This window comes from Rhodococcus sp. AC861, from assembly GCF_979256035.1.
In genome coordinates this window covers 109,621-337,607 of the sequence record NZ_CEEDMW010000004.1, presented here as the reverse complement: position 1 = coordinate 337,607, position 227,987 = coordinate 109,621, and the positions used below count along the sequence as shown (strand labels likewise).

The following is a 227,987-nucleotide window of genomic DNA, read 5'->3' as shown; positions in this document are numbered from 1 at the left end:
ACAGTCGAGCCGGCGGTGCGCTCCCTCGTCAGTAGCCACCAGGCCAGGACCAGGTCTGCCGTCCTGTCGATGTCCAGACCGGTGAGATCTCCGAACCGTGCGACGCGATTGCGGACGGTGTTGCGGTGGACGAACAGCGCGGCCGCGGTGTCGTCGACACGTCGATCGTGCTCGAGGTACGCCGCCACGGTGTCGATGATGTCGCGTCCGGACGGGCCGCGTTCCAGCAGCGGGGTGAGATGCGCAGAGGCGAGCCTGTCGGCCGACTCCTCCCCCAGCGCGAGCAACGGGAGGGGTCCGAGCGCCGCGAGATCGAGAACTCCCGCCCGGCCGAACCTGGTGGCGAGATCCAGGGCGAGGTGCGCCTGCCGGAACGACGCCCGAGCGCCCGATACCGGAAGCGCGTCGCCGACACCGACCGACACTGCCGCGTCCATCCCGTCGGGAACCCGGGGAAGCAGTGCCACCAGGAAACCGTCGATGACCGCGTCGACGACCACGAGACCGCCACCGCCGCAGCGGATACGAAGCATGGCTCGGACGTCCGACACTGTCGACGAGTCGTTCCACGCCAGGCATGCGACGCGGTAGTGGTGCCCGATGTCGATACCGTGCTCCGAGGCGTGGGCCTGCAGTACCGCCGGCACGTACGAACCCTCGATCAGCTGCCGGAGAAGATCTGCGCGCCGCGTCGCACCCGCGACCGCACGCTCCTGAACCACCGTGTTCACCGCCGCCGAGTAGGACGTGGCCCATTCCCACATCATGTCCTGGATGTCGTCCACGGCGTCCGTCGACAGACCCTGCTCGGCCGCGTTCCGGCGAACCATCTTGAACAGCTCGCGCGCCCCGAGCTGGATGCTGTGGGCCACGAGTTCGAGCGGAATCGTCTGACCGGCCCACAACCGGACCAGATCGGTGACGTCGTGGGAGTCCACCTCGGGGGCATCGCTGCGCAGACGTCGGAGCACGATGTCGAGGATCGCGCGAGTGTTGCGCTGCACCTCGGCGTGCGTGACAGAGTCGTACACGGGAATGTCTCTGCGATACAACGTGGTCAGCTCGGATGCCACGGCATCGAGTTGGTCGTCGGCATCGGCGACGAGGGAGGTGATGCGCGCGGCGATCTCGCGCTCTCGTGTCATCGCCCTGTCGTCACCCATCGTGGTCGCCTCTCGTCGTCACGAGCGTGTCATATCCTCCGTCGCGAGGCGCCGGATCTCGGGTGCGGCAGCTCGACTGCGCGCCGTGAACACGCGTGTGGGCAGCGCGGCGCGCAGGACCAGCAGTACCCGACCAACTCGCGGGTACACCATGCGCGCCGAGCGCCGTTCCAGAGACCGAACGATGTGCGGCACGATGTCGTCCAGCGGTGTGACCGCACCGAAAGGCCCCGGTAGCGCCGCGAGTAACGCAGCGAAGGCGGGGCGCTCCATTTTTCCGGTGACCATGGCGGTGTCGATCCACCCGGGGTGGAGCGACCCCACCCGCACCCCCGTTCCGCTCAGTTCCAGCCGAAGTGAATCGGCGAATGCTTCCAATCCTGCTTTGGCCGCTGCGTACGCCGTGTGTCCGGGCTGATGCGCGAACGACGCCCACGAGCAGGTGAACGCCACGTACCCACGTGACGCCATGACCGCGGGCAGTGCAGCCCTCACGACGTTGTGCGCGCCGATCAGGTTGATGTCGACGACGCGTTTCCACGCACCCTCCGGGAGAAGGTCGACGGGCCCGTACTCGGACACCCCGGCGTTGGCCCAGACGATGTCGATGCGACCCCGGTCGGCGACGACCGTGTCGATCACCCGTCGGCAAGCGTCGGCATCCCGAACATCGAGAACATGGGTGTCGCAGTCGCCCACCAGCGACTGCGCGGTGCGAGCCAGTCCGCCCTCGTCCACATCGAGCAGTACGACGGTCGCGCCACGCTCCGAACATGCTCGGGCCGTGGCGGATCCGATCCCGCCCGCCGCTCCGGTGACGACCAGGACCATGCCGGTGAGATCGTGGCTCATGACTCGACCGCCGTCGGCGCGCCGACGACAGCGAGCGCCGACTCGGTGATGCTGCCGAGAACCAGATGCGGTCCACGACGGACGACGCCGGTCACCATCTTGTACCCGGGTTCCGACGACTGGAGGTCGTGGACGACGGTGCCGTGCTCGTCCACCGCGATCACCCAGGTCGTCGATTCGCCTTCGCGAACCGACTCGGGAAGTCGGTACGCGATCCGACGAAAGAGCCCCGGAAGCTGCGCGACCCGATCGTGGAGCGCACTGCGTGGGGTCGCCATCGCCACCCAGACGAGGTCGCCGTCGGCGGAGACGTTGTCCGGGAACGCCGGCAGGTTGTCCTCCAGGACGGTCGGCGCGCCCGCTCGACCGTCGACGACCGGGTAGCGCGTGATGCGGAAGTCACCGGACGACGCCACCGTCACCGCGTCCTCCGCGTCCGACACGGTCAGTCCGTTCGGGAACTGGAGTCCGTCCACCAGGGTGCGGGCCGGCCCGTCCGGTGGGAGCACGGCGACTCGTCCGGTACCCGAGTGCTCGAGGAGATCCGCGAGGAAGTCGTGGAACCCGAACCGTCGGGTGGACACGGTGAAGTAGAGGGTGCCCGATCGACCACGAACGATGTTGGAGGCGAACGTGATCGGCTCGCCGTCGAGCTGATCCACCAGCACCTCCACTCCCCCGCTCGCGAGATCGACGCGAAGCACACCCCGTTCCGCATCGCACACCAGGAGCGTGTCGTCGTCCAGCACCGTGATGCCGAGTGGACGACCTCCCGTGTCGGCGAGTGTCTCGACCGTGTGAGTGGTGCTGTCGAAGGTCACGCGCAGAATCCGCCCGTCTTCGAGTCCTGTCAGCACACGCCCCTGCGAGTCCAGCCGCACGTCCTCCGGTCCTCTGCCCGGGAGTTCGAGACGCCTGATCGGCGACATCGGCTGCGCGCTCGAGGTCTGCCGTGCTCGATCGGTCGCTCTCGGTGGGGTCCACCGAACGGGCCGAAGGCGGGGAGCCGGAGCCGACGTGGGCCGCTCGGCATCACGTGGCTGCGCGGAGTCCGTGATCACCGCCGCCACGGCGCCGGCCGAACTCCACGGAGCTCCGTGCCCCTCCCGCGGAAGAGGATAGGCGGACACCCCGGGGCCGGAGGCACTGTCGGCCATGGCGCTCGAATCCACGCGCCGATCGTCGAGTCCATAGACGACGGACACGGGACATCCGAGCGTCGCCAGCCGTGGACCCAGTGGCATCCCGTCCAGGTAGGTGTCGACCGCCGCGGACGATGCGCGAAAACGTTGCAGCCCGGTGTCACGGAGATCCTGCACAGCAAAGTCCGGAACGGCACCGCCCGGCAGGAATGCCGTAGCGAGGCCACGCTCCAACGCCGTGTCCGGCAGCGCACTCCACACGGCTGCGCCGAGCAACGGAATCCCCAACACCGTTTCGGAGAAGCCCCGTGCCGTGAGTCGGGACGCCACCGTGGGCGGAGTGGCCACCAGCACGAGGCGGCCCACGAGCGTCGGAAACTGTTCGGCGACCGACGTCGCCACCAGTCCCCCTCGCGAATGACCCACCAATATCACGGGGCCGAGGTCGGCTGCTCGAATCCGGCGCGCGACGTCCAGCGCATCGACCTCGATCGACTCCGTGCCCGCAAGATCCGGCGCTGACACCGTGCCCGGGAGCAGAGGTCGCACGCGATCCCAGATCGCGTGCGACCCACCGAGACCGTGGAGAAGGACGATCGGGTCGGTCATCGCGACACTGCCGACGGCCGAACATTGTGGCGGGCGGGGTCGAATCGCACTGCGCGGCTGCGATATCCGAGGATGCTGCCGGGCCACAGGTTGCTGTTGCGCCCGGCGGGATCGAGATACCAGCTCGAACATCCGCCGCTCGTCCAGACCGTCCCCTCGGTCAGTTCGTCGATCCGCTCGGAATACTCGGCCTGCGCCCGCTCCGTCGGCTCGATGGACCCGCGCGCCTCGATCGCGTGCCTCATGGCGCGTTCGATGTACTGCAGTTGCGACTCGAACATCATGATGACCGAGGTGTGTCCGAGAGCGATGTTGGGACCGTGCATCAGGTACAGATTCGGGAAGCCCGCGACGGTCGTACCCAGATAGGCACGGGGGCTCTCACCCCAACTATCCGCCATCGTGCGCCCATTTTCATCGATGATGCTGTCCGTCAACGGAAGTCGGCTCGTGTCGAAGCCCGTGCCGAAGATGATCGCGTCGACCTCGTGAGTAGTTCCGTTCGCGTCCACGACCCCGGTGCGCGTCACCGTCGAGACACCGACCGTCTCGACCGCGACGTTCGGCTGCGCGAGTGCCGGGTAGTACTCGTCGGACAGCAGAATCCGCTTGCAGCCCATCCGGTACGACGGTGTGAGCTTCTCGCGCAGGACCGGATCGCTCACCGCATGGTGCAGATGCGCGCGGCCCTCCTTCTCCCCGATGCGCATCAGAGCCGGATTCCGGAACGCCAGCAGCTTGATCTCGCGCTCGGCGTAGATCTTCGCGCGGGCAGCTCGCTGGAATCCCGGCACCGACTTCAGGAGCCGACGCTTCTTCGCCGAGATGGGTTGGTCGTCCCGCGGCATGACCCAGGGAGCGGTCCGCTGGAAGACCATGAGGGACTGCACCAACGGTTGGATCTTCGGAACGAACTGGATCGCGGACGCACCGGTACCCACGACCGCGACACGCTTTCCGGTCAGATCCACGTCGTGGTCCCACTGCGACGAGTGGAACACCGGACCGTCGAAGTCGTCGATCCCCTCGATGGAGGGTAGTGACGGGTCGGCCAGCGACCCGGTCGCGACAACGACGTGGTCCGCCGTCGACGTTCCCCGCGCCGTCTCGAGCGTCCACCGCCCCGTGGACGCATCTCGCGTCACGGACGTCACCGGGCAGTTCGTCCGCAGTCGCGGCAGCAGCCCGTGCGTGCGGGCGACGTCGTCGAGATACGCCCTGATTTCCGACTGCCGGGCGTAGGTGTGACGCCAGCGATGACTCGGCGCGAACGAGAAGGAATACAGCAAACTCTGCACATCGCAAGCAGCGCCCGGGTAGTCGTTGTCGCGCCAGACACCGCCCAACGTCGAGGCGCGTTCGAACAGCACGACGCTGCCCTTGTGCAGACTTTCGAGGCGGATGGCGGCCCCGATACCCGCGAAGCCGGAACCGATGACGGCCAACACGTGATGGTCGGGGCTCGATCGAGGTGTCGTCATGACTGGTGCTCTTCCGCTGAGTAGGACGTTCTGGACAGTGTCGACCACTCGACGACCTCCGCCGGAAGGTGATCCGGCAGAACGAAGACGCCGTCGAGCTCGAGCACTCGGTCGGGCGCCACGGACCCGCCTGCCTTGTCGATGATGCGGACGGACACCAGTGCGGTGGCGTAGTCGATGTCGCCGATGTGGAAGATCTGCTGGAAATACAGATTCTTCGCATCGGTGCCGAGCAACCGTGTCCGCACACGAAAGGCCTTGGGGAAAGTCAACGACCGGCCGTACGTGATGGTCTGCGCGGTGACCACCGGAGACCACCCGCGGGCTCGGAACTGCCGCCACAGGCCGGTCTTCGCGTAGTACGCGATACGGGCGGCGTCGAGAATCGACAGGTACCGCCCGTTGGTCATGTGCATCAGGATGTCCAGATCGACGAGCTGGACGCGGAAGCGTGTCTCGAGAGGGTCTCCGATCCGAGCGGTCCGGCCGAAGCCCCGCATACGCAGAAGCCAGCGGATCGTCATGATCACGTCTCGACATCCCTCCCGTACGTGCCGTCCGACCCGGTCAGGTCGATCCCCTCATCCTGGGTGACGAGCGTCGACCGAACGATGGATGTCGGGACATGACGTCGCCGGGGCGGGTGTGCACGTGCACAAGGCCGGCGATGTAACGGACGGCCCCTCTGCACCGACCAGGTGGTATGACTCTGTCGCTGATCCCCCGTTCGTGCCTCGCTGCCGCCGTCTGCATGGGAGGCCTTCTAATCTCGTCCGGAACGGCATCCGCCGAGGTCGTCGACATCGATATCCTTCCCGGGCTCAGCGTCGGGCCGACGACGCCCTACGGCGTCGGCTGCACGTACATCGCCGTCGCTGGTACCGCAGATGCGTCCGGACCGCGTGTGGACATCGCACCGCTCGATCCCGATTCGATCATGCCCATCGAGGAATTCGCGTGGCAGTTCGACCCCTACTGGTCGTCGCCGGTGATCGCCGGATACAAGGTGTCACTGTGGACCCCCACGACGCCCGGCGAACATTCGCTCATGGCCTACGAGACCTCCGCAGGTGGACCCGTCGCCACCGTGACCGTCAACCCCGCCACTCCTGTCGGCCCGCTGTGCTTGGTTGCGCCCTGACCACCTGAAAGGTTGGTGCTCGCCGTCGGCATCTCGCGAGTACGGTCGACATGTCGAACGCGAGGACCGGGGGATCTCATGGTCGCTATTGCTGTTTTCCACTCTGTTCTCGGAGTGCGACAGGGTATTCGGGACGCCGCCGACCACCTGCGGGATGCCGGTCACGATGTGACTGTCGTCGACCAGTACGAAGGTCGGTCCTTCGACGACTACGGTTCTGCCCAAGCATTCGCCTCGGACATCGGGTTCCCTGCATTGATGCAAAGGGCACTGACCGGGGTGTCGCACCTACCCGACGGCTTCGCCCTCCTCGGGTTTTCGAATGGAGGTGGAATGGCGACTTTCGTTGCTACGCGGCGCCGAGTGAGGGGTGCGGTGCTCTGCTCCGGAGCTCTTCCGCTCCACATGATCGACGTCGATCGCTGGCCTGACGGTGTTCCGGTGCAACTCCACTACGCGGTCGACGACCCGTTCAAGACTGCCGGATCGGTCGAATCGGTGATGGCATCGGTGAATGCCGCCGGTGCGCCGGCCGAGTACTTCCAGTACCCCGGTAGCGGTCACCTTTTCACGGATGTGGAGATGCCCGGCGAATTCGACCCTGACGCAACTGCGCATTTCTGGACTCACGTCGACCGGTTCGTGTCCTCTGCCGGGGCCCCGGTCCACTCGACCGACGGCGGAGAAGCTCGGGACTGATCACGCGCCTTTACTTGCGCGACTCCTGGCCCTTCTCCGGGTGGGACGGCAGGAAGACGAGCGTGAGAACCGCGGCCAAAGCCGTGACCGAACCCGCCACGATGCTGCCCGTGGAGAAGCCGTCGACGAACCCTGCGCGGGCGAGGGTGGACAGCTGATCACCCAGGGTGGCTCCCGTGTCCCCGAGCGTCACCGACACCTGTTGTGCCGCAGCGAGAGCGGCGCCGACAGACTCGCGGGCAGGCTCGAGAACGGCGGTCGGCAATTCGGAATCCAAGCCGTCTCGGTAGACCGACAGCGCGACCGACCCGATGACCGCGACGCCGAGGGTGCCGCCCAGTTCACGGGTCGCATCGTTGACCGCCGACCCCATGCCCGCCTTGTCGTTCGGCACGACGCCCATGATCGCCTCGGTCGCCGGGGCGCTGATCAATCCGAGGCCGGCGCCGAGCAGGATCATCTGCCCGGCAATCTGGAGGTACCCGGTGTCCGTACCCACCGTCGATGTCCACGCGAAGGCAAGAGTGAGAGAGCCGAGTCCGCTCGCCACAACGATTTTCGTGCCGACTGCGACTGCGAGTCGAGGTCCGATCAGTGAGAAGAGGGCGATCGAACTCGCGACCGGAAGCATCCGGACGCCGGTCTCGAATGCTCCGTAACCTCTCACGGATTGGAAGTACTGCGTCACCAGGAAGATGAAGCCGAACATCGCGAAGAAGGCGCTGGTGACCGCGCCGCTGGCCGCGGTGAATCGCATGTTGGTGAACAACCGCACATCGAGCATCGGATGCTCGGCCCGAGCTTCGCGGATGACGAAGGCTGTCAGAAGTAGTGCTGCCACAGCGAATCCGGCAAAGGTTGCTCCGGACGACCATCCGCGGTCAGGCGCCTCGATGATGGCGTGAACGAGTGAACCCAACGCCAGGATGGACAACGCCAACCCGGATTTGTCCAGTGGTGGCGTGGACGGGTCACTCGAATTCGGCACCAGACGAACCGCGAGAAGTATGGTGAGCGCCGCCGCCGCCGCGTTGAACACGAGTGTGGATCCCCACCAGAAATGCTCGATCAGCGCGCCGCCGATGACGGGACCGACAGCGACGGAGATTCCTGTCGCCGCGCCCCACAATGCGATCGCGGTGACGCGTTCCGACCGTTCCGTGAACACATTCGTCAAGATCGACAGGGTTACGGGATAGACCACCGCCGCCGCGATACCGGCCAACGCCCGCCACAGAATGAGTTGATCGGCGTTCCCACTCCACGCGCCGCCCAGCGATGCCACGAGAAACAGGAGCAGGCCGCCGAGCAGGAACGGCCGGCGCCCGAACCGGTCGCTCAGCGATCCTGCAGCGAGAACCAGTGCCGCGAACGCCAGGTTGAACGCGTCGACGATCCAGAGCAGATCTCTCGTGGACGCACCCAGCGCGCCGACCAGGGTGGGCAGCGTGATGTTGACGATCGTCGTCGAGACGTTGACGACGAACACGGCGAAGCACAGCGTGAGCAGAACCGCGGGCTTGGATCGGCGAGACGTCGACGACTGAAGAATCTGCATAACAGGTTTATAGCAGTTCACAGCGGTCAATGTGTGCGGAAGGTGGCGGCAGTCGAACTCGAGTGCATGGCCGAGGTGAGAGCATGGTGGGTATGTCCACGCCTCGACCGCCGGATGACGTTCCGGTTCGTGAACGACTGATCGCTGCAGCCGTTGCAGTGCTCGCAACGGACGGACCGGGCGAACTGAAGGTTCGGCGGATCAGCGAGCAGGCCGGGTCGACGACGATTTCGGTCTACCACCACTTCGGCGACATGCGGGGGCTCCTCGACGAGGTGGTCGCTCGGGGCTACGACACCCTGAAAGCTGCGATGCTCGAGGCGGAGAACGTCCATGCCGACCCCGGCGCACAACTGTTCGCCATGGCCCTGTCCGCGCGAGACATGGCTCTGGCCAACCCTCATCTGTACGACTTGATGTTCGGGCTGTCGACCCGCGGAGGGATCCGTGCTGCACCACCGAAGAAAGGCGGTGCAGCACGACGTCACTTCACAGAGGCCTATGCAGTGTTGGTTCGCTCGTGCGGGCGCTTGGTCGACACCGGTCGCACCGAGGGGTACACCGGCACGCAGATCGCGGCGCAGTTGTGGAGCATGGTGCACGGTTTCATCTCACTCGAGGCCGCGGGGCAGTACGACGACCTCACCGACACCGTCACAGAGTTGCTCGCGCCCATGGCGATCACGCATTTCATCGGAATGGGAGATACCCGCGAACGCGCGACGATCTCCGCATCGATCGCGCATCATGGCTGGACGGAGCGGGCCCGGATGTAGCGGTGCCCCCAGTCGGACTCGAACCGACAACACAAGGATTTTAAGTCCTCTGCCTCTGCCAATTGGGCTATGGGGGCCTGTCGCGGAATACCCTATCGGGCGATGCGATCAGCTGGTCTCCACGGGCCGATCGGGATCCGACGACCATGCAGACCACGATCCGGGATAGAGGGTCGCATCGACGCCGGCCACCGCGAGAGCTGCAATCTGGTGGGCAGCGGTCACTCCGGACCCGCAGTAGACCGCCACCTGGTCACCCGGTCGAATGCCTAACGCGCGGAACCGGTCTCGCAGGGTCGACGGATCCGCGAAGACACCGTCGCGAGTCAGATTGTCCGACGTCGGCGCACTGATGGCGCCCGGGATGTGGCCGGCTCGTGGATCGATCGGTTCCACCTCACCGCGGTACCGCTCCCCCGCGCGCGCATCGAGAACCGTGCCTACGAACGTCGCCACCTCGTCCGACGACACCGTCGGCAGGTGCCCCGGCGACAACGTCACCGTTCCGACGCGCGCCGCAGTCTCCTCGCCGGAACGAGTCTCTCTGCCAGCTGCGGTCCACGCGCCCAACCCACCGTCGAGCAGGCGCACGGTGGACAGGCCTGCCCACCGCAGCAGCCACCAGGCGCGCGCTGCGGCGAGGTTGCCGGTGGCGTCGTAGGCCACGACTGTCGACTCGTCGTCGATTCCCCACCGCCGTGCGTTGGCCTGCAGATCGGCGATGTCCGGCAGAGGATGACGACCGTCCGTGGGATCGCCGTGGCCGGCGAGTTCGGTGTGCAGGTCGACGTAGACGGCGCCGGGGATGTGCGCGTCCACGTATTTGCGATGGCCCTCCGTATCGCCCAGAACCCATCTGACGTCGAGAAGCACCGGTGGACGGGACGACTCCAGCGCAGCCGACAGCTCGGACGCGGTCCACAGAATCTCCGACATACGGGTGATGGTACGACGCACCGGGCGCGGCAGGTCCGCCGTCGCACCGACACCGGCATCTAGGCCGGAATCACCGGCGCCTCGAAGGTGAACGTGGTCCCGAGCAACCAGACGAGCAGCAGGACCACCGGGAAGTGGAAGATGAACTGCAGGAACGTGAATCCGATCAGGTCACGCGCTCTCAGCCCGAGCACGGCAAGGAGCGGGAGCATGAAGAACGGGTTGATCAGATTGGGTAGCGCCTCGGCGACGTTGTAGATCTGCACGGTCCATCCGAGGTTCATTTGCACATCGGTCGCCGACTGCATCACGTACGGCGCTTCCACCAACCACTTGCCGCCGCCCGACGGGACGAACAATCCGAGGATGACGGTGTAGACGGCGATGACGACTGCGAAAGCGCCGCCTCCACCCACCTCGGTGAAGAACGTCGCGAGGTGCTCCGAGACGGTGAACCCGCCGCGCCCTTCGGATTTCGTCAGGATCGCGGCCATGGCGGCGTACAGCGGGAACTGCACCAGAATGCCCGCTGTCGCCGGCACGGCCTTTGCCACCGAGTCGAGGAAACGTCGGGGAGTGCCGTGCAGCACGAGCCCCAACATCAGGAACACCAGCAGATAACCGTTCAAGCTGCTGACGACCGACAACACGGGCTTGGACAGCAGCTGCGACACCAGCCAGCCCAGCGTCATCGCCCCCGCGAGGATCGGGAGGACACGGCTGTACTCCAACCATTCTCCCGGCCGCGTGCGAGTGGGCGGTTCGGCGATCGTGTCGTCGAGGTCGACCGACATGGCGTCGGCCGTCTTGATCGCGGGTCCTGTGGGCGCCGACAGGTGAGCGATGATCACCGTCAGCACGATGATGATCACGCACATCAGCAGCGACTGCCAGGTGAAGATCGTGGTCCCGAAGTCGAGCACACCGGTGATCTGCAGCAGCGCCGGTGGGAGCGAGCTCGCGGTGGCCTGCAACTGGGCGGCCGACGACGACATGCCCAGTGCCCAGACGGCTCCGAGTCCCATGAAGGCCGCGGCACCCAGAGCTCGGTAGTCGACGCGGAGGTCGGTGCGGCGTGCGATGGCGCGCGCCAGCAGTCCGCCGAACACCAACGACAGTCCCCAGTTGAGGAACGACACCGAGCACGACATCAGAGCGACGAAGCTGACTGCTGTTCGCGGACTGTTCGGCAGCGCTGCCAACCGGGTGATCAATCGGGCCACCGGCGGCGACGTGGCCACCACGTATCCGGTGAGAACCACCATCGCCATCTGTAGCGTGAACGCGGTCAGATCCCAGAACCCGTTGCCGAAAGCGTCGACGACGTTCTGTGGCGACGACCCGTTGGCGAACGCTGCCACTGCCACCACCAGCACGCCGACCAGAGCGAAGATGTAGGCGTCGGGAAACCATTTCTCGGTCGCACGGGCCAGGGCCTGCGCGGTGCGCGCCAGACCCTTCTCGGTGGGAGCCTTCTCGCTCGAGGATTCGGTGTCACGAACGGTCATCGATGGGTCTCCTGCTCGTCGACGAACACTGTGTCGGGGGGCACATGTCCGATACGACCCAACACCGTCGACCCGACGGAACACAAGGGACATCGCCGCAGGCGCGTTCTGCGGTAATGCAGGCCGCGCAGTGACAGAATTGCGCCATGTCGACCGAGAACGACGTCAGAGAGATAGCGCTGTCGCTGCGCGGGACTTCCGAGAAGCCGTCCTACGGCACACCGGGGTTCCGCGTGAAGGACGTCCTGTTCGCACGGTTGCACGAGATGCCGGACGTTCTTCTCGCCTGGCGGCCGAGCATCGACGATCGCGAGGACCTGATCCGGTCCGACCCCGACAAGTACTTCACCACCGACCACTATGCCGAGCACTCCTCGGTGCTCATACGCTTACCGGCCGTCGACAAGGACGAACTGCGGGAACTCCTCGAAGAAGCGTGGGAGGCCCGCGCACCTGCCACTGTGCGGAAGCTGGGTCCCCGCCCCGACTGATCGCCGCTCACAGCGAACACCCGGGTACGTCCCAGCCCCACTGCAGTCATGGCGCCGAAACTCGGGCCCATGAACACCTCCTTGTCGCCCGAACGGACCGCCGTGCGCCCCGCGCCATGCGGTCCGGTCGTCCATCGATGGTGGCGCGACGTGTCCGCGCTCGCCGGATGGTCCGTACTCCTGGTCGTCGTCTCGCTGTGGGTGTCGGACGGAGGCGTGCACGACCTGGCAGGGTCGTGGGACACCGCGCTGACATCCTCCGGCCGCCTCCTGGGACTGATCGCGTCCGCACTGATGCTTCTGCAGATCTTCCTGATGGCGAGGGTGCCCTGGGTGGAGAAGGCTTGGGGCCAGCAGAATCTGACTCGACTGCACGGTGTGGTCGGCTTCACCTCGTTCGCCGCGATGATGGGGCACATCGTCCTCGTCACGGCCGGGTACGCCGCCGCCGATCCCAGCCGGATCGTCCCCACCGCGGTCGATCTCGTCCTGAACTATCCCGGCATGGTGCTCGCCGTACTCGGAACCGCCGCGTTGATCATGGTCGTGGTCACCTCCATGCGCGTGGCACGGGGACGGCTGCGCTACGAGTCGTGGCACCTTCTCCATCTGTACGCCTATCTGGGTACCGGCCTCGCCCTCCCGCACCAGCTCTGGTCCGGCCAGTCCTTCCAGCAGTCGACGACGGCGACCGTGTTCTGGTGGGGTCTCTACATTCTTTGTGCCGGAACGGTTCTGGTGTACCGCATCGGCCTGCCGGCGTGGACGTCGCTCCGATCGCCGATACGGGTGATCGGCGTCCACCGTGAGAGCGAGTCGGTGGTCTCGGTGACAGTGGGTGGTCCCGGGGTGGCCAGGCTCGACGCGCACGGGGGCCAGTACTTCCAGTGGCGTTTCCTGGACGGCCCGGGATGCTCACGCGCACATCCGTATTCGCTGTCCGCGACACCGGACGGCACGACTCTCCGGTTCACCGCCGCGATCGTCGGAGACGGCTCGTCCCGACTCACGCAGCTGCGCCCCGGAACGAGGGTTCTCGTGGAGGGACCGTACGGGCACATCCACGCCGGCGCTCGCACGCAACCGAAGACTCTGCTCATCGGCGCCGGCATCGGCATCACTCCGATGCGCGCGCTGATCGAGGACCTCTCGACGTCGCCGGGTGACGTCATGGTGATCAACCGCGCCCGCACGCGTGCCGACGCCGTCCTGCACGACGAACTCGTCAACATCACGCATCGCCTCGGGGCCGGATACGCGGTGGTGGACGGGCACCGCATTCCGGGACGCGACAGCTGGCTCCCGGTTTATGCCGCTCGCTGGTCCGACACTCACGTCCTCGCCCGGCTGTGCCCCGACGTCGCGGACCGTGACGTCTTCGTCTGCGGCCCTCCCGAGTGGGCCGCAGCAGTACGTCGGGCCGCGTCGGCCCTCGGCACACCGCCGCGACAGATCCACACCGAAAACTTCTGACACTACGACTCTCGAGGGACATCATGCGCCGCATATCCTGGTGGTTCGCCAGCACGGTCACCGCCGTCGTTCTGGCATTCAGCTACCACACATCCACCGGAACGACGCCGATGACGGCTGTCGTCGCCACCGCCGCCGCACCCACGGATACCGCCGCGACCGAGACTGCGGTTCCCACGGCGATCGAGTCGAACACCACTGCCGCGCAGACCTTCACCGGCGAATCGGTCGACACTCGATGGGGTCCTGTCCAGGTTCGGATCACCGTCACGGACGGCTCCCTGAGTGACGCGACAGCCATCGTCTACCCCACCGCGAACGGTAAGGATCAGCAGATCAATGCCCGCGCACTTCCCGTCCTGGGGAGTGAGGCGGTCGCGGCACAGAGCGCATCCATCGACATGGTCTCCGGCGCCACGGTCACCTCCGAGGGATATATCCGGAGTCTGCAGTCCGCACTCGATCAAGCCCACCTCGCATGACCACCCGGGCATGGGTCGAGCAGATCATGGGCCTGCCGATCTCTCTGCACGTCCGGGCGGCCGACACCGATCGCGACGACATCGCCGACGCGGTTGCCGACGCGTTCACCGACCTACGCCGAGCCGATGCCGTGTTCTCGACGTGGCGCGCCGACAGTGACGTGATGCGCTGCCGTGCAGGGACTCTGACCCTTGCCGCTGCCGATCCGACCGTCCTCGAGGTCGAATCGCTGTGCCGCCGCGCCGTTCAGGAGACCGGCGGCATCTTCACGACCGATCTGGTCGGGCCCGACGGATCGCGAGGTTTCGACCCGACGGGCGTCGTCAAGGGGTGGGCCGTGTCGCGAGCGGTGCGTTCGCTCGCCGGTCTCGACGGCCTCGCCTACGCGCTCAACGCCGGCGGAGACATCGTGTTCGGCACCGGACGGGACGGTCAGGACTTCGGACCCTGGCGTATCGGTATCCAGGACCCGACGGACCGCGGACGGATTGCCGACACCGTGTCGCTGACCGTGGGTGCCGTGGCGACATCGAGTTCGGCCGAACGCGGCGGGCACATCGTCGATCCGATCACCGACCAGCCTGTGGAGCAGGACTTCTCGACGACGGTGGTCGGACCGGACCTCGTCTGGGCCGACATCTGGGCAACCGCGACGTTCGTCGATCCGACCGCGCTGAACGGCCGCGATGCGTGGACCGACTACGGCCTACTGATCACCCACGGGCGACGCTGAGCGCGATCCCGTCGAGGATGTCGTGTTCGCTGACCACCAAAGTGTCGATTCCGGCCTCGGTGCCGATGCGCTCCGCCAATGTCGCAGCGATGATCGAGCCGCCGCCGATGACGTCCACCCTGCCTGGGTGCATGGGCCCCAGCGTGGACCGGTCCGCCCGAGTCATGCCGACAAGACGGTCGCAGACGTCACGAAGATCGGTGAACGGTATGCGCGAGAGATGGATTCGGTCCGGGTCGTACGCCGGCAGATTCTGTGCCACGGCGGACAGCGTCGTCATCGTGCCCGCCACACCGACCCAGGTCCGAGCATCCCGGACCGGCACGGCGTCGAACGCGGGCTCGAGGCGCTCCTCCACGAAAGCCTGGCCTGCACGGCGCTCCGCTTCGGTGGGCGGATCGGACTCGAGGCAACGCTCGGTGAGACGGACGCAGCCAATGTCGGCCGAGTAGGCAGCGCGAACACCGTCGGCGTCACCGAGGACCAGTTCGGTGGACCCTCCCCCGAGATCGACGACGAGGAACGGGCCGTCGGCGGGATCGAGGTCGCCGACCGCACCCGCGAACGACAGTCGTGCTTCTTCGTCACCCGAGATGACCTCGGCGACTGCATCCTTCGCGACCGGAGCGAGAACTCGGCGCGTCATATCGAAGAAGACCTGCCTGTTGTCGGCGTCGCGTGTCGCCGACGTCGCGACCATGCGAACCGCGTCGACACCGCCGAGCCTGTCGATGATGCCCACGTACTCGGCCAATGCCTTCTCGGTGCGTTCGATCGCTTCCGGTGCGAACGACCCGGTGGCGTCGACACCCTGCCCGAGACGGACCACCGTCATTTCCCGAGCGAGATCGCGCAGTCCGGAGTCGTCGATCTCGGCGACCAACAACCTGATGGAGTTGGTTCCACAGTCGATGGCGGCGACTCTCATGCCCGGAGCTCCTCGATGGTGGGCCAGTCGGACGGAAGCGCGGTTCCGCGCAGTTTGCCCTCTGCGGCCAGCGCCACGGACTCGTCGCCCAGCGGGTTGGCGCCCGGGCCCTTGGCCAGGGAATGAGCCATCAGCACGTGCAGGCACTTCACACGGTCGGGCATGCCGCCACCGGTGAAATCGGTTCCGAGGGGCTCGATCTCGTCGCGCTCGGCGAGATACGCCACGTGCGCGCGCCGGTACGCGGCGGCCAGATCCTCGTCGACCCCGAGACGCTCGGTCATCTCCCGCATCACGCCCGCCGACTCCTGCCGGCTGGCCTCGGCGGTGAGGCGAGGATCCGTCAAGTAGAAGAGCGTGGGGAACGGGGTGCCATCGGGAAGTTTCGGCGCGGTCTTGACCACGGCCGGACGGCCGTCGGGTGTGCGATAGGCGATCTCCAGCACGCCGCGGGGCTCGCGGCCGAGTTGGGCGGAGACGGCGTCCAGATCAGCGGGCGACACGTCGCTCATGGGTGACAGCCTTTTCGTCTTCGGAAGTGGGGGGTTCAGCGTGGAGTGGTCGCCGTGGACCACAGATCGCTGTACCACGGGCCCGGAGGCGCCGGCGGCGGATCGTTCTCGATGTCCGAACGTGCACGCGCACCGGGCAATTGGACCTGGTAGGGGGTTTCGCCGGGCATGACGTAGCCGAGGCGCTCGCGCGCCTGGGCCGTGATGTAAGCGGGATCGTCCGTCTGAGCCTTGCGGATCTGCAGGTCGCGCACCCGCTCCTCGAGCACCTGCCGCTCGTCGGCGACAGCGACCGCGTCTCCGCGCTGAGAGATATATGTGCGCAACGGAACTGCGAGGGTCAGCGCGAGCGCGCAGATCACCACGGCCAGCGCGACGGCTTTGCCCGTCGACAGGCCCAGGAACGTGCGGTCCTTCTTCTCACCACGACCACGGCGGGGCCGGCGCCCGACAAGCGCTGCGCCCTCGGTGACGACGTCGTTGACCACGCCCGAGACGGTCCGGGGCGTCGATGCCCCGGACCCGTCCCGGCGAGTGGATCGACCGGGACGCGCATCTCGACGCGGCGAACGGCCACCCGGCCGCGCCGCGCTACGGCGACTGTCCCGATCACTCATGGTGCTGCTCAGCTGTCCTTCGACGTGAAGTCGAGTCGCGGGAACGCCAGCTCGCCCGAGTACCGAGCGGCATCGCCGAGCGCTTCCTCGATGCGGAGCAACTGGTTGTACTTCGCGACGCGCTCGCTTCGTGCGGGGGCACCGGTCTTGATCTGTCCGCTGCCCACGGCCACGGCCAGGTCGGCGATGGTGGTGTCCTCGGTCTCGCCGCTGCGGTGGCTCATCATGGTGCGGTAGCCACTGCGGTGCGCGAGGTCGACGGCGTCGAGAGTCTCGGTGAGCGTGCCGATCTGGTTCACCTTCACCAGCAGAGCGTTGGCCGCACCCTTGACGATGCCTTCTTCCAGACGCTCGGGGTTGGTGACGAAGAGGTCGTCGCCGACGATCTGGACGCGGTCACCGATGCTGTCGGTGAGGGCGACCCAGCCGTCCCAGTCGTTCTCGTCCAGCGGATCCTCGATGGAGACCAGCGGGTACTGGTCCAGGAGTTCCGCGTAGAACGCCGACATCTCCTCCGACGAGCGGTTGCTGCCTTCGAACGCGTATCCCGTTCCGGCGGTGTAGAACTCGGTGGCGGCGACGTCGAGCGCCAGCGCGATGTCGGAGCCGAGCGTCAGACCGGTCTTGCCGACGGCCTCGGAGATGAGGTCCAGGGCGGCCTTCGTGCCGGCGAGGTCCGGCGCGAAACCGCCCTCGTCGCCCAGGCCGGTGGACAGGCCCTTCTCCTTGAGAACCGACTTCAGCGAGTGGTACACCTCGGCGCCCCAGCGGAGCGCTTCCTTGAAGGTCGGTGCACCGATAGGGGCGATCATGAATTCCTGCACGTCGACGCCACTGTCGGCGTGCGCGCCACCGTTGATGATGTTCATCATCGGCACGGGGAGGATGTGCGCGTTCGGGCCACCGAGGTAGCGGAACAGCTCGAGGCCGGCGGACTCCGCAGCAGCCTTGGCGACGGCGAGCGAGACGCCGAGGAGCGCATTCGCGCCGAGGCGTGACTTGTCGGCCGTGCCGTCGAGGTCCAGCAGAGCCTGGTCGACGGTGCGCTGCTCGATGGCGTCGAGGCCGATGACGGCCGGCGCGATCTCGTCGAGCACGGCGTTGACGGCCTTCTCGACGCCCTTGCCCTGGTACCGGTCTCCGCCGTCGCGAAGCTCGACGGCCTCGTGCTCACCGGTCGAGGCACCGGACGGAACGGCTGCGCGCGTGAGCGTGCCGTCGTCGAGTGCGACCTCGACCTCGACCGTGGGGTTGCCACGTGAGTCGAGGATCTCGCGAGCTCCGACCTGTTCGATGATGGCCACGAATGAACTCCTAATCAGGCATGTGGATGGTGCAGGCACTGCTCGCCCCACAGACTAGCCGGAGGGACGTGCACCGACGGAGTAGGCGGCGGCCGCGTCGCGCACATCCCTGGAGTAGACGCCCGACTGGTTGTACGCGAGGAGCGCCCGTTGCCACCCCTCGGGAGTGGTGAGGTCGCCGCCCCGCGCGCAGAGGTAGCGGCCCGCGGTGAGGGCTGCATCGTCGAGGTTGTCCGGGTCGGCCCGGCCGTCACCGTTGGCGTCGACGCCCCACTTGCGCCACGTCTCGGGAATGAACTGCATGGGCCCCATCGCCCGGTCGAACGTCGTGTCACCGTCGAGTTCGCCGCCGTCCGTGTCGGCGATCTCGGCGTTGCCGGCAGTGCCGTTCAACGGCACGCCGCGGATGGGAGGTGCCGACGTCCCGTCCACGCCGACGGACGATCCGGCAAAGGTTCCGTGCCGACTCTCGATGTAGCCGATCCCCGCCAGGGTCGTCCAGGCCAGCCCGCACCCGGGCGACGACCGTGCCATCACCGCGGCCGCGTGTCCGTAGGACTCGAGTGCGGTCGATCCGATACCGACCGGATCGGCGAGTGGGGCGGCCCAGTCCACCAACAGATCGGCAGATCTGCCGGGAGCATCGACGTCGATGGGAGGTAGTGGGGCACCGACTCCGGGTGGCACTCCCTCGGGTATCTCGATCCGAGGCCGATCGATCTCGCTGCATCCGGTCAGGACCACGGCGGCGATGAGGGCGACCGCCGTGCCGCGTCGACGCCCGAGGCGTAGTGGATGCATGACTCCATCATCCCGACAGAAAGTAATAAACAGTTAAAGAGAACCCAAAGTCCTGATCGAGCGCTGTTTTCCGGCCTTCCGCCCGTGTATGTTCAGCATCGAGTGAGGGTCGCCTTGCCTAAGACCTGTCGCTACTACGTATTTCTCCAGGAGAACCTGCCGTGTCCACACTCCTCGTCGCAGCGTCCGCGCCCTCCGTGGCCACGCAGATGGTCGGCAGCGGCCTGATCGGACTCCGCGAGGGACTGGAAACAGGCATCGTCGTCATGATCCTGGTCGCCTTCCTGGTCAAATCCGATCGTCGGGACGCGCTCCGATGGGTGTGGGTCGGTGTCGGATCGGCAGTCGCGATGGTCGCTGCGGTGTTCGCCGTCATCCACCTCGGCACGTCCACCGTCACCGGCCTGACCGCAGAGATCATCGCCGGGGCGGCATCGCTCGTGGCCGTCGCCATCGTCACCGGCATGGTGCTGTGGATGCGGACCGCCGCGGCGTCGATCTCGGGCAACCTCAAGGCCGGCATGGCCCGCGCGCTCGATGTCGGACCCGTCGCCGTGACGTCCCTGGCATTCCTGGCCGTCGGCCGAGAGGGAATCGAAACTGCCCTCCTGATGGTCGGGTATGCCGAGAACACCAACGGAAGTTCCTGGCCGCTGCTGGGGTTGCTGGCCGGAATCGCGACCGCTGCGGTCCTCACGGTGATGCTCTACCTCGGCACGATCCGCATCGACTTCGCCAAGTTCTTCCGCTACACCGGCATCTTCCTGGTGTTCGTCGCGGCAGGGATCCTCGCCTACGGCGTGCGGGCACTGCAGATCGGCGGCGTCCTCCCGGGTGGCAGCGCCACCGCCTTCGACATCAGCGCCACCTGGGATGCCGGCAGTTGGTACGGCACCGTCGTCGCGGGAATCTTCAACTTCCGCCCCGAGCCGACCGTTCTCCAGGTCGTTGCCTGGGTGGTCTACCTCGCGGTCGTCCTTCCGGTGTTCCTCCGGCCTGCCGTCCGGCCGGCAGCTGCCGTTCCCCAGCCGCAACCCGCGGCCTCCTGACCATTTCTGCATCCCGACCCCATTCTCGAAAGGGCCCTTTCTCCATGCGCACCACGACCCGACTTCTGTTCAGCGCGGCCGCGCTGCCCCTGGCACTGACGGCCTGCACCGAGAAGGAAACGCCGGTGGCAGCCGACGGCGGCGACATCATCGTCGACGCGAACGACAGCTCGTGCGACGTGGGTGCAACCAGTGCGCAGACCGGCAGCTCCACCTTCCAGGTGACCAACAACGGCTCCAAGGTCACCGAGTTCTACGTCTACGGTGACGGTGATCGCGTCATGGGCGAGATCGAGAACATCGGCCCCGGTGTCTCCCGCCAGTTGATCGTCGCCCTCCCCGAACCCGCCACCTACCAGACGGCGTGCAAGCCGGGAATGGTCGGCGACGGCATCCGCGGCGACTTCGTCGTCACCGGAGACGCTGTCAGCACCGACGCGGACGGCACGCTCGCCGAGGCGGCGGACGGGTACAAGCGTTACGTCGTCAGCCAGGTCACGGCACTGCAGGAGACCACCGCGACCTTCGTCGACGCCGTGAAGTCGGGAGACATCGAGAGCGCCAAGGCGCAGTTCCCGATCGTGCGGACCTACTACGAGCGCATCGAGCCGGTCGCCGAAAGCTTCCCCGACGACCTCGACCCCCGCATCGACCTGCGTGAGCCCGATGTCGAGCCGGGCACGGAGTGGACCGGCTTCCACCGCCTGGAGAAGGACCTGTGGGCGCAGGGCGTGCAGCCCGACACCGGTGCCGTCGCGGACCAGCTGAAGGCCGATGTCGACGAACTCGTCGCCGGTGTCCAGTCCCCCGACTTCGTCGTCGACCCGATCACCGTCGCCGGCGGGGCACAGGGCCTGCTCGACGAGGTCGCGCAGACCAAGATCACCGGCGAGGAAGACTTCTTCTCCCACACCGATCTCTACGACTTCCAGGCCAATGTCGACGGATCGCAGGCTGCCGTCGCAGCGCTGGCGCCGGTGTTGTCCGAGCGCGACCCCGAACTCGCCGCCACCATCGACCAGCGCTTCGCCGATCTCGACACCGAGCTGGCGAAGTTCCGTCAGGGCGACGGCTTCGTCTCCTACGACACGGTCACCGAACCGCAGCGCCAGGAACTGTCGAAGAAGATCGACGCGCTGTCCGCGTCGGTGAGTCAGGTGCAGGGTGTCGTCGCAGGCGCCTGAGCGCGAGTCCGACACGGACGCCGTCGCGACACCACCTCGGAAGCTCTCCCGCCGAGCCCTCTTCGGCGGCGTAGGAGCAGGCGCGCTCGCCGTCGGTGCCGGCGCCGTGATCGGCCGGTCGACGGCTCCCGAGCAACCCGTCGCCGCTGCGGCGGACGCCGTCGTACCGTTCCGGGGCGTGCACCAGGCAGGCGTCGTCACCCCCGCGCAGGACCGCATGCACTTCGTCACCTTCGACGTCACCACCACCTCTCGCGAGGACGTCGTCGCGATGCTCACCGCCTGGACGGCGATGGCGGAGCGGCTCACCGTCGGTGCCGAGTCGGTCCCCGGCGGCGTGGTCGGCGGCGGACAGTACGAGCCGCCCGGCGACACCGGCGAGGCATACGGCCTGCTGCCCTCGAACCTCACGCTGACCGTCGGATTCGGCCCTTCGTTCTTCGAAAAATTCGACCTCGCCGACCGCAAGCCTGCTGCGCTGCAGGAACTTCCGCGTTTCCCCGGCGACGACCTCGATCCCGCACGCAGCGGCGGAGACATCGCCGTCCAGGCCTGCGCCGACGACCCCCAGGTCGCCGTCCACGCCATCCGCAATCTGGCGCGCATCGCGTTCGGCACTGCGTCCGTACGCTGGTCGCAACTGGGATTCGGCCGCACGGCATCGACGTCGACGACACAGGCGACTCCTCGCAATCTGTTCGGTTTCAAGGACGGAACGAACAACCTCAAGGCCGAGGAGACCGCGGCCGTCGACGAGCACGTCTGGGTGGGCGAGGACGCCGGCACCGACTGGATGGTCGGTGGCACCTACCTGGTAGCGCGTCGTATCCGCATGAAGATCGAGCCGTGGGACCGCGCCGTACTGGGTGAGCAGGAACGCGTCATCGGCCGATCCAAGGCCACCGGCGCTCCCCTCAGCGGTGGCACCGAGTTCGACACCGTCGACCTCGGCTCGTCGACGATCGCCAAGGATGCACACGTGCGTCTCGCGTCGTCGGAATCGCTGGGCGGAATCAAGATCCTGCGCCGCGGCTACAACTTCACCGACGGGTCCGACGGCTTCGGCCATCTCGACGCGGGTTTGTTCTTCATCGCCTTCTGCAGCGATCCGCAGACGCAGTTCGTTCCGATGCAGGCTGCACTGGCACGTCGGGATGCGTTGAACGAGTACATCTCCCACGTCGGATCGGCCGTGTTCGCCTGCCCTCCCGGCGTGCCCGACGGTAGCGACGGGTACTGGGGCTCGACGCTCTTCGCGTGAGCGAACAGCGCTACCGCGTGGCGGCACTCCCCTGCGCCGGCGGGCGATGGTGCGACGCCGCGATCCGAGCGTCGTCCGTTCCGGTGGCGGCGAGCGGACGGCCGAACATGTCCGTGCCCGGCCAGTACTTCGACCACGCTCTCGCATCCATCTCGGCGGACCGGACGCCGTCCATCGCCGCGCCACGTTCGGCGGCACGGACGTCGGCGACGAACTCGTTGACGGTGCGCCGCAGGGTGTCCTCGGCGCTGGCACCACCGTGCTCGTCCGTGATGTCGATGCGCACCTCGAGCATGTGGTCCGGAACGAAATCTTTGGGCAGTCCGGCCCGGACAGCACGCGTGACCACCTGCTGAGCCAACGCCAACGACGGTTGAGCCATGGCGATGCCGTCGAGGCACGACGCCCGGGCCTTCTCGGCGGCCTTGCGCTCTTCCCACGCCTTCTCCTGCGCCACGATGTCCACGGGCGCTCCGGACGTGTCGTCGAGGTGCGGACTGCGATGGGTCAGTTTGGTCACCAGCGTCGATGCGACGTCGTCGATGTCGAACGCGTCGTCCCCGCCGTCACGAGCGATGCGTGAGTGGAACAGCACCTGCAGCAGCAGGTCGCCCAGCTCCTCCCGGATGGCGTCGGAATCACCGGACTCGATGGCGTCGAGAAGTTCGTAGGTCTCCTCGAGGAGGTAGGTCCGGAGAGTCTCGTGAGTCTGCTGCGCCTCCCACCCGCCGAGGGACCGCAACTTGTCGATGATGAAGACGGCCTCGGCGAGATTGCCGCCCTTGGGAACGGGGACCTCGATGACGTCCTCACCGCGGGTGATGCGTTCCTGCACGTCCGGGTTGTCCCGGCTGGTGCTGATGAGCACCTCGGGCTGGTCCTGGTCTCCGGCGGACGTGAAGCCCGTCAGACGCCAGCGGATGGACACCGGAACTTCCTCGGTGAACCCCACGGGCTTGTCCAGCAGCGATACCGCTGCGACCGGCACCATGGTCGGACGGAGGGGATCCAGAAGCAGCACTGTCATCTGCGTTCACACCCCGATCGGTTGCTCGACTCGTACGGAGCCCGCGGGCTGCCCGTCCATCGCGAGCAGCACGTCGGCGACGAACTGGAGCAGTTCCTCGTCGCGAACGCGGGCCGAACCGACTCCACCACCGGCAACGCGCGGAATCGGGATCTGCACCGTGCCGGTGGTCGCCCGATATTGCGCGCTGGGATAGAGCCGCTTCAACCGTATCTGCTTGGAGTCGGGTAGGTCCATCGGCGCCAACTTCACCATCGTCCCGGCCATCTGCACGTCGACGATGCCGTAGGAGCGGCACAGGATCCGCAGCACTGCGACCGCGACCAGTCGGACCACCTCGGCCGGCACCGGTCCGTAGCGGTCCGTGAGCTCGTCGATGACGGCGCCGATCTCGGCGTCGTTCTGGGCGGCCGCCAGCTTGCGGTACGCCTCGAGTCGCAGACGGTCGCTGGTGACGTAGTCGGGCGGGATGTGCGCGTCAACCGGAAGATCGATGCGCACCTCCTTCGGCGCCTCGTCGGTCGTGACCGGTCGGCCGTCGGCCACGGCGCGATACGCCTCGACAGCCTCGCCGACCAGCCGCACGTACAGGTCGAAGCCGACTCCCGCGACGTGACCCGACTGTTCGGCGCCCAGCACGTTGCCGGCACCGCGGATCTCGAGGTCCTTCATCGCCACGGCCATACCGGCGCCGAGGTCCGAGTTCTGCGAGATGGTCGCGAGCCTGTCGTACGCGGTCTCGGTCAGCGGCTTCTCGGGCGGATACAGGAAGTAGGCGTACCCGCGGTCGCGACTACGTCCCACTCGGCCGCGCAACTGGTGCAGCTGCGAGAGCCCCAACGAGTCGGCGCGCTCGACGATCAGCGTGTTCGCGTTGGAGATGTCCAGGCCGGTCTCGATGATCGTGGTGCAGACCAGGATGTCGAACTCGCGCTCCCAGAATCCCTGCACCGTCTTCTCGAGTGCGTCCTCGTTCATCTGTCCGTGTGCGACGACGACCCTGGCCTCGGGAACGAGCCGCCGGATGTTCGCGGCCGCCTTGTCGATGCTGCTGACCCGGTTGTGGACGTAGAACACCTGACCGTCGCGCAGGAGTTCACGACGGATCGCGGCGGCCACCTGCTTCTCCTGGTAACCACCGACGTAGGTGAGCACCGGATGGCGTTCCTCCGGAGGAGTGAGGATGGTCGACATCTCGCGGATGCCCGCCATGCTCATCTCGAGTGTGCGGGGGATGGGGGTGGCCGACATGGTCAACACGTCGACGTGCGTCCGCAGCGCCTTGATGTGTTCCTTGTGCTCGACGCCGAACCGCTGCTCCTCGTCGACGATGACCAGCCCGAGGTCCTTCCACTGCACTCCGGTCTGCAACAACCGGTGCGTGCCGACGACGATGTCCACGGTGCCGTCGGCGAGGCCGGCCAGCGTCTCCTTGGACTCGGCGGCATCGGAGAAGCGGGAGAGGCCTTTCACGGTGACCGGGAAGTTGGCCATGCGCTCGTGGAACGTCTGCAGGTGTTGCTGCGCCAACAACGTGGTGGGCACCAGGACGGCGACCTGCTTGCCGTCCTGCACTGCCTTGAACGCGGCGCGCACACCGATCTCCGTCTTGCCGTAGCCGACGTCGCCGATGACGACGCGGTCCATCGGGACGGCCTTCTCCATGTCGGCCTTCACCTCGGCGATGACCGTCATCTGATCGACCGTCTCGGTGAACGCGAACGCGTCCTCCATCTCCTTCTGCCACGGAGTGTCCGGACCGTACGCGTGACCCGGCGCGGCCTGACGGGCAGCGTAGAGCTGCACCAGCTCACCCGCGATCTCGCGAACTGCCTTGCGCGCCTTGCGCTTGGTATTGGTCCAGTCCGAGCCGCCCAGCTTGCTCAGACTCGGCATCTCCCCGCCGACGTAGCGGGACAACTGGTCGAGCGACTCCATCGGCACGAACAGCCGGTCACCCGGATGACCCCGCTTGCTGGGTGCGTATTCGACGACCAGGTACTCGCGGCGTGCACCCCCGATGACGCGTTCGACCATCTCGACGAACCTGCCGATGCCGTGCTGGTCGTGCACCACCATGTCCCCCGACGTCAACGCCAGCGGGTCGACCTGGTTACGACGCTTGGCCGGGAGTCGTTTGCCGTCACCGGCGGCGGCGACCCGGTTGCCGGTGAGATCCGCCTCGGTGACCACGACCAGAGCGGCGTCGCGAAGAACGAGGCCGGAGTGCAGAGACCCGCAGAGAACGCCGACGACGTCGGGTCCCGGCTGCGCTCCTGCGTCGAGGTGCACCGCGGGAACGCCGGCTTCTTTCAGACGCTCGACGGTGCGCTGCGCGGTTCCTGCCCCGGCGACGACGACGGCGACGCGTCCACCCGCGGCCATGTGCGCGGTGAACATCTGGAAGAGAGTCGCAAGCGCTTCCTCCGACCCTCGGACGTCCGGTGCGGCGTCCACGTCGAGGACGATCTCCTCGTCGCTGCCCGACGCCATCGGGCCGACGGTCCACCACGGACGACCGGCGGCGTCGGCGGTCTCGCGGACCTGGCGGAGCGAGCGGTACGCCGACGCGCTGAGGTCGAGCAGGTCGGACGTCGCCTCGGTGCCGTCGGCATCGAGGTTGCTGGTGTCGAGGGTACTGGTGTCGAGGGGTGCGTGGGCGCCGATGCTGGCGGCCGTCCACGACGCCTCGAGGAACTCCTTGCCGGTGCGCACCAGGTCGGTGGCGCGAGTGCGGACCTTTTCCGGATCGCACACCAGGACGTGGGCGCCCGGGGGCAGGGCGTCGGTGAGAAGTTCGAGTCCACCGGCTTTCAGGACCGGAAGCAGTGCTTCCATGCCCTCGACGGGGACGCCGGCAGAAATCTTCTCGAGCATCTCCACCAGCGCGGCGTCGCTCGTGTTGTCGGCGGCCAGACGAGCGGCGCGCTCACGGACGGCCTCGTCCAGGATCATCTCCCGACACGGCGGGGCGATGACCGAATCGACCTCGACGTCGGGAATGGACCGCTGGTCGGCGACCGCGAAGGCGCGGACGTCCGTGACCTCGTCGCCCCAGAATTCGATGCGGACCGGGTAGTCCGCCGTCGGGGAGAACAGGTCGAGGATGCCGCCGCGCACCGCGAACTCACCGCGCTTGCCCACCATGTCGACGCGCGTGTACGCCAGTTCGACCAGGCGCTTCTGCAGATCCTCGAAGTCGATCTCGACGCCCACACGCAGCCCGATGGGCTCGATCTCCCCCAGTCCCTTCGCCATGGGCTGCAGGACCGAGCGAACCGTGGTGACGATGATCTTCAGAGGGACGCCGTAGTCGGCGTCGTCGGGACGGGCGAGCCTGCGCAGCACCTCGATGCGACGTCCGACGGTGTCGGCGCCCGGCGACAGCCTCTCGTGCGGCAGCGTCTCCCACGACGGGAACTGCGCGACCGCACCGCCCACCATCTCGGTGAGCTCTGCAGTCAGGTCGTCCGCTTCGCGACCGGTGGCGGTGACGAGCAGGACGGGCGTCGTCTGCGCCATCGCCGCCGCGATGAAGGCTCGGGCGGGTGTGGGTGCGACGAGGGTGGCCGTCGGCCTCCCCGACATCTCGACGATCCGGGTCAGAGACGAGTCACGCAGCGCGCACTCGAGGAGGCCCGACATACTGCCACCGGCCAACGTAGCGGCGGAATCATGAACGGACGGCGAGGACACCAGCAGAACTCCTGACGAGAAGACGACGTGATCGAGCCGAGGTGCGGACACCCCTCGAGGGCGGCAACCCGACGGCGACGATTCACTCCCGATTCTAGGAGGTGCGGCCGACAACTCCGACCGGCGAGGTGTCAGGCGCCGTAGCGGAGGACGCGGCGCGCGGCGAACTCGCGGAAGTAATCGAGCTTGCGTGCGGGAACCAGCGACGGGAGCAGGTAGTGCCAGAGCCGCTCCATACGGGACGACAGCTCCTTGGTGCTGTCGGTGGCCACGGCAACCATGTGCGCGCCGACGATGACCTCGAGGAACAGCATTCCCGTGGTCACGGGGTCGAGGTCGGGTTCGAGGTCACCTTCGTCGATCGCGCGGCGAGCCAGACCGGTGTGGTACTCCGACCACCCCTCCATGACGTTCTCACCGGTGCCGCGGTAGTCGCCGATCTGGTGCTTGAGCCGGAACATGGCCGACACCATCGGATCGGTGACCGCGAGGTCGACCGTGATGTACGAGACGCCGATCTCCGCTTCGAGAGCGGGAATGCGGCCGTCGTCGAGAGCACGGCACGCGACGGTGAGGCGCTTGACACCCTCGTCGATGACGGCGCGAGCCAGCTCTTCCTTCGACCCGAAGTGGAAGTAGAGCGCGCCCTTGGTGACCTGCGACTGCGAAATGATCTCGCTGAGGCTGGCATTGGCGTAACCGAGACGCAGAAAGACATGGGCTGCCCCCGCGAGCACCGTGTCGCGTGTGATCTCGGCGCGTGCCTGTCTAACCATGCGTTCCGCCTCGAAAGTTTGGGGCAATGAATCCGTGAACAACGCGAGAACGGTACCACTGGACCACTACGGCCCACGGGCACTCGTCCAGGAGTCCGAGTGTCGTGTCGTCACGACCACGACGTCGGTCCATCGTCGCTACCACCGATGATACCCGCGCTTTCAGCTCCCCAAGCGGGGATCGGGCTCCAGATTCGTCAGCCCGTTCCAGCACAGGTTCACGATATGAGCGGCCACGACCTCCTTCGACGGCGACCGTTCGTCCAGCCACCATTGAGCCGTCATGGAGACCATTCCGACCAATGCCTGCGCATACAGCTGGGCATTGGCGGGATCGATGTCGCGTCGGGAGAAATCGCCGGCGAGGATGTGACCTACCTGCCCGACCGCATCGTTGAGGAGGCTCGAGTACGTCCCCTCCGCCGCCGCCACCGGGGAGTCGCGGACCAGGATCCGGAATCCGTCGCTGCGTTCCTCGACGTACGTGAGCAGAGCCAACGCCACCCTCTCGACACGGATGCGGGACCTGTTCTCGGTGAGCGAGGAGGTGATCATCGACAACAGAGTCGACATCTCTCGATCCACCACGACCGCGTACAGGCCTTCCTTACCGCCGAAGTGCTCGTAGACGACGGGCTTGGACACCTGCGCGCGCTGGGCGATCTCCTCGATGGACGTCGCCTCGTAGCCGCGCTCGGCGAACAGGGCCCGACCGATCTCGATCAGCTGTGCTCTGCGCTGAGTACCGGTCATGCGAACCCTCGGTGCGCGTTCCGGTGGGACCGCGCTGTCCCGTGGCTCGCTGCGCTCGGTATCGCGGGGCGCATCAGGCGTCGACGTCATGTCTGCAAGAGTTTCACGACCGCCCCGGATTCGTTTTACGCAGTGGGGGCTCTCGTGCGAGGATCGACGCGCTCGGCGCACGATCGGCCGGGGCAACCATCCGCCGTGGTGTAATGGCAGCACCTCTGATTTTGGTTCAGATAGTTCAGGTTCGAATCCTGGCGGCGGAGCCGAAGCTCGCTGGTCACGGGTGGTGCCGAACGAAACGTTCGGTCCGTCCACCGAAGTCGCTCGAGGAGATTCATGACGTCGAAGGTCGCTGTTGTCGTGCTCGCCGCGGGGGCGGGTAGTCGAATGCGATCGGCGACACCCAAGGTGCTCCACGAGCTGGGTGGGCGGTCCATGCTGGCGCACGCCCTGCACGCGGCGGACGGTCTGGATCCCGATCATCTGGTGACGGTCGTCGGCCACGATCGCGAGAAGGTGGCGGCAGCGGTCGGACACCTCGCGGAGACTCTGGGCCGCACCATCGACATCGCAGTCCAGGACGAGCAGCACGGCACCGGACACGCAGTCCAGTGCGGTCTCGCGTCCCTCCCGGACGACTTCGACGGCACCGTCGTCGTCACCGCCGGCGACGTCCCCCTGCTGGACGCCCACACCCTGCAGGCCCTGCTGCACGATCACCTGTCCTCCCCCGACACCGTCGCCGTGTCGGTGTTGACGTCGGTCCCCGAGGACTCCACAGGGTACGGACGCATCGTCCGCGACTCCTCGGGCCGGGTCCAGGAAATCGTCGAGCACGCCGACGCCACCCCCGAGCAACTGACCATCACCGAAGTGAACTCCGGTGTCTACGCCTTCGACGCGGCGTCGTTGCGCGTGGCGCTCGACTCGCTCGGCACGAACAACGCCCAGCACGAGCTGTACCTGACCGACGTCCTGAAGATCTCCCGCAGCCGTGGACTTCCCGTGTTCAGTACCCAGCTCACCGACGCGGCCCTGGTCCGCGGGGTCAACGACCGGGTGCAGCTCTCCGAGGTCACGCGCATCCTCAACGACCACGTGCTCGCCCGTCACATGCGGGCCGGTGTCACCGTCGTCGATCCGGCAACGACGTGGGTCGACGTCGAGGTCACCATCGGACGCGACGCCGTCCTGAAGCCGGGAACCCAGCTGCACGGCCGCACCGCCATCGGAGAACACGCCGTCATCGGACCCGACACCACGCTCACCGACGTCTCCGTGGGGTCCGGCGCCTCGGTGGTGCGCACTCACGGTTCCGAGTCGATCATCGGCGCGGACGCGACCGTCGGCCCGTTCACCTACCTGCGTCCCGGTACCGAACTGGGAGTCGAGGGCAAGCTCGGCGCGTTCGTCGAGACCAAGAACGCCACGATCGGCGCCCACTCCAAGGTGCCCCATCTGACCTACGTCGGCGATGCCACCATCGGCGAGCACTCCAACATCGGGGCGTCGAGCGTCTTCGTCAACTACGACGGCGTCGGCAAGAGCCGCACCGAGATCGGTTCGCACGTGCGCACCGGCTCCGACACCATGTTCATCGCGCCGGTCCGCGTGGGCGACGGGGCCTACACGGGTGCCGGAACCGTCCTACGTCATGATGTACCGGCGGGCGCGCTGGCCGTATCCGGTGGTCCACAACGGATCATCGAGGGCTGGGTGCAGAAGAAACGTCCGGGAACGCCGGCGGCCGATGCCGCCGAACGTGCCCGCTCGACCGAGCACGACACGAGTACCAACATTGAGGACGGCGAGTAGAGCAGTGACCACAGCCAACTGGATCGACAACCAGAAGAACTTGATGCTCTTCTCCGGTCGCGCTCATCCCGAGCTGGCCGCGCAGGTAGCCGAGGAACTGGGAATCGAGGTCACCCCTCAGACGGCCCGCGACTTCGCGAACGGCGAGATCTTCGTCCGCTTCGAGGAGTCCGTCCGCGGTTCCGACGCGTTCGTGCTCCAGAGCCATCCGTTCCCGCTGAACACATGGCTCATGGAACAGCTCATCATGATCGACGCGCTCAAGCGCGGATCGGCCAAGCGCATCACCGCGATTCTGCCGTTCTACCCCTACGCCCGCCAGGACAAGAAGCACCGCGGCCGCGAGCCCATCTCCGCACGCCTGGTCGCCGACCTGCTCAAGACGGCCGGCGCCGACCGCATCATCACGGTCGATCTGCACACCGATCAGATCCAGGGCTTCTTCGACGGCCCGGTCGACCACATGCATGCGCACAGTCAGCTCGCCGACCACATCCGCGAGGGCTACAACCTCGAGCACATCACCGTGGTCTCCCCCGACTCCGGCCGTGTGCGCGTCGCGGAGAAGTGGGCCGACTCGCTCGGCGGGGCACCGCTGGCGTTCATCCACAAGACGCGAGACCCGTTGGTGCCCAACCAGGTCAAGTCGAACCGCGTGGTCGGTGACGTCGAGGGACGCACCTGCATCCTGATCGACGACATGATCGACACCGGCGGCACCATCGCCGGCGCGGTGAAGGTGCTCAAGGAAGCCGGCGCGGGCGATGTCGTCATCGCCGCCACGCACGGCGTGCTGAGCCACCCGGCCGCGGAGCGCCTCGCCTCGTGCGGCGCCAAGGAGGTCGTCGTGACCAACACGCTGCCCATCAGCGACGACAAGCTGTTCCCGTCGCTGACAGTGCTCTCCATCGCACCTCTGCTCGGCAAGACGATCCGCGAGGTCTTCGAGAACGGTTCCGTGACTTCCCTGTTCAACGGCAACGCATAGGACGGCTCGGGCCGAGACGGAAACTCCGTCTCGGCCCGCCGGTCGTTCTCGGTCGTGACTACCTCCGAGCGAGAACCACTGCGAAGCGCTCGTCCGCATCCGTCCAGAACTGATCGACGGCGAATCCCGCCGCGGCGAGTTCGCCCGTGATGGATTCCCGTCGGAACTTCGCCGAGATCTCGGTACGCATCTCTTCGCCTGCGGCGAAGTCCACGTCGAGGTCGAGTTCCTCGACCCGCACCGTGTGGGCGCGCCGTGAGCGCAGCCGCATCTCGATCCACTCGTTCCGCTCGTCCCAGACCGCGACATGCTCGAAGTCGTCGGTGTCGAACGTGGCATTCAGCGTCCCGTTGAGCACCGACAACACGTTGAGGTCGAACTGCGCGGTGACTCCCTCCGCGTCGTCGTACGCCGGAACGAGAACTGCCGGGTCGATCACCAATCCGACTCCCAGGAGCAGGAACTCGCCCGTGTTCAGGGTGCGCGCGAGGTCGGTGAGGAAGTCCGAGCGTTCCTGCGGCACCAGGTTGCCCAGCGTCCCACCGAGGAACGCGATGGTGCGCCGACCACCGGACGGTAACGCGCCCAGGGCACTACGACCGAGCTCCGATGTGCCCGCTATGTCCGTGAAATCGCTGACCACGCCGTGCACGTCGAGGGTCGGGTACTCGCGGCCCAGATCCTCCATCGCCCCGGTGAGCGCCGACGGCGACACGTCCTGCGGAACGTAGCGACGCAGAGTGCCGTGCTCGAGCCCGGCGGACAGCAGCAGCCGAGTCTTGTCCGACGAGCCGGACCCCAACTCGATCAACACCTCGCTGTCGGTGATGCGCGCGATGTCGGCTGCACGTTCGGCCAGGATGCCGCGCTCGGTCCTGGTGGGGTAGTACTCCTCGAGTTCGGTGATCCGCTCGAACAGCTCGCTCCCCGTGGCGTCGTAGAAGTACTTCGGCGGCAACCACTTGGGGGTGGCGGTGAGCCCGCGGAGGGCATCCTCGCGCAGGGACTTCTGCAGGTCCTCTGCGGTGATGTGGATGTCCAGTGACGGCGCTGTCATGGCGAACTCCTGTGGTCGGTGCGGATGAAGCAGTGCGGACGAGAGCGTCAGAACGTGTCGACGTGGAGAGAACCGACAGCGGCGGTAACGACGCTACGGTCGGGTATTCGGTGCCACCCCGGGCGATCGTCGAGCGGTTCCGACGCGAGCAGGACACTGTCGTCGGTCGAGAGCGCGAACAGCGAGTGATATTTCGTCGTCGCCCACAGGGTGTCACCGTCGGACAGCAGGAAGTTCAGACGCGAGTCGGGCGCTGCGGCGTCCACATCGACGACGAGTCCGGTGAGAGCGTCGAGCGGGGCGCTCTCGACGAGACGATCGCGGAGTATCGCCCACAGCACAGCCGAATCCGTGGGCGCTGCAAGCGTCATCAACGACTCCACCGGGATCTTCGCCGCCAGCGATCCCACCGAGTGCGGCCATCCCGCCACGACACCGTTGTGACTGAACGCCCACCGCCCGTCCACGAACGGAGCGCAGGCGGACCGCTCGACGGGCATTCCGACAGTTGCGGACCTGACCGCGGCGAGCACGGCCGTCGATTCGATATGGGTCAAGGTGTCGGTGACGGCCGGGTCCGACCACATCGGGAAAGCATTCCGATACGCCGACGCGGTGCGTGCGCCGGACCCCGACCACCAGGCAGCCCCGAAGCCGTCGGCATTGATCGTGCCGCCGCCGCGCATTTCCCGAGGGGCCCAACTCTGCGTCAGCAGAGACGTCGGCCCCGCGGTGACGACGTGCCCGACGGAACGGCGCGGGCCGAGGTAGCCCAGGTGTCGACACATCGGCTACTGGGCCCCCACGTCGCGGGCACACCGGAAGCCCGCGAAGATCTGACGTCGGATCGGGTGATCCCAGTTGCGGAACGTGGCGCGAACGGCCGTCTGATCGGTGCCGAAGGACCCGCCGCGCAACACCTTGTAGTCACCGCCGAAGAAGACCTCCGAGTACTCGGGGTACGGAAACATCTCGAAACCCGGATACGGCTCGAAGTCGGAGGACGTCCACTCCCACACGTCGCCCATCAACTGCTCGACACCGAGGGCCGACGCTCCCTGGGGGTACGCGCCGACATCGGCAGGCTCGAGGTGGCGTTGCCCGAGGTTCGCGTGCGACTCGTCGCCGTCCGCCTCACCCCACGGATTCCGGCGCGACGTCCCGGTGGTCGGGTCGAACCGTGCAGCCTTCTCCCACTCGGCTTCGGTGGGCAGTCGCTTCCCCGCCCACCGCGCGTAGGCGTCGGCCTCGAACCAGCACACGTGCACGACGGGCTGAGCGGGCCGGATCTGCTTGTTCTCCCCGAACACTCGCCGCCACCACAACCCGTCGTCGCCGCGAGCCCAGAACTGAGGCGCCGAGAGCTCCGCCTCGAGCCGGTGCGCCCAGCCGCGCTCGGACCACAGTTCGGGGCGTTCGTACCCGCCGTCGGTGATGAAGCGGATGTAGTCACCGTTGGTGACGGGGACTGCGTCGATCGCGAACGTCGGGACGTCCACCTGATGCGCGGGACGCTCGTTGTCCAACGCCCACGGGTCGTCGCTGGTGCCCATCTCGAACGGCCCGCCGGGAACGATGATCTCGGCGTCTTCGGACACCGGAACGAGCGCCGCCGGCGACTCCGGGGCGTGGAGAACCGGCGCGCCCGTGCGCAGTTGGTGCGTCGCGAGCATCGTCTCGTCGTGCTGCTGCTCGTGTTGCGCGACCATGGCGAACACGAAACCGTGTTCGACCAGCCGGCTCTCCTCGAAAGTGCAGCGTTGCAGCGCCTTCCGAGACAATGCTCGCACCGTGTCCACGTAGTCCCGCGCCTGCGCCGGAGTCAGCAGGTCGAGTCCGGGCCTGGAGGACCGCGAATGGCGGAACGCGTCGTAGAGATCGTCGATCTCCGCACGGACGGCGTCGAACCCGCCGACGTCCCGCGCCAACCACAGTTCCTCCTGGTTGCCGATGTGCGCCAGATCCCAGACCAGGGGGCTCATCAGCGGCGACACCTGCTCGCGCAGGCCGTCGCCGTCCAGGCAGTCCGTGAGGGACAGCGTCCGTGCACGGCTGCGGTCGAGCATCGCGGCCAACCGATCGCGCAGGGCGACCCGATCGGTCGTCACGTCGGTGGTCAGGTCGGTGGTCATCGAGAGAACTCCTGTCGGCTGTCGTCGAGCATCGCTGTGGGTGCGCGTCCGGCCGCGCACCGGTGTGCCGCGTCCGCCAACCGCTCGGCTGCCGCGCCGTGCGCCGTGTCGGCGGCGAGCGTGAGCAGGCCGTGCGCGGCGACCCGGATGTCGGTGTCCGCGAGACCGTCCCGTGCCGCGTCCTCCCACCGATCCATCGTGTGGCGGGCCAGATCTCGTGCCTCGGCAGCAACCGCCTCCGTGGAGAGCAGCGCGTCGACCGCGTACATCGGCACGTCCCACAACCCGTCCGGCTGACCGTCGAGGTACCGGATCTCCAGATGCCCGCTGGCACGGACGAGGGGGAAGACCGTGGTGAGGTGGTAGTCCAGATCGGCCGTGGTCGGACGGCGGCCCAGCTCCTCGTCGAGGTCGCCGGCGATCCACTGGGCGAACGTCGAATCCTCGGGTGGCTCGACCAACGTGCCACCGCGGCGGACGCAGAGCAGCGGGACGTCCATCACCCACCGCGCATAGTCCGACGCAGGGTCCACGCCGAGCGGAACACGAGTGCGGGTGCGGTCGAGTTCGAACCACGTCCGCATACGCTGCGACGCCCACTTGCCCTCCGGCACACCGTGGAGCACCGGCGTAGTGGCGAACGCGGCGAGCAGCGCCGGCCCGATGGCATGCACGGTGTCCCACCTGTCCCGGATACGGCGACTGTCCTCCCCCGCATCGATGCTGACCTGCACTGCGGCGGTGTTGCACATCATCAGCTTGCCGTAGGGGCCGTGCCGTTGGAATCGTCGTTCCATCGCGCAGTAGCGAGGAAGTGTCAGGAGCCGTTCCGGGTCGCGGACCGCATCCGCGCCGCCTCCGTCGAGCGTGATGCCCTGCGTGGCAAGAAGATCGACCAAGAGACGGTGATCGCCGGCAAGGGAGTCCACGACGTGGTCGATGGTCGTGGCAGGTGCGGAGGACAATTCGATCTGCCCTCCCGGCTCGACGGAGACGATGCTTCCGGAGCGGAGAGCGAGAGCGGGCGAATCGGACCGAAGAGACTGTGGGGTATGGACTCCCAGGGCCTCGGCGACCGCATCGAGAGACGGGCGCGTTCCGGTCGCCGTGCGGGTGAACCATTCGAGCTCGGCGCCGATGAGCCTCGGCGGGCCCACCTTGAAGCACACCCTCGCTATGTAGGTCTCCGCGGCCGGACGCGAACTGACATCGGGAGAAGTGGACGTCATGCAAGCCTCCGCTCGGTACGGAACTCGTGGTGCGAGCCCCCGGTCTTCTCTACCCCGCCCCGTTCGAGACTAATCGCTCCCGCGACCGGGCGCCGGTACTGTCCGTACCGATGAGCGTGAGTGAAGCACCCCCCACCGACACCGTCGACATCGATGCCGTTCGGGCCGATACCCCGGCGGCCGCGCACGGCGTCTTCCTCGACAGTGCCGGTTCGTCGCTTCCGCCCCGACCGGTCGTGGAGACCGTCATCGGCCATCTCCGACGAGAGGAAGAGGTCGGCGGCTATCGCGCGGCGCGGGAACGCGCGGACGACGTGGCCGCGGTGCGCACGTCCGTCGGACGGCTCGTCGGTGCTCCAGCGTCGAGCATCGCGCTCTCGGACAGCGCGACGCGAGCCTGGTGCGACTTCTTCTACGCGGTCCCGCTCTCACCCGGCGATCGCATCCTGATCTCGTCGGTCGAGTACGCCACCAACGCCATCGCAGCACTGCAGCGGGCACGACACACCGGCGCCGTCGTCGAGGTCGTCCCGAGCGACGGGTCCGGTTCGATCGACCTCGCCGCGTTCGAGGCGATGATGGACGACCGGGTGGCCTTGGTGTCCCTCGTGCACGCACCGACCAACAGCGGGCTTCTCAACCCCGTCCGAGAAGTCGCGGACATCGCGCATCGATTCGGCGCTCTCGTCGTTCTGGATGCGTGCCAGTCGGTCGGACAGAGCTCGCTCGACCTGCCCCGACTGGGTGTCGACGCCTTGTCGGCGACCGGGCGCAAGTGGCTCCGAGGGCCGCGCGGCACCGGATTCCTCGCTGTCGCGGAGTCGGTGCTCGACACCCTCGAGCCGCGCTCACTGGATCTCCACAGCGCCTCCTGGACGGGCCCGGACACCTACACCGTCGCCTCGGACGCGACCCGATTCGAGACGTGGGAGCACGACGTCGCCGCGCGCCTGGGTCTCGGTGCCGCCGTCGATTACCTGCTCGACCTGGGTGTCGACGCGGTGGAGGCAGCGGTGCGACTGCGAGCCGACCGACTGCGGGTCGCCCTGGCCGACACCGCGGGCATCTCCGTCCGCGATCCGGGTGAGCGCCGCACCGGCATCGTCACGTTCACCGTCGACGGAGTGGACACCACCGCGGTCAAGGACGCACTCGCAGCGCGGGACATCACCGTGACCGTCAGCCCGGCGTCGTCGACATTGCTGGACATGACGGCGCGCGGACTGGACTCCGTGGTGCGAGCATCCCCCCACTACTTCCTGACTCTCGACCAGATCGACGAGGCGGCCGACGCCTGCCGCGCCCTGGTCCGGTAGCACTGTCCGGACATCCGATTAACCTCCGGCATCCATGGTCCGGTAATGTCGACCGAGTTGTCTCGGCGAGGGTGACGTCCACGTGTATGGGTGTCACCGTGATCGACGCAGGCACGGTCGTCAGCGGCCGTCCTCGTTCGTGTCCACGCCGGGCGAGTAGTACCCCGCCGCACACGTCTTTCGAGGAGTTCTCTCACACATGTCCGACACCAATGCCATCAAGGCCACCACTCGCACCGAGTTCGGCAAGGGCGCAGCTCGCCGCACCCGCCGCGACGGCCTCGTGCCGGCCGTCCTCTACGGTCACGCCACCGAGCCCAAGCACCTCGCGCTCAACGCCCGCGACTTCGCCGCGATCCTGCGTGCCGACGGCACCAACGCGGTCGTCGAGCTCGACGTCGACGGCGAGAAGCACCTCGCGCTGACCAAGTCGGTCGTCGTCCACCCGATCCGTAACTACATCGAGCACGCCGACCTGCTGGTCATCCGTCGCGGCGAGAAGGTCACGGTCGAGATCAACGTCGTCGTCACCGGCGACGCAGCCCCCGGCGCACTGGTCACCACCGATGCGAACGCCATCGAGATCGAGGTCGACGCCACGCAGATCCCCGAGCAGTTCGAGGTCTCCGTCGAGGGCGCCGAGATCGGCACCCAGATCCTGGCCAGCTCCGTCGAGCTCCCCAAGGGCGCGACGCTGATCTCCGATCCCGAGCTCCTCCTCGTCAACGTCGTCGAGGCGCCCAGCGAGGCAGCCCTCGAGGCCGAGGGTGCAGGCGACCTGGCCAGCAACGTCGCCGCCGAGGAAGAAGAAGCAGTCGAGGACAGCTCCGCAGCCGACGAGGCCGCAGCAGCCGACGAGAACTGACCTACTTCGTACGACTCACGGCGCGCCTTCCTCGGAAGGCGCGCCGTTGTCGTCGATTACTGCGAAAGTGACTGGTGGACATGACCGATCGGCCCGCTCTGGTGATCGGACTCGGCAATCCCGGGCCCCAGTACGACCGCACCCGGCACAACATCGGCACCGTGGTGGTCGATGCACTGACCGCGCGCATGCGAGGTTCGTTCTCCTCCCACAAGCGCAGCAATTCCGATGTGCTGCAGGCGCGTCTGGGTGATCGGCCGGTCATCCTCGGCAAACCCCGTTCGTACATGAACGAGTCCGGCGGGCCCGTCGCGAATCTGGCCCGGTTCTTCTCGGTCGCGCCGGCGGACATCATCGTCGTCCACGACGAGTTGGACGTCGATCTGGGTCTCGTCCGCCTCAAGTTCGGTGGCGGCGAGGGTGGCCACAACGGACTCCGCTCGATCTCGAAGTCGTTGTCCACGAAGGATTATCTTCGTGTGCGCGTCGGTGTGGGCCGTCCGCCGGGACGGATGGATCCCGCGGCGTACGTGCTCAAGCCCTTCGCCGCGGCCGAGCGGGACGAGGTCTCGGTCGTCGTCGAAGAGGCTGCCGACGCCGTGGAACTGCTCCTGAAGACGACCCTCGAGGACGCGCAGAACCGCGTGCACCGCCCCTGATCGATCAGCCCAGAAGTGACGCCGAGTTCGCGCGTCGCAACTTGCCCGAGGACGTCTTCGGGATGGTGCCGGGGCCGAGTACCGCGACGGTTCGCGGTCGCACCCCCACCTCCGACACGACTGCGTGCACGATGTCGCGCTCGATGCGCTTGACCGCCTCGGGATCGCCGATCTCGTTGGTTTCCGCTGCGACGGCGAAACTTTCGCGCTTCTGACCCGCGTCGAGCCGGATGGCCACCGCATTGCCGGGGCGGACACCCGCCACCGTGCCCACCGCGCGTTCGATATCGGTCGGGTAGATGTTGCGGCCACCCATGATGATGACGTCCTTGATGCGCCCGCACACCACCACCAGGTCGTCCTCGGTGAAGTAGCCGATGTCGCCGGTGTCGAGCCAGCCGTCCGCGTCCTGCGCCGAGACGGGTCCGTCGACGGTGACGTAGCCGGGCGTCACGGCCTTTCCTCTCACCTGGATGACACCGACGCCGCGGCGGGGAAGTACCTGCCCCTCGGTGTCGACGACGCGTCCCTCGAGATTGGGCACCATCTGCCCGAGCGTCGCGAGTCGGCGCACGTTGCCCTTGGTCGACGGGACGGCGCGGCCCATCACCTCGAGAAGATCGGCATCGACCTCGTCGAGCACCTGACCTCGATCGCGCACGGGAATCGACACCGCCAGCGTCGTCTCCGCCATCCCGTAGACGGGCGCCAGCGCGGTGGGCGCCAGTCCGAACCGGGCGCCGGCATCGGCGAGGGCGAGCATCGTGTCGGGATCGACCGGCTCGGCGCCGTTCCACGCGTAGCGCAGCGTCGACAGATCCAGTGCCGTGTCGTCCGGCGCCTGCTTGAGTCTGCGTGCGAGCAACGAGTAGGCGAAGTTGGGCGCGGCGGTCACGGTGCCGCGGTACTTGTCGATCAGCTGTGCCCACAGCAGCGGCGAGCGGAGGAAGTCGATGGGCGTGATGCTGACGACTTCCGCACCGACCTGCATCGGCACGGACAGGAACCCGACCATGCCCATGTCGTGGAACAGCGGCAGCCAGCTGACCATCACATCGGTGTCCAGCGAGTACTCGATGCGGTCGATCATGGCGTAGGCATTGACGTAGAAGTTCTCGTGCGTGATGCGGACGGCCTTCGGCGACCCCGTCGACCCGGACGTGAGCTGCTGCAGCGCGATGTCGGACTCGTCGGTGTGCACGGGGTCCGTGTCCTCACCGCCGCGCAGATCGTCGATGGTCAGCACGGTGATCCCGCGCTCCTCGAGGATGGGCGCCGCAGCATCGAAGGGTGCTCCGAGGACGACGGCACGGCAGTCGATCATCCGGATCACGGTTTCCGTGTCCTCCCCCCACAGGGCGAGATCGGTGCGGGGAGTGGGCTGATGGAGCATCGTCACCGATGCGCCCCGCATCCAGGCCGCTTGGCACGACGGCGCGATGTCGACGGGCTGACCGGCCAGGATGCCGATGGCGTCACCCCGTGAGACACCGGCTGCGGCGAGCCCACCGGCCATCCGACGGGCGACCGTGTGAATTTCTCCCCATGTCTGCCGCAGGGGCGCATCCGGCTCACCGGTGACGAGGCCTCGGTCCGTCGTGGCCGCGGTCGCGTACATCTCCTCGGTGAACTTGCTCAACGTCGCTCCTTCATCGGTGGTGTGTGCAGGGTCCGCGCACCACTGTTACATCCGGCCTACGGTGACCGCTGTTACGGACGGACGGGCTCGGCGTGTCGGCCGAGTACCCTGGATACGTTCCGACCAGTGACCCGGCATCTGCGGTCACCGAAGAAAGGCCTTCGTGAGCACCCCGTCCGTCGACACCGACACCACCACCGCGGTCCCCGCGACCGGCACCACCCCGCCGAAGAATCTTCGGCGCGAGGTGGACCGACGTCGGACCTTCGCCGTGATCTCGCACCCGGACGCGGGAAAGTCGACCCTCACCGAAGCTCTCGCCCTGCACGCCCGCAAGATCTCCGAGGCCGGAGCGATCCACGGCAAGGCGGGGCGTCGTTCGACCGTCTCCGACTGGATGGAGATGGAGAAGGCCCGCGGCATCTCCGTCAGTTCGACGGCGCTGCAGTTCGAGTACGCGGATCACACCATCAACCTGGTGGACACTCCCGGGCACGCCGACTTCTCCGAGGACACGTATCGCGTCCTGACGGCGGTGGACGCCGCCGTCATGTTGATCGATGCCGCGAAAGGGCTCGAGCCGCAGACGCTCAAGCTGTTCCAGGTGTGTCGGCACCGCGGCATTCCCGTGATCACCGTGATCAACAAGTGGGACAGGCCCGGCCGCTCTCCCCTGGAACTGCTGGACGAGATCGACGAGCGCATCGGTCTGACGCCCACTCCCCTGTTCTGGCCGGTGGGGATCGCCGGCGACTTCCGCGGCCTGCTCGATGTCTCGGAGCAGCAGTACATCCACTTCACCCGCACCGCCGGCGGCGCCACCATCGCTCCCGAGGAATTCATGGGTGCCGACGCCGCGGCCTCGCGTGAGGGCGAGGAGTGGACCACCGCTGTCGAGGAGAGCGAACTGTTGGTCGAGAGCGGCCAGCACCATGACGAGGACGCGTTCCTCGCCGGCCGGACGTCGCCGGTGATCTTCGCGTCCGCGATGTTGAACTTCGGCGTCCACCAGATCCTCGACACCCTGGTCTCGTTCGCTCCGGCGCCCGGCCCCCGGCCGGACATCGCCGGCGGAGAGCGTGAGGTCACCGACCCGTTCAGCGCCGTGGTGTTCAAGGTGCAGGCCGGTATGGACACCGCCCACCGTGACCGGTTGGCATTCATGCGCGTCGTGTCCGGTGTGTTCGAACGCGGCATGGTGGTCACGCATGCCCAGACCGGCAAGCCGTTCACCACCAAGTACGCGCTGACGGTGTTCGGCCGTGAGCGCACCACGGTGGAGAACGCGTATCCGGGTGACGTCGTCGGACTGGTCAACGCGACGGCGCTGGCACCCGGCCACACCCTGTACGCGGACCGGAAGGTCGAGTTCCCCCCGATTCCGTCGTTCGCGCCCGAACATTTCTCGGTACTGCGCGCCGAGAGCGCAAGCAAGTACAAGCAGTTCCGTCGCGCGGTCGACCAGATGGACCAGGAAGGCGTCGTGCAGATCCTGCGTAACGACATCCGCGGAGATGCCTCTCCCGTCCTGGCTGCCGTCGGCCCGATGCAGTTCGAAGTGGTCGCAGCGCGTATGAAGTCGGAGTTCGGTGTCGAAGCGCGGATGGAACCGCTGGGGTACTCGATCGCTCGACGTACCGACGCGGAGTCGGCAGGCGAGCTGGGGCGGCAACGAGGCATCGAGGTCTTCACCCGTAGCGACGGCGTGCTGTTGGCACTGGTCAGCGACAAGTGGCGCCTGCAATACATCCAGAAGGAGATGCCGGAGCTCACTCTGGAGCCTCTGGTTGCCGCCGCCGACTGACGGCTTGGGATATCTCCGTAACTCGCCTCACCATTGTTGGGGCAATATCTAGTCCTTTGGGCGATATATAGGCGTTACTTCGATCTCGTGGTACTTTTTTTCTGTTCGAACGTACTTCTGGTTTGTTCTTGGAAGTTGTTCGAGACACGTACCGAGACGATCGAGGAGTAGTCCGAACAATGAGCGACGGATCAAGCGGGCCTTTGACGGGCATCAAGATCGGCAAAGCACCTGCCCATCGGTCTACCCGGACACCCACGAACGCCACCCCGAAACCGAGTGAGGTCGACATGACAACCAGTGATCAGATTTCCGAACACGCGTTGCCTGGCGGCAGCTCGTCCACCAACGGCTCGTCGAACGGCAGCAGCTTCGCCGCCGGTCGTCACCCCAGCCCCGACCGCCGCACCGCGATGGGCATCGCGTCCATCCGCATCGCCGGTCGCCTGACGCAGAACGAGATCACCAGCCGGGACACGCGTCCGATGGATTCCTCCACCGGCCCCGACGAGCTTCTCCAGCTTCTCGGCGAGTACCTCACCTCCGGTGGGCTCGCGAGCCCCGAGCTGCACGTCCGTTCCAACGGCACCACGGTCGTCCTCGACCTGCAGAACCCCGCCAAGGGCTTCCGCTGATCGACAGCAACACCTGATACGACCGAAGCCCCCGGCATCGACACGCCGGGGGCTTCGTCGTGTGCACACTGCGGTCCGACCCAGCACGCACAAAGGCGACCCGAGAAGAATCTCGGGTCGCCTTGTGCTACTTCACGACGGACACAGTCGGGGGACGACCGTCGAGAAGAGAGTTGTTCGTACTACCGGTCACGCAGATTCACTCGGAAGGAGTGGATCATGCGGGGGGCATCATGACCGAGTCGACGAGGTAGACGGTCGCGTTAGCGGTCTTGACGCCACCGCACACCAGGTTGGAGTCGTTGAACTTGAGCGACTCGCCCTCACCGGTGACGTTGACTGCCTGGCCCTCGACGGAGGTCTGCTCGCCGGCGATGGCGTCGGGAGCGATCTGGCCGGGGATCACGTGGTACGTGAGGATCTTGGTCAGCAGCGCCGAGTCGGTCTTCAGCGTCTCGATGGTGGCGGGGTCGATCTTGGCGAACGCGTCGTCGGTCGGGGCGATGACGGTGAACTCGGAGCCGTTCAGCGTGTCGACCAGGTTGACGCCCGGGTTCAGTCCACCGGAAACCGCTGCGGTGAGCGTCTTCAGGATCGGGTTGTTCGAGGCAGCGACGGCGACCGGATCGGCAGCCATTCCGCTCACGGAGCCGGCGCCGTCCGGGACCTGCTCGGCGTAGCCGGCGCAGCCGGAGCCGACGAGGTTGGAGGCCGGATCGGCACTGGAGTTCATGGCGGTGCTGGACGACATGGCGGACGACGACGAGGTCATCGACTCCATGCTGCTCGTGGCGGTGTCGGTGGCAGTGCTGCTGTCATCGGACGAACATGCGGACAGTCCGAGGAGTGCGACTGCTGCGAAGCCGACTGCAACTGCACTCTTGCTCTTGGTGACGCTCATGGCGAGAAACCCTTCGTTTACGGAACTTGTAGCCGCTCACCGCCGGTGATGATCACCGGCCGCTGTCGGTTGTGTCATCCACCATTCGGATCCGGGTCCCATGGGGGATTGGTGACGGTTGTGAGAAAAATTCCCACCTGCTCGAACGGCAGTCTCCGCGCTCCTACTCGCGCGGATCAGTGCGCGTCGGACCCAGTTCCGGCGGAAGATCGGTCGGAAGGCAGGTTTCCTGCGTCGCGGTGAACCATCCCGTGTACCGAAACAGTTGTCCCAGAGTGCGTCCGCGCACTTGGATGTCGATGCGGTGACGTTGCTGCTCCTCGTCCCACCACTCGCGGCCGGTCGTCTCCGCGGACAGGATGCCCGGCGGCTTGATCGATCCACGAGGTGCCAGGAACCGGGGAAGGCCGCTGTCGAGTTGCAACCCGCCGTCCGCATCCGCGGAACACTGTGTGTGAACGACCATGTCGGGACCGGACCCGATGTAGTCCAGGGCCCCACGGGAGCCGAGGACCATCACCGAGTCCAGCGCGACCTCGTGGCCGGGGAACTGGAAGCGACGGACGAACGCGAGCGTCGGCCGACCCAGGTCGTCGGTGTACGCGTAATTTGCGATGGTGAACGGGATGTCCGTGCCGGACGAGGAGGGCACCATCTTGCGCTTACCGCCGAGCCACAGCGCCGGTGGCGGAAGCAACGCCGAGTGCGAAATGGATTCCATGACACCGGTTCCGAACTGTGCGACATGATCGTCCGCACCGAAACCGAAGCGCCACTGCACTTTCGGATGAAGCTTCTCGAACTCCGAGCCCATGACTTCGGACACGACGGATGCCATCGTCACTCCTGCCGCACATCGCGGTCGCCCATCGACCGCCCGAACGCGAGAGTAGCCCGACCCGGCGAGGCCGGGTCGGGCGCGAGCGGTCAGCCGAGTTCTTCGGCCAGCTCCATCCACCGCTCCTCGACGGAGTCCTTCTCCGCGACGACGGTGAGCAACTCGGCGTTGAGCGACTGCAGCGTGGACGGATCCGTCGCGGACTCGGCCAGCGAGGCGTGCAGCGCGCGGACCTTGTCGTCCAGCTTGACCAGCGAACGCTCGAGCTTGGAGAGCTCCTTGCGGGCGGCGCGCTCGTCGGCGCCACCCTTGGCTGCCGCCGACTTCGCTCCCCCGCCGGACGACATGCCGGGAGCTGCGTCGTCGGCCGCGGCGATCTTCGCCCGTCGACGCAGATACTCCTCGATGCCACCCGGAAGGTTGGTCAGCTTGCCGTCACCGAACAACGCCCAGGTCGAGTCGCAGACACGCTCGATGAGGTACCTGTCGTGGCTGATCACGATCATCGTGCCGGCCCAGCCGTCGAGTAGATCCTCGAGCTGCTGGAGCGTGTCGATGTCGAGGTCGTTGGTCGGCTCGTCGAGAAGCAGAACGTTCGGTTCGGACATCAGGACACGCGTCAGTTGCAGTCGACGGCGCTCGCCACCCGACAGATCGCCGACCGGTGTGCGTTGACGCGCGGGTGTGAACCCGAGACGCTCGGCGAGCTGTCCTGCCGAGATCTCTCTGTCGCCCAACTGGATTCGCTCCGCGACATCCTGGACCGCCTCGAGCACCCGCATACCCACCGGGAGGTCGTCGAGTTCCTGGCGGAGCCACCCGATGCGCACCGTCGTGCCCTGGATACGTTTGCCCGTCGCCGGTTCCAGCTCGCCTGCGATGGTGCGCAGCAAGGTGGTCTTGCCGGATCCGTTCACCCCGACCAGACCGATGCGCTCGCCCGGCGCGAGGCGCCACGTGAAGTCCTCGACCAGAATTCGACCGTCGGGCGTCGCCAACGTGGCGTCCTCGAGCTCGATGACGATGCGTCCGAGCCGCGTCTGCGCGAACTTCGACAGCGCCACCGAATCGCGGGGCGGAGGCACGTCGGAGATCAGTGCCTCGGCGGCCTCGATGCGGTAGCGGGGCTTCGAGGTACGAGCGGGCGGGCCACGCCGCAGCCATGCCAGTTCCTTGCGGGCGAGGTTGCGGCGACGGTCCTCCGCGGCGTCGGCCTGGCGAGAGCGCTCCGCGCGGGCGAAGATCCAGTCCGCGTAGCCGCCCTCGTACGTCTCGACCTGTCCGTTCACCACTTCCCAGGTGCGGGTGGCGACGGTGTCGAGGAACCAGCGATCGTGGGTGACGACGACCAGCGACGAACGCCGGTTTACCAGATGCTCGGCCAACCACTGCACGCCCTCGACGTCGAGGTGGTTGGTGGGCTCGTCGAGGACGAGCAGGTCGAGGTCCTGGACCAGGGCCGCCGCGAGTGCGGTGCGCCGACGCTCGCCACCGGAGAGCTGTTCGACCGGTGCATCCAGTCCCAGACCGGTGATGCCGATGCCGTCGAGGACACTGCGGATCCGCGAATCCCCGGCCCACTCGTGCTCGGCGACTCCGAGGGGCGCGAGCACGATGTCGCCGATCGTGGATCCCGGCGGGAGGACGCCGCGCTGCGTCACGACGGCCATCCGCAGGCCACCGACGCGGCTGACGCGACCGGAGTCCGGCTGCTCCACCCCGGCGAGGACTTCGAGCATCGTCGTCTTGCCGTTGCCGTTGAGACCGACGACTCCGATGCGTTCGTTCTCCTGCACGCCCAGTGAGACGTTCTCGAGCAACGGCTTGACGCCGAAGGATTTGGAGACCTGCTCCAGGTTGATCAGGTTGGCCATCAGTGTTGTCCCCGGTTCGTGTCGTTCTGGTCGCGTTCGGTGCGCACTCGCGCTCCGCTTACCGGTCCACGTGCCACGCGTACCGTGCGGCAGACGCCGGCGCCGGAGAGTTCCGCGCCCACCTCCACCGCGTGATCCTCCGATGCACAGAGGAAGGCGCAGGTAGGACCCGAGCCGGAGACGATGCCCGCGATCGCGCCCGCCTCGATCCCCGCGCGCAGGGTCCGTCTCAGCCCCGGCTCCAGCGACAGCGCCGCGGCCTGCAGGTCGTTGCCCAGCAGTGGGCCCACACGCGCGGGATCCCCGGACGCGAGAGCCTGCATCAGCTCGTCCGGCGATCCCAGCCGCGGAGGTTCACCGCGCTCACGCAGGCGGTCGAGTTCGGCGTACACGGCAGGGGTGGACAGACCACCCTTCGCCAGCGCCAACACCCAGTGGAACGAGTTACGCGACAGGACGGGCAGCAGCTTCTCCCCGCGCCCGGTGCCGACGGCCGTGCCGCCCGAGACCGAGAACGGCACGTCGCTCCCCAGCTGCGCGGCGAAGTCCATGACGGTGGAGCGCGACAGACCGAGGCTCCACAACGCGTCGAGCGCGACGATCGTAGCGGCCGCGTCGGCACTGCCGCCGGCCATGCCGCCGGCGACGGGAATTCCCTTGTCGATGGTGATCGCGACCGAGGGCGCGCGGCCGGCGTGAACGGCCACCAACTCGGCCGCCTTCCACGCCAGGTTGCTGCTGTCGGTGGGCACGGACGCCGCGTCGTCACCGAGAACGGTGACCGACAACGACTCGGCGGCGACGACGGAGACGTCGTCGACGAGCGAGAGGGCGTGGAAGACGGTGGTGAGTTCGTGATAGCCGTCGGGGCGCAGGTCACCGACTGCGAGATGCAGATTGACCTTGGCGGGGGCGCGGACCGAGACCGGCCGCGGAACGACTGTGAGCACGACATATCACTCTAGTCGGCCGACGGACAAGGTCCGAACCGGATAGAGGACACCTGCCGTCCGCTATCGGGAGCATTATGGGCGCATGCGTGAGACCTCGGCCCGACTGCTCGCCCTGCTGTCCCTCCTGCAGACGCGTCGCGACTGGTCCGGTCAGGATCTCGCCGAGCGCCTGCAGATCACTCCGCGAACGGTGCGCCGTGACGTGGACCGACTGCGATCGCTCGGCTATCCGGTGGACGGCACCGTGGGGGTCGGCGGCGGCTACCGCCTCGGTGCGGGCGCCGAGATGCCGCCGCTGCTGCTCAGCGACGACGAGGTCATCGCCGTGGCCGTCGGGTTGCAGAGCGGCGCGTCGGCGTCGGTGATCGGGACGGCCGAGTCGGCGGTCGGCGCGCTCGCGAAGTTGCGGCAGGTGATGCCGTCGCGGCTCCAGCACCGGCTCGACGCTCTGACGATCGACGTTCTTCCGTCCGCACGACCCGTGCCCTCCCGCGTCGACGTGGCGGTGCTGACCGGCATCGCGACGGTATGTCAGAACCACGAACGCCTGCGCTTCGACTACCGCACACATACCGGTGACGTCATGCGGCGCGAGGTCGAGCCCTACCGCCTGGTCAGGTCGGGGATGCGGTGGTACCTGGTGGGGTGGGATCTGGCGCGAGAGGACTGGCGCTCGTTCCGGGTGGATCGCATGGAGACCAAGATTCCCACCGGCCCCCGGTTCACGCCGCGCGACCTGCCCGAGGGCGGGGCGGCCGAGTTCGTCGCCCGCGGCATCGATCGCGCCTTCTCCGCCGCTCGTGGCCGGGTGATCCTGCACGTCCCGGCCGGCGACGTCGAGCACCTCGTCGACCCCGAGTGGGGAACTCTGGAGACGATCGACGACGCGCGATGCGCGGTGGCCGTGACCTCGGACAGTTACACCTCGATGGCGCGCTGGCTGTCGGCGTTCGACGTCGACTTCACAGTGGTCGGGCCGGACGATCTGGTGCAGGCCTGCCGGATCGAAGCGGACCGGCACAGTCGGCTGGCGCGTCGCTACGCCGGCGCCCTGGACGACTGAGCCAGGCGGACGAATGCCGCGGCGTCCAACGTCTCACCGCGCGCCGACGGGTCGACCCCGGCCTCGACGAGTCGGCGCTCCGCGTCCGCCGCGGACCCGGCCCAGCCGGCGAGTGCTGCACGAAGAGTTTTGCGGCGTTGCGCGAAGGCCGCATCCACGACGGCGAACAGCGTCTTCCGGAATGCCTCGTCCATGGGCCACTGCGGATCGGCATGACGATCGATCCGCACCAGACCCGACTCGACCTGCGGCACCGGCCAGAACACCGTGCGCCCCACCGCGCCCGCTCGGCGGACGTCACCGAAGTACGCCGCCTTGACGCTGGGAACTCCGTACGTCTTGCTGCCGGGAGGTGCGGCGAGTCGGTCGGCGACCTCCGACTGGACCATCACCAACGCCGTGCGCAGCGTCGGAACCAGGGCCAGCAGATGCAGAAGCACCGGGACGGCGACGTTGTACGGGAGATTGGCGACGAGGGCGGTCGGTGCGCCGGGAATCTGATCCCTGGTGACGCGCAACGCGTCGGCGCCGACGACGGCCAGTCGATCGGCGCGCTCCCCCGCACGCTCCGACACGGTACGGGGAAGTCGTTCTGCCAGAACGGGATCGATCTCGACGGCGACGACGTCGTGCACGACGTCGAGCAACGCCAACGTCAGCGATCCCAGACCGGGTCCGACCTCGAGCACCGTGTCGTCCGCGCCGACGCCGGCGGCCGAGACGATGCGACGCACGGTGTTGGCGTCGTGCACGAAGTTCTGCCCCAACGTCTTGGTCGGACGTAGGCCCAGCTCGGCCGCCAGTGTGCGAACTTCGGCGGGTCCCAGCAGCTGCACTCGGTTGTCTGACACAGGGGAAGAGTAGTCGGGCGCGGGACTAGCGCAGGCCCAGCTTGCTGGTGCAGGACGGCCAGGCGCCCCATCCCTGCGTCTCCTGGGTCTGCGTGGCGATGGCGATCTGCTCTTCTCTACTCGCGAGGTCGGCGCGGGGGGCGTACTTGAGACCGCCCTGACGCTCCCAGGTGTTCTGGTCGAACTGCACTCCGCCGAAGAAGCCGTTACCGGTGTTGATGGCCCAGTTGCCGGTCGCCTCGCACTGCGCGAGAGCGTCCCAGATGGACCCGTTCTGCACCGGCGGCACCTCGGTACCGGGCTTGGTGCCCACCCGGACGGTCTTGGCCACCGGCGGTGTGGTGACGTCCGCGGTGACGAGGGTGCGGGACACCTCGACGCCGTTGACCTTGTTCACCGAGTACGTCGCGTTCTGGACGCCGGGGGTGGCCGCGGACTCCTCGACGGTCTTGCTCTGGTTCATCGTCGGGTCCTCGATGCGCACGTCGGGTGCGTTCACCGGCTCGGTGACGGTCAGGGACTCGGTGCGATCGCGGGTGACGGTGATGGTCGCGCCGTCGACGAGGGGTTCGTCGGCCGCCGGCTCGACGGTGTCCTTCTGTACCAGCGGAGCACCGGCGGCCTCGAGGAGTTCACCGACGGTCGGTGCTGCCTTGCGCATCGGGGTGGGCGGGGCACCGCCGTCCGCCAGGACGACCGACTTGGGGAGAACGACGTTCACGGTGGCGCCGGCGAGGGGCAGCTGCGTGGTCTCGGGCTCGTCGATGTGGACGTCGGGAGCGATCCCGAGCTGGTCCTTGGCCTCGGCGACGGTGGTCGCGGTGGTCCAGACGGTGCTCGGTGCGCCGTCGACGGTGAGCGTGACCTCGCGAGCGCGACGCAGGGTCACCGTTTCCCCGTCCGCGAGGGGCGCGTCCGCGGACGGAGCGACCTCGTCCCGCGGCGTCGGCTCGTAGCCGGCGGCAGCGAGTGCGCTGCCGACATCGGTGGTCATGGTGGACAGCTGCACCTGCTGGCCGTCGACGTCGATGGTCACGGTCTTGTGGCGCGCGACGGCGACTCCGCCGCCCACGACGAGAGTGGCGAGCAGCGCGGCGACCACGATGTAGAGGAGGCGCGAGCGGGCAGAGTTCAGACGAGCGACATGCGACATCAGACGGCCTGCTCGGACATCGGGAGCACGTGCGGCATCACGGACGAATAACGCAACTTCGAATTCCTTGCTTGTTCGGGACACAACTCGTGTGCAGCACGGTCGATATCGGCCACAACGATCACGATACGGTAACGAGCGAGTGTGGGTTCGGCAACTTCGCGCCCCCGACGCCGGGGCAGGGACGGAAACCCGTGCCGTACCGGCCAGTAAGGGGTGTCGCGTCCCCCTCGGCCGATAGGGTCCGATCCGACCGACATCGCCGCACTCGGCGTCATCACCACTTGTGGAAGGCCCTCCGTGAACCCGACTCCCCCACCGCGTCTGCGACGACTCCGTCGCGTGCCGGTGATCACCGCCGTCGTGGCGCTCGTCGCGCTGATGCTCGCTCCCGCGGCGGGAGCCCAGCCGGCACCGCCGAGCTCGGTCGAGGGACGCACGTTCGCCGTTGCGACGGATGTCACGTTCGCGCCGTTCGAATTCCAGAACTCCGACGGCCAGTTCGTCGGCATCGACATGGACCTCATCCGCGCCATCGCCGACGACCAGGGATTCTCCGTCGACATCCGGCCGCTCGGATTCGACGCGGCGCTGCAAGCAGTGCAGGCCAATCAGGCCGACGCCGTCATCGCCGGTATGACGATCACGCCGGCGCGCGAAGCGGTGTTCGACTTCTCCGATCCGTACTTCGAATCCGGCGTACAGATGGCGGTGCTCGAGAACTCGTCCATCGCGTCGTACGACGACCTCGCCGGCAAGCAGGTCGCCGTCAAGAACGGCACCGAGGGCGCCGACTTCGCGGAGTCCATCAAGGACCAGTACGGCTTCACCACCCGCTACTTCGCGGACTCGGCCAGCATGTACGACGAGGTGCGCACCGGTAACTCGGTGGCCGTGTTCGACGACTACCCCGTGCTGCAGTACGGCATCACTCAGGGGAACGGCCTGAAGACGGTCACGGAGAAGGAATCTCCGAGCAACTACGGCTTCGCGGTGAACAAGGGCGCCAACGCCGAGCTTCTCGCCGCCTTCGACACCGGACTGAACAATCTGCGCTCGTCCGGCAAGTACGACGAGATCCTGAACACCTACATCGGCGCCGCGGCGGACGAGACCGACAACTCGATCCCCGGACTGATCAAGAGCGAGTACAAGGAACTGCTGAAGGGCCTCTGGCTGACCATCGTCCTGACGGTCATCTCGATCGTCCTGGCCTTGATCCTCGGCGCCGTGTTCGGACTCTTCCGGGTGTCGACCAAGGCGTGGTTGCGCGGCATCGGGGCCACCTACGTCGCGATCTTCCGTGGCACTCCGCTGCTGGTACAGGCGTTCTTCATCTACTTCGGCATCCCCGCGGCCCTGAGTTTCCAGATGTCCGCCTTCACCGCCGGCATCATCACGCTCTCGCTCAACGCCGGTGCCTACATGGCGGAGATCGTCCGCGGCGGCATCCTGTCCGTGGACAAGGGCCAGATGGAGGCCTCGCGCAGCCTGGGCATCAGCTACCTGACGTCGATGCGCAAGGTCGTGATGCCGCAGGCGATCCGGACCATGATCCCGTCCTACATCAACCAGTTCGTCATCACGCTGAAGGACACCTCGATCCTGTCGGTGATCGGCCTGGCCGAGCTCACCCAGTCGGGGCGCATCATCATCGCCCGCAACTTCCAGTCGTTCAACATGTGGCTGATCATCGGTGTCATGTACTTCGTCATCATCATGGCGTTGACGATGCTGTCGAACCGTCTCGAGAAGAGGATCAACAAGTGAGCACCGAAAGCATCGCGCCCGACGCCTCCGCGGGCGAGGTCAAGATCCGCGCCATCGGTCTGAAGAAGTCGTTCGGCGACCTCGAGGTGCTCAAGGGCCTCGACGTCGACGTCCACTCGGGTGAAGTGGTGTGCGTCATCGGCCCGTCCGGCTCGGGCAAGAGCACGTTCCTGCGCTGCCTGAACAAGTTGGAGGACATCACCGGCGGGACGGTCGTCGTCGACGGCTTCGATCTGACCGATCCCAAGGTGAACCTCGACTCCGTGCGCCAGCACATCGGCATGGTGTTCCAGCACTTCAATCTCTTCCCGCACATGAGCGTCGTCGAGAACGTGATGCTCGCCCCCGTCGAGACGAAGAAGGCCGACAAGGCGAAGGCGCGCGAGAACGCCGTGCGTCTGCTGGCCCAGGTCGGCCTGGCCGACAAGGAGAACGCCAAGCCCGCCCAGCTCTCCGGTGGGCAGAAGCAACGCGTCGCGATCGCGCGGGCGCTCGCGATGGATCCGGACATCATGCTGTTCGACGAGGCCACGAGTGCGCTCGACCCCGAGATGGTCGGCGAGGTGCTGCAGGTTCTCCGAGATCTGGCGAAGGGCGGCATGACCATGGTCGTCGTCACGCACGAGATGGGTTTCGCCCGTGAGGTCTCCGACCGTGTGATCTTCATGGCCGAGGGGTACATCGTCGAGGAGGGTTCTCCGGACGAGCTGTTCGGCAATCCGAAGAACGACCGGACGAGGGACTTCCTCGACAAGGTCCTGTAGTCACGAGAGAGGCGCGTACGTGAGCGACGAGCAAGAGTTGATGCAGAAGATCACCGCGAAGATCGACGCTCGATTGGGTGCGCAGACCAACGGCCTGCAGAACGAGGTGCCGCCCGGCGCCAGTGCGCAGGACGACGACGAGGACGGCGAACGCGGACCCCTGGGCCGTGACTACCACCTGGCCGGTAAGTACGCGCAGGCCTTGGCCATCAACGAGCCGAGCGTGATCGACCGCGCCGAGTTCGATCGACTGGTGGAGACCTACGGCGACGACGACTGACGCGTCGCCGCGACCCGATCGTGACCTGAGCATCGGTAACGATCGGGTGGTGGTCGCCGACACACCCTTCGACCACCGAGCAGAACGCTCGGTACGGACAAACTGGAGGCCCGGTGACCACTCTCTCGCGTTCGATGGCCGTCCTGGCCGTGGCGGCATGCGCCGCCGCGGCCGTGTCGTGCAGTTCCGGCGGCACGACCGGCACCGCACTCCCGGCGGAATCACCGAGCACGACGTCGACACCTGCGGTGCCGGCTCTGGCACCGCAGGTGGAGACGCAGACCGAGACGGTCACCGTTCCGGCACCCGCACCGGTGCAGCCCGCGCAGGTGGTGCCCTGTGTCGATCCGAACTCGCTGAATGTGCGCACTGCCGTGGCGAATCTGGGTACCGACTCCCAGGGCGGGGTGTTCGTCATCGACGACCACACTCCCGGCACCAGCGCCGACGGGTGCCCGACGCTGGAGTGGGCGCGGGCGACGGGCACCGGCATCCGGAACGGGACGGTGCAGTCGCACGTCCTGTTCTTCACCAACTCGGGTGACTACCTCGGGACCGCCACGTCGGATGCGTACAGCTACACCTCGGTGGTCGGTGCGACCGACAGCACGGTCACGGTGCGCTACCGCTGGCTGAACCCCGACGACGCGTTGTGCTGCCCGTCGAACACCTCGTTCGTCGAGTTCGACCTCACCGGGAACACCATCACCCCGTACGGCGAGTTCCCGCCCCCGAACTAGACCATCCGGTAGACCCGCTCGGCCGTGGCGGTCGCCGACGCCGCGACCTCGTCGGCAGTTCGGCCGGTCGCCTCGGCCAGCGCACGGGCCGTGTAGGGCAGGCAGTACGGCTCGTTCGGAGCACCTCGGAACGGATGCGGTGTCAGGAACGGCGCGTCGGTCTCGAGCAAGTACTGCCCGTCCGGGACCAGCTGCGCCGCCTCCCGCAGGTCGTGCGAGTTCTTGAAGCTCACGGTGCCGGAGAAGCTGAGCACGTACCCCGCGTCGACACACACCTGCGCCATCTCGGGACCCGACGAGAAGCAGTGGAAGATCACCGTCTCCGGTGCGCCCTCGTCCAGCAGCACCGCGAGAACGTCGTGGTCGGCGTCGCGGTTGTGGATCATCAACGGCTTCCCGACGCGCTTGGCCAGGTCGATGTGCCACCGGAACCCGTCGACCTGCTCCTCGACCGAGGCGCAGCCGTCGAGCTTCCCCGGCCAGTAGTAGTCGAGCCCCGTCTCCCCCACGGCGACGGTGCGGGGATCTCGCGCGAGGCGTTCGATCTCGGTCTTCACCTCGTCGGTGAGCACGTTCGCCCGCGTCGGGTGAATGGCAGTGGCCGCGAAGACGCGCGAATCCCAGTGCGCCGCAGCGACGGCGAAACGGGCCGCGTCCAGGTCGTCCGCGACGGTGACGACGCGTCCGACGCCCACCGACTCGGAACGATCCAGGATCGCCGCGACCGACGCTGCATCGGTGGCCCCGCACGCGTCGAGGTGCGTGTGCGCGTCCACGAGCGGTGCGAGCGGAGTGGGCAAGTCGGGGGCGGGACGGTCTCTCGGCACGAAAGATAGAGTAGGCGCACCATGACTGAGACCGGTTCGAACAAGCCTGCGTTCTACATCACGACCGCTATCGCCTACCCGAACGGTGATCCCCACATCGGCCACGCGTACGAGTACATCTCCACCGATGTCCTCGCTCGGTTCAAGCGGCTCGACGGGTTCGACGTGCGGTTCCTGACGGGAACGGACGAGCACGGTCTGAAGATGGCGCAGACGGCGTCGAAGGAGGGCATCTCCACCGCCGATCTGGCGCGCCGGAACTCGGACGCGTTCCAGGCCATGCAGGAGTCGCTGAAGATCACGTTCGACCGGTTCATCCGCACCACCGACGCCGACCACCTCGAGGCCAGCCGCGACCTGTGGCAGAAGATGACCGACAACGGAGACATCTACCTCGACTCGTACAGCGGGTGGTACTCGGTGCGCGACGAGGCCTACTACGCCGAGGGTGAGACCACGCTTCAGGACGACGGTTCCCGCATCGCGACCGAGTCGGGCACACCGGTGGAATGGACGGAGGAGTCGACGTACTTCTTCCGACTGTCCGCGTACCAGGACAAGCTGCTCGCGCTGTACGAGGAGCGTCCCGACTTCATCCTCCCGGCGGGTCGCCGCAACGAGGTGGCGAGCTTCGTCAAGTCCGGTCTCAAGGACCTGTCGATCTCACGGTCCACCTTCGACTGGGGTGTCCAGGTTCCCGGCGATCCCGACCACGTCATGTACGTGTGGGTCGACGCGTTGACGAACTACCTCACCGGCGTCGGCTACCCCGAAACCGACAGCGAGTCGTTCCGGAAGTTCTGGCCGGCCGACGTCCACATGATCGGCAAGGACATCGTGCGATTCCACGCCGTGTTCTGGCCGGCGTTCCTGATGTCGGCAGGTGTCGAATTGCCGAAACGCGTGTTCGCGCACGGCTTCCTGACCAACAAGGGCGAGAAGATGTCCAAGTCGGTGGGCAACGTCGTGAGCCCGGCAGCCTTGATCGAGGAGTACGGCCTGGACTCGCTGCGCTTCTTCCTCCTGCGCGAGGTGTCGTTCGGACAGGACGGCAGCTACAGCCACGAGGCGATCGTCACCAGGATCAACGCCGACCTGGCGAACGAACTGGGGAACCTGGCTCAGCGGTCGCTGTCCATGGTGGCCAAGAACTGCGATGCGCAGGTGCCGACACCCGGCGAGTTCACCGCCGACGACGAGGCGATGCTCGCTCGCGTCGATGACCTTCACGCCGCGGTGCGCGTCCACATGGACGCCGTCGAGATGCACCTGGCGCTCGACGCGATCTGGTCGGTACTCGCGGAGACCAACCGCTACTTCTCGTCGCAGGAACCGTGGGTCCTGCGCAAGACGGATCCGGCACGCATGGCGACGGTGCTGTACGTGACCCTCGAGGTGCTCCGCGTGACCGTCCTGCTGACCCAGCCGTTCATGCCCGACAGCACGGCGAAGCTGCTCGACCTGCTCGGGGTGACGGAGCGCGAATTCGATTCGCTGACAACGCGTCTCACGCCGGGTGTGGCGTTGCCCAAGCCTGCGGGCGTGTTCCCCCGCTACGTCGAACCGGAGGAGTGAGCGGCCCGATCGGCGACCGTCGTGCCGACCACGACGAGCAGGATCACCGCCGTCACGGCCCCACTGACGACGGCCGATCCGGGTACCGCCGTGGCCGCGAGCACGGCCACACCGCCGACCGGCGTCACGATGTTCACCAGCCGTGACGACCGGCGGCGCATCGCCACCATCCAGAACCCCAGGACGAAGACCGCGACCGGAATCGTGATCGCGGCGGAGGACTGACGGTCCGACAGCGCTCCGTCACCCTCGATGTGCGCGACGGCCACCTCGATGCCCGCGGACACAGCACCCGCCGCCGCGAACACGAAGTAGTGCGTGTAGCCGAAACTCAACGAGCGACCGAGTCTCGCCCCGACCGAATCCTCCTGCGACACCGAGAAGTACAGCCACCACATACCGGCGACGACGACGAGCGTGGCCATCGCGAGGCCGACGAGTTCGACCGTGTGATCGTGTTCGTTGATGCCGCCGACGATGGCCGTCGCCGAGGCCAGCAACGACTCACCGAGCAGGATGAGGGTGAAGAGACCGTAGCGCTCGGCGATGTGCTCACCGTGCAACGGCGTCCGCCCGGCGCGCTCCGCCAGCACCGGTACGGCGAGCTCCGCGGCCACCAGCGCGACGAACCCGAGCACGGCCACGCTGTCGGGAAGCGCGAGTCGGGCGACCCACAACACCTGCACGACGGTGATGCCCACCGCGTACCGCACGGCGGTGGCGCGGAACGCGCTGTTGCGCAGCCCCGCCCGTATCCACTGACTCACCATCGCCAGACGCATCACGACGTAGCCGATGGTCACCAGCGTGAAGTCGTAGTCGCTCATCGCGTCGGAGACACCACTGGCCAGGATGAGCACGCCCGCCATCTGCACGATGGTGGTCACGCGGTACAGCCAGTCGTCGGTGTCGAACGACGTGGCGAACCATGTGAAGTTCATCCACGCCCACCAGATGGCGAAGAACACCATCGCGTAGGCGCCGACGCCCGACGCGATGTGGTCCTCCTCCAGAAGATGGGCCAGTTCCACGGAGGCGAACGACACCGCGACGACGAAGACCAGGTCGAAGAACAGCTCCAGCGAACTCGCAGCTCGATGTTCCTCGTTCGGGTCCCGCGGAACCATGGGCCGTAGAGCGAGACTCACCCGTCGGCCAACTTCTCGAGCTCCTCGAGTGCGGTGTCGAGATGCGTGAGCATCCGCTGCAGGGACGGCACGCTCCGTCGATCTCCGACCAGTCCGAAGTTCACGTTGTCGGCATTGGTGGCCAACGTGATGTTCAGCGCCTGACCGTCCAGCACGATCGACGCCGGGTACACCCCGTCCAGTCGCGCACCGTTCCAGTACATCTCGGTCTTCGGGCCGGGCACGTTGGAGATGATCACGTTGAACGGCGGTGGAGTGTTACGCACGAAACCCGGGACGGGAGTCAGCAACAGGGGGGCCATCACGGCGGCACCGTAGCTCAGCGCCTGCAGCGGAGACAAGTTGCGCATCATCGCCTTCGACTCGTTCATCGACGAGACGACGGAGGCGAGACGACGCTCCGGGTCGGGCTGATCCGTGCCGAGGTTGCACAGCACGGTGGTCACGGCGTTGCCACCGTCCGCGTCGGCACCGGCCTCACGCATCGACACCGGCACCATGGCGATCAACGGCTGATCGGGCAGCGCATTGCGGTCGATGAGGTACGAGCGCAACGCACCCGAGCACATCGTCAGCACGACGTCGTTGAGGGTGACTCCCAGGGCCGACGCGATGTCCTTCATCCGCGACTTGGACCACTGTTGCGACGCGAACCGCCGCGCTCCGCCGATCGGCACGTTGAGCATCGTCCGGGGCGCCGTCAGCGGCAGCACCATCTCGTTGCCCCGCAACTTGTTGATGCCGATGCGGGCCGCGGCGGGACCGACTCCCGCCAGCTCCCCGGCCGCCTTGGCCCCGGTCGTGAGAAGGGACATCAGTCCGCCCTCGTCGACCTTGGCGACCTCCGTGCTCTTCTTCGGGCGCTCGAACAGCGCCGGATTCCAGATGGGGCCGCAGTCCCGCGCCTCCGGATCTGCCGAGAGGGTGCGTTCGAAGAGCTTGAGGGCGGAGACGCCGTCGACGAGCGAGTGGTGGATCTTGCTGTAGAGGGCGACGCGCCCGTCGGCAAGTCCTTCGATGATGTGCAGCTCCCACATCGGCCGATGTCGGTCGAGCGGCGCACTGTGTTCGGCGGAGATGTAGCGCAGCAGCTCGCGGACACGGCCCGGTCGCGGCAGCATGATGCGCCGGACGTGATGCTCGAAGTCGAGCTCCTCGTCGTAGATCCAGCGCACGGTGCCCATGAAGTTCACCGGCGGCGCCGGGCGCTTGCGGAACAGTTTGTAGACGTCGGTCGCGGCCTGGAACGTCTCGTAGATCTGCATCCCGAAGTCGTCCCCCGCGTCCTCGGGCGGGACGAACAGCTGGAGTCCCCCGACGTGCATGGGATGCTCCCGCGTCTCGGCGAGGAGGAACATCGACTCGGTGACCGGCATGAACGGCATGTGATCTGGCCTCTCTCGGAGCGTCGCTACCGCTGTCGCGGTACGGCTCACCTGCATGTTCACGGTGGTGGCCACAGGTTACGACCTGCACCCACCACGTTTGGAGAACGTCACGAAGTGACGCCGGTTACAACTATTCCTCGAGATGTGTTTCGTTTCGGCCCTATCGTGCGATTCATAGGAAGAGCAAGGAAGTGGAGGGCCGCATCATGAGTATCGCCTCGGCCGAGTCGACACCGTCGTTGTCCCAGTCATCGTCGTACCGCGGATCAGCACTGGCAGTTCGCCGCGCCCTGGGACGGTCCCATCAGGTGGACCGCCAGGAGTTCGACGGCGTCAGCGTGCAGTCGGCCATCCTGTCCAGGTACCTGAGGGCGACGGTCCGCCCGTTCCTCGGCGTCTGGGCCCGCACTCACACACTTCCCTGGCCCATGTCGCTCGTCGACCACGCCGGGCGCTTCCTGCCTGCTGTCGGGGACACGACCTGCTCGCCCGTCGGACTCGACAACTGTCGTGCCGAGTGGATCCGCACCGACCGGCCTCGGCGCGTCGGCGCCGACGGACGCGACGAGCGTCCGGTACGCCGCGGTGACAAGGACCGCGTGATCCTCTACCTGCACGGCGGCGCGTTCGTCGTGTGCGGTCTGAACAGTCATCGTCGCCTGACCTCGCGCATCGCCCGCTCGACCGGCGCCGACGTGTTGGCCGTCGACTACCGGATGATGCCGCACAATCCCATCTCGCACGCGGTCGAGGACGGCGTCGACGGCTACCGCTACCTGCTCGACTCGGGCTACCTGCCCGAGCAGATCTTCATCGCCGGTGACTCCGCCGGCGGCTATCTCGCGTTCATGGTCGCGCTGGCACTCAGGACGCAGGGTCTCGCACCCGCCGCCGGAGTCATCGCCCTGTCCCCGCTGACCGACCTGGACCCGGCACGGAAGATGGCGCACGCCAACGCGGACCGCTGCGCGGTGTTCCCCAAGTACGCCGTTCCGGCCCTGACGGATCTGGCCGACCAGGTCGACGCTCGCCTGGTGGTCGACGGAGTTCGTGGACCACGCGTGAACCCTGTCGACGCCGACCTGTCGTCGATGCCGCCGGTGCTGATCCAGGTGGGCTCCTCCGAGATGGTGTACGCCGACTCCGAGCTGATGGCGGACAGACTCGCCGACGCCGGCATCGAGTGCCGTCTGCAGGTATGGCAGGACCAGGTCCACGTGTTCCAGGCAGCCGATTTTCTTCCTGAATCGGTACGAGCCGTCGCCGAGATCGGAGCGTTCGTGGACGAACGGGTGCGGGAAACCGCCCGTCCGGCACTGCGTACCGGTGCGTGACACCGGAACAGCCCTCTAGCTGTTCACAGTCGGTTACATTCACCCCATGGCTGTCAGCGGAAACAGAGAAGTCGAGATCGAAGCACCCCTCGCGGAGGTCTTCGCCGTCATCGCCGACCTCGAGGGTCTTCCGGCCTGGTCGTCGATCCACAAGAAGGTGTCGGTGCGTGAGCGCGACGATCAGGGTCGCCCTGTTCTCGCCGACATGACCGTCGCCGTCATGGGGATCACGGACGAGCAGGTGCTGAAGTTCACGTGGACCGACACGTCGGTGGCGTGGGACGTCGTCGAGAGCACTCAGCAGAAGTCCCAGCACGCCGAGTACCGACTCACGGAGACGGACAAGGGAACTCACCTCGAGTTCGAGATCACCCTCGACCCGAAGATCCCGGTTCCCGGATTCATCGTCAAGCGCGGCACCAAGTCCGTTCTGGAGACTGCGACGGACGGGTTGCGCCAGCAGGTCGTCGGTTAGACCCGCGCTGCGAGCACAGCTTCGTACAGCTCCCGCTTCGACACGTCGGCGGCGGTCGTCGCGGCTACCCGTGCGCACGCATCCTTGAGTCCGAGTCCGGCGGTCACCAGATCCTCGACCTCGGCGACCAGGTCCGCCGGGTCGGCGACCGTGGGTTCGGCACCGGCGAGCACGACGGTGATCTCGCCGCGCACGCCGTCGGCGGCCCACTCGGCCAGTTCACCGAGGGTCCCGCGCTTGACCTCCTCGTAGGTCTTGGTCAGCTCGCGGCACACGGCTGCGCGACGATCGTTCCCCAGCACCAGGGCGGCGTCGGCCAGACACTCGGCGATTCGGTGCGGGGCCTCGAAGAACGCGACCGCCCGGCTCTCGGTGAGCAGCGTGCGCATCCACGCCTGGCGGGGACCCCGTTTGCGGGGAGCGAAGCCGTCGAAGCAGAACCTCTCCACCGGAAGCCCGGACAGGGCCAATGCGGTGGTGACGGCCGAGGGGCCGGGCAGGCAGGTCACGCCGATACCGGCTTCGGCGCACGCCGCGACGAGGCGATAACCGGGGTCACTGACCGACGGCATGCCCGCATCGGTGACCAGCAGGACGTTGCGGCCCTCCCGCATCTCCTCGACGAGGCCCGGAACACGGTCGGTCTCGACCTGGTCGTAGAAGCTGACGACGCGCCCGGTGATCTTCACACCCAGGGCGGTGGCCAGCGATTTCGTGCGGCGAGTGTCCTCTGCCGCGACGATGTCGGCGGTGGCCAGCGCGTCGCGCAGACGCGGCGACGCATCCGCGGGATTGCCCATCGGTGTCGCACCGAGTACCAGCACGGGTGATCCCTCATCTCGTTCGCGATCCTGCGTCACGGTCTCCCCGCGCGTTCCTAGCCTACGATCGAACGGTGACCCTGCTGACCGCGCGTGCCGACGGTGCGCGCGAGTCGTCGGATCCCGGCGGCGCACAGCCCACCGCACATCTCGTCTCCCCCGCTCCCTCCTTGCCGTCCGCCGTGTTCGGGCCGACCGACCGACTGCGGGGATGGATCGCCACCGGCGTCCTCACGGTCATCGCCGCCATCACGCGATTCACGATGCTGGGATATCCGACGGATGCGGGCACCCCGGTGTTCGACGAGAAGCACTACGCGCCGCAGGGGTACCAGGTGCTCACCGGCGGCGGCGTCGAGGACAACCCCGCGTACGGACTGGTGGTGCACCCGCCCGTCGGCAAGCAGCTGATCGCGGTGGGCGAAGCCCTGTTCGGATACTCCGGGTGGGGATGGCGCTTCTCGTCCGCCGTGTTCGGCGTCGTGCTGGTGCTGCTCGTCGTCCGCATCGTGCGCCGGATGACGCGCTCGACGATGCTCGGGTCGGTTGCCGGGATCCTGCTGATCGCCGACGGTGTCACCTTCGTGACGTCGAGGGTGGGCATGCTCGACATCTTCATGGTGGTGTTCGTCGTCGCCGCGTTCGGTGCACTGCTGCGCGACCACGACGACGTCCTCGAACGGCTGCACAGGGCCGCCGTGGACGGCCGACTCGACGCCTCCACGTGGGGGCCGCGTCTGGGTGTGCGCTGGTGGCGCTTCGGAGCCGGCATCTTGTTGGGGCTCGCGTGCGGCACCAAGTGGTCCGGGATCTACTTCATCGCCTTCTTCGGCGTGATGAGCGTGGCGCTCGACGTCGTGGCCCGTCGCCGGTACGGCGTGACCCGCCCGTGGGTGGGCACGATCGTGCGCGACGTGGGGCCGGCGCTGTACGCCCTGGTCGCGATCCCCGTCGGGGTCTACCTGGCGACGTACGCCGGGTGGTTCGCCAGCGAGACGGGCGTCGACAGGCACGCCGTGGGCACCGACGTCGGATACGGCGGACCGTTCTCGTTCGTGCCCGACGCGCTGCGCTCGCTCTGGTACTACAGCGGGAACGTTCTGGACTTCCATGCCGGGTTGACCAATTCGGCAGGGAACCGGCACCCGTGGGAGTCGAAGCCGTGGACATGGCCGATGGGGCTGCGCCCGATGCTGTACTACTTCGCCGACGGACAGCAGATCACCGGCTGCTCGACGGGCGCGAACTGCGTGAAGGCCGTCATGCTCGTCGGGACACCGGCGATGTGGTGGTTGGCGTTCCCCATGCTGGGGTGGGCACTGTGGAGCACCGTGGCACGACGCGACTGGCGTTACGCCGTCGTCCTGGTCGGCTACGGCGCCGGCATCCTGCCGTGGTTCCTGACGTTGGACCGTCAGATGTACTTCTTCTACGCGGCGACGCTGGCGCCGTTCCTGATCATGGGTCTGACTCTGGTCCTGGGAGACGTGCTGCGGCGCCTGCGGGGCAGACCGGGCCTGATCGTCGTCTCGCTGTACATCGCCGTGGTCGTCGCCAACTTCGTGTGGCTGTGGCCCATCCTCACCGGTCAGCCCATCACGGCGGGAATGTGGCAGAACCAGCTGTGGCTGCCGAGCTGGCGGTAGTCGCCGGCTCGACAGCCACAGGGCAGTCGGAACTTCTTCTACAGCTCGGCTCGGCCGCGATCCTTGATGCGTCGCAGGCGTGAACGCTTCTGCTCCAACACCAACGGGTCGTGCGACAGGTCTCGGTAGAGCGAGACGGACAGTCCGATCATGACCAGCACGAACGGCGCTGCGGCAATGATCGTCATCGTCTGAAGGCCGTTGAGCGCGTCGGCTCCGCCAGTCCACAGGATGATCGCCGCGGTTCCACCGGTGATGGCACCCCAGAACACCACGACCCAGCGGCTCGGCTCGAGAGAGCCGCGCTGACTGAGCGTGCCCATGACCATCGACGCGGCATCGGCACCCGAGACGAAGAACACGGCGACCAGAACCATGACCACCACGGTCGAGATGCCGAACAGCGGCAGGTTCTCGAGCATGCCGAACAACTGCGACTCGCTGCTGCCCCGTGCCGCCAGGTCGACGCCGTCACGCTGCTCGGCGATGCCGGCTCCACCGAAGATGGAGAACCACACCAGGCTGACGGCGCTGGGGATCACGATGACGCCGATGATGAACTCGCGGACGGTGCGACCACGGCTGATGCGTGCGAGGAACATCCCGACGAACGGGGTCCACGAGACCCACCATGCCCAGTAGAAGATGGTCCACGACGAGAGCCACGAGGCCGTCTCGGGATCCGACGACGCAGCGGAGCGTGCCGACATGTGGAACAGCTGGCTCGCGTAGTCGCCGATGGTGGTCGGGATGAGATTCAGGATCAACACGGTCGGTCCCAGAACGAACACGAACAGGGCCAGTACCAGCGCCAGCACCATGTTGAAGTTCGAGAGCCACTGGATGCCCTTGGCGACGCCGGACACGGCGGACGCGACGAAGGCGAGGGTCAGCAGGGCCACGATCGCGACGAGGAGCAGAGTGCCGGCCTCACCGAGCCAGCCGATGACCTCGACGCCCGATCCGATCTGCAGTGCGCCGAGACCGAGAGACGCGGCCGTGCCGAACAGCGTCGCGAAGATCGCGAGGATGTCGATGACCTTGCCGACGGGACCGTCGGCACGACGTCCGAGAAGCGGGAAGAAGGCCGAGCTGATCAGCTGACGGCGGCCGCGTCGGTAGGTGCTGTAGGCGACTGCCAGGCCCATGACCGCGTAGATGGACCACGGGTGCAGGCTCCAGTGGAACATCGTGGTCGCCATCGCCGTCCCGACGCTGCTGTCGGTTCCGGGCGGCGGGGTGACGAAGTGAGTCAACGGTTCGGAGACGCCGTAGAACATCAGGCCGATGCCCATTCCGGCGCTGAACATCATGGCGATCCAGCTGACGGTCTTGAATTCGGGCTTCTCGCCGTCCTTGCCCAGCGGGATGCGTCCGTACTTCGAGACCGCCAGGTAGATGCAGAACAGCACGAAACCGGTGGCGGAGATGATGAACAGCCACCCCATGTTCGTCACCAGCCAGTCGAGCGTCGCCGAGGTGACGGTCTCGAGGCTGGTCGGCCCCGCGAGGCCCCAGACGATGATGGCCGTGACCACAGCGGCGGCGACGCCGAACACGATCGGGTCCAGTGTCGCGCGCGCGGGTGTCGGTGGATCACCGGGATCTCCGTGATCGGGTGGCGCAGCCGTCCGTATTTCAGCGGATGCGGCGTCGTCTCGCCCGTTGTCGCCGCGCTTCCGGGGGGCCTCCGAGGGTCCTGTGTCGGTCTCTACACGCGATGTCATGAACAGTCACGTTGCTCGCCTCGAGCCCCGGGTGCAAGTTCACAAGCCGGACCGATCGGGCTATATGGACGTTCGTGCAGGTCAGGCCTTGACGCGCGACCGCGAGCCGTTTCGACGGAATGCACGGTCGACGCTGTACGTGCCCGATCCGACGGCGACGAGCAGCAGTGCGCCCGCACCCAGTGCGACGACGAGTTCCCAGCCGCCGTCGGTCACGAAGACACCCTTGTCCGCGTGCACGAAGACGAGGGCGCCGACCATGTCGACCACCAGCAGGATCGCTGCGACGGACGTCAGTAGACCGAGGATCAGCAGGCCTCCGCCGATCAGTTCGACGAAGGTGGCGAAGTACGCGGAGACCTTCGGAGCGGGGATGCCGAGTCCTTCGAATCCGGCGGTGGTGGCATCGAGTCCGTTGGTGCTGAGCTTCTGCCAGCCGTGGGCGACGAAGACGACTCCCAGGGCGACGCGCGCGATGAGGGCGGCGATGTCTCGGACGACAGGTGTGTTCACGTCGGGGGCCTCGATTTTCGATGAGTAGGTCGGATCGGTCGGAGCCCACGATGGCACACAGTTAGTTGAAGCGTCAACCTAACTCGCGCAGCGCGGTACGGACGTACCTCATCGCGACGTCGTCGTCGATTCCGGCGCGGCGAGCCGCCTTCACATAGGCCGTGGCCGCCAACTGCACCGCGCCGGCGGACGGATCGCCCCCGGCTGCGACGAACGTGCCCGACCGTCCCCGCGTCTCGATCACGCCGTCCTTCTCGAGTTCGCGATACGTCTTGGCGACGGTGTTCGGCGCCAACGACAGCGTGTCCGCCAGTGCACGCACCGTGGGCAGCTTGGACCCCGCGATCAGATCACCCGATCGCACCGCGGCGACGATCTGCACCCGCAGCTGCTCGAACGGCGCCGTCGCCGACCCGTGATCGATCGCGAACTTCACTGCCCTACCCCCGTCATACTTGCTCCATGTCAGTGACGATCTATCACAACCCGCGCTGCGGGACCTCACGTACCGTCCTCGCGACCATCCGCGACGCCGGAATCGAGCCGACCGTCGTCAAGTATCTCGAGACTCCCCCCGACGAGGACACACTCCGCCGTCTCATCGCCGATGCGGGCCTCACGCCCGGCACCGCCGTCCGGACGCGCGAGACCGTGTACAAGGAACTCGCGCTCGCCGAGGCCGACGACGAGACCGTCCTGCGGGCGATGCTCGACAATCCGATCCTCATCGAGCGGCCCTTCGTCGTCACCGACCGCGGAACGATCCTCGCGCGCCCGGCAGCCTCCGTGAACTCCGTTCTGAGCTAGTTCCCGTCCCGACCGACCGGCCTCCGACCTTCCCGCTAGCCCAGGGGGTCGCGGGAGACCGGGCAGGACATACAGCGCGGCCCCCCGCGACCGGACCCCAGTTCGGACCCGGAGATCCGCAGCACCTCGATGCCGGACGCCTCGAGCCGCGCGTTGGTCTCGACGTTCCGTTCGTAGGCGACGACGACTCCGGGAGCCAGCGCGAGCGTGTTGTTCCCGTCGTCCCACTGCTCGCGCTCGGCCGTCACGTTGTCCAACCCGGTGTCGATGACCCGCAGCTTTCCGATGCCCATCGCGTCGGCGGCCGCGTCGAGGAACGGACTGGCCCCCACGATGGACACTCCGCTGTCCTCGCGCCGGATGGTGAACGCGGACAACGTGTCCTGGATGATCGGGTACATCACGACGGCGTCCGTGTCGACCATCGTGCACACCGTGTCCAGATGCATCGAGGCCCGCTCCTGCGCGATGGGCACCACCAGGACGGTATGGGCCAACTCGTCGTCGAACAGGCTGCGCGCCAACGCTTCCGCCCCGGCCGGCGTCGTGCGTTCCCCCACCCCGACGGCCACGACACCCGGCGCGAGGAGCAGGACGTCGCCGCCCTCGACCGGGGCGGTGTGCGATTCGTAGGCGCGACGGACACCGAGGAACCGGGGGTGGAACGCGTAGATGAGATCGGTCAGCGACGTCTCGCGAGATCGAGCGCGCAACGCGAGCGACGTGATGGCCACCCGCTTCTGGATCCAGAACGAGGAGTCGCGGGTGAACAGGAGATTCGGGAGCGGTTCGATGACGAAGTCCGCGCCGTGATGCATGCGCCGGACGAGAGAGACGCCCGAGTCGTCGGCGACCGGCAGTTCGTCGAAGGTCATACCGGCCATCAGCACGGTCGCCAACTGTGGCGCGGGGAGACCGCGGAGGTACGTCGCCAGATCGCGGGCGAGGACGTGGCCCAGGCGCCGGGGGTCCACCGCCGCGGACACACCCTGCACGCGAGCGGCCCCACTGCGTTCCAGGGTCTCCGTCAGCAGGTCGCCCAGGAGCAGGACCTCGACCCCGCGATCGGTCAGGAGTTGTGCGAACGCGTCATGCTCGTCGCGCGCTCGATCCACCCAGGGCAGGCCGTCGAACAGCAACTGGTCGTTGTTACGTGGGGTCAGGCGACGGAGTTCGTCGCCGGGGCGGTGCAGCATCACCGTGCGCAGCGTGCCCACCTCGGAATCGGCGCCGAGCGGCGGCGTGAACGTCATCGGCGTCTCCCCCGACGTGGGGGTTGCAGCAACGACGAGAAGTGGTCGTTCGCGGCCTGCATGGCGACCTCGTAGGGCAGGGCGAACTTGCGGGCGACCCAGTATCCGACGCGAATGTCGTTGCTGGAGTAGATGAGAAAGTGCCGCCGGGCCATCCCGGTGAGAATCTTCTCGGCCACCACCTCGGGCGAGACGGCACGCTTGTCGAAGCGCGCAGCCAGCTTCGCCACCCGCGGTTCGCTCCGGTCGACGCCGGCGATCTGGACGGTGTCCACCAGCGGAGTCCGCACGGCGCCGGGCACGACCAGACTCACGCCGATGCCGTGGCGCGCCAGGTCGAACCGGAGCACCTCCGACATTCCCCGCACGCCGAACTTGCTCGCGCTGTACGCGGCATGCCAGGGGTAGGCCAACAACCCCGCGGAGGACGACACGTTGACCAGATGCCCACCACGACCCGCGGTAACCATCGGCGGCACGAACGATTCGACGACATGGATCGGCCCCATCAGGTTCACATCGACGAGTGCCTTCCACGTCTCGTGGGCCATGTTCTCCACGGTCCCCCACGCGGAGATGCCGGCGATGTTCATGACGACGTCGACGCTGCCGACCTCGGCGTGCACCGCGTCGGCGAAATCGCGAACTTGCTCGTACTCGGAGACGTCCAGGGCCCGACTCGACACGACCGTGCCTCCCGCGTCCGTGATATCGCGGACCGTCCGGTCCAGGCCTGCCTCGGCGATATCCGTGAGGACCATCCGCGCGCCCCTCGACGCCGCTTCGAGCGCGGTCGCGCGGCCGATTCCGCTGGCTGCACCGGTGACGAGGACGATCGCCCCGCGCAGATCGGCCATCGACCGGCCGGCCTTCCTGTATCCACCCAATCTGCCCAGCACCATGCGGGTTCGGCCTCTCGTCGGTGGATATCGACACTACCGCGCCGACCGACGCGTGGTCCGACTTGTCAGAGCCGCGGGCGGCGGCGCAGACTTTCCCACCATGGCGTTGATCTCGAAGGGCTTCGTGGGCCGCAGGCGCGGCGACGACGGACGCACTCCCCCCGGCCAGTACCTCACCAAGGACTTCCCGGTGCTCGCGATCGGGCCCGCGCCCGTCGTGGCGACCGACACGTGGTCGTTCTCCGTCACGTCGGAAAGCGGGGAGACGCGCGAGTGGACGTGGGACGAGTTCGCCGCGCTCCCCCACGAGACGCCGACCGTCGACATCCACTGCGTCACCAAGTGGTCGAAGCTCGACACCAGCTGGAACGGCGTCAGCCTCGACCTCCTCCTCGACGGCATGGATACCGACGCCGGGTACGTGGTGGTCCACGGGTACGACGGGTACACCACCAACCTTCCGCTCGAGGATCTCCGCGACGGAAAGGCTTGGGTGGTCACCGAATTCGACGGGGCGCCCCTGACGCGCGAACACGGCGGCCCCGCGCGGCTCCTCGTCCCGCACCTGTATTTCTGGAAGTCCGCGAAGTGGGTCTCACGCATCGAACTGACGGTGGACAACGAGCAGGGTTTCTGGGAGCGCGGCGGCTATCACGACTACGGAGATCCGTGGCGCGAGCAGCGTTACCAGGGCGACTGACGTGACGGGAGCACACCCGTGGCTCGTCGCGACGGTCGAGTCCGTTCGCCGCGAGACACCGTCCGCGTCCACCCTCGTCCTCGACGTCGACGGCTGGGCCGGACATCAGGCCGGCCAACACGTGGACGTCAAACTCACCGCGGAGGACGGGTACAGCGCTCAGCGCAGCTACTCGTTGGCGTCGGCACCCGACGGGTCCTCCCGTGTGGAGATCGCGGTGCAGAACGTGTCCGACGGAGAAGTGTCGCCGTACCTCGTCGGGAACGTCGAGGTCGGTGACCGGTTCGAGATCCGCGGTCCCATCGGCCGGTGGTTCGTCTGGCGCCCATCGCGACCCGACGAGACGCCGTCTCCCCCGATCCTGCTCATCGGCGGCGGGTCGGGCATCGTCCCGCTCCGTGCGATGGTGCGTGCGCAGGCGTCCGCCACAGGTGGCCGGGTGCCCTTCCGGGTGCTCTACTCCGTGCGGGAACCGGCCGAGGTGTACTTCGAGCAGGAGTGGGCTCATCCGCCTCCCGGTGTCGACGTGACCACTCTCTTCACGCGCCGCGCACCTGCGGGGTCGACCCGACCTCTGGGCCGCATCACGGTCGAGGACCTCGACGCCCACGGGTGGCCGGCCGAGTTCGAGCCGCGGTGCTACATCTGCGGTCCCACCAGCTTCGTCGACACGGTCGCGGACATGCTGGTCGCCCGAGGACACTCCGCAGCGAACATCCGCACGGAGCGCTTCGGTCCCAGCTGATCCGGGTGTACGAGAATCAGAGGCGCACGAGGATCAGAGGCGCGTGGTCATCTCGTCCTGGTACTCACGCACCGTCCGCTCGATGCGGGACGCGTCTTCCTCCGCACCCCGCCGGCGCGCGTCGTCGGCGCGAGACTGCAGGACCCGGATGGCCTTCCGCAGTTCGTTGTCCGACATCCTGCGCCCGGATGTCGCACGTTCCTGCGTGGCGGCGTCGTTCATGATGTCCTCCCGAGTTCACCGAGCGACCGGGCCACGTGTGTGACCCGCATCACTGCAGTGTGCTCTCGTCGGACGCTGCGCGCCAGTACCCGTCAGTGGTCGACGGAGACCTCGGTGGTCGAGCGATCGCGGACGAAGCTGGACAGGCTCCGCGAGGCGAACTCGCGGAAGTACGGGAGCTTGGCCGGCGGCACGAGCGAGGGAAGAATCGTGTGCCAGACCTGCTCCATGCGCACCGCGGCTCCGTCGAGACGGGCGGTGCCCTCGGCGACCATGAGAACGCCGCTCAGCATCTCGGAGACCAGGCAGGACGCCGTCTCGGAGTCGAGGGAGTCGATCACGTCACCGTGCTCGATGGCGCGCTCGAACAGGTGGGAGAAGATGTTCTGCCATGTACCGAAGACACTGCCGCGCGAGGGATCCGGAGCGTCCACCTCGAGCTGGAGCCGGTACATGATGCGCACCAGGTTGTCCGTATTGGCAAGGTCGAGAACGGAGTACGTGATGCCGATGACGGATTCCAGTGCGGGAGAACGGCTGTCGACCATTCCGGTGCACGCGGCGGCCACACGCTCGCGACCCTCGTCGACCAGCGCGCGCGCCAGTTCTTCCTTCGAGGCGAAGTGGAAGTAGAGAGCACCCTTGGTGACTCCCGACTCGGCGGAGACCTGACTCAGGGTCGCCGTGGCATGACCGACCCGGAGGAACAGATCGGCAGCAGCCCGGAGGGCCGCAGACCGCGTTGCCTCTGCACGTAATTGCCTGACCATTGTTGCTCCCCACTCGGTGACGCGCGTCCGGACGACTCGCCCGGACCGCAGGTATGAATCCCGTGCCACACCCTTCTGCTGCGCATGATCATGATAGGCACACGACAGTGCTGATCGTCGCCACAAGAATGCACTCGAGACAAAATCACAATAACCTGGGGCGCGATAGCGAGTGCCTGCACCGCTAGCGTTGTTTCTACTCGTCGGTAGGTATGTAAAAGTGCGTCAATCGTTCACCACGTTCGAACTCGCCCGCGACGGCAGAGGTCACTGCAGGAGGACGGAGACGAAGATTTCGACGTTGCCGTCGGGCGAGAGACACTCGAATTCGGCGCCACCCGCCCGGACGATCGATCCGTCGGCAAGAGCATCCTCGACCTGGGACCAGGCATCCTCGGCTCGATCCGGGAGCGTCATGGACGGTGCGAAGACCGCGTACGCGCCGGACGGAACGGTCACGAAGACGTCGCCGACGGGCACATCGTCCGTACCGGTGCGAGGGACGCCGACGACCACGTTGGTCACGCCCCTCTGATCGGGGACGTAGACGGTGTAGATGTCCGCCCCCTCCGGCTCGCGCTCGCGGATGCGTTCGCGCATGAAGACGACCAGGTCACCGGCCGACCCCTCGGGGCCCGCCTCGATGCCGGGCGCGACCAGTCCGCCGAACAGCACGCTCGGACGAGCGATCAACCGGAATGTCATTCGGCACTTCCGGGAGCGGCTACCGGCACGAACATCTCGATCTTGTACGCGTGGGGATAGACCTCGAACTCGCCCGTGTAGGCACGGCGGAACGACCCGATCTCTTCGGCATGGGTGATTTCGTTCCACAATGTCGTGAGGACCTGCGGGAAATTGCCCACCGCGGAGAATTTCGCATAGCGACCGGCGGGCACCCTCGCGACGATATGTCCGCGTCGGACGTCACCGTCGGCTACTCGATATCCGACGATCTGCGTGCTGTACGACCCGATGGCGGGAACGAAGTCGGTATAGATCGATCCGAGGGGCTCACCGATGTCCTGATTGAGAATGCCGGACCACGCCCGCTCGAGATTCTTGTCGTACAGCGAGCCCAGCGCCCGTTTCGGACTGCGCACAGGCAGGCCGGCAACCCACGTTTCCGCGAGTTCGACGAATTCGATTGACATGGCGGGCTCCACTAGAACGGATGGCTATTCGCGTGATGGCTACTGCACCCGACCGGTGAGCGACACTCGCGTCCCCGCCCGAGAGAAGTGTCATCTGTCGAATACCACTACGCAACCACACCATACAGTGCCGACTCAGGGCAGAAGGGATACCCCACGAGATCCGTCCATTCCTGTCGGTACCGGTGCCGTCGCCTGCAGCGTCGGCGCCTCGGCACGCCACTGCACGACGGCCGCGCCGACCAGAATCGCTGCACCACCGATCATTTGAACGAACGACACGGTCTCTCCCAACAGGATCCAGGCCGCGGCGACCGCGCACAGCACCTCGACCAGCGCAATCACCGATGCTGTCGACGCGCCCAGTGCGCGGGACGCCATGATTCCCACCGCATACGCGACAGCGGCGCTGACGAACGCCAGTACCGCCACTGCGGTCCACCACGGAAATGCACGCCCACTGAGTTCCACATCGGCGGTCGACGCCTGCAGCGACACCATTCCCAACATTCCGGCCGCTGCGACCACAATGGCGCCCACAGCCAAACCGGCAGCCGAGAGGACCAGCGGATCGACAGCATCACCCTGACGGGCGGACACGACGAAATAGAACGCGAGGCATACCGCGGCGGACAGCCCCCACAGGACGCCCACCGGATCGAACACCGCACCGTCGAACACGTTGAGCACCACCAACGCTCCGCTCAGCGACAGCACCACGCCCACCAGCGTCGTCCAGCGGGGGCGTCGTCGAGTACTGATCCACACCCACCCGATCACGAGCACCGGGCCCAGGTACTCGAGCATCAACGCCACCCCGACCGAAAGGTGTTGTATTGCATTGAAGAAACACACTTGCGCGCCTGCCACGGCTATCACGCCGTACGCGATGACGGTGACGGGCGCCGACCGCAGTCCTGCCACCGCGCTTCTGCGCAGCAGTGCGATCACCGGCAGCAGGATCACAGCACCACCGACGATGCGTGCGAGCACGGCCGCTTCCGGTGACCAGCCGGCGTCGGTCAACGCCTTGGCGAAGGGGCCGGACATGCCGAACGAGAGCGCCGACACGATGGCGAACGCCACGCCGGAACGGGAAGACAGCATGGAGGCGCCTTTCGCGGACGTCGGCCGTGTCACGACCGAACTGTAGATTGGTCATGACACTAGAGACACGGAAGGTCACGAGTCAAATGCTTTTCACTCATGACACACGCACGGCCTTGGTCTGGTCCGCCGCGCTGATCAACACCTGCGCCAACGGCGAGGAACACCTGTCGGACATCCCCACCCTGACGGCCATGCTGGACGAACACGAGTGGACCGGGCGACGCGACGGGTCCGAGAGCGAACTCGAGGGCGTGAAAGCCCTGCGGCCCTCGTGGCGTGCACTGTGGGAGTTGTCGGACGCCGACGCCCTGGTGCCCGAGGTCAACCGGATGCTCGCCGAATCGAACGCGAAGCCCCACCTGACACGGCACGGCGACTGGGGGTGGCATCTGCACGTCAGCGACGACGATGCACCCCTGACGGAACGCATGACGGCCGAGACGGCCGTCGCTCTCGCGGAAGTGGTGCGATCCGACGAGCTGGACCGACTCCGATCCTGCGACTCCCCCGACTGCGACGCGGTGCTGGTCGATCTGTCCCGGAATCGTTCACGACGCTATTGCGACACGGGGAACTGCGGCAACCGGGCCAACGTCGCCGCGTACCGAGCCCGCAAGCGTAGTTAACGAGTATTCGCATGTTGTAGGAATGGTGATCCCACCGGTTCGGACTGGTCCGGCACCCGGAACATCTCCTCACGTGTGAGTATCGGTTCACCGAGTGATCCTGTGCAGCAACGGATTTGCGCCTGATGATCTTTTGACGCGACTCAGGTCCGGGGCTACCGTCGGTTCCCGTGACACCCATTCACAGGGTGTCTCGAATTTCGCGCACCCTCGCGGCAGGAGCTGCTCACCATGTCGATCGACACGTCTCTGGACACCAGGGTTCTGCCCCCTGAGGTCCTGGCCCACACGCGGGAGCACCTCTCCGAGTCTCGTGCACGGGTGGCCTCCATGCTGGGCAGCATCGTCGAGGACAGATCCGCGGGATCGAGGGTGTGGTCGAGCGACGACGTCGAGTACCTCAACTGCGGTGGTTACGGAACGCTGCTGCTGGGGGCACGCCATCCACGAGTCGTCGACGCCGTCATCGCGCAGCTCGGCCGCCACCCCGTCTCGACGCGCACTCTGCTCGAACCGCGCATAGCCGAGGCCGCCGCCTCACTGGCTGCTCGGCTTCCGGAACCCCTGACGAAGGTGTACTTCGGCGCGTCCGGCACGGAAGCGACGGAGGCCGCCATCAAGATGGCCTGCAGCGCCGGGCACCACAGGATGATCGGCGCCGGCGGCGGGTACCACGGCAAGACTCTCGGCGCCCTGGCGCTCACCGCGAACAGCGCCTACCAGAATCCCTTTCGCCGACTCTTCACCGCCGCGACCCGCGTGCCGTACGGCGACATCGATGCACTGTCCGACGCGATGGGTGACGACGCCTCCGATGCCTGCGTGGTCCTCGAACCCATCCAGGGAGAGGGCGGAGTCGTCATTCCTCCGCCGCAGTATCTGGCCGCAGCATCCGCCCTGTGCCGGGAGCGCGGCGCGCTGCTGGTGATGGACGAGATCATGACCGGTCTCGGACGTACCGGCGCGTGGTGGGAGAGCGAGCGCGACGGCGTGGCGGCCGACATCGTCCTGGTGGGAAAGAGCCTCGGCGGTGGTGTGATTCCGGTATCGGCGGCTGTGGCGACACCGCGAGCCTTCCGGGCGTTCGACATCGACTTCGGCATCCACACCTCGACCTTCTCGGGAGCGCCGCTGGGGATGGCCGCCGCGTGCGCGGCACTCGACGTGATCGACGACGAGAATCTCGTCGATCGTTCCGCACGACTCGGAACCCGTATCCTCGGCGAACTACGTTCTCTCACAGCCGGTCTTGGCACAATGAGTGTCCGCGGCCGCGGCCTGCTGATCGGCCTCGACTTTGGGGACGCCGGCGCTGCCGGCAGGTTCCTGCTGGCACTGCTCGATCGCCGCGTCGTCGCCAATCATTCGCTCAATGCCAGTCCCGTGGTGCGCCTCACCCCGCCGGCGACCATGACGGATTCGGACGTCGACTGGATGCTCACCGCCGTAGCCGGCGCTCTGCGTGACACCCACTCGGAAGGACTTCTGTGACCGTTCTGTTGACCGGCGCCTCGGGCGTCGTCGGACTCCCCACCCTGGCAGCCCTGCGCTCGCGACACGACGTCGTCGTCTTCGAGGGGCGTCGTCCGGTCGAGCACTCGGGTCGCTCCGTGCGCGGTGATCTGCGAGCGCCCCGTCTGGGACTCGACGACGCCGAGTGGACGGCACTGGCCGACACCGTCGACGTCGTCGTGCACTGCGCGGGCGTCGTCGACTTCGGAGCGGACGACGCCGCGACACGAGCGGTGAATGTCGACGGTGTTCGACACGTCGTCGAGTTGGCGACGGCGGCGTCGGCACGCCTGGTGCACGTCAGCACAGCCTTCGTCGAGCAGCCCGTGGTCGCCGACGTGACGGGCGGTATGGCCACGATGCACCCCGGTGCCTACATCGCGAGCAAGAAGGACGGCGAGGCCCTGGTACGCGCGAGCGAAACCGACTGGACGATCGTCCGGCCGTCCATCGTCTGCGGAGACTCCACCACCGGCGAGATCTCACAGCTCCAGGGACTGCACACGCTGATCCGCGCCTTCCTCAAAGGCACACTGCCCGTGGTGCTGTGCGAGGACGCGCTGCAGTACGACTTCGTGCCCTGCGACGTGGTCGCCGACACCATCACCGCCGTGGTCGATCACCCTCTGCTGTTCGAGCGTCAGCACGTGTGGGCGACCAGCGGGCGTGCTGCACTGGACATCGATCAGCTCATCGCGATCCTCGTCGACGAGGCCACGCGCCTGGGCATCTCGGTCGACGCCCCGCGTCGACTGCACCCCGAGGTCTTCCAGCGGCTGTGGAAGCCGGCGTTCTTCGAGATGCTCGACGTCCCCGCACAGACCAAGTTCGCCAATCTGCTGGCGTCCGTGGCGAACCTGTTCAACACGACGCCGTTCCCCAGCTCGCTCGGATCCGGACCGCTGCCCGCGGCGCAGACCGCCGAGACCATCGAACGATCGGCTCGGCTGACCGCGCGGCACATCGTATCCCTCTCCCCCGCTGCCTATCCGACGCTTCAGCCCGCCTGACATCCCCGACTCCAGGAGCATCATGTCCCCAAGCATCATCAGCGTCGTCGCCACGATCTCGGACGTCTCGGCAGATGACGTCTTCGCGCGCATCAGCGACTTCGCCTCGTTCGGCGACCACGTCACGATGGTCGACTACATCACCGTGACCGACGCCCCGCCGGTCGACGCCGCCACGTACACGCGGTCGTCGTCGTGGTCGACGCATTTCCGCGGCGGACTGCTGCAGTGGATCGAACGCGACACGGTCGACATCACAGCCCGGACCGTCACCTTCGAGCAGTCCAGCGGCGACCTCGGATCCTTCGACGGCCGATGGTCGGTGCGGGAGACCGCCGACGGAACGGTGGAGATGGCGTTCGACGCAGCCGTCGACATCGGCATCCCCTCCATGGCGGACATGCTCAATCCCGTTGCTGCGCAGGAGCTGGCGACCGGAGTCCGCCAGATCGTCGACGGTGTCTTCGGCAGCAAGGTGGTGTCCGTCGACACCGGAGCCGCTGTCGCGAGAAACTAGCTCACCGCTACCGCGGCGGCCTTCTTCTCCTGCTCCGCATCGAGATACGTATGCGCACGGTTCTTCAGGACGAAGATGTACACGATCAGGGACACACCGATGGCAACCGTGACGTAGATGCCGAATGCGTCGAGTGCATCGCGCTCCTTCGCCGCGGTGTAGATGACGGGCGCCGTACCACCGAAGATCGAATTGGCCAGCGCGTAGCCCAGTCCCAGACCCAGGGCTCGGATATGCGCCGGGAACAGTTCCGCCTTCACGATGGCATTGATCGACGTGTATCCGGTGAGGATGACGTACGTCCCGGCGAGCAGGAGGAACGAGACCATCGGGGTGTCGACTCGTGGGAGCAGGTTCAGGAACGTCCAGGACCACAGGACACCGGCGACACCGAAGCCCACGAGCAGCGGCTTGCGCCCGATCCGGTCGCTGAGCAGTCCTCCGAGAGGCTGGATCAGCATCAGGAACACCAGGGCGGCTAGGTTGATCCACGTCCCGGTCATCCCCTCCTCCTTGTAGGCACTCTTGACGATCAGCGGCCCGTTCACGCTGTACGTGTAGAACGCGACCGTGCCACCGAGGGTGACGAGGAAGCAGATCAGGAGCTGCTTGGGGTACGCCGTGAACAGTTCGGTCATCGATCCGCTGCGCTTGCCGGCGGTGTCGTCCTTGCTCAGACTCTCGTCCATGGTGCGGCGCACGATCAGCACTACGATCGCCCCCAGACCGCCGATCCCGAATGCGATGCGCCACCCGAACGCACTGATCTGCTCGTCCGTCAGGAACGTCTGCTCCAGCAGCAGAGTGACCTGAGCCAACACATGGCCGCCGACGAGCGTCACGTACTGGAACGAGGAGAAGAACCCACGCAGGCCGGGCGTCGCAGCCTCGGACATGTAGGTCGCCGACGTGCCGTACTCACCGCCCGTGGCGAAGCCCTGCAACAACCGGCACAGCACCAACAGGACGACAGCGGCAGATCCGATGCTCGCCGCGGTCGGCGTGAGCGCGATCAGCATGGACGACCCGGCCATCAACGAGATGCTGAAGACGAGGGCAGGGCGACGACCGTGGCGATCGGCGTACCGGCCGAAGAACCACGAGCCGATCGGGCGCATCACGAAGGTGACCGCGAAGATCGCCATCGTGTAGATGCCCGCGTTCGGCTCACCTTCTGCGAAGAAGCTGGACTCCAGATACGACGCGAAGACCGTGTAGACGTAGACGTCGTACCACTCGACGAGGTTGCCGAGCGACCCGCGAACGGTGTTGTAGACAGCTCGTTTCGTCGAGGGGGGCCCGACGGGCGTTGAGGTGGTCATCGGTGGAGCCTATGTGTGACCCGGGCCATATGTCATGCGGTGATGACTGTCGGTGGGTCCTGCCACCATCGCCGACATGACGACGCCTGCGCTCCCGGAAGCGTGCCTCGAGTGGTGCGCGGACCGCTCGTACGAGTACGACGTGATGGGTGACCTCGTGGAGGTCGATCTCGACTGGTGGAACAGCCGGCTCGACGAGGCGCGTATCCCCGTTCGGCTCCACGGCCGAGCGGCGAACGGAGATTTGGTCGACACCGGCGCCGGTTTCCTGCGACGGGGCGACCTGCACTCGGTGGGGCGCGGATGCGATCTGTCCACCGTCTACCACTGCGCTGCATGGCTTGTCGGACACCGTCACCGCGAACGTGCACGGCGGTTCCCCGATGCGCGAGACCTGTCGGAACCTGTGTACGAGAAGCGGCTCGATCGTGTGCGTGGCGCCTTGGGCGAGTGCCGCCGCGCACCGGCTCTCATCGATCTGGGCCCGCAACGGGAGTGGTCGGGGTGGCCGGCTGCCACAGGATTCGGTCCCGTCCCGCTGTCACTGTTCGCCTGGGCGGTCGGATCGGAGGGAACGCTGGAGCGTCCACAGATCGTGGACCAACAAGCGTTATCCGAACTGGTGCACCTGGGGTGGGTCGAGAACCCGTCCGTCTCCGGAATTACCGTGCGGCGGTACATGCGGTACTGCGACGTTCTCTACGGCTGGGCCGACCTGGCGCGCGTCCGACCGGAGTTGATCGAGATGTGGCTGGTGCATGCCTGGCGTCGACGCAGAGCGTCGCCCTCACCGTTCATGCAGGAGTTTCGTGATGCGCTGTGACCGTGCGTTGCGGGCAGAACGTGGTGGAGCTGAGGGGAATCGAACCCCTGACCTTCTCGATGCGAACGAGACGCGCTACCAACTGCGCCACAGCCCCTGACCTGGCGAACCAGGATCGTCTGCAACTCTAGCAGCCCCGCGGGACTGCCAGAAATCCGGTCACTCCCCGGCAGCCCGACGCATTCTGACGTCCAGGTGGGAGTCGCCGACATGCTCGTCGTAGTGCTCGAGATGGTCGAACGCCGGGTCCTCGTCGTCCACCTCGAGCACGACGGCGCCGGGACGACGCAGCCGCTCGGGGGTGAGCTTGAGTTCGGGGTCGGTGCTCGACTCGACGCCGAGGCGCGAGCGCTGGAGCCGCTGCATACGCCGGCGGCGGATGTCTTCCTCGATGCGCACCTGACGGCGGAGGTAGAACAAGTACGAGGACAGGCCGACGAGTGTGACGGTGAAGACCCACCAGAAGATCGGCGACGCAAGGAAACCCAGTGCGGCCGACATCGCGATGACGAACACCGAGCCGAGCACCGCGCGCTGGCGGAAGCCGTAGCGGGCCGCGCGGGCGATGGCGTCGGCTTCGGGATCGAACCCGCCGCGACCACGACGCTGCGGCACGTAGTCCTCGGCGAAGTACTCGTCCTCGTCGTGATCCGCGGCGTGCTGGGTGTCCATCGGATCCTCCGAGTCGGGTGTACTGGGGCGCCAGTCGGGATCGCTGCGGTGGCCTGCGGCGGGGCCGGGATCGACGCGCAGACGTGCGCCACCTCGGTGCAGAACACGCGTAGCCAGAGCAACATCGGTGGTTCGCCTGATGCGCGGACGCGATTTGACCACCATCGGCACCAGCACGAACAGCCAGATGGCGACGAGGCCGATCCAGATCACCGAATTGGGCACTGCCACCACCTCCTGCCGCGTGAATCACATACATGTGAGCTTGCACGTCAGCGTAGTGGTGAGCGTTGCATGCCGGTTGCCGACGCGCCGAGCACGAGTGCACTCATGTCACACCAGTCACACTGCGGAGCCTCGATTCGGGCTCCCGCGGGTGTTGCGTGTTCCCGCGGGCACTGCAGTGGTGGCGCGAACAGGAAAGTCCCGCGGGAACACCCGGGGGAGGTCAGCGCGCCCAGGCCGCCCGACCACTACGCACCAGCACATCGGCCGCAGTTCCGGGGGTCTCGCCGACCGTCATCGCGACGAGGATGTGGTCGCGCCAGGCACCGTCGACGTCGAGGTAACGCTGCAACAGCCCCTCCTGCCGGAACCCGACGTTGCGGAGAACCGCTTGGCTCGCAGCGTTTTCCGGCCGGACGGTGGCCTCGATGCGGTGCAGTCCGGCGGCGCCGAAGCAGTGGTCGACGCCGAGCGCGAGGGCCGCGGTGGCGACACCCTGACCACCGACGTCCTTGGCCACCCAGTAGCCGATCCACGCGGACCGCAGGGCTCCACGGACGATGTTGCCGACGGTCAGCTGCCCGCAGAATTCGCCGTTGAGCTCGATGGCGAAGGGGAGCATCGTCCCCCGCCGCGCTTCCGCTTTCAGGCTCGAGAACAAGGGTGGCCACGACGACATCGCGTGCCTCATGTCCCAGGGCGCCTCGCCGGTGGGCTCCCACGGTTCCAGATGTGCACGATTCGCGATGCGTGTGCGCGACCAGACGGACGCGTCGCGCAGGCGGACGGGTCGGACCGTCACATCACCCGCGGGGACCACGAGTGGACCCAGTTTCGCCGGCCATCCTGGATGGCTCGACCACGATCGCGGCATACTTCGAGACTGTAGCGAATCAGCCGCGCTGCGCGAGAAATGCGACGTCGACTTCTTCGCCGGTGCGCACCTCGGTCACCGCGGGGTCGACCATGACGAGGCAGTTCGCCTCGGCGAGCGTGGCCAGCAGATGCGACGAGCTGCCGGGGGCACCGCCGAGCGCCTGCACCAGGTACTCCCCCGTGCCCTCGTCGCGCATGAGCTGTCCGCGCAGGTAGGCGCGTCGACCGGCGATGGACGTGATCGGGCCGACGGTGCGCGCAGTGACGATCCGGCGCATCGGCTGGCGACGCCCCAGAGCGATGCGCACGAGCGGACGCACCATCACTTCGAACACCACGAGCGCGCTGACGGGGTTGGACGGAAGGAGGAATGTGGGGACCTCGTCACGCCCGAGCTGCCCGAATCCCTGCACCGAACCGGGGTGCATCGCGACGCGTCCCACCTCGATGTCGCCGAAATCCTCGAGCGCCTCGCGGATCTCCTCGGAGGCACTGCCGCCGACGGCACCCGCTATGACGACGATCTCGGACCGGATGAGCTGACCCTCGACCACCTCACGCAGCCGCTTCGCGTCGCCACTGACGATGCCGATGCGGTTGACGTCGGCGCCGGCATCGCGCGCAGCGGCGGCAAGGGCGTAGCTGTTGACGTCGTAGACCTGGCCTTGACCGGGTGTGCGCTCGATGTCCACGAGTTCGCCGCCGATGGAGATGACGGACAGACGTGGACGGGGATGGACCAGCACCTTGTCGCGGCCCACGGCCGCCAGCAGACCGACCTGAGCAGCACCGATGATGGTTCCCGAGCGCACCGCGACGTCGCCGGGCTGCACGTCGTCGCCGATGCGTCGCACGTACTCGCCGGACCGGACGGGAGCGAGAACCTCGATGCGTCCACGAGCGAGCTTCGCGCGATCCATCGGGAGGACCGCGTCGGCAAGCGTGGGAAGGGGGGCACCGGTGGCAACGCGCACCGCCTGGCGAGGCTGCAACCGGATGGGCTGTCGCGATCCCGCGCCGACCTCACCCACCACAGGCAGCGAGATGTCGACGGCCGCACCGTTCTCGTCGGTCGCGGAGCCCGCAGCAGCGATGTCGACGCTGCGCACGGCGTAACCGTCGATCGCTGCCTGGTCGAAGCCCGGTAGGGGACGCTCGGTCACCACTTCCTCGGCGCACAGGAGTCCCTGCGCCTCGGAGATGGCGACTCGCACCGGCCGGGGGGCAACCGCTGCAGCCGTCACTCTCGACTGCTGCTCCTCAACCGAGCGCATCCGCACCTTCCGTCGTGTTCTTCTGGCCGGGCCTCACTCGTACGTCGTGAGCTCCGGAGCCCAGCTGTCGCTCAAGCGCTCCTGGAGCCACTCGCGCAATGCCGGACCGTAGTCGTCTCGTTCCAACGCGAAGTCAACCGCAGCGCGGAGGTATCCCCCGGGATTTCCGAGGTCGTGTCTCACACCACGATGCACCACGACGTGGACCGGGTGGCCCTCGGCGATCAGCAGAGCGATGGCGTCGGTCAGCTGGAGCTCGCCGCCGGCGCCGGGCTCGATGCGTCGCAACGCGTCGAAGATGGCGCGGTCGAGGAGGTACCGGCCCGCGGCCGCGTAGTTCGACGGGGCGTCCTCCTTCGCGGGCTTCTCCACCATGCCGTTGACCTTGAGCACGTTGGGGTTGACCGCGTCGGGAACGATCTCGGTGTCGAAGACGCCGTACGACGACACCTGGTCCTCGGGAACCTCGATGGCGCACAACACACTTCCGCCCCGCTTGGCGCGCACGCGGGACATCACGTCGAGCACACCGCGGGGCATCACCAGATCGTCGGGAAGAAGAACGGCGATGGCGTCCTCGTCGTCGTCCAACACTTCTTCGGCGCATGCCACGGCATGTCCGAGGCCTAGAGGTTCGTGCTGGATCACCGACTGGACGTCGAGAAGCTTGGGGGCTACCCGGACCTTGGCGAGCAGTTTGAGCTTGCCGCTCGCCTCGAGCTTGTTCTCCAGGACCAGGTCCTCGACGAAGTGTGCGACCACTCCGTCCTTACCGGGCGAAGTGACAATGACGAGGCGCTCGGCTCCGCAGTCGGCGGCTTCACCGGCAACCAATTCGATACCGGGTGTATCGACTACGGGCAGTAGCTCTTTGGGCACGGTCTTCGTGGCGGGGAGAAAACGGGTACCCATGCCTGCAGCGGGGACCACGGCCGTGCGGAAGGACGGTTTCTTGCTCCCGGCCGTGGACTCACTGTTCGCTGAGCTCATGCACACACCCTATCCATGTAAACCGCGAACTTCCTTCGCGAGACCCTAAGGTTTAACCCGTGATCGCGGACGACAAACTCGAGTGGAGGACGCGCATCCTTGCTGCCCGCAAGCGTCGCGACCACTGTTCTCGGCGCCGTGCGTCAGAGGCACTCTCTCACGCCGTCGCACTTTTGGCGTCCGATGCACTCGGTCGTGGCGGTGACACCCTGGCCGCGTACGTACCCGTCGGTAGCGAGCCGGGAAGCGTGTCGATGCTCGACGCAGCACACGCGGCCGGCGTGCGGGTGCTGCTCCCTGTTGCCCGCGAGCCGGGAGCGATGTCGTGGGCGGAGTACACCGGACCCGACTCGCTGGTGCCCGCAGCGCACGGACTCCGCGAACCGGCGGGCACGGTGCTCGCGCCCGACACGGTGACCGAGGCCTCCGTGTTGCTCGTTCCCGCCCTGGCCGTCGACCGTGCCGGGGGCCGGTTGGGTCGCGGCGCGGGGTTCTACGACCGCACGTTGCACGCGGTGCGGTCCGACGCCCTGCTGGTGGGAGTCGTGTACGACGACGAGCTGGTCGACGTTCTCCCCACCGAGGAGCACGACATCCGCATGACCCACGTTCTCACTCCCGACGGAGGGTTGTCGACGCTGGTAGGCCGACCGCCCGCGGAATAGCTCCACCTGCGGCGGCGTTCTCCGATTGCCGATGCTGGCACTGTCGACTGTAGAGTGCCAAGAAGGACCGACAGCGGGAGAAAACGTGCCTACCTACTCATATGCATGCACCGAGTGCGACAACCGGTTCGACATCGTCCAGTCGTTCACGGACGATTCGCTGACCGTGTGCCCCGCGTGCTCGGGCAAGCTGCGCAAGCTCTTCAACACCGTCGGGATCGTGTTCAAGGGCACCGGCTTCTACCGCAACGACAGTCGCGGCACCTCCTCGACCAGCGAATCTGCATCGTCCGACTCGAGCAGCAGCTCGGACAGCAAGAGCTCGACCGATAAGAAGTCGGACTCGAGCAAGCCGTCCGAGAAGTCCTCCGGTTCGTCGGAGAAGAAGTCCACGAGCACGTCCGCGTCCACCGGCGCAAGCTGAGCACACCCCCTGTGGAGAGCCGCACGGTTCTCCACAGGGTCACCGGCCGTCGAGCGATCGCGAGGCCCGACGCTCTTTAGCCTCGGTGCATGCCCACCCCGAAGTCCGCTGCGGCCCATCCGCTCGGCGCGCGTCTTCTCGACCGCATCCCGTCTCTCCCACCCAGGCTTCGCTCGACCGCCGCACGGCGCGTCCTCGCGGCCGCCCTGGTGCTGCTGGCGGTCGTCGCGGCATATCGCTCCGACCCTTCGCGTAGCCGCGTCCCGGTCGTCGTGTCGGCGACCGACCTGGTTCCGGGCTCGTACGTGACGGCCGCGGACCTCTCGATGACGCTCGTCGACGAATCCGTCGTCGCGCAGGGTTCACTCACCTCCGTCGACGACGCCGTGGGGCGCACGGTCGCGGGACCCGTCCGGCCCGGCGAGGTCTTGACCGACGTCCGCCTCCTCGGACCGCGGCTCGCGTCGGCCACACTGCGTGCCGACGACGCGCGGGTGGTGCCCATCAGGCTCGCCGACCCCGAACTCGCCGATCTACTGCGAGCAGGCGACGTGGTCGATGTCGTGCGGGCCGCCGACGGCGGGACCGGGATCATCGCCGAGGCCGCCACCGTCGTCGTGGTGTCCGCGGCCGGAACCGGAGTGGCCCGGAAGGAGCAGCTGGTACTTCTGGCGCTGCGTGCGGATGCTGCCGCCACAGTGGCTGCCGCATCGTTGTCCGACGCACTCACCGTTCTGCTGCGCTGACTTTCGAGAACTCGGCAAACACCTCGGTCGGTTACGCTCACCCCAGAAATTCGCGCACGATCGGACGAGGGGTACATCGCATGCTGAAGGGTTTCAAGGATTTCCTGCTTCGAGGAAACGTTGTCGATCTGGCCGTGGCGGTGGTCATCGGCGCCGCATTCACCGCGATCGTCACCGCATTCACCACCAACATCGTCAACCCGCTGATCGCGTCCATCGGGGCCAGTAACGAACTGGGATGGGGCTTTTCCATCCGCGCCGGCAACGCGGCGACGTTCGTCAACATCGGCGGTGTCATCACGGCCATCATCAACTTCATCATCATCGCGGCCGTCGTCTACTTCGTGCTGATCCTCCCGGTGAACACCGCGAAGGCACGATTCGCCACCAAGAAGGAGAAGGCGCTCAGCGATCAGGACATCCTGATCCAGATCCGAGACCTGCTGGCGGAAGGCAAGTCCGAGGGCGTCAAGACCACGACCGACGGAGTCACCGGCAACACCACGACGTAACTCCAATCGACGACGAGGGCTCGTCCGCACCCGAGGGTGTGGACGAGCCCTTTTTGTCGTTCCGGCGGTGTTCGAGCGCGGCCCGGTCCGTTATCGCTCCGAGCGCGGGTTCCCACAACGGTTCCTGCAACCTGCAACGGCTACAACCGTTGCAAGTTGCCGAAGTCGTTGCGGGAACGTCGCCGGGCCGTTGTCGCTCCGGTTGCAGCAAGGTGCTCCGGTTACAACCAGTGCAGGTTGCGGAAACCGGAGCCAGAAGTACCGAGCACGGGTTCCCACAACGGTTCCGGCAACCTGCACCGGTTGCAACCGTTGTAGGTTGCCGAAGTCGTTGCAGGTAGCGGCACGGTGACGATACGGACCGCGCCGCTTCCTGTCAGTTGCCGAACTTCAGCAGCGGGAACTCGTCGAGCGTGATGGCGGTGCCGGCCGACGAGCAGGCATCGGCGACAGCCTTCGAGTTGTCGACGAAGGCCTGACCCGAGGTGCTGTCGGGCTCGGTCAGCTCGAGCGAGTCGGCCGGGAGGCCGGAGATCAGTGTGGAGAGCGACGTTTCGACACCATCGGTCGCGGTGTCGGCGAGCGGCTGGAACTTCTGCATCTCGGCGGTCTTGGCGGCAGTCCATGCCTCGATGTCGGAGTCGGCCGGGCCTGCCTTGACGAGCGCGGTGAACTGGTCGTAGGCAGTCTCGAAATCGGTGCATGCGGTGGCGTTCTCGGGCGAGGCGTCCGACGAACCGGAATCGCCGCTGCTGCACGCCGAGAGCCCCACCAGCGCCGTGACGGCGACGGCTGCAGTGATCAGACGGGTTGCGGTACCGGAATTCATACCGCCCATTCAACAGGATCCCTGTTTCGCGGAAGCGACTGGGGCGGTGGGCATTCGGTCCGTCGTGACAGTCCACGAACCATTGCGGACGCCATAGTTGCCGTTCACGAACACGACGAAGCCCCACCCGGAGAACCGGATGGGGCTTCGTACGTGTGTTCAGTTCTGCCGAGGTAGCGAACTACCTGTCAGCAGGCAACCGATACTGGCTGGGCCAGGATCAGTTGAAGCGCCACGGCTGGCCGTAGGTGACTGCGGTGTCGCCATTGCTGGAGACAACCTTCACGTACGGACGGACCGAGACGTTGCCGGCGATGTTGGTCGCGGTGCCGTGCACGTTCGAGATCTGGATCTCGGTGCGCTCGCCCGAAGCCGAACCGGTGCCGACCTCGACGTCTTCGATGCCGGGGCCCGGCTCGAGGGTGACGGTGGTGCCGACCTGCGGGAGGATGTCCGAGACGGTGAAGGCGTCGCCGTCGCCGATCTCGAGCTGGGGGGTGCTGTACGAGAACGTCAGCTCGCCACCGAGGGACATCGGGTAGCCGAACTGGTAGCCGAGGGTGATGTCACCTTCGAAGTCAGCAGCGTCGGGTCCGGTGACCTCGACGATTGCGCGACCGTTGTGGAACCACTCACGAGTCAGCGGGTTTCCGTCGAGCGGGAAGACGCTGTTGATGAAGGTATCGGCCTGCGAAACCGTGATGGTGTTGCCACCACCGTCGACGACGGAGTTCGAGTCGTCGACTGCTGCAGATGCCGAGCCGCCACCGACGACCAGGCCGACAACTGCGGCGCTGGCGACCACTGCGGTACGCATGGACTTGAGCCCCCGGCTGCGCCGCGGCTTCTGAATTACGGTCATGTACTTCCTCATCATGTTCGTCCCGGGGCGTGTTCGCCTCAGGTGCGCTGTCGGGCTCTGGATTCCTCCCGAACGGTTCACGTCGAGCGAACCGTATCAGGCGGCGACGGCAAGCTGGTGGCTTACGTGTCGGGCAGTGCAGGACCACAATTTGGTTGCTGTCTCGTATCGATTCAGCACCCACTGTCGAACCTGAGCGAAACCTTAGAGGGAGTTCGCAACCCTGACAATCCCTACGCACACGGCGTTACGTCTCGGATCCGCCGGCCACGTTTCCTTCATGTGAACCTGCGTCACAAGCGTTTTGAGAAAGCGACTCGCCGGTAACAGGAAGGAGCTCGAGCGCTCGAAACTGTGCTAACACGCTGCGGGAATAGCCGTGACGTGCGGGTTGTTCGGCGCACCCCTGCATCGAATGGACGTCCGGGTCGGTCGTCGAGTCACACCAGCAACATCTACCCTGCGGTAACCGCACGGGCGGCACTGTCGGTTTGTACGAATATCCGGTTAACAGACGTGCAACACGAGATGCGCGATGTGAACGTTCACGTGACGTGGATCACACCAAACTATTCGTAATGTGGAGGCCTCTGGCTCCTCAACCACTCCTCCGAGCGGCCGGACGAATCACCGCCATGTGGTTCGGAGCCGACAGAGTCGTCGCTCGTCGACTCCGGAAGAACCTCGCCGAACACACGCGCGAGCCGGGCCCGCCGTTCACGGGCCCGGCTCGCGGGGTCGTCGAGTGAGGACGAATCCTCCGGTGGCTCAGCCGTCAAGGCTGGACAGCTCACCGATCACGTGTGCGGCCAACGGGGTCAGCGTGGCCATGCCGTCACGCACAGCGGCGCGGCTGCCCGCGAGGTTGACGACGAGCGTGCTGCCGGACACGCCGGCCAACCCTCGGGACAGTCCCGCATCGAGTGAGCCGGCGGCCAGGCCGGACGAGCGCAGGGCCTCGCTGATACCCAGCAGCTCACGGTCGAGCACCTCGGCGGTGGCATCGGGTGTCACGTCGCGAGGAGAGGTACCGGTGCCGCCGACGGACACCACCAGGTCCACACCACCGATGACCGCAGTGTTGAGCGCGTTGCGGACATCGATCTCGTCGTTACTGACGACGACGACACCGTCGACGAGGAAGCCGGCCTCGAGGAGCAGTTCGCTTACCAGGGGTCCGGTCGAGTCGGCGTCTCCGTGGGCGGTGCGATCGTCGACGATCACGACGAGCGCCCGTCCGGCTACCGCGGCATCCATAGTCATGTCGCTCACCGTAATGCCCGCCTCCAGACGCGTCTCCATCTGCCCGACACTCGCCATCGCCGCGAAGCCCTCGACGGCATCGGAGTTCATCCGACTCGGCTCGATGTGGCCGACGATCGGCGTCAGATGGCCACCGTCACGGACGATCCGAGGTCGCTTCATCAGTTGCCTCCGCTGGGAGCCGTGCCGAGGGTGACCTGCACGGTCTGCTCGTTGCCGCCCTGGGTGTACTTGACCGACACCTGGTCGCCGGGAGCGTGCGACCGCACGGCCGCGATCAGCGCGTCGCCGCTGGCGATGACGCGTCCGTCGACCTCGGTGACCACGGCGCCGGTGGGAATACCGGCCTGCGCTGCCGGTCCGCCCTCGGTGACGGCCATGACCGTCGCACCGTTCGCGTCATCCCTGCTGGGAACGCTGATGCCGATGATGGCCTGGGTGGCCTTGCCCGTCTGCACCAACTCGTCGGCGATGCGGCGAGCCTGGTCGACGGGGATGGCGAAGCCGAGGCCGATGGAACCGCTCTGCGATTCCGACGAACTCGCGCCGGCACCCAGCGTGGCGATCGCGCTGTTGACGCCGACGAGCTTGCCGCTCATGTCGACGAGTGCGCCACCGGAGTTGCCCGGGTTGATCGCCGCGTCGGTCTGGATCGCGTCGATCACGGTCGTCTGGTCGGTCGACTCACCGCTGGTCGCGACGGGGCGGTTGAGCGAGGAGATGATGCCGGAGGTGACGGTGCCCGCCAGTCCCAGCGGGGATCCGACGGCGACGACGCCCTGTCCGACCTGCAGGCCGTCCGACGTTCCCAGCTCGATAGGCGTCAGTCCGCTGCGACCCGTCGCCTTGATGACGGCGATGTCCGACGATGCGTCGGCACCCACGACTGTCGCGCCCGATGTCGAACCGTCGTTGAACGACACGGTGAGCTGCGCACCGGCGCCGGCACCGGACACCACATGGTTGTTGGTCAGGATCAGTCCGTCGGAGGAGAGGATGACGCCCGAGCCCTCACCCTCGGCCGTGCGGCCGGCGACCTGGATCTGCACGACGCTCGGAAGCACCTTCTGTGCCACGGCCTGAACGGACCCGTCCGGCGCGTTGGCAGCCGGGTTCGCCTGCGTCACAGGCTGATTGAGGGCGTTGGTGACACCGCCACCGTTCGAATCGGTCGCGATGGCCCCCACCGCGCCGCCGATGCCGCCGCTCACCAAGGCGAGTGCGATCGCTCCCGCCACGAAGGCCGCGCGACCGGGCTTGCGCGTCGCGGTCGCCGTGGACGTCGCGCCGTAGTACTGCGGCTGCTGTCCGGGCTGCTGGTACGGGTTCTGCTGGTAAGGCTGGGTGTACGGGTTCTGCTGCTGGTTCGGGTTCTGCTGGCCACCCTGGTACCGACCGTCCCACCCGGAGTACTGCGGCTGATGCGGGGGTGTCTGCTGCTGAGCCGTGGGATCTTCCCGGCCGTCGCGGCCGGTGTCTCCAGTAGTGCGGTCCTCACTCATGCGTTCTGCTCCATCTCCGAGTCCGGCACTCGCCGGTCACCTCACGTCGTCCGACTCGACGATGCCCCTTCGGACTGAGAAGGCGCTGAGACCGTCATGTCAGCCTCCTGTGCGTTACCGGCTTCCCCGGGAAGAACTATGCGAATCAGCGTTCCGCCGGCCGCCGAATCCTCGACGGCGATGGTTCCGCCGTGCTTGAGCACCACCTGGCGCACGATGGCCAGCCCCAATCCGGAGCCGGGCATGGACCGCGACGCCGTGGATCGGTAGAAGCGCTCGAAGACCAGTTCCCGCTCGTCCGGTGCGATTCCGGGTCCGGCATCGGCCACCGTGAGCTCGAGCAGTCCGTCGGGCCGCGCGACCATGGCCACGTGCACGGTGGCCCCGGACGGGCTCCACTTGGCCGCGTTGTCCATGACGTTCAGCACGGCACGCGACAGGCCGGCCTGGTCGCCGTACAGGATCCACGGCGTGGTCACGGCGACGAAATCGATCTCGTTGCGGCGGCGTCGGACACGTTCGAGGCTGCGCTCGACGACGTCGGACATGTCGACACGGTCGAACACGTTCTCCGGAGCGTCCTCGCGTGCGAGGTCGACCAGGTCTCCCACCAGGGTCGACAGTTCTTCGATCTGGGCGACGACGTCGACACGCAGGTCGGCCATGTCCTGCTCCGGGATGCGCGGTGCCCCGGGCTGTCCCGACGCGATGAGCAACTCCATGTTCGTACGCAGCGAGGTCAGGGGCGTCCGCAGTTCGTGTCCCGCGTCCGCGACGAGGCGCGACTGGCGCGCCCTCGACTCGGCCAGCGCACGTAGCATCGTGTTGAAACTGTCGGTCAGTCGGGCGAGTTCGTCATTGCCCGTCACCGGGATCGGGGTCAGGTCGTCCGTACGTGCCACGCGTTCGGCAGCGGCAGTCAGCCGACCGATGGGCCGAAGACCCGTCCGCCCCACAGCGGTCCCGGCGACTGCGGCCAGCACCACGCCGCATCCGCCGACGACGAAGAGCACCCAGGCGAGGCGGTCGAGCACCTGCCCCGTCGGTGCCAGTCGCTGTGCGATGACCAAGGTGCTGCCGTCCTGGGTGCGCTCGGCGAGCACGCGCGCACCGGATGTGGTGCGCAGTGACGAGTCCTCTTGCCCGATCGCCACAGTCATCTCCGGGTCGCCGATCGGAACCGTCGAACCGGGCGGCACGTATTTGGTCAGGTCCGGAAAGATGAGTGCGACACTGACGTCCGTGCTGTAGAGCGTCGCTCCGGCGACGTAGCGGGGATCGAACGCCACGAGGTTCGTCTGGATCAGCGCGGACGCGCGCGTCCGAAGTTGGTTGTCGACGTCGCCGTACAGCGCGCGGGACACCACGGCGTAGGCAGCGATGGCCATGACCGCCACCGCGATGGCCACCACCGACGCAGCCAACAACGTCACCCGCCACCGGAGCGACACCGACCGCGTCAGCGGCATGGGCGGACGCATCTGCCCTCTCACGTCGAGCGGCTCCGCCTGCGTACCGACACCGTTGCGGGCAGTCGAGCGCCCGAACGGAGCGAGATTCACGGTGCGGTTTCCCTCAGCACGTACCCGACGCCTCGGACGGTGTGGATGAGCCTGATCTCGCCGTCCGCCTCGGTCTTGCGACGCAGGTAGCCGACGTAGACCTCGAGGGCGTTGCCGGACGTCGGGAAGTCGTACCCCCAGACCTCCTCCAGGATGCGGCTGCGGCTGAGCACACGACGCGGATTGGCCAGAAGCATCTCGAGCAGCGAGAACTCCGTCCGCGTGAGGCTGATGGGCCGCTCGCCTCGGTGAACCTCGCGGGTGACCGGATCCAGGGACAGATCGGCGAACGACATCACCTCGCTGTCCGGGCCCAGTTCACCCCCGGTGCGGCGCAGCAACGCGCGCAGACGGGCGAGCAGTTCCTCCAACGCGAACGGCTTGGGCAGGTAGTCGTCGGCCCCGGCATCGAGACCGGCGACGCGCTCGGACACCGAATCGCGAGCCGTCAGCACCAGGATGGGCAGATCGTCGCCCGTGCTCCGCAGCCGCCGGCACACCTCGAGCCCGTCCAGACGCGGCATCATGACGTCCAGCACCAACGCGTCCGGCCGCTCGGCGGCCACCTTCTCGAGTGCATCGAGGCCGTCGGTGGCCAGGTCGACGGTGTATCCGTTGAAGGTGAGGGACCGGCGCAGGGATTCACGGACGGCACGATCGTCGTCGGTCACCAGAACTCGCATGGACCCAGTGTCACCCCGGTGACTGAGACGGTGCTGAGAGGGCACGGGAACAGGCCGTCAGCGGCGACCGAACAATCCGTCGACGAAGGCGACGGCGTCCGGCTGCGAGTCACGGAAGGTCTGGCTGTGGTCCCCCGGGTAGGTCTTGAAGGTCAGCGGCTCACCGTTCGCCGTCATCGCCGCGGCGAGCGACAGTGCCGACGGAGCGGGCACGTCGATGTCGCGCAGACCTTGTCCGATGAACACCGGCCGGTCGTAACCCGACGTCGGCACCCCCATGTAGTCGTTGAGCACGCCGTAGAGATTCGGGATCTGCGCCAACGGCCGCGAGAACATCTCCCCCAGCTTCAGCCCTGCCACCGCGTCGTGGAACGGCATGGCGCACATGGTCTCCGCCGTATCCACCCACTGCTTGCCGAGCGGGGTGAGGTACGAGTCGACATCGATCTCCGGGTGCGCGCTGCGCAGTCCCGCGAGGATGTAGAAGACGTAGGAGGTGAGGCCGTCGGGAATCGCGACGGGCGGGACACCCGGGCCCAGCGGAAGAAGTGCCAGTTCGATGTTGGCGGGAACGCCGGTCCCCACGGCGCCGAGGTAGTCGAGCGACTCTCCCCCGTACTCGGTGGCGTATCGCGCGGTGGTCACGGCAGCGCCACCACCCTGCGACTGACCGATGGCCACCCACCGGTTCGACAGGGACGGATACAGCGCCCGCGCTGCGGTCACACTGTCGACGACGCTGTGAGCCTGCACCTTGCCGTCGAGGTATGCCATGACGCCGGGTGTGCCCAGACCGACGTAGTCCGTGGCGACGATCGCGTACCCCTTCTGCAGCCACGTGGAGAGGTAGGGGAAGTCCCGTTCCGGGAGGGTGGGTCCTACGACGGACGGCGCGCAATCGTCTCCGAGACCGGATGTGCCGTGCGCCCAGGCGATGACCGGCCAGCCGCCCGCGGGAGCCTGACCGGGCGGTAAGTAGACACCGCCGGTGCTCAGCGCTGCCTCGTCGCGCGGTCCCACGGACCAGTAGGTGATGCGTGCTGCGTCGACGCTGCCGGGAATCGGCGCCGGTGATGCGGACGAGCCCACCAGCGTTCCGGGAGTCGTGCCGTCCGCGTGCGCGACACCGACGAGCGAGAATGCGAGGGACATCGAGGCGGTCATGGTCACGAGCGCACGCACGAGGCGGCGGCGGGAGCGGTTCGGCACGGCGTCACCGTACAACCCGCATCCGACGGACGTGCGTCGTTCTCGACCACTAGAACATACGTTCGAACACGGCTACGATCAGTGCCATGGACGACTCGGGTAGAACGCAGAGCGCGGTGAACGACAAGGTCCTCGAGCTGCGCGCGGTCGCCGACGAGCTCAGGGAACTCGACGATCATCGTGTCGCACTGGGAGACAGGCTGGTCGACCTCGAACACTGGTTCCGACGCGTCGGCTGCGCGGAACTGTCGGATCACGCACTCGACGTCTTCGTCTCGCGGTACGTGGGCCGGGTCTTCGAGCTGGCCGACGGTATGCGGGAGTAACAGTTACCTGTCTACACGGATAGAAGTGACGTGCGTCGCCCGGTCCGGCGAGACGTGGGGTGCCCCTCACTTCGGTGAAAACGGACCTTCTGCGGGGAATCATGGTGTCAGCGAGATCCGTTCTCGCCAGTGCGGTTCAGGGGGATCCGCACTCGCTCGATGTGGAGGTACCACCATGATCGCTTTGACTCTCGTCGGTGTCGCAGCACTGGCCGTCGCACTGCTGTCCGGGGGCCGCGACCTCGACTTCGCGGGCCGACAGACGTCGTACAGCTACCGCGCACGCTGACGTTCCACAGATTCGACTGCAGCACCTCGTCCGATGGGCGGGGTGCTGCTGTCGTGGTACGTCAGGACGTCGAGTGCTCCGCCGTGAACTCGGTGATACGGGAAAGGGCCGGCTTCGGAGTGAAGTCTCGTTCGACGATGCCGAAATTCTGCTCGGTGTCGCCGAGGTCGGTGCCCGAGTCACGGATGCTGTAGACGTAGGCGGGGCCCAACCAGTCGTTGCCGAGTAGAGCATTCATCATGATCGCGATCGATTCGGCCTGCCCGTCGGCCGTCATCGAATTCACGTTCGTTCCTGTGGGCGCACCGATCTCGGTGATCCAGATCTGCTTCTCCCCGTCACCGGCCCCGGCCATGATGTCGTGCATGGGCCACATCGCCATCGCCGTGTTCCACTGCGCCGTCGACAGATCGTTCGGCAGGAACGGCCACGTGTAGGGATGCACGTTGAACGCGTCGAAGTATCGGTTGGCACCCAGCGAGTTCATCTGCGTCAGAAACGTCTTGGGTGAGATGTTGATCCCGTTGTCCACAGCGGGGGCCATTCCGCCGGACAGCACCAGGGCCTCGGGCTGCACAGCCTTGATGGCCCGGTAGGTCGCCCGGAGCATCAGCGCGTACACCGTGGGATCGGGCCTCGGCGCGAAGTACGTGGTGATGTTCGGCTCGTTCCACACCTCCCACAACGAAATTCGGTCGCGGTACCTTTCCGCGGCGAGTGCCCCGAACGCTGCGAACGCGTCCGGGCTCGCCGGTCGCGCGTACGGCTGATCGACCGCCGTCGCCACTCGCGCCCACGGTGGGGCGTAGGTGACGATCGCGTACGGGCACATACCTCGCGCGACGATGGCGTCGACGATGCGATCGGTCGACGCCCAGTCCCGCCGACCGGGCCGCGGCTCCACCACCGACCAGTCGATGTCGATCCGTACCGAGAACATCCCGGCGTCACGCGCGATATCCAGTTCGCGGCCCAGATCCTCGTCCGAGAGGAAGCCGAACGATCCACCGGGAGAACCGCCCACTCGAACGCCGTCCGACTCCGCCACACACCGGGGCATCTCGCTCGGCGGAGCGGCGGACGCCGGTACGGGCACACCGACGAGAACGAGAAAGACGGCGGCTCCCGACAGAGAGCACCGCCGAAGAAACTCGGCTCCGGGTCTGCGCCGAGTGGACCCCGGACCATAAACAGACCGATCGGTGAGCACCGGCCAAGGCTAACAGTGGCGGCCGCGGGGGACGTACCAGCGAAAACGGACACCGGAAAGGCTCCGAATGCAGGGATTCGCCACATCGCTCGATCACGAAGACACCTGCATTAGTATCGGCGAAATGACGACGGGAAACGACGGCTTCGATGCCCGCCTGAACGAGGTTCTGGAACAGCAGGCTGTGCGGGTGGGCGAGACGGTGCCCGCCTATGTCCGGCGTGCCGTCGTGACACGCCTCGTGAAGGAACTCGCCGAGGCCGACGACACCGATCTGGGCCATCTGCTCAAGCGCCTCGAGGCGACAGCCGATCCCGTGCCCGATCCTCCTGCCTCCACGCCGCCGGCAGCATCCGAGCAACCGTCGATCGTCACCGATCCCGATCGTGTTCGCGCTGTCGAGGCCACCGGGCTTCTCGACACCCCGTCCGAACCGGCCTACGACCGCATCGTCGCCATGGCTGCCGATGCGCTGTCGGTGCCGGGTGCCGCGATCTCGCTGATCGCCAAGGACCGCCAGTTCATCAAGAGTGCACTCGGTTTCGGACCCGAGGAGGAGCGGCCGCGGGCCATCCCTCTCGAGGCCGGCATGTGCCAGCACACCGTGGCGAAAGGCGAACCACTGCTGGTGGAGGACGCCCGCCTCGACGAGAAGTTCAGGACTCACCCCGGCGTCGTGGACAAGACCTTCATCTCCTACCTCGGCATCCCCTTGGTCGACGACGGCGGTCACGCGGTGGGCACGCTGTGCGTCTGGGACGCCGAGCCACGTCAGTGGACGACGGGGCACGTACAGGTACTCAAGGACATTGCGTGGATGGTTCGCGAGCGAATCTTCGAGTGAGCGAACCATTCCGGGCGTGATCTACATTTCTGCGTCGATTCTCTGTCTATCGGTCGCTTTTCCGTAATGGCGCCGTGACCATTCTGAGAAGACAACTCCGAAGAATGGTCTAGTGTTGATCTCGGTCGGTCAACCACTAGGTCCGTACGGAGTGAATCCTGTGTCAGAAACACTGGAATCGCGAGATACGTTGCAGCGCAACGCCCCTGCCACGAGGGTGTCCAAGGAACGTGGATTAGCGGACCGTCTTCGCGTCGATCCTGCACACACGATGGTCACCATCGCAGCGGATGCGACGGCGGCGATCGTGGCTGTCGCCGTGGCGAGATTGTGGCCCGGATCGGGCGACATCGATTACGGCTGGGTGCCGTGGCTGTTCGTGCCACTGGTCCTGCTCATCCTGGCGTCCCGCTCGCTCTACCGGCGCGGCCTCCGACGGAACTTCCTCGACGAGATCGGTCCCGTCGAGACGTCCGTCGCGATGGCCACTCTGCTGGTCCTGACGATCCTGCTGGTCGTGGGCACCGAGTACCGGCCCGGCCTCTTCATGGTCCGCGTGTGGATCGCCGCGGGCATCCTGGTGGCGGTGGCTCGCTTCCTGCGGACCACGATCCAGCGCTACCTCCGCGTGAACCACAAGTCGGCGGCTCCGACACTCATCATCGGCGGCGGCCCGATCGCGCACCAACTGGCGTCACGCATGCATCAGTTCCCCGAGTACGGCCTCGACCCCGTCGGCGTGCTCGACAAGGCCCCTGCGATCGATCCGGAGCCGGACACTCCCGAGGCGCTGGCCGTCCCCTACATGGGCAATCCCGCGCAGCTGGCGCAGGCCATCGAGCAGACGGGCGCCGAGGAGCTCGTCATCGGATTCTCCGACGTTCCGACCGAGAGTCTGGTCAAGGCCATCCGTACTGCCCACTCGAACGGCATGCGCGTGTGGTTGGTTCCGCGGTTGTTCGACACCGTCGGCGTGCGCACCCGCGTCGAGCATCTCGGCGGACTTCCCCTGATGGTGTTGCCGCACACCGACCCCAAGGGATGGCAGTTCTTCGTCAAGGGCGTCATGGACAGGGTCCTCGCGGGCCTGGGCGTGCTGGTGCTCTCGCCGGTGTTCCTCGTCCTGGCGCTGCTGGTCAAGACCAGCTCGCCCGGCCCGATCTTCTTCTCCCAGGACCGCGTGGGCCGTGACGGAAAGACGTTCGGCTGCCTCAAGTTCCGGTCGATGCGTCCGCCTCGCGCGTCCGACGCCGAGTTCGCGCGCATCGAGGGTTCGGCGCCCGGAGGTGTCGAAGGCGTCGACCGTCGTACCCGCATCGGCAAGCTCATGCGCCAGACCTCGCTCGACGAGTTGCCCCAGTTGCTCAACGTCGTCCGCGGCGACATGAGCCTGGTCGGGCCGCGACCGGAGCGACCGCACTACGTCGATCTGTTCGAGATGCAGATCCGACGCTACGGCGAACGCCACCGCGTCAAGGCCGGTGTCACCGGGTGGGCTCAGGTGCACGGTCTCCGCGGCCAGACGTCCATCGCCGATCGCGCCGAGTGGGACAACTACTACATCGAGAACTGGTCACTGGCGCTCGACGTGAAGATCCTCTTCCTCACGATCGCCGCCGTGCTCAAGAAGGCCGAAGACTGACGGTGGTGCCCCGATGATCGTCGTCGAGGCCTTCGCCGCAGCGCTCGTTCTCCTCGCCGCGTTCCTCGTCGCGCGAGCGGTCTTCTATCGCCCGCAGGTCGGTGTGCTCGTGCTGGCCGCGTTCGTGCCGCTGAACGGTCTCCTAGCCATCCTTCCGCTGCCGGGCATCGTGGCCGGGTGGAAGGAAGGTCTGGTGATCTTCACGCTCGGATCCGCGTACATCCGTCGCAGCCGGGCACGATCCGGGCGCGCGCCGACCTTGTTGATGCCGTGGTGGCCGGCGGCTGCGCTGTTCGTCGTGTTCGGCGTCGCGTCGGCGCTGCTGTCCTTCGGCGTCATCGGCACCGTGGGCATCAAGGTGACGTTCTTCTACCTGCTGCTCGTCGCGACCCTGTGGCTCGCACCGTTCGACGCCCGCGATCGCGATCACCTGGTCACCGTCCTGATGGGAATGGGCGCCTTCACCTCGCTCGTCGGACTCGCCCAGTTGGCCGTCGGTCCCGCTGTCCTGGTGTCGCTGGGCTACGAGTACGGAACCCAGGTGCGCACCTCCGGCGGCCTGCTGCGCACGTTCAGCACGTTCAACCTCCCGTTCCCGTTCGGTCTGTACGTGATGTTGTCGCTGCTGGTCGGAGGGGCTGTCGCACTGGCGGATCCCGGGCGACGACGGAACCTTCTGTTCCTGTGCGCGAGCCCGTTCATGGTGATCGCGATGTCCAGTGCGATCGTGCGCGCGGCGCTGCTCGGCCTCGCCGTCGGACTGATCTACATGGCGATCATCCGCTTCCGCGCTCTCGGCGGACTTCTCGTGATCGTCGCCGCCCTCGTCGGTGCGATCCTCCCGTTCGTCCCCAAGATCACCTCGGTCTTCTTCTCCTCCAGCAGCCTGAACGAACGCGGTGGCCGCTGGAACGAAGTGATCGAGAAAGTGAAGACCCACCCGTTCGGAGAGGGGCTGGGGTCCAGCGGCGCTGCCGCCGACCGGATCTCGACAGCTCAGGGCACGACGTTCTCCGGACTGTCCACCAATTACCAGCCCGACAACTACTACGTGAAGACAGCTCTCGAACTGGGCCCCATCGGACTCTGGGCCGTGCTGGCGCTGTTGATCACAGCGCTGCTCTGGTGCACCCGACTGTCCCGGGCACTGCCCGGGCAGGACGGCGCACTCTCGCTCGGGGTGGGGGCCTCGATCGTCGCCGCGATGTTCGCGTCGCTCGTGGCCACCTATTTCGAGATCTTTCCTATCGACGTGTATTTCTGGCTTCTGTTAGGAGTAGTGGGATGCGCAGCAGCACAACACGGATCGTCTTCGGGGCCCTCGCCCTCCGACCGGGAGGCAGCGGTGTCCAGACATACATCCGCGAGCTCCTGAACGAGCTTCCCCAGCATCTGTCGGGGACCGACCTCGCCGCGGTCGTGCAGAAGGACGCCGTCGGCGAGCTTCCCCGCGCGGTGCGGCCGATGGTCAGACCGGTGTCGGGCGGGGCTGTGCGCGCGGTACTCGGCGCGTTGCCGGTCGGCTCGCACGACGTGGTGCACGGCCTGGATGTCGACCTCCCGTTGATCTCTCGGGGCGCGACAGTTGCGACCGTGCACGACATCTCGGTCATCGACATGCCGTCGGCATCGAGTCGGTTCCGCGCGGCCGGCGAGCAACGGTTGGTGCGGCGATCGCTGCGGACGGCCGATCTCCTCATCGCGGTGTCCCGGTTCACGGCCGATCGCATCAAGGCCGTCAGCGGCCGCGACGCCGCGGTGGTCGAACTCGCCCCGGCAGCATGGGCGACGCCGCCCGACGAGAACGCCGTCGAGGCGGTGCGGGCCAAGTACTCGCTACCCGACACGTTCGTCATGCAGGTGGGCACCGTGGAGCCACGCAAGAACGTCCAGTTGGTCGCCGACGCCGCCGAGGCGCTCGGTGTTCCGTGCCTTCTCGCCGGTGCAGGGTCGACCGGTCCATCCGCTCCCCGCTATGCGACTGGCCTCGGGTACGTCGACGTCGAGGACCTCCCCGCCCTCTACTCGGCCGCCACCATCACCGCGTACGCCTCGCGCTACGAGGGGTTCGGACTGCCTCCTGTCGAAGCGATGGCCTGCGGCGGCGCCGTCGTGGCCAGCGCGGTGGGAGCGCTCCCCGAAGTGGTGGGCAAGGGCGCGGTGCTGCTGGACGACGAACGCGTCGAGTCCTGGGTGGACGCATTCCGACCCCTGCTGTTCGACGCCGCCGCTCGTGAGGACCTCGTCGCCCAAGCGCTGCATGCGATGGCGGACCTCACGTGGGCGCGGACGGCCGAGCGCACCGCGGCGGCCTACCGCGCGGCCGGACTTCTCTGATGGACGACGACATCGTCGGCGACGGTTCGGAGCCTGCCGCACCCGACTATCGGGCTCTGGCCGCCGACCCCAAGGCCGCGGCGCGCGCGACGATCGCCGTGTTGGCGTCGCGAGTGATCGTCGCCGGCCTGGGATGGGTCGGCAGCGTCATCGTCGCCCGCTCACTGAGCCCGGAGGGATGGGGCCAGTTCAGCTTCGTCTTCGCGCTCCTGGGCCTGATGTCGGTGGTGACCGATCTCGGGGTGGGGCGTGTGGTCCTGGCTCGCCTGATGGACGACGACGCCGACGAGATCGGCCGCACCGCATCGTCGTTCCTGGCGTTACGGACGGTTCTCGGTGTCGTCGGGTACGTCCTCGCCGTCGGCTACGTGCTGATCCTGCAGTACCCCGGTGAGGTCGTTCTCGCGACGGCGCTGGGCGGACTGGTGGTCGTCTTCGCGACGCCGTCCCACGCGTTGTCGGTGTTGTTCCAGGCTCGGCATCGAATGCTGCTCGTCGCGGTCGTCGAGAGTCTGGGCCAGGTCCTGCAACTCGTCCTGACGATCCTGGCCGCGGTGTTCGCACCGGTGCTGCTGATCTTCGTGCTACCCGCGGTGGCGAACGAGGCGTTCCGCGCCGTCGGCAAGGGTCTGGCCGTCCGGCGACGCTCGGTGGGGCTACGCCCGTCGCGGCACATCGACGTCAGCAGGTGGGGGGCGTATCTGCGCGAGGCCGTCCCGCTGGCCATCGGCTTCGCGTTGACCATCGCCATGCTCAAGATCGACGTCCTGATGCTGAGTCTGCTGGACACGTTCGACGCTGTCGGCCTGTACTCCATCGGCTACAAGTTCTCGGACATGATGGACACGATCGCGCTGGCCGCCGTGGCGCCGGTGAGCACGTTGCTGGTGGCGGCGTGGCCGAACGAACTCTCGGTGTTCCGGGCTCGATCCCGTTCCGCGGGAATCTACTTCGCGACGTTCGGTGCCGTCGCGGTCGCGGGATTCTGGCCGTCGGCCGAACCGCTGATCCGCCTGCTCTACGGGGAGCGGTTCACGGCCGGTTCCGACGCGGCCCGATTGTTGGTGCTCGGCGCCGCCCTGATGTCACTGATCCTGCTGGGCATCTTCCTGCTCGCATCCGCAGGAATGCAGCGGCACTATCCGGTGGTCGCTCTGTTCGGCCTCGCGCTCAACATCGCGCTCAACATCGTGCTGATCCCCCACCTGTCCTACAACGGTTCCGCGATCGCGACCGTCGTCACCTTCGCGGTGACGGTGGTGATGCTCTGGATCGTCATCGAGCGCAGCATGCCCATGTCGGGACTGTTGGCCGTGATGCCCGTTCTCTCGCTGGCCGTCGTCACCGCGGCGGTCACGGCGGTCGCCACGCTGGCTGTCGATGCCGCGCCCGCGTTGTGGTTCCTCGTGTCCGTCGTCGCCGCGGTCGTCGTCGGAGCAACCGGATTCGTGCTGTCGAGGAGGGACTCGTGAACACCGTCTTCGTCGGCCACACCTCGAACATCTCGGGCGCGGAGAAGATGCTCCTCGCCGTCGTCGGAGAAGCCGTGCGGTCCGGCGCGGCGGTGACCGTCGTGTGCCCGGAAGGTCGGCTGGCGCAGGCGCTCCCGGCGGAGGCGCAGCATGTGGCGATTCCCGAGTTGGGTCTCGGCGGTGAGCAGGGACCGGCTCGGATCCTGGCCGCGGCACGGATGGCGGCGCGGTGGGTGTCGGCGGCCCGGACCATCCGCTCGTTGTCGCGACGCCCCGGCACCGCCACCGTCGTGAACTCTCTGTTCGCCCTTCCCGCGGCGCAACTCGCCCGACCCCCGCGCGGCGTGTCCTGGCTCGTCCACGACGCCGTCGCCAGCGGTCGGCAACGCGCCGTCGTCTCGATCAGTCGACGCGTGGTGCGACGCGCGGTCGCGTGCACGGAGGCGGCAGCCGCTCCGGTCCGCGACCTCGGCCTGGCCGCCGAGGTGGTGCCGTACGGCGTGCCGTGGCCGGTGGAGGACTACTTCGCGGCGACGCGGACTCCACCGGTGGTGGGCATGCTGGCACTGCTGACTCCCTGGAAGGGCCACCTCGTCCTTCTCGACGCGATCGCCCGACTCGACGGCGTGGACGTGGAACTGGCCGGTGGAAACTTCTCCGGAGACCAGGACTATGTCGACGAACTCCGCGCTCGCGCAGAACGTCCGGACCTCGCGGGACGGGTGCGTTTCCTCGGCCACGTGGATCCCGACGCGGTTCTGCGTCGATGGGACGTCGTCGTGTCCTCCAGTGTGCTTCCCGAGGCCGGCCCCCTGTCGGTTCTCGAAGCGATGTCGCACGGGCTTCCCGTCGTCGCGTCGGATCACGGCGGGCCGACCGAGTTCCTCGCTCACGGAGAAGGAATCCTGGTGCCTGCGGGCGACTCCGGCGCCCTGGCCGACGCGCTGCGCACTCTCCTCGGTGACGACTCCACACGCGCCGAGATGGGGCGACGCGCCCGAGCGACCGTCGCGGCGCGCCACGACAGCGCCGTGACACTTCCGGCGCTGTATTCCGAGCTGATCGCGTGAGCGCCGCAGAAATGGCTCGCATCGACCATTCTCTGGCGCGCCACAATGGGCGTCGGGACGGTTTGGAGGACAGAAACCGGCATTCCGGCAAGAGGGTGACACACCACCTCTCGGCATTACCCGGGGTGCACCGCGACCTGCGTATCATCGAATGGGACATGTCGATCCGCGACATTGTGCGCGTTCGCACGAGCGATTCGAGGAGATTCGGTTGGCTCCCGTAGACGACCCGGTGCACCGCGGTGACGTTCCCCCGCCGATCGACCTGGCGGGTCATATGCGTGAACTCGGCCGCGCATTCGTCCCAGCCCTTCTCGTGGCACTCCTCGTCGGAGCGGCAGTTTTCGGCCTCCGCGAGTTCATGACCGAGAAGCAGTACTCGGCGACCGTGGTCACCGAGATCGAACCGGCCGGCGAGATCGTGCCCGGCGACGCGTTCATCGAGCAGCTCCGTGCGCCGTTCATCGGCCTCGCGGCCGACAACGACGTGCTCGAGCAGGTGCTGGCACAGGTGGACACGGGGTGGGATGCGGGCACGCTCGCCTCGCATCTGGAACTGACACCGGGGACCTCGCCCGCGCTGCTCGACTTCACCGTCACCGCCGACTCACCCGAACAGGCCCTGCAGTTGGTCCGCACGACGGTGGCCACCGTGTCGCAGGCGTCGTCGGCCACGGCGGCACGCAACGCGCAGGGTCAGCTCGAGCAGATCCAGGGCGCCATCGCCGCCGAGGAAGCGCGCAACGCTCAGCTGATTCCCGGCGATCCGGCGCGCACCGCCTCCGACCAGTCGCTGTCGGACCTCAGAACCCAGTTGACGCAACTGCAGTCGACCGGAGGCGGTGACCAACTCGTCGTTCTCGCCGTCCCGGAACAGAGCACCGCCCCCGTCTCCCCCAAGCCCGTGTCCGAGGCGTCGGTGGCCGCGCTGCTCGCGTTGATCGTCGCGGCCGAAGTGATCGTCCTGCTGCGTAGCCGGCTGGGCCGCACACCCAGCCGCGCGTGGGCTCGGCGCATCTCGCGGAAATACGGTGCCGAGTTCGACCCGACCGTGACCACCGGTCTACCGCCCGTGGTCGCTGCCTCGGTCGCCGCGTCGGAACGCGGTGCCGCACCGAACTCCACGGGCTCCGTCGGCGCCCGCCACGCCGCGAACCGCGGACGCACCGAACAGAACGTCCTGGTGCTCGTCGGCGACGACGCCGTCTACCCGGCGCCCACCGCGACGTCACCCGGCGGGCAACCCCGTCACCCCGACGCATTGGTCGGCGCCGACCTCGCCAGCGAGTGGTGGACGTTCATCGACGTGCACGACGTCGAGACGGCGGTGGTGTTGCTGTCCTCCAAGGGGCGTGACCGCAAGACCGCCGAGGCCGCACTTCGGCGCCTGCGCGCTTTCGGACTCCGTACCCACCTCGTGGTACAACCGTCCGGACGTCGGCGCCCGTCCGAACCGGTCATCCAACGACGCCCCGACAAGCAGGTCGAGAACAATGCCAGACACTGACAAGATCGCCATCGTCCACGAGCGGTTCACCGAGGTCGCCGGCTCGGAACACGTCGTCGAGCAACTCGCCCTGCAGTGGCCGGGTGCGCAGGTGTACGCCCCGATCGCCCGACCGGAGGGAACTCCCGCCGGTCTGACGACTCCCCCGCACACGACGTGGCTCAATTCCGTCTACAACGGCATCGGTCAGCGCTCGTACGCTCCCGTGCTTCCCCTGATGCCCAGCGCTTTCCGTCGTCTTCCGCTCCGGGATGCGGAGGCCGTCGTGGTCAGCCATCACGCGTTCGCGACGCAAGCCGTCCATGCCACCGACGCACCCGTCATCGCCTACGTGCACAGCCCCGCACGGTGGGCGTGGGATCCGGAACTGCGGGCCGGAGAAGGTGGCGGCCGCGCAGGCGCTGCGATACTCACGGCACTCTCCGCGGTGGCACGTCGGTGCGAAACGGGCGCCGCCCCCCGCTTGACGACGGTCGTCGCCAACTCGACCGCTGTCGCGGAACGCATTTCGCAGTGGTGGGGGCGTGACGACGCGGTGGTGGTGCATCCGCCGGTGGACACGGAAGGTTTCACACCCGACCCGACGGTGGAACGCGAGGACTTCTTCCTGCTCGCCGGCCGCCTGGTTCCGTACAAGCGACCCGACATCGCGATCCGCGCCGCGGCTCGCGCCGACGTTCCGCTGATCGTCGCCGGCGACGGCCGTGCGATGGAGCAGTGCCGCGCCCTCGCCGGTCCGAAAACCGTGTTCCTCGGTCGCGTGTCGCACGAGAAGCTTCTGCATCTTCACCGCACGGCGCGAGCACTGCTCATGCCCGGCATCGAGGATTTCGGCATCGTCCCCGTGGAATCCATGGCGACGGGCACGCCCGTCATCGCGCTCGGTGAGGGCGGCGCCGTCGACTCGGTCATCCACGGCACGACCGGTCTGCACATCTCCCCCGGTTCGGACGAGCACATCGTCGCCGGCTTCGCCGACGCGATGTCGTCCTTCGACCCGAACCAGTTCGACCGCACCGAGATCCGCGTGTGGGCAGAAGGGTTCTCCCGAGCGAACTTCCGTGCCCGGATGCAGGAGGTGATCGATGCCGCAACGTGATTCCGGCAGCACGTACGCGTCCACGGAGTTGGACCGAACCTTCGCGCCGGCACAGACACTCGCCGTGATCGGCCCCGTCGAGGGTCTCGACGAGGATGCCGTGCGAGCGATGTTGACCGCTGCGGAGACGGCGTCACCGACGTCCCGCATCCGCGTCGATGCGCGCGCGGACCGACGGCACTGGGATTATCGCGAGAACATCGCGTCGGGCACCGCCGTGACGTCCCGTCCGGACCTGGCGACCGACGATATCGGTGAACTCATGGACCGTGTCCGGACCCGTCCTGGCGAGCGCGCCCCCGTGGAAATCGTGCTGTGCGGCGACTACGTCGTCGTCCACTATTCGCACGGCGTCGGCGACGGTCAGATGGGCGTCACCATGGTCGGCGCCGCGGCGTCCGATCCCGGCCACGCGATGGCCGCCAGCATGGCCCCGTCACTCCCTCGGAACGCGACCTGGAGTGCCGTCCGTCGGCACTTCGGCTCCACACCCTCTGCGGCACGGGACTTCTGGCGCCTCCGCGCCCACCACAAGCGTCGGGACAGCGCACCGGCCACGCGCCGCATCGAGCACTGGGCCGAATTCAAGACCACTCGCGCCGCCTACATGGCTCCCGAGCAGGTCGCCGCGTTGCGAGCCTGGGGCAAGGAGCACGCTCCCGGCGCCACCAGTGCGTCGGTGTCCGTGGCACTCGTCGTCGCCGCGCTGCGCAGCGAGGGTGTGGATCTCGACGAGCACGTCATGATCCTGTTCAACTGCCGCCGGTACCTCGACGCGTCGCACCGGGCCGAGCATGGGAACTTCGCCATCGGCATCCCGGTGAAACTCCCGACCCTCCCCACTCCCGGCGACGTCGCGACGGTGATGAAGGAGGTCATCGATTCGGGATGGCCGATCGCCGTTCTCGCGCTCGCCGATGCCAAGGCCGCCGTGAAGGGCCACCGCACGTCCCCGCCGCCTCCGGCCGACGACGTGGTCGTGGTTCCGGAGCGTCCGCGACTCGCCGTCAGCGACCTGGGCACGCTCTCCCTCTACGACCACCTCACCTGGCGTGACGACGGTAGGCCCCGGCAGATGACCGCGGCGCTCGAACCCGACGGTCCCGACGGGATCTCGGTCCTGATCTCCCAGGTCCAGGGCGGCCGTTCGTATTCCGCCTCGTTCTGCGGCGGCATGATCGACGTCGCGGTCGTCGACAGAGCGCTGGCCCGAGCCTGCGCCGACCCGGTCGCCCTCCTCCGCGGTATCGAGTGATGCAGCATGGCCGCGTGCGGGAAGTCGTTCGCGGGCCTCGTGGCCGTCGTGCTGGCCTGCGCGGCATGTACGTCGGCACCGTCCGACGTTCCTGAGACACCGACGTCCGCCGCCCCCGGCACGTTGCTCGCGGACCCTGTCGACTTCACGGGCTACCCCGCGCTCGCATCGCTGACGTCCACGTCGGTGAGCGTGCTGTACGGATCGACGTCCGGAATCGACGGATCGACCACGGCCGTCAGTGGATTGGTGCTCGTACCCAAGGGTGAACCGCCGTCCGGAGGATGGCCCATCGTGTCCGTCGGACACGCGACGACGGGAACCGACACACGATGCGCTCCGTCACGTCGCATCGGACTGCTCGGATCGCTGACCACCGTGATCCCGTTCCTCGCCAATGGCTACGTCGTGGCGATGACCGACTACCAGGGCTTGGGGGCACCGGGCCCGCATCCGTATCTCGACTCCACGACTGCCGCATTCAATGTCATCGACATCGTCCGCGCCGCCCGTGAGGTGGAGCCGGCGACATCCGAGACCTGGGTGGGATACGGAGTGTCCCAAGGAGGTCAGGCGGTCTGGGCCGCGAACGAGCAGGCCGGTGACTACGGCGGCGGACTGCGGCTCGCAGGAACGATCAGCATGTCCCCCGCCACCGATCTCACGCCGGTCGTGTCCGCGATGGAGGAGGGCACGCTGACCCGCGAGCAGGTGATCCTGCTCCCGTCGGTGCTGAAGGGACTGTCCGTGGCGCATCCCGATCTGGTGACGAGCGACTATCTGCACGGGGAACTGTTCGATCGTCGCGACGTCTTCACGGCGTGCGAGGGAGAGAACAGCGGCCTCCAGAGCTCGATCGCCGAGAGCGTCACGCCCGCCGACTACGCCCCCGTCGATCGAGCTGCTGCAGATCGCCTGCGCGCGTGGCTGTCCGACGCGGGGGTGCCTCGCCGCGCCGCCACCGCACCGATGTTCGTCGGGTACGGCGACCTGGACACCCTCACGCTTCCGGCGTGGACGATCGACGCGGTTCGGCGCGCATGTGCACTCGGTGACACCGTCGAGCTACGTGAGGCAGCAGGGCAGGGCCACGGCATCCTCGACCTGGGAAGTGCACCCGCGGAATGGCTTCGGGGCCGCTACGCCGGCGAACCCGCACCCAGCACCTGCGGGTGAGCGGTCACTTCTTCTCGCGCCACTCCCTCTCGAACGGCAGGCGCCACGCGTCGGGGGCCACGAGCGAATGGATCGCGTTGGGACCCCACGATCCCGGCGCATACGTCCGCACCGGAGGCGGATCCGCGAGCAGAGGCGCCGACACCTCCCACAGGCGTTCGATGCCCTCGGAGGTGGTGAACAGAGTGTGGTCTCCGTGCATCGCGTCGAGGATCAGCCGTTCGTACGCCTCCAGAACGTCCGATGCACTCTCGGTTTCGTGCAGCGCGAACTGCATGCTGAGTTTGTCCAGACGCATCCCCGGGCCAGGACGCTTGCCGTAGAACGACAGCGACACCTTCGACGAGTCGGTCAAGTCGAACGTCAGGTGGTCCGGACCCTGAGCGCCGACACCCGATCCGGCCGGGAACATCGACTTGGGCGGCTCACGGAACGCGATCGAAATGATGCGCTGCCCCTCGGCCATCTTCTTGCCGGTGCGCAGGTAGAACGGCACGCCCGCCCACCGCCAGTTGTCGATGTGACACTTCAGCGCCACGAACGTGTCGGTGTCCGAATCCGGAGCGATCCCCTTCTCCTGCCGGTACCCCGAGTACTGCCCGCGCACCACCTCGCGCGGATCGATGGGCAGCATCGACCGGAAGACCTTGTTCTTCTCCTCCTTGATCGCGTCGGGCTCGAGCGCCGTCGGCGGTTCCATGGCGGTGAACGCCAGCACCTGGAACAGGTGCGTCACCACCATGTCCTTGAACGCACCCGTCGACTCGTAGAACCCGGCGCGCCCGTCGAGACCCAGCGTCTCCGGGATGTCGATCTGGACGTGCTGGATGAACGTCCTGTTCCAGATCGGTTCGAACAGTCCGTTGGCGAAGCGGAAGGCGAGAATGTTCTGCGCCGGTTCCTTGCCCAGGAAGTGGTCGATACGGAAGATCTGTTCCTCCGCGAAGGTTCGGTGCACCGCGGCGTTGAGGTCGATCGCGCTGGCGAGGTCGGTGCCGAACGGCTTCTCCATGATGATGCGAGACCGCTCCACCAGGGACGCGTCCGACAGCATGTCGATGACGGCCAGCGCAGCCGACGGCGGCACGGACAGGTAGTGCAGCCGCCTGGTTCCCTCGCCCAACTCCTTCTCCGCGTTCGCGACAGCATCGGAGAGGGCCTGTGGGCCGTCCGACTGCGAGACGTACGTGAGACGTTTCGCGAACGCCGCCCACTCCTCGTCCGACGGCGTCCTCGAGGAGAACTTCTCGACGGCGTCCTTGGCCATCGCACGGAACTCGTCGCTGGTCATCGCCTCGAGCGAGGTGCCGACGACGCGCATCCGCGGCGCGAGATCGGACAGCACCAGGTGCATCATGCCGGACAGGAGTTTGCGTTTCGCCAGATCACCGGTAGCGCCGAAGAGGACGACGACCTGGGGTGGCAGCGAGTCGGGGACCGATTTCGTCATGTCAGGATGCTTCCACCGAACCGGTCGGCGTGCTCGGCGAAACGCGGAGCGGCAGTGGCATGTCACCGTCTCGCGCTACCGTGGTGCCTACTCTTCCACTCCTCGACCGTCGGAGTTCCGCTCATGTCTCGCCGCCCCCCGTTCCGTACTGCCGTTCTGGCGTGCCTCGCACTCGTGATGCTGCTCGTGTCCGCGTGCACCATCGGTTCCGGCGGTGGCGACACCGGTGGCGCCGCGCCGGAGACGACGCAGGCTGCTCCCGCACCGACGGTGACGGTGGATCCGGCCGACGGCACAACCGACGTCAACCCGTTGGCGCCGATCAGCGTCGGCGCCACGAACGGAACCATCACCGCGGTGACGATGACGAACGCCGACGGCGTCGTCGTCGACGGGGTGATCACCCCCGACGGATCGACGTGGAAGCCCGCGACGACGCTCGGGTACGGCAAGTCGTACGAGCTGTCGATCGAGACGGCCGCCACCGACGGCGCGGCGCATCAGGAGACGAGTTCGTTCACCACGGTCGCGCCCGACAACTACACGCTCCCGTCGTTCGTCACCGCGGGCGGCAACCTGCTGACCGACGGCGGCACGTTCGGCGTCGGGATCGTGGCCGTCGTCCACTTCGACGAGCCCATCGGTGACCGCGCCGCCGCCGAGAAGACGTTGACCGTGCAGACCACGCCGGCCGTCACCGGCTCCTGGTACTGGGCCGACGATCAGAACGTCCACTGGCGGCCCGAGAACTACTACACCCCCGGAACCGCCGTCACGATCTCCGCGAAGGTCTACGGAGTGGAGGTCGGCGACGGCCTGTTCGGGCAGGAGGACGTCAGTACCTCCTTCACCATCGGCGACTCGCACGTCTCCGTTGCCGACGACAACACCAAGCAGGTCGAGGTCTACGAGAACGGGACACTGATCCGCACCATGCCCACCTCGATGGGTATGGGGGGCAGCGAGACCATCGGCGGTCAGACGTTGACCTTCTGGACGCAGCCCGGTGTGTACACCGTCCTGGACAAGGCGAATCCGGTGATCATGGATTCCTCGACGTACGGCTTGCCCGTCAATTCGCGGCTCGGCTACAAGGAGTCCATCAACTACGCGACCCGCATCAGCAACGACGGTATCTACCTGCACGAGCTCGAGGACACCGTCTGGGCGCAGGGCAACACCAACGTCTCGCACGGGTGTCTCAACCTCAGCCGTGCCAACGCGTCGTGGTTCTTCGATTTCTCGGTCCCCGGCGACGTGGTCGAGGTGCGCAACACCGGCGGCGCGCCGCTGCAGCAGTGGCAGAACGGCGACTGGAGCGTGCCGTGGTCGGAGTGGCTCGCCGGGAGTGCACTCGCCTGATCGGGCGTGCCTGAAGCGTCACATCTGTCAGCACCACCCCTCCGGCGCCTTTACACTGTACGAAGACGCGCCTCGTCTTCGAGTCGCACGCCAGAAAGGGCCCACGAGGAATGCTGGGGATGACGACAGCGCCACTCTCATGACACGCGCGACGCGATGACGACACGGGACGAACTGTTTCCCGGGTCGGACGCGACTTCCGTGGCACACCGTGAGTTCGACTGGTCGTCCACACCGCTCGGCCCCGTGGAGTCGTGGCCCACCGCATTGGTCACCGCGATCCGTACGGTTCTGCCGTCCCGCGTGGGCATGCTGATCTGGTGGGGCGACGACCTCGTCCAGATCTTCAACGAGGCCTACACGCCCATGGCGGGCGAACTGTTTCCCACGGCAGTGGGCCAACGAGCAGAGGACTGCTGGCGCATCGCCTGGGACTCCCTGGGGCCACTCGCGATGGAGGCTCTGGGCGGCACCGCGATCCACCGCACCGAGCAGCGCATCCTGCTGAACCGGTTCGGGTACGTGGAGGAAACGTTCTTCACCTTCTCCTACAGTCCGATCCTCGCCGAGGGTGGCGGAGTCGACGGTGTCTTCGTCGCCACGACCGACGTCACGCAGCAGGTACTGGCCGATCGACGAATGGCGGTCCTCCGCGATCTGGGAACGATGACCGTCGGCGCGAAGGGCATCGACGCCGTCTCCCGGGAGTCGCTGGATGTGCTCACCGGCAACACGGACATCCCGTTCGCCTCGATTCACCTCCACCAGGACGACGGCCTCGGACCGGCGTCGTTCAGACCTGTCGCCGTCACCACGACCACGACGACCGCAGCCGTCGATCCCGACGTGATGCTCCGAGTTGCGGCCGCAGGCGTGGCCGAGAACGTCGAGATGGGCGATCAGTCGGCCCTCGTGTTGCCGCTGCGCACATCGTCCGACGAATCGACGGGAGTCCTCGTCGCGGGCATCAGCGAGTTCCGCCGACTCGACGATCCCTACCGGGTGTTCCTCGACGTCGTCGCCGACCGGATCTCGACCGCCCTCACCGATGCGTACGCCTACGCTGCCGAAGTTCGTCGGGTGGCCGACCTCGAAGAGTTGGACACCGCGAAGACGAGGTTCTTCGAGAACGTCAGCCACGAATTCCGGACGCCGCTGACGCTGCTGCTCGGTCCGCTCGGGGAGGTGCTCGAGGATCAGCAGAACGCGCTGCCGTCGTCGCACCTGCGGTCTCTGCAGTCGGCTCGCCGCGCGGCCCTGCGACTCCAACGCCTGGTGGACACCCTCCTCGATGTCGCTCGCGGCGACGCCGGGGGCTTCGAGGTCACGCCCGAACCGACAGACATCGTCGCCCTGACCACGGAGTGCGTCTCGATGTTCCGGGACGCCACCGAGCGCTCCGGGGTGACCCTGAGCGTCGACGTCGACGGTGTGAGCGATCCGCACGTCGAGATCGACCGCACGATGTGGACCCACGTCGTCATGAATCTGATCTCGAATGCGGTCAAGTTCACCACCGAGGGGTCGATCACGGTGACGTTGTCCGCGTCCGACCGCGGTTTGACCGTGGCCGTCGCCGACACCGGACTCGGCATATCCGAGGCGGACCGACCCAAGGTGTTCGACCGCTTCTTCCAGGTCCCCAGCATCGACGGACGCAGTCGCGAGGGATCCGGAGTGGGTCTGTCGTTGGTGTCGGACCTGGTCTCCGCGATGGACGGCTCGATCACCGTCGACGGGAACTCCCCTCGCGGCTCGATCTTCACCGTCACCGTTCCCCTGGTTCCGTCCGCCGCACCCGCCGCCGTCGACGCCTCCACGCGGGAAGTCACCGCGGCGCTCGGCGCCGGCTACATCGGTGAGGCCGACATGTGGAGGCCGCTCGAGCCCCGCGCGAGCCAGCCGGCACCCGACCAGCGCCGAGTCGTTCTCGTCGAGGACAACGCCGACATGCGCGAATACCTGGTGGGACTGCTGACAGAACAGGAATGGCACGTCGCGGAGTTCGCCGACGTCGACTCGGCGATCGCGCATTCCCGGCAGAACCCGCCCGATGTCATCGTCAGCGACATCACGCTTCCCGGACGCAGCGGTCTGTCGTTGGTGGACGAGGCACGCTCCGACGGTCGATTGGTGCGGATTCCGATCGTCCTGCTCAGCGCACGTGCCGGGTCGACATCCATCGTGGAGGGCCTGCGCCTGGGCGCGGACGACTACGTGACCAAACCGTTCCAGCCGACGGAGCTGGTGGCGCGTATCAGGGTGCACCTGGAACTGGCGCGACTGCGCGAGCAGCTGCTCGGGCGGGCGGAGCGCGAAGTGTCCTCTCTGCGAACAGCTCTGGACAGCCGTAGCGTGCTGAGCCAGGCGGTGGGAGTGATGATGGTGACCGCGCGGATGACGCCCGAGGCGGCGTTCGACCACATCGCGACGCAGAGCCAGGCGGCCAACGTCAAGGCGCGGGTCATCGCCGAGAAGATCGTGGCGCAGTTCGTCGAGGACCTGGACAACGACTCGGACACCGCGACGGAGACCTAGGGGCCGCGAGAATGACGCAGCGCAAACCGTGGGACATCAGCGTTCAGACCTGGGTGGACCGACAGATCCGCGAGGCACAGGACAAGGGCGCGTTCGACGATCTGCCCGGCCTGGGCAAGCCCATCCCCCGGTCCTCGACCGACGAACTGTCGTGGGTGCGTGGGTATCTCGAGCGGGAGAATCTTCCCGGCGACGCGTTGCTCCCCACTCCGCTGCGACTGCGCAAGGAAGTCGAACGCCTCCCCGAGACGCTGCGGGACGTGCGCTCCGAAGAGCAGGTCCGCGCCGTCGTCAAGGACTTGAATGCTCGCATCATGGATTGGCTCCGCGCGCCTGTGGGACCTCAGGTTCCCATCGGACGTGTCGACGCCGACGAGACTGTCGAGCAGTGGGCCCGTGCACGGGACGAGCGTCGGCAGCGTCTGGCCGCCGCGAAAGCTGCGCTCAGCGAGCCCGTGCGTCCATCACCCGCTGAGTCACCGGCTCGACGACGCGGGCTGCGATGGGGCCGACGACGGCCATGATGAGCACGTAGGCCGTCGCCAGCGCGGCCAGTTCGTCCTCCACGGCCCCGGCCGCCACGGCCAGACCCGCGATGACGATGGAGAATTCGCCGCGCGCGATCAGCGCGGCGCCGGCACGCATCCGGCCGAGCTGCCCCACACCGATGCGGCGGGCGGCCCACGCTCCGGTCGCCACCTTCGTCGTGGCGGTGATGAGGGCCAGGACGATCGCGTACCCCAGCACGGGAGGGATGGATCGCGGATCGGTGTTGAACCCGAACACGACGAAGAAGACCGCGGCGAACAGGTCACGGAGCGGTTCGAGCACGCGCGTCGCCGCTTGCGCAGTGGACCCCGAGATCGCGATCCCCAGCAGGAACGCACCGACCGCCGCGGAGACCTGCATCGCCGACGCGACACCGGCCACCAGCAGTGCCGCGCCGAACACCTTCAGCAGCACCACCTCCCGGTCCTTGCTGTCGACGATGGCCGAGACCACCCAGCCGTAGCGCAGCGCGACCAGGAGCACCACGGTCACCACCAGCAGAGAGATGCCCACCGCTTCGGCTCCGCCGAGAAGGCTGACCCCGCCGAGCACAGCCGTGAGGATCGGTAGGTACAGCGCCATCATGAGGTCCTCGAACACCAGGATCGACAACACGACGGGCGTCTCGCGGTTACCCAGACGGCCCAGATCGCTCAGAACCTTCGCCACGATGCCCGACGAGGAGATGTAGGTGACGCCGCCGAGGACGATCGCCCCGATGAGACCCCACCCCAGGATCAGAGCGACCACGGCCCCCGGCACGAAGTTCAGCACCAGGTCGAGAAGACCTGCGGTCCAGGATCTCCGCAGACCGGTGACCAACTCGTTCGCCGTGTACTCGAGACCGAGGAGTAGAAGGAGCAGCACCACGCCGATCTCGCTGGCGAGGTGCGTGAAGTCGTCGATCCCGTCGAGCTCGACCAGTCCGCCGTTGCCGAAGGCCAGACCCGCGAGGAGATAGAACGGGATGGGCGACATCCCGATTCGCGACGCCAGCCGCGCCAGCAGCCCGAGTGCGAAGAAGACAGCACCCAACTCGGTGAGTTCGAGCGCTGTTTCTCCCACTCGTCAGCTGCCCAGGATCTTTGCTGCGTGATCGAGTCCGTCGCTGGTGCCGACGACGACCAGGAGATCGCCCGAGACCAGCGTGAAGTCCGGCGTCGGTGACGGCTGCACCTGACCGGCCCGCATGACGGCGACGATGGAGACACCGGTCTTCGTGCGCATCGCCGTGTCGCCCAGTTGCCGCCCGTCGAAACGGGAACCCTCGCGGATCGGCAACTGACGGGTCCTGATCCCCGGCAGATCGCGATGCTCCTCGCCCAGCTGCGCGACGAGCTGCGGCGTGCCCAGCAGGTTGCCCAGCGCCGCGGCTTCCTCGTTGCTCAGCGTGATCGAGGCCTGAGTCGAATCCGGGTCGTTCTTCTTCGACACGATGAGCTCGTTCGTGCCGTCCTTGCGCGTGATGACACCGATGCGTCGTCCGGTGGACAACGCGAAATCCTTGCGGACCCCGATGCCGGGGAGCAGGGTGACGTCGACGTTCATGCGGTGATGCTAACCCGGTATCCGCTCAGAGCGACTTCGGATCGAGAACGCCGAGCTGGACGGCCTTCACCAGCCGACGGGGCACCCTGTGCACGACTCCCGCCACCGTGACGGGCACCAGATCGGGCGGTGTGGCCTTCCACTGCGAGCGTCGGCTGCGCGTGTTCGACCGGGACATCTTCCGCTTCGGAACGGCCACGGCTCAGGCCTTCCCGGCTCGGGGCGATGCGTCTCGCTTGCCGTAGCGACGCTCGAACTTCTCCACGCGCCCCTGGGTGTCCATCACTCGCGCGGCCCCGGTCCAGAACGGGTGCGACTCGTTGGTGACGTCGACGACGATCAAGGGGTAGCTGTGTCCGTCGGTGTACTCGACCGTGCGGTCACTGGTGATCGTGGATCTGGTCAGGAACATCGATCCCGTGCCCGAGTCCTGGAAGACCACGGGGTGGTAGTCGGGATGTACGCCGTGCTTCATTCCGAAGCCTTTCTCTCTATGTCCGACACGGCATGGACGTCCGTGTCGCAGGGGTCCTGGTGGTACTGACCGAACGGGTCGGCCCAGGTAGGCCACCGCTCGGGGTGTCGCAGCTCGTCGTCGGTCAGCAGTGCGTCCGACAACGTCGCGTGGACGTGCTCGGGATCGGCCTCGTGGACGAGCACGACGAAGGACTGCGCGCGGTCACCGAAGTCGTCGTCCCATCCGAGTGCCGCGAGAGCCCGCCGCGCCGTCGGCACGTCCTCGTACTCGTCCGGCGTCATCGCCGCGAGCCACGATCCCGCCGAAGCGACCCGGAGTCCCCCGCCGGCCGATTCCAGCCACAACACGGAGTCTGGTTGGGTGGCCACCCACATCCGCCCACGCGTGGCGACGACGCCGTCGAGAAGTACGTCGATCGCCGCGTGCAGTCGACCGGGATGGAACGGGCGTCGATCCGAGAACTCCACGAGCGTGACGCCGCATTCGGACGACAGGGGAGGTTGACCGTCGAGCAACGGCGCATGCGCGTCGTCGACGGCGCCGCGACGAGCCGTCGCGGGAACGCGGGACAGGAGTCCGCGCGGCGTCTCCCCTCGCAGGATCCACACCGTCGGAGCCCGGGGAGAGAGTCGTTCGAGCACGGCGGCGAGTCGCGCCGCCTCCCATCGGTCGACCCCGGTGTCGGCGACGACCAGCAGGTCGGCGCTGCGGACGTTCCCCACCGCCACCTGCGCCACGGTGCGGTCGTCCAGCAGATCGACCGTCCCGTCGGGAAATGCGCGCTCGCCGACCAGCTCGTCACCCGTGGCATCCGACAACCAGGTAGCGCTGTCGACGCAGCCGATGACCGCCTCGATCCGCACGTCGTGCGACGCGGGTGCGTCGACGCGTCCCACCATGCCGGTGACGACGGTGTTCTCCACGGCCCAGCAGATCGCCTCGACGTCGAGTGACGGGTCTACTCGCACGACGATGCGGCGGACCGACGAATCGGTGGACGTCGACCGCAGCAGCGGCAGCAGATCCTCGCGCAGCAGGCACGACACACAGCACCCCAGCCCGGCGAGATCGACCACGCGGGTGGTCACTGCACCGTCGTCGCCCACTCGGTCGGTTCGGCGGCGGACGACACCGACGGATGCGTCCGAGAGGTCGTGATGCAGGACCAGCGTGCCCTCGTCGTGCAGCGACGCGGTCACTGCTGCTCCCGGGTCCGCCGGTCCGCACACCAGGACCAATGGAGTCCTTCTGTCGGTCGCCATGGTCAGCGATCCCCCTCACGTTCTTTTTCGACAATGATTTTCACTTACCGGCGTCCGAGCGTACAGTCCGACGCAGCGCTTGTCGAAAACGATTATCAACAAGGCGATTGCCAACAGGAAGGACCGCGATGTCCGCGCACTGCGATGTCACCGGCCGGGTACCGAGCTTCGGGAAGACCGTGTCGCATTCCCACCACCGCACGAGTCGGCGATGGGATCCCAACATCCAGAAGAAGACCTACTACGTGCCCAGCCTCGGTCGACGCGTCCGACTCACCGTGTCGGCGAAGGGCATCAAGACCATCGACCGTGACGGCATCGACTCGGTGATCACGCGGCTGCGCGCCGCAGGAAGGACGTTCTGACATGGCGTCGAAAAGCACCGATGTCCGGCCGATCGTGAAACTGAAGTCCACTGCCGGCACCGGCTACACCTACGTGACCCGCAAGAACCGTCGCAACGACCCCGACCGCCTCGTCCTGAAGAAGTACGACCCGGTCGTCCGACGACACGTCGATTTCCGGGAGGAACGCTGATGGCCAAGAAGTCGAAGATCGCGCGGAACGACCAGCGAGCCGTCGTCGTCGCTCGCTGGGCGAGCAGACGACACGAGCTGAAGGAGCTGATCCGTCGGCCCTCGACGAGCGCTGCGGACCGCGAAGCAGCCCTCCGGGCTCTCCAGCGTCTACCGCGCGATGCGAGTCCGGTAAGATTGCGCAATCGAGACGCTGCGGACGGACGACCGCGCGGGTATCTCCGGAAATTCGGACTGTCCCGCATCGGCGTTCGAGAACGAGCACATCGCGGGGAACTACCCGGCGTCCACAAGAGCAGCTGGTGAAAGAGTGGAGAGAACATGGCAGTGAAGAGGGCTCCGTCCAAGAAGGGCAAGGACGATGCGAATCGCAAGCCCAAGAAGAACCCGCTGATCGCGGCAGGTATCACCGAGGTCGACTACAAGGATGTGAACCTGCTCCGTCAGTTCATCTCCGACCGCGGCAAGATCCGTAGCCGTCGTGTCACCGGACTCACCCCGCAGCAGCAGCGTCAGGTCGCCACCGCCGTGCGCAACGCACGTGAGATGGCGCTCCTCCCGTTCACCACTCGCTGAGTGCAGGCCGGTAGGGGCTGAGGCCCTTCCGTGTCAGGAGTTCTCGCCGGATTCACCGTCATCTTCGTGGTCATCTTCATCGGCTACGTCGTCGCACGTACCCACGTGCTCGGTGAGTCCGGCGGTCTCGTTCTGGGGCGGATGGTGTTCTTCGTCGCCACACCCGCCCTGCTGTTCGACACTCTCGCGCGCGCCGACCTGTCGGTGATCTTCTCCCCCACCTTGGCCATCACCGCGGTGGGGGCATTGATCGTGGGCGCGATCTCTCTGATCATCGCTCTGACGGTGACCAAGCGCGGCCTCCCCGAGGCGACCATCGGCGCCCTCGCCGCGTCGTACGTCAATGCGGCGAACCTCGGCATACCCATCGCCGTGTACGTGCTGGGCGACGCCTCGTTCGTCGCGCCGCTGCTGCTGTTCCAGATCATGATCTATTCGCCGCTGGCGCTGACGGTTCTCGACGTGTCGACGTCGTCGAAGGACGCGTCGTTCCTCGGGATAGTCGCGGCGCCGTTCAAGAATCCGATCGTCCTCGCCGGATTGGCGGGCCTCGCCCTCGCGATCACCGGGTTCACACTTCCCGATCCCGTCATGCAGCCGTTCACGCTGCTCGGTGGCGCCAGCGTGCCGGGGGCACTGCTGGCGTTCGGGATGTCGCTGTACGGCGTCAAGGTCCTCGAACGTGGTGCCGGCCCTCGTCGGGACGTCGCCCTCGCGTCGTTCCTGAAGATGGCGGTCCTGCCGGTGCTGACCTACGCGCTGGCGCGATGGGGCTGGAACCTGGACGGGCACGACCTGTTCGCCGTCGTCGTGATCGCCGCTCTGCCCACCGCGCAGAACGTGTTCGTCTACGCCACCCGGTACGGCCGGGGCACAGTCCTGGCCCGTGACACGGCCTTCATCACCACGATCGTGTCCATCCCGGTCATCGCCGTCGTCGCCGCGCTGCTCGCCTAGTCCGGAAACCGCGCTACCGTGGAGGCCATGAGGTCGTTCGCGTTGGGGTTGCTGATGTGTCTCGCACTCGGCGGCTGCGGATCCTCCGACAACACGGAGCCCACCGACATCGAGACCGGGGCGGCCACACCGACCGATCTGGTTCCCGTTCCCGGGTCGCCTCCGGTCCCCCACCAGGTCGCCGCCGACCAGGTCGGCACCTCGTTCACCCCGGGCGCCTCCCTGATCATGGCGCAGTCCACTCCGTTCGAGGCGTGGACACCGTTGCCCGGCAACCGCATCGCCGTGCACTTCGTCACCGGTACCCCCGAGTGCTACGGCGCCGATGCGACCGTGGTGGAGACCGACGAATCGGTCATCGTCACGGTGCGCACCGGCACCCTCGAATCCGCGAAGAACAAGTCCTGCATCATGATCGCCGTCTACGGAACGATGGAGCTGCAACTCGCCGCACCCGTCGGCACCCGCACCGTCCTCAACGGCATGTGATCAGCGCTTCCTCCGGGCCGTGAGGTAGTCGCTGACCACCGCGGCGCCCAAACCGTCGAGGTCCGGCGCGATGACCCTGCCGCCCACACGATGCGCCATCCGATCGACGACGCGGGCCAGACCCGGATCGTCACCCAACCGGAAGATGGTCACCTGGGCGCCGATCTTGGCCAGCGTGTCGAGTTCGCGCACCGTCAACCCCAGTGTGCGGGGATGTGGCGGGTAGTCGAAGAACGCGTGACCGTCGGGCTCGAGGTGTGCCGTCGGCTCACCGTCGGTGACGATCAGGACCACCGGCTGCGCGTTCGGATTCCGCCGAAGATGCTTGACCGCCAACATCAACGCGTGGTGCAGGTTGGTTCCCTGGTCCCACGCCCCGTCGAGACCGGCGAGTTCCGACGGCGTCAGTGTCTGCGCGTGGCGCCCGAAACCGATCATCGTCAGGTCGTCCCCACGGAATCGGGTGCTCACGAGGTGATTCAGCGCGAGCGCGGTGCGCTTCATCGGCACCCACCGACCCTCCATGACCATCGAGAACGACGTGTCCACCAGCAGCGCGACCGCCGCCTGTGACCGTTGCTCGGTCTCGCTGATCTCGACATCCGTCACCGCCAGACGGACCCCCGCACTGCTGTCCATCGCGGGATCGGCGGCGGTCCGCAGCACCGCGTTGGTCACCGTCCGCACGACGTCCCACGGCTCGGTGTCGCCGAATTCCCACGTGCGCGACGCACCTGTCGGTTCGCCCATCGCGCCGGCCCGTCGTGTGTCCCGCTCGCCCCGTCGGGACGCGATACTGCCGGCGACGTCCTTCAGCGCCGACTGTCCCAACTGCCGCATGGCTTTAGGCGACAACCGCCACTGCCCGTCGGCGCCCTTGTCGAGGAAACCTTCCCGCTGCAACGCCTTCTCGAGATCGGCCAACGTGCGAGCGTCGGCCGCCGCTTCCGGTCCCAGCTGACGCAGCAGGGCGTCGGCATCGATGTCGTCCAGCGCCGCACCGTTGTACTGCTGGGACAACTGATCTCCCAGCTCCTCCAGTTCGGCGATGTCCTGCAAGACGCCGGTACCGTCACCGAGTCCCATGCCCTCCTGGCCACGGAACTTCTGCGCTCCGTCCCAGTCCTCACCGGGGCGTGCCGACTGGAGGTTCTGATCCAGGCGTGCCAGCTGATCCATCAGCTCCTGGCTGCCGAAGGCTTGCTGCGCCAAGGCATCGAGCTCCGCCCGCTGCTCGGGAGACAGTGAGTTCCGCAGCCGTTGCGCCGCCGCGGAACGCTCGGCCAGCGCATCGATCAGATCGTCGATCGTCTCCGGATTCTCCGGGAAGTGCTGCCCGTGCTCCTGCATGAACTTCTCGAACTGCTCGTCCGTGTTCTCACCACGGCCGTGAGCGTCGAGCAGATCGTTGAGGTCGGACAACATCTTTGCGACGGCGGCACGATCTTCCTCGGTCGCTCCTTCGAGCGCCTGCTTCATACCCTTGAAGCGTTGGTCGAGAACTTCGCGTCCGAGCAGATCCTTGATCTTCTCGAAGTTCTCGCGAGCCTCGCTGCTGCGCCAGTCGTAGTCGGACAGCTCCTGCACGGCCTGCGCCGTCGACGGTGGGAGTTCCGCGATCTGCATCTCCTGGAACCGGGCATCGTCGTCGAGCGCACGCGCGAGCGTCTTGCGCTCCTCGAGCACGGCCTTGTCCAGCAGTTCGCGCACTTCCTGCAACGTGCCGTCGAGATTCTTGTTCTTCAGGAGTTCGCGACGACGCCGGTTCGCGCGCGCCGCCAGGTCGTCGAGACCCGTCATGTTCTTCGTGCCGCGTCGCAGCATCTCCTGCAGGGCGCGACGAGGAGACGAGCCCTCCAGCACGTCCTGACCGATCGCGTCGAGCGCTTCGCGGAGATCGACCGGCGGCGCGAGTGGGTCCGGACCGTCGACATAGGGGCCGTACCGGGAATTACCTGCCATCAGCTGTACACCGTCTGCCCGTCGTCCCCGGTGTCCTTTCCGATACGCCGGGCAAGGTACAGACCTTCGAGTGCCAGCTCGACCGCCGCCGCGCGCTCGCCGTCGGACGTCGCTCCGAGTCGCTCCGAAAGCTCGTCGAGCACAGGAAGATCCGGCAACTCGTCGAGAAGGACCTTGGCGGTGACACGGTCACCCGTCACGACGGGCTCGCCCTGCTCGACAGCGGTGACCAACGAACTCAGGTCGATGCCGCCCAGCAGATCGCGGGCGGTGTCCGCGGTCGCACGTCGCAGCAGGTGGTTCAACACTTCGATCTCGCGGCCTTCCTCGCCGGACTCGAACTCGACCTTGCCGCGCAGCACGTCGACGATCGTCTGCGTGTCCACGGGACGGGCTACCGGATCGGCTTCGCCGAGGACCGCAGCGCGGTGAACGGCTGCGGCGCCGACGGTCTCGGCAGCGGCGACGGCGAATCGAGCGGAGACGCCCGAGCGCTGATCGACCGACGCGGATTCGCGCAGCAACCGGGTGAACCGGGCGAGCACTTCGAGAACGTGTCCCGGAACGGTGGCCGTCAGGTCGGCTTCCTGCTCGATGACTGCGATCTCGTCCGCCAGCAGGATGGGGTAATGCGTACGGATCTCGGCGCCGAACCGGTCCTTGAGCGGGGTGATGATGCGCCCGCGGTTGGTGTAGTCCTCGGGGTTGGCGCTGGCGACGAGCAGTACGTCGAGCGGCAGCCGCACGGTGTAGCCACGGATCTGGATGTCCCGCTCCTCCATGACGTTCAGGAGCGAGACCTGGATGCGCTCCGCGAGGTCGGGGAGTTCGTTGATCGCGACGATGCCGCGGTGGGTGCGGGGAACGAGGCCGAAGTGGATGGTCTCCGGGTCTCCCAGGCTGCGGCCCTCCGCGACCTTCACGGGATCGACGTCGCCGACGAGGTCCGCCACGGACGTGTCGGGGGTGGCCAGCTTCTCGGAGTACCGCTCCGAACGGTGCCGCCAGGCGACCGGGAGGTCGTCTCCCAGTTCCGCCGCGCGCCGGATCGAGGCCGGAGTGATGGGGTCGTAGGGATGCTCGCCGAGCTCGGAGCCGTCGATGACGGGGGTCCACTCGTCGAGCAGCGTCGCGAGGGTTCGGAGCAGACGGGTCTTGCCCTGCCCTCGCTCACCGAGGAGGACGACGTCGTGTTGTGCGAGGAGGGCTCGTTCGAGTTGCGGGAGCACCGTGTTCTCGAAGCCGAGGATGCCGGGCCAGGCGTCCCGGCCCTCCCGCAGAGCGTCGAGGAGGTTGTCGCGGAGTTCGTTCTTGACGGATTTCTGAACGTGTCCCGAGGCTCGGAGTTCACCGAGCGTGGTCGGGCGGGATTCTGAAGACGAAGTCACCTCTCCAACGTACGAGCCTCCACGCGTTTCGGCACGTTCTCGTGCCGGTCAGTGTCCGGAAGGGTCCGTCAGACTCTTGCCCTCGGCGTTCTTGACGCGTTTGCGTTCGAGCAGCACGACGGCGAGACCGGCGGCCCACAGCACGACAGCCGCCGGGAAGCAGATCATCGCCCATCCTTCGAAGCCGCCGCCGGCCGCGGTGAGTCCGAGGCCGAGAGCGCCGAGTCCGAGGGCGATCAGGAAGTACCCCGGCCAGTTCCGCGCATCCGCGATGGCCTCACCGGCGTGCGCGCGGAAGGTGCGCTCCTCGTCGCGCGGCTCCCGTTCGGAGCTGCCTTCCTTGACTCCACCATCCGGATCGCCGCTGGCCTGGCTGTCACGGTGCCGATCTGTCATGGCCCGCGTCTACCCTCGCTGGGAACGGACCAAACTCCCTCGTACCCGATTCCCGGGAAAACTCGGTAACGTCGAGAGGTGACCCAGACCAGTGCATACGACTTCACCGCCACGACCATCGACGGCGAGCCCGTCGACCTCGCCGACTACAAGGGCAAGCCCCTTCTGATCGTCAACACCGCATCGCAGTGTGGGTTCACCCCGCAGTACGAGGGACTCGAGGTCCTGAACAAGACGTACGCACCGAAAGGCCTGGTCATCCTCGGTTTCCCGTGTGACCAGTTCGGACACCAGGAGCCGGGTGACGCGGAGGAGATCAAGAACTTCTGCTCCCTGCGCTACGACGTCACCTTCCCGCTGCACGAGAAGATCGAGGTCAACGGAGACGGCGCGCATCCGCTGTACAAGTGGTTGCGTGAACAGAAGTCGGGCATGCTCGGCAGCCGCATCAAGTGGAACTTCACCAAGTTCCTCGTCGACGCCGACGGCCAGGTGGTCGACCGTTTCGGGCCGACCACCAAGCCGGAGAAGCTGGCCAAGCCCATCGAGAAGGTTCTCGGCGCGTCCTGACCGTTCGGTTCCTCGCGAGAGGTCAGTGTGCGAAGTGACGCGAGCCGGTGAGGTACATCGTCACACCGGCCTCGCGCGCGGCGTCCACGACCTCGTTGTCGCGGATCGACCCACCGGGCTGCACGACGGCGGCCACACCCGCGGCGGCGAGGATCTGGAAACCGTCCGGGAACGGGAAGAAGGCGTCGGACGCGGCGACCGCACCGGTGGTGCGGTCCCCCGCGCGGCGCACTGCCAACTCCGCTGAGTCGACGCGGTTGACCTGTCCCATTCCGACTCCCACCGAGGCACCGTCGGCGGCGATGAGGATGGCGTTGGACTTGACCGCACGGCACGCACGCCACGCGAACTGCAGGTCCGCCAGAGTGGCCTCGTCGGCGGGCTCACCGACCGCCAGAGTCCACCCCGACGGGTCGTCGCCCTCGGCGTCGAGAAGGTCGCGATCCTGGAGCAGGAGTCCGCCGGAAATCTGCTTGATCTCCGGCGTCGGCTGGGGCGGCTCGCAGATCAGCACACGGATGTTCTTCTTGCGCTGCAGAACTCCCAGGGCGCCGTCCGCGTAGGACGGCGCGATGATGACCTCGGTGAAGATCTCCGCGACCTGCTCGGCCATCTCGACGGTGATCTCGCGGTTGGAGGCGATCACGCCGCCGTAGGCGCTGACCGGGTCGCACGCGTGCGCCTTGCGGTGAGCCTCCGCGATGGAGTCGGTGGTCGAGACGGCGATGCCGCACGGGTTGGCGTGCTTGATGATGGCGACGCACGGCAACTCGTGGTCGTACGCGGCGCGCCACGCGGCGTCACCGTCGGTGAAGTTGTTGTAGGACATCTCCTTGCCGTGCACCTGCTCGGCGCGCGCGATTCCGGCGGGGGCCGACGGGTCGACGTACAGGGCGCCGGCCTGGTGCGGGTTCTCGCCGTAGCGCAGAACCGACGCGCGGTCGTAGGTGGCGCCCATCCACGCCGGGAAGTGCTCGGAGTCGTCGGTGACGAGCACGTCGGTCATCCACGACGCGACCGCCACGTCGTACGCCGCCGTGTGCTGAAAAGCGTTCGCGGCGAGGGCGATACGTTCGTCCAGCGAGAAGCCACCGGCCGAGACGGCAGTCAGGACGTCGTCGTAGCGGGCGGGGTCGACGACCACGGCGACCGACGGGTGGTTCTTGGCCGCGGCACGCACCATCGACGGGCCACCGATGTCGATCTGCTCGACGCACTCGTCGGGGGATGCACCCGATGCGACGGTGTCAGTGAACGGATACAGATTGACGACGACCAGTTCGAACGGCGCGACACCCAGTTCCTCGAGCTGAGCGAGGTGCTCCGGCTTGCGCGTGTCCGCCAGAACGCCGGCATGGACGCGCGGGTGCAGCGTCTTCACACGGCCGTCGAGAGTCTCCGGGAAGCCAGTCAGGTCCTCCACGCGCGTCACCGGCACCCCGGCAGCGGCGATCTTGGCGGCCGTCGACCCGGTGGACACGATCTCGACTCCCGCAGCATGGAGTCCCACGGCGAGCTCCTCGAGCCCGGTCTTGTCGTACACGCTGACCAGAGCGCGCGTGACTGCTCGCTGATTCACTGGGCTATTCACTGGGGATCTGAGCCTTTCGTCCATCGGTGATGACTCCACGTGCGGCGACGGCTGCGACCACATCGATCAGCAGCCGTCGTTCGACGATCTTGATGCGCTCGTGCAGCGACTCTTCGTCGTCGCCGTCGAGCACCGGCACTGCTTCCTGCGCCAGAATGGGTCCGGTGTCGACGCCGTCGTCCACCAGGTGCACGGTGGACCCGGCGACCTTGACGCCGTGCGCCAGAGCGTCGGCGACGGCGTGCGCACCGGGGAACGACGGCAACAGCGCCGGGTGTGTGTTCACGACGCGACCGCCGAAGCGGGAGAGGAACGCGGGCCCGAGGATGCGCATGAAGCCCGCACTGACGACGAGGTCCGGTTCATGGACGGCGACCGCATCGGCCAGAGCGACGTCCCATGCACCACGGTCGTCGTAGTCGGCCGGCGCGATCCGGCTGCACGGCACGCCGACCGATTCCGCGCCGCACGGGCGGTCGACCACGACAGCGACGACGTCGGCGGGGTATTCGGAGGACGACGCGGCGTCCACGAGCGAGCGGAGCAGAGAACCGATTCCCGACGCGAGAACGACGACACGAGCCGGGAGGTCCCGCGTGGACGTCGAACGCGGGGCAGACAGCGTGCTTCTCCTCGGCTGATCGAGCGGGTCGTGGACGGGATGAAGCCTAGACCGCCGTCTGCCGGAGCCTCGAGCGGGCTCGGCTCCTCAGGCTTTGTCGTCGGTCGGCAGCTCGACTATTTCGGCGTCCACGACGTCGTCCGCAGACTCGGGACTGTCGGGAGCAGCGGGGGTTTCGGGAGCAGCGGGGGTTTCGGGAGTGTCTGCCTCTGCGTCGACGATGTCCGCGGAGTCCTCGGCGACAGCCGGTGCGGCGGTCAGTGCGGCCGGCTCTGCCAGGGTGACCGCGTCCGAGCCGGTTTCGTGGTCATCGTCGTCGTGGTCACGGTCCCAGCCGTGTTCGTCGTGGCGACGCATCCGGTAGGCGACCACGGCGGCGACACCGGTGCCGACGACGACGCTCCACGCGAAGGCCGTCACGCCGAACAGCGGGGCGTTGAGGCCGAGATGACCGAACGTTCCCACGGTTCCGCCTGCGAGCACACCGATGACGACACAGCCGACGCTGACGAGGACGGACGCCGCGGCCGCGGAGCGCAGCGCGTCACCCAGGGACGTGGTCGCACGAGCCGCAGCCCGGCCGAGAACGGCGGCGGCCAGGGCCGGAACGACGAGCATGACCGGCCACCAGGCCTGCGCCGCCGACTCCGGCATGACGGCCAGCACCGGTACTGCCGGCATCTCGCCGCCGACGGTGTCGAACAGGGACACCGTGGCCGCCCCGACATGGGCTGCCGAGCCGGTCACGACCGCGGCGGCCGCGACGACGACGTTGGGAAGGTAGAGCACGGACACTGCCGTGAGCCCCAGCGCTCCCCCGATGCCGCCGCCCGAGTCGATCAGTGTGCCGAGGGTGGACGTCGACATGATCAGCGACGCAACCACCAGCACGCTTCCACCGGCGAGCAGCACTGCGGCTGCGCGCGCTGCCGGCGCGAACGACGCTGCCAGCCACGGCGGAAGGTCGACCAGACGGATCACCGACGGCCAGGTGCCGCGGATGCATCCGATCAGCACGCCGATGCCGTGCACGAGGAGCACCCAGCCGAACGTCGCGAGCGCGTCGGGCGTGCTCAGAGCGATGACGGTGGACGCGTCGTGAATCATCGCGAGCATCACCGCGGACATGGCGAGCGGGCCCGCGAGACCTGCGCCGACTACCCATGCGATGTCGCGGCGTGTCGACGACTCGTCGACCGATTTGGCCACGATGGTCGCTACGGCACGCACCAGGAGCGCCGTGGCGAGCAGCGGAAGTACCGACAGCGTGGCGCCGGCGATGCCCAGAGGAACCTGGTGCACCGCGAGCCAGACGGCTGCCAGGGCACCGAACGTGCCGGTGAGATCACTGTTGGCGGATACGAGCGTCACCAGCACGACGGCCGTGACAAGGGCCAGCAACGTACCGACGGGCCGGAATGCCACCTGCAGCAGCATCCGGGCCTCGTCGGGACTCGGCCCGAAACGGCCGTGCGCGTGAGGTTCGCGGTCGAGGAGAGACGTCATCACCGATCAGGTTCTCACCGGACACCGACCTCGGGACCGAGGCGCGCCGAACCGATCAGGTGCGGTCGTCCGGGCGCTGACCGAAGTCGAGGGCTCGCGTGGCCTCGGGTGCGGCGTTGTCGGGCTCGGACTGCGCTCGATCGTCGGACTGCCCCTGGTCGCTCGGCGGCGCCTGCGGTGATGGATCGGTCTGGGGCGCTGGATCGGTCCGGGGCGCTGGATCTGCCTGTGGCGCGGCGTGCGCGGGTGCGGTGTTCACGGGCGCGGAACCGACAGGCTGTCCGTACCGCTCGGTCGGCGCACCGTAGGGAGATCCGTATCCCTGGGGCTGGCCGTAGCCCTGCTGACCGTAGGGCTGGCCGTATCCCTGCGGCTGTCCGTACCCCTGGGGCTGGCCGTACCCCTGGGGCTGGCCGTAGCCCTGGGGCTGGTTGTAGCCCTGGGGCTGGCCGTAGCCCTGCTGGGAGTACGCACCCGGTTGCGGCTGGCCGTAGGGCTGCTGTCCGTATCCCTGCTGGCCGTAACCCTGGGGCTGGTTGTAGCCCTGCGGCTGCCCGAACGGCTGGGCGGGACGAGCTTCACGCGGCGCCGGCACGGTGACGACACCGGACTCGATCAGCAACGAGCCGACCGACGCCACGACCTGCAGTACCGCGAGGATCAGCACCAGGATCGACCCGATTCCGACTCCGACACGCACCGCGTCACCGAACGCCGTGAAGGCGGCACCCCGGTTGAACAGCTGGAAGATCAGCGTGAGCAACGCGGTCACGGACAGCGCTGCCACCAGGACGGCAGAAGCCTTCTGCTTGGGCAGCAGCCCCCCGGCGGTGACCAGCGCTGCGAGCAGCAACAGTGCGACCGCGGTCGGATCCCCGAGTTCGCGCTCGAAGAAGTTCGAGGAATCCCCACCGAGCGCGAACTGCGCGGACAAGCCCAGCAGAAAGGCCAGCACGCCCGTGCCGATGACGACGTACGAGGCGATTCTGCCTACCTGCTTCGTTCTCGCGGCGACGCGCTGGTTCGTCGACGATTCCGTGTCTCCCGACGTCGGATCCGTCGACTCGGGAGCGGGAGCGACAAGGCCCGATCGGTCCGTGGTGCTGTCGCCGCCCGCCTCCGCCGACTGCATGCGGGGGTCGGTTCCCTCGGGTGAGAAGGTCATCTCGATTCCTCTTCCTCGGTTCTCTTCGCGTTCGACCCTTCACAGTACGGACGGTGGGATCGGCCGATCGACCGAGTCTCAGGACACCCCGACAGGCTCCCGGTCCTTCGACCGCGACGCCTCGATCTCGCGGACGAGGGGCAGAACCTTCTCCCCGAAGTACTCGATCTCCTCCTGGAAGTGCAGGAAGCCGCCCAGGATCAAGTCGACGCCACGGTCGCGGTAGTCGACGATGCGAGTAGCCACCTGCTCCGGGGTGCCGATCAGCTGCGTCTTGAAGCCGTCGTTGTACTGCACCAGGTCCTCGAAGGTCGAGTCCGCCCACATACCCTGCTTGTCGGCGGTCGAGTTGCCCGCCTGTTGCACTGCACCTCGGAACCCCTCCACAGCCGGCTTGTTGGCCTTCTCGATGATTTCGCGAAGCGTGTCGCGTGCTTCCTTCTCGCTGTCGCGTGCGATCACGAAGCCGTTGAGTCCGAACTTCACTTCCCGCTGGTGCGCACGCGCGACGGTACGGATGTTGTCGAGCTGGCCGGTGACTCCGTCGAAGTCCTTGCCGTTGGAGAAGTACCAGTCGGAGTACTTGCCGGCGTTCTCCTGTGCCGCAGCCGAGTTGCCGCCCTGGAATAGTTCCGGGTTCGGGCGCTCGGGCGTGTTCAGCGGCTTGGGCTTCAACGTGAAGTCGTGGATGCGGTAGAAGTCGCCACGGAAGTCGACGTCGTCCTCGGTCCAGATCTTGCGCAGGACCTGCAGGAACTCGGCGCTTCGACGGTACCGCTCGTCGTGTTCGAGCCACGGCTCACCGAGGTGGGTGAACTCGTCCTTGAACCATCCACTCACGACGTTGACGGCGAATCGGCCGTTGGACAGATGGTCTGCTGTCGCACCGAGTTTCGCCAGGACTGCCGGCTGCCACAGTCCGGGGTGTACCGCGGCAATCACCTTGAGGCGTTCGGTCGCGAGAAGCAGTGCGAGGCTGAAGCTCGTGGACTCGTGCTGGAATTCGGCGCCGTAGCTGGCCTCGTACCTGACCTGGCTCAGCGCGTACTCGAAGCCGTTGTTCTCCGCCGTTCGCGCGAGCTTCTTGTTGTACTCGAACTCCCAGCTGGTGCGCTGTTCGATGTCACTGGTGACCAGCCCGCCACTGACGTTGGGCACCCAGTAGGCGAACTTGATCTCGTCGGAAATTCTCTCGGTACTCATGCAGTCCTCGGTTCGATAATGATGCGCGACATATGATTTCAGGAGTACCAGGTGGGCTGCGGAAGCTCACCGGTGAGGACGTGGCGCCCCACCTCGCGGCGCTTGTAGGCAACAGGGTCGTGAAGGGTGTGCGTGCGCACGTTGCGCCAGAACCGGTCGAAGCCGTGGCTGGACGCCGTCGCGCGTGCGCCGAGGCCTTCGAAGATGCCGGAGGTGATCTCGAGCGCGACCTCGGTGGCCCGCGCCTTCGCCGCGGCCACGCGTACCTCGTGCTCGCCCCGCTCGTGCTCGGTGACGGTCCAGGCATTGTCGTGGATGCGCTGCTGCTCCGCGGCCACCGCATCGGCGAGAGCCTCTGCGGCCCAGAGCTTTGCGGTCAGATCACCGTAGAGGTCGATGATGTACGGCTCGTCGAGCGCGTTGTCGACAGTGCTGTGCAACCAGGCCCGGGTCGTGGTGCGGGTGTAATCGGCAGCGGTGTCGAGGGCGCCGCGGGCGATACCGAGGTAGAAGTTCACGAACACGAGCTGGATGATCGGAACGTTCAGCGTGTTGTAGACGCGCGGCTCGAAGGCCTTGTCCCGGAAGCCGGCAGCCGAGCTCCAGTCGGTACGCACGTGATCGATGGTGACACTGCCGCTTTCGGTGCGACGCTGGCCGATGTTGTCCCAGTCGTCGTGGAAGGTCAGGCCGTCCGAGTCGGACGGCACGATCGCGAACACGTGGGTATCGGTGCCCGCGAGAACACCTTCGAGGACGGTGACGTCGGAGACTCGGCTGCCCGTGGAGAACGTCTTGGCGCCGTGGTAGACGATCGAGTCACCCTCGTCGGTGATCTCCACGTCGTTGTCACGCGGGTTGACGGCACCGCCGAAGAACCAGGTGTTCTCGGTGGCAGCCTGCTCGACGGCAGCGATCTGCTCCTTCGTCCCGACCAGCCGTGCCGCCCAGAACCACAGCAGGTGGTAGCCGAGAAGCTGGCCGATGGAACCGTCGGCGGCAGCTACCGCGCGAATGACCTGGTAGGCGGTCTCCCACGTCTGTCCGCCGCCTCCGAAGTCGGTGGGACCGAGAATCGTCACCAGACCGGACTCCTTCAGCAACGCCACCTCGGCGTGCGGCGCTTCGGTTGCCCGGTCGCGTGCGACGGCGTCGACAGCCAGGATCGCGGCGACCTCGTGTGCTCGCTCGATCCACTCTGCGGAGGTGGTGGGGGCGGTGGTCCAGCGCGGTTCGGTGGCGGCGCCGGCGGGGCGATTGTCAGTGATCGTCATGACGGGAATTGAACCGTCCACCTCGCGGCTGAACCACCGTTGCACTCTGGGTGATTCGAACGGTTCTGCGCCGAGGCCAGAGCAGTTTTCGACGTTCAAACCTTTTATCGTCAAGTGGTATCAATAGTTCAGACCCGGAGGTACGGTGACCTTCCACAAATGGTGGCGGCGAGAACCGCCTTTTTCTTAGGACACGTCATGAAGAAGTCCGTTCTCGCCGGTGCAGCAGCCGCTGGTGTCGTACTCGGTGCCGTTGTATTTCCCGGAACGGCGTCGGCAGCCGACACGACGGTGACGTTCTCCATCACGGCGGGGGGTATCGCGATCACAGCCCCCGGCAGCGCGGCACTCACGGAGAACGCACTCCTCGACACCGCAACGGGTTCCATCACCGGGGTCAAGGTCACCGATGATCGACGCGGCATCTCCGGGTGGATCGCGAAAGCGTCCAGCACCGCGTTCACCAACGGCACAGGCACCGGAACGACGTCGATAGCAGCAGATCAGGTGACATACACGGGCAACCTGGCGTCGTTCACCGGCGTTGCCGTCGTGACCCCGGGCCTACCGGGCACCCTGGCCGCTGCCCGGAATGCGCAAGTGGCAACGGCCGTCCTGGGTGCGAACACCGCGACGTGGTCACCCACCCTGTCGATCGCCCTCCCGACCGAACGCACCTCGGGTGCGTATTCGGGCGTGATCACTCACTCGGTTGCGTGACATAACGACCGTTTTGCTGACGCGACGGTCGCTATCGGTTTTTCTCCTTCTTTTACTCGGCGTCAGCGTGTCATCGGCCATTCCGGCCGTTGCTCAACCTCCATTGGATGGATCGACGGGTATCAGCATTCGATTGTTGGAAGCGCCGGTATCCCTCGAAGGTGATCCGCGGGCGCTGTCGTACATCGTCGACAATCTCCCGCCCGGAACTCTGATCGACAGAAAGTTCGAAGTCACCAACGACACCGGCGCAGAGGCCACCGTCCGCATGTATGCGGGCGCGGCCGACATCGCAGGAGCGGACGGTTTCGTCTTCGAGGACGGTGCTGCCGTGAACGAACTGACGTCCTGGATGACGGTGACCCCGTCCGAGGTGGTCGTACCGTCGGGCGGCTCCACCGAGGGACTCGTGTCCATCTCGGTCCCGTCGGACGCGACCGAGGCCGAGCGGTACGCCGTCGTGTGGGCAGAAGTAAGTGGCGCACCCGGTTCCGGCGGAATCTCGACGGTGTCGCGGGTCGGCATCCGCGCCTACCTGTCCGTGGGAGCCGGGAACGGCCCGCCGGAAGACTTCTCTGTGACCACCGTGACCGCCGGCCGGTCGACGACGGGCGCGCCGGAAGTCACCATCGGCGTCGACAACACCGGCGGGCGGGCCCTCGACCCGTCGGCGACAGTGACACTGTCCGGCGGCCCGGGCGGTATCAGTGCTGCCCCGGCAACCGGATCCGGAGGTTCCATCGCGCCCGGTACGAGCGGAACGGTGACCGTCGCGCTCGACGCCGCTCTCCCCGCGGGTCCCTGGACCGCCGGCGTCACCGTGACGAGTGGCCGCGTGAGCCGGGACGGAAGCGGGCAAGTGACATTCCCCGATTCGGGCACCGCTGACGCGCAACAAGTATCGGCGTCGAGCGGCGGGACGCCGGTGTGGATCTGGATCGTGGTGGCGGCGGTAGTCGTCGCTCTCGCTGTTGCGCTGACTCTCGTCCTGCGGAGCAGGGCGCGGACGAGCACCTGACATGACTGCCCGGTACGCACCGACGCTCATAGCTCTCGTGATCCTCACTGCGGCAACATCGATCGCTGCGCCGACGGCCGGGGCGCAGGACGTCGACCCCTGCTCGATCGTGACGACGACACCCGAAGAAACTCCAGTCGTGGTCGTCACGACCACACCCGCGCCGACGTGCCTATCGGTCACCACCGTCACGACGACCACTGCTCCTCCGATCACGACAACTCTTGCTGTTCCGACAACTACCGCTGTTCCGACGAGTACTGCTGTTACGACGACCACTGCTGTGACGACTGCTGCTGCTTCGACGACCACTGCTGTGACGACTACCGGTACGCCGACGACCACGGACGCGGTCGCGACCGTCGATCTCACCGCGACAACCTCTAGCACCCCGTCGACAACCGCTCCACGGCAGCGGGCCGCGGTGTCTGCAGCCGGTATCGGAATCACCCTCGGTACCGTGACTTTGTCCGGTCCCGCGAGCCCATCGCCCGGCACCACGTGGGTCGGCGCGGGGAATGCCTCGATCACGAGTGGCCTCGGATCCTGGGTTGCGACGGTATCTCTCGGTCCGTTGACCGTCACGCAACCAGGCCGGTCTGCCTTCACCGTCACCGACGGCTCGTACAGCGCGGCCCAGTCGAGCTGCTTGGGGTTGAGCCCCATGCCGGCCACCACCGTCGCGCTCGACTCGACGCCCCGAGAAGTGAAGAAGTCTCCCGCCGGTCTTGTGTCCACTCTGGCGTGTCTCACCAATTGGAACTACACGGTGTCTCTGCCCTTGCCGTCCACGCTGCTATCCGGCACCTACACCGGAACGCTCACGCACTCGGTCGCCTGACAGTCGCCTCCTCTCATTCGCCGGGTGCGGTGAGGTAGTCGTTGCCGTGGGAGTCGCGGATGTGGACGATGCCGTCGCGGAGCATGCGGTAGTGCCATTGTCTGCGGGTTTTCAGTCCGTGGTGTCGGCGGCAGAGGGGTTCGAGGTTGCCGGTGACGGTCCAGCCGCCCTTGTGTGGGTCGGTGTGGTCGAACGGGATCACGTGGTCGAGGTCGCAGTCCTCGCTCGGTACGGCGCACCCCGGATGTACGCACGTCGAATACAGCGCTGTCACCAACGCCGCGACCGCCTCCGACGGGCGGTAGATCAGTGCCCCGTCCGGGGGCACGGCGAAGCCCCCGTGGCCGTCGGGGTTGTCGACGGCACGGTCGAGTGCTGAGGGTGGGAGCGTGCGGAGGTACTCGACCTGCTCCCTCACTTTCCTGGCTCTCGCGCTGCGGACGTTCCCCGAAGTGGGTGTCCAGCCCGGCGGCATGCGGCGGGTGCGGCGAACTTCTCGCCCGTCGACCGGAGCCGGTGGATCGGCTTCCGGGTCGGGTGGATGATGTTCGAATTCCGCGCCGCGGGCTGCGGTGATGAGTGCTTGCCACGTCGCATCCTCGGCGATCGTGCGAGCCACATCGGCCGGAACAGGTCCCCAGCCGACGAGGTGGCCGGGTTCCCCCGCCAACCCCGCCGCCGTCGCAGCATCGAGAACGATGACCGCATGGTTGGCCGGTTCATTCGACACGGCCCCGGTCAAGAGAGCGTGCGCTGCATCAAACAGCCGCGCCGGCAGCGACGTCGGATCCGTCACCCCACGCGCAACAGCAGCAGTGATGTTCCGCCACATCCCGGCGACCTTCTCCGCCGGACCACGAAGGATCAGCTCCGCCTGACCGCGCGACAGCTTCCGCACCGTCGCCGCCCGCTCCAGCGCCGCCCGCTCCCGGACGACCCGGTGCCACTCCGCATCGAACTCGGCGAGGATTCGGTCGATCGCCGACGCCACCGCACCCGGGGTGCACCTCGATGCGGCCGCGATCACCCGCTGCAGAAATGCTTCGGTGGCGTTCGGAACCCCGGCCAACGACCGGCACACCGTGCGGAACGCCGCATACGCCAACCGGCCCGCATCGAACGCTTCCTGCACCGCCGGACGAGCGGTACGGGTCAGGAACAGCCACTCGGTGACCGTGCCCGTGGACACCGACAATGCCGACACGACTTCCGCGACAGCGCACGCCTCGGCGGCATCGGCGTCGAACACCCCATCCGGGCCGAGCACGGCGGGGCGCCGCGACTCCTCGTGAACGTAGGAGCACGACGCGGCGACGGTACGGGCGAACGAAGCCTGGGCGTCGACCTTCGCCGACACCAACACATCGACGGAAACTGTTGCGTCGTACACGAATTCACCCCCCGGTGATGCCCGATCAAGCCGCCCCCCGACGACCTGACCACACAGTAACCCAACCCACCGACATACTTTCGGGTCACGCAGTCGGGTCACGCAGTCGGGTGCGCTCCAGCTCGCGGCATGTCGATCGGCGGTCAACTGGATGAGACCGAGTGCCTTTCGGCCAGGACTCTCGCGAGCTGGCTGATGCGTACGCGGGCTGCCTCTGGGGCGAGGATTTCGATGTGGTCGCCGAACTGGAGCAGTTGACGCACCGACTCGATGTCGGGGTAGCCGACGACGACGGTGCATGTTCCTTTTTTCGGATCGGATACGTCGTGGATGCGGGTACCGAGGATGCGCCGCGCAAGGTCGAGACGGTCTTCCGGCAGTCGAAAGGTCACGCTGACACGACCTCGCCCCTCGGTGCGTTCTTTCAACGCAGCCCATCTGGTTCGGAGCGTTTCGTCGGGTCGGAGAGAGACTGGCGCGTCGAGTAGTTCGAAGGCCGAGAGTCGGTCCAGAGCGAACAGTCGGCCATCTCCTCGGTAGTCGGCGACGAGATACCAGCGGCCGGACTTCGCCACGATTCCGTACGGGTCGACCACACGCGTCGAGGCTTCACTCTCGGCGCTACGCCGGTATCGGATTCGCAGTCGGCGGCGATGCCGCAGGGCCGATGCCAGATCGGCGACGTCGACCGCGGTTTCCGAATCGGCGAACCACGGGGCGCTGTCCACCAGCACGAGGTCCGCCAGTCGCAGCGAGCTCGTGCCCGTGGGTGTCGCGGCCTGGCGGGCGGCGATCTTGCGTGCTGCCGACTCCCACATCGCCGACACGCCCATGCGCTCACGTTGTGCGCTGTCCAGACCCGCCAGGGAGAGGGCCTCCAACTCCGGTGGTTCCAGATGGGATGCGTTGAGCCGCGCACCGGGGAGCAGGACGATCCCACCGCTGCGGCCACGTTCGGCATACACAGGCACTCCTGCTGCCGAAAGGGCTTCGACGTCCCGCAGCACCGTCCGGCGCGATACTTCCAGTCGCGCGGCGAGCTCGGTTGTGGTGATGCGTTGGCGGGTCTGCAGTAACAACAAGAGATGCAGCAACCGGGAAGCCTTCATGCGTCCGATCTTCACAGAAAAGGTGACAGGTTCTGTCGTGATAAGTCGGTGAACTGTGTCGGTACCGAGAATTCACCGAACCGAGGAGCGCTCTATGCCCGCACCGAACCTGTTCCTGATCGGCGTCCGCGACGCCGAGGCCGCCACCAGTTTCTACAGCGACCTGTTCGAGATCGAACCGACCTTCACCAGCCCTCGATATGTCGCATTCCAGGTAGCTCCCGGCGTCTTGTTCGCACTGTGGACCGGCTACAGCGAGCACGTGGCCCCGGACACCCCGCGCACGACCGAGGTCGGACTGATGGTGCCGGGACCTGCGTCTGCCGTGGACGAGGTCTTCGCGAACTGGGTCTCGAAAGGAGTCCGTGTCGTCGAGAAGCCGCATGATGCTGTCTTCGGCCGCACGTTCGTGGTCTCCGACCCCGACGGCAATCTCGTCAGGGTCTCCCCGGTCGACTGATCTACCGAACGACGACCACCTTGCCGATGGTGCCGCCGCTTTCCACCCGTCGGTGCGCGTCCCGCAGGGTGTCCACGTCGAGAGGCGACAGCGTGGTGGTGCGGGTGCTTCGCAACGTCCCGTCGTCGATGAGGCGGGAGACCTCGTCGAGGATGGCGCGCTGAGATGTGCTCTCGGGCAACGACAACGGCACCGTGAACATCAGTTCCCAGTGCCAGGTCTGACTTTTCGCCTTCAGCGGCATCAGGTCGAGGCCGACCGGGTCGTCGATCGCGACGACCTGACCGTGCACCGCCATCACCGCGGCGTAGGCGTCGACATTGCCCTCGGAGAACGGGGAGAACACGTACTCGACGCCGTCCGGCTTCAGGGCACCGATCTCGTCCACGAGGGAGTGCCGATCCACCACGTGATGTGCGCCCATCTTCGTTGCCCAGTCGCGGGATTCGCCGCGTGATGCCGCGGCCACGACGGTGAGCGAGGTCAGTGCCCGGGCGAGCTGGATGATCATCGAGCCGGTACCGCCGGCGGCGCCCACTACGAGAAGCGTTCCGGTGCTGGTCTTTCCGAGTCCGAGCCGGACGAACAACGATTCCCATGCCGTGATGGCGGTCAGCGGCACGGCCGCGGCATCCGCGGCGGACAGTGACGACGGCGCATGGCCGACGATCCGCTCGTCGACGAGTTGGTACTCGGCGTTGCTGCCGTCCCGAGCGATGGATCCTGCGTAGAACACTCGATCGCCCGGCACGTACACCTGAGCGTCGGAACCTACCGCGACGACCTCACCGACGGCGTCGAAGCCGAGGATCTTCGGGCCGTCCGACGAGTCGAAGGAGGTACGAACCTTCGTGTCCACCGGATTGACGGAGACCGCGTCGACACGCACGAGGATGTCGAAACCGGTGGGAGAGGGAGTCTCTCGCTCGATCTGCACGAACGACGAGTCGGCGTCGACGGAGCCGGGTTCCGTGGAGACGATGGCAGAGTGAGTCGCGGGAATGCTCATACCTCGACGGTAGTCCCCGGGAACGACACGAGGGAGGCAGGGTTCCCGTGCGGGAAACCGGCCTCCCTCGTGCGAGAGAAGAAAGAGTGACTACTTCTTCTCGAGGATCTCGCGCGCGAGGGCAGCGGTCTCGGACGGCGTCTTGCCGACCTTCACACCGGCCGCCTCGAGGGCGTCCTTCTTGGCCTGCGCCGTTCCCAGCGAGCCGGAGACGATGGCGCCGGCGTGGCCCATGGTCTTGCCCTCGGGAGCGGTGAAGCCGGCGACGTATCCGACGACGGGCTTGGTGACGTGCGCCTTGATGTAGTCGGCCGCACGCTCTTCGGCGTCGCCACCGATCTCACCGATCATGACGATGATCTCGGTGTCGGGATCGTTCTCGAACGCCTCGATGGCGTCGATGTGCGTGGTGCCGATGACCGGGTCGCCGCCGATGCCGATGGCGGTGGAGAAACCGAAGTCACGAAGCTCGAACATCATCTGGTAGGTCAGGGTGCCCGACTTCGAGACGAGGCCGATGGGTCCCTTGCCGGCGATGTTGGCGGGCGTGATGCCGACCAGAGCCTCGCCGGGGGTGATGATGCCGGGGCAGTTCGGCCCGATGATGCGGGTCTTCTTGCCCTTCTCGACGTTGTAGGCCCACGCGTACGCGCTGTCCTGCACCGGGATTCCCTCGGTGATGACGACGAGCAGCGGGATCTCGGCGTCGATGGCCTCGACGATGGCGTCCTTGGAGAATGCCGGCGGCACGAACGCGATGGACACGTCGGCTCCGGTCTTCTCCATGGCCTCGGCAACGCTGGCGAACACGGGCAGCTCGACGTCGGAACCGTCGGCTGCGGTGTGCTTGACCGTGGTTCCGGCCTTGCGAGCGTTGACGCCGCCGACGACCTGGGTGCCGGCCTTGAGCATCAGGGCGGTGTGCTTCGTACCCTCGCCGCCGGTGATGCCCTGGACGATGACCTTGTTGTTCTTGTTCAGGAAAATAGACATAGTTTCGGTGCCCTCTACTTCGCAGCCAGCTCGGCGGCCTTGTCGGCGCCTTCGTCCATGGTCTCGGCCAGTGTCACCAACGGGTGCGCAGCATCGGCGAGAATCTTCCGGCCTTCTTCGACCTTGTTGCCGTCCAGGCGGACGACCAGCGGCTTGGAGGCGGTGTCGCCCAGCGTCTTCAGAGCGCCGACGATGCCGTTGGCAACCGCGTCGCACGAGGTGATTCCGCCGAAGACGTTGACGAACACGCTCTTGACCTGCTCGTCGCCGAGGATGACGTCGAGGCCTGCGGCCATGACCTCGGCCGAGGCGCCGCCGCCGATGTCGAGGAAGTTGGCGGGCTTGACTCCGCCGTGCGCCTCACCGGCGTAGGCGACGACGTCGAGGGTCGACATGACCAGTCCGGCACCATTTCCGATGATGCCGACCTGTCCGTCGAGCTTGACGTAGTTGAGGTCGTTCTCCTTGGCCTTCGCTTCGAGTGGGTCCGCCGCGTCGGCGTCCTCGAACTCGGCGTGGCCCTTCTGACGGAAGTCCGCGTTGGCGTCCAGCGTGACCTTGCCGTCGAGCGCCAGGATCTCGTCGTTCGGGGTACGAACCAGGGGGTTCACCTCGACGAGGAGGGCGTCTTCGTTGATGAAGACTTCCCACAGCTTCTGGATCGTGTTGGCCGCGGCGTCGAGCACCTCGGCGGGGAGCTTGCCGGCTTCGGCGATCTCACGCGCGAAGGCGAGGTCGACACCCTTGACGGCGTCGACGGGGATGCGGGCGAGCGCGTCGGGGTTCTCCTCGGCGGTCACCTCGATCTCGACACCACCCTCGACGGAACACATCGCGAGGTACGTGCGGTTCGTGCGGTCGAGCAGGAAGGAGATGTAGTACTCCTCCGCGATGTCGCTGGCTTCCGCGACGAGAAGCTTCTTGACGACGTGGCCCTTGATGTCGAGTCCGAGGATCGCTTCCGCGTTCGCCTCGGCCTCGGCGACGTCCTTGGAGTACTTCACGCCGCCGGCCTTGCCGCGGCCGCCGACCTTCACCTGGGCCTTGACCATGACGGGCTTGCCGATTTCTTCGGCAATCTGTCGTGCACCGGCAACCGTGTCGGTGACACGTCCCGCCGACGTCGGAACCTCGTGCTTGGCGAAGAGTTCCTTCGCCTGGTATTCGAAGAGATCCATCAGCTCACCATCTCGTCTGCGTTGACGCCCGCTCGAGGGGTAGGAGCGGGTCCGACTTGCGACTGTAACTTTCCCCGATATGTCGATATCGGCGCCCCGTACATCTTGTGGTTCAGATCACCGGTCGCCGATCGGACCTACTCACCAGTACGAAACAGCAGGCCGCCTACCAGCGCGGACGCCACAGCGCCGACCCCGCACACGAGCGCACCCGACGAGGGGGTGATCGCCGCGTCCGCATCGCCGACGAGCGCGCTGCATGCGACCGCGGCCAGGGCGATTCCGGCTCCAACCTCGAGTGCCGCGCCACGTGCCGGTCGCGCCCGCGTCGCGATCACGGCGGCGACGCCCACCGCGACGGCCAGCGTCAGTCGGCCCCACACGTCCCACCCCCAGGGCAGCGAACCGATCCACCCGGCGGTGTCACCGTCGATGTCGTACACGGGGAGAAGCAGCCCGACGACGGACACGGCTGCGGCGATACCCGCTGCCACGGCCACCCCGCGAGCTGCGGGGTCCAGGTCGCTCGTGTCGACACCGTCACGCTCCGAGGCGCCCGCTACCCCGATCGCGATCACGGCGAGCACACCCGTCGCGACGCCGAGGAGAAGCAACCATCCGCCGGACCCGATGCCCACTCCGTCGATGCCGACTCCCAACACGACGGCCTGCAGCACCGCGAAGGAGAGGGCGATGTGGCCGAGGACGATCAGCGCCGCGGCCGGCCGCACAGCCGAGGCGAACTCGGAGAAGAACAGCACCACGCCGACGACGACGGTCACCAGAGCGAACAGCAGTACCGGTCGCTCGCCGGCCACGGCGGGCTGACGTCCGTCTGGGGCGGTGAGCAGCGGCAGCAGCGCGCTCGCACCCAGGACCAGGCCCGTGAGGACGGTCGCCGCCCCGGCGATCATGTGTCGGCGTGACGTACTGCCAGCAGTACGAGCGGCCCGTGGCGCAGCGGACTCCACCGCCCCGCCGGATCGCGCGACGACGAGCGCCGCCAGGGCCAGGGCGACAGCACCCACGACGCCCACCACCGGGCCGGGGGCGATGCCGATGCGATTACCGGCGCCGCCCGCACCGACCACCCGCACCAGGGCGACGGACGCGGCGGCCAGTGCCGTCCCGGCCAGAACCCCGGCCGCGACCTCGCGACTCGACGACGTCAGCGCCACCGCGCACGCCACCAGCGCTGTCACCGCACACAGTGCGCCGCCGACGGCGAGAAGAATCGGGCCGGCCACCAACGCTGGAGCCAGGAACACCGGATCGCTACTGACGAAGGACGGCAGAACGAACGACGCGGCGACGGCCAACACGCCTGCGATGCCCAGTGCCACTGCGGAGGCGGATGCCGGCCGGCCGTCCTCGAACGGAGCGTCGTCCGACCTCGATGCCGCGACCATGGCGAGGACGCCCGCGGCGACGACAACGAGATGGCCGAGGAAGACCGCGACCGAGCCCGGACCGGGTGACAACTCGGCGGCAGTGACCGGACGGAACAGTTCGAGCCGATCCGCGTCGATCGCGGACGCGAACAGTTGGACGTCGGCGACCGCCATGCCCAGCGACATGGCACCCACAGTGGTAACCACTGCCCCGGCGAGCAGGGTTCTGCCTCGGGCGAGCGCGAACAGCGCGACGGCGGCGACCAGGATCCACACGAGCGCCGATGCGGCCGCGGCCGCGGAGTCGGGTCCACCGACTGCGCTGCCGTCGGAACTGCTCACGACCCCGATCACGGGCGCGAGCGATACCGCGGCAGCCGCGATCACGGTGAGGGCGACGGGGACCGTGACCCGCGCACGGGATACGAACTGTGTCGGCTGTGTCACGATGATCGACGGTAACGGGTCTCGGCCCGATCACAGCTCGATGGACATCCGCGCCGCTTCGTCGTCGGGACACTTCCTCGAGTTTCGCCAGGACAAACTGTGAGCCACCTCACAAATCAGTGGCCAGGTCCCGTTTGGCTTGCGCCGCCCGCAACCGTTTCGTTACCGTCCACGAGGTTCCACATCACGGGCAGGTCACGAATTAGGAGGACGGTAGGTCTTGCAGCACCACCGCACCCCCTTCACACGATCTCGCTTCGTCGCAGACGACTCCGCAGACACCAGCTTCTCCACCGACCGCACCGTGTTCACCCCGGCTGCAGGCAACGGGCACCTCGTCGACACCGGTTCACTGGACATCGTCAGCCTCGGCAGCGCTGCCGACGACCTTCCGTCGTCACCGTGGGACCGCACACACGAATCGGACGACTACGCAGCCAGTGCCCCTGCCTACGTCGCCTCGCCCGAGGCCGACCGGCGTCAGCGGCGCTCGGTTCCCGCCACCACGTTCCTCGTGACTCCCCCGGTTGCAGCGACCATCGTCGACGAGACGGCCGTCAAGCGCACCGGAGCTCACCGCATCCCCGCTCCCCCGTCGGCCCTCAAGGGCCGCGTGGCGGTCGTCGCCGTTGCAGCCGGTGCCGTCGTCGCAGCCGGCCAGGCAGCCGTCGACAACGCGCAGCCGGCCGAGCGATCCGAGACATCGGAGTACGCACTGGCTGCAGGGCAAGCTCCCGCAGCAGCGATCGCCGCCGTTCCCGCGGCGTCGACCGCCGGCATCGTCACCGACACGTCCCATGTCGACTCCATTCCGACGGCCACCTCCACCGGAGCACCGGTCACCGCGCCGTCCACATCGGCGGCACCCCAGATCCTCAACATCGCCACCCCGGTCGACCTCGGACAGTTCTCCGAGTTGCTGGCCAAGGGACAGCGGTTCAGCGAGGAACGCGAAGCTCGCGAGGCAGCCGCACGGCGCCCCCTGTTCGCTCTCCCCGCCATCGGCACCTACACCTCCGGCTTCGGCTCACGATGGGGAACGCTGCACGCCGGCGTCGACATCGCCAACGCCATCGGCACGCCCGTCCACGCAGTGGCGGACGGAACCGTCATCGACTCCGGCCCCGCGGCCGGCTTCGGTCTCTGGATCCGGTTGCAGCACGCCGACGGCACGATCACCGTCTACGGACACATCGACTCGTCCGAGGTCCAGGTCGGTCAGACCGTCATGGCCGGCGACGAGATCGCCAAGATGGGTAACCGTGGCCAGTCCACCGGACCCCACCTGCACTTCGAAGTTCATCTCGCGGGCGACAGCAAGATCGACCCGCTCCCGTGGCTGGCCTCGCGCGGCATCAGCCTCGGCGCCGAGCGCGACTAGTTTCTCGCGCCCGGCCCTTTCCTCTTCCTACAGCTTTGTCATCGGCACTCCGCCGATGAGCATCATCTTCACGCGCCCGGACGTCCCGAAGTCGATGAGCACCATCGCACGCTGACCGGACCCTTCCGACTCCACGACCGTGCCCAGTCCGTACTTGTCGTGGCTCACGCGGTCACCCACAGCCAGCACGAGGGTGTTGTTGGTCCGCGCCTTGCCGAAGCTCGGCGTGGGTGTCGCAGAGGGTGACGATCCGCCGGACCATCCGCCGCGCGGATTGGACGTCCAGTCGCGCTGACGCGACGACCCGGAGCCGCCGCTGGACCCGAATCCACCGCTGCCGACGCCGGGATCCTCGCGCTTCCAGTCGATGAGATGCTGCGGAACCTCCTGCAGGAAGCGGGATTCCGGGTTGTTGATCGGCTGACCCCACGCGGATCGCATGATGGCGCGCGTCAGATACAGGCGGTGCCTGGCACGCGTGATCCCCACATAGGCGAGGCGGCGTTCCTCGGACAGTTCGGCGGGATCTCCCAGCGCACGCATGTGCGGGAACTGACCGTCCTCCCAGCCGGTGACGAACACGACCGGGAATTCGAGGCCCTTGGCGGTGTGCAGCGTCATCAGCGTGACGACGCCGTCGCCGTTGTCCGGGATCTGGTCCGTGTCGGCGACGAGGGACACGCGTTCGAGGAAGGCCGCGAGCGATCCGGGTTCGGCGATGCCGTCGGTGTCCTGCCCGTCGTCCTCGTCGAGATCGGCGTTGATGTCGGACTCCTCGAGCCCCTGCAGATTGCGCGCGTCGGCACTGAATTCCCGTGCGACGCTGACGAGTTCGTTCAGGTTGTCGAGCCTGGCGCCGTCCTGGGGATCGGAGCTGGCTTCGAGTTCGGCGCGGTACCGCGTGCGGTCGAGGACTGCCTCGACGATGTCGCCGATGTCCGCGACGTCGTTGCCGTCGGCATCGGTGGCCGTCATCGTCGCGCGCAGTTCGTCGATCATCTCCATGAACGAAGCGATCGCGTTCTGCGCGCGCGTGTTGAGCAACGAGACGGTGCCGGCGGCGGCATCGAGCAACGCGGCGTTGAAGCTGACGTTCTTCCGCTCCGCATGGACCGCGACGCACGCTTCGGCGCGGTCACCGATACCGCGGCGCGGCGTGTTCAGGATGCGCCTCATGCTGACCGTGTCGTCGGGGTTGGCCAGCACCCTGAGGTACGCGACGATGTCCCGAACTTCCTTGCGCTCGTAGAAGCGGACACCGCCGACGACCTTGTACGGCAGGCCGAGTCGGATGAAGATCTCCTCGAGTGCACGGGACGAATTGTTCGTCCGGTAGAACACCGCCACGTCGGAGTACTTGTAGTCCGTGCCGTCGACCAGTCGGTCGATCTCCGACGCGACGAACTTGGCCTCGTCGTGCTCGTTGTCGGCGACGTAACCGATGATGGGATCGCCGTCCCCGGTGTCGGTCCACAGCCGCTTGTCACGACGGTTGGTGTTGCGGGCGATCACCGCGTTGGCGGCAGCCAGGATCGTCTGCGTCGAGCGGTAGTTCTGCTCGAGCAGGATGGTGCGGGCATCCGGGTAGTCGCGTTCGAATTCCTCGATGTTGCGGATCGTGGCGCCGCGGAACGCATAGATGGACTGGTCCGCGTCACCCACCACGCACAGCTCGCTCGGCGGGACGGCGCCCGCTTCCGAGTCGGTCCCCACCAGCTCACGCACCAGCATGTACTGGGCGTGGTTGGTGTCCTGGTACTCGTCGACGAGGACATGGCGGAAGCGGCGCCGGTAGTACTCCGCGACGTCGGGATGACTCTGCAGCAGCGCGACGGTCTCACCGATCAGATCGTCGAAGTCGAAGGCGTTGGCCGCGCGCAGGCGCTGCTGGTAGTGCCCGTACACCTTGGCGATGATGGCCGGAAGCTCCGCCGGATCCTTCTCCGCGTCGGACACGGCCTGATCCGGATCGATCAGCTCGTTCTTCAAGTTGGAGATCTGGGTGGCGAGCAGCCTCGACGAGAACTTCTTGGGATCGAGCTGCAAGTCCTTGCCGATCATCGTCAGCAGACGGCGTGAATCGTCCGCGTCGTAGATCGAGAAGTTGGAGTTGAGCCCCGGCAGCAGGGCAGCCTGGCTCCGAAGAATGCGGACACAACTCGAGTGGAATGTACTGACCCACATGAAATTGGCTCGCGGACCGACGAGTCCCACGACGCGCTCCCGCATTTCTGCGGCAGCTTTGTTGGTGAAGGTGATCGCGAGAATCTGGCCGGGTGTGACATCTCTCTCCGCGAGCAGATAGGCGATCCGACGCGTCAGCACCGCCGTCTTGCCCGACCCCGCTCCCGCGACGATGAGCAACGGCGACCCGGAGTGCATCACCGCCTCCCGCTGCTGAGGGTTGAGCCCCTCGAGAAGCTGGTCGGAGGGTCGAGTGGCGCGCGCGGGTGACTGAGTGTTCATCGTCCGTCCAGGTTACCGGCGCACCCCGACAGAACCACACCGACATCGCACGGCGGGCAGCACCATCACCCGGGACGCCTGCACCGAATCCCTGAGGTGAGCCCCGCAGGACCTCGTGAATGCACGGTCGAGGCGCAGCGCACGGGACCTTCGGTTCTTTACCGACGGCCGGACCGGGCATAGTGTTGCGAGGCTCTCTTCGCGGGACGTGCTGCGTCAGTGGTCCTGCATGACGACGACCAGGGATTTCACGACCCGAGAAGACAATATTCGGAATCTACGTAACGGAACGTGGCATCGGAACGACACACGTTTCGACACGAGGAGTTGATATGAGCGCAGCAGTGGACACCAACCGCGACGCCGGAGCAGCATCGACCGAGTCGAAGACCTCCGCGGTCGACGCGGACCGCCCGACGGCCGATCTGCCGACGTCGGAGGCCGAGATCGACGAACTCCGCAAGGAGATCGACCGCCTCGACGCCGAGATCCTCGCGGCAGTCAAGCGACGCTCGGAGATCTCCCGAGCGATCGGCCAGACTCGTATGGCACAGGGTGGGCCTCGCCTCGTGCACAGCCGTGAGATGAAGGTGCTCCAGCGCTTCAGCGAGCTCGGCCAGGAGGGCCACACTCTGGCCATGCTCCTGCTCCGCCTCGGCCGTGGCCGCCTCGGTCACTGAACCACCACCGGGAACCGCCCGCATCGGGCGGTTCCCGTGAGTGTCACTGCAGGGCGATGTACTTGGTCTCGAGGTATTCCTCGATCCCCTCGCTTCCGCCCTCTCTCCCGAATCCCGACGCCTTGATCCCACCGAAGGGTGCGGCGGCGTCGGAGATCACCCCGCGATTGACGCCCACCATTCCGGTCTCCAGCGACTCCGCCACGCGGAGCGCGCGGTCGAGGTCCCGAGTGAAGATGTAGGCAGCCAGGCCGAATTCCGTGTCGTTCGCCGCGTCGATGCCGTCCTGTTCCGTCTCGAATCCGCGCACCGCGAGAACCGGTCCGAACACTTCCTCGCTGAGAATGCGCGCGTCCGCCGGCAGGTCGCTGAGCACCGTCGCCGGGTAGAACCACCCCGGACCGTCCTCCGCCTGTCCACCGAGTGCCACGGTCGCGCCCTTCGATGCCGCGTCGTCCACCAGTTCGGCAACCGTGTCGCGCTGGTCCGAGTTGATCAACGGTCCCAGCTTGGTCGCGGGGTCGCTGCCTCGGCCGAGTGTCATGGTCTTCATCTTCTCCGTGACCTTGGCGACGAACTCGTCCTTCACCGAGTTCTGCACGTGGAAGCGGTTCGCCGCGGTGCAGGCCTCACCGCCGTTGCGCATCTTCGCCAACATGGCTCCCTCGACGGCCGCATCGATGTCGGCGTCGTCGAAGACGACGAACGGCGCGTTGCCACCGAGCTCCATGGACGTGCGCAGCAGATGCTTCGACGACTTCTCCACGAGCATCCGACCCACCTCGGTGGAGCCGGTGAACGTCAGTTTCCGCAGACGCGGGTCCTCGATCAGCGGCCCGGTCACGGCGCTGGACTTCGACGACGGCAGCACCGAGAGAACACCCTCGGGCAGTCCCGCCTCGGAGATCAGCTTGGCCAGATACAGCATGGTCAGTGGGGTTTCCGACGCCGGCTTCACCAGGATCGTGCATCCGGCCGCCAGTGCCGGGCCGATCTTGCGCGTGCCCATCGCGAGGGGGAAGTTCCACGGTGTGATCGCCAAGACCGGTCCGACGGGTTGCTTGGTCACCAGGATCCGCCCGTTGCCCGCCGGAGCCGGGGTGTACCGCCCGGCGATGCGCACCGCCTCCTCCGAGAACCACCGGAAGAATTCGCCGCCGTACTTCACCTCGGCCTGACTCTCCGCGAACGCCTTGCCCATCTCGAGGGTCATCAGCAACGCGATGTCGTCCGCGTTCTCGGTGATGGACTCGAACACCGCCCGCAGGATCTCCCCGCGCTGCCGTGCCGGCGTCGCCGCCCAGGACTTCTGCGCCGCGACGGCCTCGTCGAGTGCGCGGGCCGCGTCCGCGGGACTCGCGTCGGACACCTCGGTGAGCACCTCGCCCGTCGACGGGTCACGCACGGCGAACGTCGCCCCGTTCTCGGCGTCGACCTGTTTGCCACCGATCCACAACCTCGTGGGGACCGACGCGATCAGGTCCTTCTCCTTCGTGGTTCCGGCAGGCTGTTCGTTCGGCTGCGCCATGTGTGTCACCCTTTCGATCGCGGCGCGTCGCCCGATCGGGCCGACGTCGCTCCTGATGTGTGTCTACCCCGACCTCACCGGATCGTCACGCACACCCGCACGGCAGCATCGTCCAGCGATTAGTGTCGACAACCATGAGCGCCGACATCACACGCACCGAGGCCTGGGGCAAGCTCGAAGCCCATCACCGGACGGTGGCCGACCGTCACCTCCGTCAGTTCTTCGCCGACGACCCCTCGCGCGGAACCGAACTGACGGTGACGGCCGGTGACCTCTACATCGACTACAGCAAGCATCGAGTGGAGCGGGAGACGCTGGAGCTGCTGCTGGACCTGGCCCGCGCCGCGGATGTCACGGGCCGTCGTGACGCGATGTTCGCCGGAGAACACATCAACACGTCCGAGAACCGGGCGGTCCTGCACACCGCTCTGCGCCTGCCCGCGGACGCGACGCTCGAGGTCGACGGGCAGGACGTGGTGTCCGACGTCCACGAGGTCCTGGGGCGCATGGGCGACTTCACCGACCGCGTGCGGTCCGGCGAATGGACGGGCGCGACCGGTGAGAAGATCCGCACCGTCGTCAACATCGGCATCGGTGGTTCCGACCTCGGACCGGTGATGGTCTACCAGGCACTGCGCCACTACGCGGACGCCGGCATCTCGGCGAGGTTCGTCTCGAACGTCGACCCCGCCGACCTGACCGGCGCACTCGCCGACCTCGACCCGGCGTCGACGCTGTTCATCGTCGCGTCGAAGACCTTCGGCACCCTCGAGACCCTCACGAACGCCACTGCCGCACGCCGCTGGCTGACCGCCGCGCTGGGTGACGACGCGGTGGCCCAGCACTTCGTCGCGGTGTCGACCAATGCGGAGAAGGTGTCGAACTTCGGTATCGACACGGCCAACATGTTCGGGTTCTGGGACTGGGTGGGCGGCCGCTACTCGGTGGACTCGGCGATCGGCCTTTCGGTGATGATCACCGTCGGACGCGACGCGTTCGCCGACTTCCTCGCCGGTTTCCACCTGATCGATCAGCACTTCCGCGAGGCGCCTCTCGAGGCCAACGCGCCGGTGCTGCTGGGAACCCTGGGCGTCTGGTACTCGAGCTTCTTCGGCGCACAGTCGCGCGCGGTGTTGCCGTACTCGAACGATCTGAACAGGTTCGCGGCGTACCTGCAGCAGCTGACGATGGAGTCCAACGGCAAATCGGTGCGTGCCGACGGCTCCCCCGTCACGACGGCGACGGGTGAGATCTTCTGGGGCGAGCCGGGAACCAACGGCCAGCACGCCTTCTACCAACTGCTGCACCAGGGAACGCGCCTGGTGCCGGCGGACTTCATCGGGTTCGCCGAGCCGACGGACGATCTGCCCACCGCGGACGGCACCGGCAGCATGCACGACCTGTTGATGAGCAACTACTTCGCGCAGACGAAGGTGTTGGCCTTCGGCAAGACTGCCGAGGAGATCGCCGAGGAGGGTACGGACGCGGACATCGTGCCGCACAAGGTGATGCCCGGTAACAGGCCGTCCACGTCGATCCTCGTGCCGAAGCTCACGCCGTCGGTCGTGGGTCAGTTGATCGCCCTCTACGAGCACCAGGTGTTCGTCGAAGGTGTCGTCTTCGGGATCGACTCGTTCGACCAGTGGGGTGTCGAACTGGGGAAGACTCAGGCCCAGGAGCTGACGCCCGTGCTGACGGACGACGCCGGTCCCGGCGCGGATCTGGACTCGTCGACCGCCGCTCTGATCAGCTGGTACCGCGGCGAGCGCGGGCGGTCCTGACTCGAACGACAGCGAGACCGCGCCGGTCCGTCGGGTCGGGGGTCTGACGGACCGGCACGGTCTCACACACCATGTCGCCGCAACCCGTCCCGGCGTTACACACCGGGAAAACTTCCCCCGACGACGGCGCGAACATCGTGGTTCGGTGAACAACCACAACGGTGGCCGCGCGCGGTACGGTCGAACCATGAACGTTCGGATCGAACGCAGCGGTCCGGTGGTCACGGTGATCCTCCACCGACCCGAGGCGCGCAACGCCGTCGACGGCCCGACGGCAGCAGCGCTTGTCGAGGCATTCGAGGACTTCGACGCGGATCCGAGCGCGTCCGTGGCCGTGTTGTGGGGCGACGGCGGCACCTTCTGCGCCGGAGCCGATCTGAAGGCATTGGGCACCGAGCGGTCGAATGTCGCCACCGAGCACGGGGACGGTCCGATGGGCCCGACGCGGATGGAGCTGTCCAAGCCGGTCATCGCGGCCGTGTCCGGTCACGCCGTCGCCGGTGGCCTCGAACTCGCGCTGTGGTGCGACCTTCGAGTCGCGGACGACGACGCGGTGTTCGGGGTGTTCTGTCGCCGGTGGGGTGTGCCGCTCATCGACGGCGGGACCGTGCGGTTGCCACGCGCCGTGGGAAGTTCGCGGGCGATGGACATGATCCTGACCGGCCGAGCGGTGGACGCGCAGGAAGCCCTGTCGATGGGGTTGGCCAACCGGGTGGTGCCGTCGGGCACGTGCCGGGAGGCGGCCGAGGAACTCGCCGCGACACTGTCGACGTTCCCACAGGCCTGCATGCGCGGTGACCGACTCTCGGCCCTCGAGCAGGAAGGCCTCGAACACCGGGCCGCCATGGCCAACGAGTTCCGCCACGGTGCGGCATCGGTGGTCGAGGCGCTCGACGGAGCCCGCCAGTTCGCGGCCGGCGCAGGCCGTCACGGGGCGCCGCGCGAGTGACGAGGTTGTCCGTCGTCGACGAGATCTTCCTTCGCACCCACCGTGGTTTCGGCATTCCCGTTGCCATGCAGGGCATCTGGATCACCGAGGAACCCGTGAGCGAAGACGCCCTCGATCTGGTCGACCGCAGGTTGGCATCGGGTCCGCTGGGCCTGAGGATCGTCTCGCCGACGATTCCCGGTGCGCGCCGGCGATGGGTCCGGGCCACCGTACGCCCCGGAGTGACCTGGTCCGAGCGCACCGACGACCCGTTGTCGTGGGCGGACTCGTGCGCGGACATCCCACTCGATCCGGAGTACGGGCCGGGCTGGCGGCTGAGCGCGGCACCGTACGGATCCGGCACGGCCGTGTCGATCGTGTGCTCGCACGTCATCGCCGATGCGCGTGGACTGATCGACGCAGCGGCAGCAGCGGTGTCGGGCGCCGACTCGGACGTCGTCGAGGACGACCGGTCGAGCGATCTGGCCGATGCGGTCTCGACGGTGTCGACGGTCGTCGGGCGGACGACCCTCGCCCTGTCCGCGTTGGTGTACAGCCGTTCCCGGCGCACCGAGCTCCGCGGTTATCTGCGGGCATCCAGGACACCGACGACGACCACCGCCGCGCGCCCCGCGGCCTGGGAACAGGTGTCCGTCACGGCCGATGTCCCGGCAGCGCAGTGGGACCGAGTAGCCGCGGCCGGTCAGGGGACTCCGAACGTTCTGTTCCTGTCGGTGGTCGCGGCGATCGTAGCTGCGGTCCGGACACCGTGCGGGGCCGAGACCGTTCTGCTCGGAGTGCCGATGAAGGTACCGACCGGGGGCGCGAACGCCCTGTCGGTGACCGCGGTCCATATCGGTCCGGAGTCCTCCCTCGCCGACATCAGAGCACTCGCGAAGACGGCGTACCGAAGCCCGCTGACCGGGCCCGCAGGGTTCCCCGACGAGTTGCTGCACGTGATCCCCGAGCGTGCGGCCGCGGTCCTCGCCCCGTCGACGGGTCTTCGAGATGCGTTGTGCTCCAACATCGGACCGCTTCCCGACGCCGTCCGCACCATCGGCGGCCGCCGCGCGCTGCGCGTCGCCACACGCGCGATCCATCCGGGTCTGCGGCACGAGCAGGCCGCGGCGTCGCCGACCGTGCTCTCCGCATACCTGTGCCGAGTCGGCGAGGTGTACACCCTGTCCGTCGTCGTCACGGACCCCGCGGCCGCTCATACCCGGGACGAGATACGCGAGCAGATGACCGCCGCATTGTCGCGGCACTCGCTCGAACCCGACTTCTGGTGAGTACCGTGAAGATCTGCATCAGCACGACCGTCGAAGGGAACAGCGCGATGAGCGAGTCCGACATCTACGCACGTATCAAGTCCCTGGTGGACACGGAGCACGAGTTGCGCTCGCGCACCGAAGCCGGCGAGATCGATCCCAGCGAGGAACGCGCGCAACTCGATCAGCTCGAGAAGGCACTCGACCAGTGCTGGGATCTGCTGCGTCAGCGTCGCGCGAAGCGCGATGCGGGCCTGTCCCCCGACGACGCCGAGGCGCAGCCGGTGAACCAGGTCGAGAACTACCTCCAGTAGCTCAGACGAGGCGGTCGGTCAGTCTCCGCGGCAGGAAGCGCAGCACCATGTCGATGGCTTTCCACCTGGCGCCGGGGAGCGCCGATCGAGTCACTTCCTTCTCGATCGCCGACACCATCGCCGACACTCCGTCGTCGAGAGACGACATCAGCGAGCCGGTGTCCCCCGCGCGGGAGGACATGTCGGTGGCGACGTATCCGGGGAGCAGGGTGGTGACGGCGATGGGTGTGGGGCGCAGTTCGGCCGCCAGGGCTTCTCCCAGTGAGGACACCCCGGCTTTCGAGGCGGCGTACACCGCCTTGGACCCGGGTAGTCCGCGGCCCGCGCTGATCGAGGAGACCAGCACCAGGTGGCCGGCGTTCTGCTCCCGGAACACCGCCAGCGCCGCCTCGATCTGCGAGACCACGCCGACGAAGTTCGTGCGGGCCGTCTCGAGGTTGGCATCGGCGCGGCCCGTGCCCAGCTTGGCTCCCTTACCCAGACCGGCGTTGACGACGACGCGGTCGATGCCGCCGAGGTCCGCGCGGAGCGATGCGATGCCGTCCACCACCGACTCGTGGTCGGTCACGTCCATGGCTGCCACGGCCACCACGATGCCCGGGTTGGCGGCGACCAGTTCGGCGCGCAAGCTCTCCAACCTGTCCGTCCGGCGCGCGCACAACCCGACGTCGCGGCCCAGGGCGGCGAACCGGCGCGCCATCTCTTCGCCGAGACCGGAACTCGCTCCGGTGATCACGATCTTCTGTCTCCCCATTCCGCACACCCTAATCCCGGAGGAACAGTGACCCATCCGAACATCGACGAGTACGACGTCATCGTCATCGGGGGCGGTCCCGTCGGCGAGAACGCCGCGCAGTACGCCATCCAGGGAAGCGATCGCACAGCGGTGATCGTCGAGCACGAACTGGTCGGCGGGGAGTGTTCGTACTGGGCGTGCATGCCCAGCAAGGCGCTGCTGCTGCCGGGATCGGTCCTGAACCAGGCTCGGTCGATGCCGGGTGTCCGCGAACTCGTCGGCGATTCCTCACTCGACGTCGATGCCGTCCTCGCGCGACGGGAGAGCTACACCCACTCTCTGGACGACTCCTCGCAGGCGCACTGGGCCGAGACCGCCGGGATCGACGTCGTGCGTGGCCACGGCCGACTGTCCGGCGAGAAGCAGGTGAGCGTGGGCGACCGGACTCTGCGTGCCCGCCACGCGGTGGTCGTGGCGACGGGTACGACGGCGACCGTACCGCCCATTCCCGGGCTGCGCGAAGCCCTTCCGTGGACGTCTCGCGATGCGACCAATCTGCACGAGGTGCCGGAACGGATCATCGTCATCGGCGGCGGCGTCGTCGCGTGCGAGGCCACGACCTGGCTGCTCGCGCTCGGGGCCCAGGTGACCATGATCGTCCGCGGCACGTCCCTGCTCGCCGGGTCGGAGCCGTTCGCCGGCACCGCGGTCGCCGACGCCCTGACCGCCGCGGGCGCGCGCATCCTCTTCGAATCCCAGGTGTCCACGGTGTCGCGACCCGATGCGAGCGACACCGGATACGGCCGCATCCACGGGGGTCCGGCCTCGGTGACCGTCGGTGACGACACCCTCGAGGTGGACGAGATCCTGGTTGCCGCCGGTCGTCGTCCCGCGACGAGGGACCTGGGGCTGGACACCCTGCCGGACGGACCGACACCCGGTGAGTCCATCACCGTCGACGACCACCTGAGTGCGGTCGACGAATGGCTGTACGCCGTCGGCGACGTCAACGGACGCGCTCTGCTGACCCACATGGGCAAGTACCAGGGCCGCATCTGCGGCGACGTCATCGCGGCGCGCGCCGAGGGACGACCGTTGGACGGCACCCGGTTCCTCGCCCTCGCCGACCACGGTCAGGTGCCGCAGGTCGTGTTCACGACACCCGAGGTGGCGTCGGTCGGACTGACCGAGAAACAGGCACGAGACGCGAAGATCGCCGTTCGCGCCGTCGCGATGGACATCGCGGTCGCCGGCAGCTCGTTGCGTCAGGACGACTTCGACGGGCGCGCCTCGATGGTGCTCGACACGTCACGGAACGTGATCGTCGGATTCACCCTCGTCGGACAGGGTGTGTCGGAGCTACTGCACGCGGCCACCATCGCGGTGGTCGGGGCCGTCCCGCTCGACACCCTGTGGCACGCGGTCCCGTCGTATCCGACGATGAGCGAGGTGTGGCTGCGTCTGCTCGAGGCTGCCAGGGACTAGTCACGAATCGGTTGGGCACGCCGCACGGAGTCCGCGGCACGGGACGCGTCGAGAGGCACCGGTGAGATCACGACACCGGTGCCGACGCGCAGAGTCCCGGAACTGACCGGTTCGGTCCGCAGACCGCCGCGGCCGATCAGAGCCTTCCGCATACCGTCGACGACCATGCGGTCCATCCACGCGCACGGGTGGGCGGGCCGCCCGCCGCGCAGCAGCACCGGCCCGTCCCCGGTGTCGATGACGAACTCCTCGCCGCGGAGCGGGTCGAGTTCGAGACCCCGGACGACGACGTTGCGACGCGCGACCGAGATGTCCCCGTCCCACGGTTCACCGTCGGCGACCGCCTGGTGCAGCGCCGCGTCCCAGGCCTCGGCGGCGAGGAACGTGATCGCCGCCTCGGTGTGCGCCTTCACGCCGAAGAATCGGTCGCCCCGGATGCCCTTTCCGGTCACCACGTCGACGGACGACGGCATCCGCGTGGATACGTCGGCGGGGCCGTCCTTGCTACGACCGAAATATGCATGTGACGGCGACACGAGAAGCTGCACTATCTCGATGGGATAGGTGAAGGTCATTGTGCCGTCGAGGCTAATGGACCGTCCGTATAGTCCTTCCGCATGGGGCAGGGAGAACAGAACACCGATACCGAGATCACGACGTCCGACGGGCGGGTCCGCGGATTCGTTCGGCGGGGCATCGCGCAATGGCGGGGCATCCCGTACGCGCAGCCGCCGGTCGGGCCGTTGCGTCTGCGCGCGCCGCAGCCGCTGTCGCCGTGGGAAGGCGTCCGCGACGCCACCTCGTGGGGTGACGCCGCCGTCCAGGACACGGCGCGCTCCCCCATCGGACCGGTGCGCGGACAGGCCAGCAGCGAGGACTGCCTGACGCTGAACGTGTGCGCACCGGCCACACCGTCCGCGACTCCGCGCGCGGTCATGGTGTTCATCCACGGCGGCGCCTACACACTCGGGACGTCGGCGACGTCCATGTACTCGGGCACCTCCCTCGTGCGGCGTGGCGACATCGTCTACGTCTCGCTCAACTACCGGCTCGGAGCACTCGGATACCTGGACTTCCGTCAGTTCTCGACGCCGGAGCGGACGTTCGACAGCAACCTCGGCCTGCGGGACCAGATCGCGGCACTGCAGTGGGTCCAGCGCAACATCGCCGCGTTCGGCGGGGATCCCGACAACGTCACCATCTTCGGCGAGTCGGCCGGCGGTAACGCGGTCACCACGCTGACCTCGATTCCCGCGACGACGGGACTGTTCCACCGCGCCATCTCCCAGAGTTCGGCACCCGGCATGGTCGCGACGTCGGATCGGAGTGCGACGTGGGGCGCGGAGTTCGTCCGCCTCCTCGGCGCGACCCCGGCGACCGCCGCCGACACCCTGGCGACCGCCGACACCGGGGCACTGCTGAAAGCCGCGAAACGGTTGGGCGGCAAGGTCTTGCGAGAGACACCGGGGCTGATTCCGTTCGGACCGAGCGTCGACGGCGACCTGGTGCCCGAGGCACCGCTCGAGGCGTACCGCTCCGGCGCCGCGCAGGCCGTGCCGATGATCATCGGCAGCAACGAACACGAGGGCACCTTGTTCCCCAAGTGGCTCGACGCGCTGCCGACCGACGCCGCGCGCATCGACCGTCTGTTCGCGGACACCGACCCGTCGGCCAAGGACCGCATTCTCGCGCAGTACCCGGGATACCCGAAGGGCCTGTCCGCCATCGACTTCGGCGGGGACTTCACATTCTGGCGGCCGTCCCTCGAGATCGCGGACGCGCACACCGAGTACGCACCCACGTACGTCTACCGATACGACTACTCCCCGCGCCTGTTCGACCTGCTGAAGCTCTACGCCACGCACGGCTCGGAACTGTTCGCCGTCTTCGGTGTCTACCGCTCGCGGGTCGGCAAGTTCTTCTCCCTCCTGGGGGACCGAGGCGGCGCGGCCAGGGTCACGGACGAGGTTCAGCGCCAGTGGCTGGCCTTCGCCACAACCGGTGCGCCGGAGTCGGACTGGGGCCGGTACGAACTTCCGACCCGGGCGACGCGCATCTTCGACGCCACGACCCGTATGGAAAACGACCCGCTCGGCGCACGCCGCGCTGCCTGGGACGGGTACACCGGCTACGACGCCCCGTCGGCGGAGTCGTCGCAGGACTTCCGCACCGGCACGGAGCGGTAGCTACTTCACCAGGCGTGACAGCCGGCGGTCGGCAAGAATGCGGCCGCCGGTCTGACACGTCGGGCAGTACTGGAACGACCGATCGACGTACGACACCTCGCGCACCGTGTCGCCGCAGACGGGGCACGGCATGCCGGTGCGAGCATGCACCCGCATGCCGGACCGCTTCTCGCCCTTCAGACGTGCCGCATCCTGGCCCTCGGACCTGGCGACGGCGTCGAGAAGCACGGTGCGCATGGTGTTCCACAGCATGGTCACAGACTCAGGGGTGAGCGAGGCGGTGGTGGCGAACGGTGAGAGTTTCGCGGTGTGCAGGATCTCGTCGCTGTAGGCGTTGCCGATACCGGCGAGCAGCTGCTGGTCCACCAACGCTGTCTTGAGCCGAGAGCTCCTGCGCGAGAGTATCTCTGCGAATTCCGGCTCCGTCACGGCGAGCGCATCGGGGCCCAGACGGGCGATGCCGGGAACGTCCTGCGGGTCCCGCACGACCCACACCGCGAGCCGTTTGCGTGTGCCGGCCTCGGTGAGGTCGAACGCCGGCGTGAGTCCTTCGGGCGTGAACAGGTGGACACGGAGTGCGAGCGGACCTTTGCCCGGCTTCGGGGGTGCCGACGACGGTTTGTCGGCCCAGCGCAGCCATCCGCCGCGGGAGAGGTGAGTGATCAGCCAGAGCCCACCGGCTTCGATGCCGAGGTGCTTGCCGAATCGGGCGGCCGCGGTGATGTCCTTGCCCTGCATGTCCGTCACCGGCGGATCGAACGTTTTCAGCACACTCAGCGCGGCGACGTCGATACGTCCGATCACCGCTCCCAGCGCATGCTCACGCAGGAAGCCCGCGAGAGCCTCGACCTCGGGTAATTCCGGCACTCCTCGAGCCTAATCGGAAGTCACGGCCGATGGACGAGATAGGTGTCCATCACCCACCCGGCGCGTTCTCGGAGGGCCGCTCGTCGCTCCACGATCTCGTCGCTCACCTCGTCGACGGGGCCTGCCAGGATCACCTCGTCGGGCGTCCCCAGGTTCGCGCCCCACCAGACGTGCCAGCCGGGCAGAGACCGGAAGCTGCAGTCGGAGTCCAGCATGACCACGGCCGCGCCGACTCCGTCGGGAAGGCCGGACTCGCGCAGCTGGCGACCCGTGGTGGTCAGCACCGGCTCGCCGATCCTGTTCAACACGACGCGGTGTGCGGCGGCGAGCGCGGACGGGCTGGTCACGCCGGGAACGACGGACACCTCGAACGGCTCGTCCAGGACCGCGCGGACCCGTTCGACGACGCGCAGGGTGCTGTCGTAGAGCGACGGGTCGCCCCACACCAGCATCGCTCCCACCGAGTCGGCCGGCTCCGCCGCGATCAGGTCGGCCAGCATCCGCGCGCGCAGGTCGTGCCAGGTGTCCACCGCGCCGTCGTAGTCGGCGGGGGTGCGGTCTCGCGGCGGATCGGTGAACTCGACGATCCGATGCTCACGCGTGACGTGCTCGGCGAGAATACGGGTGCGGACGTCGACGAGTTCCTGCTTCTGCGCGCCCTTGTCGATGACGAAGAAGACGTCGACGGTGTTCATCACCTTGATCGCCGCGACGGTCACCTGGTCGGGATCACCCGCGCCGATACCGATCACGTGCATGGTCCTCATGTGGCTGAGCCTAAGGTGTAGCCATGGTCGCGACGCCCTACGAGGATCTGCTCCGCCGCGTGCTCGCGGAGGGCACCGCCAAATCCGACCGCACCGGCACGGGCACCACCAGCCTGTTCGGGCATCAGATGCGCTTCGATCTGTCCGAGGGATTTCCGCTGGTCACCACCAAGCGTGTGCACCTGAAATCGATCGTGCACGAGTTGCTGTGGTTCCTGCGCGGTGAGTCCAACGTGGCCTACCTCCGCGAGAACGGCGTGACCATCTGGGACGAGTGGGCGGACGACGAAGGCGACCTCGGCCCGGTCTACGGCGTGCAGTGGCGATCGTGGCCCACACCGTCGGGCGAGCATATCGATCAGATCTCGCAGGTGATGGACACCATCAGGCGCGATCCCGATTCGCGACGGATGATCGTCTCGGCGTGGAACGTCGCCGACATCCCGGACATGGCGCTCGCTCCGTGCCACGCCTTCTTCCAGTTCTACGTCGCCGACGGCAAACTCTCGTGCCAGTTGTACCAGCGCAGCGCCGACATGTTCCTCGGCGTGCCGTTCAACATCGCGAGCTACGCGCTGCTGACGCACATGGTGGCGGCGCAGACGGGTCTCGAGGTCGGCGACTTCGTGTGGACCGGCGGCGACTGCCACATCTACGACAATCACGTCGACCAGGTTCGTGAGCAGTTGACGCGAGAGGCGTTCCCCGCCCCCACACTGCGGCTCGCGCCGCGCGAGTCGATCTTCGACTACACCTTCGAGGACATCGAGATCGTCGACTACCAGCATCATCCGGCGATCAAGGCGCCCGTCGCCGTATGACCGTCGGCATGGTGTGGGCGCAGGCGCACGGCGGCGTCATCGGTAAGGACGGCACGATCCCGTGGCGTGTGCCCGAGGACATGGCGCACTTCCGCGAGGTCACGGGCACCGGTCGCGTCGTGATGGGACGGCGGACGTGGGATTCGCTTCCGGCCCGCTTCCGTCCCCTGCCGGGACGCGAGAACATCGTGCTGAGCCGGGACCCGTCATGGTCGGCCGACGGCGCCGTTCGCGTCGCCTCGGTGCAGGATGCCCTGCCGACGGACGGCTCCGACACATGGATCATCGGCGGTGCCGACGTGTATCGGCTGTTTCTCTCCGTCGCCGATGTCGTCGAGGTGACCGAGATCGACCTCGAGGTGGACGGCGGCGACACCCGCGCGCCGGAGGTTCCCCCCGAGTTCGTCCGGTCGGACGGAGCGTGGCAGATCAGCGAATCCACAGGAATCCGCTACCGATTCGTGACGTACACCCGCTGAATCACCCGCGCAGCACCGTCCTCGTGCCGGATAATCCAGCACCATGGACAAGAAATCGCTGACAGCTCTCGCCCGGCAACAGCTGAAGCTAGCGAAGACCGCGTCCAGCGGGCGCAGCTCGCACACCGTCTACGGCGGACACCAGCGAAGCCTGCGTCAGACCGTCGTGGGGCTGGCCGCCGGCAATTCCCTTGCCGAGCACGACCTCAACGGCGAGTCGACGGTGCTGGTCCTCAGCGGTCAGCTCCAGCTGGTCAGTGGTGACCGCAGCTGGAAGGGTTCCGCCGGTGACCTCCTGGTCGTCCCCGACGCCCGCCACAGTGTGGAGGCCGTCGAGGACGTCGCCTTTCTGCTCACCGTCGCGATGTGAGCCTCAGACGCTGAGGACCTCTCCGCGTTCACGCTCGCGGGCGAGTGCGCGGTCGCGGGACTCCTCGAAGCGAACGGCCTGCTTCTCGAGGTCCCCGAGGTAGTCGGCCACCAGTTCGCGCAGCTTTTCTCCCTCGGCGCCGAAGTCGGTGCGCTCGAAGATGTTCCACTTGCGCAGAATCGGCATGATGACCTCGTCCAGATGCTGACGCAGGTCGTAGATGCCGTACTTGGCGATCAGCACAGCATTGCGTCGGAAATCGGGTTGGTTCAGTCCCGGCATCTGGAAGTTCATGACGACGTCGGCGATGGCCTTCATCGTCTGATCCGGCGCCAGGTCGATCGCGGCCGAGCACATGTTCCGGTAGAAGATCATGTGCAGGTTCTCGTCCGCGGCGATACGCGCCAACAGCGCGTCGGCGATGGGGTCGTTGCAGGCCTTGCCGGTGTTGCGGTGCGACACACGTGTCGCCAGTTCCTGGAAGGTCACGTACGCGACGCCGTGCAGGAGGTTGGCCCCCTCCATCGGCGAGTCGATGCCGACCGTCATGTGTTCCATGCGGGCCTGCTCGAGCGCGACGGGGTCGACGCTGCGGGTGACGACGAGGTAGTCGCGCATCGCGATGCCGTGTCGGTTCTCCTCGGCGGTCCACCGGCCGACCCACGTTCCCCAGGCGCCGTCCATCGAGAAGTTCTCGGCGAGCCCGCGGTGGTAGGACGGCAGGTTGTCCTCGGTGAGGAGGTTGGTCACCATGGCGGCCTTGGCCACCTTGGACAGGGTGGACTGCTCCGGTGACCAGTCCTGGCCCCCGAGCATGGCGAAGTTCTTGCCGTCGCTCCACGGGATGTAATCGTGAGGATTCCACGGTTTCGCGAGGTCGAGGTGACGTTCGAGATTGGCTTCCGCTACCGGCTGCAGCTCGCGCAACAACTCGATCTGAGACAACGCCTGTGGCATGAGTTACCCCCGTGAACCTTGATGTTTCGTGACTATCGGACGCCCTGGCCGGACGTCGCTCACCGACGCTAGGACCGTCCGGCGAGCAGCGCCCCACCCTTGCGCCGATGTTGGGAACATTCGCAGGAGCCCCCCGAAGGCTCTGGATCCGATCACAGCAGTGTCCTGAATCGCGGCATGAAACTACACATATAAACTTTTATTGCCCTACAATCTGTACTCACGCCCCGTTTTGCGCGAGTGATGAGCCTCTCCAGCAGGTATGTGCGAGAGAAACCGACATACGTCACGATGTGGCCAACGGATCGCCGACCGGAAGGAACAAGCACGTGAGTGTCGAGAACACGCAGCCGTCCCAGGCTGCTGCGATGGAGAAGAGCACCAGCGGACTCATGGTGGCCGGGCGTCCCGCCGGGTCCGCACGAGACCTCGAGAACGTCGCACGACGGACCGTCGGGCCGGCGTCACGGGCATCTTCGCTGAGTGCCAGCCTACGGTCCGACGTCACCGAATTGACCGTCACCTGCCTGTCGATGGCGGTCGGTGTCGGAGGCGACTCCACCACGGCATCCGACGCCGACATCGCCGAGCTCGGCGGCCGTGCAGCACAGTGGGCGCGCGAGGGCGTGCCGCTCCGCGCTGTTCTCGGCGTCTACCACGAGGGCATCCAGATGGGCTGGGACCTGGTGTCCGAGCGCGCATCCAGTGGCGGGGCCGCGCACCTCACCAAGGTCGCCAAGGCCTTCGTCGGTCTGTCCGAGCGCATCTCGACAGCAGCGTCGTCCAGCTACGTCGACGAGCTGCAGGCGGTGGCCAGCGAGCACCACACCGCCGCGCACACCGTCGTCACCGCGCTTCTGAGTGGACACAACGCCCGGTCGGTGGCCCGGCAGTCCGGCATCGAACTCGCCGACTCCTTCACCGTGCTCGCCGTCTCCATCGCCGCTCACCCCGACGAGAGCAACCCGGCGCTCCCCCGCGCCGTCACCGCTCGCCGCAAGCTTCGTCGCGTGCAAGCCGAGCTCGCCATCGTGTGCGACCGATCCCCGCTGTCGATGCTGTCCGCCGAGGGCGGCACCATCCTCGTTCCCGGTGAGCGTGACGACGAATGGGTGGCCACCCTGGTCGAGCGGATGTCCGCCGCCGCCGAGACCGCCGTCACCGCCACCGTCGCCACCAGCTCGGTCAACGATGTTCCGTCCGCCTCCGACCAGGTGCACGAGCTTCTCGATCTCGCTCAGCAGCTGCGCCGCCCCGCCGGCGTCTACCGCATGACGGATCTGGTGCTCGAGTACCAGCTCACGCGTCCCGGCCCCGGCCGCGCCTACCTCTCGCGCGTCCTGATCCCGCTGGACAACTCGCCCGAGCTGCTCGAGACACTCGAGATCCACATCAACCACGATCTGAACCGCCAGCGGTCGGCGCGTCAGCTGCACCTCCACACCAACACCGTCGATTACCGCCTCAAGCGGATCGCGCACCTCACCGGCTTCGACCCCACCCGGCCGTCGGGAATGCGCCATCTGCAGGCCGCTCTGGTCGCCCGCAAGTTGGAAGCGATCTCGCCGAGCGCCTGACAGTCATGTGGACCCGGTAGAGTGCTGTGCGTCAGCCGGTACTCGCCGGGTCGGCCCTCGTAGCTCAGGGGATAGAGCAACCCTCTCCTAAAGGGTAGGTCGCAGGTTCGAATCCTGCCGAGGGCACCCTTCGCCGAATACAGTTCCCACCATGATGCGCGCCCTCCTCCTCGTCGCCGCCCTACTGGGCTCCCTCTTCGTGGCGGCAGGACCGGCCTCCGCCGCACCGTCCACCACGTGGCTGTGCCGCCCCGGTGCACCCACCGATCCGTGCGGCGGCGGAACCGACGCGCCCGTCGACTGCTTCTACGTCTATCCGACGGCGTCGCTGCAACCGGCGCAGTCCGCGAATCTCGATGCGTCGCCGGAACTCATCTTCGCCGCGGCTGCGCAGGCCCGACTCTTCGACTCCGTGTGCAACGTGTGGGCGCCGGTCTACCGGCAGGCCACCCTGCTCAGCTTGGCGACGGCGGACGGTCCGGCTCGCGATGCGGCGCTCGCCGCGGCATACGTCGACATCGATGCGGCCTGGACGGATTTCCTGGCGCAGCGCGACTCGAACCGCGGAATCGTGCTGCTCGGGCACTCCCAGGGATCGCGGATGCTGAAGAACCTCCTGCAGAACCGCATCGAGAACGACCCGGCGTCGCGGGCGATGCTGGTCTCCGCGATCATCCCGGGCGTCACACTGAGGCAGTCCGACTTCACCACCGTCGTTCCGTGCACGGACCCGAGCCAGACGGGATGCGTCGTCGCCTACTCCACGTTCTCGCGCACTCCCCCGGCCGATTCCCGGTACGGCGGCGACGATGTTCTCTGCACGAACCCGGCGTCGCTCGGCGCGAACGCCCGGACACCGGTTACCGGCCCGCTGCCGGGTCTCACCGCGCAGTGCGACGCCGACAACGTGCTGATGATCAAAGGTGGTTCCGCCGCAACACTTCCCACGTTGCCGAACGCGACATGGGGGCTGCATCTGCTCGACCTCACGATCCCCCAGCAGACGCTGGTCGATCTGGTGCGCACGCAAAGCGCGGCCTACGCGGGCTGACCCCGGCGGCCGGAGCGCACACGGGTTCTGTGAAGTGCACACCCGTTGCAGCCTGCGGTTGGGGGTGTGCGCTCACCAGAGGGGGTGTGCACATGCGACGCAGCGCGGCACACGACAGCACCGGCGTCGCGGCACGCCCACTGCAGCCAGCGGGTAAGGGTGTGCGCTCACCAGAACGGGTGTGCACACACGAACCAGCGCAGCACCGGCAGCCCTCGTGGCGAATTGGCAGGAGCGCACACCAATTCCGTGAAGTGCACACCCCCTACAGCCTGCGGATGAGGGTGCGCGCTCACCAGATGGGGTGTGCGCACGCCAACCAGCGCCGCACATGGCGGCACCGGCGTCGCGGCACGCCCATTGCAGCCAGCGGGTAAGAGTGTTCGCTCACCAGAGGGGGTGTGCACACGCGAACCAGCGCAGCGCCGGCCGCACATGGGGCCCGTCGGCCGAAGCGCACACCGGTTGCACGAAGCGCACACCCCCTACAGCCAGCGGATGGGGGTGTGCACACGCCAACCAGCGCGGCACACCGCAGCACCGGCGTCGCAGCGCACCCAATGGACCGTGCCGGTGGAGGTGTGCGCTCACCACAAGGGGTGTGCACACGCCGAGCAGCGCAGCGCCGGCCGCACATGGGGCCCGACGCCGAAGCGCACACCGGTTCTGAGAAGCGCACACCCACTACAGCCAGTGGATGAGGGTGTGTGCTCACCACTAGGGGTGTGCACACACACCCCAACCACGCCGATCCTGTTCCGCCACAACCACTCCACCCCACAGCACCAGCCGCGAACACTGCGAGACCACGGTCACACCCACCGACCGGCTACACTGGGTCTCGCTGCTGCGCCTCGATGCGCGGCGTACGTCGTGGAATCAGCACGAATTTTTCTTACGGCGATCGGAACTGCCCACCGGCAGTCTCGCCATTTGCGCTCCGCAATCGGAGTGCTCAGATGCCCGAAAGGCACTCGAACTCTTCATGACTTCTCTCTCCTTCGCCGACCTCGGCGTCAGTGACCGGATCGTCCGCGCCCTCACGGGTGCCGGCATCGCGTCACCGTTCCCCATCCAGGCCGACACACTTCCCGACACGCTGAAGGGTCGCGACGTTCTCGGTCGCGGAAAGACCGGCAGCGGAAAGACTCTCGCGTTCTCCATCCCCATGGTGTCGCGTCTCGGCGACACGTTCTCGGGTGTCCGCAAGCCCAACCGTCCGCGTGGGCTCGTCCTCGCTCCGACGCGTGAGCTCGCGACTCAGATCGCTGCAGCACTCGAGCCGCTCACCATGGCGACGAACCTCCGCGTCACCACCATCTTCGGTGGCGTCTCGCAGGCCCGTCAGGTCACGGCGCTGAACCGCGGCGTCGACATCGTCGTCGCCTGCCCCGGTCGCCTCGAGGACCTGATGAAGCAGCGTCTGGTGACGCTCGACGACATCGAGATCACCGTCCTCGACGAGGCCGATCACATGGCGGACCTGGGATTCCTTCCCGGCGTCACGCGCATCATGAAGGCCACCCCGTCGCACGGTCAGCGCATGCTGTTCTCCGCGACGCTGGACAACGGCGTCGACAAGCTGGTCAAGCAGTTCCTGACCGACCCGGTGCAGCACTCGGTGGACGAGGAGAACTCGCCCGTCGCCGCGATGACGCACCACATCTTCGAGGTGGGCGGTGTCGACGGCAAGAAGGCCCTCGTCCAGCGCCTCGCGTCCGGCGAAGGCCGCCGCATCCTGTTCATGCGCACCAAGCACCAGGCGCGCAAGCTGGCTCGTCAGCTGACCGAAGCCGGTATCCCGTCGGTCGACCTGCACGGCAACCTGTCGCAGGCTGCTCGTGACCGCAACCTCGCCGCGTTCTCGACCGGCGACGCACGCGTCCTCGTCGCCACGGACGTCGCAGCCCGCGGCGTGCACGTCGACAACGTCGAGCTGGTCGTCCACGTCGATCCGCCGGCCGAGCACAAGGCGTACCTGCACCGCAGTGGCCGCACCGCTCGCGCAGGCAGCGCCGGTGACGTCGTCACCGTCGTGCTGCCCGAGCAGCGTCGCGACCTGGCGGTCCTGATGCGCAAGGCCAAGATCGATGCGGCACCGCAGCGTGTCACCGTCGACTCCCCCGCCGTGCAGGACCTGGTCGGCGCGGTGGCGGCATACGTCAAGCCCGTACCGAAGGAAGCCGCACCGGCTCCGAAGCAGGGGCAGCCCGGTCGCGGACGCTCCACCCGCGGCGGCCACGCAGGCAACTCCACCGCGAGCTCCGGCCGTCGTCGCCGCCCGCAGACCGCGCGCAGCGAATCAGCCGGTTACCGGGGCTGATCGCCGAGCGATACCAAGGCTGAGCACCGCCGCCACGACGCAGAGACCAGCTGCGCCGAACCAGGCGGCGGTGTACTCACCGGTGGCATCGCGCACCATGCCTGCCACGACGGACGCGATGCCGGCACCGACCTGGTGGGATGCGAACACCCACCCGAACACCAGCGGTCCCTGGGTGCCGAACACCTCGCGGCACAGGGCGATCGTCGGGGGAACCGTCGCGACCCAGTCCAGTCCGTAGATGACGATGAACACGACGATCGACGGGTGCAACGCGTCGGAGAGCAGCGCGGGCAGGAACAGCAGCGCCACTCCTCGGAACGCGTAGTACGCCCCGAGCAGCACCCGTGGATCGACCCGGTCGGTGAGCCATCCCGACCCGATGGTGCCCACGATGTCGAAGATCCCCACCACGGCGAGCAGCCCTGCCGCCGTCGTCTGCGGCATTCCGTGATCGTGGGCGGACGGAATGAAGTGCACTCCCACGAGGCCGTTGGTGGTCGCGCCGCAGATCGCGAACCCCACCATCAGCGCCCAGAACGTGCGTACCGACGACGCATCTCTCAACGCCGTCAGCGCACGCACGGCAGGATTGCCGGTCACGACCACGGGCGTGGGAGCTTCGGTCGCTCCGTACGGCAGCGCCCCCACCTCCGCCGGGGAGTCCCGTAGGAACAACACCACGAACGGGACGACGACCAGCGCACCCGCAGCGACTACGAGGGACGCCGTACGCCACCCCGAGTTCTCGGCCAACACGGCCACGACGGGCAGGAAGATCAGCTGCCCGGTCGCGGATCCTGCCGTGAGGATGCCCGAGACCAGTCCGCGTCGGCGAGTGAACCACCGGTCGGTCACCATCGCCGCGAACACCAAGGCCATCGATCCCGTCCCGAGGCCGATGAGCAGACCCCACGTGAGCAGGATCTGCCACGGCGACGTGACGAAGACGCTGAGAGCGCTGCCCAGAGCCACGACGGTCAGTGCGACGGATGTCACGGTGCGGATGCCGAAGCGGTCCATCAACGCCGCGGCGAACGGCGCGGTGAGCCCGAACAACAACAGGTTGATGCCCACCGCGGCGGACAGCACGCTGCGCGACCAGCCGAACTCGTCGGTGATGGGGACCATCAGGACGGACGGAGCAGCGCGGAATCCGGCCGCACCGAGCAGCGCCAGAAATGCCACCGCGGCGACGATCCACGCGCGGTGGATCCGCCGCGGACGCGCCGCGACGACGGGCTCGGACGTCATGAAGCTCTCTTTCGGCGAACACGAACCGGACACACCGGTGGCACACTCGAGGAGTGAGAGGCAGAACGGCCACAGGTCGCGGAAGGAGCACGCTACACCCGGACGAAATGGCGACCGGATCGGTGATGACGGCTCTCGCTGTCGCGTTCTCCGTGATCGGTTCGCTGATCCCTGTCGCCGGGGCCCTGCAGATCGTGGCGATCGTTCCCCTTGCCGTCGTGGCGCAGCGACACCGGATCCGTGCCTTGGCCGTCGCCGGGACCGCGGGCGTTCTCGTGTCGTTCGTCGCAGGCGGGTTCGGCACGGCGCTCACCATGACGGTGTCCACCGTCCTCGCGGGCATCGTGGGGGTCAGCGTGCGGCGGGGCCGGGGCTTCGGTTCCGTGCTGACCCTGTCCCTGGTCGCCGGGGCCGTCGTCGGTGGGCTGTCCGTCCTGATGTTGCTGCTTCTCAGCGGTCTCCGCGAACTGTTCCTTACCGTCCTGGAGAACTCGATCCGAGGAAGCGCGGACATCGTCGGCACATTCGCCCCCGCCGAGGACGTGGCCACCGCGGTGGCCGACTACGTGTCGTTCGCGCTGGGGTACTGGTGGATTATGGTGTTCGTCTCGGGCATGATCTCGACGGCCGTGAGCGGCGTCGTCGCGTGGTGGGTGTTGCGCGCCACCCTCACCAGGCTCGGTCAACTCGAGACCCGCGGCGAGCTTCCGGATGTCGTCGACACCGATACGACTGCGCCGCAGCCTGTTCCGGTCCGCCTGACCGGCGTGACGTTCCGCTATCGCGGCGCGCAGGACGACGCCCTGGGGCCACTGGATCTGACGGTCGTACCGGGCCGCTTCGTGGCCGTCGTCGGCGCCAACGGGTCCGGCAAGTCCACTCTCGCCCGCATCCTCGTGGGCGCCGAACCGACGGGCGGCCAGGTCGAGCGGTACGGGCGCACCGGACTCGGGGTGGTCGGCGGGACGGCCATGATCCTGCAGCACCCCGAAGCCCAGATCCTGGGAACGCGGGTCGCCGACGACGTCGTCTGGGGACTCCCCACGTCGTCCCGTCCGACTCCCGAGCGGGTGGGGGAACTGCTGACCGAGGTGGGCCTGGCCGGATACGGCCTGCGGGACACCGGAAGTCTGTCCGGTGGGGAACTCCAACGACTTGCCGTCGCCGCCGCCTTGGCACGCGAGCCGAAGCTTCTGGTCGCCGACGAGGCCACCGCGATGATCGACCCGCAAGGACAACGGGAACTGGTCGAGCTGCTGGCCGCACTTCCGCGTCGTCACGCGATGGCCGTCGTGCTGATCACGCACCGGGCCACCGAGGCCGCCCTCGCCGACGACGTGGTTCGGCTGCACCGCGGCCGACGCGTCATGCACGATCCCACCTGGATGTCGTCGGCGCCGTTCGCCGGGACCGCCCCGTTCCCTCCTCCTGGACCGCCGCAGCTCGTCGTGCGCGGCGTGGGGCACGTCTACAACCGCCGCGGCCCGTGGGCGACGCGGGCGCTGCAGAACGTGGACCTGATAGTGCATCGCGGCGAGGGGCTGCTGATCATCGGCGGGAACGGCTCGGGGAAGTCGACTCTCGCCTGGATCATGGCGGGTCTGACATCACCGACCGAGGGCACGTGCGAGCTGGCCGGCAAGGCCACCTCATCGTCGATCGGCACCGTCGCCCTGTCGTTCCAACACGCTCGCCTCCAGTTGCAGCGCCGCACGGTGTCCGAGGACATCGAGGCAGCCGGCGGTAGCGATGTGGGCACGATAGACGTCAGTCGAGTGCTGGACCAGGTGGGACTGGACCGACGTCTCGCCGGTGCACGCATCGACGAGTTGAGCGGCGGACAGATGCGCCGCGTCGCCTTGGCCGGACTCCTGGTGGGCAAGCCGGAGATCCTGGTGCTCGACGAACCGCTGGCCGGGCTCGATCCGCCGGGGCGCCGCGAGATCACGGCGCTGCTCGCGCATCTTCGACGAACAGGACTGACGCTGGTGATCATCTCGCACGACGTCGACACCCTCGCGTCCGTACGCTCGCGCACCGTGACTCTCGACCACGGCACCCTGCAGGTCGAGTCGGCTGCCGGAGTGATCCGATGAGAGGCACGCTGCTCCGCGAACTCCCGACCGTGAGCCCCGTCCACGAGCTCTGGGCCGGAACGAAACTCGTAGCGGTGACGCTGCTCGGCGGATCGTTGGTGGTGTACCCGACGTGGGCGATGCTCGCCGCCGTGTCGACGGTGCTGCTGCTCGCCGCACTGGTCACCCGCGTGCCCGTGTTCGCCGTTCCGGTGCCGCCGTGGTGGCTGTGGGGTCTGGTCGCGTTCGGCGCGGCAGTCAACCTGGTGGTGGGAACGGACGCCGTGTGGGTCTACTTCCGCGGCATCCTGTTCGGAGTCGTCCTGCTGTGGGCGACATTGACCGTGGCGTGGACGACGGCGATGGCCGACATCGCACCGGCCATCGCCACGCTGCTCTCACCCCTGCGCAGAGTCGGTGCGCCCGTGGACGAGTGGGCCGTGTCGATGGCCCTGCTGCTGCGCGCACTGCCGATGCTCGTCGACGACGTCTACACGTTGGTGGCCGCACGACGCCTGCGCCCCCGCAAGACCACGCGCAGCGGGAAGACGCAGGACACGTTCCTGGTCGACATCATGGCGGCCATCATGTCGGTCGCGATCCGCCGGTCGGCGGACATGGGCGAGGCCATCGCCGTCCGGGGTGGCAGCGGCAGCATCACGTCGGGTCGGCGGCGGCCGGGTGTGTCCGACGCCGTCGCCCTCGTCCTGGTGATCGCCGCGTGTGCGACGGGCGTCGTCCTGTCCTGAGGCTCAGGCGAAGACGGTGACGAACGTGTCGACCGACTTCTCGATGTCACCCTTGAGTGCCCGGGCCACACCGGATCCGACGGGACCGAACAGCGGCGCGCCGCCGAGGTCGATGGTCATCTTCAGCTCGCTGCCGTCGGACTTCTCCGTGACCGACAGCTTGAGCGACACCTTCACGCCGCCCTTGCCGGAGCCCTTCAGCTCGAGCTCGCGGGGCGGGGAGTACTTCTTGACGGTCCACTGGACGCGGTTGCGCATCCCCTTGACCGACACGACGGACGCCATCTGCGTGCCCTCGGTCAGCTGCTCGGGCAATTCGCCGCGCCACCCGTCGTGGATGCTGAGCCACTCCTCGTATCGCGTCAGGTCGGACGCGCCGTTCCAGGCCACCTCCGCGGACAGAGGAACGATGCGGACCACTTCGAGTTTCGCCACCGCGTCAGACTAGCCGGTGGGTGTGCTCGTAGTGGCCCGCATCGCGATCGGACTGTGGTCGAGATGTCAGTGAGCGGATGCCTTCTCGGCGCCGACGCCCGTCATGGACCGCACCTCCATCTCGGCCGCCTTGTCGGTGCTCTCGTTGTCCTTCGACGTCAACGTTCCGACGATGCCCAGGATGAAGGCGAGCGGGATCGAGACGATGCCGGGGTTGGACAGCGGGAACCATGCGAAGTCCGAGCCCTTGATCATCGACGTCGCCGAGCCGGACACGGCCGGGGAGAAGATGATGAGCAGGATCGTCGAACCCAGTCCGCCGTACATGCTCCACAGCGCACCGCGCGTGGTGAAGCGACGCCAGAACAGCGAGTACAGGATGGTCGGCAGGTTCGCGGCTGCCGCCACGGCGAAGGCCAGGGCGACGAGGAACGCGATGTTCTGACCGTTGGCCAGGATGCCGCCGCCGATGGCGAGAACACCGATGACGACCGCGGTGATCCGGGAGACCTGGACCTGCTTCTTGTCGTCCACCTCGCCCTTCTTGATCACGCTGGCGTAGATGTCGTGGGCGAACGACGCCGAGGCGGTGATCGTCAGACCCGCGACGACCGCGAGGATGGTCGCGAACGCCACTGCCGAGATGATGCCCAGCAGGATCACGCCGCCGAGTTCGAACGCGAGAAGCGGTGCGGCGGAGTTCTGTCCGCCGGCCGCGGCGAGGATGCGGTCCGGGCCGACGATGGCCGCTGCGCCGTATCCGAGCACCAGGGTGAAGAGGTAGAAGGCACCGATGAGGGCGATGGCCCACACGACGCTCCGACGAGCTTCCTTCGCGGTGGGGACGGTGTAGAAGCGCATCAGCACGTGCGGAAGACCTGCCGTACCGAGCACCAGGGCGATACCGAGCGAGACGAAGTTCAGCTGCGAGGTGGCCGAGCCGCCGTACTGGGCGCCCGGAGCCAGGACATCGCGTGCCGCAACGGTTTCCGCAGCGGAGTCACTGACCATCGACTGCGCGCTGCCGAGGATCTCGGACAGGTTGAACCCGAACTTGGCCAGCACCAGAACGGTCATCAGGGCGGCACCGACAATGAGCAGTGCGGCCTTGATGATCTGCACCCAGGTGGTTCCCTTCATGCCGCCGACGAGGACGTAGACGATCATCAGGACGCCGACGACGGCGATGACGATGGACTGACCGGTGCGGTCGGAGATGTCGAGCAGCAGAGCGACGAGGCCGCCGGCGCCGGCCATCTGCGCCAGCAGGTAGAAGAACGACACGGTGAGCGTCGACAGTGCTGCCGCGGTGCGGACCGGGCCCTGCTTGAGCCGGAAGCTCAGCACGTCGGCCATCGTGAACTTGCCGGTGTTCCTGAGCATCTCGGCGACCAGCAGCAGAGCGACGAGCCACGCCACCAGGAAGCCGATGGAGTAGAGGAAGCCGTCGTAGCCGTAGACGGCGATGGCTCCGGCGATGCCGAGGAAGCTCGCTGCCGAGAGGTAGTCGCCGGCGATGGCGACACCGTTCTGCGGGCCGGAGAACCCGCCACCTGCGGTGAAGAACTCCGCCGAGGTGGCGTTCTTCTTGCTGGCCTTGATCACCACGGCCATCGTCACCAGGACGAAGACGCCGAAGATCGAGATGTTGATCAGAGGGCTGCCGACGGTCTCGGCCTGGGCGGCTTGCGCGAGGAAGCTCATGTCAGGGGTCCTTCGAGTTCTTCGCGAATCTTCGCGGCGCGGGGGTCGAGCTCACGGTTGGCGAACTTCACGTAGATACCGGTGATCGCGAACGTCGTGACGAACTGGGCGAGCCCGAGCAGCAGGCCGACGTTGATGTTGCCGAACACGGTGGTGGCCATGAAGTCGTGGGCGTAGGCCCCGAGCAGCACGTACACCGCGTACCAGATGAGGAAGAAGGCTGCCATGGGGAAGACGAAGCCGCGCAGGCGCTTCTTGAGCTGCTGGAACTCCGGGGAGGCCTGCATCTCGACGAAGTCCTGAGGAGAGGGCGTGCGGGCGGCGGGCGGTGTGCCCGGCGGGGTGGGTTGTGCGGTGGTCACGGGTGCTCCTACGTGTCGGGAGATACGCCGATGACGGTAGTGAGACCGTGATCACACGGGTAGTACGTGGCGCCGATCACACGCCGAGCAGCGCGCACGTGCGCCGAACGGTCGGCGAGGTGGGACGAACGGTTACTGCTTGCGCAGCCGCTCCACACCCAGCCCGAGGCGTTCGGGTGCGTGCATGGCCGACATGATGCGGCCGATGTCCACCGGGACGGACGAGCGCGTGGCCCAGGAGACCGTCACCATGACGGCGAAGGCCAGCGGAACACTGACGGCCGCCGGGTACCCCACCACGGCCGCCGGCCATCCGCCGAGCCAGCCCTCCGAGACACCCCCGAGTACGGCGACGGAGGCGGCACCGGTGGACACCGCTCCCCCGACGATCAGGCCGGCCGCGGCGCCGGCAGCCGTGAGACCCCGCCACCAGATACCGAGCACCAGCAGCGGACACAGGGTCGACGCGGCCACGGCGAACACCAGGCCGACCGTGCGCGAGAGATCGAGGGTCACCAGGCCCACGGACAGCAGCAGCGGCCCGGTTCCGGCGACGACCGCGGCGATACGGAAGTCGCGCACCCGGCCGCGGAGGATGTCGGTGCTGAGCACTCCCGCGATCGTGACCAGCAGTCCGGACGACGTGGACAGGAAGGCCGCCATGGCACCCGCGGCGACGAGTGCCGCGAGGAGGAGTCCGGGCACACCGTCGATGGCGGCGGACGGCAGCAGCAGCACCGCGGCATCCGAGGCGCCGGTGATCAACAGCTGCGGCACGTACAGCCGGGCGAAGACCCCGAGCACCGTCGGGAAGAGGTAGAAGACCGACAGCAGTGCCACCACCGTCAGTGCCGTCCATCGCGCCGCCGGCCCGTCCGGGTTGGTGTAGAACCGCACCAGCACGTGTGGGAGTCCCATCGTCCCGAGGAACGTGGCCAGGATCAGCGAATAAACCTGGTACAGCGGGAAGGGACCCCCGAACCCGTTGCCGGGAGCCATCCAGTCGGATCCCTCGACGGGGGCGCCCGCGACGACGGGGACGGGTGATCCCGCGTCGAGTTCGAGCACGGTGCCGGACAGCAGTGTGTGATCGCCGGCGGCGAGCGTCGTCGGCCCGTCCACACGAGCGCCGTCGACAGTTCCCCGCACCACGACGGGAAGAGCTTCCTGCACCTGCACGACGACGTCGGTACTGATGTCGACCGTGGTCGCGGTGTCGACGGAGGGCGGTGCGGGAGTGCCCATCTCGCGAGGGTCCTGGACGAAGTGCACGGCCAGCACCAGGGCGGGCACCGCCACTGCCGTCAGTTTGAGCCAGTACTGGAAGGCCTGGACGAACGTGATGGACCGCATGCCGCCGCCCACCACGTTCAGGATGACGATGACGCCGATGATCGCGGCGCCGGCCCAACTGGGCACTCCCAGCAGGATGTTGAGCGTGAGACCGGCGCCCTGGAGTTGCGGCACGAGGTACAGCGCGCAGACTCCAGCGACGACGAGCATGGCCAGCGTGCGCAGACGCGGTGATCCCAGCCGGAACTCGGCGAAGTCCGGCACGGTGTAGGCACCGGACCGGCGTAGCGGCGCGGAGACGAACAACAGCAGCCCGAGGTAGCCGGCCGTGAACCCCACCGGGTACCACAGCGCATCGGCACCGTACTTCGCGATCAGTCCGGCGACTCCCAGAAAGGATGCGGCGGACAGGTATTCACCCGATACCGCAGCCGCGTTCCATCGCGGCCCGACGCTGCGGGACGCCACCAGGAAGTCGGAGGTGGTGCGCGCCAGCCGAACTCCGTACGCACCGACCGCGACCGTGGCCACCGCGGAGGCCACGACGGCCAGCAGGGTCGGGATGGACAGCATCAGTCCTCGACCAACTCCGTGAATTCCTGCTCGTTGCGCTCCGCCGACCGTACGAACCTGTACCCGGCGACGAGCAGCAGCGGATAGCACCCGACCGCGAGCAGCCACCAGGGCAGACCGATTCCCAGAACCTGGACCGCTCCGGCAGCGGGGGCGAGTACCCACACCACCGGGACGATGCCGAGGAGCAGGACGACGACGGCCGCGGTCCGCAGAGCCAGTGCGAGCTGAGTGCGGACCAGACCGTTGATCATGGCCTCGCCGACCTCGGTCTGCTCCTGCACCTCCACGCGAGTGCGCACGATCCGCGCTCCCCGGCGCTGCGCCAGCACGACCTTCTCCCGACCGGCCATGTCAGGAACGCTGCTGCCCGGCCAGGGCTGCCCGCGGTCCCCGGACGAGGCGGTCCCGCAGCTCCCGCGTGTGGCGCCGACTCACCGGCAGCTCGACGGGCGCCGAACCGGGCGCGCCGCGCAGCACCACCACCAGCCCGGATCCGACCGTACGGGTGCCGCCGACCTGCGCGACCGAGACCAGGAACGAGCGGTGCACGCGCAGGAAGCCGTGATCGGCCCACCGGGCCTCGAGTGTGGACAACGCGATGCGCACCAGGTGCGTCCCGGTGGCGGTGTGCAGACGGGCGTAGTCGCCCTCGGCCTCGACCCACAGCACCGTCGACCGCGGAACCATCGTCGTGATTCCCCCGAGTTCGACCGGGATCACGTCGTCCTGGTCCACCCGGGCGGACGTGCTCGGAGCGGCACCCGATCGCTTGTCGACGACGCGTCGCACGGCCGCGGCGAGCCTGTCGTCGCGCAGCGGCTTGAGGAGGTAGTCGACCGCACCGATCTCGAACGCGGCGACGGCCCGGTCGTCGTGGGCGGTGACGAAGACGACCGCGGGCGGTGACGCGAAGTTGCTCAGCACCCCGGCCAGTTCCATGCCGTCGAGACCGGGCATGTCGATGTCGAGGAACACTCCGTCCATCGGTGAGTCCCGCAGGATGCGCAGCGCGGTGGTGGCATCCGAAGCACCCTCGACCGTTCCGACGGCTGGGTGTTCGCGCAGCAGGAACATGAGCTCGTCGAGCGCGGGTCTCTCGTCGTCGACGGCCAGCAGGCGCAGTCCGGTTTGCTCTGTCACAGTAAGACGATCGTGCCACGGCGACGCCGAGCGCGGATGCGGTTACACCGAGTCAGCGAACGTGGACAGCCGTCGGTTGCCGACGTCCGCTATTTCGCGCCGCGGAAATATGGTTCGACGGTGCCCTTGAGCTTGACGAGCATCGGATTTCCGTAGCGATCCTTCGCGGTCGGGACTTCGACACGGACCCAACCATCAGTCACGTTGTACTCGCGAACACTTTTCTTCTCGACGCCGTTGAAGCGAATACCCACGTCCCGGCGCAACACCTCTTCATCGTAGAAAGCGCTGCGTGGGTCGATCGACAGGTGATTCGGTGGCACGTCTGCGTTCTGGTCCTCGGGCATGATCACTTCCGTTGGCGGCGACGATGTCGGATGCGTGGGTCAGCTCTCGAGAAATATACGCGACCCCTGACCGCTGGTGGGGCAGTGTGCTTCTACGGCGTACTCGAGCGTCCGGTCGCCGTCGGGACCGGTAACGGTGACCTCGTAGGCAACCGGGGATTAAGCAGCTCAGGTAGGGCGCCGCAGCACAAGCCCCAGTCCGATCCCGGCGAGTATCACCGAGCCGACGGCCACTCCCGTCGAGACCCAAAGATCCGCGGTCGGTGAGAACGTCGCGGTGTCGACCTCGGTCAGCGGCGTGTAGGCGGTCCATCCATAGGTGACGATCATCGGAACCGTGATGGCGACCGGGACCGCCAGGCCGACGGTCGACGAGGACGCCATCGTCGGTGTGATCGCGGTGAAGACGTACGCTGCGGCAGCAGGGAGCACGGCCAGGCTCGCGGCGAAAGCGATGTTGTCAAGCGGCGGGCGGTCCAGTAGCGCGGTCACGCAGACGACGGCGAGGACTGCGATACCCGTGATCGGCCGCTTCCAGCGCACCCCGAGGCCGACTCCGACGGCCACCGCGATGACACTCCCGAGGATGAATCCGTACGTCCACGCCGGGCTGCCCACGTCGAGGCCGATGCCCGACGACGTGGACGTGGCAGCCAACACCGCGGTCCCGGCGAGTACCGGGGCTCCGGTACGACCCGGCATGAGAGCTGCTGCGACGAGGAGCACCGGCACGGCGAGGATCCCGAAATAGTAGATGCCGTTCGTGCCCCCGCTCGAGTCGTACAGCTGGCGAAGGAACAACCAGTGGGTCAGCAGACCGCACAGCGGTATCATCAGCACAGCGAGCAGAAGTCGGCCCGAGCGCTCGGCGGGTGGAACGGCCGCGAAAGGTCGTCGACACGACCCCACGACGATCAGGACAGTGAGCGCCGCCAGCACGGGCACGATGACAGGGGTGCTGCGCTCCGCCTCGGTGAGGTAGTCGGTGTACCGCTCCGGCACATCGGTCTCGAGTGCGTCCCACGCGCCGGCAGTGAGCAGGCCGACCAAGAACCCCGCCACGAACATCGGCTGCCATCGCACACCGGAGAGTGAGACTGACAGCACCGCAGCGCATCCCAGCAGAATGCTGCCCGCGACGACCGCGACGTACTCGTACGAAGACTGTGCGAGCAGGACCGCCGACAGGCCGGCCGTGGCCGCCGACATGGCCACGAGCGTGGCCACGACGACCCGTCCCCGCGCGAACATCGCCACCAGGGACCCGGCGATCACGGCCGCCGCGAGAACGCCGCCCCCGCTGGCGAGCAGCACCCCGACGCCCGACGAGTCGCCCGTGATGTCGAGCCCACCGGACTGCGACAGCAACACCGCCGCCAAGAAGCTCGACAGCAGAACAGCGAGCGCGCTCACGCCCTGATCCCCGAGCGGAACTTGGGAATCCTCATGCTGACTTTCGTACCCGAGTCGGGCGCTGTCTCGACCACGAGCCCGTAGTCGTTGCCGAACGCGGCGCGCAACCGGTCGTCGACGTTCGACAACCCCACGTGCACGCCGTCCTCGGACCCCAGGTCACCGGTGCGGAGCAGCTCCGGATCCATGCCGACCCCGTCGTCCTCGACGCTGATCGCGGCATCCGTGCCGGCGTCGGCGGCGACGATCGTGATGCGTCCGCGACCTCGCCCGGCGACACCGTGGCGCACCGCGTTCTCCACCAGTGGTTGCAGAGCGAGGAACGGCAGGACCACCCCCAGGACTTCGGGCGCGATCTGCACGGTGACCTCGAGAGAGTCGCCGAACCGTGCGCGTTCGAGCGTCAGGTATCGGTCGATGTTCCGCAGTTCGTCCGACAGGACCGTGTACTCACCGGCCGACCGGAACGAGTACCGCGTGAAGTCGGCGAACTCGAGGACCAGCTCGCGCGCACGGTCCGGATCGGTGCGGACGAACGACGCGACCGTGGTCAGCGCGTTGTAGATGAAGTGGGGGCTGATCTGTGCGCGCAGAGCACGCACCTCCGCACGGTCGAGTCGGGCGCGGCTGGCGTCGAGCTCGGCGAGTTCGACCTGTTCGCCCACGTAGCGGGCCACCTCGGTGCATGCGCCGAGCAGCCCGGGCCCGGGCTCGTCGAGTGTCACCACGCCCAGTACGCAGACCACCCCGGCGCCCGGCGTCAGGACCGGTTGCACGACGAGCGATCCGCCCGGTGCGGTGGTGGTGCGGACGAGGACTCGCCGTTCGCTGTCGACGGCTCGCCTGGCGGTGTCGAGGAACGTCGACTCGAGTCCCTCGACCGGGCCGTCGTGTCCCAGCATCGTTCCGTCGGGACCGGCGATGATGACCGCCCGAGCGCCGGTGAGGGTGCGCAGGTGGGGCGCCGCCTCGGTGGCCGACGCCTCGTCGAGACCGCGACGGAGTGGGCGCGCGGCCAGCGACGCGGTGTGCAGAGCAGCGTGCACGGCACGTTCTGTGGGCGTGGTCAGGGGCCTCGTACCCCGGCGGGTGATGACGACGACGGCCCCGGCGACCAGGGCCGCCATGGCGATCAGCACCACTGCCGTCGTGGCGGTCACGGCAGTTGGTCACACGTGTTCGTCGGTGTGTCCCCGAGGAAGCGCTGGGTGACCCAGTCGATGCCCTCGATGTTCGCGGCGGAGTCGGCGTGGCCCTGGTCCGCGCGGACGCGGAAGTCGATGCTGTCGCCCAGCGCGCACGCCGCTCTGGCGGCACCTTCGGTCCACTGCGGAAGTATCAGGTTGTCCCGCGATCCCACCAGGACCATCATCGGAGCGCCGGCAGCCTTCTTCGGAAGAGCGTTGTCCGCCAACCACGTCCGCATCGCCGAGTACGCCTCCGGCGAGCGCGGACGGACGTCGTCCGGCCCGATCGACGACGCCGCGGACAGCTTCCCGGTGGCCAGCGGACCGGTGCACGCGAGCAGGACGTCCTTGTTCTCGAGGAGTCCGCCGCTGAGAAAGTCCGAATCCTGGTACGGCGGATCTGCCTCGGCCGCAACGTCGCTGGCCAGGAATCCCTCGACCACGAACGGCATGATGGACTGCTGCGGGAGCGTGAGGTCACCGAGTCCGCCCTCGGGAGCGATGGGGCTGACGTCCGCTGCGGGTGACAGGTTCGCCGAGCCGACGAAGTCGAGCCCGTCGCCGTACTCGTCGGCCATCTCCGCCGCCGCCCAGGTCGCCTGGCCGCCCTGCGAGACACCGAGGGCAGCCCACCTGGTTCCGCTGCCCGGAGCGATGTTCCGCGCTGCCCGCACTGCGTCGATGATGTCGTATCCCGCTGTGGGCGCGTCGAGGTAGGGGTGCGGATCGTCGGTACCCAGCCCCTGGTAATCGGTGACGGCGACGACGGCCCCGCGTTGGAGCAGCGGCGTCACCAGTCCGATGGCGCCGAGCAGGTTGGGATACAGCGACGGTGCGCACTCGTCCGTCACACCGGTGGTGCCGTGGCCGACGGAGACGACCGGCCAGCCTCCGGCCGGAGGTGTTCCGGCGGGGACGAACACGACTCCGGTGACATCCGCGCCGGCGCCGTCGCGCACGCCCGAGGTGGAGCGGTAGGTGATCCGGTGGGCCACGGCCCCGAGGTTCGACACGGCCTGATCCACCTGTCCCAGTACGACATCGGAGACGATGGCACCGCGCTCGTCACCGACCGGCGCCGGTGCGGTGGGGGCCGCCGCAGGCGTCGAGGACGTAGGGTCGTCGGTCGTTCCGGACGAGCACCCCGCCAACGCCAGCATCGACACCGCCATTGCCATCACTGCTCTGCGCACAGGGTCAACCTCTTTCCGCCATGAATCGTTGCAGCCGGGTCTCGCTGGCCGCCTGTTCGAGATCGAGCCCGTCCAACACGGTACGCAACACCTCGTCGTCCAGTTCGCCGGAATCGCGGGCGCTCAGGAGCGCTTCGCGTTGCCGTCGCAGCACCGTCCTGCGCCACTCCTCGAACGTGGCACCGGTGGCGCGGGTGCGTTGCGCGCGTTCGTTGTCGTCCTCCACCTCACCCGCCTGGATCCGCGCCATCGTCACGCGTCGCACGCGCTCGAGGACGTCGGCGGTGTCCTTGTCCGACACCTTCTGCAACGCCTCGTCCAGGCACTCCTGCACAGCCCGACGGGAGATCAACCGCGCGCGATGCCTCTGCTCGTCGAGATGCTCCGCCTCCAGCGGATCGGTGATGTCGAGCCTGGCGATGACCAGAGGCAGCGTCACTCCCTGGATCAGCAGAGTGCCCACGGCGACGGTGAACGCGATGGCCTGGATGATGCCGCGCCCGGGGAAGTCGTCGCCCGCGAGAGTCGTGAACGGCACGCCGGCCGCGGCGGCGAGCGTGACCACTCCGCGCATACCGGCCCACGACAGGACGACGTTCTGTCGCCACGTCAGTTCGCCGTGTTCGGACTTGCGCAGTCGGTGATAGGACCGCCGTATCGCCGAGCCGGCGAACAGGGCGAGCGGGCGCAGCACCATCACCAACAGCAGGACCAGCAGTCCGTACAGGAAGATCACGTGCACCGGCAGGCCCTCGGCGGCGATGTCGTCGATGACGAATTTCAGCTGCAGGCCCATGTAGGCGAAGACGAACGTCTCGAGCAGCAGATCCAGGGTCGGCCACACGTGACGTTCCTGGATGCGCGTCGGAACGGCGTCGCTGCTGCGCGCGGACCCCAGCACGAATCCTGCCGTGACGACGGCGAGCACGCCCGACGCGTGGATCTGCTCGGCCGCCAAGTAGGCGGCGAACGGAATGAGAATGCCGAGAACGGTTTCCAGGGCGCTGTCGGACATCCGGTTGCGGGCGAAACGCACCAGCCTGCTCAGGATGTACCCGACGGCGACACCACCGACCACCTCGTAGAGGAAGAACACCACGGGCGAATCGACACCGATGCCGCTGCCCGTCACCGAGGCCACCGTGATGGTGAACAGCGTCAGCGCGGCAGCGTCGTTGACCAGCGATTCACCGGTCAGAATGGCCATCATGCGGGACGGCAGACCGAGTTTGCGACCCACGGCGACGGCGGCGACAGCGTCGGGAGGGGCGACCACGGCCCCGAGGACCAGGGCTGCGCCGAGCGTCAGTTCCGGGACCAGCCAGTAGGAGAAGTACCCGACCGACACCGTCGTCACGGCAACCAGTCCGACGCCGAGGCGGACGATCGACCGGAAGTTGTGCGCGAACGAGGTGAACGAGAAGTTGAGCGCCGTCGAGTACAGCAGGGGCGGAAGAATCACGCCCAGAAGCAGTTCCGGTTCCAGCGCGGGCCGCGGAAGTCCGGGGATGAACGAGGCGACCGACCCGACAGCGACGAGGACGAGCGGTACCTGCAGTTCCAGGCGCTTCGCGAAGCCGGCGATGACGACGGCACCCACGATCACCAGAAGCAGGAGCCACCCGTCCATCGTCTACGGTCCGACCCTGGCCGGCCTACTTCTCGGGGATCGCCTTCTTGGCGGCGTCCTGAACCTTGTCGATCTTGTCGGCGTACTTGCCCTGCGTCTTCTTGTCCGCGAAGTCCGCTGCCTTGTCCACGGCCTTCTCGATCTTGTCGCTGTTCTGAGCGGCGGCCTTCTTGCCCTGGCCGATCAGCTTCTTGAGGTTGTCCACGAGTGCCATGGCTGTCACGATACCGCGCCGGACCACCAGCGACGGTTCGGCAGAGTGCGCGAGAGATCCACGCGCTGACCGGGCATCGGCACCGCCACGGAGATCCGCGCGTCCTCCGCCGCGGTCAGGAGGCGTTCGACGGGCTCGGACCACGGGTGGAAAGCGAGGTTGAACGTCGCCCAGTGCACGGGGACGACGACTCCGGCGGACGGGTCGCCGCCCTGGAGATCGGCATGCGCACGCGCTGCCTCCTCGGGGTTCATGTGGATGTCGCGCCAGCGGTCGTCGTACGCACCGACCGGGAGCATCGTGACGTCGAACGGACCGAGTCGTTCACCGATGCCGACGAACGCGTCGGTGTAGCCGGTGTCGCCACCGAAGAACGCACGGTGCGACGGGCCGACGATCGACCACGACGCCCACTGCGTCGTGTCCCGGACCAGCGACCGACCCGAGAAGTGTCGGGCCTCCAGACAGGTGAGGGTCAGTGACCCGATGGTGACGTCGTCGTTCCAGTCGAGTTCGACGATCCGGTCCTCGGGGACCTTCCATCGACGCAGGTGCGAACCCACGCCGACGGGTACGACGAACGGCGCCGACTGGGTCGACGTCAACGTGGCGACCGTGTCGCGGTCGAGATGGTCGTAGTGGTCGTGCGAGATCACGATCGCGTCGACCTGTGGAAGTGCTTCCGCGGCAACAGGAACAGGGTGTAGCCTGGCGGGCCCGACCACCTGCGACGGCGAGACGCGCCGACTCCACACCGGGTCCGTCAGCACGCGGTACCCGTCGATCTCCACCACCACGGACGAATGGCCGAACCAGGTGACCGCGAGGTCTCCTGCCTCTGCCGGTGCGAGCGGCGTGGCCAGCGGGACCGGCCGCTCGGGACGTCCCGAGCGGCCGCGGGTGAGCATGGCGACACCGATACTCGCCTGCTCCCCCGCGGCCACCGCGGAACTCGATGCCGTGTTGTGGAACTTCCGGTCGGAGTAGTGCGCGGAGCCCGCGGCGTAGGGCCGGATCGCGCCGCGCCCCGCGCCGAGTGCGGCCGGCACTCCCCACGCCGCGCGCGCGAGCCAGGACAACCCTGCGGCGGCGAGCCCGATGGACACTGCTGCGGTGGCTGGTTTCACGCTTCCGACACTAGTCCACGGTTGCTGTGTACCTGTTTCACAAGTAACGGCTCACTTCTGTTCGGGCAGGATGTGCTCCCCCGTCTTGTCCGTGCTCAGCGACAGGGACGAGATGTAGAGAGTCTCCCCGTCAGGGCCCTTCTTCGCCGACGCGATCATGTCGGGGCGCTCGAACTCCATGCCCGACACCGAGCACATCAGCGTGGCGTCGGACGGGTTGCCGTACTCGTCGAACATCGGCAGGTCGATGCCGTCGTCGGTGCGGCGCAGGTAGTACTTGCCCTTGGTGGCGACGGCCAGGACGGGCGGGAGGACGATGGCCAGCACCAGGGCCACGATCGGCGAGTACGGCTTGATCGCCGGCCCGAAGGCGCCGAAGAAGACGAGGATCGACAGGATGGCGGAGACTGCCATCGATCCGAAGCCGACCGGGTTGACCGCGTAGAGCATTCCGCGTCGGAACTCGGGGACCTTGGGTGAAAGCTTCAGGATGTACTTGTTGAAGACGATGTCGGACGCCACGACGGCGATCCAGGCGATACCGCAGTTGGCGTAGAAGCCCAGGATGCTGTTCAGGAAGTCGAACATGTTGGCTTCCATCAGGATCAACGCGATCGCGAGGTTGAACAGTACGAAGATCATGCGGCCCGGGTAGCTCTTGGTGACGCGGGTGTAGGAGTTGGTCCAGGCGAGCGAGCCCGAGTACGCGTTGGTCACGTTGATCTTGATCTGGCTGATGACGACCAGGATGACGGCGAGCGTCATGGCGAGCCATCCGGGCATGAAGTTCTCGTAGATCTCGAGGAACTGGTGCACCGGCTCGTTCGCGATGCTGGACCCGTCGACGACGTTCGCGATGAGGTAGACGGCGAGGAACAGGCCGACGATCTGCTTGAGGGCACCGAAGATGACCCAGCCCGGTCCGGCGAGGAGCACGGCGGTCCACCAACGACGCGAGTTCTCGGGCGTCTTCGGCGGCATGAAACGCAGGTAGTCGATCTGCTCGGCGATCTGCGCGATGAGCGAGAGGCAGACACCGGCCGCCAACATGACGGATCCGAGGTTCACGCCCTTGCCCGCGTCACCGTCGGCGCCGCCGAAGGCCATGAACTGGCCGACGGAATCCGGGTTGCTGACCACGAGGTACACGAACGGCAGCACCATCAGGATCAGCCACAGCGGCGTCGTCCAGACCTGCAGTTTGGCGAGCGCCTTCATGCCGTAGATGACCAGCGGGATCACCATCAACGTCGAGACCGCGTAACCGATGGGGAGCGGAATGTTGAGGCCCAGTTCGAGTCCCTGGGCCATGATCGACCCTTCGAGTGCGAAGAAGATGAACGTGAACGTCGCGAAGATGACGTTGGTGACCACCGAGCCGTAGTAGCCGAAACCGCTTCCGCGCGTGATGAGGTCGAGGTCGATGTTGTAGCGCGCCGCGTAGTACGCCAGCGGGAGACCGGTCAGGAAGATGACCACGGCGAAGACGAGGATGCCCCACAGCGCGTTGCCGGTGCCGTACGAGATGCCGATGTTGGCGCCGATGGCGAAGTCCGCGAGGTAGGCGATACCGCCGAGGGCCGACGTCGCGACCACACCCGTTCCCCACTTGCGGTAGCTCCGCGGTGCGAACCGGAGCGTGTAGTCCTCGAGCGTCTCCTTCAGCGCAGCGTTCTCCTTGGCCGCACCCGGCGCGAGCGTCGAATCGGGGGGTACATCTCCGAGAGCGGTCATAAGTTCGTGCCTCCGGTCGTCGTCACACGCCGTGCGGCGCGATGCGAGATGACCGTAGGAACGATGTGTTGCCGATTCGTACGAGCTTGATGTCCAGTGCGTTACGTAGACCCCGAGGCGATACCCGTCGCCCGAATTGTCCGGTTGCGCTACTCCCCGAGGAAGACCGGGGGCCGCTTCTCGCTGCGCGCACGACGAGCCTCGACCGCGTCGTTGCTCGCCCACGCGGCCGCGAACGCCTCGCTCTGGGCTGCATCGGGCTCCGACCTCGTCCCGTCGTCGTTGAAGACGAGCTTGAGGTGCCGCAGAGCCAACGGGGCCAGCTGGGCGATCTCCTCCGCCCATGCCAGCGCGGTGTCCAGGTCACCCAGCTTGTTGGCCAAGCCGCACGAGAAGGCCTGCTCGGCGCCGATCTGCTCGGCGCCCATCAGCACGGTGCGAGCCGGGCCACCTCCGGCGAGGGAGACCAACCGTCTCACCGTCCAGCTGTCCACGGCGATCGCGAGTCGGGTCGACGGAATGGCGAAGAACGCACCGGAGTCGACGACCCGGAGATCGGCGGCGATGGCCAGCTGCGTTCCCGCGCCGACGGCCGGACCGTTCACCGCAGCGATCACGGGGATCGACACCGTCTGCAGCGCGCGGTTCATCGACAGCAACGCGTCCGGGAACTCCGCGGCAATGCTCTCACCCGACAAATCGGCGCCGGCACAGAAACTCGTCCCCTCGCCGGTGATCACGACGACGCGGACCCCGTCCGCCTCGGCGCCCTCCACCGCCTCACGCACCTCTGTGCACAGAGCCGTGTTCAGAGCGTTGCGACGCTCCGGACGCTGCAGTTCCACGGTGAGAACCGCGCCGTTCCTGGTGAGACCGATGGTCACGTTGTGTCTTCTCTCTGCGTCGAACGAAGTGTTCTGTGAGACCCCCCGATGCGAATTTACCGGGTGCGGACCCCTGCCTGGTGTACTGGACGGGTGCAACACGTCGAGGTCGCAGTGATCGGTGCCGGCCAGGCCGGCCTGTCCGCGGCCTATTTCCTGCATCGAGCGGGCCTGCGGGCGTGGGACGACTACGTCGTGCTCGACGGCGCACCGGCCCCCGGTGGGGCGTGGCAGTTCCGCTGGCCGTCGTTGACTCTGGAAACGGTCAACGGCGTGCACGACCTCCCGGGCATGGCCTTCGCGGACACCCTCGACCCCGATGTCGACCCGGCGCACGTCCCGGCCTCGACGGCCGTTCCCGAGTACTACGCCCGCTACGAGAAGCACTTCGAGCTACCGGTGCGACGGCCCGGCCGAGTGTCCGTCGTCTGCGACCGCGACGGGAGGTACCGGGTCGAAGCCGAGCAGGGAGACGTCCACGCCCGCGGGTTGATCAACTGCACCGGCACCTGGGAGCACCCCTTCGTTCCGAACTACCGCGGGATGTCGACATTCCGGGGACGCCAGCTGCACACCAAGGACTACGTCGACGCCGACGAGTTCCGCGGCAAGCACGTCGTGGTCGTCGGGGGCGGCATCTCCGCCGTGCAGCTGCTCGACGAGATCTCCCGAGTGACGACGACGACCTGGGTGACGCGTCGGGAACCCGTATGGCTCGAGCGCGAGTTCACACCGGAGGTCGGTCGCGCCGCCGTCGCGCAGGTCGAGGACCGGGTGCGGCAGGGGCTGCCGCCCGGTTCCGTGGTGTCGGTGACCGGGCTGATCCTGACGCCGAGCCTGCGGGAAGCACGCAAGCGCGGCGCCCTGGACCGATTCCCCATGTTCTCCGAGGTAGTGCCCGACGGCGTTCGGTGGGACGACGGCAGCACCGTCGACGCCGACGTCATCCTGTGGGCCACCGGTTTTCGGAGCGCACTCGATCATCTCGCCCCGCTGCGGCTTCGAGGAGCCGGCGGCGGGATCACGATGACCGGTGCGTCGGCGACGCAGGTGGCCGCCCGACCCACCGTGCACCTCATCGGTTACGGTCCGTCCGCCAGCACCATCGGCGCCAACCGTGCCGGGCGAACGGCCGTACGAGAACTACTTCGGGAGCTGGGTCGGTCGTGAGTGCAGTAGTCCGTATCGACGAACTGTCCGCCTATCGCGGGGAGCGCACACTGTTCGACGGACTCGACCTCACCGTCGGGCCCGGCGACGTCGTGGGGCTCGTCGGTGCCAACGGCGCGGGCAAGTCGACACTGCTCGCGATCGTGGCCGGAGAAGGTACGGCCGAACACGACGGAACGGTGACTCTGACACCGTCCGATGCGACGGTGGGCTATCTGGCCCAGGAAGTTTCGCGCATACCCGGTGAGACGGTCGAGCAGTTCCTGCAGCGGCGCACCGGCGTTCGCGCGGCCGAAGATGCCATGAACGCCGCTGCGGAATCGCTCGGAGACGCCGACGCCGAGGACCTCTACACTCCCGCGCTCGAGAAGTGGTTGGCACTGGGCGGCGCGGACCTCCCGGAGCGCGCCGAGTCGGTGCTCGCAGGGCTGGGCCTCGAGACGGCACTCGACACCGAGATGGCGGCGCTGTCCGGTGGGCAGGCGGCACGAGCGTCCCTCGCCGGAATCCTGCTGGCGCGCTACGACGTCCTGCTGCTCGACGAGCCCACCAACGACCTGGACCTGGCCGGTCTGGAGCAACTCGAGAACTTCGTGTCCACGACGCAGTGCGCCGTGATGATCGTCAGCCACGACCGAGAGTTCCTGGCCCGCACCGTCACCGGGATCGTCGAGCTGGATCTCGCGCAGCAGCAGATCGCGGTCTACGACGGCGGCTACGAGGCCTATCTGGTCGAGCGCGACGTGGCGCGTCGTCACGCACGGGAAGAGTTCGAGCAGTATGCCGACACCAAGTCCGGGCTCGAGGATCGCGCTCGCATGCAGCGGAACTGGCTCGAGCACGGGGTGCGGAACGCTCGACGCAAGAGCAAGGACAACGACAAGGCGAGCCGGAAGGTCCGCGCCGAATCGACGGAGAAGCAGGCCGCGAAGGCACGACAGACCCAGCGACGCATCGAGCGACTCGACGTCGTCGAAGAGCCGCGCAAGGAATGGGAACTGCGCATGGAGATCGCGGCGGCGCCGCGGAGCGGCAGCGTCGTCGTCTCGCTGAATAACGCTGTGGTCGAGCGTGAATCGTTCCGACTCGGACCGGTGACGGCGCAGATCGACGCGGGTGACCGCATCATCGTCACCGGCGCCAACGGCTCCGGCAAGACCACGTTGCTCCACCTGCTGCTGGGCCGCATCACCCCGACGAGCGGATCGGTGAACCTGGGTTCGGGCGTCGAGATCGGCGAGATGGACCAGGCACGATCGGCGTTCGACGGGACGGATTCGGTGGCGGACGCCCTGGCCGCGTCGGTTCCGGACTGGCCCGACGCCGAGGTCCGCACACTCCTCGCGAAGTTCGGCCTACGGGGCCAGTCCGCCCTACGGCCGTCGGCGTCGCTGTCCCCCGGCGAGCGCACCCGCGCCGGTCTGGCGTTGCTGCAGGCGCGAGGAGTGAACCTGCTGGTTCTCGACGAGCCCACCAACCACCTCGACGTCCCGGCCATCGAACAGCTGGAATCGGCCCTGGAGTCCTACGAGGGCACGTTGCTGCTGGTCACGCACGACCGACGGATGCTCGACTCGGTCCGCGGCACACGGCAGTGGACCGTCGAGTCAGGCCTGCTGCACCAGGACTGACAGCCGGCCTCGGCCCAGACCCACCGCGAGTACGTCCATAGCGTCGCTGTATCCCCGGGATTCACGACGATTCAGGCGTACTCGCGGGAAGGGTGTGCCTGCGGTGTTGACAGATCGTTGGGTTTTTACAACACTCTGATGCATGAGTCCGGTCAAACGTGGGGAGCAGCTCCCCATTCACAACCGCATCGGCGTGCTGCGCGCCGAGCGCCGGATGACGCGTGTGCAGCTCGCCGAGCAGGTGAACGTCAACCCCCAGACGGTCGGCGCCCTCGAACGCGGCGACCACTACCCCAGCCTGGATCTCGCCATGCGCATCTGCGAGGTGTTCGGGCTCCCGGTCGAGGCAGTGTTCTCGCGTACCGAACTCGGCCCACTGTCCGCAGAACTGTTCTCCCGGGAGGGGCGATCATGAGCGACACGATCCTGGAGCGCTATCAGGCGTTCCGCACCCGCCGATACCTGAAGAACGAGGCGCGCTACGCCCACTACCTCCCCACATGGCGCACGCGCTCACGCCGCCGACTCCTGGTGTGGGTTCTCGTCGCTTCGCTGATCGCTCTTACGGCGTCGTCGGTGTTCATCCTCGTCGGGCCTGAGTGGGCGCCGCTCACCTGGCTTCCCGGCGCGATCCTCATGAGCGTGTCGTGGACGACGATGCAGATCGTCACCGGCCGCCGCAGCGACGCTCCCGCCGACGCGCTCGACGAGTGGGATCTGCAACGGCGCAACAGTGCTCGCTCCATCGGGTTCGCGATCACGCAGGGCGCCGTGACGGTTCCGACGGTTGCCCTCGTGTGGGCCACGTCGTTCACCGACGATCCCCGCCTCGCACTCGGTGGCGGCTTCATCATACTGAGTGGTCTACTTATCGGGATCTGCTCCCCCGGCATCATTCTCGCCTGGACGGCGCCGGTCGACGAACCGGACGAATTCCCCTCTCCCGCACTCCATCAGGAAGGATCAGCATGAGCGGCTCGACTCTCGAGATCGACGACCTGCACAAGAGATACGGGGACACCGTCGCCCTGGACGGCGTCGGCTTCACCGTGAATCCCGGTGAGGTGTTCGGCTTCGTCGGCAGCAACGGAGCCGGCAAGACCACGACGATGCGCATCACGCTCGGGGTCCTCGCGGCCGATTCCGGGGAGGCTCGCCTCAACGGGCAGCCCATCGATCTGAACGTCCGCCGCACCATCGGCTACATGCCGGAGGAGCGCGGTCTCTATCCGAAGATGAAGGTCGGCGCTCAGCTGAAGTATCTCGCGGAACTGCACGGACTCTCGAGCTCCGACGCCTCTGCCGCTGTCGCCCGGTGGACCGAGCGGTTGGGCATCGACGCCCGTGTCGGGGACACGGTCGACTCCCTGTCGTTGGGCAACCAGCAGCGAGTGCAGTTGGCAGCGGCCTTGATTCACGATCCGGCGGTGCTGGTGTTGGACGAGCCGTTCTCCGGGCTCGATCCCGTGGCGGTCGACACGATGAGCGAGGTGCTGCTCGAGAAGGCGCGCACCGGCGTTCCCGTGCTGTTCTCGAGCCACCAACTCGACCTGGTGCAACGACTGTGCGATCGCGTCGGGATCATCGGTGCCGGCCGGATGAAGGCCGTCGGCAACGTCGACGAACTGCGAGGGAGCTCGGGCTCCACCCTCGAGGTGCACGCACCGGCCGCGCCCGCAGGGTGGGCCGACACCGTTGCGGGAGTCACCACGCTGTCCCACACCGACGGTCGCACGAGGCTCACTCTCGACCCGAGTGTCGACGACCAGGCCGTACTCGCTGCCGCGCTGGCCACCGGGCCTGTTCACGAGTTCGCCCGCACCACACCGTCTCTGACCGATCTGTACCGGGAGGTCGTCGCATGACCGAGCACTCGAACACCCGACCGCCCCTGTCGGCACGACGCGCCATCACGTTGGTGGCCCGGCGTGAATTCGACGTCCAGGTACGCAAGAAGAGTTTCCTGATCTCCAACGCCATCGTGTTGCTCGTCATCATCGGCGGCATCGTCGCGTTCTCGCTGTTCTCCGGCGGAGACGATTCGGAGGACCGCACGCCGCTGGGTCTGGTGGGCGACCAAGCGTTGTCGCAGACACTGACCGCCGTCGGCGACCAACTCGGCGAGCCCGTGGAGGTTCGGCAGATCGACACGGCCGACGACGCCCGTACCCAGGTGACCGACGGTGACGTCGATGTCGCGCTGGTCCCGGGCGACGGCGGCGCCTACACGGCGATCACCGAGGATTCCGTGGACGGCACGCTGAAGGCCGTCATCGACACCGCTGTCTCCGCGAAGGCGCAGAACGACACCCTCACCGGCCTGGGCGTCGACCCGCAGGCAGTCGCCACCGCCACCGCGAACGCTGCTGTGACGGTCGAGGCGATCGATCCGCCCGATCCCGCACAGGGTCAGCGGCTGGCACTGAGCTTCATCGCGGTGATCCTGCTGTACGCGCAGATCATCACGTTCGGCATGTACGTCGCGATGGGCGTCGTGGAGGAGAAGTCGTCCCGTGTCGTCGAGCTCCTGCTCTCGACCGTCCGGCCGCTGCAGTTGCTGTGGGGCAAGGTGCTCGGTATCGGCGTCGTCGGTCTGCTGCAGTTGACCGCCTACGGCGCAGCCGGTCTGATCGCCGGAACCGCAACCGGCACACTGACGGTCACCGGTACCGCGGTGGGTGTCTTCGTGTCCACCATCGGATGGTTCGTCCTGGGCTTCGCGTTCTTCGCCGTGCTGTACGCGGCAGGAGGGTCCATGGTCTCGCGTCAGGAGGACGTGAACTCCACGACGATGCCGCTGCTGATCGTGATCCTGGCGATGTTCTTCGCGGCGTTCTCCTCCATCGACGACCCCGGCGCGACGCTTCCCACGGTGCTGTCCTGGATCCCGCCGTTCTCCGCGATCCTGATGCCGCTGCGCATCGCCGCCGGAGTGGCGAGCCCCGTCCAGGTCGTGGGGACGATCGTCCTGATGATCGCGGCCACGCTGATCCTCGCCGTCCTGGCCGCCAAGATCTACCAACGCTCCATCCTGCGCATCGGCCGCACCGTGTCCTGGAAGGAGGCACTGGGCCGCGCCTGATCGCACGCCATACTGAGCGCATGACGACCTCGGCGCAGCAGTTCCTCGACGCGGTGCTCGATCCCGGGAGTTTCCTCTCGTGGGATCGGGCACCGCTCGTCGTCCCCGCCGACGAGCGCTACCTGGCCGACCTCGAGCGGGCACGGACCCGCAGCGGAGTGAACGAGGCAGTACTGACGGGCGAGGGCACGGTCGCCGGTCGGCGCGTCGCGGTCGTCGTCTGCGAGTTCGCGTTCCTCGCCGGCTCCATCGGAGTCGCTGCCGCGGAACGGATCACGCTCGCGGTGGAGCGCGCCACGGCGGAGGATCTGCCGCTGATCGCCTCGCCCACCTCGGGCGGCACCCGGATGCAGGAAGGCACCACCGCCTTCGTGCAGATGGTCACGATCGCCGCCGCGGTGACGCTGCACAAGAACGCGTCGCTGCCGTACCTCGTGTACCTCCGTCACCCGACGACGGGTGGGGTGTTCGCGTCCTGGGGGTCGCTCGGCCACATCACGCTCGCCGAGCCCGGCGCCCTGATCGGCTTTCTCGGACCCCGCGTCTATCAGGCGTTGTACGGCGAGGACTTCCCCGAGGGCGTGCAGACCGCGGAGAACCTCTTCCGCTGCGGAGTCATCGACGCCGTTGTCGCGCCCGACGACGTGCGGGACGTGATGGAGCGGGCACTGGTCGTCCTCCGGGATCCGGCCGAGCCGCAGGACAGCGGACCCGAGCCGCAGGACGCCGCCGGGAGCGCGGTCTCGGCATGGCACTCGGTGTTGCTGAGTCGCCGACCCGAGAGACCCGGCGTGCGAGAGCTGCTCGCGGCGAACACCTCTCATCACATTCCTTTGAGCGGTACCGGCCGCGGCGACTTCGACTCGACGGTCACGCTGTCCCTCGCCCGGTTCCGAGGACGACCGTGCGTGGTGTTCGGGCAGGACCGCACCGGGCAGACGCCCGAGAACACCATGGGCCCCGGCGCACTGCGAGAAGCGTTGCGCGGCATGAGACTGGCGGAGGAACTGGGCCTGCCGGCGATCCTCGTCATCGACACCCTCGGGGCGTCACTGTCCCGGGAGGCCGAGGAGCACGGCCTCGCCCCGGGAATCGCGCGGTGCATCTCGACGCTGATCACCCTTCGCACGCCGACGGTGTCGGTTCTGCTGGGTCAGGGCACCGGGGGCGGCGCACTGGCGTTGCTGCCCGCGGATCGCGTCGTCGCCGCGCAGCATGCCTGGCTGGCGCCGCTTCCTCCCGAGGGCGCCAGTGCCATCGTCCACCGCGATACCGCGCACGCCCCGGCGATGGCCGAGGCTCAGGGCATCAGGCCCGTCGACCTGCGCGAGTCCGGCATCGTCGACACGATCGTGGCGGAGGACCCGGACGCTGCCGACGAGCCGTCGACGTTCATGGATCGCCTCGGCCGGGCGATCACGCGGGAGTTGGACAACGTGACGGCGATGGACCCGGTCGAACGGCAGGCGCAGCGCCTGCGCCGATTCAGGAACTTGGGGCGGTAGCTTTCGCTCGATGTCGACGCACCGCGTCGCGATTCGAACATGCTGTGCCGCAATACCTCTGCCTCCCCGTTCGCGAGAAGTCGGCGTACACCCGATCGCAGTCCGCGGCATCGCAGCGGCCCAGTCGGTGCATTCCACGCCCGACGAGGTGGAGTGCGGTTCCGACGCTGACCAGTGCTCGCACGACGTCGGCGAGGGGCAGTTCGGGATCACGGTAGTGCAGGTGCCAGCCGTCGTCGGCGTGGTTGGTCAACCTCGGATACGCGGACGTCTGCGCCAGCAGCGCGTTGAGCGCGAGTGCACGCTGATCGTGTGTCGGCGCGTCGACCACCGTCAGCCACTCGTCGAAGAACGCCGCGGCGCGCGCGAGGTCCGTGTGCATCGCGACGGTGTCGTCCGACATGCCCGCGTCGAGGCAACGCTGCTCGAACTCCACGGCGTCCGTCGGCGGATCGTTGACGATGTCGACGGCCAGCCGGACGGCATATTCTCCGTAAGGGTTGAGATGCATAAGACCATTACAGCAGACTCGACGACATGAGCGAACTCCTGTGCCTGCACCGATGGACCGTCGCGTCCCGACACCCGACGAGCGAAGGCACGGTGATCTATCTCCGGTGCCACTGCGGAGAGCACCGGGTCACGCGCGACGCTCAGCTGCCGGACGTACTGGCCATCACCGGCACCATCACGGCCACGGTGACCGCCGTGTAGACGTCCTGCACCGCCTTCCGGACAGCCTCACCGGCCCAGTCCCCCTGCGCGATGTCCTTGGCGCGGTTCCTGATCGAGCGTTTGTCGGCATCGGGCAACACCTTGTGCGTGGCATCGATCGCCGACAGCAGGGCGACCAGTGCGCAGGTGCGCGCGTCGGGGTCGAGTCCGTCGACCAGCACCGACGACAACGTGGCGCGTACCCGATCCTCGTGCGAAGAATCGCGCGCCGGCCACGACGTCGTCGGGAAGAGCCCGAGAACCCGACCGCGCTCCTCGCCGACGAACCCCCGATCGATCACCCTGGCCACGACCTGCTCGCGAATGCCCTTGTGCAGCTTCTCCACGGCGGACTTGGGCGTCATCGGCCGCTTCGCCGTCTCGATGGTGTCGACCGCACGGGCGAGGAGCTGATCCGATGGAATGCGACCGGGCGTGACGGCGAGGCGGCCCTTCTTCGTGGACTCGTTGTCGCCGGCGACGAAGACCGTGCCGTCCATCGCCAGCTCGAGCACCACGGCGCCGGCGAGGACACGCGGCAGTTTGGTGCTGTCGACGACCGGCTTCCCCGATCCGTCGTCCAGAAGGAGAAGGAGCAGATCCTCGGCAATCAGGGTCATGACTCGACCTTACGGAACGCGGACGAATATTACAGTCGGGTCATGAGCGAATCCGGTGCCTACCGCAGGGCGTACGACGCCGCCGCGACCGATCCCGAGACCTTCTGGCTGGACGCCGCGCGCGCGGTCGACTGGGAGAGCGCCCCGACACGGGCCCTCGACTCCACGACGCCACCGTTCTACCGCTGGTTTCCGGGCGGCACCCTGAACACCTGTGTGAATGCGCTGGACCGGCATGTCGCCGCGGGCGCGGGCGACCGAGTGGCGCTCATCCACGACTCGGCGATGACGGGAGCGCGGGTGTCGTTCACCTACGCCGAACTGTTGGCCACGGTGTCGCGATTCGCCGGGGTGCTCGCCGCCCACGGTGTCCGCACGGGCGACCGCGTCGTCCTCTACATGCCCATGATCCCCGAAGCCGTCGTCGCGATGCTCGCGTGCGCGCGGCTCGGCGCCGTCCACTCCGTCGTGTTCGGCGGTTTCGCGGCCAAGGAACTGGCCGCACGTATCGACGACGCGGACCCGGTCGTCGTCGTCACGGCGACGGGTGGCCTGGAACCGGGTCGCACCGTCGATTACGTGACCCCTGTCGCGGCGGCCCTCGAGATGTCGACCGCGACGCCGCGCGCCGTGATCGTCAGGACCAGGCCGGAGGTCTCGATCGAGACACCGGCGACCTGGCTGGACTGGGACCTCGAGATGGAGACGGCGGAACCTGCCGACCCGGTCACCGTCGCGGCCACCGATCCGCTGTACATCCTCTACACGTCGGGTACCACAGGGAAGCCGAAGGGCGTGGTGCGCGACAACGGCGGCCATGCCGTGGCCCTGACGTGGTCGATGCGCAACATCTACGACGTCGGTCCCGGCCAGGTCATGTGGACGGCGTCGGACGTCGGGTGGGTGGTCGGCCACAGCTACATCGTGTACGGCCCCCTGTTCGCCGGCGCGACAACCGTTCTGTACGAAGGCAAGCCGGTGGGAACGCCCGATGCCGGCGCGTTCTGGCGCGTCATCGCCGACTACGGCGTCCGAGCGCTGTTCACGGCGCCGACCGCACTGCGCGCCATCCGCAAGGTCGACCCCGACGCGGCGCTGCTGGACGAGTACGACGTGTCGTCGCTCGAAACGCTGTTCGTCGCCGGGGAGCGTCTCGACCCCGACACCTTCGCGTGGGCGTCCAGAATCCTCGGCAAGCCGGTCGTGGATCATTGGTGGCAGACGGAGACCGGGTGGGCCATCTGCGCGAACCTTCGAGGTCTGGAAGCGATGCCGATCAAGTCCGGCTCACCCACCGTCCCCGTTCCCGGTTTCCGCGTCGGCGTCCTCGACGCATCCGGTGCGGCAGTGCCCGAGAACACGGAGGGCAACATCGTGCTCGAACTACCGCTCCCCCCGGGCACTCTCACGGGTCTGTGGAACGACGACGAGCGATTCGTGAAGTCCTATCTCGATGCCTTCGACGGGCACTACCTCACGGGCGACTCCGGATACGTCGACGCCGACGGATACGTCTACGTGCTGGGCCGCACGGACGACGTCATCAACGTCGCCGGGCACCGATTGTCCACGGGCAGTATCGAAGCCGTGATCGCGTCGCACCCGGCCGTCGCGGAATGTGCCGTCATCGGCATCCACGACGAGACGAAGGGACAGCGACCGAGCGCGTACGTGGTGCTGAAGTCCGGGGTGTCCATCGACGAGGACACGCTGCGGGCGGAACTCGTCGCCGCGGTGCGCGCCGACATCGGCGCCGTTGCGACCTTCCGCGACGTCACCGTGGTGCAGGCGCTGCCGAAGACCCGCTCGGGCAAGATCCTGCGAAAGACGATGCGGCAGATGGCCGACGGCTCCGAGGTGGTGGTGCCGTCGACCATCGAGGACGCGTCGGTGCTCGATGCGCTCGCGGCCGTCTTCAGGACTTGAGTGCGGCGAAGCGACGCAACGCTTCCTCCCGCTCGTGCTTGTGGTCGACGATCGGCTCGGGGTAGTCCTCGGGCCGACCGTCCTTCAGCATGTGCACGGCCTTGCCGTCGATGCCGCGCAGTTCGGGGACCCACCGACGCACGTAGTCACCGTTCGGGTCGAACTTCTCTCCCTGCGTGGTGGGGTTGAAGACGCGGAAGTACGGGGACGCGTCCGTTCCCGTGCCGGCAGTCCACTGCCACCCGTGCTGATTGCTGGCGATGTCACCGTCCATCAGGTGATGCAGGAAGAAGCGCGCTCCACGCCACCACGGCAGGTGCAGGTCCTTGACCAAGAACGACGCGACGATCATGCGCACACGATTGTGCATCCAGTTCTCGGACACCAGTTGTCGCATCCCGGCGTCGACGATGGGGAAACCCGTCCTGCCGTCGCACCATGCCTGGAACAGCTCGTCCGCGTGCTTGCCGGAGTCGAGTTCGATGGCATCGAATCGCTTGTCGTAGTTCTCGCGGGCGCTGTCCGGACGGCGGAAGAGGATGTCCCCGTAGAAGTCTCGGAAGCACAGCTCGCGTCGGTACGCCTCCGATCCGTCGTTCTTCAGAGACGCGAGGTCGGCGAGCATCGTCCGCGGATGGATGGTGCCGTACTTCAGATGCACCGACATGCGGCTGGTGCTGTCCTTGTCGGGACGGTTGCGCTCGTCGTCGTACCCGGCGGCGCGGTCGTCGCGGAAGTCGGCCCACGAGGCCAGTGCCGCCTTCTCCCCCGCGTCGACGTCCGCGTGCGTGCTCTCCTCCGGGATGTCGGTCCGCGCAGGGCCGCCCGAGAGGCTGTCCGGATCGATCCATGTGGCCGTCTTCGCGGACGTGTCCGCAGGGCCACGCCACCCGTGCTCCTGCCACCGGCGATAGAACGGTGTGAAGACCTTGAAGCCCTCGCCGTCGTCCTTGCGGATCCGTCCCGGTGACACCGCGTACGGGGAGCCGGTGCGGACCAGGTCCACCGATTCCGCCACCGCGTCGTCACGCCGGCGACCGTACGGTCCGAAGTCCTCGCTGACGTGGACGGCATCGGCCCCGACCGCCTTCGCGACGGCCGGCACCGCGGTGACCGGGTCTCCCTTGACGACCAGCAACCGGCCGCCCAGCTGCTCGTTCAGCGCGGTGAGCGAGCGGAACAGCACATCGCGCCGCGCCGGTCCGGACGGCCCCAGCAGGTGCTCGTCCAGGACGAACAGTGCCAGCACGTCCCGTCCGTCCTCGGCCGCGTGCGCCAGGGCCGGATGATCGCCGAGTCGGAGGTCGCGCCGGAACCACAGGACGGACGGTGCATTCTCGCTCATGATTGATGTTCGTACCCGTTCCGCCGCTCGGCCGAACGTCAGGGGCCGAGGAAGGGCGGTTCGCCAGGGAGCAGTCGAGTCTGCACCTGCGCCTGCACCAGACCGGCCAGGGCGGACGGCGCCGTCTTCAGCGGTCCCAGCGGATCGGTGCCGGGCGGGGTGAGCTGCAGGCAGCTCTGCGTACCGATGCGGGAGCGATCCGCCGGACCGTCGTGGTCGAGCGCGTCGGCCAGCATCGCGATAGCGGTGGCATCGGACGGCAGCAGCACGTGGGACACGTACTTCCCCGGGCAGACATCCTGGATCACCAGGTTGGCAGCACCGGTCATCGCGTTGGCGGCGGGAGCCGGCCGCACCAGCTCGTCGAAGGCGGTCGCGACGGTGGTCACCGACGACCCGGCCGGGAACGGCGTCTCGACGAGGGCAGTCATGAAGTCCGAGCCCGTGGAGAACTGCCAGATGGGGGCGGCGCACCCACCGAGCGCACCGCAGACGGCGTCGGTGTCCTGTCCGGCTCCGACGGGAGCGAGGCCCACGACGTCGTCGACGACGGCAGCGACGTCCGGGTCGGACTTGACCGCCCACGCCGCGAGCGTCCCACCCTGACTGTGTCCGACCAGGTCGACCGGGCCGCCGCGGGCATCCGCGGTGCGCAGCACGGCGTCGACCACGTACTGCGTACTGATCTGGACGTCCACCGTCGCGCGACTCGGAAGTTCCACCGTGCAGAAGGGCCGACCGGTCTGCGTGAGCCACGGTTCGAGAACGGCGCCGAAGTCCTCGGCGCTGGTCGTCCAGGTGCCGTGCACCAGGACCACCGGATCCTCGGCTGCTCCGGCGACATCGCCCGTGCACCGGTACGTCGACCCCACACCGGACTCCGCCGGCGCAGCGACGGCGGATACCGCACTGACCACCACGGTCGCGGCAACAGCCGTCACCACCAGCCCGATGCGCATCGGCACTGTGAACATCGACATCGCGCTGTACGACACATCGATCACCCCCGAGGCGGAAAGTTACCGCCTGCCGGAGACCGAGCCGTCCCGAAATCGGACATCCGAGACGGCTCGAGGGGATGTCACCAGCGCGGGCCCCGAGTCACAGGACGAACAACATCTCCTGGTACGTCGGCAGCGGCCACAGGTCGTCGGCCACGACCTCCTCGAGTGTGTCCGCGGCCGCACGCACTGCCGCCATCGCGGGGAGCAGGGCTTCCTTCGCGTGCGTCGCCTCACCGAGAGCGTCGTGACCGGTGTCGGCCGCGAGCGCTGCCTTCAGCGTCGCCAACCCCGCGCGGAGAGCAGCGAGGGGTTCGGACACGGCATCGAGCGGCGCCATGTCGATCTCGACCCCGACCGCCTTCAACGCGGCCAGGTTCTGGGCCACCTCGGTCTGGTAGCGGACCGCTGCGGGAAGCACGATGGTGGTCCCCATCTCGAGGGTCAACCGTGCCTCGACTCCGATGGTCAACGCGTACTGCTCGAGCCCGATCTCGTAGCGGCTGTGCATCTCCCGCGAGTTGAAGACGTTGTACTTGCCGAACAGCGCGAGAGCCTCGTCGGTGATGAGCTCGGGCAGAGCGTCGAGAGTGGTGCGCAGGTTCGCCAGTCCACGAGCCTCGGCCTCGATCGGCCAGTTCTCGGAGTATCCGTCGCCGTTGAACACCACGGCGCCGTGATCGGTGATGATCTGCGTCAACAGGTTCTGCACCGCGGTGTCGAAGTCGACGCCGTCCGCGACAGCCGTCTCCAGTTCGGTGGCCATGTAGTCCAGGGACTCGGCCATGATCGTGTTGATGACGACCATCGGCTCGTTGACCGTCTGCATGGATCCCGGTGCGCGGAACTCGAACCTGTTGCCCGTGAACGCGAACGGGCTGGTGCGGTTGCGGTCGCCCGGGTCCGTCGGCAGAACGGGAAGGGTATCCGCCCCGATCATCATCGTGCCCTTGCCCTTCGACGACGTCGCCGCGCCCTTGGCGATCTGGTCGAAGACATCGGCCAACTGGTCGCCCAGGAAGATCGAGATGATCGCGGGCGGAGCCTCGTTGGCACCGAGGCGGTGGTCGTTGGTCGCCGACGCGACCGAGGCGCGCAGCAGGCCCGCGTACTTGTGCACGGCGCGGATCACGGCGGCGCAGAACACCAGGAACTGGGCGTTGTCGTGCGGGGTGTCTCCGGGTACGAGCAGGCTGCCGAGTTCGGAGTTGCCCAGGGAGAAGTTGACGTGCTTACCCGAGCCGTTGACCCCGTCGAAAGGCTTCTCGTGGAACAGGATCTCCATGCCGTGCTTCTTGGCGATGGTCTTGAACGTCGTCATCAACAACTGCTGATGATCGGCTGCGATGTTGCCGCGTTCGAACATCGGCGCGATCTCGAACTGGCCGGGCGCGACCTCGTTGTGACGGGTTTTGGCGGGGATACCCAGCTTGAACAGCTCCCGCTCGGTGTCCATCATGAATCCGAGAACACGCTCAGGAATGGCACCGAAGTAGTGGTCGTCGAATTCCTGCCCCTTGGGCGGCTTCGCGCCGAACAACGTCCGGCCCGCGTTCAGCAGGTCGGGGCGAGCCAGGAAGAAGTGGCGGTCGACCAGGAAGTACTCCTGCTCCGGGCCGCAGAAGGACACCACGTGCTCGGGGCTGGTGTGACCGAACAGCGTCAGGATGCGCTCGGCATGACCGCCCATCGCCTGCTGCGAGCGCAACAGGCCCGTCTTGTGGTCGAGCGCCTCACCCGTCATCGACACGAAGACCGTCGGGATGCAGAGAGTGTTGCCGTTGGGGTTCTCGAGCACGTACGCCGGACTGGTGACGTCCCAGCCGGTGTACCCGCGAGCCTCGAACGTGTTGCGCAGGCCGCCGTTGGGAAAGCTGGACGCGTCGGGCTCGCCCTGGATCAGCGTCTTGCCGGCGAACTCCGCCATCGCCGACCCGTCGGACACCGGCTCGAGGAAGCTGTCGTGCTTCTCGGCGGTGAGGCCGGTGAGCGGGTAGAAGACGTGCGCGTAGTGCGTCGCACCCTTCTCGATCGCCCAGTCCTTCATCGCCGACGCCACCGCGTCCGCCACCATCGGGTCCAGCGGAGCACCGTGCTCGATGGTCTTGACCACCGACTTGTAGACCGACTTCGGCAGTCGCTTCTGCATGACGACCCGGTTGAAGACGTTCTCCCCGAACACCTGGCCCGGCGTCTCGGAGTCGGTGAAACTCACGGCCGGAGGCTGGTAGGCCTCGACGGCGCGCAAGGCCTGCAGACGAACGGTGTTCGCGCTCATGGTGGTACCTCTTCCGGTTCGGGACAGCTTCGCGAACACTAGAGACCGTTGATTCCGGGAATGTTGCGCAGATGTGACCGGCGCGGTCGTTTCTGCGCCCGGTTCGGCACAATCGACCCATGACCGAACCCACGACCGACTCCGACCGGCCCGCGACAGTGCTCGTGGTCGACGACGACGTGGATGTTCTGGGCTCCATCGAGCGCGGACTGCGCCTGTCGGGGTTCACCGTCATCACCGCGCGGGACGGGGCCTCGGCACTCGACCTCGTCGGCACCCACGACCCCGACGTGGTGGTGCTCGACATGAACATGCCCGTACTCGACGGCAACGGAGTGGTGACCGCGCTCCGGGCGCGCGGCAACGACATTCCCGTCTGCGTCCTGAGCGCCCGCAGCTCGGTGGACGACCGCATCGCCGGCCTCGAATCCGGTGCCGACGACTACCTGACCAAGCCGTTCGTCCTCGCGGAACTGGTCGCGCGCATCAAGGCGATGCTGCGCCGACGAGGCGGACCCGGCTCGGTCGCGTCGGCGTCTGTACCCGCCATGGTCGTCGGACCGCTGAGCGTCGACGAGCCCGGACACCGGGCCGCGATGAACGGGCGTCCACTCGACCTGACCAAGCGCGAGTTCGAACTGCTCGCGGTGCTGGCGCGCAACTCGGGTGTGGTGCTCAGCCGCGAGCGTCTCCTCGAACTGGTGTGGGGGTACGACTTCGTCGCCGACACCAACGTCGTGGACGTCTTCGTCGGCTATCTGCGTAGGAAGATGGAAGTCGGTGGCGCCCCACGCATCCTGCACACCGTGCGGGGTGTCGGATTCGTCGTGCGGACATCTGCGTGACGCGGCGCCCGTTCTCGCTGCGAGCGCGTGTCGCGGCCGCCACCGCGCTGGGCGCGATCGTCATCGTGTCGCTGGTGGGCTGGTACGTTGCCGCGGCGATCTCCCGGAACAACATCATGCAGCTCGATCGTCGACTACAGACCGCCTCCGACGTCGTGGTTCCGCGCGCGCAGACGTTCGAGGTCTTCCTGGGCAGCCTCAGTCGGTCGGAGGCGTTCGCCATCACGATCCGCCAGGCCGACACCGTGCGCGCGAGTACGCAACCTGAACTTCCGGACCTGACCCTGGGCTCGTCGACCGCCGATGTCGACGGAACCCCGTTCCGCGTGTACACAGCCGTGGTTCCCGATCGGCAGGACGCCGAGGTCTCCATCGGGGTGCCGCTCTCGGAGGCGCAGGACATCACCGACGACCAGCAACGACAGGTGTTGCAGGCCGGGGCGCTGGCCGTCAGCGCCTCGACGGTGCTGGGGTGGATCTTCGGCGGCCGTGCCGTCCGGCCGTTGATGCGGCTCACCCGCGACGTCGCGAAGGACCCGCCGACGCCGCCGCGCAAGTCCACCGGGGTGCGCGAAGCGGATGCGTTGGCCGCCGCCGTGGGCGACATGCTCCAACGCGTCTCCGACGCTCAGGAACGAACTGAGAGCGCGCTCGAGACCGCCCGCGATTTCGCAGCGGTGTCGGCGCACGAACTGCGGACGCCCCTGACGGCGATGCGCACGGACATCGAGGTGCTGCGCACCCTCGACCTGTCCGAGGACCAGCGTCGCGAAATCCTGGGCGATCTCCATCGGACGCAGGGCCGGGTGGAGTCGACGCTGGCGGCGCTCGAACGGTTGGCGACGGGTGAGCTGACATCGGCCGCGGATCGCGTGAGCATCGACGTGGTGGAGGTCGCCGACCTGGTGGCCAGGGATGCGGAACGGACGATGCCGTCCCTGCACGTGCGCGTGGAGGCGGCCGGCCCGGTCACGGCCCTGGGCCACCCGACGGGGCTGCGTCTGGCACTCGACAACGCCGTACTCAACGCTGTCCGTCACGGCGAGGCGACGTCGGTCGTCATCACGATCGAACGGATGCAGGACGGCAGCAGTCGAATCATCGTGGACGACAACGGAAGCGGGGTCCCGGACGACGAGCGGGAGCGCGTGTTCGGACGATTCGAACGTGGAGCACGCGCCGCGGCGGGCGGGTCCGGTCTGGGACTGGCGCTGGTCGCCCAGCAGGCTCATCTGCACGGCGGAGCCGTGCGCTTGGAATCGAGCCCGCTGGGCGGCGCCAGATTGGTACTGGAGGTGCGCTGAGATCAGGCGTTCAGCAGGTCGATCACGAACACGAGAGTCTTGCCGGACAGTCGATGGCCGGCGCCCGCGGGGCCGTAGGCCAGCTCGGGCGGAATGGTGAGCTGACGACGGCCGCCCACCTTCATGCCGGGGATGCCGTCCTGCCAGCCCTGGATCAGGCCACGCAGCGGGAAGGTGATGGACTCGCCGCGGTTCCACGACGAGTCGAACTCCTCGCCAGTGTCGAATTCGACGCCGACGTAGTGGACCTCGACGGTGCCACCGGGAACAGCCTCTTCGCCGTCACCGATCGTGATGTCCTCGACCACGAGGTCTGTGGGAGGGGGGCCGGCCTGGAACTCGATCTCGGGCTTGGTCACAAGAACTCCTGTAGTCGATTGATACCGAACAACGTTGATCAGTACCTGCCGATTCTACCGTGAGGGTGCTCACCCGATCGGGGACGGCATCTCCGCGACCCGATACGCGCAGGTGGACCTGGTGTCGGTGGCCGGATCGTGCATCTCGACCTTCCATGCTCCGGCGAACTGATCCACCCCCGCGATCATCGACACGGTTCCGGACATAAGCACCGTTCCGGGGGAGAACAAGCCACGCTCCTCCAGGACGTCGAGCCAGTGGTCGGGGGTCAGCAGATCCGCCAGGGAACCGTCCTGGATCAGCGTCGTCGCGTCCGACTCCCCCACCCACGCCCGCAGCGTGATGTCGTCGAGACGGTCGCGGACGTCCGCGAGTCGCCAGGCCGTGGAGCCCAGCACGTCCGGCGACGCGTTCTTGCTCCACGCGACGCTGTGCACCTCGAGCTCACGGTCGGTGTGATCGCACGCGGCGGTCAGCAGCACGTCGTCACGCCCGGGTCCGGTGATCACCAGCGCCCACTCGGCCTCCCCGGACGTGCGCCCGTGCTGGACGTCCACGTGCGAGGTCTGCTGCGCGAGGTAGGGCGAGACGGGATACATCGCGGGTGTGGCGGTGGGGGCCGGAACGCCGAGCTCGGCGAGTTCGGCGATGTGGGAGGCGACTTCTGCCTGATCACGCCCGGCATAGCCGGCATTGAGCAGGGTAGTCACAGTCACCGATTCGGATGAGCCGTCGGGAAGTTCGAAGGTCAGTGTCGTCATGTTTCGCTCCTGTCACCACTACGTTTCGTTGCGCCCGAGGGGTTGCGCATACGTCTTGTATACAGCAAGTATATGAACCACGACACCCGAAAGGACACCTCATGGACGGCACGACACACGAGAGCGGGCAGGTGATCCGTCCCGATCGGACGGCGCTGACCAAGGCTTTCGCTGCCAGCCTGACCGGCACGGCGCTCGAGTGGTACGACTTCGCCGTCTACTCCGCGTCGGCCGCGTTGATCTTCCCGATCATCTTCTTCCCGCAGAGCGACCCACTGACGGGAACGCTCCTCGCGTTCTCCACGTACGCGGTCGGATACGTCGCCCGACCCATCGGCGGATTCGTCTTCGGCCGACTCGGCGACGTCATCGGCCGCAAACAGCTGCTCGTGATCACGTTGCTGCTGATCGGCATCACGACGTTCCTCATCGGCCTGCTCCCCGGCTACGCGACCATCGGCGTCGCGGCGCCCATCATCCTGGTCGCCCTCCGATTCGCCCAGGGCATCGCCGTCGGCGGCGAATGGGGCGGCGCGGTGCTGCTGTCGAGCGAGTACGGCAATCCGCGCAGGCGAGGATTCTGGTCGTCCGCAGCCCAGATCGGCCCGCCGGCAGGCAACCTGATGGCCAACGGCGCGCTGGCCGCCCTCACGTTCTTTCTCACCGAGGATCAGTTCGAGTCGTGGGGATGGCGCGTGGCGTTCCTGCTGTCGGCCGTCCTCGTCGGATTCGGTCTCTGGATCCGCTTGAAGCTCGAGGACACCCCGGTCTTCAAAGCCCTCCAGGAGAGCGGCGACCGTGCCGAAGCACCGATCACCGAGGTGTTCCGTGAGCAGTCACGTCCGCTGATCGCCGCGATCCTCTCCCGGATCGCCCCCGACGTCATGTACGCGCTGTTCACCGTCTTCTCCATCACCTACGGCGTGCAGAAACTCGGATTCGTCCGCAGCGAGGTCCTGACCGCCGTCCTGATCGGTTCGGCGTTCCAGCTGGTCACGATCCCGCTGGCCGGCGCAGTGTCGGACATCGTGAATCGGCGCGTGGTCTACGGCGTCGCCGCTCTCGGTGGGGTCGCCTGGGTCGCTATTTTCTTCATCCTCATCGGCGGCAGTTCGTTCGCCATGCTGGTCGTCGGCATCGTCGTCGGGCTGACGTTCCACTCGTTCATGTACGGGCCGCAAGCCGCATTCGTCACCGAACAGTTTTCGTTACGCCTGCGGTCGACGGGAAGTTCCCTGGCGTACACGATCGCCGGTGTCTTCGGCGGCGCGATCGCCCCACTGGTGTTCACGTTCCTTCTCGACCGGATCGACAGCTGGGTGCCCGTGTTCGTCTACATCATGGCGATGGGAGTGCTGACGATCATCGGACTGATCCTGGGCCGCGGCCCGGACCCCGCCGAGGAAGAGGAGTACGTGCGCAAGAACCTCAGCCCCGCAGCAGAATCCGCATCGTGACGTCGAGGTGTGCATCGATCTCCGCCGCGGCACGCGCCGGGTCGCCCGACGCCAAGGCGTCGACGATCGCGCGGTGTTCGGTGCACACCTGGCGCTTGCGGTCGGGCGCCCCGAACAGGGCCGACAATCCTGCGCGCAACTGTCGTGCTCGCAGTCCCGCGTACGTCCGGGACAGCAGCTCGCTCCCGGCCGAGTCGATGAGTTCCTGATGGAACGTGCCGTCCAGGTCGATGAAGGACCGGGCATGGTCCTCCGCTGCTCCCGTCGCCAGAGCTTCCTGCTGCTCCAACATGGACGTCATCGTCTCGATCGGGACGTTGCCGGCGGTGATCGCGCGCTCGGCGGCATGCCGTTCGAGAACGCCGCGAAGGTCCATCAGTTCGCCGATCTGCCGTCCGGACATCGGCGGCACGTACGCCCCGCGGCCCCGCACCATCTCGACCAGACCCTCGGATACCAACAGCAGCAGCGCTTCCCGGACCGGAGTGCGCGACACTCCGATCTGCGACGCCAACTCGCCCTCGTTCAGGAACGTCCCCGTGAACGCCGGTTCGGACAGCACGCGGTCACGGAGATAGCCGTAGGCGCGTTCACGACCGGACTGCTCTTGCATACTGTGTGTATACCAGTTCTCCCGTTCCGCACGTCACCGTCAGGAGTCACGCATGAGAATCAGCCTCGCCCAGATCACCGCCTCCCGCGATCCGCAGGAGAACATCGACCTGGTCCGCTCCTCCGTCCATGACGCCGTGGACGCGGGCGCCCGGCTGTGCGTCCTTCCCGAAGCCACCATGCGCCGCTTCGGCGGCTCCATCGCCGATGTCGCCGAGCCCCTCGACGGCCCCTGGGCGACCGCGGTGCGCGGCATCGCCGACGACGCCGGCATCACCGTCGTCGCCGGAATGTTCACTCCCGCCGTCGGAGGCGACGAGAGGGTGCGCAACACGCTGCTGATCACCGGCGGCGGCGTCGACACCTCGTACGACAAGATCCACCTGTTCGACGCCTTCGGATTCGCCGAATCCGACACCGTCGCACCGGGTTCCGATCCCGTCGTGGTGGACATCGACGGCGTGGGAGTCGGATTCGCCACCTGCTACGACATCCGCTTCCCCGGCTTGTTCCAGACACTCGCCGACCGCGGAGCTCTCCTGACGGTGGTTCCGGCGTCCTGGGGTCGCGGCCCCGGCAAGGTGGACCAGTGGACACTGCTCGCCCGCGCACGGGCGCTCGACTCCACCACGTTCATCGCTGCCTGCGGTCAGGCGGACCCGGCGGAATCAGGAATCGAGATCACCGGATCGGCGCCCGTCGGCGTCGGCAACTCGATGGTGGTCTCCCCCACCGGACACGTGCTGGACCAGCTGAACTCGGCGCCCGGAATGCTCACGATCGATGTCGACACGGACGAGATCGGCGCGGTGCGTCAGAACCTGCCGGTCTTGGAGAACCGGAAGTTCTGACGCACCGCGCCGTCCGTATGGTGCGGGAGCCGAGCGATCAGCGGCCGTCGATGCCCTCGTAGCCGCGCTCGGTGTAGCCGGTGTAGATCTGACGGGGCCGACCGATCTTGGCGTTCGGGTCCTGGTGCATCTCCTGCCAGTGCGCGATCCAGCCGGGCAGACGGCCGAGCGCGAACAGCACGGTGAACATGCGCTCCGGGAAGCCCATGGCGCGGTAGATCAGGCCCGTGTAGAAGTCGACGTTCGGGTACAACTTGCGCTCGACGAAGTAGTCGTCGGACAGGGCGACCTCTTCGAGCTTCATCGCGATGTCGAGCAGCTCGTCGTTGGTGCCGAGCTTCTCGAGGATCGAGTGCGCCGTCTTGCGGACGATCGCTGCACGCGGGTCGTAGTTCTTGTAGACGCGGTGTCCGAAGCCCATGAGCTTGACACCGTCCTCCTTGTTCTTGACCCGCTTGAGGAAGTCGGCGCTGTCGCCGCCCTCGCTCTGGATGCGGTAGAGCATCTCGAGCACGGCCTGGTTGGCGCCGCCGTGCAGCGGGCCCCACAGTGCGTTGATACCGCCCGAGATGGACGTGAACAGGTTGGCGTTCGACGAGCCGACCAGGCGCACCGTCGAGGTCGAGCAGTTCTGCTCGTGGTCCGCATGCAGGATGAGCAGCATGTCGAGAGCCTTGATCATCTCCGGATCCGCCTCGTACGGCTCGGCCGGGAAACCGAACGTCATGCGCAGGAAGTTCTCGACGTAGCTCTTCGAGTTGTCCGGGTACAGGAAGGGCTGACCGACCGACTTCTTGTAGGCGTAGGCCGCGATGGTCGGCAGCTTGGCCAGCAGACGAATCGTCGAGAGCTCGACCTGCTCGGGATCGTTCGGGTCCAGCGAGTCCTGGTAGTACGCCGACAGCGCGTTGACCGCGGACGACACGACGGGCATCGGGTGCGCGTTGCGCGGGAAGCCGTCGAAGAAGCGCTTGAGGTCCTCGTGCAGCAGAGTGTGCCGACGGATGCGGTCGGTGAAGTTCTCCAACTCGACCGAGGTGGGCAACTCCCCGTAGATCAGCAGGTAGCTGACCTCGATGAACGACGACTTCTCGGCAAGCTGGTCGATGGGGTATCCGCGGTAGCGCAGGATCCCCTCCGCACCGTCGATGTACGTGATCGCCGACTTGGTGGAGGCCGTGTTGACGAACCCGCCGTCGAGCGTGGTGTACCCGGTGTTCGCGAGCAGTTTGCCCAGCTCGATACCGTCGTTGCCCTCGGTCGCTTTCGCGATGGTCATATCGTGTTCGCCACCGGGATAGATCAGCTTGGCGGTAGCGGCGTTGTCGGCATTCTCAGCGGGCACGAATGGTCCCTCTCGAGCTCGGTGTAACGGAACTTGTGGTGTCTCGATAAAACTAGTCGTCGCCGACCTCGTCCGCCCAGGGAGGGTCCGCACCGGGCCGCGACACGGTGATGGCGGCTGCGCGCGCGGCGAATGACAGAGCCGCAGTCCACTGCTCGCCGGCCAGTCCACGGACGTCTCCGGACGACCGCACGCCCTGCTCCGTCAGGTGGTGCAGGATCGCGCCGTGCACCGTGTCACCTGCACCGATCGTGTCGGCAACATCGACGGAGACTCCCGGAACCGTCGTCTCGCCGTCCGCCGTGACGACGGACAGACCGTCACCACCCCGCGTGACGACGACGGCGGTCACGCCCGCGGCGAGCCAGTCGTCGACGGTCGATCCGCCTACACCCTCGCCCAACCACCCCGCGTCCTCGACCGAGACCTTGAGGATGTCGACGGACGGAAGCCACGACCGGAACCGGGTGCGGTACCCGTCGGCGTCGGTCATCGCCGCCGGACGGATGTTCGGATCGAGCATCGTCAGGACCCCGGCCTCGTGCACGCGGGCGAGGATCGACGCGTAGACACTCGCCCCCGGCTCGTACAGCAGGGACAGCGTGCCGAACGAGGCCGCGGTGATCGAATCGGGAATGTCGACGGGCTCCTGGACGAGTCGGTCCGCGGTGCCGTCGGCATAGAAGGAGTACTCCGCGGCGCCGTTCGCGTCGAGCACCGTCAGGGCGAGCGTGGTGAGCTCCGGTCCACGCTGGAGATGATCGAGCCCGACGTTCGACGCCTCGAGCCACGCCACGAGGTCGCGGCCGAACGGATCGCGGGAAATACGCGAGAGGAATTGCACGTCCGCGCCCAGTCGACCGAGCGCTACCGCGACGTTGAACGGGCCGCCGCCCAGCTTGGGTGTCAGGGTCGGCCCGCCACCGGCCCGGTCCGGCACCAGGTCGACGAGCGCCTCACCGCACACGAGGATGCTCATGCGCTGATCCCCCACTGTCCGGTCCACGTCTCGCCCGGCTGCAGAACGATCAGTCCCACACCGGAATTGAGCGCGTCGGGCGGGCACGTCATGGGTTCGATCGCGAGCGCCCGGCCGCGGTCCGGGTACGCCTGATCGTGGTCGGGGTCGGCCGTGAACACCTGCACCCACGGGAAGTTCGCATCGGTCCACAGCACGGTAGCCGCGCTGTCCGGCGGCGTCAGATACTGCCGCGCGATGCCGTCCGCGTCGGGCACGAGCGCGCTGAAGGGAGTGTCGAGCCACACCCCGGACAAGCTCCGCGCCTCGGCGAAGTCGAGGTCCGTGCCCTTGACGGGCACGGGGCCGCCGCTGGGCAGGTTGCGTTCCGAGTCGAGCGGCAAGCGCACACCCGCCGAGAGTCGCAGCGTGCACTCGTCGAGAGGAGCGTCGCCCGCGCGGACGAAGGAGTGGACGCCCATGCCGAACGGCGCCGCGCGATCCCCGATGTTCGTCGCCGTGTGAGTGACGGTCAGACCGTCGTCACCGAGGCTGTGACGAGCGGTCAGACGGAGTGCGAACGGCCATCCCTGTTCGCCGCCGATGTCGATGGCGTGGGCGATCGACGAGGCGGACCGCTCGGCGACGTCCCATTCGCGCCGACGGACCAGCCCGTGGCTCGCATTGTTCCTGGCAGGCTCGGTGATCTCGAGCTGATGCGTCTCGCCGTCGAAGGTGAATCGGCCGTCGCGGGTGCGGTTGGGCCACGGCGCCAGCACTAGTCCCGCCGACAACGGGGGTTTCACGCCTGCGTCCCACGTCTCGGTGAGCCGCCGGCCGGCGTGCTCGAGGGCACGCAGACCCGCACCGGTGGCGGCGACGTCAGCGCGATACGCACCGTGGCGCAGCGAGTGGGACAGGGCGGATGGCGCGTCGTCGACCATGTCAGCACGCTACCGCCCCGGTATGTCGCGTCGTCCTCTGTACGGTGGATCGGGTGTCCACAGTCGCCGTCGCCACCGAACCGGTGGCACCCCGCCGCTGGGTCGACAGGACCCTCGTCGACATCGTCGTGGTCGTCGCGGCCCTGGTGGTCTTCAACCTGACCGCGCACTTCGCGCCGACCCCCATCGCGGTCGCCGCGGTGCCGGTCGGCGCCCTGCTGCTGCTCGCCTTCGCCCGTGCGCGCGGCCTCCAGTGGAGCGACCTGGGACTGAGCAACGTCGGACGCGGAGCCCGTCACGGCGCCGCCGCGGCGGGCATCACGCTTCTCGTCGTCGCCATCGCCGCGTCGATACCGCTGACGCAGAGCGCCTTCCTCAACGAGCGGTACGGCGTCAACGTCGGCGCCACGCTGTTTGCGGCCCTGGTCATCATTCCGCTCCAGACAGTCGTTCCCGAGGAGCTCGCGTTCCGCGGCGTCCTGCACGCGAAATTGTCGCGGCGCTTCGGCATTCGTGCGGTCGCCGCCATCGGTTCGCTGCTCTTCGGCCTGTGGCACGTGGCGTCGTCACTCGGCCTGACGGTGGGCAACGACGGCTTCTCCGCCGTGCTGGGAACCGGCCTCTTCGGTCAGATCATCGGGGTGTGCGGCGCCGTCGCCGGGACCACCCTGGCCGGCTTCGTCTTCACCTGGCTACGCCATCGTGGCGGCAGCATCATCGCCCCCATCGGGCTGCACTGGGCGCTCAACGGCGCCGGCGCGCTGGCCGCACTCGCGGTGTGGCACCTCACCTTTCACTGAGACCGAGCGACGCCGCCAGATCCCGCACGATGTCGGCGTAGAACGCGCCGGTGTCCTCGGTGACGCCGACCAGGTGGCCGAAGCGCTCGAACGACACGGCGCCGAACACGGTGATCCACGCGGACAAGGTGCGGGCCACCAGGTCGTCCGTCATCACGCCACTCACGTCCTCCCCGCGGGTCTCGCGGAAGTGCTGCACGACGAAGTCGCGCGCCGGCGAATAGAGGCCGGGCTCGATGGTCGTCGGCGGCTCCGATCGGTAGGCATCGACGACGATGCTCACCATCACGAGGGTGGGCCGGGTGGCGGGAACCACCGTCGTCCGGGGAGCGCGGTAGCCGGGCACGGGTGAGCCGTACAGCAGCGCGTACTCGTGGGGGTGCGCCGCGGCCCAGGACCGCAATGCGTCACACACCGCCACCCAGCGGTCGACAGGCTTCCCGCCCCGCGGATCCGCGTCTTCGAGAGCGGCGCCGACCTCGTCGTAGCACTGCACGATCAACGCGGTGAGCAGGTCGTCCCGGCTCGCCACGTAGCGGTAGACGGCCGAGGACACCATGCCGATCTCCCGCGCCACCGCCCGCAGCGACAGCGACGCGGGACCGACCTCGGCGAGCTGTGTCCGTGCGGCGCTCAGGATCGCGGCCATCGTCTCCGTGCGTGCGGTTTCGCGGGGCGTGGGCATGCCTCCACAGTAACCGAGAGCACCGCTCTTGACTTTCGAGAGCGGTGCTCTCATAGTTAAGGCGAGAGCGGTGCTCTCCACTACGGAAGGTGTTTCCCATGTCCGATCGTCACGTCGTCGTCGGGGCCGGCCCCGTCGGTACCCACGTCGCCCGCCTCCTCGCCGACCGCGGCTCCGAGGTCGTCCTCGTCTCCCGCCGAGGCACCGCCGTCCCGGGTGTCACGGCCGCCGCCGCGGATGCTTCCGACGCCGACGCTCTCAGCGCGCTCACCGAGGGCGCCCGTGCGCTGTACAACTGCGCGAACCCCAGCGACTACACACAGTGGCATCAGGTGTGGCCGCCGTTGGCGCGGTCGCTGCGCACCGCCGCCGAGCGGACGGGCGCCGTCCTGGCGGTCACCGGCACGCTGTACCCGTACGGGCCCGTCGCCGACGGTGTCATGCGCGAGGGAAGGCCCGACGCCGCCACCGACCACAAGGGAATGCTGCGGGCCCAGATGTGGCGCGACCTCGCCGACGCGCACCGCGCCGGAACTCTGCGGGCAGTCGAGGTACGCGGTTCGGACTACATGGGAACGGGAGTGGGCGCGAACGGCCACGTCACGCGTCTCCTCCCCGCCGCGCTCGACGGCAAGGCCGTCTGGGCGATCGATGCAGCCGACGTGCCGCACTCGTTCACCGACGTCCTCGACGAAGCGCGAGCGCTGATCGCCGCCGTCGACACCCCCGAATCGTGGGGACAGGTGTGGCACGCGCCGACCAATCCCGCTGTGACACTGCGACAAGCGATCACCGACACACTCGCGGCCGTGGGCAGACCGCCGGTGCCCGTACGCGTCGTACCCCGGCTGATCACGCGGGCTGCGGGTCTCGCCGTACCGATGCTGCGGGAGCTGAACCAGCTGTCCTACCAGCGCACCGCGCCCTACGTCCTCGAGTCGACGCGGTCACAGCAGATGCTGGGTATCGAGCCCACGCCCTGGGCGGAGGTGTGCCGCCGCACCGCTCAGGTCTGAGCGGTGACGCGGTATTTCACGAACGCCGGGATCGCGAGGGCTGCGATCATCACCCCGACGATCACCAGCACACCCCCTCCGGCCGCCGCCGCGGCAGTGCCCACCATGAAGGCGGCCGCACCGTGCAGGACGTCGCCGACGCGCGGGCCGCCCGCGACCACGACGATGAAGACGCCCTGCAACCTGCCCCGCATGTCGTCGGTGGCGACGGATTGCAGCATCGAGCTCCGGAACGCGGCGGAGATCATGTCGGCGCCACCGCCGATCGCCAGGAAGCCCAACGCCATGTACAGCGCCCACCCCCGCTGGCCGACGGTCGCGAGCGCCACGGAGACACCGAACCCGATCATCGCGCCGCCCCACACCACGATGCACGCGATCACGGCGACACCCTGACGCCGCACCCGCGGCAACCAGCCCGAGAACACGCCTCCCAGCACCGCGCCCGCCGACAGCGACGCGAACAGCAGACCGAGGACGAGTCCACCCTCGGCCGGGTCACCGAACGTCTCGGTGGCCACCTCCGGGAACAGGGCGCGCGGCATCCCGAACACCATCGCGATGATGTCGACGACGAACGAGGCCAGCAACACCTTCTGCGTCGCCAGGTAGGCGAACCCTTGGAAGACCTCCCGCAGACCCGCGCGTCGAGAGTCCCCCGTCGGTGGAATCTTCGGCAGTCGCGCGACTGCCCACAGCGTGACCGACAGCGCGATGGTGTCGAGCAGATACAGCGTCGGCAAACCGAAAGCGGGAATCAATGCGCCGGCGAGCATCGGGCCCGCGATGGCACCGAAATTGAACACCGTCATGTTCAGCGAATTCGCAGCGGGCAACTGCCGCACCGGAATCAGGCGCGGAATGATGGCGCTGCGCGTCGGCTGATTCACCGCGAAGAAGCCCTGCTGCACGGCGAGCAGCACCAACACGATCCACACGTTGTTCAGCCCGAGGTGCGCCTGCAGCCACAGCATGAACGACGTCGCGCCGATCCCCACCGTGGTGATCATCAGCAGGGTGCGCCGATCCATCACGTCGGCCAACGCCCCGCCCCACAGCCCGAACACGACGAGAGGAACCAACGCGAAAGCACCCGCGAGTCCCACGTACGCCGAACTCGACGTGATCTGGAAGATCTGTTGCGGCACAGCGACGACAGAGAGCTGGGCACCGATGACCGTGACGACGCCCGACGCCCACAGGCGTCGATAATCGGGGTTCTGGAGAGGAGTGGTGTCGGCGAGGAGTTTCACGGTTGCAGACGTTCGACGCCGGACGCCGTGACCACCAGCCTGTTGTGCAGACGGTTGTTCCGGCCCTGCCAGAACTCGACGGACTCGGGTGCGATGCGGAGCCCGCCCCAGTTCGGAGGCACCGGCACGTCCTGGTTCTCGAACCTGTCCGTCACGTCGGCAAGTTGCCGTTCCAGATCCTGGCGCGATCCGATGGGGCTCGACTGCTGCGACGCCCACGCACCGAGCTGCGACCCCCGCGGCCGGGTGGCCCAGTAGGCAGCCGTCTCATCGGCGCTCACCCGCGTGACCGGACCGCGCACCGTGAGTTGGCGCTGGATGCCGATCCACGGGAACGTCGCCGATGCGAAGGGCGTCGACTGGAGATGGCGGGCCTTCGCGGATCCGTAATTGGTGAAGAACACGACGCCGTCGGTCGAGATCTCCTTGCAGAGCACCGTTCGAGTGGCCGGTCGCCCCTGCGCGTCGACGGTGCCGAGCGTGAGGGCATTCGGTTCCGGCAGACGCGCGTCGATCGCCTGCTGCAACCACACGCGGGCGAGCGCGAGCCAGCCGCCGGCGAGGTCGCTCTCCTCGAGATCGTCGTCCCCGCCATACGCCACCCGCATATCCGCCAGGTCGATGTTCTCGGTCACCGCGCAGACGCTACTCCCGAGTTTTCCGGGTGCCACCCGTACCCACTATGGTGCGATGACATGCCGGTCCGGCCATGGACGAGGACCGCGCGGACACAGGGAACGAGGGATCAGATGGCCCAGAACACCGTCGTACCGGAGGGCTTCGTCGCCGGGCTCGAAGGGGTTGTCGCGTTCACCACCGACATCGCCGAACCCGACAAGGACGGCGGCGCCCTGCGCTACCGCGGCGTCGACATCGAGGACCTCGTCGGCAAGGGCGTCACCTTCGGCAACGTGTGGGCGCTGCTCGTCGACGGACGCTTCGGCCCCGGCCTGCCGCCGGCCGAGCCGTTCCCCCTCCCCATCCACACCGGCGACGTCCGCGTCGACGTACAGGCCGGACTCGCGATGCTCGCCCCCATCTGGGGGTACGAGCCACTCCTGGACATCGACGACGACACCGCCCGCGAACACCTCGCCCGCGCCTCCGTGATGGCACTGTCCTACGTCGCCCAGTCCGCGCGAGGGATCTACCAACCGGCCGTCCCCCAGGCGCGGATCGACCAGTGCTCCACTGTCACAGAACGATTCATGACCCGATGGAAGGGCGACCCGGACCCCGCCCACACCGAGGCCATCGACGCCTACTGGGTCTCCGCCGCCGAACACGGCATGAACGCCTCCACCTTCACCGCCCGCGTCATCGCCTCCACCGGAGCCGACGTCGCCGCCGCCCTCTCCGGAGCCATCGGCGCCATGTCCGGCCCCCTGCACGGCGGCGCACCCGCCCGCGTCCTCCCCATGATCGAGGAAGTCGAGAAGTCCGGCGACGCACGGGCACTGGTCAAGGGCATCCTCGACCGGAAAGAAAAGCTCATGGGCTTCGGGCACCGCGTCTACCGCGCCGAGGACCCCCGCGCCCGCGTCCTGCGCGCCACCGCCCAGCGCCTGAACGCACCGCGCTTCGAGGTCGCCGCCGCCCTCGAACAAGCCGCACTGACCGAACTCCGCGAACGCCGCCCCGACCGCGCCATCGAGACCAACGTCGAGTTCTGGGCCGCCGTCATCCTCGACTTCGCCGAAGTTCCCGCGCACATGATGCCCGCCATGTTCACCTGCGGCCGCACCGCCGGCTGGTGCGCACACATCCTCGAACAGAAGCGCCTCGGCAAGCTCGTGCGCCCCGCCGCCATCTACACCGGCCCCGACCCCCGCTCCCCCGAGAGCGTGGAGGGGTGGAACACGATCGCGTGAGGTAGGTGGGGGTCGGTGGCGCACCCCGATTCGTCTGGCGCACCCCCTATCGGGAGTGCGCCACACGAACGGCGGTGCATCAACGACGACCAGTACACGGCGTGGGCATCGTCGCCGCAATGTCGAAGGCCCGGCGCAGCCGACGCCCGACGACGTCAGGCGTCGCCAACTCGGACCACACCCAGCGCACCACCATCCACCCGTATGATCGGAACTCGTCTTCCCGTCGCTTCTCGGCGAAGGCGACCCGACTCGGACTGCTCCCCTTCAGCACCAGGGACGAGTACTTCACGAAGCCGTCGAACTCCCCGATCACACCCTGCCGGTCGAACAGGAAGTCCGGACGTCCGATGAGCCGCCCCGCGGGATCGAGCACAGAGATCTGCAACTCCGGAGCAGGCATACCGAGGGCTCTCAGCATCACCCGACTCCTGGATTCGCCGACACTCTCGCTCCGTGGGTCGAGGAAGTCGACGACCCGGCGCGCGGAGGTCCCACCACGGGTGGGAGCCGAGTCCAGGCACGCTCGGATCGCCTCGATAGTCGTCGACCCCGAGTTCAGCGCGGAGTCCCCCACGCAGACCGCCGCCTCGAAGTCGAGAGTGCGGCTGAGGTCGGCGATGGTTCGAGCGGCGCTCGTCACCTGGAGACCGTCGACCGACACCACGTCGTCGGCTGGGAGCGGCCCGACGTGCACATGCCTCCGCGTGGTGATCCTGCCGCCCGCCGCACGATCGATTGTCACATGCACCAGCGTCAGATCGGGTTCCCACAGGGAGAAGCCGTGCACGAGAGCAGCCGACTGGTGGCTGACGACACCGGCCGACACCGAGGCTGCACGAACACTGTGCAGATGTCGGACGTCGGCAGACGAGCCCTCGAGAACAGAGCGCGCGACGTACACGCCCGGGCGCACCGTCGACAGGACGCCGCGTGCAACAGCACGCCGGATCTGGTTGTCGGTCATTCCGCACGCGAGCAACCGGGCACGCGTCCATGTCTCCTCGCCGAAGTTCACCCGTCGAGCGTGATCGGTGAACCCGGCACGGTCCACGACCACGTCGAGCCCGGGGACGGCGCTCCACAGTTCGCGTGATGCTCTTGACATCGGGGGTGCACGTGACCGAACGGGGTGCACGACCCTCCTCACCGCTGCACTACCCTGATCTCGCCGGTAACGCCCACACGAAACTAAGGACGCGAACCCCGTATGGCCGAGAACCTGACCATTCCTTCCGACCTCAAGCCCGGTGACGGACGCTTCGGGTGCGGTCCGTCGAAGGTTCGGCCCGAGCAGCTGCAGTCCCTGGTGGACGTGGGTGCCTCGGTGTTCGGCACCAGCCATCGCCAGAAGCCGGTGAAGGACGTGGTGGGACGGGTGCGCGACGGGTTGCGCGAGCTGTTCACCATTCCCGACGGCTACGAGGTCGTGCTGGGCAACGGTGGCACCACTGCCTTCTGGGATGCCGCGGCGTTCGGCCTGATCAAGGAGAAGTCGCTGCATCTCACCAACGGTGAGTTCAGCTCGAAGTTCGCGTCGGTGGCCAAGGCGAACCCGTTCATCGGTGACCCGATCGTCGTCTCCGCGGAGCCGGGCAGCGCCCCGGAGCCCACGTCCGATCCGTCGGTGGACCTGATCGGGTGGGCTCACAACGAGACCTCGACGGGTGTCGCCATTCCCGTGTCGCGCCCGGCGGGCTCGGAAAACGCCCTCATCGCGATCGACGCGACCTCGGGCGCCGGCGGACTGCCCGTGAACGTGGCGGATTCGGATGTCTACTACTTCGCTCCGCAGAAGAACTTTGCTGCGGACGGCGGCCTGTGGGTCGCGCTGATGAGCCCCGCTGCCCTGGCCCGTGTCGACGAGATCGCGGCGAGCAAGCGTTGGGTTCCCGATTTCCTGTCGCTGCCCATCGCGATCGACAACAGCAGCAAGAACCAGACGTACAACACCCCCGCGGTGGCGACGCTCCTGCTGTTCGCGGATCAGATCGAGTGGCTGAACGGCAAGGGTGGTCTGGACTGGGCGACCTCACGGACCGCCGACTCGTCGTCTCGTCTGTACGACTGGGCCGAGAAGTCGGAGTTCGCGACGCCGTTCGTCACGGATACGAAGCACCGCTCGCAGGTTGTCGGCACCATCGACTTCGACGAGAAGGTCGACGCTGCGGCCGTCGCGAAGACGTTGCGCGCCAACGGCATCGTCGATACCGAGCCGTACCGCAAGCTCGGCCGCAACCAGCTGCGCGTCGGCATGTTCCCCGCCGTGGAGCCCGACGACGTCACGGCCCTGACGGCATGCATCGACCATGTGGTCGAGCACCTCGCCTGACCCGCACTGCGTGTCCCCCCGACTGCTGCACTGTGGTGCATTACAGTCGGGGGAGGCACCGAAGCCGGCCTCGCGCTCGATCTTCGAGCACCCGGGAGCCGGAGCCCTTCGCGACGCAAAGGAGTGATCGTGCGAGAGATCCACGTGATCGGCCTGGCGTCCGACGGTAAGAACATCGTCTGTGCCGATTCCTCCGGCGAGAAGTTCCGTCTGCCGGCCGACGAGAAGTTGCGTGCCGCCGCCCGTGGCGACGTCGCGCGACTCGGACAGATCGAGATCGAGATGGACTCTCTGATGCGACCGCGCGAAATTCAGGCGCGTATCCGATCCGGCGCCTCCATCGAGCAGGTGGCCAAGGAGTCGGGAATGCCGGCGAGCAAGGTGGAGCGCTACGCCCACCCCGTGTTGCTGGAGCGTTCTCGCGCTGCCGAACTGGCGCAGCAGGGCCACCCCCTGCGTGCCGACGGTCCCGCCGTCCTGACGCTCGTGGAGATCGTGGGCCTGGCGTTCCGCGGCCGCGGCCATTCGATGGACCTCGCCGAGTGGGATGCCTGGCGCGACGAGGACAACCACTGGATCGCCCAGCTGACCTGGCCTGCGGGTCGCACGACGAACACCGCGCACTGGCGTTTCCAGCCGGATGCGCACGGTGGCAGCGTCACTCCGCTGGACGATGCGGCGTCGGAACTGATCGACCCGGACTTCGGTCGGCAGCTGCGCGGTCTCGCTCCCGTCGCGGTCGCGGCGGATCAGGACGCGCCGTCACAGCAGACTCTGGACGACTACTACGGCGTCGAATCCGACAACGAGCAGCCCGCGGCCGAGGCCCCGGAGACGCCGACCGACGAGGCACCGACCGACACCGAGACCGTCCAGCCGAAGCCCGCACCGTCGCATCCCAGCACGAAGGACAAACGGGGCAAGCCCGCCATGCCGTCGTGGGAGGATGTCTTGCTGGGAGTTCGCAGCAACGGCCGATAGGGCAGTTCGACCACGACAGTGACCGTCTGGAACCGGACGACGAGAGAGGGGCGCCCGGTGGGGGTGGGTACAGCAGCGTTGTGGTTCGTCGATGCACCGGATCCGGTGGCCGTGTTGCGGTCCGGAGTCCAGTCCGATGTCGACGCCGCGTCGGCTCTCGCCAGAAAGCTCCACCCCGGTCTGGAACCGACCCTCGTCGGCATGGCTCCGCTGACGGCGTTCGCCGTCGCCGCCGAACCCGACCGTGTGCTGATCGGCTGCTACCCCGGCATCACCGTCGTCTGTGCGTCCGAGCCCGCGGCGGTCCGGCCGTCCACCCTCGCGGAGAACTGGACCACGCTGGTGGCCGCGAAGCACACCCTCCTGGTCGCGTCCGAACGTGAACATGCGTGGGGTGCGTTCGCGGAGTGGGACTCCGGGAACCTGAAGCGCTCGTTCAGCGCCGGCCCGACCTACATCCACGAGGACGAGGGTCTGCCCTTCCCGTGGGAGCGGCCGTTCTGGTCGGGCGAGCATCCGCTGCAGTTCGACGGGGAGAATTATCCCGATCCGCAGGCGCTGCCGTTCCACCCGCAGGAATTCGCCGACGCCGCGAGTGCCCACTGGCTGGGCGTGCGCATGATCGGCGGTGCACGGGACGGCGACACCGATCCGGCGTCGGTTCTGTTGTGCGACTTCTCGATGCGAGATCCGAACGCGGCTCCCCCTCCCGACTCACGGCCACCCGTCGAGTCGGACCGGCCGGACGAGTCGAAGAAGAAGCGCGGGCTTTTCCGACGCCGTCAGTGACTCGACCCCAGGCGCACACGCTCGTAGAACGCCATGGCTGCTGCGGTGGCGACGTTCAGCGAATCGGTTCCCGGGGCCATGGGTATGCGCGCTCGAACGTCGGTGGCGCGCATGGCATGTTCGGTCAGCCCCGGACCCTCGGCGCCCAGGAGCAGCGCCACCTTCTCCCCCGTCATCGCGTCGGCGAGCGGTGTGGCGGACGGGTTCGGCGTCAAGGACACCAGCTGGAACCCGTTGTCACGCAGCACCGACAGGCCGCGGGGCCAGTCGGGGACGGTAGCGAACGGCACCCGGAGAACATGGCCCATCGACACGCGCACCGAGCGTCGGTACAGCGGGTCGGCGCACGCTCCCCCGAACAACACCGCGTCCGCGCCCAACCCGGCGGCGTTACGGAACATCGATCCCAGGTTCTCGTGGTCGTTGACGCCCTCCAGGATGGCGACGGTGCGGGCGTCGGCCACGACGTCCGCGAGGTCGAGCGGCGGAGGTCGGTGCGCTGCCGCGAGCACACCTCGGTTGAGGTGGAACCCGATGACCTCGGCCATCACCTCGGCGCTCGCGCGGTAGAAGGGCACGTCGACGTCCACCAGATCGTCGGCGAGCTCGCCGAGCCGTCGGTCCACCCCGAGGAATGCGTGCGGTTCGAACCGTGAGGTGACGAGGCGCTGCACCACCAGCACGCCCTCCGCGATGACCAGACCCTTGCCCTCCGGCAGGTCGGGGCGGCGATCCGAGGAGTTCAAGTCCCGGAAATCGTCGAGTCGGGAATCTTCGGGGTCGGTGATGTCGACGACGTGTACCACCGGCCCATCATCGCAGGGTCGGACATCGCGTCGGCAAGGACGGTACGGCCCGATAAGCTCACCATCGATGACTACCGACGACACGATCACCATCCGCACCGCCACCGAGGACGACTGGGACGCCATCGCCCTCCTGGATGCTCATGCGTTCGGCGAGCACCAGAACAGCGACGACATGGCCGAGACGAAGCTGCTGACGGCGTCGTCGGAGATCTACCTCGCGTGCGACGGGGACCTCCCTGTCGGCGTCACCATGCATTTCCCGATGGACGTGACGGTGCCCGGCGGCGCGACTCTGCCTGCCACGGGTGTGTCCTGGGTGTCGGTCGCTCCGACCCATCGCCGACGCGGGATCCTCCGCCGCATGTTCACCGCTCAGCACGAGCGCTTCGAGGCCGCCGGCAAGCCGCTGTCCGTCCTGACGGCGAGCGAGGCGACCATCTACGAGCGATTCGGGTACGGAGCAGCGACACAGGGCGTCGACTACACGATCGACCGCCGCTTCACGGCCTTCCGCAAGGAGTTGCCGCCGCCGCGCGGCGCGCGCCTGGTCACGTCGGAGGAGGCCCGCACACTGCTGCCCGACATCTACAGCCGCTGGCAGCGTCAGACCGCCGGTGCCCAACCGATGCCCCAGACCCGGTGGCACCGATTCTTCGCCGACCGCAAGAATTCCCGCGGCGGCTTCTCCAAGCTGTTCTTCATCGTGCACCCGGACGGGTACATCGCCTTCCGCCGCGGCTACCGCGTCGGGACCGCGGGTGCGCAGGAGGCCCGCATCGTCGACATCATCGCCGCGACGGACGAGGCGCGCTCGGACCTGTGGCAGGTGATGTGCGGCATCGACCTGGTGGAGACCATCGAGGTGACCCTGCCCGTCGGCGATCCGCTGCTGACGTTGCTCACCGACCGCCGTGTCCCCGCCGTCACGGGTGTCAAGGACGGCCTGTGGGTCCGACTCATGGACGTTCCCGCAGCCCTGTCCGCGCGCACGTACGCGATCGACACCGATCTCACCATCGGCGTCGAGGACCCGTTCCTGAACGCCGGTGGTGCGTTCCGCTTCGTCTCCCGCGACGGCCACGCGGAGGTGACCCGCACGGACGCCGATCCGGACGTCACGGTGTCGTCGTCGGTGCTCGGCAGCATGTACCTGGGCGCGCACCGGGCGCGTCAGTTCGCCGCTGCGGGACGCGTCGCCGCGACGTCGGAGAAGGCGCTGCACGAGTTCGACCTCGTCTTCGGTACGCCGAGTCAGCCGCAGATCGGCTGGCACTTCTAGACGCTCGCCCCGACCGTCTCGTCGATGCGGTCCACGTGCGTGCGCCGCACCACGAGGGCCGCTCCGAGGCCGGCGAGCAGTGAGACGACGCCGCCCACCACCAACGGTGCGCGCGGATCCACGACATCGGCGATCCACCCGAGCAGTGGGCTGCCCAGCGGTGTGCCGCCCAGGAAGCACAGCATGTAGATCCCCATGACGCGTCCGCGCATGTCCGAGGGCACCGACGCCTGGAGAATGTTCATGGCCACTGTGCTGAAGGTCAGTTGCACTGCACCGGCGGGGATCAGCATGACGGCGACGGCCCAGAACGCGGGCATCAGCCCGGCGAGCGTCTCGAAGACGCCGAAGGCGATGGCGGACAGCACGAACAGCCGGATTCCGGGCGTCCCGCGTCGCCGTGCGGCCAACGTCGCACCGAACATCGTGCCGACCGCGAGCACCGTCGACAACAAACCGTAGGCGTCGGCACCCTTGTCGAAGGTGTTGCGCGCGATGACCGACAGACTGAGCGGGAAGTTGATACCGAACGTCGAGACGACCACCACCGTGCCGAGGATGACGCACAGGTCGGGCCGTCCGGCGACGTACCGGAATCCCTCCCGCACCTGACCTTTCCGACGCGGTGCTCGTTCGACGCGGAACAACTCGTCGGGTCGCATGATCTTCAGTGCGAAGAAGACGGCGACGAACGACGCGGCGTTGACCAGGAAGACCCAGCCCGTACCCACCAGGGTGATCCCGACCCCGGCGATGGCCGGCCCGATGATGCGGGCCAGGTTGAAGGTCATCGAGTTCAGCCCGATGGCGTTGGGGAGGCGTTCCGGTCCGACCATCTCGATGGTGAAGGATTGTCGCACCGGAGCGTCGATCGCGGACGAGCATCCCAGCAGCAGCGCGAGGATGTAGACGTGCCAGAGTTCGACGAACCCGCCGACGTCCAGCAGGCCCAGCACCAGTCCGAAGAGCGCCGCAGCAGCCTGGGTGGCCATCAGCAGACGACGCTTGTCGTAGCGGTCGGCAAGGACCCCGCCCCACACCGACAGCACGAGCGTGGGTCCGAACTGCAGCGCCATGACGATGCCCACGGCGAAACCGTTGCCACCGGACAGCTCCAGGACCAACCAGTCCTGCGCGATCCGCTGCATCCAGGTGCCGATCAGGGAGACGATCTGCCCCGACGCCCACAGTCGGTAATTACGGGAGTGGAGCGCATCGAAGAGCGACGGACCGCCCGACTGTCGATGAAGTAGTTGCACGAAGTATCAATTTACTCCGGTGCGTGTCACTCGGATTCGTTGACGATCGCCGACATGATGTCGACCGCGCGCCTCATCGTGGCCAGCTGCTCGGCATCGAGACCGCGAAGCTGCTCGGTCAGCCACATCTCCCGGGCGTTGACCTCGTCCTCGACGACCTTCCGCCCCGCCTCGGACAGCGAGACGATGATCTGTCGGCCGTCCGTGGGATGCGGCATCCGCTCGACCAGACCGACGTCCCCGAGCGATGCGACGACGCGTGTCATCGACGGCGGTTGGACGCGTTCACGCGCCGCCAGGGTGCCGGGTGTCATGGCCCCGTCCCGCGCGAGGGTGGCCAGTGCCGACAACTGGGTCAGCGTGACCTGACTGGTGCGACGGCCTCGTAGGTGACGTGTCATCCGCACGACGGCGAGGGACAGATCGCCGGCCAGCGCGCGCAGTTCTTGAGGCATCGCATGAGAATACGACATCCGAGCAGGTGGAACCGACTATCGGTCGCGCTGCCCCGCAGCGCATCCTGCGACGATCCGTCAGGTGATGGCGTCCGTGATGGGCCCGAGGGCGAAGTAGGCGACGAACAGCAGCGCGACGATGCCGAGAAGTGGGTGGACACTGCGGATCTTGCCGCGACCGATGGCCAGCACCACCCAGGTGATGAAACCGACGCCGATGCCGTTGGCGATGGAATACGTGAACGGCATGACGACGATGGTGAGGAACGCGGGAAGTGCGACATGGAACTTGGAGAAATCGATGTCGGCGACCTGACCGATCATCAGCGCTCCGACGACGACCAGTGCGGGCGCTGCCGCCTCGATGGGCACCACCGAGTACAGCGGAGTCAGGAACATCGCGGCGAGGAAGAGCACGCCGGTGACCACGTTGGCCAGACCGGTGCGCGCGCCCTCGGCGATGCCGCCGGCGGATTCGACGAACACCGTGTTCGACGACGCCGAGCCCGCGCCGCCCGCCACGGCTCCGAGACCCTCCACCACCAACGCTTTTCCGACGCCGGGAAGGGTGCCGTCCTTGTCGGCGAGACCCGCTTCCTTGCCCAGTCCGGTCATCGTTCCCATGGCGTCGAAGAAGTTCGCGAGGACGAGGGTGAACACCAGCAGGCTGGCCGCGAGGACTCCGATGCGCGTGAACGCGCCGAGAAGATCGACGTTGCCGACGAGGGAGAGGTCCGGGAGTTCGACGACGACGTCCGGCAGAGAGGGGACGCTGAGGTTCCATCCCTTCGGGTTGACGCCTTGCGACGCACCGGTGTCGGTGATCGCCTCGACGATCGCGGCCACGACGGTGGTGACGACGATGCCGATGAGCAGGCCGCCGCGAACCCGACGTGCCACCAGGACACCCATGAGCAGCAACCCGAAGACGAAGGTCGCCGTCGGCCACGATGCGATGGATCCGTCGATACCCAGGCCGACGGGCACCGTCGTTCCGGCGATGTCGGGCACGCGACGGACGAATCCGGCGTCGACGAGCCCGATGAGCGCGATGAAGGCACCGATTCCGGCCGCGATGGCGGCCTTGAGTTCCTTCGGTATCGCCTCGAACACCGCGGTGCGGAATCCCGTCAACGCGAGCACCACGATGATGATGCCGTCGATGACGACCAGGCCCATGGCCTCGGCCCAGGTGACCTGCGGCGCGATGGTGACGGCGAGAAGAGTGTTGATCCCGAGTCCCGCTGCGATGGCGAACGGGTAGTTGGCGATCACGCCGAACAGGATGCTCATGACGCCGGCGACGAGCGCTGTCACGGCGGCGACCTGGGGCACCGGCAGGATGTCGCCCAGGACATCGGTCTTGGCGGCCGCGTCGTCGGGCGAGAAGCTGCCGAGGATCAGCGGATTGAGAACCACGATGTAGGCCATCGCCACGAAGGTGACGACACCGCCGCGTACTTCCGCCGACAGCGAGGATCCGCGTTCGGTGATCTTGAAGTACGAATCGACTCGCCGGAAGGAACCGGCGCGGGACAACGCTCGAGACATGAGGTGGAGACTAAAGCACGACCGGCGTCGGCGCCGTGTCGGCCGCGAGTAGCGTCAGCGCCGTGCCGACACAGCAGCATGCGACTCCCTCTCCCCCGCCCGGACTTCCGGCGCGATGGACCGATCCCGCACCGGTGCTCGCGGCCGGAACGGTCCTCTTCCTCGTCGCGGCGATCCTGTGCACTGTCGTCGACTCCTGGTCGGGTGCTGCACCGACATGTTGGGCGGGAACCGTGCTGGGCGCGTTGGGGTTCGGCCTCTTCGCCCTCCAGCGCCGTGCGGCTCGCAGTGGTCGGCGGACGGCTCAGAAGGGCCTCGTCGCACCCCCGGACGCCTCCGACGTGTGACCCGGGCTACACCGAAAGTGCCTCTGACGTGCGCAAACTCACCCCGGTCGAGGTTGAGTAACACGAACGTAACGTGGAGGATGGGTTATGTCAGATACGACATCCATTCAGCGTCAATGTCCGGAGTGAACACCAGTGAAGTACGTCGAAAGTTTCCTCAACCGCCGCCGCCACGTTCGGGCCCTGCGCGATCTCTACGCGCGTGCCGACAACGTCGGCAGCCCCGCGATGCGTGACGAGCTCCTCGTCATCGCCCAGCGCGAGCGCTGATCAGCCTCAGCACAAGCACGATCCCCGCGGCGCCGAACCCCGCCCCGAAAGCCCACCCGGCGACCACGTCGGTGAGCCAGTGGGCACCGAGGTAGGCGCGGGAGAACCCGATGAGCAGCGATGCCGCCGTGACCACGGCGGCCGCTGCTCTCGTTCGTTTCCGCGGTAGGCCCATCCGTATCAGGGCGCACACCACCGCGGCGGCGAACATCGCCGACATCATCGCGTGACCCGACGGGAACGAGAACGTCGAGATGTCGACGAGCCTCTCGGGAAGCGGAGGTCGGTCCCTGCGGAACGTGTACTTGAGCGCGTTCATCAGCCCCCACCCGAGGAGCATGGTCACCACCAGGGCGATCGCGTGCGGCTTCGCGCCGCGAGTCACGAACCACACGGCGACAGCGATCGTGGCCAGGGCGACGCCCCCTGTGTTCCCGACCGTCGTGATGGCCGTGACGATGTCCGTGACGACGGGGTCGCGGTGATCGACCATCCAGTCGAGCACCCCCTGATCGGGCCCCCATCCGACCGACGCTGCCACCTACATCACGCTCCCCGACAGATGAAGGACACCGTCGTCGGTGATCCAGAACGGCACGTCGCGCGTCACGGCCACGATTCCCTCGCACCGCACGGTCAGCCGATCGTGGAGTTCGACGACATCCGGCACGGGCCAGGTGACCGCGGCACGCATCGCGGCCAGCAACGGGTGGTCGTCCACGACGACGGTCACGCCGCTCGACACCACGTCGACGGTCAGCACCGACGACGCGGTCTCGACGTCGAGGAGATCGGCGAGTGCATCGGCGGTCTCGAGCGACCCCATCACCGCCCGATCGGGGGGAATCACCGCGATCCACTTGGCGTGGTCGATCACGACAACGCGGCTCGGATCGACCACGGTCCCCGACAGCGTCCGTACCGCGTCGGGCGGGTCGACGTCGCGAACGTCCAGCCGAGAGGACGCGGCGGCGGCGGCGAGCACGCGGTGAACGGTGACGGCCACGGCGGGTGACACCGACCGCTCGGGATCGGCCGCCGCCGTCAGGATGTCGGTCGCGGTGTCCGCGTCGTCGACGTCGACACCCGCGAGGGCCGACCGGAACTCGGGTGCGCGAGGATGATCGACCGGATCGAGCAAACCCGTGAACGTCGAGTCCTCCGGCAGTCGCAGCAACCCCAGCGGTGTCCCCTGCAGACGTGCGTGTCGACGCAGCCACCACGGTGTGTAGCCCGCGCGGTCACGCAATGCAGCGGCCGTGTCGGGGCGATCGACGAGGAGGGACAGCGCCTGCGCCCACTGCGACTCGTCGACCAGGTCGAGGTCCCGTACCGCGATCAGGGACGTCGGTTCCGCGGAGTGCTCGGACGATCCTGTGACACTGTCCCACCACCCGCTCTCGTCGTCGAGATCGTGGTCGGGCCCGGTCGGCTCGTCGTCGACGACTGTTCCGAACGTCCACCCGACGCCGACGACTCGCATGGCGTCGGAACCGTACTGTCGCACAACCGAATCGGCCACCACACCGAACGGGTGGTCCGACACCATCACCGCGAGCAGCGGTGATTCCGGCAGCACCAATTCGTCCGCGGCCCGTACGTCGCCGTCCGACGACGCCAGCGGCAACGCTCCGAGACCGGGAGCTGTGTCGGTGCCGCCGACGGCGCCGGCGACCGTGAGGACCTGGTGCACGAGGTCGTCATCGACGTGGTCCGGATCCTCGAGCATGGCTGCCAACGCAGGATCCGCGAGCAGATCGGCCGGCCGCACGGTCTGTGCGCCGAGCCGCTGCAGGAGCGGATGCGCCGCGTCCGGGTGCACGACGCGTGCCCAGCCGATCGGACCGAGGTCGACACCGTCCACCAGCAGCACGGTGCGAGGCCCGGTGACGGTTCGGCCGTCGGTCAGCGGAACCGGCAGTGCCGCGCACTCGTCGACGTCGGCCGTGTCGTGCACGATGTCGGCCAGTGCGCCGTAGATGCGACGCCACCACTGCGGCGGCTTCGACAGTCCCGACAACGCCTCGACGACCGCGGCCAGGCCCAGACGTCGGGCTCCGACCGAGATCAGCGCCCGGGTTCCGGATCGATCCGAGGCGTCGGCAGCGACGAGTCCCGGCACGACGTCGGCGAGGAGGTCTGCGAACTCGGTCGAGATCGATTCCAGCACAGCGGCATCGGCGGGCCTGACAGGCTTTCCGACGGCTGTCGGCACCCAGGCGGTGGCCTCGAGGTCGTCGATGACGGCCGCGCGGAGCTCCTCGTCGACGCCGGACGCCGGCAGACCCGGAACCGGCACCGCTGCAGTGCGATCCGCTGCGGGAAGTTCGGCTACCAGGTCGCCGTAACCCGTGGCCACCGTGGACAGATCCGCGCCGGGGAGAACCCGACGACGATCCGGTTGCAGCGGCACGTCCGCGACCACCAGCAGCGGAAGAGTCAGCACCTCGTCGGATCTCGTCGGGGCGCGCATGACGTCGCGGCGGACCGGGGACGGCTCGCCCCCGACGAGCGGCAGGAACCACCGAGCGCTCGGGGCGTCGCCGCGCCACCACCGGTCGGCGCCGATCCGCACCTCGGTCCACGATCCCGGACCG

The 227,987-nt window shown here is 67.4% G+C and carries 221 protein-coding genes and 4 tRNA genes (3 of these 225 cut by a window edge); 103 read left to right on the top strand and 122 right to left on the bottom strand.

Annotated elements, in window-relative coordinates; all coding sequences use genetic code 11:
• A protein-coding gene (locus tag AC0IX4_RS15090; RefSeq protein ID WP_471829664.1) for an SDR family NAD(P)-dependent oxidoreductase crosses the window boundary here: on the top strand, window positions 1–35 show its end. 982 nt of this gene lie to the left of the window's left edge; 35 of the gene's 1,017 nt are visible here — the last part of the coding sequence; its start codon lies off the left edge, out of view; its stop codon occupies window positions 33–35.
• Here the strand turns inward: AC0IX4_RS15090 and AC0IX4_RS15085 are convergent.
• The 5 genes in view from AC0IX4_RS15085 to AC0IX4_RS15065 are tightly spaced (at most 36 nt apart) and all read right to left on the bottom strand, a layout consistent with a single transcriptional unit that may run on beyond the window.
• Window positions 1–1,145 carry the 5' portion of a PucR family transcriptional regulator gene (locus tag AC0IX4_RS15085; protein ID WP_471829663.1) on the bottom strand. It extends 19 nt beyond the left edge of the window, so 1,145 of the gene's 1,164 nt are visible here — the first part of the coding sequence; its start codon is at window positions 1,143–1,145; its stop codon lies beyond the left edge, outside the window. The two genes, AC0IX4_RS15090 and AC0IX4_RS15085, sit on opposite strands and share 54 nt — an antisense overlap.
• A gap of 36 nt (window positions 1,146–1,181) precedes the next feature.
• Complete coding sequence (locus AC0IX4_RS15080; protein WP_471829662.1) at window positions 1,182–2,015, bottom strand: SDR family NAD(P)-dependent oxidoreductase; 834 nt, start codon at window positions 2,013–2,015, stop codon at window positions 1,182–1,184.
• Complete coding sequence (locus tag AC0IX4_RS15075) at window positions 2,012–3,766, bottom strand: alpha/beta fold hydrolase (RefSeq protein ID WP_471829661.1); 1,755 nt, start codon at window positions 3,764–3,766, stop codon at window positions 2,012–2,014. Before AC0IX4_RS15075 ends, AC0IX4_RS15080 begins: the two co-directional genes overlap by 4 nt.
• A complete protein-coding gene (locus tag AC0IX4_RS15070; protein WP_471829660.1) occupies window positions 3,763–5,247 on the bottom strand; it encodes a flavin-containing monooxygenase in 1,485 nt (494 codons plus the stop codon). Before AC0IX4_RS15070 ends, AC0IX4_RS15075 begins: the two co-directional genes overlap by 4 nt.
• On the bottom strand, window positions 5,244–5,771 hold the full coding sequence (locus tag AC0IX4_RS15065) for a thioesterase family protein (RefSeq protein ID WP_471829928.1): 528 nt from the start codon (window positions 5,769–5,771) through the stop codon (window positions 5,244–5,246). Before AC0IX4_RS15065 ends, AC0IX4_RS15070 begins: the two co-directional genes overlap by 4 nt.
• Window positions 5,772–5,950: 179 nt before the next feature.
• On the opposite strand from AC0IX4_RS15065, the gene AC0IX4_RS15060 reads away from it, so the two are divergent.
• Window positions 5,951–6,388 (top strand): hypothetical protein, encoded by a 438-nt coding sequence (locus AC0IX4_RS15060; protein WP_471829659.1) that lies wholly within the window; start codon window positions 5,951–5,953, stop codon window positions 6,386–6,388.
• Window positions 6,389–6,466: 78 nt separating this feature from the next.
• A complete protein-coding gene (locus tag AC0IX4_RS15055) occupies window positions 6,467–7,087 on the top strand; it encodes a dienelactone hydrolase family protein (RefSeq protein WP_471829658.1) in 621 nt (206 codons plus the stop codon).
• A 10-nt stretch (window positions 7,088–7,097) separates the two neighbouring features.
• Here the strand turns inward: AC0IX4_RS15055 and AC0IX4_RS15050 are convergent, their stop codons facing one another.
• The gene (locus AC0IX4_RS15050) at window positions 7,098–8,645 is read right to left on the bottom strand and encodes an MFS transporter (protein ID WP_471829657.1); all 1,548 of its coding nucleotides are present in this window, start codon (window positions 8,643–8,645) and stop codon (window positions 7,098–7,100) included.
• Window positions 8,646–8,737: 92 nt separating this feature from the next.
• On the opposite strand from AC0IX4_RS15050, the gene AC0IX4_RS15045 reads away from it, so the two are divergent.
• Window positions 8,738–9,421, top strand: coding sequence for a TetR/AcrR family transcriptional regulator (locus AC0IX4_RS15045; RefSeq protein WP_471829656.1), 684 nt, complete (start codon window positions 8,738–8,740; stop codon window positions 9,419–9,421).
• A gap of 3 nt (window positions 9,422–9,424) precedes the next feature.
• Here AC0IX4_RS15045 and AC0IX4_RS15040 read toward each other — a convergent pair.
• From AC0IX4_RS15040 to AC0IX4_RS15030, 3 genes are all read right to left on the bottom strand, one after another.
• Window positions 9,425–9,498: transfer RNA gene (locus tag AC0IX4_RS15040), tRNA-Leu, on the bottom strand.
• Window positions 9,499–9,529: 31 nt separating this feature from the next.
• Window positions 9,530–10,357 (bottom strand): sulfurtransferase, encoded by an 828-nt coding sequence (locus tag AC0IX4_RS15035; RefSeq protein WP_082042843.1) that lies wholly within the window; start codon window positions 10,355–10,357, stop codon window positions 9,530–9,532.
• Between the two features lie 59 nt (window positions 10,358–10,416).
• Window positions 10,417–11,865 (bottom strand): short-chain fatty acid transporter, encoded by a 1,449-nt coding sequence (locus tag AC0IX4_RS15030; RefSeq protein ID WP_042572994.1) that lies wholly within the window; start codon window positions 11,863–11,865, stop codon window positions 10,417–10,419.
• A 146-nt stretch (window positions 11,866–12,011) separates the two neighbouring features.
• On the opposite strand from AC0IX4_RS15030, the gene AC0IX4_RS15025 reads away from it, so the two are divergent.
• From AC0IX4_RS15025 to AC0IX4_RS15010, 4 genes are all read left to right on the top strand, one after another.
• Window positions 12,012–12,356, top strand: coding sequence for an MmcQ/YjbR family DNA-binding protein (locus tag AC0IX4_RS15025; RefSeq protein WP_042572993.1), 345 nt, complete (start codon window positions 12,012–12,014; stop codon window positions 12,354–12,356).
• 69 nt (window positions 12,357–12,425) lie between these two features.
• On the top strand, window positions 12,426–13,829 hold the full coding sequence (locus AC0IX4_RS15020; protein WP_156148766.1) for a ferredoxin reductase family protein: 1,404 nt from the start codon (window positions 12,426–12,428) through the stop codon (window positions 13,827–13,829).
• Window positions 13,830–13,852: 23 nt separating this feature from the next.
• Entirely contained in the window at window positions 13,853–14,311 is a 459-nt protein-coding gene (locus AC0IX4_RS15015) for an FMN-binding protein (RefSeq protein ID WP_471829654.1), read from the top strand.
• A complete protein-coding gene (locus AC0IX4_RS15010; RefSeq protein ID WP_471829653.1) occupies window positions 14,308–15,045 on the top strand; it encodes an FAD:protein FMN transferase in 738 nt (245 codons plus the stop codon). The genes AC0IX4_RS15015 and AC0IX4_RS15010 overlap by 4 nt, the downstream gene beginning before the upstream one ends.
• Here AC0IX4_RS15010 and AC0IX4_RS15005 read toward each other — a convergent pair.
• From AC0IX4_RS15005 to AC0IX4_RS14985, 5 genes are read right to left on the bottom strand one after another with little or no spacing between them, the layout of a single operon-like run.
• A complete protein-coding gene (locus tag AC0IX4_RS15005; RefSeq protein WP_471829652.1) occupies window positions 15,026–15,973 on the bottom strand; it encodes a Ppx/GppA phosphatase family protein in 948 nt (315 codons plus the stop codon). The two genes, AC0IX4_RS15010 and AC0IX4_RS15005, sit on opposite strands and share 20 nt — an antisense overlap.
• Complete coding sequence (locus tag AC0IX4_RS15000; RefSeq protein WP_042572989.1) at window positions 15,970–16,485, bottom strand: DUF501 domain-containing protein; 516 nt, start codon at window positions 16,483–16,485, stop codon at window positions 15,970–15,972. Before AC0IX4_RS15000 ends, AC0IX4_RS15005 begins: the two co-directional genes overlap by 4 nt.
• Window positions 16,486–16,520: 35 nt before the next feature.
• Window positions 16,521–17,102, bottom strand: coding sequence for an FtsB family cell division protein (locus AC0IX4_RS14995; protein WP_042572988.1), 582 nt, complete (start codon window positions 17,100–17,102; stop codon window positions 16,521–16,523).
• 8 nt (window positions 17,103–17,110) lie between these two features.
• Window positions 17,111–18,406 (bottom strand): phosphopyruvate hydratase, encoded by a 1,296-nt coding sequence (gene eno / locus AC0IX4_RS14990; protein WP_042572987.1) that lies wholly within the window; start codon window positions 18,404–18,406, stop codon window positions 17,111–17,113.
• 54 nt (window positions 18,407–18,460) lie between these two features.
• On the bottom strand, window positions 18,461–19,207 hold the full coding sequence (locus AC0IX4_RS14985; RefSeq protein WP_471829650.1) for a lytic transglycosylase domain-containing protein: 747 nt from the start codon (window positions 19,205–19,207) through the stop codon (window positions 18,461–18,463).
• A gap of 209 nt (window positions 19,208–19,416) precedes the next feature.
• Here AC0IX4_RS14985 and efeU point away from each other — a divergent pair, with 209 nt between their 5' ends.
• The 3 genes from efeU to efeB are packed head-to-tail and all read left to right on the top strand — an operon-like array spanning window position 19,417 to window position 22,701.
• On the top strand, window positions 19,417–20,256 hold the full coding sequence (gene efeU / locus AC0IX4_RS14980) for an iron uptake transporter permease EfeU (RefSeq protein WP_082518310.1): 840 nt from the start codon (window positions 19,417–19,419) through the stop codon (window positions 20,254–20,256).
• 44 nt (window positions 20,257–20,300) lie between these two features.
• Window positions 20,301–21,440, top strand: coding sequence for an iron uptake system protein EfeO (efeO, locus tag AC0IX4_RS14975; RefSeq protein WP_042572984.1), 1,140 nt, complete (start codon window positions 20,301–20,303; stop codon window positions 21,438–21,440).
• Complete coding sequence (gene efeB / locus AC0IX4_RS14970; protein ID WP_471829648.1) at window positions 21,421–22,701, top strand: iron uptake transporter deferrochelatase/peroxidase subunit; 1,281 nt, start codon at window positions 21,421–21,423, stop codon at window positions 22,699–22,701. Before efeO ends, efeB begins: the two co-directional genes overlap by 20 nt.
• Before the next feature lie 10 nt (window positions 22,702–22,711).
• Here the strand turns inward: efeB and AC0IX4_RS14965 are convergent, their stop codons facing one another.
• The 4 genes from AC0IX4_RS14965 to AC0IX4_RS14950 all read right to left on the bottom strand — a co-directional run bounded on the left by AC0IX4_RS14965 (window position 22,712) and on the right by AC0IX4_RS14950 (window position 28,953).
• Window positions 22,712–23,728, bottom strand: a complete 1,017-nt coding sequence (locus AC0IX4_RS14965; protein ID WP_082042842.1) for a nucleoside triphosphate pyrophosphohydrolase — start codon at window positions 23,726–23,728, stop codon at window positions 22,712–22,714.
• A 6-nt stretch (window positions 23,729–23,734) separates the two neighbouring features.
• Complete coding sequence (gene mfd, locus AC0IX4_RS14960) at window positions 23,735–27,373, bottom strand: transcription-repair coupling factor (protein ID WP_056072576.1); 3,639 nt, start codon at window positions 27,371–27,373, stop codon at window positions 23,735–23,737.
• A 182-nt stretch (window positions 27,374–27,555) separates the two neighbouring features.
• On the bottom strand, window positions 27,556–28,200 hold the full coding sequence (locus tag AC0IX4_RS14955; protein ID WP_042572982.1) for a ScbR family autoregulator-binding transcription factor: 645 nt from the start codon (window positions 28,198–28,200) through the stop codon (window positions 27,556–27,558).
• A 162-nt stretch (window positions 28,201–28,362) separates the two neighbouring features.
• A complete protein-coding gene (locus AC0IX4_RS14950; protein ID WP_042572981.1) occupies window positions 28,363–28,953 on the bottom strand; it encodes a TetR/AcrR family transcriptional regulator in 591 nt (196 codons plus the stop codon).
• A gap of 189 nt (window positions 28,954–29,142) precedes the next feature.
• Between AC0IX4_RS14950 and AC0IX4_RS14945 the strand changes: the two genes are divergently transcribed.
• The 3 genes from AC0IX4_RS14945 to AC0IX4_RS14935 all read left to right on the top strand — a co-directional run bounded on the left by AC0IX4_RS14945 (window position 29,143) and on the right by AC0IX4_RS14935 (window position 31,753).
• Window positions 29,143–29,213, top strand: a tRNA-Gln gene (locus tag AC0IX4_RS14945).
• 73 nt (window positions 29,214–29,286) lie between these two features.
• Window positions 29,287–30,765 carry a bifunctional UDP-N-acetylglucosamine diphosphorylase/glucosamine-1-phosphate N-acetyltransferase GlmU gene (gene glmU, locus AC0IX4_RS14940; protein WP_042572980.1) on the top strand — a complete coding sequence of 493 codons (1,479 nt, stop codon included), beginning with the start codon at window positions 29,287–29,289 and terminating at the stop codon, window positions 30,763–30,765.
• A gap of 4 nt (window positions 30,766–30,769) precedes the next feature.
• On the top strand, window positions 30,770–31,753 hold the full coding sequence (locus tag AC0IX4_RS14935; protein WP_082042840.1) for a ribose-phosphate diphosphokinase: 984 nt from the start codon (window positions 30,770–30,772) through the stop codon (window positions 31,751–31,753).
• 58 nt (window positions 31,754–31,811) lie between these two features.
• On the opposite strand, the gene egtD is transcribed toward AC0IX4_RS14935, so the two are convergent.
• Genes egtD through egtA form a run of 4 tightly spaced genes read right to left on the bottom strand, consistent with a single transcriptional unit; the run spans window position 31,812 to window position 36,171 of the window.
• Window positions 31,812–32,810 (bottom strand): L-histidine N(alpha)-methyltransferase, encoded by a 999-nt coding sequence (egtD, locus tag AC0IX4_RS14930; protein ID WP_042574794.1) that lies wholly within the window; start codon window positions 32,808–32,810, stop codon window positions 31,812–31,814.
• 47 nt (window positions 32,811–32,857) lie between these two features.
• Complete coding sequence (gene egtC, locus AC0IX4_RS14925; protein WP_471829646.1) at window positions 32,858–33,598, bottom strand: ergothioneine biosynthesis protein EgtC; 741 nt, start codon at window positions 33,596–33,598, stop codon at window positions 32,858–32,860.
• A 3-nt stretch (window positions 33,599–33,601) separates the two neighbouring features.
• Window positions 33,602–34,942, bottom strand: coding sequence for an ergothioneine biosynthesis protein EgtB (egtB, locus tag AC0IX4_RS14920; protein ID WP_042574792.1), 1,341 nt, complete (start codon window positions 34,940–34,942; stop codon window positions 33,602–33,604).
• Window positions 34,939–36,171 carry an ergothioneine biosynthesis glutamate--cysteine ligase EgtA gene (egtA, locus tag AC0IX4_RS14915; RefSeq protein WP_042574791.1) on the bottom strand — a complete coding sequence of 411 codons (1,233 nt, stop codon included), beginning with the start codon at window positions 36,169–36,171 and terminating at the stop codon, window positions 34,939–34,941. Before egtA ends, egtB begins: the two co-directional genes overlap by 4 nt.
• A gap of 110 nt (window positions 36,172–36,281) precedes the next feature.
• On the opposite strand from egtA, the gene AC0IX4_RS14910 reads away from it, so the two are divergent.
• The 3 genes from AC0IX4_RS14910 to pth all read left to right on the top strand — a co-directional run bounded on the left by AC0IX4_RS14910 (window position 36,282) and on the right by pth (window position 39,011).
• Window positions 36,282–37,487, top strand: a complete 1,206-nt coding sequence (locus AC0IX4_RS14910; protein WP_471829643.1) for an aminotransferase class V-fold PLP-dependent enzyme — start codon at window positions 36,282–36,284, stop codon at window positions 37,485–37,487.
• Between the two features lie 199 nt (window positions 37,488–37,686).
• Window positions 37,687–38,352 carry a 50S ribosomal protein L25/general stress protein Ctc gene (locus tag AC0IX4_RS14905; protein WP_042574790.1) on the top strand — a complete coding sequence of 222 codons (666 nt, stop codon included), beginning with the start codon at window positions 37,687–37,689 and terminating at the stop codon, window positions 38,350–38,352.
• A gap of 80 nt (window positions 38,353–38,432) precedes the next feature.
• The gene (gene pth, locus AC0IX4_RS14900) at window positions 38,433–39,011 is read left to right on the top strand and encodes an aminoacyl-tRNA hydrolase (RefSeq protein ID WP_471829640.1); all 579 of its coding nucleotides are present in this window, start codon (window positions 38,433–38,435) and stop codon (window positions 39,009–39,011) included.
• Window positions 39,012–39,015: 4 nt separating this feature from the next.
• Here the strand turns inward: pth and AC0IX4_RS14895 are convergent, their stop codons facing one another.
• Complete coding sequence (locus AC0IX4_RS14895; protein ID WP_471829638.1) at window positions 39,016–40,650, bottom strand: fatty acyl-AMP ligase; 1,635 nt, start codon at window positions 40,648–40,650, stop codon at window positions 39,016–39,018.
• Window positions 40,651–40,813: 163 nt separating this feature from the next.
• On the opposite strand from AC0IX4_RS14895, the gene AC0IX4_RS14890 reads away from it, so the two are divergent.
• Window positions 40,814–42,454 (top strand): peptide chain release factor 3, encoded by a 1,641-nt coding sequence (locus AC0IX4_RS14890; RefSeq protein ID WP_042574788.1) that lies wholly within the window; start codon window positions 40,814–40,816, stop codon window positions 42,452–42,454.
• Window positions 42,455–42,744: 290 nt separating this feature from the next.
• Window positions 42,745–43,089 (top strand): hypothetical protein, encoded by a 345-nt coding sequence (locus AC0IX4_RS14885; RefSeq protein WP_231568686.1) that lies wholly within the window; start codon window positions 42,745–42,747, stop codon window positions 43,087–43,089.
• A gap of 217 nt (window positions 43,090–43,306) precedes the next feature.
• On the opposite strand, the gene AC0IX4_RS14880 is transcribed toward AC0IX4_RS14885, so the two are convergent.
• The 4 genes from AC0IX4_RS14880 to AC0IX4_RS14865 form a co-directional block, all read right to left on the bottom strand.
• The gene (locus tag AC0IX4_RS14880) at window positions 43,307–43,990 is read right to left on the bottom strand and encodes a fasciclin domain-containing protein (protein WP_042574786.1); all 684 of its coding nucleotides are present in this window, start codon (window positions 43,988–43,990) and stop codon (window positions 43,307–43,309) included.
• A 163-nt stretch (window positions 43,991–44,153) separates the two neighbouring features.
• Window positions 44,154–44,828 (bottom strand): DUF4166 domain-containing protein, encoded by a 675-nt coding sequence (locus AC0IX4_RS14875; RefSeq protein WP_471829637.1) that lies wholly within the window; start codon window positions 44,826–44,828, stop codon window positions 44,154–44,156.
• An 89-nt stretch (window positions 44,829–44,917) separates the two neighbouring features.
• Window positions 44,918–46,702 carry an ABC-F family ATP-binding cassette domain-containing protein gene (locus AC0IX4_RS14870; protein WP_042574785.1) on the bottom strand — a complete coding sequence of 595 codons (1,785 nt, stop codon included), beginning with the start codon at window positions 46,700–46,702 and terminating at the stop codon, window positions 44,918–44,920.
• The gene (locus AC0IX4_RS14865) at window positions 46,702–47,652 is read right to left on the bottom strand and encodes a 4-(cytidine 5'-diphospho)-2-C-methyl-D-erythritol kinase (protein WP_471829635.1); all 951 of its coding nucleotides are present in this window, start codon (window positions 47,650–47,652) and stop codon (window positions 46,702–46,704) included. The genes AC0IX4_RS14870 and AC0IX4_RS14865 overlap by 1 nt, the downstream gene beginning before the upstream one ends.
• Before the next feature lie 85 nt (window positions 47,653–47,737).
• Between AC0IX4_RS14865 and AC0IX4_RS14860 the strand changes: the two genes are divergently transcribed.
• Window positions 47,738–48,718 carry a helix-turn-helix transcriptional regulator gene (locus AC0IX4_RS14860; RefSeq protein WP_042574783.1) on the top strand — a complete coding sequence of 327 codons (981 nt, stop codon included), beginning with the start codon at window positions 47,738–47,740 and terminating at the stop codon, window positions 48,716–48,718.
• On the opposite strand, the gene rsmA is transcribed toward AC0IX4_RS14860, so the two are convergent.
• Together rsmA and AC0IX4_RS14850 are read right to left on the bottom strand one after the other, a co-directional pair.
• Window positions 48,694–49,569, bottom strand: a complete 876-nt coding sequence (gene rsmA / locus AC0IX4_RS14855; RefSeq protein WP_042574782.1) for a 16S rRNA (adenine(1518)-N(6)/adenine(1519)-N(6))-dimethyltransferase RsmA — start codon at window positions 49,567–49,569, stop codon at window positions 48,694–48,696. The two genes, AC0IX4_RS14860 and rsmA, sit on opposite strands and share 25 nt — an antisense overlap.
• 25 nt (window positions 49,570–49,594) lie before the next feature.
• Window positions 49,595–50,722, bottom strand: coding sequence for a resuscitation-promoting factor (locus AC0IX4_RS14850; protein ID WP_042574781.1), 1,128 nt, complete (start codon window positions 50,720–50,722; stop codon window positions 49,595–49,597).
• A 381-nt stretch (window positions 50,723–51,103) separates the two neighbouring features.
• Here AC0IX4_RS14850 and AC0IX4_RS14845 point away from each other — a divergent pair, with 381 nt between their 5' ends.
• From AC0IX4_RS14845 to AC0IX4_RS14830, 4 genes are all read left to right on the top strand, one after another.
• Window positions 51,104–52,492, top strand: coding sequence for an amino acid ABC transporter substrate-binding protein/permease (locus AC0IX4_RS14845; protein ID WP_082043072.1), 1,389 nt, complete (start codon window positions 51,104–51,106; stop codon window positions 52,490–52,492).
• Window positions 52,489–53,256, top strand: coding sequence for an amino acid ABC transporter ATP-binding protein (locus AC0IX4_RS14840; protein ID WP_327212880.1), 768 nt, complete (start codon window positions 52,489–52,491; stop codon window positions 53,254–53,256). Before AC0IX4_RS14845 ends, AC0IX4_RS14840 begins: the two co-directional genes overlap by 4 nt.
• 19 nt (window positions 53,257–53,275) lie before the next feature.
• Window positions 53,276–53,536 (top strand): hypothetical protein, encoded by a 261-nt coding sequence (locus AC0IX4_RS14835; protein ID WP_056070060.1) that lies wholly within the window; start codon window positions 53,276–53,278, stop codon window positions 53,534–53,536.
• A 113-nt stretch (window positions 53,537–53,649) separates the two neighbouring features.
• A complete protein-coding gene (locus tag AC0IX4_RS14830; protein ID WP_471829633.1) occupies window positions 53,650–54,276 on the top strand; it encodes an LppP/LprE family lipoprotein in 627 nt (208 codons plus the stop codon).
• On the opposite strand, the gene AC0IX4_RS14825 is transcribed toward AC0IX4_RS14830, so the two are convergent.
• Window positions 54,273–55,103 carry a TatD family hydrolase gene (locus AC0IX4_RS14825; protein WP_082518026.1) on the bottom strand — a complete coding sequence of 277 codons (831 nt, stop codon included), beginning with the start codon at window positions 55,101–55,103 and terminating at the stop codon, window positions 54,273–54,275. The two genes, AC0IX4_RS14830 and AC0IX4_RS14825, sit on opposite strands and share 4 nt — an antisense overlap.
• A 21-nt stretch (window positions 55,104–55,124) precedes the next feature.
• Between AC0IX4_RS14825 and metG the strand changes: the two genes are divergently transcribed.
• Window positions 55,125–56,678 carry a methionine--tRNA ligase gene (metG, locus tag AC0IX4_RS14820; RefSeq protein ID WP_471829632.1) on the top strand — a complete coding sequence of 518 codons (1,554 nt, stop codon included), beginning with the start codon at window positions 55,125–55,127 and terminating at the stop codon, window positions 56,676–56,678.
• Here the strand turns inward: metG and AC0IX4_RS14815 are convergent.
• Complete coding sequence (locus AC0IX4_RS14815; protein ID WP_471829630.1) at window positions 56,657–57,826, bottom strand: low temperature requirement protein A; 1,170 nt, start codon at window positions 57,824–57,826, stop codon at window positions 56,657–56,659. The two genes, metG and AC0IX4_RS14815, sit on opposite strands and share 22 nt — an antisense overlap.
• Complete coding sequence (locus AC0IX4_RS14810; protein WP_056070070.1) at window positions 57,823–59,211, bottom strand: WS/DGAT/MGAT family O-acyltransferase; 1,389 nt, start codon at window positions 59,209–59,211, stop codon at window positions 57,823–57,825. The genes AC0IX4_RS14815 and AC0IX4_RS14810 overlap by 4 nt, the downstream gene beginning before the upstream one ends.
• Before the next feature lie 209 nt (window positions 59,212–59,420).
• Here AC0IX4_RS14810 and AC0IX4_RS14805 point away from each other — a divergent pair, with 209 nt between their 5' ends.
• Window positions 59,421–60,548, top strand: a complete 1,128-nt coding sequence (locus AC0IX4_RS14805; protein WP_471829629.1) for an alpha/beta hydrolase — start codon at window positions 59,421–59,423, stop codon at window positions 60,546–60,548.
• Between the two features lie 46 nt (window positions 60,549–60,594).
• Window positions 60,595–61,023: an SRPBCC family protein gene (locus AC0IX4_RS14800; protein ID WP_042574775.1), complete on the top strand. Its 429-nt coding sequence runs from the start codon at window positions 60,595–60,597 to the stop codon at window positions 61,021–61,023.
• Here AC0IX4_RS14800 and rsmI read toward each other — a convergent pair.
• Window positions 61,020–61,883 carry a 16S rRNA (cytidine(1402)-2'-O)-methyltransferase gene (rsmI, locus tag AC0IX4_RS14795; protein WP_471829627.1) on the bottom strand — a complete coding sequence of 288 codons (864 nt, stop codon included), beginning with the start codon at window positions 61,881–61,883 and terminating at the stop codon, window positions 61,020–61,022. The two genes, AC0IX4_RS14800 and rsmI, sit on opposite strands and share 4 nt — an antisense overlap.
• Window positions 61,884–61,918: 35 nt before the next feature.
• Between rsmI and AC0IX4_RS14790 the strand changes: the two genes are divergently transcribed.
• On the top strand, window positions 61,919–63,490 hold the full coding sequence (locus AC0IX4_RS14790) for a dolichyl-phosphate-mannose--protein mannosyltransferase (RefSeq protein ID WP_442970503.1): 1,572 nt from the start codon (window positions 61,919–61,921) through the stop codon (window positions 63,488–63,490).
• Between the two features lie 38 nt (window positions 63,491–63,528).
• On the opposite strand, the gene AC0IX4_RS14785 is transcribed toward AC0IX4_RS14790, so the two are convergent.
• The 3 genes from AC0IX4_RS14785 to AC0IX4_RS14775 all read right to left on the bottom strand — a co-directional run bounded on the left by AC0IX4_RS14785 (window position 63,529) and on the right by AC0IX4_RS14775 (window position 66,166).
• Window positions 63,529–65,217 carry a BCCT family transporter gene (locus AC0IX4_RS14785; protein WP_471829625.1) on the bottom strand — a complete coding sequence of 563 codons (1,689 nt, stop codon included), beginning with the start codon at window positions 65,215–65,217 and terminating at the stop codon, window positions 63,529–63,531.
• Between the two features lie 81 nt (window positions 65,218–65,298).
• Entirely contained in the window at window positions 65,299–65,730 is a 432-nt protein-coding gene (locus AC0IX4_RS14780; RefSeq protein ID WP_042574773.1) for a DoxX family protein, read from the bottom strand.
• A 73-nt stretch (window positions 65,731–65,803) separates the two neighbouring features.
• Window positions 65,804–66,166, bottom strand: a complete 363-nt coding sequence (locus AC0IX4_RS14775; protein WP_042574772.1) for a GntR family transcriptional regulator — start codon at window positions 66,164–66,166, stop codon at window positions 65,804–65,806.
• A gap of 26 nt (window positions 66,167–66,192) precedes the next feature.
• Between AC0IX4_RS14775 and arsC the strand changes: the two genes are divergently transcribed.
• A complete protein-coding gene (gene arsC, locus AC0IX4_RS14770) occupies window positions 66,193–66,537 on the top strand; it encodes an arsenate reductase (glutaredoxin) (RefSeq protein WP_471829622.1) in 345 nt (114 codons plus the stop codon).
• A 35-nt stretch (window positions 66,538–66,572) separates the two neighbouring features.
• On the opposite strand, the gene arcA is transcribed toward arsC, so the two are convergent.
• Window positions 66,573–67,790: an arginine deiminase gene (gene arcA, locus AC0IX4_RS14765; RefSeq protein WP_042574770.1), complete on the bottom strand. Its 1,218-nt coding sequence runs from the start codon at window positions 67,788–67,790 to the stop codon at window positions 66,573–66,575.
• A complete protein-coding gene (locus AC0IX4_RS14760) occupies window positions 67,787–68,647 on the bottom strand; it encodes an SDR family oxidoreductase (protein ID WP_471829620.1) in 861 nt (286 codons plus the stop codon). The genes arcA and AC0IX4_RS14760 overlap by 4 nt, the downstream gene beginning before the upstream one ends.
• Before the next feature lie 145 nt (window positions 68,648–68,792).
• On the opposite strand from AC0IX4_RS14760, the gene AC0IX4_RS14755 reads away from it, so the two are divergent.
• The gene (locus AC0IX4_RS14755) at window positions 68,793–69,392 is read left to right on the top strand and encodes a sulfite oxidase-like oxidoreductase (RefSeq protein WP_056072608.1); all 600 of its coding nucleotides are present in this window, start codon (window positions 68,793–68,795) and stop codon (window positions 69,390–69,392) included.
• A 1-nt stretch (window position 69,393) separates the two neighbouring features.
• Window positions 69,394–70,137 (top strand): ferredoxin reductase, encoded by a 744-nt coding sequence (locus tag AC0IX4_RS14750; protein ID WP_471829619.1) that lies wholly within the window; start codon window positions 69,394–69,396, stop codon window positions 70,135–70,137.
• A 33-nt stretch (window positions 70,138–70,170) separates the two neighbouring features.
• On the opposite strand, the gene AC0IX4_RS14745 is transcribed toward AC0IX4_RS14750, so the two are convergent.
• From AC0IX4_RS14745 to AC0IX4_RS14725, 5 genes are all read right to left on the bottom strand, one after another.
• Window positions 70,171–70,359 carry a hypothetical protein gene (locus AC0IX4_RS14745; protein ID WP_471829954.1) on the bottom strand — a complete coding sequence of 63 codons (189 nt, stop codon included), beginning with the start codon at window positions 70,357–70,359 and terminating at the stop codon, window positions 70,171–70,173.
• A 92-nt stretch (window positions 70,360–70,451) separates the two neighbouring features.
• Window positions 70,452–71,198, bottom strand: coding sequence for a TetR/AcrR family transcriptional regulator (locus AC0IX4_RS14740; RefSeq protein ID WP_235579472.1), 747 nt, complete (start codon window positions 71,196–71,198; stop codon window positions 70,452–70,454).
• A gap of 198 nt (window positions 71,199–71,396) precedes the next feature.
• Window positions 71,397–71,834, bottom strand: coding sequence for an effector binding domain-containing protein (locus tag AC0IX4_RS14735; protein ID WP_471829617.1), 438 nt, complete (start codon window positions 71,832–71,834; stop codon window positions 71,397–71,399).
• On the bottom strand, window positions 71,831–72,283 hold the full coding sequence (locus tag AC0IX4_RS14730; protein ID WP_042574811.1) for an effector binding domain-containing protein: 453 nt from the start codon (window positions 72,281–72,283) through the stop codon (window positions 71,831–71,833). Before AC0IX4_RS14730 ends, AC0IX4_RS14735 begins: the two co-directional genes overlap by 4 nt.
• Window positions 72,284–72,418: 135 nt before the next feature.
• Window positions 72,419–73,423, bottom strand: coding sequence for an EamA family transporter (locus tag AC0IX4_RS14725; RefSeq protein ID WP_471829615.1), 1,005 nt, complete (start codon window positions 73,421–73,423; stop codon window positions 72,419–72,421).
• Window positions 73,424–73,476: 53 nt separating this feature from the next.
• Between AC0IX4_RS14725 and AC0IX4_RS14720 the strand changes: the two genes are divergently transcribed.
• The 4 genes from AC0IX4_RS14720 to AC0IX4_RS14705 all read left to right on the top strand — a co-directional run bounded on the left by AC0IX4_RS14720 (window position 73,477) and on the right by AC0IX4_RS14705 (window position 77,058).
• On the top strand, window positions 73,477–74,019 hold the full coding sequence (locus AC0IX4_RS14720; protein ID WP_471829614.1) for a CGNR zinc finger domain-containing protein: 543 nt from the start codon (window positions 73,477–73,479) through the stop codon (window positions 74,017–74,019).
• Window positions 74,020–74,250: 231 nt separating this feature from the next.
• Window positions 74,251–75,510, top strand: coding sequence for an aspartate aminotransferase family protein (locus AC0IX4_RS14715; protein ID WP_471829612.1), 1,260 nt, complete (start codon window positions 74,251–74,253; stop codon window positions 75,508–75,510).
• On the top strand, window positions 75,507–76,541 hold the full coding sequence (locus AC0IX4_RS14710; RefSeq protein WP_471829611.1) for an SDR family oxidoreductase: 1,035 nt from the start codon (window positions 75,507–75,509) through the stop codon (window positions 76,539–76,541). The genes AC0IX4_RS14715 and AC0IX4_RS14710 overlap by 4 nt, the downstream gene beginning before the upstream one ends.
• A 22-nt stretch (window positions 76,542–76,563) precedes the next feature.
• Complete coding sequence (locus tag AC0IX4_RS14705) at window positions 76,564–77,058, top strand: SRPBCC family protein (protein ID WP_471829610.1); 495 nt, start codon at window positions 76,564–76,566, stop codon at window positions 77,056–77,058.
• Here AC0IX4_RS14705 and AC0IX4_RS14700 read toward each other — a convergent pair.
• Complete coding sequence (locus AC0IX4_RS14700) at window positions 77,055–78,380, bottom strand: MFS transporter (protein WP_471829608.1); 1,326 nt, start codon at window positions 78,378–78,380, stop codon at window positions 77,055–77,057. The two genes, AC0IX4_RS14705 and AC0IX4_RS14700, sit on opposite strands and share 4 nt — an antisense overlap.
• A gap of 76 nt (window positions 78,381–78,456) precedes the next feature.
• On the opposite strand from AC0IX4_RS14700, the gene AC0IX4_RS14695 reads away from it, so the two are divergent.
• Window positions 78,457–79,203, top strand: coding sequence for an 8-oxoguanine DNA glycosylase OGG fold protein (locus tag AC0IX4_RS14695; protein WP_471829607.1), 747 nt, complete (start codon window positions 78,457–78,459; stop codon window positions 79,201–79,203).
• Window positions 79,204–79,224: 21 nt separating this feature from the next.
• Here the strand turns inward: AC0IX4_RS14695 and AC0IX4_RS14690 are convergent.
• The 5 genes from AC0IX4_RS14690 to AC0IX4_RS14670 form a co-directional block, all read right to left on the bottom strand.
• Window positions 79,225–79,300: transfer RNA gene (locus AC0IX4_RS14690), tRNA-Ala, on the bottom strand.
• A gap of 62 nt (window positions 79,301–79,362) precedes the next feature.
• Window positions 79,363–80,100: a divisome protein SepX/GlpR gene (sepX, locus tag AC0IX4_RS14685; protein WP_471829606.1), complete on the bottom strand. Its 738-nt coding sequence runs from the start codon at window positions 80,098–80,100 to the stop codon at window positions 79,363–79,365.
• A gap of 223 nt (window positions 80,101–80,323) precedes the next feature.
• Window positions 80,324–80,974, bottom strand: a complete 651-nt coding sequence (locus tag AC0IX4_RS14680; protein ID WP_042574758.1) for a GNAT family N-acetyltransferase — start codon at window positions 80,972–80,974, stop codon at window positions 80,324–80,326.
• 19 nt (window positions 80,975–80,993) lie between these two features.
• On the bottom strand, window positions 80,994–82,250 hold the full coding sequence (gene glp / locus AC0IX4_RS14675; protein WP_042574757.1) for a molybdotransferase-like divisome protein Glp: 1,257 nt from the start codon (window positions 82,248–82,250) through the stop codon (window positions 80,994–80,996).
• Window positions 82,251–82,283: 33 nt separating this feature from the next.
• Window positions 82,284–83,240, bottom strand: coding sequence for a UTP--glucose-1-phosphate uridylyltransferase (locus tag AC0IX4_RS14670; RefSeq protein WP_042574756.1), 957 nt, complete (start codon window positions 83,238–83,240; stop codon window positions 82,284–82,286).
• Window positions 83,241–83,299: 59 nt separating this feature from the next.
• On the opposite strand from AC0IX4_RS14670, the gene AC0IX4_RS14665 reads away from it, so the two are divergent.
• From AC0IX4_RS14665 to mscL, 4 genes are all read left to right on the top strand, one after another.
• On the top strand, window positions 83,300–83,905 hold the full coding sequence (locus tag AC0IX4_RS14665) for a 5-formyltetrahydrofolate cyclo-ligase (RefSeq protein WP_471829605.1): 606 nt from the start codon (window positions 83,300–83,302) through the stop codon (window positions 83,903–83,905).
• Window positions 83,906–83,990: 85 nt separating this feature from the next.
• Window positions 83,991–84,329 carry an FmdB family zinc ribbon protein gene (locus AC0IX4_RS14660; RefSeq protein ID WP_471829603.1) on the top strand — a complete coding sequence of 113 codons (339 nt, stop codon included), beginning with the start codon at window positions 83,991–83,993 and terminating at the stop codon, window positions 84,327–84,329.
• 89 nt (window positions 84,330–84,418) lie between these two features.
• Window positions 84,419–85,075 (top strand): SAF domain-containing protein, encoded by a 657-nt coding sequence (locus tag AC0IX4_RS14655; RefSeq protein WP_471829602.1) that lies wholly within the window; start codon window positions 84,419–84,421, stop codon window positions 85,073–85,075.
• A gap of 80 nt (window positions 85,076–85,155) precedes the next feature.
• Window positions 85,156–85,587, top strand: coding sequence for a large conductance mechanosensitive channel protein MscL (mscL, locus tag AC0IX4_RS14650; RefSeq protein WP_042574752.1), 432 nt, complete (start codon window positions 85,156–85,158; stop codon window positions 85,585–85,587).
• A 376-nt stretch (window positions 85,588–85,963) separates the two neighbouring features.
• Here the strand turns inward: mscL and AC0IX4_RS14645 are convergent, their stop codons facing one another.
• The 7 genes from AC0IX4_RS14645 to AC0IX4_RS14615 form a co-directional block, all read right to left on the bottom strand.
• On the bottom strand, window positions 85,964–86,416 hold the full coding sequence (locus tag AC0IX4_RS14645; protein ID WP_056070107.1) for a hypothetical protein: 453 nt from the start codon (window positions 86,414–86,416) through the stop codon (window positions 85,964–85,966).
• Window positions 86,417–86,636: 220 nt separating this feature from the next.
• Window positions 86,637–87,278, bottom strand: coding sequence for an MspA family porin (locus tag AC0IX4_RS14640; RefSeq protein ID WP_042574805.1), 642 nt, complete (start codon window positions 87,276–87,278; stop codon window positions 86,637–86,639).
• A 768-nt stretch (window positions 87,279–88,046) separates the two neighbouring features.
• Complete coding sequence (locus tag AC0IX4_RS14635; RefSeq protein ID WP_156148891.1) at window positions 88,047–88,580, bottom strand: MogA/MoaB family molybdenum cofactor biosynthesis protein; 534 nt, start codon at window positions 88,578–88,580, stop codon at window positions 88,047–88,049.
• Window positions 88,581–88,702: 122 nt separating this feature from the next.
• Window positions 88,703–90,043, bottom strand: coding sequence for a S1C family serine protease (locus AC0IX4_RS14630; protein ID WP_082518047.1), 1,341 nt, complete (start codon window positions 90,041–90,043; stop codon window positions 88,703–88,705).
• Between the two features lie 41 nt (window positions 90,044–90,084).
• Entirely contained in the window at window positions 90,085–91,524 is a 1,440-nt protein-coding gene (locus tag AC0IX4_RS14625; protein ID WP_156148890.1) for a HAMP domain-containing sensor histidine kinase, read from the bottom strand.
• A 77-nt stretch (window positions 91,525–91,601) separates the two neighbouring features.
• On the bottom strand, window positions 91,602–92,288 hold the full coding sequence (locus AC0IX4_RS14620; protein WP_042574750.1) for a response regulator transcription factor: 687 nt from the start codon (window positions 92,286–92,288) through the stop codon (window positions 91,602–91,604).
• Between the two features lie 57 nt (window positions 92,289–92,345).
• Window positions 92,346–93,452: a lipase family protein gene (locus tag AC0IX4_RS14615; protein ID WP_471829925.1), complete on the bottom strand. Its 1,107-nt coding sequence runs from the start codon at window positions 93,450–93,452 to the stop codon at window positions 92,346–92,348.
• Window positions 93,453–93,583: 131 nt separating this feature from the next.
• Between AC0IX4_RS14615 and AC0IX4_RS14610 the strand changes: the two genes are divergently transcribed.
• Window positions 93,584–93,823, top strand: coding sequence for a hypothetical protein (locus tag AC0IX4_RS14610; protein ID WP_042574749.1), 240 nt, complete (start codon window positions 93,584–93,586; stop codon window positions 93,821–93,823).
• Between the two features lie 350 nt (window positions 93,824–94,173).
• Here AC0IX4_RS14610 and AC0IX4_RS14605 read toward each other — a convergent pair whose 3' ends face one another.
• Window positions 94,174–95,160 carry a glycoside hydrolase 5 family protein gene (locus tag AC0IX4_RS14605; protein ID WP_471829599.1) on the bottom strand — a complete coding sequence of 329 codons (987 nt, stop codon included), beginning with the start codon at window positions 95,158–95,160 and terminating at the stop codon, window positions 94,174–94,176.
• Between the two features lie 286 nt (window positions 95,161–95,446).
• On the opposite strand from AC0IX4_RS14605, the gene AC0IX4_RS14600 reads away from it, so the two are divergent.
• The 10 genes from AC0IX4_RS14600 to AC0IX4_RS14555 all read left to right on the top strand — a co-directional run bounded on the left by AC0IX4_RS14600 (window position 95,447) and on the right by AC0IX4_RS14555 (window position 107,724).
• Window positions 95,447–96,166, top strand: coding sequence for a GAF domain-containing protein (locus tag AC0IX4_RS14600; RefSeq protein ID WP_471829597.1), 720 nt, complete (start codon window positions 95,447–95,449; stop codon window positions 96,164–96,166).
• A 160-nt stretch (window positions 96,167–96,326) separates the two neighbouring features.
• Window positions 96,327–97,808, top strand: a complete 1,482-nt coding sequence (locus AC0IX4_RS14595; RefSeq protein WP_471829595.1) for a sugar transferase — start codon at window positions 96,327–96,329, stop codon at window positions 97,806–97,808.
• A gap of 13 nt (window positions 97,809–97,821) precedes the next feature.
• Window positions 97,822–99,183 carry an O-antigen ligase family protein gene (locus tag AC0IX4_RS14590; RefSeq protein ID WP_471829593.1) on the top strand — a complete coding sequence of 454 codons (1,362 nt, stop codon included), beginning with the start codon at window positions 97,822–97,824 and terminating at the stop codon, window positions 99,181–99,183.
• Window positions 99,093–100,145 (top strand): glycosyltransferase family 4 protein, encoded by a 1,053-nt coding sequence (locus AC0IX4_RS14585; RefSeq protein WP_042574746.1) that lies wholly within the window; start codon window positions 99,093–99,095, stop codon window positions 100,143–100,145. Before AC0IX4_RS14590 ends, AC0IX4_RS14585 begins: the two co-directional genes overlap by 91 nt.
• Window positions 100,145–101,617 (top strand): flippase, encoded by a 1,473-nt coding sequence (locus tag AC0IX4_RS14580; RefSeq protein ID WP_042574797.1) that lies wholly within the window; start codon window positions 100,145–100,147, stop codon window positions 101,615–101,617. Before AC0IX4_RS14585 ends, AC0IX4_RS14580 begins: the two co-directional genes overlap by 1 nt.
• Window positions 101,614–102,687 carry a glycosyltransferase family 4 protein gene (locus tag AC0IX4_RS14575; RefSeq protein ID WP_471829591.1) on the top strand — a complete coding sequence of 358 codons (1,074 nt, stop codon included), beginning with the start codon at window positions 101,614–101,616 and terminating at the stop codon, window positions 102,685–102,687. The genes AC0IX4_RS14580 and AC0IX4_RS14575 overlap by 4 nt, the downstream gene beginning before the upstream one ends.
• A 211-nt stretch (window positions 102,688–102,898) precedes the next feature.
• Window positions 102,899–104,194 carry a hypothetical protein gene (locus tag AC0IX4_RS14570; protein WP_471829590.1) on the top strand — a complete coding sequence of 432 codons (1,296 nt, stop codon included), beginning with the start codon at window positions 102,899–102,901 and terminating at the stop codon, window positions 104,192–104,194.
• On the top strand, window positions 104,181–105,293 hold the full coding sequence (locus tag AC0IX4_RS14565; protein WP_471829589.1) for a glycosyltransferase: 1,113 nt from the start codon (window positions 104,181–104,183) through the stop codon (window positions 105,291–105,293). The genes AC0IX4_RS14570 and AC0IX4_RS14565 overlap by 14 nt, the downstream gene beginning before the upstream one ends.
• A complete protein-coding gene (locus AC0IX4_RS14560) occupies window positions 105,280–106,548 on the top strand; it encodes a hypothetical protein (RefSeq protein WP_471829587.1) in 1,269 nt (422 codons plus the stop codon). Before AC0IX4_RS14565 ends, AC0IX4_RS14560 begins: the two co-directional genes overlap by 14 nt.
• A 6-nt stretch (window positions 106,549–106,554) precedes the next feature.
• Window positions 106,555–107,724, top strand: a complete 1,170-nt coding sequence (locus AC0IX4_RS14555) for a lipase family protein (RefSeq protein WP_056070128.1) — start codon at window positions 106,555–106,557, stop codon at window positions 107,722–107,724.
• 4 nt (window positions 107,725–107,728) lie between these two features.
• On the opposite strand, the gene zwf is transcribed toward AC0IX4_RS14555, so the two are convergent.
• Window positions 107,729–109,174, bottom strand: coding sequence for a glucose-6-phosphate dehydrogenase (gene zwf / locus AC0IX4_RS14550; protein WP_056070130.1), 1,446 nt, complete (start codon window positions 109,172–109,174; stop codon window positions 107,729–107,731).
• Window positions 109,175–109,297: 123 nt separating this feature from the next.
• Between zwf and AC0IX4_RS14545 the strand changes: the two genes are divergently transcribed.
• From AC0IX4_RS14545 to AC0IX4_RS14535, 3 genes are all read left to right on the top strand, one after another.
• Window positions 109,298–110,536 (top strand): L,D-transpeptidase, encoded by a 1,239-nt coding sequence (locus tag AC0IX4_RS14545; protein ID WP_471829585.1) that lies wholly within the window; start codon window positions 109,298–109,300, stop codon window positions 110,534–110,536.
• Between the two features lie 156 nt (window positions 110,537–110,692).
• Window positions 110,693–113,074, top strand: a complete 2,382-nt coding sequence (locus tag AC0IX4_RS14540) for an ATP-binding protein (protein WP_471829583.1) — start codon at window positions 110,693–110,695, stop codon at window positions 113,072–113,074.
• An 11-nt stretch (window positions 113,075–113,085) separates the two neighbouring features.
• A complete protein-coding gene (locus AC0IX4_RS14535) occupies window positions 113,086–113,598 on the top strand; it encodes a DnaJ family domain-containing protein (protein ID WP_471829582.1) in 513 nt (170 codons plus the stop codon).
• On the opposite strand, the gene AC0IX4_RS14530 is transcribed toward AC0IX4_RS14535, so the two are convergent.
• The 5 genes from AC0IX4_RS14530 to mrf are packed head-to-tail and all read right to left on the bottom strand — an operon-like array spanning window position 113,519 to window position 116,911.
• Complete coding sequence (locus AC0IX4_RS14530; protein ID WP_042575323.1) at window positions 113,519–114,688, bottom strand: cation:proton antiporter; 1,170 nt, start codon at window positions 114,686–114,688, stop codon at window positions 113,519–113,521. The two genes, AC0IX4_RS14535 and AC0IX4_RS14530, sit on opposite strands and share 80 nt — an antisense overlap.
• Before the next feature lie 3 nt (window positions 114,689–114,691).
• Entirely contained in the window at window positions 114,692–115,171 is a 480-nt protein-coding gene (locus AC0IX4_RS14525; protein ID WP_042575324.1) for a cation:proton antiporter regulatory subunit, read from the bottom strand.
• Between the two features lie 25 nt (window positions 115,172–115,196).
• Window positions 115,197–115,370 carry a 50S ribosomal protein L32 gene (rpmF, locus tag AC0IX4_RS14520; RefSeq protein ID WP_471829581.1) on the bottom strand — a complete coding sequence of 58 codons (174 nt, stop codon included), beginning with the start codon at window positions 115,368–115,370 and terminating at the stop codon, window positions 115,197–115,199.
• 3 nt (window positions 115,371–115,373) lie between these two features.
• On the bottom strand, window positions 115,374–115,646 hold the full coding sequence (locus AC0IX4_RS14515; protein WP_471829579.1) for a type B 50S ribosomal protein L31: 273 nt from the start codon (window positions 115,644–115,646) through the stop codon (window positions 115,374–115,376).
• On the bottom strand, window positions 115,643–116,911 hold the full coding sequence (mrf, locus tag AC0IX4_RS14510; protein ID WP_471829578.1) for a ribosome hibernation factor-recruiting GTPase MRF: 1,269 nt from the start codon (window positions 116,909–116,911) through the stop codon (window positions 115,643–115,645). Before mrf ends, AC0IX4_RS14515 begins: the two co-directional genes overlap by 4 nt.
• Window positions 116,912–117,039: 128 nt before the next feature.
• On the opposite strand from mrf, the gene rpmB reads away from it, so the two are divergent.
• From rpmB to AC0IX4_RS14480, 6 genes are read left to right on the top strand one after another with little or no spacing between them, the layout of a single operon-like run.
• Window positions 117,040–117,276 carry a 50S ribosomal protein L28 gene (gene rpmB / locus AC0IX4_RS14505; RefSeq protein ID WP_042575328.1) on the top strand — a complete coding sequence of 79 codons (237 nt, stop codon included), beginning with the start codon at window positions 117,040–117,042 and terminating at the stop codon, window positions 117,274–117,276.
• 1 nt (window position 117,277) lies between these two features.
• Window positions 117,278–117,448, top strand: a complete 171-nt coding sequence (gene rpmG, locus AC0IX4_RS14500; RefSeq protein ID WP_042575329.1) for a 50S ribosomal protein L33 — start codon at window positions 117,278–117,280, stop codon at window positions 117,446–117,448.
• Entirely contained in the window at window positions 117,448–117,753 is a 306-nt protein-coding gene (gene rpsN, locus AC0IX4_RS14495) for a 30S ribosomal protein S14 (RefSeq protein WP_042575330.1), read from the top strand. The genes rpmG and rpsN overlap by 1 nt, the downstream gene beginning before the upstream one ends.
• A gap of 15 nt (window positions 117,754–117,768) precedes the next feature.
• Entirely contained in the window at window positions 117,769–118,023 is a 255-nt protein-coding gene (gene rpsR, locus AC0IX4_RS14490) for a 30S ribosomal protein S18 (RefSeq protein ID WP_042575331.1), read from the top strand.
• A 30-nt stretch (window positions 118,024–118,053) separates the two neighbouring features.
• Window positions 118,054–118,980, top strand: coding sequence for an AEC family transporter (locus AC0IX4_RS14485; protein ID WP_471829575.1), 927 nt, complete (start codon window positions 118,054–118,056; stop codon window positions 118,978–118,980).
• Window positions 118,981–119,007: 27 nt separating this feature from the next.
• Window positions 119,008–119,469, top strand: coding sequence for a hypothetical protein (locus AC0IX4_RS14480; RefSeq protein ID WP_471829574.1), 462 nt, complete (start codon window positions 119,008–119,010; stop codon window positions 119,467–119,469).
• Here the strand turns inward: AC0IX4_RS14480 and AC0IX4_RS14475 are convergent, their stop codons facing one another.
• From AC0IX4_RS14475 to AC0IX4_RS14465, 3 genes are read right to left on the bottom strand one after another with little or no spacing between them, the layout of a single operon-like run.
• Window positions 119,470–121,431 carry a hypothetical protein gene (locus tag AC0IX4_RS14475; RefSeq protein WP_471829573.1) on the bottom strand — a complete coding sequence of 654 codons (1,962 nt, stop codon included), beginning with the start codon at window positions 121,429–121,431 and terminating at the stop codon, window positions 119,470–119,472.
• The gene (locus AC0IX4_RS14470) at window positions 121,431–122,819 is read right to left on the bottom strand and encodes a sigma 54-interacting transcriptional regulator (protein WP_042575334.1); all 1,389 of its coding nucleotides are present in this window, start codon (window positions 122,817–122,819) and stop codon (window positions 121,431–121,433) included. Before AC0IX4_RS14470 ends, AC0IX4_RS14475 begins: the two co-directional genes overlap by 1 nt.
• Window positions 122,820–122,867: 48 nt before the next feature.
• Window positions 122,868–123,215, bottom strand: coding sequence for a hypothetical protein (locus tag AC0IX4_RS14465; protein ID WP_042575335.1), 348 nt, complete (start codon window positions 123,213–123,215; stop codon window positions 122,868–122,870).
• A 78-nt stretch (window positions 123,216–123,293) separates the two neighbouring features.
• On the opposite strand from AC0IX4_RS14465, the gene AC0IX4_RS14460 reads away from it, so the two are divergent.
• Window positions 123,294–123,785 (top strand): glutathione peroxidase, encoded by a 492-nt coding sequence (locus tag AC0IX4_RS14460; RefSeq protein ID WP_471829572.1) that lies wholly within the window; start codon window positions 123,294–123,296, stop codon window positions 123,783–123,785.
• Between the two features lie 22 nt (window positions 123,786–123,807).
• Here the strand turns inward: AC0IX4_RS14460 and purH are convergent, their stop codons facing one another.
• The 6 genes from purH to AC0IX4_RS14430 form a co-directional block, all read right to left on the bottom strand.
• Window positions 123,808–125,364: a bifunctional phosphoribosylaminoimidazolecarboxamide formyltransferase/IMP cyclohydrolase gene (purH, locus tag AC0IX4_RS14455; RefSeq protein WP_442971114.1), complete on the bottom strand. Its 1,557-nt coding sequence runs from the start codon at window positions 125,362–125,364 to the stop codon at window positions 123,808–123,810.
• Between the two features lie 4 nt (window positions 125,365–125,368).
• Window positions 125,369–125,998, bottom strand: coding sequence for a phosphoribosylglycinamide formyltransferase (purN, locus tag AC0IX4_RS14450; protein ID WP_056070157.1), 630 nt, complete (start codon window positions 125,996–125,998; stop codon window positions 125,369–125,371).
• Window positions 125,999–126,085: 87 nt separating this feature from the next.
• Complete coding sequence (locus AC0IX4_RS14445) at window positions 126,086–127,504, bottom strand: cell division protein PerM (protein ID WP_471829570.1); 1,419 nt, start codon at window positions 127,502–127,504, stop codon at window positions 126,086–126,088.
• A 55-nt stretch (window positions 127,505–127,559) separates the two neighbouring features.
• Window positions 127,560–128,669: a DUF5336 domain-containing protein gene (locus tag AC0IX4_RS14440; protein ID WP_471829569.1), complete on the bottom strand. Its 1,110-nt coding sequence runs from the start codon at window positions 128,667–128,669 to the stop codon at window positions 127,560–127,562.
• Between the two features lie 78 nt (window positions 128,670–128,747).
• Window positions 128,748–129,872 carry a dimethylsulfone monooxygenase SfnG gene (gene sfnG, locus AC0IX4_RS14435; RefSeq protein WP_056070163.1) on the bottom strand — a complete coding sequence of 375 codons (1,125 nt, stop codon included), beginning with the start codon at window positions 129,870–129,872 and terminating at the stop codon, window positions 128,748–128,750.
• A gap of 38 nt (window positions 129,873–129,910) precedes the next feature.
• Complete coding sequence (locus AC0IX4_RS14430; RefSeq protein ID WP_471829567.1) at window positions 129,911–131,146, bottom strand: acyl-CoA dehydrogenase family protein; 1,236 nt, start codon at window positions 131,144–131,146, stop codon at window positions 129,911–129,913.
• A 198-nt stretch (window positions 131,147–131,344) separates the two neighbouring features.
• On the opposite strand from AC0IX4_RS14430, the gene AC0IX4_RS14425 reads away from it, so the two are divergent.
• The 3 genes from AC0IX4_RS14425 to AC0IX4_RS14415 all read left to right on the top strand — a co-directional run bounded on the left by AC0IX4_RS14425 (window position 131,345) and on the right by AC0IX4_RS14415 (window position 133,725).
• Entirely contained in the window at window positions 131,345–131,866 is a 522-nt protein-coding gene (locus tag AC0IX4_RS14425) for a WxL domain-containing protein (RefSeq protein ID WP_471829564.1), read from the top strand.
• Window positions 131,867–132,002: 136 nt separating this feature from the next.
• Window positions 132,003–132,884, top strand: coding sequence for a hypothetical protein (locus AC0IX4_RS14420; RefSeq protein ID WP_471829562.1), 882 nt, complete (start codon window positions 132,003–132,005; stop codon window positions 132,882–132,884).
• A gap of 460 nt (window positions 132,885–133,344) precedes the next feature.
• A complete protein-coding gene (locus AC0IX4_RS14415; RefSeq protein ID WP_471829561.1) occupies window positions 133,345–133,725 on the top strand; it encodes a hypothetical protein in 381 nt (126 codons plus the stop codon).
• Window positions 133,726–133,738: 13 nt separating this feature from the next.
• Here AC0IX4_RS14415 and AC0IX4_RS14410 read toward each other — a convergent pair whose 3' ends face one another.
• Window positions 133,739–135,115 carry an HNH endonuclease signature motif containing protein gene (locus AC0IX4_RS14410; RefSeq protein WP_471829559.1) on the bottom strand — a complete coding sequence of 459 codons (1,377 nt, stop codon included), beginning with the start codon at window positions 135,113–135,115 and terminating at the stop codon, window positions 133,739–133,741.
• A gap of 143 nt (window positions 135,116–135,258) precedes the next feature.
• Window positions 135,259–136,224 carry a helix-turn-helix transcriptional regulator gene (locus AC0IX4_RS14405; protein WP_471829558.1) on the bottom strand — a complete coding sequence of 322 codons (966 nt, stop codon included), beginning with the start codon at window positions 136,222–136,224 and terminating at the stop codon, window positions 135,259–135,261.
• Window positions 136,225–136,318: 94 nt separating this feature from the next.
• Here AC0IX4_RS14405 and AC0IX4_RS14400 point away from each other — a divergent pair, with 94 nt between their 5' ends.
• Window positions 136,319–136,684 carry a VOC family protein gene (locus tag AC0IX4_RS14400; protein WP_471829556.1) on the top strand — a complete coding sequence of 122 codons (366 nt, stop codon included), beginning with the start codon at window positions 136,319–136,321 and terminating at the stop codon, window positions 136,682–136,684.
• Window position 136,685: 1 nt separating this feature from the next.
• Here the strand turns inward: AC0IX4_RS14400 and AC0IX4_RS14395 are convergent, their stop codons facing one another.
• From AC0IX4_RS14395 to AC0IX4_RS14380, 4 genes are all read right to left on the bottom strand, one after another.
• Window positions 136,686–137,693, bottom strand: a complete 1,008-nt coding sequence (locus tag AC0IX4_RS14395; RefSeq protein WP_471829554.1) for a zinc-binding alcohol dehydrogenase family protein — start codon at window positions 137,691–137,693, stop codon at window positions 136,686–136,688.
• 90 nt (window positions 137,694–137,783) lie between these two features.
• Window positions 137,784–138,686, bottom strand: coding sequence for a succinate--CoA ligase subunit alpha (sucD, locus tag AC0IX4_RS14390; protein WP_027504157.1), 903 nt, complete (start codon window positions 138,684–138,686; stop codon window positions 137,784–137,786).
• Window positions 138,687–138,700: 14 nt separating this feature from the next.
• The gene (gene sucC, locus AC0IX4_RS14385; protein WP_471829552.1) at window positions 138,701–139,864 is read right to left on the bottom strand and encodes an ADP-forming succinate--CoA ligase subunit beta; all 1,164 of its coding nucleotides are present in this window, start codon (window positions 139,862–139,864) and stop codon (window positions 138,701–138,703) included.
• Window positions 139,865–140,001: 137 nt separating this feature from the next.
• On the bottom strand, window positions 140,002–141,702 hold the full coding sequence (locus AC0IX4_RS14380) for a hypothetical protein (RefSeq protein ID WP_471829550.1): 1,701 nt from the start codon (window positions 141,700–141,702) through the stop codon (window positions 140,002–140,004).
• Between the two features lie 220 nt (window positions 141,703–141,922).
• On the opposite strand from AC0IX4_RS14380, the gene AC0IX4_RS14375 reads away from it, so the two are divergent.
• On the top strand, window positions 141,923–143,083 hold the full coding sequence (locus tag AC0IX4_RS14375; protein ID WP_471829548.1) for a M23 family metallopeptidase: 1,161 nt from the start codon (window positions 141,923–141,925) through the stop codon (window positions 143,081–143,083).
• Window positions 143,084–143,110: 27 nt separating this feature from the next.
• Here the strand turns inward: AC0IX4_RS14375 and pcrA are convergent, their stop codons facing one another.
• Window positions 143,111–145,549 (bottom strand): DNA helicase PcrA, encoded by a 2,439-nt coding sequence (gene pcrA / locus AC0IX4_RS14370; protein WP_471829546.1) that lies wholly within the window; start codon window positions 145,547–145,549, stop codon window positions 143,111–143,113.
• 332 nt (window positions 145,550–145,881) lie between these two features.
• Here pcrA and AC0IX4_RS14365 point away from each other — a divergent pair, with 332 nt between their 5' ends.
• A complete protein-coding gene (locus tag AC0IX4_RS14365) occupies window positions 145,882–146,229 on the top strand; it encodes a chorismate mutase (RefSeq protein ID WP_471829544.1) in 348 nt (115 codons plus the stop codon).
• 43 nt (window positions 146,230–146,272) lie between these two features.
• Here the strand turns inward: AC0IX4_RS14365 and AC0IX4_RS14360 are convergent, their stop codons facing one another.
• Window positions 146,273–147,757: an NAD-dependent succinate-semialdehyde dehydrogenase gene (locus tag AC0IX4_RS14360; protein ID WP_471829543.1), complete on the bottom strand. Its 1,485-nt coding sequence runs from the start codon at window positions 147,755–147,757 to the stop codon at window positions 146,273–146,275.
• A 134-nt stretch (window positions 147,758–147,891) separates the two neighbouring features.
• On the opposite strand from AC0IX4_RS14360, the gene pgi reads away from it, so the two are divergent.
• The 4 genes from pgi (at window position 147,892) to AC0IX4_RS14340 (ending at window position 152,048) form a co-directional block, all read left to right on the top strand.
• Window positions 147,892–149,538 carry a glucose-6-phosphate isomerase gene (gene pgi, locus AC0IX4_RS14355; RefSeq protein WP_471829542.1) on the top strand — a complete coding sequence of 549 codons (1,647 nt, stop codon included), beginning with the start codon at window positions 147,892–147,894 and terminating at the stop codon, window positions 149,536–149,538.
• 187 nt (window positions 149,539–149,725) lie between these two features.
• The gene (locus tag AC0IX4_RS14350) at window positions 149,726–150,487 is read left to right on the top strand and encodes a crotonase/enoyl-CoA hydratase family protein (RefSeq protein WP_042575376.1); all 762 of its coding nucleotides are present in this window, start codon (window positions 149,726–149,728) and stop codon (window positions 150,485–150,487) included.
• On the top strand, window positions 150,484–151,755 hold the full coding sequence (locus AC0IX4_RS14345) for a hypothetical protein (RefSeq protein ID WP_471829540.1): 1,272 nt from the start codon (window positions 150,484–150,486) through the stop codon (window positions 151,753–151,755). The genes AC0IX4_RS14350 and AC0IX4_RS14345 overlap by 4 nt, the downstream gene beginning before the upstream one ends.
• A gap of 47 nt (window positions 151,756–151,802) precedes the next feature.
• Window positions 151,803–152,048: a DUF2630 family protein gene (locus tag AC0IX4_RS14340; RefSeq protein WP_042575377.1), complete on the top strand. Its 246-nt coding sequence runs from the start codon at window positions 151,803–151,805 to the stop codon at window positions 152,046–152,048.
• Window position 152,049: 1 nt separating this feature from the next.
• Here AC0IX4_RS14340 and AC0IX4_RS14335 read toward each other — a convergent pair whose 3' ends face one another.
• Window positions 152,050–152,802 (bottom strand): SDR family oxidoreductase, encoded by a 753-nt coding sequence (locus tag AC0IX4_RS14335; protein ID WP_471829538.1) that lies wholly within the window; start codon window positions 152,800–152,802, stop codon window positions 152,050–152,052.
• Between the two features lie 27 nt (window positions 152,803–152,829).
• Between AC0IX4_RS14335 and AC0IX4_RS14330 the strand changes: the two genes are divergently transcribed.
• The gene (locus AC0IX4_RS14330) at window positions 152,830–154,269 is read left to right on the top strand and encodes a dihydrolipoyl dehydrogenase family protein (RefSeq protein WP_471829536.1); all 1,440 of its coding nucleotides are present in this window, start codon (window positions 152,830–152,832) and stop codon (window positions 154,267–154,269) included.
• Here the strand turns inward: AC0IX4_RS14330 and AC0IX4_RS14325 are convergent.
• Window positions 154,266–154,844: a molybdenum cofactor biosysynthesis protein gene (locus tag AC0IX4_RS14325; protein WP_471829534.1), complete on the bottom strand. Its 579-nt coding sequence runs from the start codon at window positions 154,842–154,844 to the stop codon at window positions 154,266–154,268. The genes AC0IX4_RS14330 and AC0IX4_RS14325 overlap by 4 nt on opposite strands.
• Window positions 154,845–154,886: 42 nt before the next feature.
• On the opposite strand from AC0IX4_RS14325, the gene AC0IX4_RS14320 reads away from it, so the two are divergent.
• Window positions 154,887–156,455: a carboxylesterase/lipase family protein gene (locus AC0IX4_RS14320; protein ID WP_042575351.1), complete on the top strand. Its 1,569-nt coding sequence runs from the start codon at window positions 154,887–154,889 to the stop codon at window positions 156,453–156,455.
• Here AC0IX4_RS14320 and AC0IX4_RS14315 read toward each other — a convergent pair whose 3' ends face one another.
• Window positions 156,456–157,322, bottom strand: a complete 867-nt coding sequence (locus tag AC0IX4_RS14315; protein WP_042575352.1) for an Fpg/Nei family DNA glycosylase — start codon at window positions 157,320–157,322, stop codon at window positions 156,456–156,458.
• 20 nt (window positions 157,323–157,342) lie between these two features.
• The gene (cobF, locus tag AC0IX4_RS14310; protein ID WP_471829532.1) at window positions 157,343–158,089 is read right to left on the bottom strand and encodes a precorrin-6A synthase (deacetylating); all 747 of its coding nucleotides are present in this window, start codon (window positions 158,087–158,089) and stop codon (window positions 157,343–157,345) included.
• Window positions 158,090–158,112: 23 nt separating this feature from the next.
• On the opposite strand from cobF, the gene AC0IX4_RS14305 reads away from it, so the two are divergent.
• Genes AC0IX4_RS14305 through AC0IX4_RS14295 form a run of 3 tightly spaced genes read left to right on the top strand, consistent with a single transcriptional unit; the run spans window position 158,113 to window position 159,759 of the window.
• Complete coding sequence (locus tag AC0IX4_RS14305; RefSeq protein ID WP_471829531.1) at window positions 158,113–158,910, top strand: thymidylate synthase; 798 nt, start codon at window positions 158,113–158,115, stop codon at window positions 158,908–158,910.
• Window positions 158,907–159,389, top strand: a complete 483-nt coding sequence (locus AC0IX4_RS14300) for a dihydrofolate reductase (RefSeq protein WP_471829530.1) — start codon at window positions 158,907–158,909, stop codon at window positions 159,387–159,389. Before AC0IX4_RS14305 ends, AC0IX4_RS14300 begins: the two co-directional genes overlap by 4 nt.
• Window positions 159,390–159,432: 43 nt before the next feature.
• Window positions 159,433–159,759: a cupin domain-containing protein gene (locus AC0IX4_RS14295; RefSeq protein WP_042575356.1), complete on the top strand. Its 327-nt coding sequence runs from the start codon at window positions 159,433–159,435 to the stop codon at window positions 159,757–159,759.
• A gap of 3 nt (window positions 159,760–159,762) precedes the next feature.
• On the opposite strand, the gene AC0IX4_RS14290 is transcribed toward AC0IX4_RS14295, so the two are convergent.
• Window positions 159,763–160,716, bottom strand: coding sequence for an acyl-ACP desaturase (locus tag AC0IX4_RS14290; RefSeq protein WP_042575357.1), 954 nt, complete (start codon window positions 160,714–160,716; stop codon window positions 159,763–159,765).
• 329 nt (window positions 160,717–161,045) lie between these two features.
• Between AC0IX4_RS14290 and AC0IX4_RS14285 the strand changes: the two genes are divergently transcribed.
• The 4 genes from AC0IX4_RS14285 (at window position 161,046) to AC0IX4_RS14270 (ending at window position 165,667) form a co-directional block, all read left to right on the top strand.
• Window positions 161,046–162,293: a PucR family transcriptional regulator gene (locus tag AC0IX4_RS14285; RefSeq protein ID WP_471829528.1), complete on the top strand. Its 1,248-nt coding sequence runs from the start codon at window positions 161,046–161,048 to the stop codon at window positions 162,291–162,293.
• A gap of 53 nt (window positions 162,294–162,346) precedes the next feature.
• Window positions 162,347–162,419 (top strand) — tRNA-Arg (locus AC0IX4_RS14280).
• Window positions 162,420–162,444: 25 nt separating this feature from the next.
• Entirely contained in the window at window positions 162,445–163,344 is a 900-nt protein-coding gene (locus AC0IX4_RS14275) for a DUF3089 domain-containing protein (protein WP_471829526.1), read from the top strand.
• A gap of 985 nt (window positions 163,345–164,329) precedes the next feature.
• Complete coding sequence (locus AC0IX4_RS14270; protein ID WP_471829525.1) at window positions 164,330–165,667, top strand: DEAD/DEAH box helicase; 1,338 nt, start codon at window positions 164,330–164,332, stop codon at window positions 165,665–165,667.
• On the opposite strand, the gene AC0IX4_RS14265 is transcribed toward AC0IX4_RS14270, so the two are convergent.
• Entirely contained in the window at window positions 165,647–166,921 is a 1,275-nt protein-coding gene (locus AC0IX4_RS14265; protein WP_471829523.1) for an MFS transporter, read from the bottom strand. The genes AC0IX4_RS14270 and AC0IX4_RS14265 overlap by 21 nt on opposite strands.
• 107 nt (window positions 166,922–167,028) lie before the next feature.
• Between AC0IX4_RS14265 and AC0IX4_RS14260 the strand changes: the two genes are divergently transcribed.
• Window positions 167,029–169,017 (top strand): ABC transporter ATP-binding protein, encoded by a 1,989-nt coding sequence (locus AC0IX4_RS14260; protein ID WP_471829521.1) that lies wholly within the window; start codon window positions 167,029–167,031, stop codon window positions 169,015–169,017.
• A complete protein-coding gene (locus AC0IX4_RS14255; RefSeq protein ID WP_471829520.1) occupies window positions 169,014–169,745 on the top strand; it encodes a CbiQ family ECF transporter T component in 732 nt (243 codons plus the stop codon). The genes AC0IX4_RS14260 and AC0IX4_RS14255 overlap by 4 nt, the downstream gene beginning before the upstream one ends.
• Window positions 169,746–169,748: 3 nt before the next feature.
• On the opposite strand, the gene AC0IX4_RS14250 is transcribed toward AC0IX4_RS14255, so the two are convergent.
• From AC0IX4_RS14250 to AC0IX4_RS14180, 15 genes are all read right to left on the bottom strand, one after another.
• Window positions 169,749–170,180: a type II toxin-antitoxin system Rv0910 family toxin gene (locus AC0IX4_RS14250; RefSeq protein ID WP_042575361.1), complete on the bottom strand. Its 432-nt coding sequence runs from the start codon at window positions 170,178–170,180 to the stop codon at window positions 169,749–169,751.
• A gap of 66 nt (window positions 170,181–170,246) precedes the next feature.
• Window positions 170,247–171,884, bottom strand: coding sequence for a solute symporter family protein (locus tag AC0IX4_RS14245; protein WP_471829518.1), 1,638 nt, complete (start codon window positions 171,882–171,884; stop codon window positions 170,247–170,249).
• Window positions 171,881–172,246 carry a DUF485 domain-containing protein gene (locus AC0IX4_RS14240; protein WP_042575363.1) on the bottom strand — a complete coding sequence of 122 codons (366 nt, stop codon included), beginning with the start codon at window positions 172,244–172,246 and terminating at the stop codon, window positions 171,881–171,883. The genes AC0IX4_RS14245 and AC0IX4_RS14240 overlap by 4 nt, the downstream gene beginning before the upstream one ends.
• 132 nt (window positions 172,247–172,378) lie before the next feature.
• A complete protein-coding gene (locus tag AC0IX4_RS14235) occupies window positions 172,379–174,112 on the bottom strand; it encodes a sodium/solute symporter (RefSeq protein WP_471829516.1) in 1,734 nt (577 codons plus the stop codon).
• Window positions 174,112–174,465 carry a hypothetical protein gene (locus AC0IX4_RS14230; RefSeq protein ID WP_471829513.1) on the bottom strand — a complete coding sequence of 118 codons (354 nt, stop codon included), beginning with the start codon at window positions 174,463–174,465 and terminating at the stop codon, window positions 174,112–174,114. Before AC0IX4_RS14230 ends, AC0IX4_RS14235 begins: the two co-directional genes overlap by 1 nt.
• Window position 174,466: 1 nt before the next feature.
• The gene (locus AC0IX4_RS14225) at window positions 174,467–175,255 is read right to left on the bottom strand and encodes a LytR/AlgR family response regulator transcription factor (protein ID WP_471829511.1); all 789 of its coding nucleotides are present in this window, start codon (window positions 175,253–175,255) and stop codon (window positions 174,467–174,469) included.
• Window positions 175,256–175,344: 89 nt separating this feature from the next.
• On the bottom strand, window positions 175,345–175,602 hold the full coding sequence (locus AC0IX4_RS14220; protein WP_042575382.1) for a DUF3297 family protein: 258 nt from the start codon (window positions 175,600–175,602) through the stop codon (window positions 175,345–175,347).
• Window positions 175,603–175,770: 168 nt separating this feature from the next.
• A complete protein-coding gene (locus tag AC0IX4_RS14215) occupies window positions 175,771–177,015 on the bottom strand; it encodes a hypothetical protein (RefSeq protein WP_042575367.1) in 1,245 nt (414 codons plus the stop codon).
• Window positions 177,012–178,175, bottom strand: coding sequence for a sensor histidine kinase (locus tag AC0IX4_RS14210; RefSeq protein WP_471829509.1), 1,164 nt, complete (start codon window positions 178,173–178,175; stop codon window positions 177,012–177,014). Before AC0IX4_RS14210 ends, AC0IX4_RS14215 begins: the two co-directional genes overlap by 4 nt.
• Window positions 178,172–179,395: a lipase family protein gene (locus AC0IX4_RS14205; protein ID WP_471829508.1), complete on the bottom strand. Its 1,224-nt coding sequence runs from the start codon at window positions 179,393–179,395 to the stop codon at window positions 178,172–178,174. The genes AC0IX4_RS14210 and AC0IX4_RS14205 overlap by 4 nt, the downstream gene beginning before the upstream one ends.
• A gap of 4 nt (window positions 179,396–179,399) precedes the next feature.
• Window positions 179,400–181,025 carry a Na+/H+ antiporter gene (locus AC0IX4_RS14200; protein WP_042575921.1) on the bottom strand — a complete coding sequence of 542 codons (1,626 nt, stop codon included), beginning with the start codon at window positions 181,023–181,025 and terminating at the stop codon, window positions 179,400–179,402.
• Window positions 181,026–181,050: 25 nt separating this feature from the next.
• Window positions 181,051–181,239 carry an antitoxin gene (locus AC0IX4_RS14195; RefSeq protein ID WP_042575922.1) on the bottom strand — a complete coding sequence of 63 codons (189 nt, stop codon included), beginning with the start codon at window positions 181,237–181,239 and terminating at the stop codon, window positions 181,051–181,053.
• A gap of 5 nt (window positions 181,240–181,244) precedes the next feature.
• Window positions 181,245–182,366 (bottom strand): MBL fold metallo-hydrolase, encoded by a 1,122-nt coding sequence (locus tag AC0IX4_RS14190; RefSeq protein WP_471829506.1) that lies wholly within the window; start codon window positions 182,364–182,366, stop codon window positions 181,245–181,247.
• Window positions 182,367–182,417: 51 nt separating this feature from the next.
• Entirely contained in the window at window positions 182,418–184,100 is a 1,683-nt protein-coding gene (locus AC0IX4_RS14185) for a purine-cytosine permease family protein (RefSeq protein WP_471829504.1), read from the bottom strand.
• Window positions 184,101–184,249: 149 nt separating this feature from the next.
• On the bottom strand, window positions 184,250–184,984 hold the full coding sequence (locus AC0IX4_RS14180) for an enoyl-CoA hydratase (protein WP_042575918.1): 735 nt from the start codon (window positions 184,982–184,984) through the stop codon (window positions 184,250–184,252).
• A gap of 93 nt (window positions 184,985–185,077) precedes the next feature.
• Between AC0IX4_RS14180 and AC0IX4_RS14175 the strand changes: the two genes are divergently transcribed.
• The 7 genes from AC0IX4_RS14175 (at window position 185,078) to AC0IX4_RS14145 (ending at window position 192,372) form a co-directional block, all read left to right on the top strand.
• Window positions 185,078–186,154 carry an NAD(P)-binding domain-containing protein gene (locus AC0IX4_RS14175; protein ID WP_471829502.1) on the top strand — a complete coding sequence of 359 codons (1,077 nt, stop codon included), beginning with the start codon at window positions 185,078–185,080 and terminating at the stop codon, window positions 186,152–186,154.
• Window positions 186,151–187,785, top strand: a complete 1,635-nt coding sequence (locus AC0IX4_RS14170) for an ABC-F family ATP-binding cassette domain-containing protein (protein WP_471829501.1) — start codon at window positions 186,151–186,153, stop codon at window positions 187,783–187,785. Before AC0IX4_RS14175 ends, AC0IX4_RS14170 begins: the two co-directional genes overlap by 4 nt.
• Before the next feature lie 142 nt (window positions 187,786–187,927).
• Window positions 187,928–188,200, top strand: a complete 273-nt coding sequence (locus AC0IX4_RS14165; protein WP_471829499.1) for a helix-turn-helix transcriptional regulator — start codon at window positions 187,928–187,930, stop codon at window positions 188,198–188,200.
• Window positions 188,197–188,757, top strand: a complete 561-nt coding sequence (locus tag AC0IX4_RS14160; protein ID WP_042575914.1) for a hypothetical protein — start codon at window positions 188,197–188,199, stop codon at window positions 188,755–188,757. The genes AC0IX4_RS14165 and AC0IX4_RS14160 overlap by 4 nt, the downstream gene beginning before the upstream one ends.
• The gene (locus AC0IX4_RS14155; protein ID WP_471829497.1) at window positions 188,754–189,650 is read left to right on the top strand and encodes an ABC transporter ATP-binding protein; all 897 of its coding nucleotides are present in this window, start codon (window positions 188,754–188,756) and stop codon (window positions 189,648–189,650) included. Before AC0IX4_RS14160 ends, AC0IX4_RS14155 begins: the two co-directional genes overlap by 4 nt.
• Complete coding sequence (locus tag AC0IX4_RS14150; protein WP_471829496.1) at window positions 189,647–190,867, top strand: ABC transporter permease; 1,221 nt, start codon at window positions 189,647–189,649, stop codon at window positions 190,865–190,867. The genes AC0IX4_RS14155 and AC0IX4_RS14150 overlap by 4 nt, the downstream gene beginning before the upstream one ends.
• Before the next feature lie 20 nt (window positions 190,868–190,887).
• Entirely contained in the window at window positions 190,888–192,372 is a 1,485-nt protein-coding gene (locus AC0IX4_RS14145; protein ID WP_471829494.1) for a carboxyl transferase domain-containing protein, read from the top strand.
• On the opposite strand, the gene AC0IX4_RS14140 is transcribed toward AC0IX4_RS14145, so the two are convergent.
• Together AC0IX4_RS14140 and AC0IX4_RS14135 are read right to left on the bottom strand one after the other, a co-directional pair.
• Window positions 192,353–192,883 (bottom strand): CGNR zinc finger domain-containing protein, encoded by a 531-nt coding sequence (locus tag AC0IX4_RS14140; RefSeq protein WP_471829492.1) that lies wholly within the window; start codon window positions 192,881–192,883, stop codon window positions 192,353–192,355. The two genes, AC0IX4_RS14145 and AC0IX4_RS14140, sit on opposite strands and share 20 nt — an antisense overlap.
• A gap of 142 nt (window positions 192,884–193,025) precedes the next feature.
• Window positions 193,026–193,706, bottom strand: coding sequence for a GOLPH3/VPS74 family protein (locus tag AC0IX4_RS14135; protein ID WP_042575901.1), 681 nt, complete (start codon window positions 193,704–193,706; stop codon window positions 193,026–193,028).
• A 42-nt stretch (window positions 193,707–193,748) separates the two neighbouring features.
• Between AC0IX4_RS14135 and AC0IX4_RS14130 the strand changes: the two genes are divergently transcribed.
• Window positions 193,749–195,632, top strand: a complete 1,884-nt coding sequence (locus tag AC0IX4_RS14130; protein WP_471829490.1) for a propionyl-CoA synthetase — start codon at window positions 193,749–193,751, stop codon at window positions 195,630–195,632.
• Here AC0IX4_RS14130 and AC0IX4_RS14125 read toward each other — a convergent pair.
• From AC0IX4_RS14125 to AC0IX4_RS14115, 3 genes are all read right to left on the bottom strand, one after another.
• Window positions 195,622–196,977, bottom strand: a complete 1,356-nt coding sequence (locus tag AC0IX4_RS14125; RefSeq protein ID WP_471829488.1) for a cryptochrome/photolyase family protein — start codon at window positions 196,975–196,977, stop codon at window positions 195,622–195,624. The two genes, AC0IX4_RS14130 and AC0IX4_RS14125, sit on opposite strands and share 11 nt — an antisense overlap.
• A gap of 38 nt (window positions 196,978–197,015) precedes the next feature.
• A complete protein-coding gene (locus AC0IX4_RS14120) occupies window positions 197,016–197,957 on the bottom strand; it encodes an esterase/lipase family protein (RefSeq protein WP_471829487.1) in 942 nt (313 codons plus the stop codon).
• A 121-nt stretch (window positions 197,958–198,078) separates the two neighbouring features.
• Window positions 198,079–200,256, bottom strand: coding sequence for a glutamine synthetase III family protein (locus AC0IX4_RS14115; RefSeq protein WP_042575909.1), 2,178 nt, complete (start codon window positions 200,254–200,256; stop codon window positions 198,079–198,081).
• Window positions 200,257–200,375: 119 nt separating this feature from the next.
• Between AC0IX4_RS14115 and AC0IX4_RS14110 the strand changes: the two genes are divergently transcribed.
• The gene (locus AC0IX4_RS14110) at window positions 200,376–201,101 is read left to right on the top strand and encodes a response regulator transcription factor (RefSeq protein WP_042575898.1); all 726 of its coding nucleotides are present in this window, start codon (window positions 200,376–200,378) and stop codon (window positions 201,099–201,101) included.
• Window positions 201,098–202,405: an ATP-binding protein gene (locus AC0IX4_RS14105; RefSeq protein WP_471829485.1), complete on the top strand. Its 1,308-nt coding sequence runs from the start codon at window positions 201,098–201,100 to the stop codon at window positions 202,403–202,405. The genes AC0IX4_RS14110 and AC0IX4_RS14105 overlap by 4 nt, the downstream gene beginning before the upstream one ends.
• A gap of 2 nt (window positions 202,406–202,407) precedes the next feature.
• Here the strand turns inward: AC0IX4_RS14105 and AC0IX4_RS14100 are convergent, their stop codons facing one another.
• Both AC0IX4_RS14100 and AC0IX4_RS14095 read right to left on the bottom strand, forming a co-directional pair.
• Window positions 202,408–202,764: an FKBP-type peptidyl-prolyl cis-trans isomerase gene (locus AC0IX4_RS14100; protein WP_042575896.1), complete on the bottom strand. Its 357-nt coding sequence runs from the start codon at window positions 202,762–202,764 to the stop codon at window positions 202,408–202,410.
• A 69-nt stretch (window positions 202,765–202,833) separates the two neighbouring features.
• Complete coding sequence (locus AC0IX4_RS14095) at window positions 202,834–203,526, bottom strand: DUF2848 domain-containing protein (RefSeq protein ID WP_471829484.1); 693 nt, start codon at window positions 203,524–203,526, stop codon at window positions 202,834–202,836.
• A 101-nt stretch (window positions 203,527–203,627) separates the two neighbouring features.
• Here AC0IX4_RS14095 and AC0IX4_RS14090 point away from each other — a divergent pair, with 101 nt between their 5' ends.
• The gene (locus AC0IX4_RS14090; protein WP_471829483.1) at window positions 203,628–204,983 is read left to right on the top strand and encodes an MFS transporter; all 1,356 of its coding nucleotides are present in this window, start codon (window positions 203,628–203,630) and stop codon (window positions 204,981–204,983) included.
• Here the strand turns inward: AC0IX4_RS14090 and AC0IX4_RS14085 are convergent.
• The gene (locus AC0IX4_RS14085) at window positions 204,955–205,596 is read right to left on the bottom strand and encodes a GntR family transcriptional regulator (RefSeq protein ID WP_042575893.1); all 642 of its coding nucleotides are present in this window, start codon (window positions 205,594–205,596) and stop codon (window positions 204,955–204,957) included. The genes AC0IX4_RS14090 and AC0IX4_RS14085 overlap by 29 nt on opposite strands.
• Window positions 205,597–205,648: 52 nt before the next feature.
• Here AC0IX4_RS14085 and AC0IX4_RS14080 point away from each other — a divergent pair, with 52 nt between their 5' ends.
• Entirely contained in the window at window positions 205,649–206,446 is a 798-nt protein-coding gene (locus AC0IX4_RS14080; RefSeq protein ID WP_471829481.1) for a carbon-nitrogen hydrolase family protein, read from the top strand.
• 37 nt (window positions 206,447–206,483) lie between these two features.
• Here the strand turns inward: AC0IX4_RS14080 and AC0IX4_RS14075 are convergent, their stop codons facing one another.
• Genes AC0IX4_RS14075 through AC0IX4_RS14065 form a run of 3 tightly spaced genes read right to left on the bottom strand, consistent with a single transcriptional unit; the run spans window position 206,484 to window position 209,693 of the window.
• Entirely contained in the window at window positions 206,484–207,791 is a 1,308-nt protein-coding gene (locus AC0IX4_RS14075; RefSeq protein ID WP_082043216.1) for a citrate synthase, read from the bottom strand.
• 52 nt (window positions 207,792–207,843) lie between these two features.
• Entirely contained in the window at window positions 207,844–208,770 is a 927-nt protein-coding gene (locus AC0IX4_RS14070; RefSeq protein ID WP_471829480.1) for a carbohydrate kinase family protein, read from the bottom strand.
• Complete coding sequence (locus tag AC0IX4_RS14065) at window positions 208,767–209,693, bottom strand: aldose 1-epimerase family protein (RefSeq protein WP_471829479.1); 927 nt, start codon at window positions 209,691–209,693, stop codon at window positions 208,767–208,769. The genes AC0IX4_RS14070 and AC0IX4_RS14065 overlap by 4 nt, the downstream gene beginning before the upstream one ends.
• A gap of 53 nt (window positions 209,694–209,746) precedes the next feature.
• Here AC0IX4_RS14065 and AC0IX4_RS14060 point away from each other — a divergent pair, with 53 nt between their 5' ends.
• Complete coding sequence (locus AC0IX4_RS14060) at window positions 209,747–210,493, top strand: lysostaphin resistance A-like protein (RefSeq protein ID WP_471829477.1); 747 nt, start codon at window positions 209,747–209,749, stop codon at window positions 210,491–210,493.
• Here AC0IX4_RS14060 and AC0IX4_RS14055 read toward each other — a convergent pair.
• On the bottom strand, window positions 210,480–211,178 hold the full coding sequence (locus tag AC0IX4_RS14055; RefSeq protein WP_471829476.1) for a TetR/AcrR family transcriptional regulator: 699 nt from the start codon (window positions 211,176–211,178) through the stop codon (window positions 210,480–210,482). The two genes, AC0IX4_RS14060 and AC0IX4_RS14055, sit on opposite strands and share 14 nt — an antisense overlap.
• 98 nt (window positions 211,179–211,276) lie before the next feature.
• Here AC0IX4_RS14055 and AC0IX4_RS14050 point away from each other — a divergent pair, with 98 nt between their 5' ends.
• The gene (locus tag AC0IX4_RS14050; protein ID WP_471829475.1) at window positions 211,277–212,194 is read left to right on the top strand and encodes an NAD-dependent epimerase/dehydratase family protein; all 918 of its coding nucleotides are present in this window, start codon (window positions 211,277–211,279) and stop codon (window positions 212,192–212,194) included.
• Here the strand turns inward: AC0IX4_RS14050 and AC0IX4_RS14045 are convergent.
• Window positions 212,185–213,447, bottom strand: a complete 1,263-nt coding sequence (locus AC0IX4_RS14045; protein WP_471829474.1) for an MFS transporter — start codon at window positions 213,445–213,447, stop codon at window positions 212,185–212,187. The genes AC0IX4_RS14050 and AC0IX4_RS14045 overlap by 10 nt on opposite strands.
• On the bottom strand, window positions 213,444–214,055 hold the full coding sequence (gene pdxH, locus AC0IX4_RS14040) for a pyridoxamine 5'-phosphate oxidase (protein ID WP_471829923.1): 612 nt from the start codon (window positions 214,053–214,055) through the stop codon (window positions 213,444–213,446). The genes AC0IX4_RS14045 and pdxH overlap by 4 nt, the downstream gene beginning before the upstream one ends.
• Before the next feature lie 141 nt (window positions 214,056–214,196).
• On the opposite strand from pdxH, the gene AC0IX4_RS14035 reads away from it, so the two are divergent.
• Window positions 214,197–215,318, top strand: a complete 1,122-nt coding sequence (locus AC0IX4_RS14035; RefSeq protein ID WP_471829472.1) for a citrate synthase 2 — start codon at window positions 214,197–214,199, stop codon at window positions 215,316–215,318.
• Window positions 215,319–215,397: 79 nt separating this feature from the next.
• On the opposite strand, the gene AC0IX4_RS14030 is transcribed toward AC0IX4_RS14035, so the two are convergent.
• Complete coding sequence (locus tag AC0IX4_RS14030) at window positions 215,398–216,426, bottom strand: type IV toxin-antitoxin system AbiEi family antitoxin domain-containing protein (RefSeq protein ID WP_471829470.1); 1,029 nt, start codon at window positions 216,424–216,426, stop codon at window positions 215,398–215,400.
• Window positions 216,427–216,528: 102 nt separating this feature from the next.
• On the opposite strand from AC0IX4_RS14030, the gene serC reads away from it, so the two are divergent.
• The 3 genes from serC (at window position 216,529) to AC0IX4_RS14015 (ending at window position 219,420) form a co-directional block, all read left to right on the top strand.
• Window positions 216,529–217,650: a phosphoserine transaminase gene (gene serC, locus AC0IX4_RS14025; RefSeq protein WP_471829468.1), complete on the top strand. Its 1,122-nt coding sequence runs from the start codon at window positions 216,529–216,531 to the stop codon at window positions 217,648–217,650.
• A gap of 129 nt (window positions 217,651–217,779) precedes the next feature.
• Window positions 217,780–218,631, top strand: coding sequence for a septation protein SepH (gene sepH, locus AC0IX4_RS14020; protein ID WP_042575903.1), 852 nt, complete (start codon window positions 217,780–217,782; stop codon window positions 218,629–218,631).
• 57 nt (window positions 218,632–218,688) lie between these two features.
• Complete coding sequence (locus AC0IX4_RS14015) at window positions 218,689–219,420, top strand: DUF6928 family protein (protein WP_471829466.1); 732 nt, start codon at window positions 218,689–218,691, stop codon at window positions 219,418–219,420.
• Here the strand turns inward: AC0IX4_RS14015 and AC0IX4_RS14010 are convergent.
• Window positions 219,414–220,226, bottom strand: a complete 813-nt coding sequence (locus tag AC0IX4_RS14010) for a TrmH family RNA methyltransferase (RefSeq protein ID WP_471829465.1) — start codon at window positions 220,224–220,226, stop codon at window positions 219,414–219,416. The genes AC0IX4_RS14015 and AC0IX4_RS14010 overlap by 7 nt on opposite strands.
• Before the next feature lie 67 nt (window positions 220,227–220,293).
• Between AC0IX4_RS14010 and AC0IX4_RS14005 the strand changes: the two genes are divergently transcribed.
• Window positions 220,294–221,508 (top strand): GNAT family N-acetyltransferase, encoded by a 1,215-nt coding sequence (locus tag AC0IX4_RS14005; protein ID WP_471829464.1) that lies wholly within the window; start codon window positions 220,294–220,296, stop codon window positions 221,506–221,508.
• Here AC0IX4_RS14005 and AC0IX4_RS14000 read toward each other — a convergent pair.
• The 3 genes from AC0IX4_RS14000 to AC0IX4_RS13990 all read right to left on the bottom strand — a co-directional run bounded on the left by AC0IX4_RS14000 (window position 221,505) and on the right by AC0IX4_RS13990 (window position 224,773).
• A complete protein-coding gene (locus AC0IX4_RS14000; RefSeq protein ID WP_471829463.1) occupies window positions 221,505–222,767 on the bottom strand; it encodes an MFS transporter in 1,263 nt (420 codons plus the stop codon). The genes AC0IX4_RS14005 and AC0IX4_RS14000 overlap by 4 nt on opposite strands.
• Window positions 222,768–222,793: 26 nt before the next feature.
• A complete protein-coding gene (locus AC0IX4_RS13995; protein ID WP_042573839.1) occupies window positions 222,794–223,222 on the bottom strand; it encodes a MarR family winged helix-turn-helix transcriptional regulator in 429 nt (142 codons plus the stop codon).
• A gap of 78 nt (window positions 223,223–223,300) precedes the next feature.
• Window positions 223,301–224,773, bottom strand: a complete 1,473-nt coding sequence (locus AC0IX4_RS13990; RefSeq protein ID WP_042573840.1) for an NCS2 family permease — start codon at window positions 224,771–224,773, stop codon at window positions 223,301–223,303.
• A 62-nt stretch (window positions 224,774–224,835) separates the two neighbouring features.
• On the opposite strand from AC0IX4_RS13990, the gene AC0IX4_RS13985 reads away from it, so the two are divergent.
• Both AC0IX4_RS13985 and AC0IX4_RS13980 read left to right on the top strand, forming a co-directional pair.
• A complete protein-coding gene (locus AC0IX4_RS13985) occupies window positions 224,836–225,120 on the top strand; it encodes a DUF2530 domain-containing protein (protein WP_056072668.1) in 285 nt (94 codons plus the stop codon).
• A 135-nt stretch (window positions 225,121–225,255) separates the two neighbouring features.
• A complete protein-coding gene (locus AC0IX4_RS13980; protein WP_471829461.1) occupies window positions 225,256–225,390 on the top strand; it encodes a hypothetical protein in 135 nt (44 codons plus the stop codon).
• Here the strand turns inward: AC0IX4_RS13980 and AC0IX4_RS13975 are convergent.
• Window positions 225,368–225,931 carry a phosphatase PAP2 family protein gene (locus AC0IX4_RS13975; RefSeq protein WP_471829460.1) on the bottom strand — a complete coding sequence of 188 codons (564 nt, stop codon included), beginning with the start codon at window positions 225,929–225,931 and terminating at the stop codon, window positions 225,368–225,370. The genes AC0IX4_RS13980 and AC0IX4_RS13975 overlap by 23 nt on opposite strands.
• Window positions 225,932–227,987 carry the 3' portion of a sacsin N-terminal ATP-binding-like domain-containing protein gene (locus AC0IX4_RS13970; protein WP_471829459.1) on the bottom strand. It continues 551 nt past the right edge of the window, so the window shows 2,056 of its 2,607 coding nt (coding positions 552–2,607); its start codon lies off the right edge, out of view; its stop codon occupies window positions 225,932–225,934.

Coding starts and splice junctions, on each gene's coding strand:
- AC0IX4_RS15080 (WP_471829662.1), bottom strand. CDS start 2,015: ATGAGCCACGATCTCACCGGCATGGTCCTGGTCGTCACCGGAGCGGCG.
- AC0IX4_RS15075 (WP_471829661.1), bottom strand. CDS start 3,766: ATGACCGACCCGATCGTCCTTCTCCACGGTCTCGGTGGGTCGCACGCG.
- AC0IX4_RS15070 (WP_471829660.1), bottom strand. CDS start 5,247: ATGACGACACCTCGATCGAGCCCCGACCATCACGTGTTGGCCGTCATC.
- AC0IX4_RS15065 (WP_471829928.1), bottom strand. CDS start 5,771: ATGACGATCCGCTGGCTTCTGCGTATGCGGGGCTTCGGCCGGACCGCT.
- AC0IX4_RS15060 (WP_471829659.1), top strand. CDS start 5,951: ATGACTCTGTCGCTGATCCCCCGTTCGTGCCTCGCTGCCGCCGTCTGC.
- AC0IX4_RS15055 (WP_471829658.1), top strand. CDS start 6,467: ATGGTCGCTATTGCTGTTTTCCACTCTGTTCTCGGAGTGCGACAGGGT.
- AC0IX4_RS15050 (WP_471829657.1), bottom strand. CDS start 8,645: ATGCAGATTCTTCAGTCGTCGACGTCTCGCCGATCCAAGCCCGCGGTT.
- AC0IX4_RS15045 (WP_471829656.1), top strand. CDS start 8,738: ATGTCCACGCCTCGACCGCCGGATGACGTTCCGGTTCGTGAACGACTG.
- AC0IX4_RS15035 (WP_082042843.1), bottom strand. CDS start 10,357: ATGTCGGAGATTCTGTGGACCGCGTCCGAGCTGTCGGCTGCGCTGGAG.
- AC0IX4_RS15030 (WP_042572994.1), bottom strand. CDS start 11,865: ATGACCGTTCGTGACACCGAATCCTCGAGCGAGAAGGCTCCCACCGAG.
- AC0IX4_RS15025 (WP_042572993.1), top strand. CDS start 12,012: ATGTCGACCGAGAACGACGTCAGAGAGATAGCGCTGTCGCTGCGCGGG.
- AC0IX4_RS15020 (WP_156148766.1), top strand. CDS start 12,426: ATGAACACCTCCTTGTCGCCCGAACGGACCGCCGTGCGCCCCGCGCCA.
- AC0IX4_RS15015 (WP_471829654.1), top strand. CDS start 13,853: ATGCGCCGCATATCCTGGTGGTTCGCCAGCACGGTCACCGCCGTCGTT.
- AC0IX4_RS15010 (WP_471829653.1), top strand. CDS start 14,308: ATGACCACCCGGGCATGGGTCGAGCAGATCATGGGCCTGCCGATCTCT.
- AC0IX4_RS15005 (WP_471829652.1), bottom strand. CDS start 15,973: ATGAGAGTCGCCGCCATCGACTGTGGAACCAACTCCATCAGGTTGTTG.
- AC0IX4_RS15000 (WP_042572989.1), bottom strand. CDS start 16,485: ATGAGCGACGTGTCGCCCGCTGATCTGGACGCCGTCTCCGCCCAACTC.
- AC0IX4_RS14995 (WP_042572988.1), bottom strand. CDS start 17,102: ATGAGTGATCGGGACAGTCGCCGTAGCGCGGCGCGGCCGGGTGGCCGT.
- AC0IX4_RS14985 (WP_471829650.1), bottom strand. CDS start 19,207: ATGCATCCACTACGCCTCGGGCGTCGACGCGGCACGGCGGTCGCCCTC.
- efeU (WP_082518310.1), top strand. CDS start 19,417: ATGGTCGGCAGCGGCCTGATCGGACTCCGCGAGGGACTGGAAACAGGC.
- efeO (WP_042572984.1), top strand. CDS start 20,301: ATGCGCACCACGACCCGACTTCTGTTCAGCGCGGCCGCGCTGCCCCTG.
- AC0IX4_RS14965 (WP_082042842.1), bottom strand. CDS start 23,728: ATGACAGTGCTGCTTCTGGATCCCCTCCGTCCGACCATGGTGCCGGTC.
- mfd (WP_056072576.1), bottom strand. CDS start 27,373: ATGTCGGGCCTCCTCGAGTGCGCGCTGCGTGACTCGTCTCTGACCCGG.
- AC0IX4_RS14955 (WP_042572982.1), bottom strand. CDS start 28,200: ATGGTTAGACAGGCACGCGCCGAGATCACACGCGACACGGTGCTCGCG.
- AC0IX4_RS14950 (WP_042572981.1), bottom strand. CDS start 28,953: ATGACCGGTACTCAGCGCAGAGCACAGCTGATCGAGATCGGTCGGGCC.
- glmU (WP_042572980.1), top strand. CDS start 29,287: ATGACGTCGAAGGTCGCTGTTGTCGTGCTCGCCGCGGGGGCGGGTAGT.
- egtD (WP_042574794.1), bottom strand. CDS start 32,810: ATGACAGCGCCGTCACTGGACATCCACATCACCGCAGAGGACCTGCAG.
- egtC (WP_471829646.1), bottom strand. CDS start 33,598: ATGTGTCGACACCTGGGCTACCTCGGCCCGCGCCGTTCCGTCGGGCAC.
- egtB (WP_042574792.1), bottom strand. CDS start 34,942: ATGACCACCGACCTGACCACCGACGTGACGACCGATCGGGTCGCCCTG.
- egtA (WP_042574791.1), bottom strand. CDS start 36,171: ATGACGTCCACTTCTCCCGATGTCAGTTCGCGTCCGGCCGCGGAGACC.
- AC0IX4_RS14910 (WP_471829643.1), top strand. CDS start 36,282: ATGAGCGTGAGTGAAGCACCCCCCACCGACACCGTCGACATCGATGCC.
- AC0IX4_RS14905 (WP_042574790.1), top strand. CDS start 37,687: ATGTCCGACACCAATGCCATCAAGGCCACCACTCGCACCGAGTTCGGC.
- pth (WP_471829640.1), top strand. CDS start 38,433: ATGACCGATCGGCCCGCTCTGGTGATCGGACTCGGCAATCCCGGGCCC.
- AC0IX4_RS14885 (WP_231568686.1), top strand. CDS start 42,745: ATGACAACCAGTGATCAGATTTCCGAACACGCGTTGCCTGGCGGCAGC.
- AC0IX4_RS14880 (WP_042574786.1), bottom strand. CDS start 43,990: ATGAGCGTCACCAAGAGCAAGAGTGCAGTTGCAGTCGGCTTCGCAGCA.
- AC0IX4_RS14875 (WP_471829637.1), bottom strand. CDS start 44,828: ATGGCATCCGTCGTGTCCGAAGTCATGGGCTCGGAGTTCGAGAAGCTT.
- AC0IX4_RS14870 (WP_042574785.1), bottom strand. CDS start 46,702: ATGGCCAACCTGATCAACCTGGAGCAGGTCTCCAAATCCTTCGGCGTC.
- AC0IX4_RS14860 (WP_042574783.1), top strand. CDS start 47,738: ATGCGTGAGACCTCGGCCCGACTGCTCGCCCTGCTGTCCCTCCTGCAG.
- AC0IX4_RS14850 (WP_042574781.1), bottom strand. CDS start 50,722: ATGTCGCATGTCGCTCGTCTGAACTCTGCCCGCTCGCGCCTCCTCTAC.
- AC0IX4_RS14845 (WP_082043072.1), top strand. CDS start 51,104: ATGCTCGCTCCCGCGGCGGGAGCCCAGCCGGCACCGCCGAGCTCGGTC.
- metG (WP_471829632.1), top strand. CDS start 55,125: ATGACTGAGACCGGTTCGAACAAGCCTGCGTTCTACATCACGACCGCT.
- AC0IX4_RS14810 (WP_056070070.1), bottom strand. CDS start 59,211: ATGCCGTTCATGCCGGTCACCGAGTCGATGTTCCTCCTCGCCGAGACG.
- AC0IX4_RS14805 (WP_471829629.1), top strand. CDS start 59,421: ATGAGTATCGCCTCGGCCGAGTCGACACCGTCGTTGTCCCAGTCATCG.
- AC0IX4_RS14800 (WP_042574775.1), top strand. CDS start 60,595: ATGGCTGTCAGCGGAAACAGAGAAGTCGAGATCGAAGCACCCCTCGCG.
- AC0IX4_RS14785 (WP_471829625.1), bottom strand. CDS start 65,217: ATGACATCGCGTGTAGAGACCGACACAGGACCCTCGGAGGCCCCCCGG.
- arsC (WP_471829622.1), top strand. CDS start 66,193: ATGTCAGTGACGATCTATCACAACCCGCGCTGCGGGACCTCACGTACC.
- arcA (WP_042574770.1), bottom strand. CDS start 67,790: ATGACGTTCACGCCGCCGCTCGGCGCCGATTCCGAGGTGGGCACGCTG.
- AC0IX4_RS14760 (WP_471829620.1), bottom strand. CDS start 68,647: ATGGCCGATCTGCGCGGGGCGATCGTCCTCGTCACCGGTGCAGCCAGC.
- AC0IX4_RS14755 (WP_056072608.1), top strand. CDS start 68,793: ATGGCGTTGATCTCGAAGGGCTTCGTGGGCCGCAGGCGCGGCGACGAC.
- AC0IX4_RS14745 (WP_471829954.1), bottom strand. CDS start 70,359: ATGAACGACGCCGCCACGCAGGAACGTGCGACATCCGGGCGCAGGATG.
- AC0IX4_RS14735 (WP_471829617.1), bottom strand. CDS start 71,834: ATGACATTCCGGTTGATCGCTCGTCCGAGCGTGCTGTTCGGCGGACTG.
- AC0IX4_RS14730 (WP_042574811.1), bottom strand. CDS start 72,283: ATGTCAATCGAATTCGTCGAACTCGCGGAAACGTGGGTTGCCGGCCTG.
- AC0IX4_RS14720 (WP_471829614.1), top strand. CDS start 73,477: ATGCTTTTCACTCATGACACACGCACGGCCTTGGTCTGGTCCGCCGCG.
- AC0IX4_RS14715 (WP_471829612.1), top strand. CDS start 74,251: ATGTCGATCGACACGTCTCTGGACACCAGGGTTCTGCCCCCTGAGGTC.
- AC0IX4_RS14705 (WP_471829610.1), top strand. CDS start 76,564: ATGTCCCCAAGCATCATCAGCGTCGTCGCCACGATCTCGGACGTCTCG.
- AC0IX4_RS14700 (WP_471829608.1), bottom strand. CDS start 78,380: ATGACCACCTCAACGCCCGTCGGGCCCCCCTCGACGAAACGAGCTGTC.
- AC0IX4_RS14695 (WP_471829607.1), top strand. CDS start 78,457: ATGACGACGCCTGCGCTCCCGGAAGCGTGCCTCGAGTGGTGCGCGGAC.
- AC0IX4_RS14680 (WP_042574758.1), bottom strand. CDS start 80,974: ATGCCGCGATCGTGGTCGAGCCATCCAGGATGGCCGGCGAAACTGGGT.
- glp (WP_042574757.1), bottom strand. CDS start 82,250: ATGCGCTCGGTTGAGGAGCAGCAGTCGAGAGTGACGGCTGCAGCGGTT.
- AC0IX4_RS14670 (WP_042574756.1), bottom strand. CDS start 83,240: ATGAGCTCAGCGAACAGTGAGTCCACGGCCGGGAGCAAGAAACCGTCC.
- AC0IX4_RS14655 (WP_471829602.1), top strand. CDS start 84,419: ATGCCCACCCCGAAGTCCGCTGCGGCCCATCCGCTCGGCGCGCGTCTT.
- mscL (WP_042574752.1), top strand. CDS start 85,156: ATGCTGAAGGGTTTCAAGGATTTCCTGCTTCGAGGAAACGTTGTCGAT.
- AC0IX4_RS14645 (WP_056070107.1), bottom strand. CDS start 86,416: ATGAATTCCGGTACCGCAACCCGTCTGATCACTGCAGCCGTCGCCGTC.
- AC0IX4_RS14640 (WP_042574805.1), bottom strand. CDS start 87,278: ATGACCGTAATTCAGAAGCCGCGGCGCAGCCGGGGGCTCAAGTCCATG.
- AC0IX4_RS14635 (WP_156148891.1), bottom strand. CDS start 88,580: ATGGAGACGCGTCTGGAGGCGGGCATTACGGTGAGCGACATGACTATG.
- AC0IX4_RS14630 (WP_082518047.1), bottom strand. CDS start 90,043: ATGAGTGAGGACCGCACTACTGGAGACACCGGCCGCGACGGCCGGGAA.
- AC0IX4_RS14625 (WP_156148890.1), bottom strand. CDS start 91,524: ATGCGTCCGCCCATGCCGCTGACGCGGTCGGTGTCGCTCCGGTGGCGG.
- AC0IX4_RS14620 (WP_042574750.1), bottom strand. CDS start 92,288: ATGCGAGTTCTGGTGACCGACGACGATCGTGCCGTCCGTGAATCCCTG.
- AC0IX4_RS14615 (WP_471829925.1), bottom strand. CDS start 93,452: ATGACCGCCTCGATGTCCCTCGCATTCTCGCTCGTCGGTGTCGCGCAC.
- AC0IX4_RS14610 (WP_042574749.1), top strand. CDS start 93,584: ATGGACGACTCGGGTAGAACGCAGAGCGCGGTGAACGACAAGGTCCTC.
- AC0IX4_RS14600 (WP_471829597.1), top strand. CDS start 95,447: ATGACGACGGGAAACGACGGCTTCGATGCCCGCCTGAACGAGGTTCTG.
- AC0IX4_RS14590 (WP_471829593.1), top strand. CDS start 97,822: ATGATCGTCGTCGAGGCCTTCGCCGCAGCGCTCGTTCTCCTCGCCGCG.
- AC0IX4_RS14585 (WP_042574746.1), top strand. CDS start 99,093: ATGCGCAGCAGCACAACACGGATCGTCTTCGGGGCCCTCGCCCTCCGA.
- AC0IX4_RS14580 (WP_042574797.1), top strand. CDS start 100,145: ATGGACGACGACATCGTCGGCGACGGTTCGGAGCCTGCCGCACCCGAC.
- AC0IX4_RS14565 (WP_471829589.1), top strand. CDS start 104,181: ATGCCAGACACTGACAAGATCGCCATCGTCCACGAGCGGTTCACCGAG.
- AC0IX4_RS14560 (WP_471829587.1), top strand. CDS start 105,280: ATGCCGCAACGTGATTCCGGCAGCACGTACGCGTCCACGGAGTTGGAC.
- AC0IX4_RS14555 (WP_056070128.1), top strand. CDS start 106,555: ATGGCCGCGTGCGGGAAGTCGTTCGCGGGCCTCGTGGCCGTCGTGCTG.
- zwf (WP_056070130.1), bottom strand. CDS start 109,174: ATGACGAAATCGGTCCCCGACTCGCTGCCACCCCAGGTCGTCGTCCTC.
- AC0IX4_RS14545 (WP_471829585.1), top strand. CDS start 109,298: ATGTCTCGCCGCCCCCCGTTCCGTACTGCCGTTCTGGCGTGCCTCGCA.
- AC0IX4_RS14540 (WP_471829583.1), top strand. CDS start 110,693: ATGACGACACGGGACGAACTGTTTCCCGGGTCGGACGCGACTTCCGTG.
- AC0IX4_RS14535 (WP_471829582.1), top strand. CDS start 113,086: ATGACGCAGCGCAAACCGTGGGACATCAGCGTTCAGACCTGGGTGGAC.
- AC0IX4_RS14525 (WP_042575324.1), bottom strand. CDS start 115,171: ATGAACGTCGACGTCACCCTGCTCCCCGGCATCGGGGTCCGCAAGGAT.
- AC0IX4_RS14515 (WP_471829579.1), bottom strand. CDS start 115,646: ATGAAGCACGGCGTACATCCCGACTACCACCCCGTGGTCTTCCAGGAC.
- mrf (WP_471829578.1), bottom strand. CDS start 116,911: ATGGCGACCGACAGAAGGACTCCATTGGTCCTGGTGTGCGGACCGGCG.
- rpmB (WP_042575328.1), top strand. CDS start 117,040: ATGTCCGCGCACTGCGATGTCACCGGCCGGGTACCGAGCTTCGGGAAG.
- rpmG (WP_042575329.1), top strand. CDS start 117,278: ATGGCGTCGAAAAGCACCGATGTCCGGCCGATCGTGAAACTGAAGTCC.
- rpsN (WP_042575330.1), top strand. CDS start 117,448: ATGGCCAAGAAGTCGAAGATCGCGCGGAACGACCAGCGAGCCGTCGTC.
- rpsR (WP_042575331.1), top strand. CDS start 117,769: ATGGCAGTGAAGAGGGCTCCGTCCAAGAAGGGCAAGGACGATGCGAAT.
- AC0IX4_RS14480 (WP_471829574.1), top strand. CDS start 119,008: ATGAGGTCGTTCGCGTTGGGGTTGCTGATGTGTCTCGCACTCGGCGGC.
- AC0IX4_RS14475 (WP_471829573.1), bottom strand. CDS start 121,431: ATGGCAGGTAATTCCCGGTACGGCCCCTATGTCGACGGTCCGGACCCA.
- AC0IX4_RS14465 (WP_042575335.1), bottom strand. CDS start 123,215: ATGACAGATCGGCACCGTGACAGCCAGGCCAGCGGCGATCCGGATGGT.
- AC0IX4_RS14445 (WP_471829570.1), bottom strand. CDS start 127,504: ATGACGTCTCTCCTCGACCGCGAACCTCACGCGCACGGCCGTTTCGGG.
- AC0IX4_RS14440 (WP_471829569.1), bottom strand. CDS start 128,669: ATGACCTTCTCACCCGAGGGAACCGACCCCCGCATGCAGTCGGCGGAG.
- sfnG (WP_056070163.1), bottom strand. CDS start 129,872: ATGAGTACCGAGAGAATTTCCGACGAGATCAAGTTCGCCTACTGGGTG.
- AC0IX4_RS14430 (WP_471829567.1), bottom strand. CDS start 131,146: ATGACGATCACTGACAATCGCCCCGCCGGCGCCGCCACCGAACCGCGC.
- AC0IX4_RS14425 (WP_471829564.1), top strand. CDS start 131,345: ATGAAGAAGTCCGTTCTCGCCGGTGCAGCAGCCGCTGGTGTCGTACTC.
- AC0IX4_RS14405 (WP_471829558.1), bottom strand. CDS start 136,224: ATGAAGGCTTCCCGGTTGCTGCATCTCTTGTTGTTACTGCAGACCCGC.
- AC0IX4_RS14400 (WP_471829556.1), top strand. CDS start 136,319: ATGCCCGCACCGAACCTGTTCCTGATCGGCGTCCGCGACGCCGAGGCC.
- AC0IX4_RS14395 (WP_471829554.1), bottom strand. CDS start 137,693: ATGAGCATTCCCGCGACTCACTCTGCCATCGTCTCCACGGAACCCGGC.
- sucD (WP_027504157.1), bottom strand. CDS start 138,686: ATGTCTATTTTCCTGAACAAGAACAACAAGGTCATCGTCCAGGGCATC.
- sucC (WP_471829552.1), bottom strand. CDS start 139,864: ATGGATCTCTTCGAATACCAGGCGAAGGAACTCTTCGCCAAGCACGAG.
- pcrA (WP_471829546.1), bottom strand. CDS start 145,549: ATGAACACTCAGTCACCCGCGCGCGCCACTCGACCCTCCGACCAGCTT.
- AC0IX4_RS14365 (WP_471829544.1), top strand. CDS start 145,882: ATGAGCGCAGCAGTGGACACCAACCGCGACGCCGGAGCAGCATCGACC.
- AC0IX4_RS14360 (WP_471829543.1), bottom strand. CDS start 147,757: ATGGCGCAGCCGAACGAACAGCCTGCCGGAACCACGAAGGAGAAGGAC.
- pgi (WP_471829542.1), top strand. CDS start 147,892: ATGAGCGCCGACATCACACGCACCGAGGCCTGGGGCAAGCTCGAAGCC.
- AC0IX4_RS14350 (WP_042575376.1), top strand. CDS start 149,726: ATGAACGTTCGGATCGAACGCAGCGGTCCGGTGGTCACGGTGATCCTC.
- AC0IX4_RS14340 (WP_042575377.1), top strand. CDS start 151,803: ATGAGCGAGTCCGACATCTACGCACGTATCAAGTCCCTGGTGGACACG.
- AC0IX4_RS14335 (WP_471829538.1), bottom strand. CDS start 152,802: ATGGGGAGACAGAAGATCGTGATCACCGGAGCGAGTTCCGGTCTCGGC.
- AC0IX4_RS14325 (WP_471829534.1), bottom strand. CDS start 154,844: ATGACCTTCACCTATCCCATCGAGATAGTGCAGCTTCTCGTGTCGCCG.
- AC0IX4_RS14320 (WP_042575351.1), top strand. CDS start 154,887: ATGGGGCAGGGAGAACAGAACACCGATACCGAGATCACGACGTCCGAC.
- cobF (WP_471829532.1), bottom strand. CDS start 158,089: ATGAGGACCATGCACGTGATCGGTATCGGCGCGGGTGATCCCGACCAG.
- AC0IX4_RS14305 (WP_471829531.1), top strand. CDS start 158,113: ATGGTCGCGACGCCCTACGAGGATCTGCTCCGCCGCGTGCTCGCGGAG.
- AC0IX4_RS14300 (WP_471829530.1), top strand. CDS start 158,907: ATGACCGTCGGCATGGTGTGGGCGCAGGCGCACGGCGGCGTCATCGGT.
- AC0IX4_RS14295 (WP_042575356.1), top strand. CDS start 159,433: ATGGACAAGAAATCGCTGACAGCTCTCGCCCGGCAACAGCTGAAGCTA.
- AC0IX4_RS14290 (WP_042575357.1), bottom strand. CDS start 160,716: ATGCCACAGGCGTTGTCTCAGATCGAGTTGTTGCGCGAGCTGCAGCCG.
- AC0IX4_RS14275 (WP_471829526.1), top strand. CDS start 162,445: ATGATGCGCGCCCTCCTCCTCGTCGCCGCCCTACTGGGCTCCCTCTTC.
- AC0IX4_RS14270 (WP_471829525.1), top strand. CDS start 164,330: ATGACTTCTCTCTCCTTCGCCGACCTCGGCGTCAGTGACCGGATCGTC.
- AC0IX4_RS14265 (WP_471829523.1), bottom strand. CDS start 166,921: ATGACGTCCGAGCCCGTCGTCGCGGCGCGTCCGCGGCGGATCCACCGC.
- AC0IX4_RS14260 (WP_471829521.1), top strand. CDS start 167,029: ATGGCGACCGGATCGGTGATGACGGCTCTCGCTGTCGCGTTCTCCGTG.
- AC0IX4_RS14255 (WP_471829520.1), top strand. CDS start 169,014: ATGAGAGGCACGCTGCTCCGCGAACTCCCGACCGTGAGCCCCGTCCAC.
- AC0IX4_RS14245 (WP_471829518.1), bottom strand. CDS start 171,884: ATGAGCTTCCTCGCGCAAGCCGCCCAGGCCGAGACCGTCGGCAGCCCT.
- AC0IX4_RS14235 (WP_471829516.1), bottom strand. CDS start 174,112: ATGCTGTCCATCCCGACCCTGCTGGCCGTCGTGGCCTCCGCGGTGGCC.
- AC0IX4_RS14230 (WP_471829513.1), bottom strand. CDS start 174,465: ATGGCCGGTCGGGAGAAGGTCGTGCTGGCGCAGCGCCGGGGAGCGCGG.
- AC0IX4_RS14220 (WP_042575382.1), bottom strand. CDS start 175,602: ATGCCCGAGGACCAGAACGCAGACGTGCCACCGAATCACCTGTCGATC.
- AC0IX4_RS14200 (WP_042575921.1), bottom strand. CDS start 181,025: ATGGACGGGTGGCTCCTGCTTCTGGTGATCGTGGGTGCCGTCGTCATC.
- AC0IX4_RS14195 (WP_042575922.1), bottom strand. CDS start 181,239: ATGGCACTCGTGGACAACCTCAAGAAGCTGATCGGCCAGGGCAAGAAG.
- AC0IX4_RS14185 (WP_471829504.1), bottom strand. CDS start 184,100: ATGACCGCTCTCGGAGATGTACCCCCCGATTCGACGCTCGCGCCGGGT.
- AC0IX4_RS14165 (WP_471829499.1), top strand. CDS start 187,928: ATGAGTCCGGTCAAACGTGGGGAGCAGCTCCCCATTCACAACCGCATC.
- AC0IX4_RS14160 (WP_042575914.1), top strand. CDS start 188,197: ATGAGCGACACGATCCTGGAGCGCTATCAGGCGTTCCGCACCCGCCGA.
- AC0IX4_RS14155 (WP_471829497.1), top strand. CDS start 188,754: ATGAGCGGCTCGACTCTCGAGATCGACGACCTGCACAAGAGATACGGG.
- AC0IX4_RS14150 (WP_471829496.1), top strand. CDS start 189,647: ATGACCGAGCACTCGAACACCCGACCGCCCCTGTCGGCACGACGCGCC.
- AC0IX4_RS14145 (WP_471829494.1), top strand. CDS start 190,888: ATGACGACCTCGGCGCAGCAGTTCCTCGACGCGGTGCTCGATCCCGGG.
- AC0IX4_RS14140 (WP_471829492.1), bottom strand. CDS start 192,883: ATGCATCTCAACCCTTACGGAGAATATGCCGTCCGGCTGGCCGTCGAC.
- AC0IX4_RS14135 (WP_042575901.1), bottom strand. CDS start 193,706: ATGACCCTGATTGCCGAGGATCTGCTCCTTCTCCTTCTGGACGACGGA.
- AC0IX4_RS14130 (WP_471829490.1), top strand. CDS start 193,749: ATGAGCGAATCCGGTGCCTACCGCAGGGCGTACGACGCCGCCGCGACC.
- AC0IX4_RS14125 (WP_471829488.1), bottom strand. CDS start 196,977: ATGAGCGAGAATGCACCGTCCGTCCTGTGGTTCCGGCGCGACCTCCGA.
- AC0IX4_RS14120 (WP_471829487.1), bottom strand. CDS start 197,957: ATGTCGATGTTCACAGTGCCGATGCGCATCGGGCTGGTGGTGACGGCT.
- AC0IX4_RS14115 (WP_042575909.1), bottom strand. CDS start 200,256: ATGAGCGCGAACACCGTTCGTCTGCAGGCCTTGCGCGCCGTCGAGGCC.
- AC0IX4_RS14110 (WP_042575898.1), top strand. CDS start 200,376: ATGACCGAACCCACGACCGACTCCGACCGGCCCGCGACAGTGCTCGTG.
- AC0IX4_RS14095 (WP_471829484.1), bottom strand. CDS start 203,526: ATGACGACACTGACCTTCGAACTTCCCGACGGCTCATCCGAATCGGTG.
- AC0IX4_RS14090 (WP_471829483.1), top strand. CDS start 203,628: ATGGACGGCACGACACACGAGAGCGGGCAGGTGATCCGTCCCGATCGG.
- AC0IX4_RS14085 (WP_042575893.1), bottom strand. CDS start 205,596: ATGCAAGAGCAGTCCGGTCGTGAACGCGCCTACGGCTATCTCCGTGAC.
- AC0IX4_RS14080 (WP_471829481.1), top strand. CDS start 205,649: ATGAGAATCAGCCTCGCCCAGATCACCGCCTCCCGCGATCCGCAGGAG.
- AC0IX4_RS14070 (WP_471829480.1), bottom strand. CDS start 208,770: ATGAGCATCCTCGTGTGCGGTGAGGCGCTCGTCGACCTGGTGCCGGAC.
- AC0IX4_RS14065 (WP_471829479.1), bottom strand. CDS start 209,693: ATGGTCGACGACGCGCCATCCGCCCTGTCCCACTCGCTGCGCCACGGT.
- AC0IX4_RS14055 (WP_471829476.1), bottom strand. CDS start 211,178: ATGCCCACGCCCCGCGAAACCGCACGCACGGAGACGATGGCCGCGATC.
- AC0IX4_RS14050 (WP_471829475.1), top strand. CDS start 211,277: ATGTCCGATCGTCACGTCGTCGTCGGGGCCGGCCCCGTCGGTACCCAC.
- pdxH (WP_471829923.1), bottom strand. CDS start 214,055: ATGCGGGTGGCGTATGGCGGGGACGACGATCTCGAGGAGAGCGACCTC.
- AC0IX4_RS14035 (WP_471829472.1), top strand. CDS start 214,197: ATGGCCCAGAACACCGTCGTACCGGAGGGCTTCGTCGCCGGGCTCGAA.
- AC0IX4_RS14030 (WP_471829470.1), bottom strand. CDS start 216,426: ATGTCAAGAGCATCACGCGAACTGTGGAGCGCCGTCCCCGGGCTCGAC.
- serC (WP_471829468.1), top strand. CDS start 216,529: ATGGCCGAGAACCTGACCATTCCTTCCGACCTCAAGCCCGGTGACGGA.
- AC0IX4_RS14005 (WP_471829464.1), top strand. CDS start 220,294: ATGACTACCGACGACACGATCACCATCCGCACCGCCACCGAGGACGAC.
- AC0IX4_RS13995 (WP_042573839.1), bottom strand. CDS start 223,222: ATGCCTCAAGAACTGCGCGCGCTGGCCGGCGATCTGTCCCTCGCCGTC.
- AC0IX4_RS13990 (WP_042573840.1), bottom strand. CDS start 224,773: ATGTCTCGAGCGTTGTCCCGCGCCGGTTCCTTCCGGCGAGTCGATTCG.